The sequence below is a fragment of the Ornithinimicrobium pekingense DSM 21552 genome (assembly GCF_000421185.1).
GTDB classification, from domain to species: Bacteria; Actinomycetota; Actinomycetes; order Actinomycetales; family Dermatophilaceae; genus Ornithinicoccus; species Ornithinicoccus pekingensis.
The window spans coordinates 1-224668 of the sequence record NZ_ATWJ01000011.1; the positions used below are offsets into that span (position 1 = coordinate 1).

General features: G+C 73.0%; 214 protein-coding genes, 7 tRNA genes, 1 other RNA gene, 2 pseudogenes and 1 riboswitch (1 of these 225 cut by a window edge). Of the genes and pseudogenes, 110 read left to right on the plus strand and 114 right to left on the minus strand.

All coding sequences use genetic code 11. The annotated features are described in order from the left end of the window. Positions 1-143 precede the first annotated feature (143 nt). Positions 144-833: a GNAT family N-acetyltransferase gene (locus K330_RS0111220; protein ID WP_051145431.1), complete on the minus strand. Its 690-nt coding sequence runs from the start codon at positions 831-833 to the stop codon at positions 144-146. A 230-nt stretch (positions 834-1063) separates the two neighbouring features. Between K330_RS0111220 and K330_RS0111225 the strand changes: the two genes are divergently transcribed. Beyond that, positions 1064-1543 (plus strand): GNAT family N-acetyltransferase, encoded by a 480-nt coding sequence (locus K330_RS0111225; RefSeq protein ID WP_022920204.1) that lies wholly within the window; start codon positions 1064-1066, stop codon positions 1541-1543. A gap of 71 nt (positions 1544-1614) precedes the next feature. Here K330_RS0111225 and K330_RS0111230 read toward each other — a convergent pair whose 3' ends face one another. The 4 genes from K330_RS0111230 to K330_RS0111245 all read right to left on the minus strand — a co-directional run bounded on the left by K330_RS0111230 (position 1615) and on the right by K330_RS0111245 (position 3973). Next, positions 1615-2238 (minus strand): hypothetical protein, encoded by a 624-nt coding sequence (locus K330_RS0111230; protein ID WP_022920205.1) that lies wholly within the window; start codon positions 2236-2238, stop codon positions 1615-1617. A 90-nt stretch (positions 2239-2328) separates the two neighbouring features. Next, entirely contained in the window at positions 2329-2784 is a 456-nt protein-coding gene (locus K330_RS0111235; protein ID WP_022920206.1) for a hypothetical protein, read from the minus strand. A 227-nt stretch (positions 2785-3011) separates the two neighbouring features. Next, on the minus strand, positions 3012-3392 hold the full coding sequence (locus K330_RS0111240) for a hypothetical protein (RefSeq protein ID WP_022921921.1): 381 nt from the start codon (positions 3390-3392) through the stop codon (positions 3012-3014). 218 nt (positions 3393-3610) lie between these two features. After that, a complete protein-coding gene (locus K330_RS0111245) occupies positions 3611-3973 on the minus strand; it encodes a hypothetical protein (protein ID WP_156875782.1) in 363 nt (120 codons plus the stop codon). A 391-nt stretch (positions 3974-4364) separates the two neighbouring features. On the opposite strand from K330_RS0111245, the gene K330_RS0111250 reads away from it, so the two are divergent. The 15 genes and pseudogenes from K330_RS0111250 to K330_RS23315 form a co-directional block, all read left to right on the plus strand. Next, positions 4365-5480 carry a tyrosine-type recombinase/integrase gene (locus K330_RS0111250; protein ID WP_022921923.1) on the plus strand — a complete coding sequence of 372 codons (1116 nt, stop codon included), beginning with the start codon at positions 4365-4367 and terminating at the stop codon, positions 5478-5480. Further along, entirely contained in the window at positions 5477-5812 is a 336-nt protein-coding gene (locus K330_RS0111255; RefSeq protein ID WP_022921924.1) for a helix-turn-helix domain-containing protein, read from the plus strand. The genes K330_RS0111250 and K330_RS0111255 overlap by 4 nt, the downstream gene beginning before the upstream one ends. Continuing rightward, positions 5809-7272, plus strand: coding sequence for a hypothetical protein (locus K330_RS0111260; protein ID WP_022921925.1), 1464 nt, complete (start codon positions 5809-5811; stop codon positions 7270-7272). Before K330_RS0111255 ends, K330_RS0111260 begins: the two co-directional genes overlap by 4 nt. A 67-nt stretch (positions 7273-7339) precedes the next feature. Then, the gene (cmtR, locus tag K330_RS0111265; protein WP_029202581.1) at positions 7340-7690 is read left to right on the plus strand and encodes a Cd(II)/Pb(II)-sensing metalloregulatory transcriptional regulator CmtR; all 351 of its coding nucleotides are present in this window, start codon (positions 7340-7342) and stop codon (positions 7688-7690) included. Next, positions 7687-8283 (plus strand): cadmium resistance transporter, encoded by a 597-nt coding sequence (locus K330_RS0111270; protein ID WP_022921927.1) that lies wholly within the window; start codon positions 7687-7689, stop codon positions 8281-8283. The genes cmtR and K330_RS0111270 overlap by 4 nt, the downstream gene beginning before the upstream one ends. Before the next feature lie 284 nt (positions 8284-8567). After that, positions 8568-8927, plus strand: coding sequence for a hypothetical protein (locus K330_RS0111275; protein WP_022921928.1), 360 nt, complete (start codon positions 8568-8570; stop codon positions 8925-8927). 265 nt (positions 8928-9192) lie between these two features. Then, complete coding sequence (locus K330_RS0111280) at positions 9193-9456, plus strand: type II toxin-antitoxin system Phd/YefM family antitoxin (protein WP_022921929.1); 264 nt, start codon at positions 9193-9195, stop codon at positions 9454-9456. Beyond that, entirely contained in the window at positions 9453-9707 is a 255-nt protein-coding gene (locus K330_RS0111285; RefSeq protein ID WP_022921930.1) for a type II toxin-antitoxin system RelE family toxin, read from the plus strand. Before K330_RS0111280 ends, K330_RS0111285 begins: the two co-directional genes overlap by 4 nt. Positions 9708-10147: 440 nt before the next feature. Further along, the gene (locus K330_RS20780) at positions 10148-10978 is read left to right on the plus strand and encodes a hypothetical protein (RefSeq protein WP_051145588.1); all 831 of its coding nucleotides are present in this window, start codon (positions 10148-10150) and stop codon (positions 10976-10978) included. Between the two features lie 628 nt (positions 10979-11606). Next, a riboswitch (cobalamin riboswitch) is annotated at positions 11607-11836 on the plus strand. Positions 11837-11919: 83 nt separating this feature from the next. Continuing rightward, entirely contained in the window at positions 11920-12168 is a 249-nt protein-coding gene (nrdH, locus tag K330_RS0111300; protein ID WP_022921931.1) for a glutaredoxin-like protein NrdH, read from the plus strand. A 22-nt stretch (positions 12169-12190) separates the two neighbouring features. Next, positions 12191-12577, plus strand: coding sequence for a class Ib ribonucleoside-diphosphate reductase assembly flavoprotein NrdI (nrdI, locus tag K330_RS0111305; RefSeq protein ID WP_022921932.1), 387 nt, complete (start codon positions 12191-12193; stop codon positions 12575-12577). Next, entirely contained in the window at positions 12574-14733 is a 2160-nt protein-coding gene (gene nrdE, locus K330_RS0111310; RefSeq protein WP_022921933.1) for a class 1b ribonucleoside-diphosphate reductase subunit alpha, read from the plus strand. The genes nrdI and nrdE overlap by 4 nt, the downstream gene beginning before the upstream one ends. A gap of 37 nt (positions 14734-14770) precedes the next feature. Further along, positions 14771-15745 (plus strand): class 1b ribonucleoside-diphosphate reductase subunit beta, encoded by a 975-nt coding sequence (gene nrdF / locus K330_RS0111315; protein WP_022921934.1) that lies wholly within the window; start codon positions 14771-14773, stop codon positions 15743-15745. Then, the gene (locus tag K330_RS20785; protein WP_022921935.1) at positions 15745-16323 is read left to right on the plus strand and encodes an acyl-CoA thioesterase; all 579 of its coding nucleotides are present in this window, start codon (positions 15745-15747) and stop codon (positions 16321-16323) included. The genes nrdF and K330_RS20785 overlap by 1 nt, the downstream gene beginning before the upstream one ends. Before the next feature lie 179 nt (positions 16324-16502). Continuing rightward, positions 16503-16758 (plus strand): annotated as a pseudogene (locus K330_RS23315) (ISL3 family transposase); the annotation flags it as partial. Positions 16759-17022: 264 nt separating this feature from the next. Here the strand turns inward: K330_RS23315 and K330_RS0111325 are convergent. The 4 genes from K330_RS0111325 to K330_RS22760 form a co-directional block, all read right to left on the minus strand. Then, a complete protein-coding gene (locus K330_RS0111325) occupies positions 17023-18147 on the minus strand; it encodes a tyrosine-type recombinase/integrase (protein WP_022921936.1) in 1125 nt (374 codons plus the stop codon). A gap of 140 nt (positions 18148-18287) precedes the next feature. After that, a tRNA-Thr gene (locus K330_RS0111330) sits at positions 18288-18360 on the minus strand. 82 nt (positions 18361-18442) lie between these two features. Next, complete coding sequence (locus tag K330_RS22755; protein WP_022921937.1) at positions 18443-19645, minus strand: transglycosylase family protein; 1203 nt, start codon at positions 19643-19645, stop codon at positions 18443-18445. A 174-nt stretch (positions 19646-19819) separates the two neighbouring features. Next, positions 19820-21631 (minus strand): protein kinase domain-containing protein, encoded by a 1812-nt coding sequence (locus K330_RS22760; protein ID WP_022921938.1) that lies wholly within the window; start codon positions 21629-21631, stop codon positions 19820-19822. A 124-nt stretch (positions 21632-21755) separates the two neighbouring features. On the opposite strand from K330_RS22760, the gene K330_RS0111345 reads away from it, so the two are divergent. Both K330_RS0111345 and otsB read left to right on the plus strand, forming a co-directional pair. Next, a complete protein-coding gene (locus K330_RS0111345; RefSeq protein ID WP_022921939.1) occupies positions 21756-23234 on the plus strand; it encodes an alpha,alpha-trehalose-phosphate synthase (UDP-forming) in 1479 nt (492 codons plus the stop codon). A gap of 55 nt (positions 23235-23289) precedes the next feature. Continuing rightward, complete coding sequence (otsB, locus tag K330_RS0111350) at positions 23290-24084, plus strand: trehalose-phosphatase (RefSeq protein ID WP_022921940.1); 795 nt, start codon at positions 23290-23292, stop codon at positions 24082-24084. On the opposite strand, the gene K330_RS0111355 is transcribed toward otsB, so the two are convergent. The 7 genes from K330_RS0111355 to K330_RS0111385 form a co-directional block, all read right to left on the minus strand. After that, on the minus strand, positions 24077-25000 hold the full coding sequence (locus K330_RS0111355) for a carbohydrate ABC transporter permease (RefSeq protein ID WP_022921941.1): 924 nt from the start codon (positions 24998-25000) through the stop codon (positions 24077-24079). The genes otsB and K330_RS0111355 overlap by 8 nt on opposite strands. After that, a complete protein-coding gene (locus K330_RS0111360) occupies positions 24997-25929 on the minus strand; it encodes a carbohydrate ABC transporter permease (RefSeq protein WP_022921942.1) in 933 nt (310 codons plus the stop codon). The genes K330_RS0111355 and K330_RS0111360 overlap by 4 nt, the downstream gene beginning before the upstream one ends. Before the next feature lie 10 nt (positions 25930-25939). Next, on the minus strand, positions 25940-27217 hold the full coding sequence (locus K330_RS0111365) for an ABC transporter substrate-binding protein (protein WP_040658091.1): 1278 nt from the start codon (positions 27215-27217) through the stop codon (positions 25940-25942). Between the two features lie 197 nt (positions 27218-27414). Further along, positions 27415-28440, minus strand: a complete 1026-nt coding sequence (locus tag K330_RS0111370; RefSeq protein WP_022921944.1) for a LacI family DNA-binding transcriptional regulator — start codon at positions 28438-28440, stop codon at positions 27415-27417. Then, positions 28437-29378, minus strand: coding sequence for a sugar ABC transporter permease (locus tag K330_RS0111375; RefSeq protein WP_022921945.1), 942 nt, complete (start codon positions 29376-29378; stop codon positions 28437-28439). Before K330_RS0111375 ends, K330_RS0111370 begins: the two co-directional genes overlap by 4 nt. Before the next feature lie 2 nt (positions 29379-29380). After that, entirely contained in the window at positions 29381-31039 is a 1659-nt protein-coding gene (locus K330_RS0111380) for an ABC transporter permease subunit (protein ID WP_022921946.1), read from the minus strand. Positions 31040-31219: 180 nt separating this feature from the next. Beyond that, the gene (locus K330_RS0111385) at positions 31220-32560 is read right to left on the minus strand and encodes a sugar ABC transporter substrate-binding protein (protein WP_022921947.1); all 1341 of its coding nucleotides are present in this window, start codon (positions 32558-32560) and stop codon (positions 31220-31222) included. Positions 32561-32877: 317 nt separating this feature from the next. Here K330_RS0111385 and K330_RS0111390 point away from each other — a divergent pair, with 317 nt between their 5' ends. The 5 genes from K330_RS0111390 to K330_RS0111410 all read left to right on the plus strand — a co-directional run bounded on the left by K330_RS0111390 (position 32878) and on the right by K330_RS0111410 (position 38210). Next, positions 32878-33960, plus strand: a complete 1083-nt coding sequence (locus K330_RS0111390; protein WP_022921948.1) for an ABC transporter ATP-binding protein — start codon at positions 32878-32880, stop codon at positions 33958-33960. Between the two features lie 257 nt (positions 33961-34217). Continuing rightward, on the plus strand, positions 34218-35249 hold the full coding sequence (locus K330_RS0111395; protein WP_022921949.1) for a hypothetical protein: 1032 nt from the start codon (positions 34218-34220) through the stop codon (positions 35247-35249). Between the two features lie 137 nt (positions 35250-35386). Beyond that, complete coding sequence (locus tag K330_RS0111400; protein ID WP_022921950.1) at positions 35387-36634, plus strand: DUF4032 domain-containing protein; 1248 nt, start codon at positions 35387-35389, stop codon at positions 36632-36634. Between the two features lie 104 nt (positions 36635-36738). Further along, the gene (locus tag K330_RS0111405) at positions 36739-37230 is read left to right on the plus strand and encodes a transporter substrate-binding domain-containing protein (RefSeq protein WP_022921951.1); all 492 of its coding nucleotides are present in this window, start codon (positions 36739-36741) and stop codon (positions 37228-37230) included. Then, a complete protein-coding gene (locus K330_RS0111410) occupies positions 37227-38210 on the plus strand; it encodes a cation diffusion facilitator family transporter (protein WP_022921952.1) in 984 nt (327 codons plus the stop codon). The genes K330_RS0111405 and K330_RS0111410 overlap by 4 nt, the downstream gene beginning before the upstream one ends. 10 nt (positions 38211-38220) lie before the next feature. Here K330_RS0111410 and K330_RS0111415 read toward each other — a convergent pair whose 3' ends face one another. The 3 genes from K330_RS0111415 to cysS all read right to left on the minus strand — a co-directional run bounded on the left by K330_RS0111415 (position 38221) and on the right by cysS (position 42800). Then, the gene (locus K330_RS0111415) at positions 38221-40218 is read right to left on the minus strand and encodes a S9 family peptidase (RefSeq protein ID WP_022921953.1); all 1998 of its coding nucleotides are present in this window, start codon (positions 40216-40218) and stop codon (positions 38221-38223) included. A gap of 134 nt (positions 40219-40352) precedes the next feature. Beyond that, a complete protein-coding gene (rlmB, locus tag K330_RS0111420; RefSeq protein ID WP_022921954.1) occupies positions 40353-41309 on the minus strand; it encodes a 23S rRNA (guanosine(2251)-2'-O)-methyltransferase RlmB in 957 nt (318 codons plus the stop codon). Between the two features lie 27 nt (positions 41310-41336). Next, positions 41337-42800: a cysteine--tRNA ligase gene (gene cysS, locus K330_RS0111425; RefSeq protein WP_022921955.1), complete on the minus strand. Its 1464-nt coding sequence runs from the start codon at positions 42798-42800 to the stop codon at positions 41337-41339. A 274-nt stretch (positions 42801-43074) separates the two neighbouring features. Here cysS and K330_RS22765 point away from each other — a divergent pair, with 274 nt between their 5' ends. Then, positions 43075-44067 (plus strand): type IV toxin-antitoxin system AbiEi family antitoxin domain-containing protein, encoded by a 993-nt coding sequence (locus tag K330_RS22765; RefSeq protein ID WP_156875783.1) that lies wholly within the window; start codon positions 43075-43077, stop codon positions 44065-44067. A gap of 238 nt (positions 44068-44305) precedes the next feature. Here the strand turns inward: K330_RS22765 and yidC are convergent, their stop codons facing one another. Both yidC and K330_RS23920 read right to left on the minus strand, forming a co-directional pair. Further along, positions 44306-45067: a membrane protein insertase YidC gene (yidC, locus tag K330_RS23915; protein ID WP_022921957.1), complete on the minus strand. Its 762-nt coding sequence runs from the start codon at positions 45065-45067 to the stop codon at positions 44306-44308. A 149-nt stretch (positions 45068-45216) separates the two neighbouring features. Further along, positions 45217-45498, minus strand: a complete 282-nt coding sequence (locus K330_RS23920) for a DUF6412 domain-containing protein (RefSeq protein WP_169448548.1) — start codon at positions 45496-45498, stop codon at positions 45217-45219. A 121-nt stretch (positions 45499-45619) separates the two neighbouring features. Between K330_RS23920 and K330_RS0111445 the strand changes: the two genes are divergently transcribed. Next, on the plus strand, positions 45620-46279 hold the full coding sequence (locus K330_RS0111445) for a GOLPH3/VPS74 family protein (RefSeq protein WP_029202588.1): 660 nt from the start codon (positions 45620-45622) through the stop codon (positions 46277-46279). A 44-nt stretch (positions 46280-46323) separates the two neighbouring features. Continuing rightward, a complete protein-coding gene (locus K330_RS20815) occupies positions 46324-48639 on the plus strand; it encodes a glycoside hydrolase family 31 protein (protein ID WP_022921960.1) in 2316 nt (771 codons plus the stop codon). Between the two features lie 344 nt (positions 48640-48983). Here the strand turns inward: K330_RS20815 and K330_RS24315 are convergent, their stop codons facing one another. Continuing rightward, positions 48984-49199, minus strand: coding sequence for a hypothetical protein (locus tag K330_RS24315; protein WP_051145589.1), 216 nt, complete (start codon positions 49197-49199; stop codon positions 48984-48986). Between K330_RS24315 and K330_RS23325 the strand changes: the two genes are divergently transcribed. After that, positions 49101-49559, plus strand: a complete 459-nt coding sequence (locus tag K330_RS23325) for an adenylate/guanylate cyclase domain-containing protein (protein ID WP_229665830.1) — start codon at positions 49101-49103, stop codon at positions 49557-49559. The two genes, K330_RS24315 and K330_RS23325, sit on opposite strands and share 99 nt — an antisense overlap. 248 nt (positions 49560-49807) lie before the next feature. On the opposite strand, the gene K330_RS0111465 is transcribed toward K330_RS23325, so the two are convergent. Together K330_RS0111465 and K330_RS20825 are read right to left on the minus strand one after the other, a co-directional pair. Further along, on the minus strand, positions 49808-50434 hold the full coding sequence (locus tag K330_RS0111465) for an MBL fold metallo-hydrolase (protein ID WP_022921963.1): 627 nt from the start codon (positions 50432-50434) through the stop codon (positions 49808-49810). Continuing rightward, positions 50431-51585, minus strand: a complete 1155-nt coding sequence (locus tag K330_RS20825; protein ID WP_022921964.1) for an S-(hydroxymethyl)mycothiol dehydrogenase — start codon at positions 51583-51585, stop codon at positions 50431-50433. The genes K330_RS0111465 and K330_RS20825 overlap by 4 nt, the downstream gene beginning before the upstream one ends. A gap of 157 nt (positions 51586-51742) precedes the next feature. Here K330_RS20825 and K330_RS0111475 point away from each other — a divergent pair, with 157 nt between their 5' ends. Beyond that, on the plus strand, positions 51743-53446 hold the full coding sequence (locus K330_RS0111475) for an AMP-binding protein (RefSeq protein ID WP_022921965.1): 1704 nt from the start codon (positions 51743-51745) through the stop codon (positions 53444-53446). 7 nt (positions 53447-53453) lie between these two features. On the opposite strand, the gene ispF is transcribed toward K330_RS0111475, so the two are convergent. From ispF to K330_RS0111490, 3 genes are read right to left on the minus strand one after another with little or no spacing between them, the layout of a single operon-like run. Next, a complete protein-coding gene (gene ispF, locus K330_RS20830; protein ID WP_040658084.1) occupies positions 53454-53951 on the minus strand; it encodes a 2-C-methyl-D-erythritol 2,4-cyclodiphosphate synthase in 498 nt (165 codons plus the stop codon). After that, positions 53948-55213 carry a 2-C-methyl-D-erythritol 4-phosphate cytidylyltransferase gene (gene ispD, locus K330_RS24600; RefSeq protein ID WP_084617457.1) on the minus strand — a complete coding sequence of 422 codons (1266 nt, stop codon included), beginning with the start codon at positions 55211-55213 and terminating at the stop codon, positions 53948-53950. The genes ispF and ispD overlap by 4 nt, the downstream gene beginning before the upstream one ends. A gap of 56 nt (positions 55214-55269) precedes the next feature. Then, positions 55270-55752 carry a CarD family transcriptional regulator gene (locus tag K330_RS0111490; protein WP_022921966.1) on the minus strand — a complete coding sequence of 161 codons (483 nt, stop codon included), beginning with the start codon at positions 55750-55752 and terminating at the stop codon, positions 55270-55272. 245 nt (positions 55753-55997) lie between these two features. On the opposite strand from K330_RS0111490, the gene K330_RS22780 reads away from it, so the two are divergent. After that, positions 55998-56543 carry a hypothetical protein gene (locus K330_RS22780; protein WP_022921967.1) on the plus strand — a complete coding sequence of 182 codons (546 nt, stop codon included), beginning with the start codon at positions 55998-56000 and terminating at the stop codon, positions 56541-56543. Positions 56544-56637: 94 nt separating this feature from the next. Here K330_RS22780 and phoU read toward each other — a convergent pair whose 3' ends face one another. Further along, positions 56638-57330 carry a phosphate signaling complex protein PhoU gene (phoU, locus tag K330_RS0111500; RefSeq protein ID WP_022921968.1) on the minus strand — a complete coding sequence of 231 codons (693 nt, stop codon included), beginning with the start codon at positions 57328-57330 and terminating at the stop codon, positions 56638-56640. Between the two features lie 227 nt (positions 57331-57557). Between phoU and K330_RS20845 the strand changes: the two genes are divergently transcribed. Together K330_RS20845 and K330_RS0111510 are read left to right on the plus strand one after the other, a co-directional pair. After that, positions 57558-58826, plus strand: coding sequence for a sensor histidine kinase (locus K330_RS20845; RefSeq protein ID WP_022921969.1), 1269 nt, complete (start codon positions 57558-57560; stop codon positions 58824-58826). Then, the gene (locus tag K330_RS0111510) at positions 58823-59506 is read left to right on the plus strand and encodes a response regulator transcription factor (protein WP_022921970.1); all 684 of its coding nucleotides are present in this window, start codon (positions 58823-58825) and stop codon (positions 59504-59506) included. The genes K330_RS20845 and K330_RS0111510 overlap by 4 nt, the downstream gene beginning before the upstream one ends. Positions 59507-59684: 178 nt before the next feature. Here K330_RS0111510 and K330_RS0111515 read toward each other — a convergent pair whose 3' ends face one another. The 3 genes from K330_RS0111515 to mshA are packed head-to-tail and all read right to left on the minus strand — an operon-like array spanning position 59685 to position 62321. Beyond that, entirely contained in the window at positions 59685-60440 is a 756-nt protein-coding gene (locus tag K330_RS0111515) for a phosphoglyceromutase (RefSeq protein ID WP_022921971.1), read from the minus strand. 10 nt (positions 60441-60450) lie between these two features. Next, positions 60451-60999: a type III secretion system chaperone family protein gene (locus K330_RS0111520; RefSeq protein ID WP_022921972.1), complete on the minus strand. Its 549-nt coding sequence runs from the start codon at positions 60997-60999 to the stop codon at positions 60451-60453. Then, the gene (gene mshA / locus K330_RS20850; RefSeq protein ID WP_051145598.1) at positions 60996-62321 is read right to left on the minus strand and encodes a D-inositol-3-phosphate glycosyltransferase; all 1326 of its coding nucleotides are present in this window, start codon (positions 62319-62321) and stop codon (positions 60996-60998) included. The genes K330_RS0111520 and mshA overlap by 4 nt, the downstream gene beginning before the upstream one ends. A 165-nt stretch (positions 62322-62486) precedes the next feature. Here mshA and K330_RS0111530 point away from each other — a divergent pair, with 165 nt between their 5' ends. Further along, positions 62487-63278: a class I SAM-dependent methyltransferase gene (locus tag K330_RS0111530; protein WP_188791473.1), complete on the plus strand. Its 792-nt coding sequence runs from the start codon at positions 62487-62489 to the stop codon at positions 63276-63278. A gap of 24 nt (positions 63279-63302) precedes the next feature. Here the strand turns inward: K330_RS0111530 and K330_RS20855 are convergent, their stop codons facing one another. The 8 genes from K330_RS20855 to ygfZ all read right to left on the minus strand — a co-directional run bounded on the left by K330_RS20855 (position 63303) and on the right by ygfZ (position 69505). Then, complete coding sequence (locus tag K330_RS20855) at positions 63303-63776, minus strand: phosphomannose isomerase type II C-terminal cupin domain (RefSeq protein WP_022921975.1); 474 nt, start codon at positions 63774-63776, stop codon at positions 63303-63305. 50 nt (positions 63777-63826) lie between these two features. Further along, positions 63827-64639: an alpha/beta fold hydrolase gene (locus K330_RS20860; RefSeq protein ID WP_022921976.1), complete on the minus strand. Its 813-nt coding sequence runs from the start codon at positions 64637-64639 to the stop codon at positions 63827-63829. Then, the gene (locus K330_RS20865; protein ID WP_022921977.1) at positions 64633-64962 is read right to left on the minus strand and encodes a DUF2516 family protein; all 330 of its coding nucleotides are present in this window, start codon (positions 64960-64962) and stop codon (positions 64633-64635) included. The genes K330_RS20860 and K330_RS20865 overlap by 7 nt, the downstream gene beginning before the upstream one ends. 36 nt (positions 64963-64998) lie before the next feature. Then, the gene (locus K330_RS0111550) at positions 64999-65997 is read right to left on the minus strand and encodes a phosphotransferase enzyme family protein (protein ID WP_022921978.1); all 999 of its coding nucleotides are present in this window, start codon (positions 65995-65997) and stop codon (positions 64999-65001) included. Continuing rightward, positions 65994-66416, minus strand: coding sequence for a D-aminoacyl-tRNA deacylase (dtd, locus tag K330_RS0111555; RefSeq protein ID WP_022921979.1), 423 nt, complete (start codon positions 66414-66416; stop codon positions 65994-65996). The genes K330_RS0111550 and dtd overlap by 4 nt, the downstream gene beginning before the upstream one ends. Next, a complete protein-coding gene (locus K330_RS0111560; protein WP_022921980.1) occupies positions 66413-67411 on the minus strand; it encodes an asparaginase in 999 nt (332 codons plus the stop codon). Before K330_RS0111560 ends, dtd begins: the two co-directional genes overlap by 4 nt. 38 nt (positions 67412-67449) lie before the next feature. Next, positions 67450-68292: a beta-keto acid cleavage family enzyme gene (locus K330_RS0111565; RefSeq protein ID WP_022921981.1), complete on the minus strand. Its 843-nt coding sequence runs from the start codon at positions 68290-68292 to the stop codon at positions 67450-67452. A 154-nt stretch (positions 68293-68446) separates the two neighbouring features. Then, the gene (gene ygfZ, locus K330_RS20870; protein WP_022921982.1) at positions 68447-69505 is read right to left on the minus strand and encodes a CAF17-like 4Fe-4S cluster assembly/insertion protein YgfZ; all 1059 of its coding nucleotides are present in this window, start codon (positions 69503-69505) and stop codon (positions 68447-68449) included. Between the two features lie 119 nt (positions 69506-69624). Here ygfZ and K330_RS22785 point away from each other — a divergent pair, with 119 nt between their 5' ends. Then, positions 69625-70869 carry an LCP family protein gene (locus tag K330_RS22785; RefSeq protein ID WP_022921983.1) on the plus strand — a complete coding sequence of 415 codons (1245 nt, stop codon included), beginning with the start codon at positions 69625-69627 and terminating at the stop codon, positions 70867-70869. A 45-nt stretch (positions 70870-70914) separates the two neighbouring features. Here the strand turns inward: K330_RS22785 and K330_RS0111580 are convergent, their stop codons facing one another. After that, on the minus strand, positions 70915-71418 hold the full coding sequence (locus K330_RS0111580) for a heme-binding beta-barrel domain-containing protein (protein ID WP_051145592.1): 504 nt from the start codon (positions 71416-71418) through the stop codon (positions 70915-70917). Positions 71419-71461: 43 nt separating this feature from the next. Next, entirely contained in the window at positions 71462-72250 is a 789-nt protein-coding gene (locus K330_RS24325) for a hypothetical protein (RefSeq protein WP_022921985.1), read from the minus strand. Between the two features lie 36 nt (positions 72251-72286). Here K330_RS24325 and K330_RS24330 point away from each other — a divergent pair, with 36 nt between their 5' ends. The 3 genes from K330_RS24330 to K330_RS0111600 are packed head-to-tail and all read left to right on the plus strand — an operon-like array spanning position 72287 to position 74965. After that, the gene (locus K330_RS24330; protein WP_029202590.1) at positions 72287-73015 is read left to right on the plus strand and encodes a winged helix-turn-helix transcriptional regulator; all 729 of its coding nucleotides are present in this window, start codon (positions 72287-72289) and stop codon (positions 73013-73015) included. 22 nt (positions 73016-73037) lie between these two features. After that, the gene (gene mshD, locus K330_RS0111595) at positions 73038-74018 is read left to right on the plus strand and encodes a mycothiol synthase (protein ID WP_084617460.1); all 981 of its coding nucleotides are present in this window, start codon (positions 73038-73040) and stop codon (positions 74016-74018) included. Beyond that, positions 74015-74965, plus strand: coding sequence for an NUDIX hydrolase (locus K330_RS0111600; RefSeq protein WP_022921988.1), 951 nt, complete (start codon positions 74015-74017; stop codon positions 74963-74965). Before mshD ends, K330_RS0111600 begins: the two co-directional genes overlap by 4 nt. A gap of 343 nt (positions 74966-75308) precedes the next feature. Here the strand turns inward: K330_RS0111600 and K330_RS0111610 are convergent, their stop codons facing one another. The 4 genes from K330_RS0111610 to K330_RS0111625 all read right to left on the minus strand — a co-directional run bounded on the left by K330_RS0111610 (position 75309) and on the right by K330_RS0111625 (position 80666). After that, positions 75309-75932, minus strand: coding sequence for a hypothetical protein (locus K330_RS0111610; RefSeq protein ID WP_022921990.1), 624 nt, complete (start codon positions 75930-75932; stop codon positions 75309-75311). After that, positions 75929-77719, minus strand: a complete 1791-nt coding sequence (gene treZ, locus K330_RS20880) for a malto-oligosyltrehalose trehalohydrolase (RefSeq protein ID WP_022921991.1) — start codon at positions 77717-77719, stop codon at positions 75929-75931. The genes K330_RS0111610 and treZ overlap by 4 nt, the downstream gene beginning before the upstream one ends. Then, on the minus strand, positions 77716-80193 hold the full coding sequence (treY, locus tag K330_RS0111620; protein ID WP_022921992.1) for a malto-oligosyltrehalose synthase: 2478 nt from the start codon (positions 80191-80193) through the stop codon (positions 77716-77718). Before treY ends, treZ begins: the two co-directional genes overlap by 4 nt. A gap of 176 nt (positions 80194-80369) precedes the next feature. After that, complete coding sequence (locus K330_RS0111625) at positions 80370-80666, minus strand: adhesin (protein WP_022921993.1); 297 nt, start codon at positions 80664-80666, stop codon at positions 80370-80372. A 179-nt stretch (positions 80667-80845) separates the two neighbouring features. Here K330_RS0111625 and K330_RS0111630 point away from each other — a divergent pair, with 179 nt between their 5' ends. The 6 genes from K330_RS0111630 to K330_RS0111655 all read left to right on the plus strand — a co-directional run bounded on the left by K330_RS0111630 (position 80846) and on the right by K330_RS0111655 (position 89978). After that, on the plus strand, positions 80846-81715 hold the full coding sequence (locus tag K330_RS0111630) for a formate/nitrite transporter family protein (RefSeq protein WP_022921994.1): 870 nt from the start codon (positions 80846-80848) through the stop codon (positions 81713-81715). A 53-nt stretch (positions 81716-81768) separates the two neighbouring features. Beyond that, a complete protein-coding gene (gene metH, locus K330_RS0111635) occupies positions 81769-85530 on the plus strand; it encodes a methionine synthase (protein WP_022921995.1) in 3762 nt (1253 codons plus the stop codon). A 229-nt stretch (positions 85531-85759) separates the two neighbouring features. After that, the gene (locus K330_RS20885) at positions 85760-87010 is read left to right on the plus strand and encodes a quaternary amine ABC transporter ATP-binding protein (protein ID WP_022921996.1); all 1251 of its coding nucleotides are present in this window, start codon (positions 85760-85762) and stop codon (positions 87008-87010) included. Continuing rightward, on the plus strand, positions 87007-87990 hold the full coding sequence (locus K330_RS20890) for an ABC transporter permease (protein WP_022921997.1): 984 nt from the start codon (positions 87007-87009) through the stop codon (positions 87988-87990). The genes K330_RS20885 and K330_RS20890 overlap by 4 nt, the downstream gene beginning before the upstream one ends. Positions 87991-88048: 58 nt before the next feature. Then, positions 88049-88993 carry a glycine betaine ABC transporter substrate-binding protein gene (locus K330_RS0111650; protein ID WP_022921998.1) on the plus strand — a complete coding sequence of 315 codons (945 nt, stop codon included), beginning with the start codon at positions 88049-88051 and terminating at the stop codon, positions 88991-88993. A gap of 202 nt (positions 88994-89195) precedes the next feature. After that, entirely contained in the window at positions 89196-89978 is a 783-nt protein-coding gene (locus K330_RS0111655; protein ID WP_022921999.1) for a methylenetetrahydrofolate reductase, read from the plus strand. A gap of 30 nt (positions 89979-90008) precedes the next feature. On the opposite strand, the gene K330_RS0111660 is transcribed toward K330_RS0111655, so the two are convergent. Then, positions 90009-91019, minus strand: coding sequence for a magnesium transporter (locus K330_RS0111660; RefSeq protein WP_022922000.1), 1011 nt, complete (start codon positions 91017-91019; stop codon positions 90009-90011). A gap of 76 nt (positions 91020-91095) precedes the next feature. On the opposite strand from K330_RS0111660, the pseudogene K330_RS24335 reads away from it, so the two are divergent. Both K330_RS24335 and K330_RS24340 read left to right on the plus strand, forming a co-directional pair. Next, positions 91096-91464: pseudogene (locus K330_RS24335) on the plus strand (SRPBCC family protein); the annotation flags it as partial. A gap of 33 nt (positions 91465-91497) precedes the next feature. Then, positions 91498-91974, plus strand: a complete 477-nt coding sequence (locus K330_RS24340) for a nucleoside deaminase (RefSeq protein ID WP_029202598.1) — start codon at positions 91498-91500, stop codon at positions 91972-91974. Between the two features lie 96 nt (positions 91975-92070). Here K330_RS24340 and K330_RS0111670 read toward each other — a convergent pair whose 3' ends face one another. Further along, positions 92071-94761, minus strand: coding sequence for a DEAD/DEAH box helicase (locus K330_RS0111670; protein ID WP_022922002.1), 2691 nt, complete (start codon positions 94759-94761; stop codon positions 92071-92073). A 254-nt stretch (positions 94762-95015) separates the two neighbouring features. On the opposite strand from K330_RS0111670, the gene K330_RS0111675 reads away from it, so the two are divergent. Together K330_RS0111675 and K330_RS0111680 are read left to right on the plus strand one after the other, a co-directional pair. Then, entirely contained in the window at positions 95016-95450 is a 435-nt protein-coding gene (locus K330_RS0111675; protein WP_022922003.1) for a hypothetical protein, read from the plus strand. A gap of 18 nt (positions 95451-95468) precedes the next feature. Further along, positions 95469-95873, plus strand: coding sequence for a hypothetical protein (locus K330_RS0111680; protein ID WP_022922004.1), 405 nt, complete (start codon positions 95469-95471; stop codon positions 95871-95873). A gap of 7 nt (positions 95874-95880) precedes the next feature. On the opposite strand, the gene K330_RS0111685 is transcribed toward K330_RS0111680, so the two are convergent. The 5 genes from K330_RS0111685 to K330_RS0111705 all read right to left on the minus strand — a co-directional run bounded on the left by K330_RS0111685 (position 95881) and on the right by K330_RS0111705 (position 99861). Then, positions 95881-96216, minus strand: coding sequence for a DUF3349 domain-containing protein (locus K330_RS0111685; protein WP_040658085.1), 336 nt, complete (start codon positions 96214-96216; stop codon positions 95881-95883). Between the two features lie 2 nt (positions 96217-96218). Continuing rightward, positions 96219-96521: a hypothetical protein gene (locus K330_RS0111690; protein WP_022922006.1), complete on the minus strand. Its 303-nt coding sequence runs from the start codon at positions 96519-96521 to the stop codon at positions 96219-96221. Beyond that, a complete protein-coding gene (locus K330_RS20895; RefSeq protein ID WP_022922007.1) occupies positions 96518-97747 on the minus strand; it encodes an inorganic phosphate transporter in 1230 nt (409 codons plus the stop codon). The genes K330_RS0111690 and K330_RS20895 overlap by 4 nt, the downstream gene beginning before the upstream one ends. Before the next feature lie 69 nt (positions 97748-97816). Next, positions 97817-98347, minus strand: a complete 531-nt coding sequence (locus K330_RS0111700; protein WP_022922008.1) for a cysteine hydrolase family protein — start codon at positions 98345-98347, stop codon at positions 97817-97819. Beyond that, positions 98344-99861: a purine-cytosine permease family protein gene (locus K330_RS0111705; protein WP_029202602.1), complete on the minus strand. Its 1518-nt coding sequence runs from the start codon at positions 99859-99861 to the stop codon at positions 98344-98346. The genes K330_RS0111700 and K330_RS0111705 overlap by 4 nt, the downstream gene beginning before the upstream one ends. A gap of 97 nt (positions 99862-99958) precedes the next feature. Here K330_RS0111705 and K330_RS0111710 point away from each other — a divergent pair, with 97 nt between their 5' ends. The 3 genes from K330_RS0111710 to K330_RS0111720 all read left to right on the plus strand — a co-directional run bounded on the left by K330_RS0111710 (position 99959) and on the right by K330_RS0111720 (position 101977). After that, positions 99959-101185: an endonuclease/exonuclease/phosphatase family protein gene (locus K330_RS0111710; protein ID WP_029202603.1), complete on the plus strand. Its 1227-nt coding sequence runs from the start codon at positions 99959-99961 to the stop codon at positions 101183-101185. 50 nt (positions 101186-101235) lie between these two features. Next, positions 101236-101832, plus strand: coding sequence for a hypothetical protein (locus K330_RS22790; protein ID WP_022922011.1), 597 nt, complete (start codon positions 101236-101238; stop codon positions 101830-101832). 72 nt (positions 101833-101904) lie between these two features. Continuing rightward, positions 101905-101977: transfer RNA gene (locus tag K330_RS0111720), tRNA-Lys, on the plus strand. A gap of 53 nt (positions 101978-102030) precedes the next feature. Here K330_RS0111720 and K330_RS0111725 read toward each other — a convergent pair. Beyond that, positions 102031-102615: a hypothetical protein gene (locus K330_RS0111725; protein WP_022922012.1), complete on the minus strand. Its 585-nt coding sequence runs from the start codon at positions 102613-102615 to the stop codon at positions 102031-102033. Between the two features lie 207 nt (positions 102616-102822). Between K330_RS0111725 and K330_RS0111730 the strand changes: the two genes are divergently transcribed. Then, positions 102823-103227, plus strand: coding sequence for a hypothetical protein (locus K330_RS0111730; RefSeq protein ID WP_022922013.1), 405 nt, complete (start codon positions 102823-102825; stop codon positions 103225-103227). Further along, complete coding sequence (locus K330_RS0111735) at positions 103220-103423, plus strand: helix-turn-helix transcriptional regulator (RefSeq protein ID WP_022922014.1); 204 nt, start codon at positions 103220-103222, stop codon at positions 103421-103423. Before K330_RS0111730 ends, K330_RS0111735 begins: the two co-directional genes overlap by 8 nt. A 64-nt stretch (positions 103424-103487) precedes the next feature. Here K330_RS0111735 and K330_RS20905 read toward each other — a convergent pair whose 3' ends face one another. Next, positions 103488-104573 carry a cation diffusion facilitator family transporter gene (locus tag K330_RS20905; protein ID WP_022922015.1) on the minus strand — a complete coding sequence of 362 codons (1086 nt, stop codon included), beginning with the start codon at positions 104571-104573 and terminating at the stop codon, positions 103488-103490. A 52-nt stretch (positions 104574-104625) separates the two neighbouring features. Between K330_RS20905 and K330_RS0111745 the strand changes: the two genes are divergently transcribed. From K330_RS0111745 to K330_RS0111755, 3 genes are all read left to right on the plus strand, one after another. Continuing rightward, on the plus strand, positions 104626-104979 hold the full coding sequence (locus K330_RS0111745) for an ArsR/SmtB family transcription factor (RefSeq protein ID WP_022922016.1): 354 nt from the start codon (positions 104626-104628) through the stop codon (positions 104977-104979). Between the two features lie 258 nt (positions 104980-105237). Next, positions 105238-106566 carry a TrkH family potassium uptake protein gene (locus K330_RS0111750; protein ID WP_022922017.1) on the plus strand — a complete coding sequence of 443 codons (1329 nt, stop codon included), beginning with the start codon at positions 105238-105240 and terminating at the stop codon, positions 106564-106566. Beyond that, the gene (locus K330_RS0111755; protein ID WP_229665822.1) at positions 106559-107251 is read left to right on the plus strand and encodes a potassium channel family protein; all 693 of its coding nucleotides are present in this window, start codon (positions 106559-106561) and stop codon (positions 107249-107251) included. The genes K330_RS0111750 and K330_RS0111755 overlap by 8 nt, the downstream gene beginning before the upstream one ends. 69 nt (positions 107252-107320) lie before the next feature. Here the strand turns inward: K330_RS0111755 and K330_RS0111760 are convergent, their stop codons facing one another. The 5 genes from K330_RS0111760 to K330_RS0111780 form a co-directional block, all read right to left on the minus strand. Further along, entirely contained in the window at positions 107321-107776 is a 456-nt protein-coding gene (locus tag K330_RS0111760; RefSeq protein ID WP_022922019.1) for a DUF2871 family protein, read from the minus strand. Between the two features lie 87 nt (positions 107777-107863). Then, the gene (locus tag K330_RS0111765) at positions 107864-108520 is read right to left on the minus strand and encodes a response regulator (RefSeq protein ID WP_229665823.1); all 657 of its coding nucleotides are present in this window, start codon (positions 108518-108520) and stop codon (positions 107864-107866) included. A gap of 17 nt (positions 108521-108537) precedes the next feature. Further along, complete coding sequence (locus tag K330_RS0111770; protein ID WP_022922021.1) at positions 108538-109818, minus strand: sensor histidine kinase; 1281 nt, start codon at positions 109816-109818, stop codon at positions 108538-108540. A gap of 26 nt (positions 109819-109844) precedes the next feature. Then, the gene (locus K330_RS0111775) at positions 109845-110087 is read right to left on the minus strand and encodes a metal-sensitive transcriptional regulator (RefSeq protein WP_029202605.1); all 243 of its coding nucleotides are present in this window, start codon (positions 110085-110087) and stop codon (positions 109845-109847) included. 46 nt (positions 110088-110133) lie between these two features. Next, positions 110134-110526 carry a DUF302 domain-containing protein gene (locus K330_RS0111780; protein ID WP_022922023.1) on the minus strand — a complete coding sequence of 131 codons (393 nt, stop codon included), beginning with the start codon at positions 110524-110526 and terminating at the stop codon, positions 110134-110136. A gap of 240 nt (positions 110527-110766) precedes the next feature. Between K330_RS0111780 and K330_RS0111785 the strand changes: the two genes are divergently transcribed. Both K330_RS0111785 and K330_RS20910 read left to right on the plus strand, forming a co-directional pair. Continuing rightward, positions 110767-110946, plus strand: coding sequence for a hypothetical protein (locus K330_RS0111785; protein WP_022922024.1), 180 nt, complete (start codon positions 110767-110769; stop codon positions 110944-110946). Positions 110947-111013: 67 nt separating this feature from the next. Then, on the plus strand, positions 111014-111394 hold the full coding sequence (locus K330_RS20910; protein WP_022922025.1) for an ArsR/SmtB family transcription factor: 381 nt from the start codon (positions 111014-111016) through the stop codon (positions 111392-111394). Between the two features lie 37 nt (positions 111395-111431). Here the strand turns inward: K330_RS20910 and pstS are convergent, their stop codons facing one another. From pstS to K330_RS0111810, 4 genes are all read right to left on the minus strand, one after another. Beyond that, the gene (gene pstS, locus K330_RS0111795; protein ID WP_022922026.1) at positions 111432-112430 is read right to left on the minus strand and encodes a phosphate ABC transporter substrate-binding protein PstS; all 999 of its coding nucleotides are present in this window, start codon (positions 112428-112430) and stop codon (positions 111432-111434) included. Positions 112431-112568: 138 nt separating this feature from the next. Then, the gene (locus K330_RS24545) at positions 112569-116135 is read right to left on the minus strand and encodes an ATP-binding protein (RefSeq protein ID WP_169448556.1); all 3567 of its coding nucleotides are present in this window, start codon (positions 116133-116135) and stop codon (positions 112569-112571) included. A gap of 73 nt (positions 116136-116208) precedes the next feature. After that, a complete protein-coding gene (locus K330_RS23930; RefSeq protein WP_169448558.1) occupies positions 116209-116400 on the minus strand; it encodes a hypothetical protein in 192 nt (63 codons plus the stop codon). 60 nt (positions 116401-116460) lie between these two features. Beyond that, complete coding sequence (locus K330_RS0111810) at positions 116461-116922, minus strand: MarR family winged helix-turn-helix transcriptional regulator (protein WP_022922029.1); 462 nt, start codon at positions 116920-116922, stop codon at positions 116461-116463. Positions 116923-117012: 90 nt separating this feature from the next. Between K330_RS0111810 and K330_RS0111815 the strand changes: the two genes are divergently transcribed. Next, entirely contained in the window at positions 117013-117555 is a 543-nt protein-coding gene (locus K330_RS0111815) for a YceI family protein (RefSeq protein ID WP_022922030.1), read from the plus strand. A 113-nt stretch (positions 117556-117668) separates the two neighbouring features. Here the strand turns inward: K330_RS0111815 and K330_RS0111820 are convergent, their stop codons facing one another. Then, entirely contained in the window at positions 117669-118511 is an 843-nt protein-coding gene (locus tag K330_RS0111820; RefSeq protein WP_022922031.1) for an aldo/keto reductase, read from the minus strand. 29 nt (positions 118512-118540) lie between these two features. On the opposite strand from K330_RS0111820, the gene K330_RS0111825 reads away from it, so the two are divergent. Then, positions 118541-118897: a hypothetical protein gene (locus K330_RS0111825; protein ID WP_022922032.1), complete on the plus strand. Its 357-nt coding sequence runs from the start codon at positions 118541-118543 to the stop codon at positions 118895-118897. Here the strand turns inward: K330_RS0111825 and pabB are convergent. Together pabB and K330_RS0111835 are read right to left on the minus strand one after the other, a co-directional pair. Next, complete coding sequence (gene pabB / locus K330_RS0111830; RefSeq protein WP_022922033.1) at positions 118885-121080, minus strand: aminodeoxychorismate synthase component I; 2196 nt, start codon at positions 121078-121080, stop codon at positions 118885-118887. The two genes, K330_RS0111825 and pabB, sit on opposite strands and share 13 nt — an antisense overlap. Before the next feature lie 11 nt (positions 121081-121091). After that, complete coding sequence (locus K330_RS0111835) at positions 121092-122087, minus strand: pirin family protein (protein WP_022922034.1); 996 nt, start codon at positions 122085-122087, stop codon at positions 121092-121094. 102 nt (positions 122088-122189) lie between these two features. Here K330_RS0111835 and K330_RS20915 point away from each other — a divergent pair, with 102 nt between their 5' ends. Further along, positions 122190-123614, plus strand: a complete 1425-nt coding sequence (locus K330_RS20915) for an NAD(P)/FAD-dependent oxidoreductase (protein WP_022922035.1) — start codon at positions 122190-122192, stop codon at positions 123612-123614. On the opposite strand, the gene K330_RS0111845 is transcribed toward K330_RS20915, so the two are convergent. Further along, on the minus strand, positions 123615-124055 hold the full coding sequence (locus K330_RS0111845; protein ID WP_022922036.1) for a GNAT family N-acetyltransferase: 441 nt from the start codon (positions 124053-124055) through the stop codon (positions 123615-123617). It lies immediately after the preceding gene. An 88-nt stretch (positions 124056-124143) separates the two neighbouring features. On the opposite strand from K330_RS0111845, the gene K330_RS20920 reads away from it, so the two are divergent. The 8 genes from K330_RS20920 to fgd all read left to right on the plus strand — a co-directional run bounded on the left by K330_RS20920 (position 124144) and on the right by fgd (position 131246). Continuing rightward, on the plus strand, positions 124144-125214 hold the full coding sequence (locus K330_RS20920; protein WP_022922037.1) for a PHP domain-containing protein: 1071 nt from the start codon (positions 124144-124146) through the stop codon (positions 125212-125214). 122 nt (positions 125215-125336) lie between these two features. Next, positions 125337-125409, plus strand: a tRNA-Glu gene (locus tag K330_RS0111855). 29 nt (positions 125410-125438) lie between these two features. Continuing rightward, a tRNA-Asp gene (locus K330_RS0111860) sits at positions 125439-125512 on the plus strand. Positions 125513-125570: 58 nt separating this feature from the next. Beyond that, positions 125571-125644: transfer RNA gene (locus K330_RS0111865), tRNA-Phe, on the plus strand. Between the two features lie 134 nt (positions 125645-125778). Continuing rightward, complete coding sequence (locus K330_RS0111870) at positions 125779-126741, plus strand: acetoacetate decarboxylase family protein (protein ID WP_022922038.1); 963 nt, start codon at positions 125779-125781, stop codon at positions 126739-126741. A 23-nt stretch (positions 126742-126764) separates the two neighbouring features. Then, the gene (locus tag K330_RS0111875; protein ID WP_029202608.1) at positions 126765-127958 is read left to right on the plus strand and encodes an acyl-CoA dehydrogenase family protein; all 1194 of its coding nucleotides are present in this window, start codon (positions 126765-126767) and stop codon (positions 127956-127958) included. Between the two features lie 22 nt (positions 127959-127980). Beyond that, complete coding sequence (locus tag K330_RS20925; protein WP_022922040.1) at positions 127981-130218, plus strand: thiamine pyrophosphate-dependent enzyme; 2238 nt, start codon at positions 127981-127983, stop codon at positions 130216-130218. Further along, the gene (gene fgd, locus K330_RS0111885) at positions 130215-131246 is read left to right on the plus strand and encodes a glucose-6-phosphate dehydrogenase (coenzyme-F420) (RefSeq protein WP_022922041.1); all 1032 of its coding nucleotides are present in this window, start codon (positions 130215-130217) and stop codon (positions 131244-131246) included. Before K330_RS20925 ends, fgd begins: the two co-directional genes overlap by 4 nt. Positions 131247-131257: 11 nt before the next feature. Here the strand turns inward: fgd and K330_RS0111890 are convergent, their stop codons facing one another. Further along, complete coding sequence (locus K330_RS0111890) at positions 131258-133141, minus strand: anthranilate synthase family protein (protein ID WP_022922042.1); 1884 nt, start codon at positions 133139-133141, stop codon at positions 131258-131260. Positions 133142-133319: 178 nt separating this feature from the next. Between K330_RS0111890 and K330_RS22795 the strand changes: the two genes are divergently transcribed. Further along, positions 133320-134462, plus strand: coding sequence for a ScyD/ScyE family protein (locus K330_RS22795; protein WP_022922043.1), 1143 nt, complete (start codon positions 133320-133322; stop codon positions 134460-134462). Here the strand turns inward: K330_RS22795 and K330_RS0111900 are convergent. Then, positions 134447-135238: an endonuclease/exonuclease/phosphatase family protein gene (locus K330_RS0111900; protein ID WP_022922044.1), complete on the minus strand. Its 792-nt coding sequence runs from the start codon at positions 135236-135238 to the stop codon at positions 134447-134449. The genes K330_RS22795 and K330_RS0111900 overlap by 16 nt on opposite strands. Before the next feature lie 143 nt (positions 135239-135381). Here K330_RS0111900 and K330_RS0111905 point away from each other — a divergent pair, with 143 nt between their 5' ends. Continuing rightward, entirely contained in the window at positions 135382-135816 is a 435-nt protein-coding gene (locus K330_RS0111905) for a Fur family transcriptional regulator (RefSeq protein ID WP_022922045.1), read from the plus strand. Positions 135817-135837: 21 nt separating this feature from the next. After that, a complete protein-coding gene (gene katG / locus K330_RS0111910; RefSeq protein WP_022922046.1) occupies positions 135838-138120 on the plus strand; it encodes a catalase/peroxidase HPI in 2283 nt (760 codons plus the stop codon). Positions 138121-138167: 47 nt separating this feature from the next. On the opposite strand, the gene K330_RS20935 is transcribed toward katG, so the two are convergent. From K330_RS20935 to K330_RS0111955, 9 genes are all read right to left on the minus strand, one after another. Continuing rightward, the gene (locus K330_RS20935; protein ID WP_022922047.1) at positions 138168-139310 is read right to left on the minus strand and encodes an N-acetylglucosamine-6-phosphate deacetylase; all 1143 of its coding nucleotides are present in this window, start codon (positions 139308-139310) and stop codon (positions 138168-138170) included. Position 139311: 1 nt separating this feature from the next. Then, positions 139312-140097: a glucosamine-6-phosphate deaminase gene (gene nagB / locus K330_RS0111920; protein ID WP_022922048.1), complete on the minus strand. Its 786-nt coding sequence runs from the start codon at positions 140095-140097 to the stop codon at positions 139312-139314. Continuing rightward, positions 140097-140789: an N-acetylmannosamine-6-phosphate 2-epimerase gene (locus K330_RS0111925; RefSeq protein ID WP_022922049.1), complete on the minus strand. Its 693-nt coding sequence runs from the start codon at positions 140787-140789 to the stop codon at positions 140097-140099. The genes nagB and K330_RS0111925 overlap by 1 nt, the downstream gene beginning before the upstream one ends. A gap of 34 nt (positions 140790-140823) precedes the next feature. Further along, entirely contained in the window at positions 140824-141792 is a 969-nt protein-coding gene (locus tag K330_RS0111930; RefSeq protein ID WP_022922050.1) for an ROK family protein, read from the minus strand. Between the two features lies 1 nt (position 141793). After that, positions 141794-142711: a dihydrodipicolinate synthase family protein gene (locus K330_RS0111935; protein WP_022922051.1), complete on the minus strand. Its 918-nt coding sequence runs from the start codon at positions 142709-142711 to the stop codon at positions 141794-141796. Between the two features lie 20 nt (positions 142712-142731). Then, positions 142732-143562, minus strand: a complete 831-nt coding sequence (locus K330_RS0111940) for an ATP-binding cassette domain-containing protein (protein WP_022922052.1) — start codon at positions 143560-143562, stop codon at positions 142732-142734. Further along, entirely contained in the window at positions 143559-145661 is a 2103-nt protein-coding gene (locus K330_RS0111945; protein WP_022922053.1) for a dipeptide/oligopeptide/nickel ABC transporter permease/ATP-binding protein, read from the minus strand. The genes K330_RS0111940 and K330_RS0111945 overlap by 4 nt, the downstream gene beginning before the upstream one ends. Beyond that, positions 145661-146626 carry an ABC transporter permease gene (locus K330_RS0111950; RefSeq protein ID WP_022922054.1) on the minus strand — a complete coding sequence of 322 codons (966 nt, stop codon included), beginning with the start codon at positions 146624-146626 and terminating at the stop codon, positions 145661-145663. The genes K330_RS0111945 and K330_RS0111950 overlap by 1 nt, the downstream gene beginning before the upstream one ends. 130 nt (positions 146627-146756) lie before the next feature. Beyond that, complete coding sequence (locus tag K330_RS0111955; RefSeq protein WP_022922055.1) at positions 146757-148388, minus strand: ABC transporter substrate-binding protein; 1632 nt, start codon at positions 148386-148388, stop codon at positions 146757-146759. Between the two features lie 145 nt (positions 148389-148533). On the opposite strand from K330_RS0111955, the gene K330_RS0111960 reads away from it, so the two are divergent. Next, on the plus strand, positions 148534-149301 hold the full coding sequence (locus tag K330_RS0111960) for a FadR/GntR family transcriptional regulator (RefSeq protein ID WP_022922056.1): 768 nt from the start codon (positions 148534-148536) through the stop codon (positions 149299-149301). A gap of 88 nt (positions 149302-149389) precedes the next feature. Here K330_RS0111960 and ilvD read toward each other — a convergent pair whose 3' ends face one another. From ilvD to K330_RS0111980, 4 genes are all read right to left on the minus strand, one after another. After that, entirely contained in the window at positions 149390-151120 is a 1731-nt protein-coding gene (gene ilvD, locus K330_RS0111965; RefSeq protein WP_029202609.1) for a dihydroxy-acid dehydratase, read from the minus strand. Between the two features lies 1 nt (position 151121). Continuing rightward, on the minus strand, positions 151122-152153 hold the full coding sequence (gene ilvC, locus K330_RS0111970; protein ID WP_022922058.1) for a ketol-acid reductoisomerase: 1032 nt from the start codon (positions 152151-152153) through the stop codon (positions 151122-151124). Positions 152154-152224: 71 nt separating this feature from the next. Then, positions 152225-152680 carry an acetolactate synthase small subunit gene (gene ilvN / locus K330_RS20940; RefSeq protein WP_229665824.1) on the minus strand — a complete coding sequence of 152 codons (456 nt, stop codon included), beginning with the start codon at positions 152678-152680 and terminating at the stop codon, positions 152225-152227. Next, positions 152677-154494: an acetolactate synthase large subunit gene (locus K330_RS0111980; protein WP_022922060.1), complete on the minus strand. Its 1818-nt coding sequence runs from the start codon at positions 154492-154494 to the stop codon at positions 152677-152679. The genes ilvN and K330_RS0111980 overlap by 4 nt, the downstream gene beginning before the upstream one ends. A 357-nt stretch (positions 154495-154851) precedes the next feature. Between K330_RS0111980 and K330_RS24065 the strand changes: the two genes are divergently transcribed. The 3 genes from K330_RS24065 (at position 154852) to murJ (ending at position 158817) form a co-directional block, all read left to right on the plus strand. After that, the gene (locus K330_RS24065; protein WP_022922061.1) at positions 154852-155694 is read left to right on the plus strand and encodes a PadR family transcriptional regulator; all 843 of its coding nucleotides are present in this window, start codon (positions 154852-154854) and stop codon (positions 155692-155694) included. 181 nt (positions 155695-155875) lie between these two features. Further along, positions 155876-157270 (plus strand): dihydrolipoyl dehydrogenase, encoded by a 1395-nt coding sequence (gene lpdA, locus K330_RS0111990; protein ID WP_022922062.1) that lies wholly within the window; start codon positions 155876-155878, stop codon positions 157268-157270. Between the two features lie 8 nt (positions 157271-157278). Beyond that, positions 157279-158817 (plus strand): murein biosynthesis integral membrane protein MurJ, encoded by a 1539-nt coding sequence (gene murJ / locus K330_RS0111995; protein WP_022922063.1) that lies wholly within the window; start codon positions 157279-157281, stop codon positions 158815-158817. Positions 158818-158823: 6 nt separating this feature from the next. Here murJ and K330_RS20950 read toward each other — a convergent pair whose 3' ends face one another. Then, complete coding sequence (locus K330_RS20950; RefSeq protein ID WP_022922064.1) at positions 158824-160089, minus strand: ATP-grasp domain-containing protein; 1266 nt, start codon at positions 160087-160089, stop codon at positions 158824-158826. Between the two features lie 197 nt (positions 160090-160286). On the opposite strand from K330_RS20950, the gene K330_RS20955 reads away from it, so the two are divergent. Then, positions 160287-160691, plus strand: a complete 405-nt coding sequence (locus K330_RS20955; protein ID WP_022922065.1) for a PspC domain-containing protein — start codon at positions 160287-160289, stop codon at positions 160689-160691. Positions 160692-160797: 106 nt separating this feature from the next. Next, positions 160798-161502, plus strand: coding sequence for a PspC domain-containing protein (locus K330_RS0112010; RefSeq protein ID WP_022922066.1), 705 nt, complete (start codon positions 160798-160800; stop codon positions 161500-161502). Between the two features lie 125 nt (positions 161503-161627). Here the strand turns inward: K330_RS0112010 and K330_RS0112015 are convergent, their stop codons facing one another. Next, positions 161628-162539 carry a hypothetical protein gene (locus tag K330_RS0112015; protein ID WP_022922067.1) on the minus strand — a complete coding sequence of 304 codons (912 nt, stop codon included), beginning with the start codon at positions 162537-162539 and terminating at the stop codon, positions 161628-161630. 110 nt (positions 162540-162649) lie between these two features. Here K330_RS0112015 and K330_RS0112020 point away from each other — a divergent pair, with 110 nt between their 5' ends. Then, positions 162650-164716: a beta-propeller domain-containing protein gene (locus K330_RS0112020; protein ID WP_022922068.1), complete on the plus strand. Its 2067-nt coding sequence runs from the start codon at positions 162650-162652 to the stop codon at positions 164714-164716. Between the two features lie 12 nt (positions 164717-164728). Here the strand turns inward: K330_RS0112020 and K330_RS0112025 are convergent, their stop codons facing one another. The 4 genes from K330_RS0112025 to K330_RS0112040 form a co-directional block, all read right to left on the minus strand. Then, positions 164729-165124, minus strand: coding sequence for an ectoine synthase (locus K330_RS0112025; RefSeq protein ID WP_022922069.1), 396 nt, complete (start codon positions 165122-165124; stop codon positions 164729-164731). 62 nt (positions 165125-165186) lie between these two features. After that, the gene (gene ectB / locus K330_RS0112030; RefSeq protein WP_051145593.1) at positions 165187-166485 is read right to left on the minus strand and encodes a diaminobutyrate--2-oxoglutarate transaminase; all 1299 of its coding nucleotides are present in this window, start codon (positions 166483-166485) and stop codon (positions 165187-165189) included. Between the two features lie 88 nt (positions 166486-166573). Beyond that, the gene (gene ectA, locus K330_RS0112035) at positions 166574-167107 is read right to left on the minus strand and encodes a diaminobutyrate acetyltransferase (protein WP_084617472.1); all 534 of its coding nucleotides are present in this window, start codon (positions 167105-167107) and stop codon (positions 166574-166576) included. Further along, positions 167104-168402, minus strand: a complete 1299-nt coding sequence (locus K330_RS0112040; protein ID WP_022922070.1) for an aspartate kinase — start codon at positions 168400-168402, stop codon at positions 167104-167106. Before K330_RS0112040 ends, ectA begins: the two co-directional genes overlap by 4 nt. A 537-nt stretch (positions 168403-168939) precedes the next feature. On the opposite strand from K330_RS0112040, the gene K330_RS0112045 reads away from it, so the two are divergent. From K330_RS0112045 to K330_RS0112075, 7 genes are all read left to right on the plus strand, one after another. Beyond that, positions 168940-170277, plus strand: coding sequence for a bifunctional o-acetylhomoserine/o-acetylserine sulfhydrylase (locus tag K330_RS0112045; protein WP_022922071.1), 1338 nt, complete (start codon positions 168940-168942; stop codon positions 170275-170277). A gap of 3 nt (positions 170278-170280) precedes the next feature. Further along, the gene (metX, locus tag K330_RS20960) at positions 170281-171474 is read left to right on the plus strand and encodes a homoserine O-acetyltransferase MetX (protein ID WP_022922072.1); all 1194 of its coding nucleotides are present in this window, start codon (positions 170281-170283) and stop codon (positions 171472-171474) included. A gap of 49 nt (positions 171475-171523) precedes the next feature. After that, complete coding sequence (locus tag K330_RS0112055; RefSeq protein WP_051145594.1) at positions 171524-172051, plus strand: nucleoside deaminase; 528 nt, start codon at positions 171524-171526, stop codon at positions 172049-172051. Positions 172052-172136: 85 nt separating this feature from the next. After that, entirely contained in the window at positions 172137-172634 is a 498-nt protein-coding gene (locus tag K330_RS0112060) for an NfeD family protein (RefSeq protein ID WP_022922074.1), read from the plus strand. A 106-nt stretch (positions 172635-172740) separates the two neighbouring features. Then, complete coding sequence (locus K330_RS20965) at positions 172741-174069, plus strand: SPFH domain-containing protein (protein WP_084617474.1); 1329 nt, start codon at positions 172741-172743, stop codon at positions 174067-174069. A 111-nt stretch (positions 174070-174180) separates the two neighbouring features. Beyond that, complete coding sequence (locus K330_RS0112070) at positions 174181-175860, plus strand: alpha-amylase family protein (protein WP_022922076.1); 1680 nt, start codon at positions 174181-174183, stop codon at positions 175858-175860. Further along, the gene (locus tag K330_RS0112075) at positions 175857-176816 is read left to right on the plus strand and encodes a TIGR03885 family FMN-dependent LLM class oxidoreductase (RefSeq protein ID WP_029202613.1); all 960 of its coding nucleotides are present in this window, start codon (positions 175857-175859) and stop codon (positions 176814-176816) included. The genes K330_RS0112070 and K330_RS0112075 overlap by 4 nt, the downstream gene beginning before the upstream one ends. 67 nt (positions 176817-176883) lie before the next feature. Here the strand turns inward: K330_RS0112075 and K330_RS0112080 are convergent, their stop codons facing one another. Further along, on the minus strand, positions 176884-178611 hold the full coding sequence (locus K330_RS0112080) for an alpha-glucosidase (protein ID WP_029202614.1): 1728 nt from the start codon (positions 178609-178611) through the stop codon (positions 176884-176886). Between the two features lie 38 nt (positions 178612-178649). Continuing rightward, a complete protein-coding gene (locus K330_RS0112085) occupies positions 178650-180035 on the minus strand; it encodes a hypothetical protein (protein ID WP_022922078.1) in 1386 nt (461 codons plus the stop codon). A 49-nt stretch (positions 180036-180084) separates the two neighbouring features. Between K330_RS0112085 and K330_RS0112090 the strand changes: the two genes are divergently transcribed. Further along, complete coding sequence (locus K330_RS0112090) at positions 180085-181296, plus strand: amidohydrolase family protein (RefSeq protein WP_029202615.1); 1212 nt, start codon at positions 180085-180087, stop codon at positions 181294-181296. Between the two features lie 19 nt (positions 181297-181315). On the opposite strand, the gene K330_RS0112095 is transcribed toward K330_RS0112090, so the two are convergent. From K330_RS0112095 to K330_RS0112115, 5 genes are all read right to left on the minus strand, one after another. Beyond that, on the minus strand, positions 181316-181855 hold the full coding sequence (locus K330_RS0112095) for a gluconokinase (RefSeq protein ID WP_022922080.1): 540 nt from the start codon (positions 181853-181855) through the stop codon (positions 181316-181318). 70 nt (positions 181856-181925) lie between these two features. Further along, positions 181926-183365: a GntP family permease gene (locus K330_RS0112100; protein ID WP_022922081.1), complete on the minus strand. Its 1440-nt coding sequence runs from the start codon at positions 183363-183365 to the stop codon at positions 181926-181928. 95 nt (positions 183366-183460) lie between these two features. Beyond that, the gene (locus K330_RS20970) at positions 183461-184207 is read right to left on the minus strand and encodes an aspartate/glutamate racemase family protein (protein ID WP_022922082.1); all 747 of its coding nucleotides are present in this window, start codon (positions 184205-184207) and stop codon (positions 183461-183463) included. Next, positions 184204-185463, minus strand: coding sequence for a carboxylate--amine ligase (locus K330_RS20975; protein WP_051145595.1), 1260 nt, complete (start codon positions 185461-185463; stop codon positions 184204-184206). The genes K330_RS20970 and K330_RS20975 overlap by 4 nt, the downstream gene beginning before the upstream one ends. 28 nt (positions 185464-185491) lie before the next feature. After that, positions 185492-186145: an IMPACT family protein gene (locus K330_RS0112115; RefSeq protein WP_022922084.1), complete on the minus strand. Its 654-nt coding sequence runs from the start codon at positions 186143-186145 to the stop codon at positions 185492-185494. Positions 186146-186181: 36 nt separating this feature from the next. On the opposite strand from K330_RS0112115, the gene K330_RS22805 reads away from it, so the two are divergent. From K330_RS22805 to K330_RS0112135, 4 genes are all read left to right on the plus strand, one after another. Next, the gene (locus K330_RS22805) at positions 186182-186850 is read left to right on the plus strand and encodes a copper resistance CopC family protein (protein ID WP_022922085.1); all 669 of its coding nucleotides are present in this window, start codon (positions 186182-186184) and stop codon (positions 186848-186850) included. Between the two features lie 205 nt (positions 186851-187055). After that, positions 187056-187310, plus strand: coding sequence for a DUF3073 domain-containing protein (locus tag K330_RS0112125; RefSeq protein WP_022922086.1), 255 nt, complete (start codon positions 187056-187058; stop codon positions 187308-187310). A gap of 1 nt (position 187311) precedes the next feature. Continuing rightward, the gene (locus K330_RS0112130) at positions 187312-189108 is read left to right on the plus strand and encodes an ABC transporter ATP-binding protein (RefSeq protein ID WP_022922087.1); all 1797 of its coding nucleotides are present in this window, start codon (positions 187312-187314) and stop codon (positions 189106-189108) included. 78 nt (positions 189109-189186) lie between these two features. After that, positions 189187-189720 (plus strand): hypothetical protein, encoded by a 534-nt coding sequence (locus K330_RS0112135; RefSeq protein ID WP_022922088.1) that lies wholly within the window; start codon positions 189187-189189, stop codon positions 189718-189720. Positions 189721-192108: 2388 nt separating this feature from the next. On the opposite strand, the gene purM is transcribed toward K330_RS0112135, so the two are convergent. Beyond that, entirely contained in the window at positions 192109-193224 is a 1116-nt protein-coding gene (gene purM / locus K330_RS0112145; RefSeq protein WP_022922090.1) for a phosphoribosylformylglycinamidine cyclo-ligase, read from the minus strand. 138 nt (positions 193225-193362) lie between these two features. On the opposite strand from purM, the gene K330_RS22810 reads away from it, so the two are divergent. After that, positions 193363-194088, plus strand: coding sequence for an AMIN-like domain-containing (lipo)protein (locus K330_RS22810; protein WP_156875786.1), 726 nt, complete (start codon positions 193363-193365; stop codon positions 194086-194088). A 9-nt stretch (positions 194089-194097) separates the two neighbouring features. Here the strand turns inward: K330_RS22810 and purF are convergent, their stop codons facing one another. Next, on the minus strand, positions 194098-195684 hold the full coding sequence (purF, locus tag K330_RS0112155) for an amidophosphoribosyltransferase (RefSeq protein ID WP_022922092.1): 1587 nt from the start codon (positions 195682-195684) through the stop codon (positions 194098-194100). Between the two features lie 92 nt (positions 195685-195776). On the opposite strand from purF, the gene K330_RS0112160 reads away from it, so the two are divergent. Next, on the plus strand, positions 195777-196508 hold the full coding sequence (locus tag K330_RS0112160; protein ID WP_022922093.1) for a DsbA family oxidoreductase: 732 nt from the start codon (positions 195777-195779) through the stop codon (positions 196506-196508). 138 nt (positions 196509-196646) lie between these two features. Here K330_RS0112160 and K330_RS0112165 read toward each other — a convergent pair whose 3' ends face one another. Then, positions 196647-196913 carry a hypothetical protein gene (locus tag K330_RS0112165; RefSeq protein ID WP_156875787.1) on the minus strand — a complete coding sequence of 89 codons (267 nt, stop codon included), beginning with the start codon at positions 196911-196913 and terminating at the stop codon, positions 196647-196649. Between the two features lie 84 nt (positions 196914-196997). Between K330_RS0112165 and K330_RS0112170 the strand changes: the two genes are divergently transcribed. Then, positions 196998-197405: a TIGR03618 family F420-dependent PPOX class oxidoreductase gene (locus K330_RS0112170; protein ID WP_022922095.1), complete on the plus strand. Its 408-nt coding sequence runs from the start codon at positions 196998-197000 to the stop codon at positions 197403-197405. 7 nt (positions 197406-197412) lie between these two features. Here the strand turns inward: K330_RS0112170 and K330_RS0112175 are convergent, their stop codons facing one another. Then, positions 197413-197781 (minus strand): sterol carrier family protein, encoded by a 369-nt coding sequence (locus K330_RS0112175; RefSeq protein WP_022922096.1) that lies wholly within the window; start codon positions 197779-197781, stop codon positions 197413-197415. 1 nt (position 197782) lies between these two features. Beyond that, on the minus strand, positions 197783-199018 hold the full coding sequence (locus K330_RS0112180) for an arginine deiminase (protein ID WP_022922097.1): 1236 nt from the start codon (positions 199016-199018) through the stop codon (positions 197783-197785). A gap of 90 nt (positions 199019-199108) precedes the next feature. On the opposite strand from K330_RS0112180, the gene K330_RS0112185 reads away from it, so the two are divergent. Next, entirely contained in the window at positions 199109-200158 is a 1050-nt protein-coding gene (locus tag K330_RS0112185; protein WP_022922098.1) for a zinc-dependent alcohol dehydrogenase family protein, read from the plus strand. Between the two features lie 75 nt (positions 200159-200233). Here K330_RS0112185 and K330_RS0112190 read toward each other — a convergent pair whose 3' ends face one another. The 4 genes from K330_RS0112190 to K330_RS0112205 all read right to left on the minus strand — a co-directional run bounded on the left by K330_RS0112190 (position 200234) and on the right by K330_RS0112205 (position 205706). Next, the gene (locus tag K330_RS0112190; RefSeq protein ID WP_022922099.1) at positions 200234-202789 is read right to left on the minus strand and encodes an ABC transporter permease; all 2556 of its coding nucleotides are present in this window, start codon (positions 202787-202789) and stop codon (positions 200234-200236) included. A gap of 1 nt (position 202790) precedes the next feature. After that, positions 202791-203621, minus strand: coding sequence for an ABC transporter ATP-binding protein (locus K330_RS0112195; RefSeq protein WP_022922100.1), 831 nt, complete (start codon positions 203619-203621; stop codon positions 202791-202793). Positions 203622-203639: 18 nt separating this feature from the next. Further along, positions 203640-203771, minus strand: a complete 132-nt coding sequence (locus K330_RS24550) for a hypothetical protein (RefSeq protein WP_022922101.1) — start codon at positions 203769-203771, stop codon at positions 203640-203642. 366 nt (positions 203772-204137) lie between these two features. Beyond that, positions 204138-205706 carry a PAS domain-containing sensor histidine kinase gene (locus tag K330_RS0112205; protein WP_022922102.1) on the minus strand — a complete coding sequence of 523 codons (1569 nt, stop codon included), beginning with the start codon at positions 205704-205706 and terminating at the stop codon, positions 204138-204140. Positions 205707-205833: 127 nt separating this feature from the next. On the opposite strand from K330_RS0112205, the gene K330_RS0112210 reads away from it, so the two are divergent. Both K330_RS0112210 and K330_RS0112215 read left to right on the plus strand, forming a co-directional pair. Next, a complete protein-coding gene (locus K330_RS0112210; RefSeq protein WP_022922103.1) occupies positions 205834-207042 on the plus strand; it encodes a histidine kinase in 1209 nt (402 codons plus the stop codon). Then, positions 207039-207704, plus strand: a complete 666-nt coding sequence (locus tag K330_RS0112215; RefSeq protein ID WP_022922104.1) for a response regulator — start codon at positions 207039-207041, stop codon at positions 207702-207704. Before K330_RS0112210 ends, K330_RS0112215 begins: the two co-directional genes overlap by 4 nt. 7 nt (positions 207705-207711) lie before the next feature. Here K330_RS0112215 and K330_RS20990 read toward each other — a convergent pair whose 3' ends face one another. Then, a complete protein-coding gene (locus K330_RS20990; protein ID WP_022922105.1) occupies positions 207712-208695 on the minus strand; it encodes an alpha/beta hydrolase in 984 nt (327 codons plus the stop codon). Positions 208696-208783: 88 nt separating this feature from the next. On the opposite strand from K330_RS20990, the gene K330_RS0112225 reads away from it, so the two are divergent. Continuing rightward, entirely contained in the window at positions 208784-209332 is a 549-nt protein-coding gene (locus K330_RS0112225) for a helix-turn-helix domain-containing protein (protein WP_022922106.1), read from the plus strand. Here K330_RS0112225 and ffs read toward each other — a convergent pair. The 3 genes from ffs to K330_RS0112235 all read right to left on the minus strand — a co-directional run bounded on the left by ffs (position 209330) and on the right by K330_RS0112235 (position 211240). Further along, positions 209330-209424: signal recognition particle sRNA small type (gene ffs / locus K330_RS23340), an RNA gene on the minus strand. The genes K330_RS0112225 and ffs overlap by 3 nt on opposite strands. Positions 209425-209517: 93 nt before the next feature. After that, positions 209518-209605 (minus strand) — tRNA-Ser (locus K330_RS0112230). Positions 209606-209665: 60 nt separating this feature from the next. Continuing rightward, positions 209666-211240: a helicase HerA-like domain-containing protein gene (locus tag K330_RS0112235; protein ID WP_022922107.1), complete on the minus strand. Its 1575-nt coding sequence runs from the start codon at positions 211238-211240 to the stop codon at positions 209666-209668. A 58-nt stretch (positions 211241-211298) separates the two neighbouring features. Between K330_RS0112235 and K330_RS0112240 the strand changes: the two genes are divergently transcribed. From K330_RS0112240 to K330_RS0112250, 3 genes are read left to right on the plus strand one after another with little or no spacing between them, the layout of a single operon-like run. Beyond that, a complete protein-coding gene (locus K330_RS0112240) occupies positions 211299-211610 on the plus strand; it encodes a type II toxin-antitoxin system VapB family antitoxin (RefSeq protein ID WP_029202618.1) in 312 nt (103 codons plus the stop codon). A 26-nt stretch (positions 211611-211636) separates the two neighbouring features. Beyond that, positions 211637-212170, plus strand: coding sequence for a LytR C-terminal domain-containing protein (locus K330_RS22815; RefSeq protein ID WP_156875788.1), 534 nt, complete (start codon positions 211637-211639; stop codon positions 212168-212170). Between the two features lie 5 nt (positions 212171-212175). After that, positions 212176-212649, plus strand: coding sequence for an SRPBCC family protein (locus K330_RS0112250; protein ID WP_022922110.1), 474 nt, complete (start codon positions 212176-212178; stop codon positions 212647-212649). A gap of 8 nt (positions 212650-212657) precedes the next feature. Here the strand turns inward: K330_RS0112250 and K330_RS24350 are convergent, their stop codons facing one another. Continuing rightward, positions 212658-212948 (minus strand): MerR family transcriptional regulator, encoded by a 291-nt coding sequence (locus K330_RS24350; RefSeq protein WP_229665825.1) that lies wholly within the window; start codon positions 212946-212948, stop codon positions 212658-212660. A 175-nt stretch (positions 212949-213123) separates the two neighbouring features. Here K330_RS24350 and K330_RS0112260 point away from each other — a divergent pair, with 175 nt between their 5' ends. The 4 genes from K330_RS0112260 (at position 213124) to K330_RS0112275 (ending at position 216700) form a co-directional block, all read left to right on the plus strand. After that, complete coding sequence (locus K330_RS0112260) at positions 213124-213588, plus strand: Hsp20/alpha crystallin family protein (RefSeq protein ID WP_029202619.1); 465 nt, start codon at positions 213124-213126, stop codon at positions 213586-213588. A gap of 682 nt (positions 213589-214270) precedes the next feature. Then, positions 214271-214660 carry a hypothetical protein gene (locus K330_RS0112265; protein ID WP_022922113.1) on the plus strand — a complete coding sequence of 130 codons (390 nt, stop codon included), beginning with the start codon at positions 214271-214273 and terminating at the stop codon, positions 214658-214660. A gap of 46 nt (positions 214661-214706) precedes the next feature. After that, a complete protein-coding gene (locus K330_RS21005) occupies positions 214707-216161 on the plus strand; it encodes an MFS transporter (protein ID WP_022922114.1) in 1455 nt (484 codons plus the stop codon). A 5-nt stretch (positions 216162-216166) separates the two neighbouring features. Then, positions 216167-216700: a YdeI/OmpD-associated family protein gene (locus tag K330_RS0112275; RefSeq protein WP_029202621.1), complete on the plus strand. Its 534-nt coding sequence runs from the start codon at positions 216167-216169 to the stop codon at positions 216698-216700. Positions 216701-216716: 16 nt separating this feature from the next. On the opposite strand, the gene K330_RS0112280 is transcribed toward K330_RS0112275, so the two are convergent. The 3 genes from K330_RS0112280 to K330_RS0112290 form a co-directional block, all read right to left on the minus strand. Further along, positions 216717-217634 carry a hypothetical protein gene (locus K330_RS0112280; protein WP_156875789.1) on the minus strand — a complete coding sequence of 306 codons (918 nt, stop codon included), beginning with the start codon at positions 217632-217634 and terminating at the stop codon, positions 216717-216719. 173 nt (positions 217635-217807) lie between these two features. Beyond that, positions 217808-217897 (minus strand) — tRNA-Ser (locus K330_RS0112285). 202 nt (positions 217898-218099) lie between these two features. Next, positions 218100-218534: a nucleoside deaminase gene (locus tag K330_RS0112290; protein WP_022922117.1), complete on the minus strand. Its 435-nt coding sequence runs from the start codon at positions 218532-218534 to the stop codon at positions 218100-218102. Positions 218535-218671: 137 nt separating this feature from the next. Between K330_RS0112290 and upp the strand changes: the two genes are divergently transcribed. The 5 genes from upp to K330_RS23705 all read left to right on the plus strand — a co-directional run bounded on the left by upp (position 218672) and on the right by K330_RS23705 (position 221906). Beyond that, positions 218672-219310, plus strand: a complete 639-nt coding sequence (gene upp, locus K330_RS0112295) for a uracil phosphoribosyltransferase (RefSeq protein ID WP_022922118.1) — start codon at positions 218672-218674, stop codon at positions 219308-219310. A gap of 14 nt (positions 219311-219324) precedes the next feature. Beyond that, positions 219325-220482, plus strand: a complete 1158-nt coding sequence (locus tag K330_RS0112300) for an aminotransferase class I/II-fold pyridoxal phosphate-dependent enzyme (RefSeq protein WP_022922119.1) — start codon at positions 219325-219327, stop codon at positions 220480-220482. Positions 220483-220576: 94 nt separating this feature from the next. Next, positions 220577-220747 carry a hypothetical protein gene (locus tag K330_RS23935; protein WP_022922120.1) on the plus strand — a complete coding sequence of 57 codons (171 nt, stop codon included), beginning with the start codon at positions 220577-220579 and terminating at the stop codon, positions 220745-220747. A gap of 12 nt (positions 220748-220759) precedes the next feature. Beyond that, positions 220760-221596: a PH domain-containing protein gene (locus K330_RS24070; protein ID WP_022922121.1), complete on the plus strand. Its 837-nt coding sequence runs from the start codon at positions 220760-220762 to the stop codon at positions 221594-221596. Positions 221597-221738: 142 nt separating this feature from the next. After that, positions 221739-221906 (plus strand): hypothetical protein, encoded by a 168-nt coding sequence (locus K330_RS23705; protein ID WP_022922122.1) that lies wholly within the window; start codon positions 221739-221741, stop codon positions 221904-221906. Positions 221907-221934: 28 nt separating this feature from the next. Here the strand turns inward: K330_RS23705 and K330_RS0112320 are convergent, their stop codons facing one another. Further along, the gene (locus K330_RS0112320) at positions 221935-222561 is read right to left on the minus strand and encodes a YgjV family protein (protein ID WP_022922123.1); all 627 of its coding nucleotides are present in this window, start codon (positions 222559-222561) and stop codon (positions 221935-221937) included. A 46-nt stretch (positions 222562-222607) separates the two neighbouring features. On the opposite strand from K330_RS0112320, the gene def reads away from it, so the two are divergent. Both def and K330_RS0112330 read left to right on the plus strand, forming a co-directional pair. Then, positions 222608-223177, plus strand: a complete 570-nt coding sequence (gene def / locus K330_RS0112325) for a peptide deformylase (protein ID WP_022922124.1) — start codon at positions 222608-222610, stop codon at positions 223175-223177. Between the two features lies 1 nt (position 223178). Next, positions 223179-223520: a hypothetical protein gene (locus K330_RS0112330; RefSeq protein ID WP_022922125.1), complete on the plus strand. Its 342-nt coding sequence runs from the start codon at positions 223179-223181 to the stop codon at positions 223518-223520. Position 223521: 1 nt separating this feature from the next. On the opposite strand, the gene K330_RS0112335 is transcribed toward K330_RS0112330, so the two are convergent. Further along, on the minus strand, positions 223522-224668 hold the 3' portion of the coding sequence (locus K330_RS0112335; protein WP_022922126.1) for a sugar porter family MFS transporter. Its footprint extends 287 nt past the window's final position; the window shows 1147 of its 1434 coding nt (coding positions 288-1434); the start codon falls outside the window, past its right edge; the stop codon is at positions 223522-223524.

The following is a 224668-nucleotide window of genomic DNA, read 5'->3' on the forward strand; positions in this document are numbered from 1 at the left end:
TCTGCCGCACCTCGGGAGTCTCACCTTGTCGCGAAATACTCATCGGCCGGGGGTGGGCAGCCTGCTGACCGTCTCCCACTCGCCATCAACGAAGGAGGCCAGGAGCGGCGTGATCGCCGAGGGCGCACGTCATCCCAGGCCGGTCACCGGGTTTGGAGATTCTTGCGCTGGCGTCCTTGCGTGTCGAAGTTGGCAGGGTTGAGCCACGTCTCGAAAGCAGCGCGAACGGCAGGCCACTCCTTCTCAGTAAGGGCGAACCACGCCGTGTCGCGATTGCGGCCCTTGTACACAAGCGCCTGGCGAAAGGTCCCTTCGTATGTGAACCCTAATCGTTCGGCAGCCTTCCGTGACGGTTCGTTGAGGCTGTCGCATTTCCACTCGTAGCGCCGGTATCCCAGGTCCTCGAAGACGTAGCGCATGAGGAGAAACTGCGCCTCGGTCGCCGCCGCTGTGCGTTGCAGGACATGAGACAAGACAATAGAGCCGACTTCGATGACTCCATTAGCCGGGTCATGGCGCATGAGCGCGAGGGTGCCGAGTGCCCTACCAGTTGCTGCGTCGGTGAGGGCGTAGTGCCGAGGATCGGGGCTATCGGCGGCAGCGACCGACCACTGGTAGTAGCTTTCAAACGATAGAAACGGTCCGAAAGCCATGTAGGTCCAAGCACGGTCATCGCTAGCCGACGCGTATGCGGCATACAAATCCACCGCGTGTCGGTCTGGGTCGAGACGTTCGAGTGCGCAGAACCTCCCGCTCAGTACATCCGCCGATGGGAGGGGGGCCGATGCCCAGCCAGGCACAGGGTCGCCGACGGGCTGATCGAACTCGTTCATCCTGGGCAAGGAAGATCCTTCCGATGCGAGGGTATGCTAGGAGCGCCTGGCTGCCGATTCTAGGCTCGAGGGTGCACGCTCCTGCCGCTGTCGTCGCGTAGCGTCCGACCATGCCGCAGGTCGGACGCCTGCTTCGTGCTGAAATCCGTCGCGGGTCACTCGTCGGCTGTGGTCCAGACAGCAGCTCTCGACACCGAGGGCGCCCACCCGTCATACCTTGAGGTATGCCTGTGACTATTCGCCTGGCCCGCCTTGACGACCTCTCCGCCATCGAGCGATTCGCGCTCGACGTCGTGCCTGCTCACTACGCTCCGATCCTCGGCGATGAAGGCGCACGAGCACAACTGCATTGGTGGACGACGGAGCGGATGAAGCCGGCCGTCGAAGCCAGTCGCGTCCATGTCGCAGTCGAGGGCGAGAAGATCATAGGAGTGGTGCAGATCGGTGTTCTGGGCGAAGACCACGTCGTATGGAAGCTGTATCTGGCGCCTGAGTTTCGCGGGCAGTCCATAGGGGCAGATCTACTGCAGCAAGCCATCGAACCCCTCCGAAGGGTGACCGACCACGTCCTTGTCGAGCACTTCGCCAGGAACACCGAGGCCGCCAAGTTCTACGAACGAGAGGGCTGGACCGTCGTGAGCGTTGAACCGTCTCGGAGCGGCGACCCCAACGCCGCGGTCGTCTGGCGCCGGACCACGTGGGCCACCTGAGGGGACTGCCGGCCCCGGACTTCGAGCGTTCGCGAGCGCACTACTCTGCCGCTGGGCGCCTGCCAGGGCAGTTACCAGCTGTCGGCGTGCCAGGTGATGCGTTCGTATAGGTCGCGCAGAGTGCTGGGTGCGTTCCGATCGAAGTGTCCTTCGATCTGGCGCCTGATGAGCACCCTCACCAAGCGTCTGGGCTCGATCCAGCCTTTGGCGGTGCCAGCCACCGGCATATTTCGATCGATGTTGTTCGCGGGTCGCCGGGGGCCGGTCCTCCAGTCCAGGGCTGGGGAATTGGACACGACCACTTGTCCTAGATGTCTCGCAAGCAGGTCGATCACCCACAGCGTCGACGGAGCGAACACGCTGTAGTGGATTCGGTCGTGACTGAACCACGAAGGGAGCTCTTCAAGAGGCCCCAATGCGTCGAGAGTTGGGTCGTTACGCGACCAGGGATCCTTCGCGTAGTCGTATCCCTCTTGCCAGCCCAAGGGCCAGTGGGCGACGGTGACCTCCCAGAGGGGGTGCAGGGTGTCGGGCGTTGCTGCGTGCGCCAGGGCAGGGTCTGTGCCGGTTCTCGTGAGCATGCTGGCCAAGCGTGTCTGGCTTCCCGGCAACTCGGCGAGAAACTTCTGCAGATAGGCCTCGGCCTGTGGCTTAGACAGATCGTGGAAGTGCGGGGGCAACGTCGCATTGACCACAGGGCAGACCCTAGGGGACCTGGCGCCAGACGCACTACTCTGCCGCTGGTCGTTGGTTTCGGACTGGCTTCCCCGTACGCTGCGGACTCGTCAACGAGCAGCAGTGACCCTCGCTCCTAGGGGCTGACGTGCGAGGGGAAGTTGCTCTGTTAGGAGCCCGGTCAGCCACATCGACAGCAGGGCCGCGCCCACCGCCTGTGCCAGTGCTGTAACGCTCACCACGGCCAGCATCATGCGGATCCGATCAACGTTCACGAAGTACGAGACCAGGCCTGCCTCAGCGAGCATCGCCGCGAGCACAAGAGCCAAGCCCGCCACGAGCAGCAGTCTCGAACGTACCGTGACAGGTGACCGCCCGGTGACCTTGATCAGGACGGCGAACGCGATCGTCACGGCCCCAACAAGTGCAAGGAGTCTGCCGACCATTGGCAATAAAGCCAGTACGAAGTTGATGAGATAGTCGACCGGGACCATGGGGGCGACCCGCAACGGGGGTTGCCCCCACACCATCAAAAGGCTGCCGAGAACGGCCAGCGCCAACCCCACGACTGCGACCCTGCGTGCCATACACGGACACTAGCGGCCGAGGCGCCACGCGCGCTTGCACGGCAGCCGGTCCAGCAGTAGGAGCAGGCGCAGGACGCCGGGGGGTGAGCCTCGCCCTCCCACCCCCTCATGGGCAGTCACCCAGTCGAGCTCGGCAACCATCCGGAAATGCCGCCAGTCGCGCTCAGCGCTCCCCAGCGACCGCAGTGCTTGGTGAAGGCAGCGGCCTAGCTGGCATTACCCTCGATCAAGCTCACGAGCTCAGCACCAGACTCGACGTCGACGGCCTCCTCGCCCAGACCCTCAGGCAATTGCTCTCGCTGCCCCGGCGCGGTGAGGAAGACGGGGGCATCCATGGGCATGATGACCCAGTTGGCCGCCTGAGCGCCCAGCACCAGCAGATCCCAGGGCTCCCGGCCGGTGATGTGGTTAGCCAACATTCCGTCGTCCTCAAGGTAGACGTCGGCCTCCCCGTCGCCGTAGCGGACGTGAAGGAATGACTGTTCCTGGCGGTCCGCGTGAGGCGCTAGGACCGCCCTCATCTCAGCCGCCCCGCTACCTGATGACTCGCCAGCGTTGAAGCCCTGAAAGAGGACGACGTAGGACATGGCTGGAGTGTTCCAGAGAGCGAACTAACGCGCACTCACTTGCCGCACTGAGGACGCTAGCCTGCGGCGCGTCCGACTTTGCCGCGACGAGCTGAGGTATCCACCGGGGCTTTGCCCGTTCTCCCGCAAGGTCGATCTGCCAAGCCCGCTTGCCCCGGGCCGCCGGCAAAGTCGCGGGACGGTACTGAGCGAACCCACCCGCTCAGGACGCCATGCGATCAGCCCGCATCACCGATGTCCTGGTGCGGGTGCTCGCCCTGGTCTAGGTAGTCGCCCTCGGCGGCGTCGACCACCCCTCGGATGAGCCGGTGCACCTCCCATCCCGTCAGCGTCTCGGAACCGCACCATGCCAGCGCCTCTTGCGTCTTCATTCCCCCTTCCGCCATCAACGACCGCAGAGCTCGCCCTGCTCGCTGCTCGCACTCGGCTACCGCTGCGTCACGCTCAGCCAGTGCCACGACCACTGCCTCGCCCCACCGGGCCAGCCGCCGCTCCTTCTCGGCCTGCTCCTCGCGCACCTTCGCTCGAGCCTGCCGCGCTCGGAGCCGCGCCTGCTGCCTGTGCGCCTGCTTCTGCACCACGGACCCCCTCATCGACTCACTCGGCACCTTCTGAACACCTGAAGCGGACGGCCCTGCCCCAGGGACCCACCGCCCCATCGACTAGCCCCTCCCCGACCCGCCCGTGCCCAGCACGCCTCGCGCAGACTCACTCGTCCTGAGCCGCGTCCGTTCCACGCAGGCTCAGCAATCTTGACGCTGACCAAATCCGCCCGGCTCATGTCCCACACACCTCTTGCACTCCCGGCCCAAGCGAGCATTATCGCGTCAGAAGTCACACCCGTTGGGTGGTCTGCGGATTAGTAGGGACTTCGACGGCCCCCCGCGGGCCCGTTGACCAGGGACGCCTAACTAGGTGTAACGTCAGGAGCAACAATATGGCTTCTGAGGCAACGACGGATCGGCGGTCCTGATGGTCGGCATACCGGGCTCGGCGGGGCTGGTCCTGGTCGCCGGGGTGGCTCATCTGAACGAGGAGAGCGCCGTCTTCGAGGCGATGCTGACCGGCTGGGGTCGTCAGCAGCGGTCCCGGCTGCTGGGCGAGAAGACCATCAGCGACCGGGTCCGGTTGGTCCGTCGGTTCACCGAGTTCGCCGAGTCCTACCCGTGGTCCTGGGGTCCTGGGGACGTGGAGGACTTCACCGTCTCCCTGGCCAGCGGGGACGGTCGGCGGTCACCCTCGACGATCCGCGGGTACCACCTGGGACTGCGGATGTTCTGCGATTACCTCACCGACGCGCGGTACGAGTGGCCCCGGCAGTGTCGCGACCGGTTCGGCTCGGTGCCCTCACAGGTGTGCCACGAGTGGAACACGGTGGCACATCTGAACGAGTACGAGGGCCGTCCGGCACGGCGACCGTTGACGTACGCCGAGCTGCAGGATCTCTTCGACCACCTGGACGCCCAGGTCGAACGCGCCGCGTCCTCGGGCCGCAAGGGAGCGTTGAGCGCGCTGCGTGACGCGCAGGTCTTCAAGACCGCCTACGCGTTCGGCCTGCGCCGCAACGAGCTGTGCCGACTGGACGTGGCCGACCTGCGACCCAACCCGCACGTGCCCCGGTGGGGCACCTACGGCTCGGTCCACGTCCGCTACGGCAAGGCTGTCCGCGGTGGAACCCCGCGCCGCCGCACGGTCCTGGCGGTGCCGGAGTTCGACTGGGCCATCGAGGGGATGCGCCAGTGGGTCGAGCAGGCAAGGCCGCTGTTCGGCGTGCCTGGCCACCCGGCCCTGTGGGTGACCGAGCGGCTCTCGCGGGTCTCGCTGCGCCACTTCGACGCCCGCTTCGCGGCGGTCCGCAACCAGGCGGGCCTGGACCCGGTGCTGTCGCTGCACTGCCTGCGCCACTCCTACGTGACCCACCTGGTCGAGTTCGGCTATCCCGAACGGTTCGTCCAGGAGCAGGTCGGGCACGCCTACGCCTCGACCACCGCGATCTACGCCTCGGTCAGCAACGACTTCAAGGACAAGACCCTCAAGGCCGCGCTGGCCCGCGTCTACGCACCCACCGATGAGGAGGACCAGGGATGACCGTCCGCACCGTGATGGGGTGGAACCTGCGCCAGGTGATGGCCACCCACGGCATGTACCAGACCTCCGAGCTCGTCCCGCTGCTGGCCGAGCGCGGGGTCCACCTGTCCCGAGAGCACGTCTACCGGCTGGTGGCCCGCACCCCGCAACGGCTGAACATGGACGTCCTGGCGGCCCTGTGCGACATCCTGGACTGCGAACCCAACGACCTGCTGGTCCCCACCGTCGTCGAGGACCAACCCGCCAAGACCGGCACCGGGGACCGCGGTCCGGGCATCGGTGACCTGCGCCCGATCCGGGCCCGGGTCCGCCGCCCGCCCGAGGGCCGGTGAGCCCACGTCCGCGGCTGCCGCGCCAGGACTGCGCGCACTGCGGGCGACACGACCGGTGCACCCGGATCGTCCTGGAGGAGGCGGTCTGCCAGCGCTGCACCCTGCGCTTCGCCCGGACCGCCCAACCCTGCCCCGGTTGCGCCAACATCAGGGTGCTGGCCTTCTACGACGCCGACCGCCGGCCGGCGTGCGCGCCCTGCACCGGCAACGAGGCCGTCTACGCCTGCACCGCCTGCGGGAGGGAGGACTCCCCGTGGGGCCGGCTGTGCGGGCACTGCGCCCTGAAGGAGAAGACCACCGCGCTGCTGTCCGGCCCCGACGGCGGCATCAACCCGCGACTGCGGCCGGTGTACGAAGCCCTGATCTCGGGGCCACGACCGCAGACCACCCTGTACTGGTTCACCCGCTCCACCGGCCCGGCCACCCTGGGCGCGATGGCCCGCGACGAGCTCGAAATCTCCCACGCGACCTTCGACACGCTCCCGGCCGACAGGACCAACACCTACCTGCGCGACCTGCTCACCGCCCTGGGGGTCCTGCCGCCCTTCCACGCCGAGCTCGAGCGGGTCAGCCCGTGGCTGGAGGAGCTGCTGGGCACCCTGCCGGCCGGGCAGTCCGAGGTACTGGCCCGGTTCGCCCGCTGGCAGGTGCTGAGCAGGCTGCGCCGCCAGGAGCAGCACGGGACCCTCACCCACGGCGCGATCTCCGCAGCCCGAGCGACCATCGTCGTCACCGCCCGCTTCATGAACTGGCTCACCGAGCACGGCACGGACCTCGCCGACATCGAACAGGGTGACCTGGACCGGTTCGCCGAGGAGCACCGCGCCCGCGCCCTCGCGCTGCGACCGTTCCTGGCCTGGTGTGCCCGCACCGGCCTCGGAGGGGATCTGTCCGCGGCCACCCGCCCCACCACGCAGCCCGCCGTCACCCTCTCCGACGAGGACAGGTGGTCGCACGTCCAGCTGCTCCTGCACGACGACACGATCCGCCTCTACGCCCGCGTCGCCGGTCTCTTCGTCCTGCTCTACGCCCAACCCCTGGCCCGGGTTTGTCGCATGCGCGCCGACCAGATCACCGTTGACGCCGTCGGCGTCACCACGGCCACGTTCGACACCTTCCCCGTCGAGCTGCCGGGCCCGCTCGACCGCCTCGTCCGCACCCACCTGACCCGTCGCGGGCAGGCCTCCTACGTCAGCCGTCCCGACACCTGGCTCTTCCCCGGCGGCATCCCGGGCAAGCACCTGGCGACGGAGAACGTCCGCGCCCAGCTCGTCGAACGCGGCATCCAGCCCATGGCCGCCCGCAACGCCGCCATGTTCCAGCTTGCTGCGAGCATGCCCACCCCGATCCTGGCAGAGGTGCTCGGCCTGGCCCCCAACACCGCCACCCGGTGGGCCGCACTGGCCTCACGAGACTGGAGCGCCTACACCGCCCAACGCGACACCCACCTCCGACGCTGAAGCTGATGACTTCCCGTTGCACCCCCGACCTCACGGACGGTTCAGCACAAACTGTATAGTTCAGCCCGTGCTGACTACTTCCTCCAGGCTGGACGCGATGCATCGGATCGGCCGGGCCCTGGCAGATCCGACGCGGGCTCGGATCCTGCTGTCGCTGCTCGAACGGCCTGCCTATCCCGCTGGACTTGCCGAGGACCTCGGCCTGACGCGGCCCAACGTGTCCAACCACCTGACCTGTCTGCGCGACTGCGGCATCGTCGTGGCCGAACCGCAGGGACGACAGACCCTCTACGCGATCGCCGACCCGCACCTCACCAACGCGCTGCTCGCGCTGGTCGAGGTGACCCTCGCCGTGAACGAGGACGCCCCGTGCCTGGATCCGCAGTGCCCCGTCGCCGGCTGCGAGGTCAGCCGGTGATCCTCACCACGGTCCTGCAGGCGATCGGGCTGTTCATGGCCACCAACATCGATGACATCATCATTCTTTCTCTGTTCTTCGCCCGAGGCGCCGGCCAACGAGGCACCACCACCCGGATCGCGCTGGGGCAGTACCTGGGGTTCGTCGGGATCCTCGGTGCTGCGCTGCTGGTCGCCTGGGGGGCCGGGCTGGTCCTGCCGTCCAGCGCCATTCCCTACTTCGGGCTCATCCCCCTGGCGCTCGGTATCTGGGCGGCGTGGCAGGCATGGCGAGGCGACGGTGACGACGACGACGAGAAGGTCGAGGGCAAGAAGGTCGGCATCCTGACTGTCGCCGCGGTCACCTTCGCCAACGGCGGAGACAACATCGGCGTCTACGTCCCGGTGTTCCTGAACGTCAGCACGGCAACCGTGGTCATCTTCTGCGTCGTGTTCCTGCTGCTCGTCGGCGTGCTGGTCCTTCTCGCCAGGTATGTCGCCACCCGCAGGCCTATCGCCGAGGTGCTCGAGCGATGGGAACACGTGCTCTTCCCGATCGTCCTGATCGGCCTCGGCATAGCCATCCTCGTCAGCGGCGGCGCATTCGGACTCTGACAAACCGGGACCCTACGAAGCGCCGAACGACGGAGCGTGACGCCTCCCATTCCGGGCGCCTGACCTGCGGGGCGTCGCCTGCTTCGGGCCAGCTATAAGGACTGGTTCCGATAGGGCTGTCCACCAGTATGGTATATCGTTGGCACGATAAAGAACCGTGTAGTAGCGACCCACCGGAGACGCAGATGGACACCACTGCCAGCAACGTCCCCAGTGTTGGGGACGCACCAACAACGCCTCGCGCATCGGGGCAGAAGGTCGTCTGCGGATGGTGCCGGACGGAAGTGACCGTTCCTCCCCGCGGGCGCGTCCCGAAGTGGTGCTCCAGCTCCTGCCGGCACCGCGCGTGGGAGCAACGGCGTGCCGCCGACGCCGGCCTCGCCGCAGTCGAAGTCGTCGACCGTGTGGTCGAGGTGGTGAGAGTCGAGAAGGTCGTCGAGGAGCGTCGCGTGCAAGTGCCCGTGCCCCGGTCCCCTCGGTCGACGCGGGACTGGGTTGACGTGCTGAACCGACTCGATTGGGCGTTGCAGACCAACCGCATGGAACTCGACGACCTGGCCGAGATAGAGCCGGCTCTGGCCCGAGTCATCGCCGCCTACCGCGCTCGGAGCGACAAGCTGCACCTGCGTCGGGGGCGTCGATGACTCCTCCAGTTACAGGGCAACCCCGACGTCGTCATTGCCGACGCTACGGTGTGCAACCACCGCGGTGCTCAACACCGGGCACAAGGCCACAAGCCTGCAATGGGATCACCGCCCGGGGTCTGTCAAACGCGGCGAAGTGACGCGGTCTCCTGATGACGTGACCCGCCGCGACGCTGGGGTGCTGCTGAGGTGCTGCCCTGCCCGACAGGAGTGCGCCAACTAGGCTCTATTGTACAAAATCGCGGTTATGAGATACCGTTGATCCATGAGTGAGATCACTGTCAGCGACGCCCGAGCTCGACTGGCGGATGTCGTCGATGCCGCCCGCATCGGGCACGACCCGATCTACCTGACCCGTCGTGGCCGGCGGGTGGCTGCCGTGATCGATGCCAACGATCTGGACGGGTTGATCGCAGCCGCGGAGGACCTTGCCGACATCGAGGCCGCCCGGGCCGCCCGAGCCGAGCTTGACGAGGGCGAGGCTGCCATCCCGTGGGATCAGGTCAAGGCTGACCTCGGCCTGGCATGACATATCGCGTCGAGGTCGCGCCTGCCGCGGTGCGCCAGCTGCGTAAGCTCAACCCAGATGCGCGGCGCCGCGTGCAGGCAGCGGTCGAGCTGCTCGCGGACCAACCCCGGCCCAATGCGGCGAAGAAACTCGTCGGTGGAGACGGTGAGTGGCGGGTTCGCACTGGCGACTACCGCATCATCTACGAGATCCGCGACGACGTCCTTCTCGTCCTGGTCGTGGCCGTCGGCCACAGACGCGACATCTACTAACGTCGCTGACGATCCACCGAGTCCCACTACGCCGGCGCAGGTCCGCTCGCGGCGGTAAGTTCCTCTTCCCGCTTTCGCAATGTGTTCCTAGTCAGGCTTCCCGAGTCCTCGAGAAGCTGGTCGAGGTCGTCGTGGTCGACGGTCCGTGAGGGCCATTCGGCGATGATTGCCCGTGCCCGCTCTGCTTGGGTGGGGTCTAGCTCGACCCCCAGCTCACGGTTGGCCACGGCGGAGCTGCCTAGGTGTACTCGGCCGTCCCGGGCTCCCCGGTGCCCAACCGGGTCGAGCCCGCCCGGGAACCCACCCCGGCAGGGCCGCGCCGTGGCGCGGGCAGTGAGCGTGACCAAGGAATCGAACGGTGACAGGGAAAGACTGATCAGGATGAGCATCCAGGACAGCGACGGTGTGGACGAGGAGATGCATGGGTCACGCAGGTGGCCATGACGGCGGCCGCGCGGCTGGGTGAGCAGTTCGCCCGGTCGCGCGAGCAGCAGGCACACCAGGCCCAGGCGCACAGCGAGCAGGCGGCCCGGGAGCACCGGGAGCGGGTCAACGCCGAGCGGGAGGCGGCGCGGGCGTCCCTGGCCCGGGTGCACCAGCCGCAGTGGTGGGACAGTGCACGGGCCGAAGACGTCACCAACGCCTACGCCACCGCGAAGGCGTGGAGCGGGTTGGACCCCGAGGCCGTCCGTGCCGAGCAGCGCATCGCTGAGCAGGTGCACGCCCGGTACGGCCTCGACATCACCCGGGCCAGTGACCCCGCCGAGGTCAGCGCTGCCATGGGACGGGCAGACGAGGCCAGGGCAGGGGCCGGTGAGCAGCGCATGGCGACCGGTGGGGACCGGGCCAAGGCGACCGGTGGGGACCGGGCAGAGGCGGCCGCGGTGATGGCCACCGCCGAGGTCACCGACCGGGCCGCCGAGACTCACGCCCAGGACCTAGGCCACGGGCCGGTCGACGTGGCCGAGCCGCTTGCCGACAGCGGCTCAGTTCTGCCGCAGGTCGCCGCCGAGCAGGACCGCGCGGAGGACCTGCGTGGTGAGGCCGGGATTGCCTACGACAGCGCCGCACGGCGCGAGGCGATGGCCCAAGGGCTCGACCACATCGAGAACCGGGGGGCCGTCGAGGCGCGGGTGCGCTCGGACGTCGCCCAAGGCCGCCCACCCACGGAGGCGGTGACCAGCGCGCCCGGGCGGGCGCCCAAGGCCCGCAAGACGAGGGGTGCCCCACAGGCGGCCCGCGCGGTGCAGCGCACCGGACGCAGCCGGTAGGTCCACGCAGCGGACAAAGCAAGGGGCCGACCCTGTCGCGGGGTCGGCCCCTTGTCTTGTCCCCCGGCGAGCTTGCCGCCGAGTACGGACCTCGCCCCGGCGCGCAAAGGTTAGTGCCCCTTCGTCATTCAGGGCGAAGTACCGACGGATCTCCAGCCGAAGAGGGCCGATGAAAGCCAATGTCGCCATTCAACATGCGATGCTCACAGTGATCTGGCACATGTCAGCACCGGTGAGGTCTACGAGGACCTCGGCAGCGACTACCACACCCGGCGTCGCCCGGAGCGCGCCATAAACCGCGCCGTCGCCCAGCTCGAAGCCCTCGGCTATGAGGTCACTCTCCAGACGCCTTGCCCGGGACCGAGCACCTGAATCTTCGCGTCAGGGTGTAGCGGGCGCTGGCGCGTCGGTCCGGGGGTAGGTGTCGAGGTCTTCGGAAGATGGAGGTTCTCACACCACCCATCTGGAAGACTTCACGTCACAGAGCGAGTGGGAGGGGCTCTACGAGCGGACGAGTCGGAGCTCGAGCCGGTCTCGGCACAGGCCCCCGTCCCGCCCTGAGTGCCCAGGGGTGCCACATTCGCGGCCTAGCCGAGCTGCGGACGGGTTGACGAACTACACGCGTGTGACTACTGTCCCTAGTGCTGGTTCGCTACACCGACCCCCACATGTTGGGTCGGTGTGGCGAGGCAAGAGGGAACCCGGTGTGACTCCGGGACTGCCCCGCAGCGGTATGAGGGAACGACCGGCGGCATTACGCACTGGCCCCACCAGGGCTGGGAAGCGTCGCCCAGTAGGACCACGCCACCTCGGCGTCCGCCCTCGAGTCCGAAGACCTGCCAGCGCCCGGGTCCGCCCGGTTTGTCCGACCCATCGGTCTCGCGGGAAGACCGGGCGCACATCGGTGCTCCCCTCGCGCGACCCTGCTTCGAGGAGAGAGCATGTCGAGCGTCCCGATCACCGTCTTCAGCAAAGAATTTTGCGTGCAGTGCACCGCGACCTACCGCGCCCTGGACAAGCTGGGCCTGGACTACACCGTCGTCCGCATCGATGAGGACGAGGAGGCGCTGACCGCCATCATGGCGATGGGCTACATGCAGGCCCCCGTCGTCATGGCCGGCGCCCAGCACTGGTCGGGCTTCCGCCCCGACCTCATCAAGGCCCTGGCCGTGCAGACCAGCGTCGCCTGACCCGCCTCGCCGCTGGCGCGCCATGCAGGTCGTCTACTTCTCCGCGGCCTCGGAGAACACGCACCGCTTCGTGCAGAAGCTGGGCGTGGAGGCCGCGCGCATCCCCCTGCACCGCGCGGACGAGCCCCTGAAGGTCACCGAGCCCTACGTCCTGGTCGTCCCCACCTACGGCGGTGGGAGCACCGGCGGGGCCGTGCCCAAGCAGGTCATCCGCTTCCTCAACGACCCGGACAACCGGGCCCTCATCCGCGGAGTGGTCTCCGCGGGTAACACCAACTTCGGCGAGGCCTACTGCCGTGCCGGCGACATCGTGGCCGCCAAGTGCTGTGTCCCCCACCTGGACCGTTTCGAACTCCTGGGCACCCCCGACGACGTCGTGCGGGTGCGCGAAAGGCTCACCACCTCATGACCACCACCCTGCTCACCGACACCGGCCCCGAGACGGTCGCCCGCGGCCAGTCCGACTACCACGCCCTCAACGCGCTGCTCAACCTCTACGACGAGGACGGGCGGATCCAGTTCGAGGCGGACCGGGCCGCCGCGCGGCAGTACTTCCTCCAGCACGTCAACCAGAACACCGTCTTCTTCCACTCGCTGCGGGAGAAGCTGGACTACCTGGTGGAGGAGGGCTACTACGAGCAGGAGGTCCTCGACCAATACGACTTCGACTTCGTCAAGTCCCTGTTCAAGCGGGCGTATGCGGTGAGGTTCCGCTTCCCCACGTTCATGGGCGCGTTCAAGTACTACACGTCATACACGCTCAAGACCTTCGATGGGCACCGCTACCTGGAACGGTTCGAGGACCGGGTGTGCATGGTGGCGCTCAGCCTCGCCGGCGGTGACCGGGCGCTGGCCGAGCATCTGACCGACGAGATCATGGCCGGCCGCTTCCAGCCGGCCACCCCGACCTTCCTCAACGCCGGTAAGGCCGCGCGCGGCGAGCTCGTCTCGTGCTTCCTGTTGCGCATCGAGGACGACATGGAGTCGATCGCGCGGGCGATCAACTCCTCGCTGCAGCTGTCCAAGCGCGGCGGGGGAGTCGCCCTGTCGCTCACCAACATCCGCGAGGCCGGCGCGCCGATCAAGAAGATCCAGAACCAGTCCTCGGGCGTGATCCCCGTGATGAAGCTGTTGGAGGACTCCTTCTCCTACGCCAACCAGCTCGGGGCCCGGCAGGGCGCCGGCGCGGTCTACCTGCACGCCCACCACCCCGACATCCTGGCCTTCCTGGACACCAAGCGCGAGAACGCGGACGAGAAGATCCGGATCAAGACCCTGTCCCTGGGCGTGGTCCTCCCGGACATCACCTTCGAGCTGGCGCGCAACAACGAGGACATGTACCTCTTCAGCCCGTATGACGTGGAGCGGGTCTACGGCGTCGCCTTCAGCGAGATCTCGGTCACCGAGAAGTACCACGAGATGGTGGACGACAAGCGGATCACCAAGAAAAAGATCAACGCCCGCAAGTTCTTCCAGACCCTGGCCGAGATCCAGTTCGAGTCCGGCTACCCCTACCTGATGTTCGAGGACACGGTGAACGCCGCGAACCCGATCGACGGGCGGGTCACCATGTCCAACCTGTGCTCGGAGATCCTGCAGGTCTCCACCCCCTCGACCTACCACGAGGACCTGTCCTTCGACACCGTCGGCAAGGACATCTCCTGCAACCTCGGCTCGCTCAACATCGCCAAGGCCATGGACTCCCCCGACTTCGGGCGCACCATCGACACCGCCGTGCGGGCCCTGACCGCCGTCTCCGACCAGTCGAACATCGCCTGCGCGCCCAGCATCGAGCGGGGCAACCAGCTCAGCCACGCGATCGGCCTGGGCCAGATGAACCTGCACGGCTACCTCGCCCGTGAGTCCATCCACTACGGCTCGGACGAGGGCCTGGACTTCACCAACATGTACTTCTACACGGTGACCTTCCACGCCATCGCCGCGTCCTGCCGGCTGGCGCGCGAGCGAGGGGTGCGGTTCGAGGGGTTCGAGCGCAGCGCCTACGCCGACGGCACGTTCTTCGAGAAGTACATCGAGGGCCGTTGGACACCCCGGACCGAGAAGGTGGCACAGATCTTCACCCAGGCCGGGATCGACCTGCCCACCCCCCAGGACTGGCAGGCACTGGCCGCCGAGGTGGCCGAGCACGGGATGTACAACCAGAACCTGCAGGCCGTCCCCCCGACCGGGTCGATCAGCTACATCAACCACTCGACGAGCTCGATCCACCCGATCGTGGCCAAGGTCGAGATCCGCAAGGAGGGCAAGATCGGGCGCGTCTACTACCCGGCGCCCTACATGACCAACGACAACCTGGAGTACTACCGGGACGCCTACGAGATCGGCCCCGAGGCGATCATCGACACCTACGCCGAGGCGACCAAGCACGTGGATCAGGGCCTGTCGCTGACCCTGTTCTTCCCGGACACGGCAACCACCCGCGACATCAACAAGGCGCAGATCTACGCCTGGCGCAAGGGCATCAAGACGCTGTACTACATCCGGCTGCGGCAGCTGGCCCTGGCCGGCACCGAGGTCGAGGGCTGCGTCAGCTGCGCGCTGTGACCGGGCCGGCACACGACATACCGAACGGACGACAACGATGACGAACAAGCTCACCCTGCTGCGCGGCGTCCAGGCGATCAACTGGAACCGTATCGAGGACGAGGTCGACTCGCAGGTCTGGGACCGGCTGACCAGCAACTTCTGGCTTCCGGAGAAGGTGCCGCTGTCCAACGACGTCCCCTCCTGGCGGACCCTGAAGCCGCACGAGCAGGTGATGACAACCCGGGTGTTCACCGGCCTGACCATGCTGGACACGATCCAGGGGACCGTCGGCGCGGTCTCGCTCATCCCGGACGCGCTCACCCCGCACGAGGAGGCGGTCTACACCAACATCGCCTTCATGGAGTCGGTGCACGCCAAGAGCTACAGCTCGATCTTCTCCACGTTGATCTCCACAGCTGAGATCGACGACGCCTTCCGGTGGAGCGAGGAGAACGAGTTCCTGCAGCGCAAGGCGCAGATCATCCTCGACTTCTACTACGGCGACGACCCGCTCAAGCGCAAGGTCGCCTCGACGATGCTGGAGTCGTTCCTGTTCTACTCCGGCTTCTACGCCCCGATGTACTGGTCCAGCCGCGCCAAGCTGACCAACACCGCCGACCTGATCCGGCTCATCATCCGGGATGAGGCGGTGCACGGCTACTACATCGGCTACAAGTTCCAGCAGGGGCTCAAGCAGGTCGACCAGGCGCGGCGCGAGGAGCTCAAGGAGTACACGTTCAGCCTGCTCTACGAGCTCTACGACAACGAGGAGTCCTACACCGAGGACCTCTACGACCCGCTCGGCCTGACCGAGGACGTCAGGGTGTTCCTGCGCTACAACGCGAACAAGGCGTTGATGAACCTGGGGTACGAGTCGCTCTTCCCCAAGGAGGCGACCGCCGTCTCACCGAACATCCTGGCCGCCCTGTCGCCCAACGCCGACGAGAACCACGACTTCTTCTCCGGCTCCGGCTCCTCCTACGTGATGGGCAAGGCGGTCAACACCGAGGACGAGGACTGGGACTTCTGATGAGCGGCACCGAGAGCCAGGGCGTCGCGACGGAGGGCAACCTGTGGGCCGAGCGGACCGTCGTGGACCCCGGGGCAGCCGGTCGCACCGCTATCGACAGCGACCGATTGGGGGACAAGGCACCCGCCGACAGCCGCATCAGGCTGGCCCACATCATGAGCGGCGCGGACACCAACCTCTACGGCTCCGTCCATGGCGGAGCGGTGCTCAAGCTGATCGACGACGCAGCTGCTGCCTCGGCCGCCCGCCACTGTGGCGGTCCCGCCGTGACCGCTTCAGTCGAACGCCTGAACTTCCTGGCTCCAGCCCAGGTGGGGGACTTGCTCACCGTCACCGCCATCGTGGCGGCAGTCGGCCGCACCTCGCTCGAGGTGCTCACCACCGTGGTCGCCGAGCGCTGGAACACTCCTGGTGAGGAACGTCAGATCGCCCGTGCCTTCCTCACCTTCGTGGCCGTCGACGCCGCGGGCACGCCCCGGGCAGTGCCCCGCCTGGTGCTCAGGACCGAGACCGACAACGCGCTCAACAAGGAAGCTGTCAGCCATCGTCAAGGGCGCGTCAGGACACCCCGGGAGTAGCCACAGAGCAACGACCCTCGGGCCCGCCACCCCGACCAGGCGACGGGAGCCGCATACTCGATCCCGGTCACCCTTGTTGAGCCCCTCCGAGGGAGAGTCATCACCGTGGGGTCGGCCAGCGTAGTAGCGTCGCCGACCTCACGTTTTCGGCGACGTCAGGTCGCCGCGCCCCCGGGGACCTGGCTGACGCTACCTTCACGCGCCCCGGCCCGACGACCTCCACTGGCTTGGACGCACCTCGGCCTGGTGGTGACGGGGCAACGACTCGAACCGCATCGTGCGGTCCTGACCTGTCGGGGCGTGGAGCCGGACGACTGGTGTCGCCGGTGCGACTGCCAGGGCGTCCCTCGCGGCACCGTGGTCCGCCGGCTGGCGCACGAGCCGTTCGGGTGGCGCCCCCCGACAGTGCTGCTCACCGCGCGCCGCTACCGGTGCACCGTTGGCGGTGTTCCAGGACACGGCCAGGCCCTCGGCGACGCGGGCCGTCGACGCCGTCCTCGCCGAAGGCCAACGCGCTGCTGATCGCTGACCTGCCCGGCTGGACGGCGTTTGATGGGCTTACCGACCCCGGACGTGCCAGCGTCCACTCGGGCGAAGTGACGTATCGGCGAGCGATCGCCCGGGGAATTTCGCTGAAGGGCCTGTTGGCGGCTGGGCGTGATGAGACGCCCCTCCGAGTCGGGACCTCCGACACCCCAATCACTCTTTCGGGGGGCGGGCGAGTTCGGAGAGCTTGGCGGCGATCTCGGCGTCCCGACCCGCGGCTGCGTGCTGGTAGCGCAGCGCGGCCGCCACAGTCGAGTGGCCGAGGCGAGCCTGCAGCTCGGCGAGGGTGGCTCCAGTCATGGCGGCCATCGTGGCGCCGGTGTGCCTGAGGTCGTGGATCCTGAGGTCCTCGCGGCCGGCAGCGGCTCGGGCTTTGCGCCACGCCGTGTGCAGCACCGTCGGCTGTAGATGACGTTGGTGATCACGCATGGAAGGGAACAGCAGGGCGTCCGCTCCGGGCCGCACGTGCTTCTCCATGTGCTGCTCCAGGACGGGGACGATGTGCGGCGGCACGCTCACTTCGCGGGTCCCAGCGGCCGACTTCGGCGTGCCGACGATCGGTTGGCCGCGGACCCATGAGACGGCCCGGGTCACCTTGACGACGCCGCGGTTCAGATCGAGGTCGCGCCGGCGCAGCTCGAGCACCTCCCCCACGCGCAGCGCGCACCAGGCGCACAGCAGGACGAGGGCACCGAGCTGGTCCGGCATCTCCTTCACGAGCACGTCCAGCTCGGCGAGCGTCGCCGGACGGATCTCCTTCTTGGTCGGCGGGTTTGAGGCGGCACGGACGCGGCACGGGTTGCTGGCGAGGAGCTCGTCGGTGACCGCGGTGGTGAGGATGGCTCGCAGCAGCGCGTAGGCGCGGGCGTTGACCGTCGGGTGCTCCGGGAACAGGCCGGCCCACCACCGGCGCACAAGCGCCGGCGTGAGGTCGGAGACGAGCAGGTCGCCGAACTCCGGCGCGAGGTAGCGCCGCAGCAGGTGCTCGTATCCCTCGCGGGTCCGCGGCTTGAGGGACCGGTCGGCGAGCCACTGGCGCGCGTACTCGCCGAACGTCGGCGGTGCCATCCGCCTGGCCAGCTCCGCCCGCCGCTTCGGGGCGACCCAGCCGTCCCCGTTCACCAGGGCCCACTCCTTCGCCAGCCAGGCCTCGGCGTCAACCTTCGCGACGAAGGTGTGGGGAGCGGTGTGCCGCGCGAGGTCGGGCCCCACGTAGGTGGCCTGCCATCGCTTGGACGGCAGCCGCCTCAGCGTTCCGAAGCCTCGTCTCGATGCCATCGCGTCCCCATTTCGTGCATCATACGTGCACTAAAGGTGCCACTTCGTGCCCACTTCTGACAACGTGTGACCACGACTGTTCAGGGCATGCCAGCGGCGTTTTTGCTGGTCAGAGGGGTGAAAACGCTGGTCAGGAGGAGAGCTGGCGAAGGGACTCGAACCCTCAACCACCTGTTTACAAGACAGGTGCGCTACCAATTGCGCCACGCCAGCGGGCGGCCGGGGACGTCCCGGCCACCCGTCGATGATAAGCCGCTGCCGGCGCCTCTCCGACGCGGGTGGCGGGGCCTTTGCCTCAGCCGATGACGTTGGCGTTCAGGTACTTCTGCAGCGCGACCACGGTGCGGTAGTTCATGTAGGTCGAGCCGTCGCGCGTCAGACCAATGCGGCTCTGTAGCGCAGCCTGCGAGGCCGGGCCCCACAGGCCGTCGGCGTTCGTGCCGACGGTGCGCTGCAACGCCTTGATCGTCCCGTTGTCCCAACGGCCGGTCTCGGACACGCCCGCCCAGCGCTGGATCGCCTTGACGGTGAGCGGCCCGCGGCTGCCGTCCAGGGCGAGCGGTGCCATGGTGCTGGTCCCGCCACCGCCGGCGGACCCGCCCGAGCCGCCGGAGGCCGGCGCCACGATCGTGCCGCTGATCCACCCCCGGCCGTCGGACAGCTTGAGCCAGCCGTTGGTGCTGATCTGTCCCGCCAGCTTGGTGCCGTGCGCCGCTCCCCCGACCACGCCGTAGGACGTCGACGGACCGGAGCGGATGTTCGCACCCGCGGCGGCCGTCACCGTGTAGGTGCCCGACTCCGCCGGCGGCTGTGGGGCAGGAGCGGGCGCGGGAGCCGGGGTCGGCGTGCCGGAGACCGGCGCCACGATCGTGCCGCTGATCCACCCCCGGCCGTCAGACAGCTTGAGCCAGCCGTTGGTGCTGATCTGCCCAGCGAGCCTGGTGCCGTGCGCCGCTCCCCCGACCACGCCGTAGGACGTCGACGGACCGGAGCGGATGTTCGCACCCGCGGCGGCCGTCACCGTGTAGGTGCCCGACTCCGCCGGCGGCTCCGGAGCCGGGACGGGGGCGGGGGCGGGCGCCGGGGTGTCGCCACCGGGGTACGGCGCCGAGCCGTTCTCCATCGTCAGGCCCGCGCGCACCGAGCAGACCGGCCAGGCGCCCGGGCCCTGGACCTTGAGCACCCGCTGCGCGACGGTGACCTGTTGGACCTTCGTGGCCTGGTGGGCGTAGTCGGCAAACTCCTTGCCGCCGAAGCCGGTCCACGTCGGGTGCCAGAACTGCAGGCCGCCGTAGTAGCCGTTGCCGGTGTTGATGTCCCAGCGCCCGCTCGACTCGCAGTCGGCCACCCGGTCCCACACGTTGTGGTCGTCGGCCTGCGCGGCAGGTGCGAGGACCGTCAGGGAGCTGACCGAGGCGACGGCGCCGGCGAGCGTGACACCGCCCGCCCGGCGGCGCAGGCGGGTCGATCGGGGGCGACGGTGGGCAGCGGTAGCCACAGGGGATCCTTCCGGCCGGACAAGTGCGCCGCACGGGACAGAAGTGGCGCAGGGGACGAAGAGCCACCGTAGGTGGGCAGCATCACTCAGGGGAAGCACATGTGACCAGCATCACGCGTGTCACACCAGAAACAACCGTCACACAACCGCTATCCGTCCGACCGCTGGATCAGGTCAGAAGCGGTCGGGGATGACGGCCCGCGGGTCGAAGTCGGGGCCGAGCGGCCACCAGGAGGCGGCCCCCTCCAGGTAGGCGTAGGAGGCGATCGCCGCACCGCCGACCAGGCAGAGGGTGACCACCACGAGCGTGACGGCGCCGCGCGGCACCGCCCCCCGCACCAGCGTCCGCGACCCGCGACGCAGCGACGTCGACCCCAGGCCCCACCAGGCGAGCCAGGCGGCCGCCAACGACCCGGCACCCAGCGCCAAGGGGTGGTCGACCGGGATTCCCGACATCGTGCCGCTGGACGTGAGGAAGCGGGAGAGCCCGACCGCAACCACCAACGCCGCGGCGGCCGGAAGCAGCAGCGCGAGGACGGTCGAGACCAGGCTGGCGACGAGGTGCCACGGGGAGCTGACGACCAGCAGCGGCACGTCGCTGCGCCGGGGGCCGGCGACGTGGCGGCGCAGCACGAGGCTGGTCAGCACGCGGTCGACGGTGCGCGCCGTCACGCCCCACACCACGAACAGCGACCACGCGACCAACGGCGCCGCCGCAGCCAGCCCGACGAAGCCGACGAGCATCGCGGTCAGCGTCCCCACGCGCGAGCTGCGGCCGATCCGCGGGTCGGGGCTGCCATGGTCGACGGGGTCGGGCAGGGCGAGGTCTCCTTGGTGCTGCGGCGACACCGGGTATGGCGCGCCACCGGGCTCCGCTCGGTGCGGCCCCGGCCACCGCTGCTCCTCCCACTGCTCCTGCTCCGCCCACTGCTGCTGCTCCCACCGCGCAGGCTCGCGCCGGGGCCGGACCGGCTCACGCTGCGGTGCCGGGCGCGGCGCAGGACGCCGCCGCGGCGTCTGCCGCGTGACCGGCGAGCGCGGCTGCAGCCGGGTCAGGTCGCCGTGGTCCAGACGGGTGGGGTCGTCGTCGTGCCAGGTGGGCAGCGCGGTCGTGACGTCCTCACCGCGCGAGTAGCGCTCCAGCCCGGTCAGCACCTGCTGCTGGGAGGGCCTGCGCGCCGGGTCGGGGTCGAGCGCCGCGGCGAGCAGCGGCCGCAGGGCGGGGTCGACGCCGTCGAGCTGGAGACGCCCGCGCACGACACGGTCGACGACGACCGTCAGGGGGCCGCGGCCGAAGGGCGGCTGGCCGCTGGCCGCGAACGCCAGGGTCGCTGCCCATCCCCACCAGTCGGTCGCCTCGCCCACGTCACCACCCTCGACGACCTCCGGCGAGAGGTAGCCGGGCGTACCCATCACCAGCCCGGTCGCGGTGAGCCGCACGTCGTCGGCCACCTGCGCGATCCCGAAGTCGATCACCACCGGCTCCAGCGTCCCGTCGTGGTCGACCAGCAGGACGTTGCCCGGCTTGAGGTCGCGGTGGACGATGCCCGCACCGTGGATCGCCCGCAGCGCCTCCCCCAGCCCGCGGCCCAGACGCAGCAGGTCATCCCCCCGCAACGGGCCGTGCTCCTCGACGACCCGGTCCAGCGGCCGGCCGGGGACGAACTCGGTGACGATGTAGGGGGCCGGCCCGTCGACGTCCGCGTCGATGACCGCGGCCACCCGCGGGGAGTGCACCCGCGCGAGCGTGCGCACCTCGCGGCGCAGCCGGGCCCGGGCCTGCTCGTCGTGGGCGATGTGCTCGCGCAGGACCTTGACGGCGACCTCGCGCCCGTCCCCGGAGCGCGCACGCCATACCACCCCCATGCCGCCCTCGCCGACGCGCTCGCCCAGCCGGTAGTCGCCGAGCACCCGCGGCACCACGACCGGCACCGGGCGCGTGGGCGCGCCGGAGGAGCCGGACGTGCGGGGCAGCTCGGACGTCACAGGGTCCACGGTATGCGGTCTCCTCGTGGGTGCGCGGTCGGACGCGGTCGGGTCGGGTCGACCGGGAGAGCCGCCCGGACCGCCGACAACTAGGGTTGGGACGGTCAACGAACGAGGAGAACGGATGGTTTCCCCAGCGCCCGCGCGCACCTACGACTTCGTCATCGCCGCCAACCGGCTGCCGGTCGACCGCACGGTCGGCCCCGACGGCGAGGAGACCTGGACCACCAGCCCGGGTGGCCTGGTCACGGCGATGGAGTCGGTGATGCGCGACCGCGAGGCGGCCTGGGTCGGGTGGGCCGGGTTCCCCGGTGACGCGCCGGAGCCGTTCGACGACGGGCCGCTGCGGCTGTGCCCCGTGCCGCTGTCGGCCGAGGACGTCGAGCACTACTACGAGGGGTTCTCCAACGGCACCCTGTGGCCGCTCTACCACGACGTGATCGTCCCCCCGACCTTCCACCGCTCCTGGTGGAACGTCTACCGGGAGGTCAACCGGCGCTTCGCCGACGCGATCGCCGAGGTTGCCGCCGAGGGCGCGACCGTCTGGGTGCACGACTACCAGCTGCAGCTGGTGCCGGCGCTGCTGCGCGACCAGCGCCCCGACCTGCGGATCGGCTGGTTCAACCACATCCCCTTCCCGCCGGTGGAGCTGTTCGCCCAGCTGCCCTGGCGCGCCACGATCCTGCGCGGGCTGCTGGGCGCCGACTTCCTGGGCTTCCAGCGACCCGACGACGCCCGCAACCTCATCCGCTCCTGCCGCGCGGTCCTCGGGGCCACGCACAAGGGCGACGTCGTGACCTGGGCAGGGGCCGACGACGGCCGGCCCGGGGCCTCGCCGCGGGCGGTCCGCGCCGCGTCGATCCCGATCTCGATCGACGCCGCCGGCTTCCGCGAGCTGGCCGACCAGCCGTCGGTCAAGGCACGCGCCAAGGAGATCCGCGAGTCGCTGGGCAATCCCGACGTCGTCCTCCTCGGGGTCGACCGGCTCGACTACACCAAGGGCATCCGCCACCGGCTGCGCGCCATCGAGGAGCTGCTCGAGGACGGGGCGATCTCCCCGCCCGAGGTGGTCTTCGTGCAGGTCGCGACGCCGAGCCGCGAGCGCGTCGAGGCCTACCGCACGCTGAAGGAGCAGATCGAGGGCACGGTCGGCCGCATCAACGGCGACTTCTCCCACCTCGGTGACACCGCGGTGCACTACCTGCACCAGTCCTACCCGCGCGAGGAGATGGCCGCGCTCTTCCAGGTGGCCGACGTCATGCTCGTCACCCCGCTACGCGACGGCATGAACCTCGTGGCCAAGGAGTACGTCACCGCCCGCCACGACGGCGGCGGCGCCCTGGTGCTCAGCGAGTTCACCGGCGCCGCCGAGGAGATGCGCGCGGCCTACCTGTGCAACCCGCACGACATCACCGGGCTCAAGGAGACGATCCTGCGCGCCATCCGCGACACCCACGAGGAGAAGCGCCGGCGTATGCGGTCGCTGCGCCGCCAGGTGCGCACCTACGACGTGCAGGCCTGGGCTGATAGTTTCCTGCGTGCCCTGGAGGTCGCTCCCGGCCGGCCGGCCCGGTCGCGCAGGAGCATCTCCCCCATGGTCTGACCGGTCCGCCCTCCTCCCGCCGCCCCGCCACCGCCCTGCCCGAAAGAAGCTGTCCGTGCCGCTGCCCCCTGAGCTCACCGACGCCGTCGCCCGCTTCGCCGCCCACCGCGAGGTCCTCGTCGCCACCGACTTCGACGGGGCCCTGGCCCCACTGGTCCTGGACCCGATGAGCGCCCGCCCGGTCGAGGGGGCCATGGAGACGCTCACCGCCCTGTCCGACCTGCCCGGCACGACCGTCGCCCTCGTCTCGGGGCGCGCCCTGGAGCCGCTGCGCGAGCTCTCCGGCGCCGACGACCCCATCGTGCTGGTCGGCTCGCACGGGGTCGAGAGCTCCGCCCGGCCCGACGGGCTGGTCCTGACCGACGAGCAGCGCGGCCTGCTGGACCACCTCGAGGAGGCGCTGGACCGGCTCTCCGAGGACTACCCGGGCGTCCGGGTCGAGCGCAAGCCGGCCGGGCGCGTGGTCCACACCCGCGGCCTGTCCCGCCCCCTGGGCGAGGAGGCGCTGGAGGCCGCCGAGGCCCTGGGCGAGCTGCATACCTCGCTGGTGGTGACCCCGGGCAAGGAGGTCGTCGAGCTCGCGGTCGCGCACGTCGGCAAGGGCGCGGCGCTCGTGGGGCTGGCCCGCGAGCTGGGCGCCGACGCGGTGCTCTACGCCGGTGACGACGTCACCGACGAGGACGGCTTCGCCGCCCTGGCCGACGACCCCGACACCGAGCGCGCCGCCCGGCACCTGTCCGTGCGCGTCGGCGACGGGCAGACGCGGGCCCGCTTCCGGGTCGCCGACGAGCACGAGCTGGTCGAGCTGTTCCGGGCGCTGCTGGAGGCTCGCGCCGGCGCGGTCACTTGATCGCGCCGCGGGTCACGCCCTCCATGATCCAGCGCTGGGCCAGCACGTAGACGACGATCGTCGGCAGCATCGCCATGAGGTAGGAGGCGAAGGCGATGTTGTAGTTGGTGGCGAAGGCCAGCTGGAAGATGTTCTGGACCACCGGCAGCGTCTGCTCGGTCGGGTCGGAGGTTATCAGCGACGGCATCATGAAGTCGTTCCACGACGCGAGGAAGGCGAAGATGCCCACGGTCGCGTTCATCGGGGCCAGCAGGGGGAAGATGATCCGCCAGAAGACCTGCCAGGTGCTGGCGCCGTCGACGCGCGCGGACTCCTCGATCTCCTCGGGGATCGAGCGCAGGAAGGCGCTGTAGAGCAGCACCGAGAACGACATCTGGAACATGACGTGCAGGACGGTGACGCCCACCGGCCCGTCGATCCCCAGCATCGCGGTGAGCTTGACCTGCGGCAGCGCCACCACGGGGAAGGGGATGAACATCGCGGCCAGCAGGTAGAAGTAGGACCAGCGGAAGAGCTTGCGGTCCCAGTTGCGGGCGATCGCGTAGGAGGCCATCGAGGACAGGATCAGCGTGCCGACGACCGTGCCGACCGCGATGAGCAAGGAGATGGTGAACGAGCGGGGGAAGTCGGTCAGCGTCCAGGCGTCGGCGAAGCTCGCCCAGTTCATCGGCCACGGCCAGGTGAAGCCGGTGCCCTGCACCGCCTGCTCGGGCGTCTTGAACGCCATCGCCAGGGTGAAGTAGAGCGGGACGAGGACCGACAGCGAGGCGAGGACGAGCAGCAGGGTGGCGGGCCAGTTGGTGGGGCCGCCGCGGTCCTTGCGCAGGCGGGGTCCGCCCCGGCGTCGTCGCGCCTCCTGCTCGCGCGTGGCCGGGACCGTGGCGGCGGTCTGGGTGGAAGCGGGCTGGGCGGTCACAGCTGGACTCCTCGCCGACGGATGAGCAGGAGCTGGAGGACGGAGACGATGACGGTGACCAGGAAGAAGATCACGGCGTTGGCCATCTGGTAGGCGTAGTCGCCGGAGTTGAAGCCGGTGAAGATCGACATGGCCACGCTCATCGTGGAGGTGCCGGGCCCGCCGTTGGTCAGGCCGACGATGATGTCGTAGGCGTTGAGGAAGTTCTTGACGCCGAGGACGGTGTTGATCACGACATACCCGGCCATGAGCGGAAGCGTGATCGCCCAGAACTGCTTGCCCGGGGTCGCGCCGTCGAGCGCCGCCGCCTCGTAGACCTCGTCGGGGATCGCCTGGAGCCCGGCGAGGTAGATGATCAGCGCCATCGGGATCGACTGCCAGGCGGTGACGATGACGATGGAGAGCCAGGCGAGGTCCTCGTTGGCCAGGATGCTCTGCGACAGCGGCCCGCCGACGCCCAGCGACTGCACGATGCTCGGCAGCGAGGTGGAGAAGAGGTAGTTGAAGACGTAGGCGATGACGATGCCGCTGATGACCATCGGCACGAAGAAGACGCCGCGCAGCGCGGTCTTGAGCCGGATCTTGGCGTTGAGCCCCAGCGCCAGCAGCATCGCCAGCACGTTGACCACGATGACCGTGACGACCGAGAAGCCGATGGTGAAGACGTAGGCCGACAGGATCTTGGGGTCGGTGAACATCACCCGGTAGTTGTTGATCCCGACGAACTCCCAGTCGCCGAACCCCACGTAGTTGGTCAGGCTGAACAGGGCACCGGCCAGCGCGGGAAGGGTGATGAAGAAGGTGAACAGCGCCAGGGCCGGGAGGAGCATCAGGTAGTAGGTGCGCGGGACGCGGGACCGGTGCCGGGGCGCCTCCGCACCCGGGTCCGTGGCACGGGTGCCGGGGCTGGTCGCGGTGTCGGTGGTCATCGTCGGCTCCTCACGCGGACCGCAGCGCCAGCCGGCGCCAGTCCTCGTCGAGCTTGCGCAGGAAGGCCTGCGGGTCGCCGGTGATGAGCAGCTCCTGCAGGTAGTTGGCGAGCGGGATCGTCGGGGGGATGAAGGTGCTCGGGCCCTGGTAGAACCGGCCGGAGTCGACGTACTCCTGCAGCCCGGCTACCCGCTCGTCCGGCTGGGCCGGGGCGTCCTCCAGCGGCGAGTAGTAGAGGTTCTCGGCGTTGTAGGTGTTGATGATGTCCGGCTGGAAGAGGTAGGTGAGCAGGTCCATCGCCGCCTCGCGGTGCGGTGTCTGCGCCGGGATCCACATGCCCAGGTCGAGGTTGACGCGGCACTTGGTGTCCTCGGGGTCGTCGGTCATCGGCAGCGGGAAGGTCGCGACCTGCAGGTCCGGGTCGACCTTCTCGATCTCGCCCAGCGCCCACGGGCCCTGGAGGTACATCGCCGCCTGCCCCTGGCCGAAGGCGAGGTTGCCGTCGGAGTAGCCGCGCGCGGCCGCGTCCTCGTTGTCGAACTCGGCCAGCTCGGTCATCCGCGCGACCGCGTCGGCCATCACCACGCTGAAGGAGTAGTCGGCGCCCGCCTCGAACTCGTCCCCCACCTCGCGCAGGCGGGCGTAGAACCCGGCGACGTCAATCATGCCGCCGACGCAGTAGTCGAAGATGCCCTGCGCCATCGTCCAGCCCTCCTGGTAGGTGCCGTAGATCGGCACCACGCCGGCGTCCTGGAAGGTCTGGCAGGCCTGGATCACCTCGCTCCACGTGGTGGGCACCTCGACCCCGTTGTCCTCGAACAGCGCCACGTTGTAGATCACGCCCGCGGCCGCGGTGGAGTAGGGCAGGACGTGGAAGCGGTGCTCCTCGTCGGCGAACTGGCTGACCAGCTCCTGCACGTGGGGGGCGATCTGCTGCGCGGGGGCGGTGTCGCGCAGGTCGGTCAGCACGTCCCGGTTGACGTAGGTCGACGCCTCGTACTGGTAGTTGTAGCAGGCCAGGTCGGGCGGGACGCCGCGGACGAACTGCGCGGAGATCGAGGTCGGCGTGCTGTCGAAGAAGACGGGCGGACGCCCGCTCTGCTCGTTGTATGCCGTGATCAGCTCACCGAAGTAGCCGACGACCTCGGGCTTGTTCATCAGGAAGCGCAGGGTGTCGTCACCGAGACCGCCTGAGCAGCCGGCGAGGCCGCCGGAGCCGACGCCCAGGGCACCGACGCCCAGGGCCTTGAAGAGGGTGCGGCGGCTCAGGCCGGAGCCCGGGGTCACCGATGACACGCTGTGGTCCACGTCCTGTCCTCCCCGTGTGGGTGGGATCACCGTGACACGTGGGGTCAGGTCCTGCAGCCCGAACGGGAGGGCACCGCCCGCTCCGGTATGGCGTGCACGGGGCCCTCACGTGAGTGGCCGGTGCACGCCATACCCGTCTGCGGCGTGCACAAGGCACCCACCTGCGTGGCGCCTGCTCAGGGGGCGGGGGCGGTGGAGCGGCGCAGGATGAGCTCGGGCTCGAAGAGGTACTCCCGGTGCTCGACCTTCTCCCCCGCGATCTCCTCCAGGACGGCGTGCACGGCCGCCTCGGCCATCCCGGTGACGTCCATCCGCACCGTGGTCAGCGGCGGGTCGATGAAGGACATGAAGGGCACGTCGTCGCCGCCGATGACCGACAGGTCCTCGGGGACGCGCAGGCCCAGCTGGCCAGCGGCACGCAGCACGCCGAGCGCCATGACGTCGGAGGCCGCGATGACCGCCGTGGCGCCGGACTCGACGAGCTGGCGGGCGGCCGTGGCCCCTCCCTCGATGGTGAACAGGGTCGTGCTGACCAGCGGCTCCCCACCGCCCGGGACGTCCGCCATCGCCTCGGTGAAGCCGGCGATGCGCCGCTGCACCGGGACGTAGCGCGCGGGGCCGGTGGCGAAGCCGATCCGGGTGTGGCCCAGGTCGCGCAGGTGCCGGACCGCCAGGCGCATCGCGGCGGCGTCGTCGTGGGAGACGAAGGTCGCGTCGATCCCCTCCCGGTAGCCGTTGATGAGGGCGATCGGCAGGCCGCGGCGCCGCAGGTCGAGGTAGCGGTCGGTGCTGGCCCGGGTGTCGGCGTGGAAGCCGCTGACGAAGACGATCCCGGAGACGCCGCGGGCGAGCAGCATCTGGACGTACTCGTCCTCGTGCACGCCGCCCGGTGTCTGGGTGCACAGCACCGGCGTGTAGCCGCCCGCGGCCAGCTGGGTCTCGATGACCTGGGCGAACATCGGGAAGACCGGGTTGGTCAGCTCGGGCACGACCAGGCCGACGAGGCCGGCGCTGCTGCGCTTGAGCTTGCTGGGCCGCTCGTAGCCGAGCACGTCCAGGGCCGTGAGCACCGCCTGCCGGGTGCCGGCCGCCACCCCCGGCTTGTCGTTGAGGACCCGGCTGACCGTGGCCTCGCTGACGCCCGCGTAGGCGGCGAGGTCGGCGAGCCGCCCGCGGGAAGAGGAGGAGAGCGTCGTCGTCACTTCACCGCGCCGCTGGTCAGGCCGCCGATGAGCTGCTTCTGCAGGCCGAGGTAGACCAGCACCGGCGGGATGGAGGCGATCAGCGCACCGGCGCAGAACATCCCGAAGTAGGCGTTGCGGTCGGCCAGGTTGAGCGAGTAGAGGCCGATGCCGAGCGTGCGCACGTCCTGGTCGAGCAGGAAGATGCTGGCCAGCAGGAACTCGCCCCACAGCATGACGAACGACAGGATGGCCACCGTGGCCAGGATCGGGGCGACCAGGCGCAGGGTCATCGTGAAGAAGATGCGGGCGTGGCTGGCGCCGTCCATCTTGGCGGCCTCGTCCATCTCCTTGGGGATGGTGTCGAAATAGCCCTTGAGCAGCCAGACGTTGGCGCCCATCGAGCCGCCCAGGTAGACCAGCAGCAGGCCCCACAGGGTGTTCAGGCCCAGGCCGGGAAGCACCTCGCCCAGGCGCAGGAACATGATGTAGAGCGCCGAGAAGGCCAGCAGCACCGGGAACATCTGCGCCAGCAGCAGCGTCATCAGGCCCGCGCGGCGCCCGGCCCAGCGCAACCGGGAGAAGGCGAAGGCGGCGGCCGCGCCGATGAAGACCTGCAGCACCGTGCCCAGCCCGGCCACGATGAGCGAGTTCTGGAACCACGTCCAGTAGGGGAAGGTGGTGGAGGAGAACAGCCGCTCGAAGTTGCGCATCGAGAACTGCTGCGGCAGCGGCGAGGAGGAGCTCAGCGTGCCGGCGGGGTTGAGCGCCGCCGAGAGGATGAACAGCACCGGGAACAGCGCCCAGACGAGGGCGACGAGCGCCAGCAGGTGCCGCCACCAGACGCCGGAGCGGGGCTTGGACACGGCGCTCGCCGCGGCCTTCTTCTCTGCGGAGACCGGTCGCGGCGCCGGCGACTTCGCGTCGGCTGCGGGGGTCTGGGCCGTGGGCTGAGACATGCTCAGTTCACCTCTTCCAGGGCGTTGGACTGGCGGAAGCCGAGGTAGCTGATGATCCCGACCAGGCCGAAGATCACGATGCTGACGGCGGACGCGAGCCCGATGTTGGGGGTGCCGGACTCCAGCGCGATCCGGTAGGCGAAGTTGATGAGCAGGTCGGTGTTGCCGACCAGGCTGTTGCCCGAGTCGAACGGCCCGCCCCGCGTCACCAGGTAGATGAGCGTGAAGTTGTTGAAGTTGAAGGCGAAGCTGGCGACCAGCAGGGGCCCCACGGCCACCAGCAGCAGCGGCATCGTCACCGACACCAGCGTGCGCACCGGCCCGGCGCCGTCGACGGCGGCCGCCTCCTTGACGTCGTTGGGGATCGACTGCAGCGCACCGGTGCAGATGAGGAACATGTAGGGGAAGCCCAGCCACAGGTTGGTGATGAGCAGCGCGGCGCGCGCACCCCAGGGGTCACCGAGCCAGTTGATGTTGAGCCCGGTCACCTCGTTGATCAGGCCGAACTGCTGGTTGAACATCGCCGCCCAGACCAGGCCGGTGACAAAGATCGGCAGCGCGTAGGGGAGCACGAGCAGGGAGCGGTAGACCGCCTTGCCCTTCAGGCGCGGGTCGTTGAAGAGGAGGGCGAGCAGCATACCGAGCAGGAAGGTGCTGACCACGCTGAGCAGGGGGAAGGCGAGGTTCCACAGGAAGATCTTGAGGAAGCCGCCGCGGAAGGCGGGGTCGAGGAAGATCGTGCGGAAGTTCTCGAAGCCGACGTTCTCGGTCCAGCCGGCGGGCAGCACCGGGCCGACCCCGTCCTCGGGGACGAAGTTGCCGTCCTGGGCGACGTAACGCCGGCCCTCCGCCGTCGTCATGACGTCGGCGTCCTCGTCGTAGGAGATCGTCGGGCGGCCCACGAACGCCTGGGAGGTGGTGGCCGCCTTGACGGCCGAGCCCTCCTCGCCGACGGGCACGGCCAGCTCCTGGACCTCCTGGGCCCGCTGGTTGGCCTCCATGAGGTTGAGCACCCGGAACCCGGGCGCGGCCGCGACGGTGCCGTTGCCGCGCAGCTCGACCCCCTCGGCCGGCAGCGGCTCGAGGCCCTCCTCGGTGCCCACGAAGAGCTGGTAGCCGTCACCGGTGACGTTCTCGCCCCCGGCGTCGGCGCCCTCGCCCAACTCCTCCTCGAGCTCGCCGGCGTCCTCGGCGGGGGCGACCGTGAGCAGGAAGGACAGCTCACCGGTCTCGATCGCCGCACCCTCGGGGATGGCGACCGACATGCCGTAGCGGGGGGCGTCGGGGTCCTGGCGCACCGACTGCGCCTGGATCGCCTGGACCGCCTCGTCCTTGCTCAGGGTGTGTCCGTCGCCGTAGTTGGTGAACGCGGTCGCGGCCGTGTAGACGATCGGCCAGATCTGGAAGAGCAGCAGCAGGACCAGACCGGGCAGCAGGTACTTCGCCGGGATCGCGCGGCGGGTGGAGTAGACCACCAGCACCGACATCGCGATGAAGGCCACGACGATGACGATGAGCCAGGAGCCGGCCTCGATCGCCTGCTGCGCGACATACCCCAGGCCGAGGAGCGTCAGGGCGATGAGCCCCCACCTCGCGGCGTGCACCCATGCGGGGGTGTGCCCGACCTCGCTGGTCGGCGGGTCGGTGACGGTCTGGGACATCGGTGTCTCCTCGGGGCAGGGCCGTGGGCGAGACGGGCGCGGGGCGGTGACGGGACCTCGTATGCCGTGCCGGCCCCGCTCTCGCGGCGGGGTGCACGGCATACGACGTCCCGCCGGGCGGGTGGGTGCCCCTGGTGTGCAGCGGCACCCACCCGCGCGCGGCGGTCGGTCAGCGCTCGGTCAGAGCGCGGCCTCGACCTCGGACTGGGCGGTCGCGAGGCGCTCGGCCGGATCGGACCCGGTGACGATGTCGGCCGTGGCCTTGCCCAGCGGGCCCCAGACGGCGTTCATCTGCGGGATGTTGGGCATCGGCGTGCCACCCTCGGCGGCGGCGCCCCAGGCCTCGATGTCGGTGTTGCCCTGGGAGACCTCGTCGTAGGCCTCGACCAGCGCCGGCGGACGGTCACCGGCCTCGTACAGGGCGACCTGCACGTCGGGACGGCTCACGTACTCCTGCACGAAGGTCTGCGCGATCTGCGGGTTCTTCGACTCGGCGGAGACGTAGAAGCCCTGGACGCCCAGGAACGGGGTGGTCTCGCCGCCGTCCTCGAAGTCCGGCATCGAGGTGATCTCGTAGTCGATGCCGGCGTCGACGATCTGCGGGATGGCCCACGGGCCGGAGATCAGGTAGGGGGTGTTGCCCTCGATGAACTGCGGGATGGTGTTCGAGCCGTCGAGGTTGACGGTCAGCGCCTCCTGCTCACCCAGCCAGGCGATCTTCTCGCCGCCCTGGATCGTCTCCTCGGAGTCGATGATGACCTCGGTGGAGTCGAAGCCGCCCTCCTCCAGCACCGGGAAGATGCCGCCGCCGTAGGCCGCGAGGTAGGGGTACATGTTGTAGGCGTCGCCCTCCTGGCCCAGCTGCTGGGCCATGACGAGCTCGGTCTCGCCGGCCTCGACCATCTCCTGGCCGGTGGCGACGAGCTCCTCCATCGTGGCGGGCTCCTCGGGCGCCATCTCCGTGTTGCGGATGAGCGCGAGGGACTCGACCGAGTACGGCACGCCGTAGGTCTGGCCCTCGTAGGTGAAGGCCTCGACCGACTCGGGGGTGAACTGGCCGGCGAGGTCGGAGGACAGCTGCACGGGGGCGACGACGTTGTTCTGGACGAGCTCGCCCAGCCAGTCGTGCGCACCGACGGCGATGTCCGGGCCGGCGCCCGCGCCGACGGAGTCCTTGAACTGCTCGCGCAGGTTCTCGTTGGCGACCACCTGGAGGGTCACCGGCACGCCGGTCTCCTCCTCGAAGATGGCGGCGACGTCCTCGAGCGCGGCGGCCCGCAGGTCATCGGCCCAGATGACGAGGCTGGTGCCGTCGCTCATCGCGGTCTCGGAGGCGGCGTCACCACCGGCGGCGGCGTCATCCTCGGTGGTCTCGGCGGCGTCGTCGCCGGCCGTGTCCTCGGCGGCGTCCTGGGTGTCCGCGGGCGTCTGTCCCGCGGGGGTCTCGCTGTCGCCGCCGCAGGCGGAGAGCAGCAGGGCCGCGGCGCTGGCGATCGCGACTGCCCCGGTGGTGCGCTTCATAGGTGCTCCTTCGAACCTCGTCCCGGCGGACGCACAGGGATGTGGCCTCGTCGCCGGGTGCCTCCCGGCCTGGTGGCGCGGTCGGCGGTGGTGTGGTGCGATCAGTATGCAGTTCCCTGGCGGTCTTTGCAAGATCTTGCAAAGCGCTTTGCATCTTCTCTGCTACGGTGATCCTCGTCACCCGGCACCGTCGCCGTGGACGCCTCTGCGGCCTCCCGTCGAGATGTCGGCACGACACCGCCCTCCGGCACCCGCCGGTGGGTTCCTTTACAACGGATCGTCCGGCACGTACCTGCCGGTGAAGGAAAGGCACGCACATGGCAACGGTGACCTACGACAAGGCCACGCGCATCTACCCGGGGGCGGACCGCCCCTCGGTCGACTCCCTCGACATCGAGATCGCCGACGGTGAGTTCCTCGTCCTCGTCGGCCCCTCGGGCTGCGGCAAGTCGACCTCGCTCCGCATGCTGGCCGGCCTGGAGGAGGTGAACGGCGGTCGCATCCTCATCGGCGACCGTGACGTCACCCACATGCCGCCCAAGGACCGGGACGTGGCGATGGTCTTCCAGAACTACGCGCTCTACCCCCACATGAGCGTGGCCGACAACATGGGCTTCGCGCTCAAGATCGCCGGCAAGTCCAAGTCCGAGATCCGCGAGCGCGTGGAGGAGGCGGCCAAGATCCTGGACCTGACCGACTACCTCGAGCGCAAGCCCAAGGCCCTCTCCGGCGGTCAGCGCCAGCGTGTCGCCATGGGCCGCGCCATCGTGCGCCAGCCGCAGGTCTTCCTCATGGACGAGCCGCTGTCCAACCTCGACGCCAAGCTGCGCGTCCAGACCCGCACCCAGATCGCCTCGCTGCAGCGGCGCCTGGGCGTCACCACGGTCTACGTCACGCACGACCAGGTCGAGGCGATGACGATGGGCGACCGCGTGGCGGTCCTCAAGGACGGCATCCTGCAGCAGGTCGACAGCCCGCGGCACATGTACGACCACCCCAACAACGTCTTCGTCGCCGGCTTCATCGGCTCCCCCGCCATGAACCTCATGACGGTGCCGGTCGCCGACGGCGGCGTGAAGCTGGGCGACTACGTGCACCCGGTCGACCGCGAGACGCTGTCCAAGGCCGGCTCTGAGGTCGTCCTGGGCATCCGCCCCGAGGACCTGGAGATCTCCGACTCCGGCCGGGGCCTGCCGATCGAGGTCGACGTCGTCGAGGAGCTCGGCGCCGACGCCTACATCTACGGCGAGACCCCCGGGTCCGGCGCGACCGACAAGCCGTTCATCGCGCGCGTCGACGGCCGCACCCCGCCGAAGAAGGGCGAGATCGTGCACTTCCAGCCCAAGGGGAGCCACCTGCACGTCTTCCACACCGAGACGGGCGAGCGCCTCTCCGACTGACCGCTGACGAGGGCCGGGTGGGCACGCCGCGAGGCGTCGCCCGCCCGGCCCTCTGACGTCCCACCCCCACCGACGACGTCGGGTGCACGCCCCCCCCCCCACCGACGACGCCGGGTGCACGCTCCCACCCCCACCGACGACGCCGGGTGCACGCTCCCAGCCCCACCGACGACGTGGCGTGCACGCCATACCTGACTTGTCCACAGGCGAGCCATGCGGCTCGGCGCGCGAGAGCCGATCCGCGGCACGGTTGCGGGATGAGTCCATCCCGCCCGACCGTCCCGTTCACCTACCAGGATGCCGTCGAGCGCTACTCGGGCCGACGCAGCCTCGACAGGCGCCTGCGCGACGGCGACGTGTGCCGCCTCGGCCGGGGGATCTACGCCGAACCGCTCACCCTCGGCAGCGCGACGGAGACGTGGGTGGCGCACCGCACCGAGCACCTGCACCGGCTGCGGGCCGCCCTGCACCGCTTTCCCGGGATGGTCGCGAGCCACACCAGCGCGGCGGTCGTGCACGGGCTGGAGCTCGTGATCGCCGCAGAGACGCCGGTCGAGCTGACCGTGGTCCGAGGAGCGCCCCAGTCCCGGTCGCTGCCGGGCGTGCGGATCCACCACACCGACTCGACCGTCACCCCGCACGTCCTCGTCGACGACATCCGGACGACCACCATCGCCCGGACGGTGGCGGACGTGCTCCGCACCCGGCGTGCCCCCCACGCGGTGGCGATGACCGATCGCGCGGTGGCCGACGGCGCCGTCGACCTCGCAGGCATCACGGCCGCCCTCGACGCCCAGGTGCGCTGGAAGGGAAGGCCACGGGCGCGGGAGTCGCTCGCCGCCGTCGACCTCCGGCGCGAGAGCTGGCTGGAGTCCTACTCCTTCGTGGCCCTGCACGAGCAGGGGCACCCGCTGCCGCTCCCGCAGGTCAGCGTCCACGACGAGCACCTGCGCTTCGTCGGGCGCGTGGACGGGCTCTGGCCGCGCGAGAAGGTCTTTGCCGAGGCCGACGGAGAAGGCAAGTACTTCCTCGGGCCCGGTGACCAGGTGCCGCTCGAGCCCGAGACGACCGTGCGCAGGCGGCTGGCCGAGGAACGCGAGCGACACGCCCGGCTCGAGGCGCTCGGACTGGTCGGGGTGCGCTGGACCGGGGAGGAGATCATGAACCGCCCGGAGGCGGTCGCCCTCAGGGTCGAGCTGGCTCGCGAGCGCGCACGAGGTATGCAGTTCCACGGCTGGGTGCGCCGGGGTGCTGATCTCGTCCGGCTGGAGTCGTTGTTCGCCGCGTAGACCGAGCACAGCACGTCGTCGGTCGCCGCTGGAGCGAGCACACCACGTCGTCGGTCGCCGCTGGAGCGAGCACACCACGTCGTCGGTGGGGACGGGAGCGCGCACACCACGTCGTCGGTCGGGCATAGGCTGATGGGATGGCGCTCGACTTCACCGCGGTCAAGCCGGACCCGGCGCTGCTGGACCTGCCCTGGCACGTGCCGCTGGAGGAGTGGCCCGAGCACCACCTGGCGGCGCTCCCCCGCGGCATCTCGCGGCACGTGGTGCGCTTCGTGCGGCTCTCCGGCCAGGTCATCGCCGTCAAGGAGATCACCGAGCCCCTCGCGCGCCGCGAGTTCCAGACCCTGCGCAACCTGCGTCGGCTGGGCCAGCCGGCGGTCGAGCCGCTGGCTGTCGTGGCCGGCCGCGTCGACGCCGAGGGCAACCCGCTGGACGCCTGCCTGGTCACCCGGCACCTGAAGTTCTCCCTGCCCTACCGCGTGGTCTTCTCCCAGCGGCTGCGTGCCGACACCGCCCGGCGCACCCTGGACGCCCTGGCCGTCCTGCTCGTCCGCCTCCACCTGGCCGGCTGCTTCTGGGGTGACGTGTCGCTGTCCAACACGCTGTTCCGGCGCGATGCCGGCGAGTACGCGGCATACCTCGTCGATGCCGAGACGGCCGAGCTGCACCCCCAGCTCTCGCCCGGCCAGCGCGAGCACGACCTGTACATCGCGCACGGCAACATCGCCGGGGAGCTCATGGACCTCGAGGCCGGCGGCCAGCTCGACGAGGGCGAGGACCCCATCGAGATCGCCAACCGGATCATGCACCGCTACGACCTGCTGTGGAACGAGCTGACCGGTGAGGAACGGTTCGAGCAGGGCGACCGGTGGCGCGTCGACGAGCGCATCCGCCGGCTCAACAACCTCGGCTTCGACGTCGACGAGCTCGAGATGAGCACCGACGTGGACGGCACCTCCATCCGGATCCAGCCCAAGGTCGTCGACGCGGGCCACCACTCCCGGCGGCTGATGCACCTCACCGGCCTCGACGTCGAGGAGAACCAGGCGCGCCGGCTGCTCAACGACCTCGACTCCTACCGGGCCGCGACCGACCGGCAGAACGACGACGAGGAGCTGGTCGCGCACGACTGGCTGGCCCGCATCTACGAGCCCGTCACCCGCTCGGTCCCCCGCGAGCTGCGCGCCAAGCTCGAGCCGGCCGAGCTCTTCCACGAGCTGCTCGAGCACCGGTGGTACCTCTCCGAGCGCGCCGGTCACGACATGTCCATCGAGGACACCGTCGCCGACTACGTGCACACCGTGCTGCCCGACCGCCCCGACGAGGTGGCCGTCGTGGGCGTGGACACCGGGGAGATCCCCATCCGGGCGCACCTGGAGGGCTGACGACACGCCCGAGTCACCGCGGGCACCGACCGGCACGTCGCACGGCCGTGCGGCGTGCGGCCGTCCGGCGTGCGGAACCCGCAGTCAGGGGCATACTCAGGCAGATGACCAGCCTGACCTCCAGGCGCCGATCGGTGTCCGCCGTGCTCGCCGCCGCCCTCCTGGGCGGCTGCGGCATCCAGATCCCGACCGATCCCGACGGCACCCTCGAGGAGATCCGCGCCTCGGGCGAGCTGCACGTCGGGGTCTCGCCCCATCCCCCGTTCACGACGCTGCCGCCGTCCGAGGGACAACCGCCCGGCGGCTCGGAAGTCGAGCTGGTCAGCGCCTTCGCCGAGACCGTCGGCGCGGAGCCGGTGTGGGTCGTCGGCGGCGAGGAGGCGCTGGTCAAGCAGCTGGAGAAGGGCGAGATCCAGCTGCTGGTCGGTGGACTGACCGAGAAGTCGCCCTGGAGCACCAAGGTCGCGCTCACGCGTCCCTACGTCACCACCCCCGAGGACGGCGAGCAGGTCAAGCACGTGATCGCGGCCGTGCCCGGGGAGAACGCCCTGCTCAGCGAGCTGGAGCGCTACCTGGACGGGGAGGGGGGACGATGAGCGAGCGCCGCCGCACCCACTTCGGCGACACCGAGCTGCCCGAGGACCTGCAGCACGTCCTGCGCAGGGCGCGCCGCCTGGAGTGGGTCACGTTGGCCTTCCTGGCCACGGCGATCGCGCTGCTCTACCTGGTGATGGGCAGCTCCCAGGCGATGAAGGCGGCCTGGCTGGAGGACATGCTCTCGCTCATCCCGCCGATCGCCTTCCTGGTCGGTGCCCGGTTCGCCCAGGTGCGGCCGGACCGGCGCTACCCCTTCGGTCGGCACCGCTCGGTCGCCGTGGGCCACCTGCTCGCGGGTGCGGCCCTGGTCACGATGGGCCTCTTCCTCGTCTACGACTCTGGGTCGGCGCTGGTCAAGGCCGAGCACCCGCCGATCGGCACCATGCGCATCCTGGGCTGGACCGTCTGGGCCGGCTGGCCGATGGTGGCGGTGCTGGCCTACACCCTCGTCGTGCCCGTCATCCTCGGCAGGCTCAAGCTGCCGCTGGCCGAGCAGCTGCACGACAAGGTGCTCTACGCCGACGCGGACATGAACAAGGCGGACTGGATGACCGCCGCGGGCGCGATCGTGGGCGTGCTCGGCATCGGCGTGGGGCTGTGGTGGCTCGACGGCGTCATGGCGCTGCTGATCTCGGCCAGCATCCTGCGCGACGGCTTCGGCAACATCACCAGCGCGGTCGCGGGTCTGATGGACCGGACCGCCCAGACCGTGGACATGACCGAGGAGCACCCGCTGGTGCGACAGGTCCAGGACTACCTCGACAGCCGTCCATGGATCGACCGGCACCACACCCGCGTCCGCGACATGGGCCACGTCTTCCACGTCGAGGTGCGCTTCGTGCCGGCCGGCGGGAGGGTGGACCTGGCCCGCATCGACCAGACGGTCGAGGACCTGCGGGCCATGGACTGGAAGCTGGACGACATCACCGTGGCGCCCGTGCGCTCGCTGCGCGAGGGCGAGACCCAGACCGCGCGGTGAGCCGCGCGGGTCAGAGGTTCTCGACGCTCACCTCGGGTATGTCGTCCGCGAGCCGGAGGCCGAGCACCTGGGCGTAGAAGGACAGCTCGGCCTCCAGCGCGCCGACCTGGTTGTCGAGCCAGCGGAAGCCGTGCCCCTCCCCCTCGAAGAGCACCAGCGCGACCGGCAGGCCCTTGCGCCGCAGCACCTCGGCCATGGCCTGGGCCTGCGACGGGGGCACGACCTTGTCCTCGAGCCCCTGCAGCAGGATCAGCGGGGTGGCCAGGCGGTCGACGTGGTGGATCGGCGACCGGGCGGTGAAGGTCGCCTCCCCCTCGGGCCAGGGCGCGACGAGCCCGTCGATGTAGCGGGACTCGAGCTTGTGCGTGTCCTGCGCGAGCGTGGCCAGGTCGGAGATGCCGAAGTGGCTGGCCCCGGCCGCGAAGGTGTCGGTGAAGGTCGCGGCCGCGAGCGTGGTGAAGCCGCCCGCGCTGCCGCCGGTGATGAGCAGCCGGCTGCCGTCGACCGCACCGCTCTCGGCCAGGTGCCGGGCCCCGCTGGCGGCGTCCTGCACGTCGACCTCGCCCCACCGCCCGTCGAGCCGCTCGCGGTAGGCGCGCCCGTAGCCGGTCGACCCGCCGTAGTTGACGTCCAGGACGGCGAAGCCGCGCGAGGTCCAGAAGGTGCGGCCGGCCGACAGGCCGGGCGTGGCGCAGGCCGTCGGCCCGCCGTGCAGCGTCACGATCAGCGGTGGCAGGTCGCCCTCAGGGGCCTGCACGTCCGGGTGGGTGGGCAGGTAGAGGAACCCGTGCGCGGTGGCCCCGTCCGGGGTGTGCCAGCTCACCGGCTGCGGCAGCGCGGCGAACCCGTCGGGCACGGTGGGCGCCCCGGTGCCGACCGAGGGACGCACCTGCCCGGTGGGCAGGTGGACGAGCAGCACGTCGGCCGTCGCGTCGGCGCGGGCGGCGTCGACGGCCACCTCGGTCGCCGAGAGCACCGCCACGTCGCGGACGTATGTGGTGCTCGTCTCGACCTCCTCCACCTCCCCGGTGGCCAGGTCGACGACCACGAGGTCGCGGAAGCCGTCCCGGGAGCGGCCGCTGACCACCCGGCCGCCGGCGAGCAGGTCGTAGGAGCGCGTGTCGGGCACCCAGCGGGGGTGGCCGAGCTCGAACGGCTCGTCGGTGACCGCCTCGAGGCCCGCGTCGGCCCGGCTGACGTCGAGCCGGTGCAGGTTGCTCCAGCCGGAAGCATCACCGAGCACCAGCAGCGTCTCGTCGTCGAGCCAGAGCGGCTGCTCCAGCGACTGCTCACCGGTGCCGACAGCCCGTTCGTCGACGAGGTCCCCCGCGGCGTCCAGCACCCCCAGCCACAGTGTGGTGCGGTGCCACGGCATGGCCGGGTGGTCCCAGGTGAGCCAGGCCAGCCGGGTCCCGTCCGGCGAGAGCACCGGGTCGGCGACGAAGTCCGGGCCGGGCAGGTCGTCCCCTGCTCCGTCGGCCCGTGCGGCGACCGGTCGTTCCTTGCCCGCGACCAGGACGCTGCCCAGGTCGGCGTTGTCGCCGTCGAGGTCGAGCCGGACCAGCGAGACCACCGGCTCGAGCGTCTCGTCGCGCAGGTCCTCACGCAGGCAGAAGACCACCCGGCGGCGCGGGTCGACCCGGAAGCAGGACCACCGGACGGCGCCGTTCGTGCCGGGGGTGAGCGGGCGCGCCTCCTCCCCCGGGGCGGCACGCCATACCCGCTGGGTGGCGCCCTCGACCCACAGCACGGTGCCGTCGCGGACGCCATAGTCACCTCCTCCGTACTCGAGGTAGCGCGTGCGCACATCGTGCCCGGCAGGACTGACATCCTCGACGACACCGTCCCGGCGGCGCACCAGCGTCGTGCTCCCCGCGTCCTCGGGCCGCGCCTCGAGCCAGTAGAGGTCGGCACCGTCGGCCCGCGGGGCGTCGCGGCGGGTCACGCCGGACAGCGTGCGCCGGGCGTCCACCGGTGAGGGCCAGGACCCGTAGGGCAACGTCTGCATGGCACCACCCTCACACAGTCACGCCGGTCGAGGCGGGCACAGCACGTCCCCGGTCGGGCCGGGAGCGGGCACAGCACGTCGCCGGTCGGGCTTGGAGCGGGCAGACCACGTCCCCGGTGGGTGGGGTGGTCAGGTCAGCGGGCGCGGCGGGAGCGGTCGATCTCGTAGAGGGTCACGGCCGCGGCGATGCCGGCGTTGAGCGACTCCGTCGCCGCGGCCATCGGGATCGAGACGATCTGGTCGCAGGTCTCCCGGACAAGGCGGGACAGACCCTTGCCCTCCGAGCCGACGACGACCACGAGCGGCTGGTCGGCCAGCTCCAGGCCGGGCAGCTCCACGTCGCCGTCGGCGTCGAGGCCGATCACGAAGAAGCCCGCCTTGCGGTAGGACTCCAGCGCCCGCGTCAGGTTGGTCGCCTGCGCGACCGGGACCCGGGCGGCAGCGCCCGCCGCCGTCTTCCACGCCGAGGCGGTCATCCCGGCCGAGCGCCGCGCCGGCACGACGACCCCGTGCCCGCCGAAGGCCCCGACCGAGCGGATGATCGCCCCGAGGTTGCGCGGGTCGGTGATCCCGTCGAGGGCCACGATGAGCGGCGTGCCCGGCAGCTCGACCGACAGCAGGTCGTCGGGGTGGGCGTACTCGTAGGCCGGCACCTGCAGCGCCAACCCCTGGTGGACGGCTCCGTCGGTGATCCGGTCGAGCTCGGTGCGCGGCGTCTCCAGGACGGCGATCCCCTGCTCGGTCGCCAGCGTGATCGACTCGCGCACGCGGTCGTCGGACTCGAGCCGCGAGGCCACGTAGAGCGTCGACGCCGGGATGTGGGTGCGCAGCGCCTCGACGACGCTGTTGCGCCCGGCGACGATCTCCGAGGACGCCTTGCCGGACCGGCGCGGGCCGCGGCCTCCGCCGCCGGCGCCCGAGGCCTTGGCGTCCCGGGCGGCCCGGCGCGCGGCCGGGTGCCCGACCCGGTCCTCCGCCCGCGGGGTCGGCCCGCGGCCCTTGAGCTGCTTGCGGCGCTGCCCGCCGGAGCCGACGACCATGCCCTTCTTGTTCGACGTGCGCGCGTTGCGGCGCTGCTGGTTACCGGCCATCTGCCTCATACCCTCCTGGTCGACACGTCAGCGCAGCGCCCAGCGGGCGCCGGCCGGCGTGTCCTCGATGACGACGCCGAGCGCCGTCAGCTGGTCGCGGATGGCGTCGGCCGTCGCGAAGTCCTTGTCGGCGCGGGCCTGCGCCCGCGCGTCGAGCCGTTCCTGCACCAGCGCGGCGAGCACCTCGCCGGTCCGGTCTCCCCCGTCGCCGACGGCACCGCCGCCCCACGCGGGGTCGAGCGGGTTCACCCCCAGAACGTCGAGCATGGCCAGCAGCTGCAGCAGGGTGTGCCGCACCGCGCCCGCGTCGACCGCGTCCGGGGAGCCCTCGAGCGCCTTGTTGCCGTCGCGCACCACCCCGAAGACGACGGCCAGCGCTCCCGGCACGTTGACGTCGTCGTCCAGCGCCTCGCGGAAGGCGGCTGGGAAGGCGTCCTCGACCGCCAGTGCGTGGGACGCGTCGAGCAGCATGTCGGCCGGCTCGCCGACGACCTCCAGCGCGCGCGCCACATACCCCTCGATGCGCTCGACGGCGGCGAGGGCCTCGGCCAGCGAGCCCTCGCCGTACTCGATCGTCGACCGGTAGTGGGCGGCGCCGAGGTAGTAGCGCAGGACGAGGGGGCGCACGGTCTTCGTCAGCTCGGTGACCGCGAGCGCGTTGCCCAGCGACTTGCCCATCTTGGAGCCCTTGACCGTCACCCAGGCGTTGTGCAGCCAGAAGCTGGCGAAGTCCAGACCCGCCGCGCGCGACTGCGCCTGCTCGTTCTCGTGGTGCGGGAAGCGCAGGTCGACCCCGCCGCCGTGGATGTCGAAGGCGTCGCCGAGGTATTTGCGCGCCATCGCCGAGCACTCCAGGTGCCACCCCGGGCGGCCGCGGCCGTAGGGGGTCGGCCACGAGGCGGTGTCCGGCTCGCCGGTCTTGTGCCCCTTCCACAGCGCGAAGTCACGCGGGTCGCGCTTGCCGCGCGGGTCGGCGTCCCCGGCCGGCTCCATGTCGTCGAGCCGCTGCCGGGTCAGCTCCCCGTAGGCCGGCCAGGAGCGCACGTCGAAGTAGACGTCCCCCGAGCCGTCCTCGGCGGCGTAGGCGTGGCCCTTCTCGACCAGGGTGTCGATCATCTCCACCTGCTCGGTGATGTGACCGGTGGCCCGCGGCTCGTAGGTCGGCGGCAGCACACCCAGCAGCTCCAGCGCGCGCGCGGTCTCCCGCTCGTGCTGGTAGGACCACGCCCACCACGGCTCCCCCGCCTCGGCCGACTTCGCCAGGATCTTGTCGTCGATGTCGGTGACGTTGCGGACCAGGGTCACGTCATACCCGTGCCCGCGCTCGAGCCAGCGCCGCACGATGTCGAAGGCCACCGCGAAGCGCACGTGCCCGATGTGCGGGCTGCCCTGGGTCGTGAGGCCGCAGATGTACATGCCCACCCGTCCGGGCTCGAGCGGCGCGAACGGCCGCAGGGTCCGGGAGGCGGTGTCGAACAGGTGCAGGCTCACCCGGTCAAGGCTACCGGGGGTATGGAGTGCCGCCCGACGCGCGCGGAAGGCGGCGTGGGCCGGGCGCTGACCGGGGAGGTCTGCGTGCGGCCCACCACCTCGTCGGCCCCTGACGGCTGGGCAAGGTTGTGCACCGCAGGCGACGACACGGACGGTGCATCTGGTGCACAAGGTGGTCCGTCCGGGTCCGATCCGCAGAGCACCCGTCGCCATCCCGGCCGAGGCTGTGGACGACGACCGACCGTCCAGCGCCGACGGCGGCACACTCAGGCACATGTCAGAAGGGATCACGCGCCTGCTCGAGGCGCAGGGTGGGGTGGCGAGCGCACGGGAGGTGCTGGTGGCCGGCTTCTCCCGCCGCACCGTGGAGAGGATGGTCCGGCGCGGCGAGCTGGTCCGGGTGCGCCGCGACGCGCTGGTCCTCGCGAGCGTGCTGACCGGCGCCACCCCCTGGGAGAAGCGTGCCCTGGCCGCCCGCGCCGTCGGACGGAGCCTCGCCCAGTCGCCGGGCGCGGCGACGCACGCGCTGAGCCACGAGAGCGCCCTCATGGTGCACGGCCTGCCCTGGTTCGGCGAGGACGGGCTCGTCCACCTGGTGCGGACGGACGGGCGCCGAGGCCGCCGGGACGACACCGTGTGGGTGCATCGGCCGGTGGACGCGCGCTGGGTCGGTGTGGTCGACGGCCTCCGCGTGGTGTCACCGGGCCTGGCCGCCCTCCAGGTCGCTGCCACCCACGGCGTCGAAGCCGGGCTGGTGGCGGTCGACGGCGTCCTGCACCAGGCCGGGACTGCCGACCTGGCGGACCACACTCGATGGGACGCGGCGGCGGCCGCGAGGATGCGGCACGAGGTGGCCCGGGCGCTCGGGACCGTGCGCGGAGCCGGGGCGTCCGCGGCCGCCCTGGTCCTCGAGCATGCGGACGGCCGGAGCGAGTCCGCGGGTGAGAGCCGCAGTCGCTGGCTCGTGCACTCCCTGGGCCTGGGGCCGTGCACGCCGCAGTTCGAGGTGCGTGACGGCCCGTTGCTGGTGGGGATCGCCGACCTCAAGCTCGACCGGTGGCCCGTCCTGGTCGAGTTCGACGGCGCCGGGAAGTACACGAGCCACGAGTCGCTCCTCGCGGAGAAGGACCGGGAGGACCGCATGCGCACGCTCGGGTACGAGCTGGTCCGGATCCGGTGGAACGACCTCGCCCGGCCGCAGGTGGTCCGTCGACGGCTCCTCGAGGCGGTCGCCCGGGCCGAGTCCCGGGCGACGGCTGCCGGGTGAGACCCAGGCAGGGGCACGCCCTCCGGGCACGGCCCGGCACGGCCAGGCACGGCCTGGAGGCCTCCTCGGCGCGCGGCCTCCTCGGTGACAAGGTTGTGCACCACGGACGCGGCGGACCACCGTGCCAACGGTGCACATCCTTGCCCACGAGGGTGGATGACCGTGGACAACCGCGCCAACGGTGCACATCCTTGCCCGCGAGGGTGGATCGCTCCTCGGTGGCCGTACGGCCGCCGGGTCACCGACGTCCGTGCCTGATCCGCCGCAGGCTCGCGCGCTCCAGCAGCCCCCACATCGTGCTCGTCACCAGGTAGAGCCCGGCCGCCAGCGGCAGCGAGGCGACCGCCGCGACGGTGAGGAAGGACAGCAGCGGCATCACCTTGGTCACCTGCTCCATGCTGTCGGCCATCGCCTGCTGCTGCGCCGACAGCTGCGTGGCCGTGGACGGCCGACCGGCCGCCGCCTGTGCCGCCACCGCCCTGTCCTCCGCCATGTGCCGCCGCAGCTGCCAGGCGGAGAACGCGGCGACCGTCAGGGTGAGACCGATCAGGACCAGGAAGATCCACCGGTCGCCGGCTCCCGCACCGACGAGGTGCTGCGACAGGGGCGTGCCCAGCACCGTGTGGTCCAGCAGCCGGTTGTGCGCACCGGCGATCTCGGGCGCGGTGAAGAGCCGGTAGACCATCCCGAAGACCGGCACCTGGAGGAGCGCCGTCAGGCAGCCGGGCGCCAGCGGGACGCCCTCCTCGCGGTGCAGCTCGAGCACGGCACGCTGCATCGCCTGCGGATCCTTGGCGTGCTGGGAGCGCAGCTGCGCCAGCCGCGGCTCCAGCTCCCGGCGGCGGACCGCCTGGTGCTGGGTGCGGCGGTTGAGCGGGTGCAGGACCAGGCGGAGCGCGAGGGTGAGCAGCACGACGGCGAGGCCGGCGGGGACGACCGGTGACAGGGCGTCGAGGAGGTCGTGGACGGGGAGGAGGACAGGGTCGAGGAAGGAGAACACGCGGGGTCCTTGTGGTGCGTGCGCACGCGACGGTGCGCGGCGGGCAGGGTCGTCAGGACGACCCGACCGGGCAGCACGCAGAGCGTCTCGCGGGTATGCCGAAGGAGGCGGACCTGCGGAGGACGCCGCGGCCGGGGCGGCGGGTCGGCTCAGCCCAGCCCGGGAGCCCGCGGGCGCACGTGGCCCGGGCGGTCGGGGTCGCTCGCGCGCACGCCGGCGGCGCGGCATACCTCGCTGCGGTGCCGCACCGAGACCACCCGCGCGCCGACCGGCACCGCGTGCGAGCGGGCGGCGAGGGCCGCCATCCCCGCCAGGGCCAGCGCGAGGAGGGCGTGGTCCCCGGTGCTGACGGTGGCCGACAGCAGCGCCACGGTGGTGAGCAGGGGCAGCAGCAGCCCCACGAGGGGCACGCGCTCGGCTCCGAAGCTCACGACGCCGAGCATACCGACGGTTACGCCGCGCGGCCTCCGACCCAGGTCGGAGATGCGGCGCACCGCGGATCCGACCGCTGACGGATGTCCCCGCGAGGCGCTGGCCCCTAGCGTGGCGGTCATGATCGTCGCCGAAGAACTGCTCCTCGTCGGCACCGACCCCGAGGGCCGCAACCTGCTCGGGTCCCATCGCCAGATCGCCCTCGGCGGCGCCCTGCTGACCGACCTGGTCGTCCGCGAGCGCCTCGACGTCGACGACCGCGGCCGGCTGCGGGTCGTGGACGGGAGCACGGTCGGGGAGCCACTGCTGGACGAGGCCCTCGTGCGCTTCGCGGAGCGCGAGGGCAAGAAGCCCAAGGACGTCCTGGGCACGGTCGGCAAGAAGATCGAGCAGCCGCTGCTCGACAGCCTGGTGCGCCGCGAGCTCGTGCGGCCCGACCCGGTGAGGGTCCTCGGCCTGACGCTGACGACGCGCTGGCCGGCGCTGACGACCGCTGCGCGCGACGCCACGCTCGGCGACCTCGTCCACGTGCTGACCGGCGCACGGGGGGCCGACACGCGCACCGGCGCCCTCGTCGCCCTGCTCCAGGCGGTCGACGCCCTGCACAAGGCGGTGCCCCAGCAGCTGCGCCCGGGCATGACCAACGGCGAGGTCAAGCGCCGCGGCAAGGAGGTCGGCCAGGGCCGGTGGGCGAGCGAGGCCGTGGTGAAGGCGGTGCAGGACGCGACCGCCGCCGTCATGGCCGCCGTCGTCGCCGGCGGGGCGGCTTCGAGCAGCTGACGGCCACCCGGCGCCGGCAGCGCCGATGTGGTTGGGTCGCTGCCATGCGCATCGTCCACGAGAGCGACCGTGCCCGGGTCACCGTGCTCAGCCCGCACCTGGTGCGCTACGAGTGGTCGCCGACCGGCACCTTCACCGACGCCGCGACGCAGGTGGTGGTCGACCGCTCCTTCGGCGACCGTCCGGACGTCGAGTTGACTGCCGAGCCCTGGCGCGACGGCGTGCACGTCGTCACCGACGGGTTCGAGCTGCACTACGACGGGCACGAGCCCACCCCCTCCGGGCTGTTCCTGCAGGTCCGCGGCGGCGTCACGACCTACCACTCCACCTGGAGGTATGGCGTGCCCGCCCGCGCGCACCGCCTCCTGGACGGGACCGCCCGGACCCTCGACAACGTCGACGGCCGCGCGCCGCTCGAGCCCGGCGTGGTCTCCCGCGACGGGTATGCCGTGCTCGACGACTCGGCCAGCCTGGTCCGCACCGGTCCCGGCGTGACGCAGGTCGCCCCGCGCGAGCCGGGTGCCGTCGACCTCTACGTCTTCGCCCACGGCCTGGACTTCCGGGCGGCCCTGCGCGACCTCCACGGCCTGACCGGGCCGGTCCCCCTCGTGCCGCGCTACGTCCTGGGCAACTGGTGGAGCCGCTACCACCCCTACTCCGAGGAGGAGTACCTCGCGCTGCTGGACCGCTTCGCCGCCGACCGCCTGCCGTTCTCGGTGGCGGTGCTGGACATGGACTGGCACCTGACCGACGTCGACCCGGTGCACGGCTCGGGCTGGACCGGCTACACCTGGGACCCCGCCCTGTTCCCAGACCCGCAGCGCTTCCTCGACGAGCTGCACTCGCGTGGCCTGCGCGTGACCCTCAACGACCACCCGGCGGACGGGGTGCGGGCGTTCGAGACGGCATACCCGGCGATGGCGGAGGCCATGGGGATCGACCCGGCGACCGGGGCCGCGGTCGCCTTCGACGCGACCTCCGAGGAGTTCCTGTCGGCGTTCTTCGAGCACGTGGCGCACCCGTTGGAGCGCGACGGCGTGGACTTCTGGTGGATCGACTGGCAGCAGGGCCGGCACACCGCGGTGCCGGGGCTCGACCCGCTGTGGGTCCTCAACGAACGGCACTTCGCCGAGCTGGCCTCGACCGGGCGGCGGCCGGTGGTCTTCTCCCGCTACGCCGGGCCCGGGTCGCACCGCACCCCTGTCGGTTTCTCCGGCGACACGGTGATCAGCTGGGCCTCGCTGCGCTTCCAGCCGGAATTCACCGCCAGCGCGGCCAACATCGGCTACGGCTGGTGGAGCCACGACATCGGCGGCCACTGGGACGGGCGCAAGGACGTGGAGCTGGCGGTCCGCTGGGTGCAGCTGGGGGTGTGGTCGCCGGTCAACCGCCTGCACGCGACGGCCAGCCCGTTCCAGGGTAAGGAGCCGTGGCGCTTCGGGACCGAGGCCGAGCAGCTCATGGGCGACGCGCTGCGGCTGCGGCACCGGCTCGTGCCCTACCTGGCGACCATGAACGAGCGGTCGGCCGTCGAGGGCATCTCGCTCGTCGAGCCGGTCTACCACCGGCACCCGCAGCGCGACGAGGCCTACGAGCACCGGGCCACGTACTTCTTCGGCGCCGACCTGCTCTGCGCACCGGTGGTCGAGCCGCGTGACGCCCGGGTGGGGCTGGCCCGCGTCGACCTGTGGCTGCCGCCGGGGACCTGGTACGACCTGCAGACCGGGCGCCGCTACCGGGCGGGCGAGCACGGGCGGCAGGTCGCGGCCTACCGCGACCTGGCGCACACCGTCGTGCTGGCGCCCGCGGGGACGGTGCTGCCGCTGGTGGCCGAGGACGAGGTGGCCAACGGCGTCGAGCTGCCCCGCTCGCTGGAGGTGCGGGTCTTCGACGGCTCCGACGGAGAGCACGTGATGGTTGAGGACGACGACGGCCCGGTGGGGACGAGGCGGGTCGCTCGCACCCCGCTGCGGCTGGACCGGGCGGCGGGCACGCTGACGATCGGGCCCGCCGAGGGTGACGTCGACGTGCTGCCCGGGACGCGGACCTGGACGGTGGTGCCCGTCGGGGTCGCCGTCGAGCCGGTCAGGCTGGCTGACGTGCCGGTCGGCGAGCCGGTGGTGGTGCAGCTCCACGGCGAGGAGACGGTGCCGCCCGTGCTGGACGACTGCTTCACGGTCCTCGACGCCGCGGAGGTGGAGCACCGCACCAAGGACGAGGTATGGCGCGTGCTGTCCCGGGGCGCGGGGCGCGGACCGGGCAGCACGTCAGCCGCGCTGGTCGGCCAGCTGTCGACGATGCGCCTCGACGACGCCCTGCTCGGCGCGCTGGTGGAGGTGCTCACCGTCGACGAGGCGTGAGCCACCCACGCACCACGACCGACGACGTCGTGCGCACGCCCCCAGCCGCACCGACGACGGCGTGTGCACGCACCCATCCCCACCGACGACGTCGTACGCACGTCGAGTGGGTCACCGAGGACGTCGTGCGCACCGCGGGCCCTGCCAGCGTTGACAGCACCCATCACTGCGGAGATGGACGTGACCGTCCTCGTCGCGTCGTTCGGCATGCTCGTGCCGATGTTCGGGTGCTTCCTCCAGCGGCTCACCGCCGAACGGGCCCGGTCAGAGGCGCTCATCCTCAACATCCTGCCCGTGACGGTCGCGCGTCGGCTCAAGAGCGGCCCGGCCATGATCGCGGACCGTCACGAGCACAGCAGCATCGTCTTCGCCGATCGTGTGGAGTTCACCAGCCATTCGAGGGCAAGGACCCGGCGCGGATCGTCCTGGAGCTCAACACGATCTTCTCGCGGTTCGACGAGCTGGCTGTCGAGCGGGAGGCCGAGAAGATCAAGACCATCGGTGACGGTTACATGGCGGCCTGCGGGCTTCCCGACGCGGATCCGGACCACCTGGTTCACGCCTGCGACCTTGCGCTCGACATGGTCGCGGCGATGCCTGCTCTGAACGCCGCGCTGGGCACTCACCTCGAGCTTCGCGTCGGGCTCAACTCGGGAGGCGCGGTGGCCGGAGTCGTCGGCACCAGCACGTTCTCCTACGACGTCTGGGGCGAGATGGTGAACGTCGCCTCCCGGCTGGAGTCCAACGGCGTGCCCGGGTCCGTGGTCACCAGTTCTACCGTCGCCGCCGCCCTCCGTGACCGCTACGAGGTCCGCCCGCTCGGTGTGAGGGACCTCAAGGGCGAGGGCAGGACCGAGCTGTTCACCGTGGTCGGCCGACAGGGCGGTGCGCGCGCCTCCTCTCCCGGTCCGAGCACCTGACTCCGTGATCGACCCACCCAGCACCACCGTCGGCGACGTGCGTGTACCGAGGGGCCGTGCCAGGGCGCGCGGGACCTACGGGTCAGGGTGCACATGCCGTCCCAGGTCAGGCGTGGAGCGCGCACACCGCGTCGTCGGTCAGGTGTATGGCGTGCAGCCGCCGTCCCCGGTCACGCGTGGAGCGGGCACACGGCGTCCCCGGTCGGGTGTATGGCGTGCACACCGCGTCGTCGGTCGGGGGTGGAAGCTCAGTGGCCCCGGTCGACCCACTCCTGCAGGTGCGGCTTCTCGGCACCGATCGTGGTGTCACCGCCGTGGCCGGTGTGCACCACGGTGTCCTCCGGCAGCGTCAGCAGCCGCTCGCCGATCGAGCGGATGATCGTCGGGAAGTCGCTGAACGAGCGCCCCGTCGCACCCGGCCCGCCCTCGAAGAGCGTGTCGCCGCTGAAGACCACACCCAGCTCCGGCACGTGCAGGCAGCAGGCACCTGGGCTGTGGCCGGGCGTGTGCAGCACCCGGAGCGTGACCCCGGCGACCGTGAGCTCCATACCGTCCGCGAGCTCGGCGTCCGGCGCCTCGTGGTGCACCCGGTCCCACAGCATGCGGTCCTCGGGGTGCAGGTAGGTCGTGGCGCCGGTGCGGCGGGCGACCTCCGGGGCGGCGTCGATGTGGTCGTCGTGGCCGTGGGTCAGGACGAGCGCCCTGACGGTCCGCCCGCCCACGACCCCGAGGATCGTCTCGGCGTCGTGCGGGGCGTCGATGACGATGCACTCGGTGTCGTCGCCGATCACCCAGACGTTGTTGTCGACCTCCCACGTCCCGCCGTCGAGGCTGAACGTGCCGGTCGTCACGGCGTGGTCGATGCGGGCGGTCATGCCGGCACCTCCGTCCCGGCACCGGCGCTGCCGGCGGCGGCAGCGCCCTCGTCCAGGACGACGACCGAGCGCAGCACCTCCCCGGCGTGCATCTTGTCGAACGCCCCCTCGACGTCGCCCAGGCCGATCGTCTCGGTGACGAAGCCGTCGAGGTCGAAGCGACCCTGCCGGTAGAGGTCGATGAGCATCGGGAAGTCGCGGCTGGGCAGGCAGTCGCCGTACCAGCTGGACTTCAGCGCCCCGCCACGGCCGAAGACATCGAGCAGGGGCAGCGTGATCTCCATCTCCGGCGTGGGCACGCCGACGAGGACGACGGTGCCGGCCAGGTCGCGGGCGTAGAAGGCCTGCTTGTAGGTCTCCGGCCGGCCGACCGCGTCGATGACGACGTCGGCGCCGTTGCCACCCGTCAGCTCTTGGATGGCCAGGACCGGGTCGGTGCCGGAGCTGTTGACGGTGTGGGTGGCGCCGAAGTCCCGGGCGCGCTCCAGCTTCCGGTCGTCGAGGTCGACGGCGATGATCTTCGTCGCCCCGGCGATGGCGGCACCCGCGATCGCCGCGTCGCCGACCCCGCCGCAGCCGATGACGGCCACGGAGTCGCCGCGGGTGACGTTGCCGGTGTTGACCGCCGCGCCGAAGCCGGCCATCACACCGCAGCCGAGCAGGCCGGCCGCCACGGCCGAGGCCTCCCGGTCGACCTTGGTGCACTGACCGGCGTGGACGAGGGTCTTCTCGACGAACGCGCCGATCCCCAGCGCCGGGCTCAGCTCGGTGCCGGCCATCGGGTCACCCTCGGCGAGCGTCATCTTCTGGGCGGCGTTGTGGGTGTTGAAGCAGTACCACGGCTCGCCCTTGGCGCACGCCCGGCAGTGCCCGCAGACGGCCCGCCAGTTGAGGATGACGAAGTCCCCCGGGGCCACGTCGGTGACGCCCTCGCCGACGGCCTCCACCGTCCCCGCGGCCTCGTGGCCGAGCAGGAAGGGGAACTCGTCGTTGATGCCGCCCTCGCGGTAGTGCAGGTCGGTGTGGCACACGCCGCACGCCTCGACCCGCACGACCGCCTCCCCCGGCCCCGGGTCGGGCACGACGATGTCGACCACCTCGACGTCGGCTCCCTTGCTGCGCGCGATGACGCCCTTGACGACCTGCGACATACGTGACCCTCCTCGGTCCTGGGGTTGGGCTGCTGGCCCCACCGTATGCCGTGCGCCCCGCCGGTGCGCAGGGGGCCGCGACGGGTGGGGCGGGCGGCCGGCAAGGAGGTGACGGGCCGGGGCGCGGACGCAACCTACGCGAGCGTAGGTTAGGGGCGTGCCACCGGAGAACGACCTGCCCGTGCCGACGCCCCTGACGGTCACGCCGGCCCCGACGACCACCGCCCTGCTGACCGAGGCCGCCCGCCGCTGGCCGGAGCGGGTAGCGATCGACTTCCTCGGCGCGACCACGACGTATGCCGAGCTCGCCGACCAGGTGCGCGCGGCCGCCTCCGTCCTGCACGGGCTCGGGGTGCGGCGCGGTGACCGGGTGGCGCTGGTCCTGCCGAACTGCCCGCAGCACGTCGTCGCCTTCTACGCCGTGCAGTCGCTCGGGGCCACCGCCGCCGAGCACAACCCGCTGGCCGCCCCCGAGGAGGTGCGCGACCAGCTGCGGCTGCACGGCGCCCGGGTCGTCGTCGCCTGGGAGCACGCCGTCGCCACCGTGGCGCCGGAGGGCCGCACGGAGGGCCGCACCGTGCTGGCCGTCGACCTCACGGCGGCGATGCCGCTGCGCAGCCGCCTCCTGCTCCGGCTGCCGGTCAGGGCGGCCCGCGCCCAGCGCGCCCGGCTGCGTGCCCCGGTGCCGTCGGGCGTCGGCTCCTGGGACCGGAGCGTGGCGCAGGCCCGCGGGCCGCATGCGACCGTCGCCGCGCCCGGGCCCGAGCCGCACGACGTCGCCGTGCTGCTGCCCACCGGCGGCACGACCGGCAGCCCCAAGCTGGTGCCGCTGACCCACGCCAACCTTCTGGCCAACGTGGCGCAGGGCCGGCAGTGGGTCCCCGGCCTGCGCGAGGGCGAGGAGACCTTCGGGGCGGTGCTGCCGTTCTTCCACGCCTTCGGTATGACGCTCTGCCTCACCTTCGCGGTGTCGATGGGGGCGACCCAGGTGGTGCTGCCCAGCTTCGACGTCGACCTGGTGCTGGCCGCGCTGCGGCGCCGCCCGCTGACGTTCCTGGCCGGCGTCCCGCCGATGTTCGACCGGCTCGAGGCCGCGGCCGGCGCGAAGGACCCGCGTCTGCTGCGCTCGTTGCGCTACGCGATCTCCGGGGCGATGGCCCTCGACCCGGCGGTCGCCTCGCGCTGGGAGGCCGCCACCGGCGGGCTCATCATCGAGGGCTACGGGATGACGGAGGCCTCCCCGGTGCTGCTGGGCAACCCCTTCGGCCCCGACCGTCGCCCCGGCACGCTCGGCCTGCCCTTCCCGGACACCCAGGTGCGCATCGTCGACCCCGAGGCGGTCGAGGACGACCCCGACGCCCCGGACGTGCCGGACGGTGAGACCGGAGAGCTGCTCGCGCGGGGGCCCCAGGTCTTCGCCGGCTACCTCGACGCGCCGGAGGAGACGGCCGCGGTGCTGCTGCCCGGCGGCTGGCTGCGCACCGGCGACCTCGTGCGCCGCGACCCCGAGGACGGGTTCGTCACCCTGGCTGACCGGCGCAAGGAGCTCATCGTCTCCGGCGGCTTCAACGTCTACCCCACGCAGGTCGAGGAGGCCGTCCGCGGCATGCCCGGGGTGGTGGACGTGGCGGTGGTGGGGGTGCCGGACGCCTCGCTCGGCGAGCACGTCGTCGCCGCCCTCGTGCTGGAGCCGGGTGTCACGGTCGACCTCGCCTCGTTGCGCGAGTGGCTGCAGGGCCGGGTGTCCCGCTACGCCCTCCCGCGGGCGGTGCACGTGCTCGAGGAGCTGCCACGCAGCCAGCTGGGCAAGGTGCTGCGCCGCCGGGTGCGCGACCTGCTCCCCGGACGGCAGTCCGACTAGGCCCCTGTCAGCCGAGGTCGGCCGGCACGACCAGGGCGGTCGCCAGCCCGACGAGCCCCTCCCGCCGACCGACGAGCCCGAGCCCGTCCGTGGTGGCGGCGCTGACCGAGACGGGGGCACCCCCGAGCGCCTGGGACATCGCGGCCTCCATCTCGGGGCGACGCGGTCCGAGGCGGGGGCGCGCGGCGACCACCTGCACCGCGACGTTGCCGATCGTCCAGCCCTCGTCCTCCAGCAGGCCGCGGACGTGTGCAAGCATGTGCGCGCCGGAGGCGCCGGCCATCTCGGGCCGGTCGGTGCCGAAGACCGAGCCGAGGTCGCCCAGGCCGGCCGCGGACAGGAGGGCGTTGCAGGCGGCGTGGGCCGCGACGTCCCCGTCGCTGTGACCCTCGATCCCGCGCTCGCCAGGCCACTCGAGGCAGCCGAGCCACAGCGGGCGGTCGGCCTCCTCGGAGGCCCAGGCGTGGACGTCGACGCCGATGCCGGTGCGCGGCCAGGTCGTCATGGCCGGTCCTCCTCGGTGGTGGCCTCCTCGCGGAGGCGGGCGACGACGGCCAGGACGCGGTCGGCCGCGTCCTCGACGTCGAGGTCGGCGGTGTCCAGACGCAGGTGCGCCTCGGGCCACGGCGCGAGCCCCCGGGTGGCGGTCTGCTCCCAGTCCGGCAGCCGGTGACCGGGGATGTCGGCCGTGCGGCCCTCGACCCGGCGACGGTGCTCCTGCGGGTCCGAGCACTCGACCAGCACCCTGACGACGGCCGCGCGCCCCGCGGCGGCGGCGCTCTCCCACCCGGCCCGGGCCTCGTCCACGCCGTTGACCATGTCGGCCACCACGGACAGCCCGACGTCGAGCTGGTCGGCGGCGACGGCATATGCCGCGCCGTAGCCCTGCGCGCCCAGGTCCCCCGCCGGCAGCCCGCCGCGCAGCAGGCCCTGCTCGACGGTGTCGACGCGCAGGTGCGCCGCCCCGAGCCGGGGGCACACCGCCCGGGCGAGCGAGGTCTTGCCGACCCCGGGCAGCCCGCTCAGCACGACGAGGACGGGCGCAGCCGGAGCCACCACCGCACGGGCCTGCTCCACCCACGCCGCGGCGATCGCCAGGTCGGACGCGGTGGTGATCTTCATCGCCCTCGGCGAGCCCGGGACCACGGTGACGGGGACCCCGAGCGCCTCGACCAGGCCGCAGTCGTCGGTCGCCGCGCTCGTGCCCGCCCCGGTGTGCGCCCGCTCCAACGTGCTGCGGTCGAAGCCTTGCGGCGTCTGCACCGCCCGCAGGACGGAGCGGTCGAGCGTGGCGACCACGCGCTCCATGCCCTCCGTGCCGGCCTGGGGCGAGACCTGCTTGACGGTGTCGGTCACCGGCACCGCCGGGGTGACGGCCGGGTGGCCTGCACGCAGCGCGTCGACGACCCGGTCGAACACCTCGACCGGCGCCAGCGCGCGAGCGGCGTCGTGCACGAGGACGGTGCCCACCTCTGACGGCAGGGCGCGCAGACCCAGGGCGACGGAGTCCGAGCGCTCGGCACCTCCGGGGACGACCTGCACCTGGACGTGGCCGGCGGCGTCGACCACCTCGACCAGGGCGTCGCGGACCTCGGCGAACGGCTCGGGGTCTGCCGGCGCGACCACGACGACGTGGGTGAGCGCCGAGCAGCGCAGGGCGCCGCGCAGGGCGTGGACGACCACCGGCTCCTGGTGCGGGGCGCGGCCGAGGGGCACGAGGCCCTTGGGTCGGCCGGCACCCAGGCGGGTGCCCTGCCCGGCGGCCACGAGGACGAGCCCGAGGCCGGCCCCGGCAGCGGTGCCGGGCCGACCTGGTGCCGTGCTCAGGAGGCGAGGACCTCGTCGAGAGTGGCCTCGGCGGTGTCCTCGTTGGTCTTCTCGGCGAGCGCCAGCTCGCTGACGAGGATCTGGCGGGCCTTGCTCAGCAGGCGCTTCTCACCGGTGGACAGCCCGCGGTCCTTGTCGCGCCGCCACAGGTCACGCACGACCTCGGCCACCTTGATGACGTCGCCGGAGGCGAGCTTCTCGAGGTTGGCCTTGTAGCGCCGGGACCAGTTGGTCGGCTCCTCGGTGTGCTCGGCGCGGAGCACGGCGAAGACCTTGTCCAGGCCCTCCTTGCCGACGACGTCGCGCACGCCGACGAGGTCGCAGTTCTCGGCGGGCACCTCGATGGTCAGGTCGCCCTGGGCTACCTTGAGCTTCAGGTAGAGCTTCTCCTCGCCCTTGATGGTGCGTGTCTTCATCTCTTCGATGAGAGCGGCTCCGTGGTGCGGGTACACGACCGTCTCGCCGACCTTGAACGTCATTGTGAGTAAGCCCCTTTCGCGGACTCCCAGAATACCACGCGGGTCCACCGCCCCGGAATGGCACGCGTGACATTTGTGCTGGTCAGGGACTTGCATATCGCTGTCGGATGTGCATCGGGAGGCCCGGCGCCACGACCCCTGCGCGCCTGACGCGCAGGTCAACCCGGGTCCTACGCATCGTCGGACGGCGCCGCGCCCGACTCCGCGTGGCCGCCGAGTCGACCCGCCCCGCTAGGCTGTGCCCCGTGATCACCGCACGCTCCTCCCGCACGCGCCGCCGCGCGACGACCCTGACCGCCGCCGTCGTGGGCGCCCTGGCCCTGTCGGGCTGCCAGGTCACCAACCCGACCACGACGATGCTGCGCTACGCCCCCGCCGACGGCGTCGAGCTGGACGGCGACGCGCTCGACGTGCGCGACCTCTTCCTCGTCAGCCAGGGTGGCGGCGCCCCGGCCGTCGTCTCCGGGTCGCTGGTCAACTCGGGCACGGAGCCGCTGACCGTCACCGTGAGCGTCGCCGGCGAGGAGCTCTCCCCGCAGGTCACGGTCGAGCCCGGCAGCTACGTGCGCCTGGACGGAGTGCAGCCCGACGGCACCGAGGGCGAGCGGATGGTCGTCCCGGCGCTGGACTCCCCCGCCGGGCAGAGCGTCGAGGTGCGCATCTCCGCCTCGGGCGAGGACACGCTGGCCACCAACGCCCCGGTCCTGCTTCCGCGAGGCCCCTACGAGCAGTTCGCCGACGACGCCGGCGGCACCGTCGAGCCCCGGGAGACCGAGGACACCGACCACTGACGCCCCTCCCCCCGATCACGCACAGAGCGCCGGTGCCCGTCCGGGCACCGGCGCTCTTGCGCGTGCGGGTCGCGGTGATCAGGTATGCAGCCGCTCAGGGCTCGGCGCGGTGCACGCGGCCGGCGTCCGAGAGCGGGACCTGCTCGTCGTGCCAGCTGCCGGTGACGAGGAAGACGACCCGGATCGCGACCGACACCGCGTGGTCGGCGTAGCGCTCGTAGTAGCGGCCCAGCAGCGTCATGTCGACGACCTCCTGACGACCGCGCTCGGTGTCGTGGTCGAGCAGCAGGCGGAACACCTCCCGGTGCAGCCGGTCCATGCCGTCGTCACGGGACTGCAGCTCGGCGGCGCCGCTGGGGTCGTGGGCGGCGACGACCTCGCCGGCGCGCACGATCATCTCCTCGGCCAGCACCGACATCTCCTTGACGATCGGGCGCAGGTCGTCGGGGACCGCGACCAGCGGGTAGCGCATGCGGGCCAGCTTGGCGACGTGGCGCGCGAGGTCGCCGCTGCGCTCCAGGTCGGCGCACATCCGCAGGGCCGTCACCAGCTGGCGCAGGTCGGTGGCCACCGGCTGCTGGCGGGCGAGCACGTCGATCGCCCGGTTCTCCAGGTCGCGCCGGACGGCGTCGATCTCCTCGTCGTCGGTGATGACCTGCTCGGCCAGCTCGAGGTCGGCCTCCAGCAGCGACCTCGTGGCGCGCTCGAGCGCCTCGGCCGCCATCCGGCTCATCCGCACCAGCTGGTCGGAGATGAAGTCCAGCTCCTCGTGGAAGAGACTGCGCACGTGCTCACCTTTCGTTCGTTCGCTCACGCCGGTCGGTCCTGACCCGGTCCCCCGGTCCGCGCAGAGCCTCGCACCGTCGGGTGAACAGCCTACGACCCCCCGGTGAACCCCGGACGCCCCGGCGGTGGCGGCCCGTGGACGCCGGCGGCAGCGACCTTGCGCCCGGGTGAGGGCGGCGGTGTGGCCCGGTTCCCGGCCCGTGCCGGTGCGCCTTCTAGTCTTGCCCCGTGGACCCCGTCACCGCAGCCCTGCTCGGCGCCCTCGTGGGTGCGGCGCTGACGGCCGTCGTCCTCGGCCTGCGCGACGGCCCCGCGCGGCGTGGGCCGTCCTCGCCCGGCGCACCCCATACCCCGGCGGAGGACGAGGTCCCCGGTGGCGTCGGCGAGGTGCTGGCGGTGCTGCGGGCCGGGGGGATCGTGGTCGACAACGCCATGCGGGTGCGCCTGGCCAGCACCTCGGTCGTGCCCTTCGGCCTGGTGCGCGGCGAGGACCTGGTGCGTCCGGAGCTGCGTGACCTGGCCGAGGCGGTCCAGCGGGACGGGATGATCCGGGAGCGGGAGTTCGACATCGCCCGGGGCCCGCTCGGCGAGGGCCGCATCGTGCTGGGCGCCCGCGTGGCCCCGATCGGCTCCGGCCTCGTGCTCATCCTGGTCGACGACCGCACCCAGGCCCGCCGCGTGGAGGAGGTCCGCCGCGACTTCGTCGTCAACGTCAGCCACGAGCTGAAGACCCCGGTGGGCGGCCTGGCGCTGCTCGCCGAGGCCGTGCAGGACGCCGCGGACGACCCCGCGGCGATCGCCCGCTTCGCCGGCCGGATGAAGACCGAGACCGAGCGCCTCACCCGGCTGGTCAGCGAGATCGTCGACCTGTCCCGGCTGCAGACCAGCGACCTGCTCGCCGACATGGTCGTCGTCGACGTCGCCGCCTGCGCCGAGCAGGCCGTCGACCACACCCACCTGCTGGCCGGGCACCGCGACGTGCTCGCGCTGACCACGCAGGACCCCCGGCTGCTGCGGGTCTACGGCGACCACGAGCTGATCACCACGGCGATCCGCAACCTGGTGAGCAACGCGATCTCCTACTCCGAGGACAGCACGCGTGTCAGCGTGGTCACCCGGCGGGTCGGCAACCTGGTCGAGGTGGCCGTGACCGACCAGGGGCGCGGCATCTCCCTCAGCGACCAGGAGCGCATCTTCGAGCGCTTCTACCGCGTCGACGCCGCGCGGTCGCGCAGCACGGGCGGCACCGGTCTGGGGCTGTCCATCGTCAAGCACATCTGCGACAACCACGGCGGCGAGGTGACGGTCTGGAGCCAGGAGGGCGAGGGCTCGACCTTCACCATGCGGCTGCCGGCGGCGCTCGACGACCTGCCGGTGGGCGCCCTCGCCCCGCACCGGCCCGGACAACCCTCCCGGGTCGCCGACCCGGCCCACGGCGACGCCATACCATCGGAGGCGTCCACCCCCTCACGCCCAGGGAAAGGCGAGCACAGATGACGCGGATCCTCGTTGTCGAGGACGAGGAGTCCTTCTCCGACCCCCTCTCCTACCTGCTCGAGCGGGAGGGGTATGACGTGGCCGTCGCCGCGACGGGCCCGGACGCGCTGACGGAGTTCGACCGCAACGGTGCCGACCTGGTGCTGCTGGACCTGATGCTCCCGGGCCTGCCGGGCGTCGACGTGCTGCGCACGCTGCGCCAGCGCTCCAGCGTCCCGGTGATCATGCTGACCGCCAAGGACTCCGAGATCGACAAGGTCGTGGGGCTGGAGGTCGGGGCCGACGACTACGTCACCAAGCCCTACTCCGGGCGTGAGCTGCTGGCCCGCATCAAGGCCGTGCTGCGCCGCCTGTCCGAGCCCGAGGAGCTGGTGCCCTCGACGGTGGAGTCCGGCCCCGTGCGGATGGACGTCGAGCGGCACATCGTCCAGGTCGGCGGCGAGACGGTGTCGATGCCGCTCAAGGAGTTCGAGCTGCTGGAGATGCTGCTGCGCAACGCCGGGCGGGTGCTGACCCGCGGTCAGCTCATCGACCGCGTCTGGGGCAGCGACTACGTCGGCGACACCAAGACCCTCGACGTGCACATCAAGCGCCTGCGCGCCAAGGTCGAGCCCGACCCGGCCAAGCCGGTGCACATCGTCACCGTGCGCGGGCTGGGGTACAAGTTCGACGCGGAGTGACCCGGGCGAGCGGGGTCGCAGCAAGCCCGTGGGAGCTCCGCGCGGAGCTAGGAGCGCGGAAAGCGTTTTCGTGCCGAGGAAGCTTCCCCGGCACGAGGAGGGGTGTGCCGGCACAAGGCGGTTTCCCCCGCACGGGGAGGTGCCACGCGCACAACCGGGGGCGAACCCCCGGGGCTGCCTACCTCCTGCCCTGGTTGGCGACCTGCTCGATCGCGGCGGCGGCGGCCTCGGGGTCGAGGTAGCGGCCACCGCGGGTGACCGGCTGCAGGCCGGCGTCGAGCTCGTAGAGCAGCGGGATGCCGGTGGGGATGTTGAGGCCGACGATGTCGTCGTCGGAGACACCGTCGAGGTGCTTGACCAGCGCGCGCAGGCTGTTGCCGTGCGCCGCGACCAGGACGGTGCGGCCCTCGCGCAGGTCCGGCACCACGTCGGAGTCCCAGTAGGGCAGCATCCGGGCGATGACGTCCTTGAGGCACTCGGTGCGCGGCATCTCCTCCCCGAGGCCGGCGTAGCGGGGGTCCCCGGCCTGGGAGAACTCGTTGTCGTCCTCGATCACCGGCGGCGGGGTGTCGAAGCTGCGGCGCCACAGCATGAACTGCTCCTCGCCGTACTTCTCGCGCGTGGCGGCCTTGTCCAGGCCCTGCAGCGCCCCGTAGTGCCGCTCGTTGAGGCGCCACGACCGCCGCACCGGGATCCAGTGCCGGTCGGCGACGTCGAGGGCGGAGTTGGCGGTGGTGATCGCCCGGCGCAGCAGCGAGGTGTGCACGACGTCGGGCAGCAGCTGCTCGGCTGCCATCAGCTCGCCGGCGCGCACGGCCTCCGCGCGGCCGCGCTCGGTCAGGTCGACGTCGACCCAGCCGGTGAACAGGTTCTTGGCGTTCCAGTCGCTCTCGCCGTGGCGGAGCAGGATCAGGGTGTGCGCGGCATCCGTCATGGCGCCCACCCTACTGGGGGCCGGGGGCGCTCTCCCGCGGGCCGGGTATGCCGTCGCCGGCGGCGTCGAGGGCCTCGAGCTCGGCGCGGAACGCCTCGAGGTTGCGGGTGGGCTCCCCGCGGGCCCTGCGCCAGGCCCACTCGCGCCGGATCGAGGTCCAGAACCCCAGCCGCAGCAGCTCGTCGAAGGGCTCGTCGCAGGCCGTCAGCACCGCACCCATCAGCTCGTCGACCGCCTGGTCGTCCAGCCCGGCGAGCAGCACCCGGCCGGTGACGAAGACGTCCCCGGTGCTGTCGACGGCGTAGGCGAGCCCGGGCATGCGCAGGCCGCGGCGCAGCAGGTAGCGGTAGACCTGCTCGTGGTTCTCGTCCGGGTTGCGCACCACGAAGGCGCGCACCTCCAGCGCACGGTCCCCGACGACCAGCGAGGCGACGGTGCGCAGCTTGCGCTCACCGGGCAGGGTCACCACGAGCTCGCGGGCGTGGGCCCCGTCCTCGACCTCCAGCCCCAGGGCGAGGAGCTGGTCGCGCAGCCGCCCCAGCGCGTCGGGGCCGCTCACGCGCTCTCCCTCGCGGGCAGGTCGCCCGCCCGCGGCAGCCCACCTTGCGGCAGCCCACCCGGCACCGGCTGCGCGCCCTCCAGGGCCGCGAGCGCCTCACGGCGGGCGGCCACCGCCTCGGCGTAGACCGCCACGAGCTCGTCGACCGTGTGCTCCCAGGAGAACTGCTCGGCGTGCTCCACGGCGCGCGCGCTCCATACCTCCCGGTCGCGAGGGTCGGCGAGCGCCTCGAGCGTGGAGCCGAGGGCGTCGGCCCAGTCGCGGGGCTCGTGGCCGTCCACGAGCACCCCGGCCTGCCCCACCGCGACCGGCAGGCCGCCGACGCGCGCGGCGACGACCGGGGTGCCGCTGGCCAGCGCCTCGACGGCGACCAGGCCGAAGGACTCGTTGTAGGAGGGCACGGCGACGAGGTCGGCGGCGCGGTACCAGTCGGCCAGCTCCTCGCGGGAGACCGGCGGGCCGTAGCGGACCACGCCCTCCAGGCCCTCCTGCTCGACGACCCGCCGCAGCGCCTGGGGACGGGACAGGCCGGAGCCGGACAGCCCGCCGAGGATGACCACCTGCAGCCGGTCCCGCAGCGCGGGGTCACGGCGCACCAGCTCCCCCGCCGCGCGCACGAGCACGTCGGGGGCCTTGAGCGGCTGGATACGGCCGACGAAGAGCAGCACGACCGCGTCAGGGTCCACCTCCACCCGGGCGCGGGCCTGCGCGCGCGGGCCGGGCCGGAAGGTCTCCAGGGCGACACCGGGCTGCACGACGTGCACGGTCGCGGGGTCGGCACCGTAGAGGTCGACCAGCTGGCGCGCCTCGTCGCGGGTGTTGGCCACCAGCGCGTCCGCCGCGGCGACCACCTGCTCCTCGCCGATCTCGCGGCCGCGGGGCTCGGGGTCGTCCCCCGCGGCGAGCGCGCGGTTCTTGACCTTGGCCATGGTGTGCATGGTCTGCACGAGCGGGACGTCGAACCGGTCGGAGGCGAGCCAGCCGACCTGCCCGGAGAGCCAGTAGTGGGCGTGGATGAGGTCGAAGTGCCCCTCGGGGCGGCCCGCCAGGTGCGAGGAGAAGTCGGCGGCGAAGGCGCACAGCTGGCCGGGCAGGTCGTGCTTGCCCAGGCCCTCCAGCGGACCGGCGGTGACGTGGTGGACCGTGACCCCGGGCGCCAGGCGCACCGAGTCGCCCTGCGAGCCCGAGGTGGCTCTCGTGAAGATGTCGACGAGCACGCCCCGCCGCGCGAGCCGGGTGGCGGTCTCGACGACGTAGACGTTCAGGCCCCCGGCGTCGCCGGTGCCCGGCCGCTCCAGGGGCGAGGTGTGCACCGACACCATGGCCACGTGGCGCAGGCCGCCGTCGGGCCGGCCGCCGCCGTTCCTGCTCGTCGTCACCGTTCCAGTCTGGCACGCGTGCTGCGGGCCGGCCGCCGCACCGGGCCCCCCTACCCTGGTCGGGTGACTCCTCGACCCGGGCGCGCGCACGGCCGTCCGGTCGGCACGATCACGCGTGGCACCACCAACCCCAACCGGCTGCGCCGGGTCGACCGGTGGATGGCGTGGGCGCTGCGCGACGTGCTGCGCGCCCCGTCGGAGCCGCCGGTCGTGGTCGACCTCGGCTACGGCGCGTCGCCCGTCACCGTGCTCGAGCTCGCGGGCCGCCTGCGCGCGGTCCGGCCGGACGTGCGGCTGGTCGGGGTGGAGATCGACCCCGAGCGCGTCGCCCGGGGGCGGGCCGTGGCCGACCCGCCGCGCGTCGACTTCGTCCTGGGCGGCTTCGAGGTGCCGGTGCCGCCGGGCGCGGGAGCGGCGCCGCACGTGGTGCGGGCCTTCAACGTGCTGCGCCAGTATGCCGAGGAGGAGGTCACGGGCGCCTGGGCGCAGGTGGTCGACCGGCTGGTGCCCGGCGGGGTGCTCGTCGAGGGCACCTGCGACGAGGTGGGCCGGCTGGCGGCGTGGGTCGACGTGCGGCGCGACGCCGCCGGGCGCCCCGAGCCGCGCACCCTGACGCTGGCGTGGCGCCTCGCGGGCCTGGAGCGGCCGTCGGTGGTGGCCGAGCGCCTGCCCAAGGCCCTCATCCACCGCAACGTCCCCGGCGAGGGGGTGCACGCACTCCTGGCCGAGCTCGACTCGGCCTGGGCGCGGCACGCCCCGCTGGCGGGGTACGGCGCACGCCAGCGCCTGGTGGCGTGCGCCGAGGACCTGCGGGCCCGGGGCTGGCCGGTGCACCACGGCCCGGGCCGGTGGCGGCTGGGCGAGCTCACCGTCGGCTGGGCGGCGGTCGCCCCGCGCTGAGGTGCGTGGTGGCCCCGGGCGCGGTCAGGCGTCGCCGGGAGTGTCCTCGTCGCCCTCGACGCAGCGCGCGTAGTCGTCCTGCAGCCGGATGATGTCGGCCTCGTCGAAGCGCCCGAAGGCCAGCTCGAGGACACGGGTCGGCTCCGACGTGGAGTTGCCCAGACGGTGGACCGCACCGGGCGGCACCCACACCATGTCACCGGGACGGGCGCTCCAGGCTCGGTCGTCGACCTGCACGTCCGCCACGCCGTCGAGCACCTGCCACATCTCGGCACGGTGGCCGTGGGTCTGCAGCGAGAGCCGGCAGCCGGGCTCGATCGTGATCGTCTTGACCGTCACCGGCTCGTTGGTCGAGAACTGCTGGAAGCGGCCCCACGGACGCTCCACGACGAAGACGTCCTCGGTGCGGTCGCGCTCGGGCCGCTCCGCCACCGCGGGCTCCTGCGGAGAGGGGTCCCGCCGCGTCCCCACGCGCGGGTCCTGGATGGACTGCGTCATTGCTTCCTCCTCGCCGGTGCGCCCTGCACGCCCCGGCCGTCGACGACCTCTCACCGCTCGGAGAGGAAGGCACCCACGATCTCACGGGTCTGCTGACGGTGCTCCCACATGATGCCACCCGGGGGCGCGACGTGCACCGATCCGGCCGGCAGCGCCTCGGCCAGCTCGCAGGCGACGGACGCGGGATGCGTGTCGTCCTCCTCCTGCCCCAGCACCAGGACCGGGCAGGTGACCCGGGCCAGCACGGACCGGTCGGCCAGCGGGACCCGTCCGGGCAGCACGCGCAGCGCCGCGGCCACCCCGCTGCTCACGAGCTGCTCGGCCTGCTCCCGGCACCAGGCGACGACGTGGGGGTCGTCGCGCACCTGTTCCGGCTGCTCCAGCAGCAGGTGGCGCGCGACCGGGCCGGCGTCGCCCGCCTCGACCCGGGCGGCCAGCCGCCCCAGCCGACGCATCGCCTCGTCCCCGCGGGGCCGGTCGACGGCCGCCGGCAGGACCAGGACCAGGCGCTCGAACCGCCCCGGGTCCTGCGCCAGCCCGGCCAGCAGCGCACCGGCGCCCATGCTGACCCCGAGCGCGCGGTCGGCCCCGAGCCGGTCGGCGACGGAGCGCACCTCGGCCGCGAGCTCGGCATACCCCCACTCCGGCGAGGCCGGCACGTGCGAGCGGCCGTGGCCGCGCAGGTGCACGAAGCTGCGCGTGCCCGCCACGGCGGAGGCGTAGGGACGGGTGGTGCTGATCGAGCCGGCGAGGCCGTGGACGAAGAGCGTGTGCGGCTCGCCCCGACCGGTGGTCAGGACCTCCAGGTCGCCGTCGGGGCCGGGGACGAGCGTGGTGCGCGGACGGTGGAGCAGGCTCACCACGGGCCGTAGGGGCCCATGTGGGTGCCCTGGCCCCCGCGGCCCTGGACCGCCTTCAGGGCGGGCTTGACGTCGGCGTGGTAGACGCCGGCGGCGACGACCGCGACGAGGTTGAAGATGTTGAACGGCGAGAAGACGAAGATGAAGCCGATCACGGTGGCGACGCCGGTGAGGACGAGCCAGAACGTCTTGGTCCGCTTGCCCGCGGCGACGAAGGCGTCGGGGCGGGTGCGGGCGCAGTCGAGCAGCGCCCAGAGCATCATCGCCAGGACAGCCACCCCGATCGCCACCTGGAGCAGGTCCTGTGCACCGAAGATCGCCGACATGGGTCCAAGGGTATGCGGTGCGGCTGGGGGCCGCTCTCAGGCGGCGGGCAGCAGGTGGGTGAAGCGCCCCGTCCGCAGCCAGTGCGCCAGCCGCTCCACCGACACGCGCAGGTAGTCCGAGGCCCGGCCCCGCCACCGGGCGGTGGTGCTGCCCAGCAGGTCGTTGGCCAGCAGGAGCTGGCGCGAGGCGACCATGGCCTCGAAGGTGTCGGGTCCGACCTGCGGCAGCGGCGCGACGTCGGCGTAGCCGGCGAGCATCGCCTCCTCGGCCGTCCCGTCCCCCTTGCGCAGGTAGAAGGCGCTGATCGCCAGGTCGAGCACCGGGACGGCCAGGCCGCTGTCGTCGAAGTCGAAGACGGCCAGGCGCTCGTCGTGCCACTTGAGGTTGAAGCCGTGCAGGTCGGCGTGCAGCGGGATGGGCGCCGTGCCGGCGAACGCCTCGTCGAAGGCCTCCTCGGTCCGTCGGCGCGCCTCCTGCAGCACCTCCACCTGGTCGGGGGCCAGGCCGGGCACCGCGGCGAGCCGGTCCTCGTCGCCGAACAGCGGCGTGTCGAGGGTGCGCAGCTGACCGCCGGCCGGCATCCGCCAGGTGCGGGCGTGGTCGTGCAGGAGCGCCATGGTGCGCCCGAGCTCGCGGGCCACCGACGGGTCGGGCTGCTCGACGTCGGCCCCGTCGAGCCAGGACGCGCAGGTCACCAGGACCTCGCGGCCGAGCGCGTCGGAGGGCACCACGGCATACCAGCCGCCGTCGGTCGTCCGCAGGGGCCGCGGGACCAGGACCTCGGTCTCCTCGGCGATCGCCACCTGCCACTCCTGCTGGGCCACGACCGCGGCGGGCGCGGTGGTGGAGTTGGTGCCGATCCGCAGCGCCACGCGCCGCCCCTCGTCGGTGCGCACGCAGAAGGTCGTGTTGTAGGAGTGGGTGAGGACCTCCAGGGCGGACACGTCGAGGCCGAACCGGGCGGCGGCCTCCAGCGCGACGGGGCGCAGCGCCTCGGCCTGGTCCTCGTCGGTGAGGTCGACGTAGGCCGTCACGTGTCGACCAGCACGGTGAACGGTCCGTCGTTGACCAGCTCGACCTGCATCATCGCCCCGAAGCGTCCGGTGGCGACCTCGATGCCGCGGCCGCGCAGCGCGTCGGCGACCGCGTCGACCAGCGGCTCGGCGACCTCGCCGGGCGCGGCGCGGACCCAGGAGGGACGCCGGCCCTTCTTCGTGTCTCCGTAGAGGGTGAACTGGCTGACGACGAGCACCGCGGCCCCGGTCTCGGCCACGGAGGTCTCCTCGGGCAGGATCCGCAGCTCGGCGATCTTGCGAGCGACGGTCTCGACGTCCTTCGGGCCGTCGTCGTGGGTGGCCGCCACCAGCGCCACCAGGCCGGCGCCGATGGCGCCGACGACCTCGCCGTCGACGGTGACACTGGCCCGGCTGACCCGCTGCAGCACCGCCCTCATGGGGTCGGGCCGGGCAGCGGCAGGGCCCGCACGTGGCCCACGGGCTCGCCGTGGCCGCGGACGACGGCGCGAGAGTCCAGGGCGTCCAGCACGCCGGCCACCTCGGCCCCGAGGTCGGTGGCGCCCAGCCGGCGCAGCGCTGCGGTGGTCAGGGCCACCCGGGCACGGTCGGAGCCGTCGGTGACCTTCACCGCGACGCCGCTGCCGTCGGCCAGCGCCACCGCGTAGACCGACTCCGCGCCGTCCTTGGCGATCGCCCCGGGGACCCCGCGCATGAGATCGGTGACGTCGCGGCCGGTGCCGCCCACCCACTCGGGGTGGGCGCGCAGGGCGTCGGCGACGCGCCCCTCGGGGGTCGCGGGGTCCGCCGCGGCGAGCCGCCCGAACGCCCGGGCCAGGCCCAGTGCGGAGACGGCCAGGGCAGGTGCCCCGCAGCCGTCCACCGTCACGGCGGAGACCTGCTCGCCGGTCAGCTCCTCGACGACCTCGACGGTGAGGCGCTGCAGCGGGTGGTCGCGCTCGCGGTAGGAGGCGGTGTCCCAGCCTGCCGCGACGCAGGCGGCGAGCATCCCGGAGTGCTTGCCCGAGCAGTTCTGCGCCAGGGAGGTGGGAGCCCGGCCCTCGGCGACCCAGCGCGTGCGCTCGATCTCGTCGAGCGGCCGGTCGGGGGTGTTCTGCAGGGCCGACTCCTCCAGGCCGGCGGCGGCCAGGATGCGCCGGCTGCCCTCCAGGTGGAAGGGCTCGCCGGAGTGGCTGGCGCAGGCGAGCGCCAGCAGCTCCCCGGACAGGTCCGCACCGGCGCGCAGCATCGCGACGGCCTGCAGCGGCTTGAGCGAGGAGCGGGGAAGGATCGGGGCCTCGACCGGTCCGACGGAGACGACGCGCTCCCCCGTGGGTCCGGTCGCCGCCACGATCCCGTGGTGCACCGACTCGACGAAGCCGCTGCGCACGACGTGCGCCACGACGGGCGCGTCCGCGAGGGGGCTGTGCTGCATACCTGCGTCCTTGTCTGTGCCTGTGAACATGCCCGTGCTCATCGGACCCTGCGGTCCTTGACCGCCAGCAGCTCGCGGGCCTCCGCGGTCGTCATCGGCGGCCGCTGCATCGTCGTGGCCAGCCCGGCGGCACGTTCGACCAGCTCGGCGTTGTGCTGCACCTGCCGCCCGCGGGCCAGCATGAGGTTGTCCTCCATGCCGACGCGCAGGTGGCCGCCCATCGCGAGCGCGGCGGCGGCGATGGGCAGGTGGGCGCGGCCGATGCCGGTGGCCGACCAGCTCGTGACCTCCGGCGGGAGCATCTGCACGCCCGCCACCAGCGCCTCCACGGACCCGGGCATGGCGCCGGGCACGTTGGTGACGAAGTCGACGTGGACCTTCCCGCCGAAGGGGAGGCCGTGCGCGTCGATGAGCCGGCTCAGCGCGGCGAGGTGGCCCAGCTCGAAGATCTCGAACTCCGGCACCACCTGCTTCTCCTGCGCCTGGACGTAGAGGTCGCTCATGAAGCCGTGCGGGTTGAGGAAGACGTCGTCGCCGAAGTTGACGGTGCCGCAGGTCAGCGAGCACGAGTCGGGCTCGGCGTCGAGCACCGTCAGCCGCGCCTCGAGCGGGTCCCTGACCGAGCCACCGGTCGACAGCTGCACGACGAGGTCGGTGGCCTCGCGCAGCGCCTGCACCGTGTCGCGCAGTCGCGCCGGGTCGAGCGTGGGGACGTGCCCGTTGTCGGCGTCGCGCACGTGCACGTGGATGAGCGCGGCACCGGCCTGCTCGCAGCGGACCGCGGTCTCGACGAGCTCCTCCAAGGTCGTGGGCAGCTGGGGGACGTCCGCCTTCGCGGTCTCGGCGCCGGTGGGCGCGACGGTGATGAGGGTCGAAGCCATGGGCCGATCCTGCCAGCCCCGCTCAGGCGCTCACGCGGCGACCTCGGTCACGGGTATGCCGTGCGCGCGACGTCGTCGGCCGGGCGTGGGGCGTGCGCGCGACGTCGTCGGTCGGGCGTGGGGCGTGCGCGCGACGTCCTCGGTCGGTGAAGGGTCAGGCGCGGGGGATGCGGGGGCGGGCGGTCGGGCGCTCGGTGCTCACCGGCACGATCGGGGTCTGCGCGGCGGAGACGTCCCCGGCCAGCAGCACGGCCGCGGGGTCGGTCGTGTACTTGACCAGGGCCAGGGCGATCGGGCCGTCCTCGTGGTGGCGGGCCACGCTCGTCAGGTGGCCCACGGCGCGACCTCCGTCGGCGGGCACGAGCTCGGCGCCCGGCTCCGGGGAGACGTGGCCGGAGCCGTCGAGGTGGAGGAAGACCACGCGGCGGGGCGGGCGGCCGAGGTTCTTGACCCGGGCCACCGTCTCCTGGCCCCGGTAGCAGCCCTTGTGCAGGTGCACGGCGGTCCGGAGCCAGTCCAGCTCGTGGGGGATGGAGCGGTGGTCGGTGTCGACCCCGGCCCTCGGGCGCCAGGCGGCGACGCGCAGCGCCTCGGCGGCCCACGTGCCCGCCAGCGGGCGGTCGCCCACGGCGTCCTCGAGCCCGGCCCGCGGCACGATGAGCTCGCGCCAGGCACGGCCGTGCGCCGGGTGCTCCTGCCCCACCGGGCCGTAGGCGTGGCTGTCCCCCACGAGCCGTGGCCACGGGTCGACCCAGGCCAGCGGCTCCCCCTCGGCGGACTCGGCGCCGACCGGCTCGCCGAGCACGGCATACCCCTCGGTGACGTCGTCGACCTCGACCCGCAGCATGAACCGCATGGAGTCGAGCCAGCCGGCGACGGCCGGGGCCGCCCCCGGCTCGGTCGTCAGCCAGGTGGTGGTGCCGTCGTCGACGACGTGCAGCGCGTGCTCGACGTGGCCCTTGGGTGAGAGCACCAGCGTCTCGACCGAGGTGCGCGGGGGCAGGTCGCTGAGCTGCTGCGTGGTCAGCGAGTGCAGCCAGGTCAGGCGGTCGGGACCGCTCACCGTGACGACGCCGCGGTGGGACAGGTCGACGACCGCCAGGCCCTCGGCGAGCAGCACCTGCTCCTTGTGCGGCGCCCCGTAGTGCGCCGCGACGCCGGTGTCGGGGCCGGTGCCGTCGACGGCTCCGGGCCGCTCCAGCAGGACACTCATGCGGGGGCTCCTTCTCACGGGGGACGACGGACCTTCACGGTACGTCACCGTCCGGGCGGCCCGGACGGGGTGCGCGAGACGCAGGGGCCCGCCAGCGGACGTGACTACACTCCGCACCCATGGCGTATGACGACGACACCTCGCTCGGGCACGCCCGCGGTCGCCCGGGCCGCGGGCGCCGTCGGCGACGCGGTGGACCGGTGCGGTTCGTGGCGTGGGCGGTGGGTGGCCTCGCGCTCCTGGCCGTGCTCGTGGTGGCGGGTTACGCCTTCTACCTGCAGGACACCGTCTCGGACAACATCACCCACGAGGACCTCAAGGCCGACCGCGACGGCGTCATCACCATCGCCCCCGACGGGGCGCGCCAGCCCGCCGGCGACGAGGAGGGCGACGACGGCACGGACGCCACGGGCGGGGACGCCGGCACCGGTGACCCCGCGGACGGCGGTGAGGCCGAGGCTGCCGAGGACGAGCAGGACGCACCGATCGTCGGTGAGGACGGCCAGCCGATCGACGTCACGGGGATCGAGGTGCCGGTGAGCGTCCCGGAGCGCGACCCCTCCTCCGGCGACGCACTCAACTTCCTGGTCATCGGCACCGACAGCCGTGACCTGTCCGTCGAGCGCGGCCGCTCGGACGTCATCGTGCTCATGCACGTCAACGACGAGCGGGACCGGGTCGACCTGGTCCACTTCCCGCGCGACCTCTTCGTGCCGATCGCCGGGACGGGAGGCAGCTCCAAGATCAACGCCGCCTACGCCTACGGCGGCGCGCCCCTGCTCATGCAGACGCTGCAGCCGCTGGTCGACGTCCCGATCGACCACGTCGTCATGGTCAACTTCGAGAGCTTCAAGGCGATGACCGACGCGATCGGCGGCGTCGACGTGCAGGTCACCGAGGCCGGTGGCGGCTTCAGCGCCGGGGTGCAGCACATGAACGGCGAGGAGGGCCTGCGCTTCGTCCGCGAGCGCTACTCGCTGTCCCAGGGCGACATCTCCCGGGGCGAGCGGCAGATGCAGTTCGTCAAGGCGGTGATGCTCAAGGCGTTGTCGCGCGAGACCCTGACCAACCCCGTGCGACTGGCCAACTTCGTCGACGCCGCCACCACCAACCTCACGGTGGACGAGGACCTGCGGGTCGGCGACATGCGCAACCTCGGCTTCGCCATGCGCGACGTGCGCGGGGGCGACGTCCACTTCTGGAGCGGCCCGTGGTGCGGCATCGACTCCCACCCCGTGGCCGGCTCGATCGTGGTGATGGCCGAGTCGCAGATGGCCGAGCTGGGCCAGCACCTGCGCACCGACACGATGGAGGACTACCGCGACGACGTGTCCCCCACGAGCGGGTTCAGCGGCGGCTGCTGAGCCGGCGCCCGCGGCCGACCGGGCGGTCAGTGCCGGGCGGTCAGGTCAGACCCTCTTGAGCTCGGCGGAGACGTGCGACTGCAGGCTGTGGCCCGTCGCGGCCATGTCCATGACCCACATCATGTTGCCGCCCACGTAGCCGTAGAGCCGGTGCGCCGCGGTGTACTCCTTGGCGTGCGGGCTGCGGATGACCCCGTCGGTCTGCACCTCGACCTTGGCCGGCTCGGTCCGCCCGAAGTACATCTCCACGATCCCGGTGGGGTGGGCCAGGACCAGCTCCACCTCGCCGTCGGGCTGCGGGCGCCAGAAACCGGTCTCGACCGCGGCGGGCCGCTCCTGGTTGCCGTCGGCGTCGAGCAGCCACGCCCGCGAGGTCCACTGCAGGAACGGCCGGCCGTCGTGGGTGACCTCGATCTCCTGGCCGAAGTGCCGGGACTCGATGGAGGGGTAGCCCACCACACCGGCGCCGGCCCAGGAGCCGATCATCCAGGCCAGCGGCGCGCAGTCGGGGTGCATGGTGGGGTCGATCTCGATAGGCACGCGTCCCATCGTAGGGGCCGCGGCGAGCACCGCACCCGCGGCGGGGACGCGCTCAGCCGGCGAGGGCGCCGGGGACGAAGGCCTGGGCGACCAGGTAGGGCACGACGCCGACGACCAGCACCGAGGCCAGCGCCGCGACCAGACGGGGCCGGGCCAGCGCCAGCGTGGGCAGCGGCGCCATCACCGCACGCATCGCGTGGCTCAGCGCACCGGAGGCGACGCCGACGAGCAGCCAGGTCGTCCACTCCATACCCGCGAGGAGGGCGACCACGACGGCGGCCAGGCCTCCCGAGGTCATCGCCAGGGCGGTGAGCCAGCTGCGCAGGGCCGGGTAGCGGCCGAGCAGGTCGGTGGCGGAGGAGGCCGCCGCCGCGACCAGGGCGCCGACCACGAGCCACTCCCCCTCGGGGGTGCGGGCCGGTGGCACGAGCAGGACGCCGCAGGCGACCAGCGCCAGCGCGAGCACCACCGAGCTGACCGACTGCACAAGCCGCGGCCGGCCGTCGACGCGGAAGAGCTGGTGGGCGAACGCGGCGATCATCGCGATGGTCAGGGCCGCGGGGACCCACACCAGCCACGGCGCCCCGTCGCGGGTCGCGACGCTGAGGACCAGGGCGAGCCCGCCGACGACGATGACGGACAGGGTGCCCCGGGGGCTCGGCAGGTCCAGGGTGCCCGCCCAGCCCCACGCCAGCACCGCCCCGCCGGCCGCCAGGGCGAAGGCGAGGACCTCCGGCGCGGCGACCGCGGCGAGGGCCAGGACCGCCACCACCACCCCCACCGACGCGGTCACCCAGGCCGACGGAGCCAGGCGTGGACGCAGGCGGGAGGTCGGGGACATGCACCCAGTATCCCAGGGCCGCTCTATCCTGTGGCGGTGGCCGACCTGGTCCTGCTCACCTCACGCGCCCCGGTCGACGCCGCGGTGCCCGAGGTCGCGCCCGGGCTGGCCCTGCTCCCCCACCACGTCAGCGTCCGCCCGATGGACGTCGGACCGCTGGCGACCGGCGCCGAGCCCGACCTCCTCGTCGTCGACGCCGTCTCCGACCTCGTGGCCGCGCGCGGGACCCTGCGCTCGCTCGCCGCGGTGCGCGTGTCGTGCCCGGTGCTGCTGGTCGTCGACGTGGACGGGCTCTCCGTGGTCGACCGGCAGTGGCCGATGGATGACCTGGTGCTGTGCTCGGCCGGCCCGGCGGAGATGTCGGCCCGGGTGCGCCTGCTGCTCGCCCGCGGCCCCGGCGCCGCCACGACCGCCGGCGGGCGCGCCGCCCGCCCGGCCACCGAGGCGGCCCCGGAGGTGATCCGGGTGGCCGACGTGGTCGTGGACGAGGCCAGCTGGTCGGTCCGCGCCGGCGGGGTGCCGCTGGACCTGACCTTCAAGGAGTTCGAGCTGCTGCGCTACCTCGTGCAGCGTCCCGGACGGGTCGTCACCCGCGACACGCTGCTCCAGGAGGTGTGGGGGATGGACTACTACGGGGGCACGCGGACCGTCGACGTCCACGTCCGGCGGCTGCGGGCCAAGCTCGGGCCGGAGCGGGAGTCGCTGATCGGGACGATCCGCGGGGTGGGTTACCGCTTCAGCGGGCCGCGCACCGGTGACGCCTGACCGTCGTGCCACACTGACCCCCATGCCTGGCCAGAGCCCCACCGTCGAGGAGCTGCCCACCCTTCCGCCACGACTGTCCGGCGACATCCTCGCGCTCGCCGTCCGCGCGGCGCAGCACGACGGCGTCCGCCCGCTGTCCGAGCAGACCGTGCTGCAGGCTCGGCGCCTGCCCGGGGAGGACAGCGTCCCCACCTCCACCCACCTCGTCGTGCTCGACCGGCCCGGCGAGCCCGACGCCCGGGTCCTGGCGTACGGCCACGTGGACGAGGCCGACCCCGACGCCCCCTCCGGGGAGCTCGTGGTCGACCCCGAGCACCGCCGCCGGGGCATCGGGGGGATGCTGCTGGACCACGTGCTGCAGCGGTGGCCGGGCGTGCGGCTCTGGTCGCACGGCGACCTGCAGGACGCACGCCGCCTCTACACCTCGCGCCGGCTCACGGTCGTGCGCGAGCTGTGGCAGATGAGCCGCCCGCTCGTGGGCGAGTGGGCCGAGCTGCCCGACCACGTCGAGGTCCCTGACGGCTTCGGCGTGCGCACCTTCCGCGTCGGCCAGGACGAGGAGGCGTGGCTGGCGGTCAACGCACGCGCCTTCGCCGCCCACGCCGAGCAGGGCCGGATGACGATGACCGACCTGCGCGAGCGGCAGCAGGAGCCGTGGTTCGACCCGCACGGGTTCATCGTCATCGAGGACCGCGAGGACGTGGACCCCGACGGCTTCGCCCGCCTGGCCGCCTTCCACTGGACCAAGGTCGAGGGGGCCCAGCCCGGCGGGACGGTCACGGGTGAGGTCTACGTCGTCGGTGTGGACCCCGACTACCAGGGCCGCGGCCTCGGGCGCGCGATCACGCTCCTGGGCCTGCAGCACCTGCGCAACGTGGGGGTCGAGACGGCCACGCTCTACGTCGACGGGGACAACGCCGCCGCGATCGCCACCTACGGCCGGATCGGTTTCGAGCGCTCCGCGGTCGACGTCATGTATGCCGCCGGGGCCGCCGGGTCGTGAGCCCGCCCCCGCGCGTCGTGAGGGCCTCCGGCGTCCTGCCCTACCGGGTCCGGGACGGGGTGCTCCAGGTCGCGCTCGTGCACCGGCCCAAGTACGACGACTGGTCCTGGCCCAAGGGCAAGCTCGACCGGGGCGAGGACTGGGCGGCCGCCGCGGCCCGCGAGACGCTGGAGGAGACGGGCCTGCGGGTCCGCCTCGGCCGCCCGCTGCCCGAGTCGTGCTACCCGCTGGTCAACGGCCAGACCAAGCACGTGCGCTACTGGGCCGGTGAGGTCGTCGGTGGTGACGGGGCCCTGGAGCACGAGGTCGACGAGGTCGCCTGGCTCTCCCCCACCCTGGCTGCGCGGCGCCTCACCTACGACCGCGACCGCGAGCAGCTGGAGGCCGTGCTCGCCCACCATGACGGGGGCCTGCTGGCGACCTGGCCGTTGCTGGTCGTGCGGCACGCCCACGCGGTGCCGCGCGGCGCCTGGGGCCGCACCGACCCCGCCCGGCCGCTGAGCGACGCCGGCCGGCGCCGCGTCCGGCACCTGGTGCCGATCCTGCAGGCCTACGCCCCGCGCCGCGTCCTGACCAGTCCGGCCGTGCGCTGCGTCGACACCGTCGAGCCCTACACGCGCGCCCAGCAGCTGGAGCTGGTGACCAAGAAGGGGCTGTCCGAGGAGGGCTTCGAGGCGTCCCCGGGCAAGGCCGGAAAGCACCTCGCCGCGGTGCTGGAGGCCGCCGAGCCCGCCGCGCTGTGCACGCACGGCCCGGTCCTGCCCCCGATGGTCGCGGCCCTGCACGGCCGGGCAGGCCGGGACCTCCCGGCGGGGTCGCGCCGGCTGCTCAGGCGCCTGGCCGACGTCCCGCTGGACAAGGGCGAGGTCCTGGCGTGCACGATGACCGGAGCCGGTGACGAGGCCCGGGTGGTCGCGGTCGAGCGGCACCGTCCCGCCGCCTCCTGACCACGACGTGGCGGGCGCCCGGCCGCGACAGCGACGCGCCCCAGAAAGGAGCGACCCCCGCACGGACGTGTCCGTGACGGGGGAAGTTGCGTGCCGGGCCGGGAGCGCCTCTCGGCGCGAGGCCGCTCGTAGCGGCGAATGTTGGAGCCCGGGGCTGCCGCGGCCCGGCACGCGATGAGGTCCAACGAGGACCTCGGGACCATTGTTCCCCACGACCTGTCGATGTGAAGCGGTTCACACGCACCTGTGCACGACCCACTCACGTGCGTGGCGCAGGCACGCGGTCCGCGGCCGCACCTGTGCACGACCCACTCACGTGCGTGGGTCGTGCACCGCGGGGCCGCTAGTGCAGGTCGCCCTTGCGCCACAGCCGGGCGCAGGCCGTGAGGTCGTCGGCGGTGTCGCGCATCCGGGCGCCGCGCTGCGCCTGCTCGGCGGGGATGTCCTGCGCCCCGGGCTCGGCCAGCCCGACCGCCATGACGTGGCAGAAGGCCGAGGCACGCTCGAGCGCCACCGCCAGGTCCCCGGTGAACACCCCGGTGAGGATCTCCTGGGTGAGGCGTCCCAAGCCCTCGGGGTCGGGGGGCTCGGCCACGCCGGCGATCGCGCGGTAGACCTCGGCGTGCCCGGCGGCCCCGGCGTAGAGCCGGCCGACCTCCTCGGGCCGGCGCTGCACCCACTCGTGCAGCAGGTAGAGCCGCCACAGCGCCCCGGGCAGGGTGCGGGCGGGCCGGTCGGACCACATCTCGGCCACGGTCGCCAGGCCGACCTCCTGCACGAGCCCGACGAGGCGGGCGGTCAGCTGGGGGTCGTCGGTGTCGCGACCGCGGCCCACGACGAGCTCGGCGGTCCGGTGGGCCGCCTCCACCGCCTCGAGCGGGTCGACGCCGCCCGCGGCGTTCTCCAGGGCCTCCGAGGGCCGGTAGGCCGGGCGGTGGAAGGGGCGCCGCTCCTCCGCACCGGTCACGACGGCTCCCCGACGACGGCGACCGAGTCGCCGCCCAGGACCAGGCGTCCCGCGTGCTCCTCGACGTCGCCGAAGGCGGCCAGCACCTGCCCCGGAACCTCCCGCTCGGCACGCCCCTCACCCAGCACGGCCAGGACGGTGACCTCGCCGCGCCGCACGGTGAGCAGCTCGGCGGACCCGTCGCCCGCGGGCTCACGGCATACCTCGCCCTGCCCGAGCGGGGTCTCGCGCAGGCCGGGCAGCTCACGGCGCAGGCGCAGCAGGGTGCGGTACCAGTCGAGCATCCGCGCGTGCGGCTCGCGTCCGAGCTCCTCCCAGTCGAGCGTCGAGGCGGTGACCGTGCCGCGGTCCTGCGGGTCGGGCACGTCGCCGGCCCAGCCGTGCTCGGAGAACTCGCGCTCGCGCCCCTCGCGGATCGCCTGGGCCAGCCAGTCCTCGGCGTGGTCGGTGAAGTACTGCCACGGGGTGGAGGCGGCGTACTCCTCGCCCATGAAGAGCATCGGCGTGTAGGGGGAGGTGAGCAGCAGCGCGGCGCCGATCGCGTGCCGCCCCGGGGGTATGGCGTGCCCGATCCGGTCGCCGGCGGCACGGTTGCCGATCTGGTCGTGCGTCTGCAGCGAGGCCACGAACCTCCACCCCGGCGTGACCTGCGGCTCGACGGGCCGGCCGTGGGTCCGGCCGCGGAAGGTGGAGAAGGTGCCGTCGTGGAAGAACGGGCTGCGCGAGAGCACCTTGGGCAGCGAGTCGGGGTCGCGGGCGAAGTCGCCGTAGTAGGCCTGCGACTCCCCGGTCAGCGCGGCGTGCAGGGCGTGGTGGACATCGTCGGCCCACTGCCCGTGCAGGCCGGTGCCACCGGCTCCCCCGGGCGAGCGCGGCGCCACGGTGGCCGGGTCGTTGCGGTCGGACTCGGCGACGAGCGTGCGGGGTATGCCGGTGCGCTCGCTGATCTCGTCGGCGAGGACCGCCAGCTCCTCGAGCAGGTGGGTCGCGCGCTCGTCGTGCAGCGCGTGGACGGCGTCCAGGCGCAGCCCGTCCAGGTGGTAGTCCTCCAGCCACAGGCGCACGTTGTCGAGGACGAAGGCGCGGACCCCGTCGCTGCCCGGTCCGTCGAGGTTGACCGCCTCGCCCCAGGGCGTGTGGTGGCGGTCGGTGAAGTAGGGGCCTGACTGCGACAGGTAGTTGCCGACCGGCCCGAGGTGGTTGTAGACGACGTCGAGCCAGACCGCCAGGCCCCGCGCGTGGGCGGCGTCCACGAGCCGGGCCAGGCCCTTTGGGCCGCCGTAGGGCTCGTGCACGGCATACAGGCAGACGCCGTCGTAGCCCCAGCCGTGCCGCCCCGGGAAGGCGGCGACCGGCATGAGCTCGATCACCGAGACCCCCAGGTCGACGAGGTGGTCGAGGTGCTCGACGACACCGTCGAAGGTGCCCTCGGGGGTGAAGGTGCCGACGTGCAGCTCGTAGACCGAGGCGCCCTGGAGCGGCACGCCCTGCCACCCCTGGTCGGTCCAGGGGAAGGCGGCGGTGTCGACGAGCGCGCTGGGCCCGTGGACACCGTCGGGCTGGCGCAGCGAGCGCGGGTCGGGGATCGCCGAGCCACCGTCGACGCAGAAGGAGTAGCGCCCGTCACCGGGCTGCGCCGAGACCTGCCACCAGCCGTCCTCGGCCGGCTCCATCGGCACCCGGCTGGCCCCGTCCGCGCCGAGGCGCAGCTCGGCGGAGGAGGCGTCCGGTGCCCAGAGGCGGTAGGTGCGGCTGCCTTCGGGGGCGGTGGTGTCGGCGTCGGTCAACGGGGTCCCTCCTCGAGGTCGCGGGCGCGGACGAGCACGGCGGCGGGCGCCGTCGCGAAGACGTCGACGGCGAGCACGCCCTCCTCGCCCACGTGGTGGTCGGCACCGGTCAGCGCGTCGCGCCAGTGGTCCGGCGGCAGCAGGACGCGCGTGCCGCCCAGGCCGCCGGCCGCGCCGAGGGCACGGGGCGCGCGGATGGTCAGGGTGGCGGCGACGCCCCCGCGCAGGAAGCCCAGGACGTGCGGCGACGGCTCCGCGGCGATCGGCTCGTAGGCGGCCCCGGGACCGTAGGCCTGCGGCAGCCAGCTGCGCAGCCGCAGCACGCGCGAGGTCGTCCACAGCACCTCGTCGGACAGGTCCCGCGGCCGGCCGGTGGCGTCGAGCCGCTGCAGCCGCGCGAGCCGTTGGTCGTAGTCGACGGGCCGCCGGTTGTCGGGGTCGACCAGGCTGAGGTCGACCAGACCCGAGCCCTGGTAGGTGTCGGGCACGCCGGGCAGCGTGAGCTGGATGACCTTCTGCGCCAGGGTCAGGGTGCGGATCGTCAGCTCGTTGTCGCGGACGGCCGCGCCTATCGCGTCGCTGACCTCGCCCTCGCTGACCATCTCGTCGGCCAGCGCCAGCACGCGCGCCTCGTAGGCCGCGTCGGGCTCGACCCACGTGCTGTGCAGCTTGGCCTCGCGCACGGCCTTGACGAGGTAGTCGTGCAGCCGGTCGGTCGCGACCCGTCCGGCTCCCACGAGCGTCTGCCACACCAGGTGGGCGGTGGGGGCGTCGACCCCGTGGCGCTGGGCGGCGGCCGCGCCCGCGGCCGACAGCTCGCGCCACGCGTCGGCGTCGCCCGCGACGGCCAGGATGCGGGCCCGCACGTCCTCGCTGCGCTTGGTGTCGTGGGTCGACAGCGTGGTCATGCCGCGCGGCCAGTGCTCGGCCTGGTGCCGGGCCCAGGTGTGCAGCGCCGCGACCGCCTCCTCGGGCCGCTCGCCGACCGAGGGGTCGGCGCCGACCTCGTTGAGCGCGACGAGCCGGTGCCACCGGTAGAAGGCGGTGTCCTCGATGCCCTTGGCCATCACCGGACCGGTGGTCTGCTGGAACCGGACGCACAGGTCGGAGGCCGCGCCGGGGTCAGCCGCCGCGGAGTCGGGGCGCAGCAGCACCTCCCCGAGGGCGACCAGCTCGGCGTCGAGGTCGGGACGGGTGGCCCGGGCCCGCTCCAGCGCCTCGAGCAGCGGGCGCTCCAGCGAGTCGTCGCGGGCCGCGCCGCCGACGTCGCCGGGGCGCACGTAGGCGCGGTAGACGTGCACGTCGACCAGCAGCTCGGACAGGGCGGCCCGCAGCCGGTGCTCGTCGAGCTGCGGGAGGGCCTCCCGCGCGCGGCGGACCAGCCGGCCCACCTCCGGCTGCAGCAGGGCCTCGACCGCCTGCCGCTTGCACCGCTCCACCTCCACCTCCAGGTCCGGCTCACCGCCGGTGGCGAACCAGGCGGTGGTGACCGCCTCCGCCGTGGTGGGGTCGACGAGGGCTCCGGTGACCGCCGCGGCCGCGTCATACCCGGTGGTCCCCTCGCACCGCCAGGACGACGGCAGGCGCTCGGGCCCCTCGAGGATCTTCTCCACCCAGACGGGGGCGTCGGGCCGGAGCCGGTCGTGGAGCATGGCCAGGTAGCCGGCCGGGTCGGCCAGGCCGTCGGGGTGGTCGATGCGGAAACCGTCGACGACGCCCTGGTGGTGCAGGTCGAGCAGCTCGGCGTGGGTGGCCTCGAAGACGTCGGGCTCCTCGACGCGGACGCCGATCAGCTGGTCGACCTCGAAGAAGCGCCGGTAGTTGAGCACCTCGGCGGAGTCGAGCCAGTGCGCGAGCTGCCAGTGCTGGGCCTCCAGCAGGGCGGGCAGGGTGTCGGCGAGCCGCTCGGTGCCGGGGGCCAGCGGCAGCACGTGCTCGAAGTAGCGGGCGACCGGCCGGCCCGCGGCCGGTCCCTCGTCGTCGCGGCCGGTGCCGACGGTGATCTCGCCGGCGGCGAGGACCTCCTCCAGCGGCCGGCCGAGGACCGGCAGCCCGAAACGTCCGCCGAGGTGGTCCCAGTCGACGTCGAACCAGTGCGCCCGGGCCGCGTGCCGGCCCTGGGCGAGCACCTCCCACAGCGGGGCGTTGCGCCAGGTCTGCGCCGTCAGCGCCATGTGGTTGGGGACGATGTCGACGACCACACCCATGCCACGCGCGTGCGCCGCGGAGGCGAGGCGCTCCAGGGCCTCGCGCCCGCCGAGCTCGGGGTTGACCCGGGTGTGGTCCAGGACGTCGTAGCCGTGCTCGGAGCCGGGGGCGGCGGCCAGCACCGGGGAGAGGTAGACGTGGCTGACGCCGAGCGCCTCGACGTAGGGCAGCACCGCCAGGGCGTCGTCGCAGGTGAAGCCGGCGTGCAGCTGCATCCGGTAGGTGGCGGTCAGGGGGCGGCGCTCGGTCGCGTCAGGGTTCGTCATGGCCGGACCAGTGTCTCAGGGTTCCCTCGTGCCGCCACCCGGTTCGCACCGTCCTGACGTGCGCGGGCCCGTCGTCCGGACGTCGCGGCCCGGACGCGCGAGTGCCCCGGTTCCCGCGGCCTGGACAGTCCAGGGTCGCGGGAACCGGGGCACTCGCAGCGTTGAGGGAGCTCCGCTCAGGCGCTGGGCCCGGCGGGCTGCTGCGGCTGCAGCGTGAAGCCGATGCCCTCGGGGGTCTGCGCGGCGTCCAGCGTCTGGTCCTGCAGGGTCGGGACGGTGTCCTCGGCGAGGTAGACCGGCGCCTCGGTGTCGCCGACGGCCTGGTCGGTCGGCTCCGGCTGCGGCACGATGGCCACCTGCAGCTGGGACTGGTCGGGGGCGAGCGAGAGGCGCAGCCCCGCGGTCTCGGGCATGCCCTGCTCGGAGGTCAGGCCCTTGACGACGGCCTGGGCGTTCTCGGTGACGGTCAGCATGCGTGGTCTCCTACTCTTCTCGAGTGGACCGGCAGCGGGTGCCGGCCTCGACGCCGCCCCGTCGCAGGGGCACGGGCGTCTCGGTCACCTCCACCCTGACCCATCGACCCGGGGGTCTGGCAAATGCAGCACCGACCGGACGCGACGCCCACCGGCGGGCGTCCAGACAAGGAGCGGCCATGGACGACTCGACGGGTCGGCGACAGACCGACGACGTGGTGGCCCAGGACCAGGAGGGACAGGTCGACCCGGCCGCGGCCCGCGCCGAGGAGGAGGTGGTCGAGTCCTTCCAGGGCACGGTCGACAAGGGCGCCGAGCGGCTGCACCGCGGGTGGCGGGCGCTGCTGACCACCGGCTTCTTCGGCGGGCTCGAGGTCGGCCTCGGCATCATGGCCTACCTCGCGGTCCTGCACCAGACGGGTGACCACCTGCTGGCCGGCCTAGCCTTCGGCATCGGGCTGGCCGCGCTCTACCTGGCGCACAGCGAGCTGTTCACGGAGGGCTTCCTCCTGCCGATCATGGCGCTCTTCGCCGGACGCGGCACGCTGCTGCAGCTGCTGCGGCTGTGGGGGGTCACGCTGCTGACGAACCTGGCCGGCGGGTGGGTGTTCATGTGGCTGGTGGCCAAGGCCTTCCCCGAGTTCGGCGAGGTGCTGACCGAGAGTGCGCGGCACTTCGTCGACTCCCCGCTGGACCTGCGGGCGGTGACGCTCTCGCTGCTCGGCGGCATCGTCATCACGGTCCTGACCCGGATGCAGCAGGGCACCGACTCCGACGGCGTCAAGGTGGTGGCGGCCTTCGCGGCGGGCTTCCTCCTGGCCGGCCTGAGCCTGTTCCACTCCGTCCTGGACTCGATCATCATCTTCGGCGCGATCCACGCCGAGGGGTCGGTGACCTACGGGGAGTGGCTCGCCTGGTTCTGGTACGTCACCCCGCTCAACCTGCTCGGCGGGCTCGTCTTCGTCACCGCGCTGCGGCTGGTCCGGGCCAGCGAGCTGCCCGAGGCGCCGGGACCGGACAACCGGGTCGAGGAGGGTGCGGGCAGCTGAGCCCTGCCCCCCGGGGATTCGGCCCCTGACGTCACGGCACCTACAGTGTGGGAGTGCAGCCCCACCACCCCTCGACCGAAGCATCCGCCACCCGGCACCCCCTCCGTGCCGTGGCTGACGAAAGAATCCTCGTCCTGGACGGCGGATACGGGTCGATGCTTCAGCAGGTGGAGCTCGTCGAGGAGGACTTCCACGGGGAGGGGCCTGCGTGGGCGGCCCACGCGGACACCGCGCTGCGGGGCAACTTCGACCTGCTGGGGCTGACGCGGCCCGACGTGCTGGCGTCGGTGCACCGCGCCTACCTCGAGGCGGGCGCCGACATCCTGACCACCAACACCTTCAGCGCCACCGCGATCGCGCAGGCCGACTACGGCACGCAGGGGCTCGTGCACGACATCAACGTCGCCGCCGCCCGCGTCGCCCGGCAGGTGGCCGACGAGGTCGCGGCCGCCACCGGTCGCCCCCGCTGGGTCGCCGGGTCGGTCGGACCGACCAACCGCACCGCCTCCCTCTCCCCCGACGTCGAGCGCCCCGAGCACCGCAGCGTCACCTACGAGCAGCTGCGCGAGGCGTATGCGGAACAGGTCGCGGCGCTGCTCGAGGGCGGGGTCGACCTGCTGCTGGTCGAGACGGTCTTCGACACCCTCAACGCCAAGGCCGCGCTGCACGCGATCGGCGACGTGCAGGCCGCCCGGGCGGGCTCCGGTGCCTCCGGTGCCGACGGCTCCGACCGGCCGGCCCCCGTGCCGGTCATGCTCTCGGGCACCATCACCGACGCCTCCGGCCGGACGCTGTCGGGACAGACCCCTGAGGCCTTCGCCGTCTCCACCGAGCACGTCGACCTCTTCTCCGTCGGGCTCAACTGCGCCCTCGGCGCCGAGGCGATGCGCCCCCACCTGCGCGAGCTCGGCGCGGCGTCGACCGCGCTGACGTCGGTGCACCCCAACGCCGGCCTGCCCAACGCCTTCGGCGGCTACGACGACACCCCCGAGGAGATGGCCGAGGTCCTCGGCTCGATGGCCGCCGAGGGGCTGCTCAACGTCGTCGGCGGCTGCTGCGGCACCACGCCCGACCACATCCGCGCCATCGCGGACGCAGTGGCCGGCGCCGCGCCCCGCACCCCGGCGCAGCTCACGCCATACCTGCGCACGAGCGGCCTGGAGGCCTTCACGCTCTCCCCGGACGTCAACTTCGTCAACGTCGGCGAGCGCACCAACATCACCGGCTCGCCGAAGTTCGCCCGGGCCGTGCGCGAGGGCGACTGGGACGCGGCGGTGGCCATCGCCCGGCAGCAGGTCGAGGCCGGGGCGCAGCTGGTGGACGTCAACGTCGACGAGGGGATGCTGGACGGCCCGGCGACGATGACCCACTTCCTCAACCTGCTCGCCGGCGAGCCCGACGTGGCGCGGGTGCCGGTGATGATCGACTCCTCGCGCTGGGAGGTGCTGGAGGCGGGGCTGCGGTGCGTGCAGGGCAAGGGCGTGGTCAACAGCATCTCGCTCAAGGACGGCGAGGCCGAGTTCCTGCGCCGTGCGGCCGTGGTGCGGCGCTACGGCGCCGCGGTGGTGGTCATGGCCTTCGACGAGCAGGGCCAGGCCGACACCTACGAGCGCCGGGTCGCGGTGTGCGAGCGCGCCTACCGGCTGCTGACGACCGCGTCGGAGGCGCTGCCGGACCCCTTTCCGGCGCACGACATCATCTTCGACCCCAACATCCTGACCGTGGCGACCGGCATGTCCGAGCACGACCGCTACGCGCTGGACTTCATCGAGGCCACCCGCTGGATCAAGGAGAACCTGCCCGGGGCCCTCGTCTCCGGCGGGGTCTCCAACGTCTCCTTCAGCTTCCGCGGCAACAACGTCGTGCGTGAGGCCATGCACACGGTCTTCCTCCTGCACGCCATCCGTGCGGGCCTCGACATGGGCATCGTCAACGCCGGGATGCTCGGCGTCTACGAGGACATCGAGCCCGAGCTGCGCGAGGCCGTCGAGGACGTGGTCCTGGCGCGCCGCGAGGACGCCACCGAGCGGCTCATCACGCTGGCCGAGCGGATCAAGGCCGAGCAGTCCGACGAGTCCTCGGGCGCGGCGGGCGAGCGGGCCGCCAGGGCGCTGGCGTGGCGCGAGGCACCCGTCGCCGAGCGGCTGCGGCACGCGCTGGTGCAGGGCATCGACAGCCACGTCGTCGAGGACGCCGAGGAGGCCTACCACGAGCTGGGCTCGGCGCTGCAGGTCATCGAGGGCCCGCTCATGGCCGGCATGGACGTGGTCGGCGACCTCTTCGGCGCGGGCAAGATGTTCCTGCCCCAGGTGGTCAAGTCGGCCCGGGTGATGAAGAAGGCGGTCGCCCACCTCACCCCCTACCTGGAGGCGGCCAAGGCGGCCGACGGCAGCGGCTCGCGCAAGGGCCGGATCGTCATGGCCACGGTCAAGGGCGACGTGCACGACATCGGCAAGAACATCGTCGGCGTGGTCCTCGGCTGCAACGGGTACGAGGTGCACGACCTGGGCGTGATGGTGCCGGCGGAGAAGATCCTCGCCACGGCCGAGGAGCTGGGCGCCGACCTCATCGGTGTCTCGGGCCTGATCACCCCGAGCCTGGACGAGATGGTCTCGCTGGCCACGGAGATGCAGCGCCGCGGCCTGACGACGCCGCTGCTCGTCGGCGGCGCCACCACCTCGGCGGCGCACACCGCGGTCAAGATCGACCCGGCCTACGAGGGCACCGTCGTGCACGTCACCGACGCCTCCCGCGCGGTGGGCGTGGCCGCGGACGCGATCGGCTACGAGGACAAGCTGCGCGACCGGCTCGCGGGCGAGTACGGCGAGCTGCGCGAGCGCCACGCGAGCAAGGACGTGAAGCTCGTGCCCCTCGAGGAGGCCCGCTCACGCTCCCGTGCGGTCCAGGCCCCGGTGCCGGTGACGCCCTCGCTGCTCGGCACGCAGGTCCTCGAGCCCCCGGTCGAGGAGCTGGTCGGGATCATCGACTGGACCCCGTTCTTCACCGCCTGGGAGCTGCGCGGCTCCTACCCCCGGATCCTCGAGGACCCCAAGGTCGGGGAGCAGGCCCGGGCCACCTTCGAGGACGGGCAGCGCTGGCTGCGCCGGCTGCTGGCCGACGGCACGCTGCGGCCGCGGGGCGTGGTGGGGCTCTGGCCGGCGCACCGCCACCCCAACGGCGACGACATCGTCCTGGAGGGCCCGGTGGGCGAGGACGGCGAGCCGGTCGTGCTGCACGGGCTGCGGCAGCAGCGGCTGCGGCCCCAGGGTGGCTACGCCTCGATCGCCGACTTCGTCGCACCGGAGGGCGACCACGTCGGCGCCTTCGCGGTCTCCGTCCACGGGGCCGAGGAGCTCGCGGCCCGGCTGCGCGACGAGGAGCACGACGACTACGGCGCGATCATGGTCCAGGTCCTCGCCGACCGGCTCGCCGAGGCCTTCGCCGAGTGGACCCACCGCGAGGTCCGGCGCCGGCTGTGGGGCTACGCGCCGGAGGAGGACCTGCCGGTGGCGGACCTGGTCCGCGAGCGCTACGACGGGATCCGCCCCGCCCCCGGCTACCCGGCGCAGCCGGACCACACCGAGAAGCAGACCCTGTGGCGGCTGCTCGACACCGGGCGGACGGCCGGCATGACGCTGACCGAGCACGGGGCGATGCGGCCCAACTCCTCGGTCTCCGGGCTCATCCTGGGCCATCCCGACTCCACCTACTTCGCGGTCGGGCGGATCGACGCCGACCAGGTGGCGGACTACGCCGCCCGGAAGGGCTGGACGGTGGCGGAGGCGGAGCGCTGGCTCGGCCCCCTGCTGCGCTGAATTCCACGAATGCATCACGATCGCACAACAAAGCGATCACGGCGGAATAACGATCTATGCCTGGATTGGATTCCTGCGGCGATTCTGGCCTAGCGTTGATAAACGGTTCCTCCGCCTCTCAACGCCTCTGCGGCGGGCTCCGGCCTGCCCTTCTTGGCGGCACGCCCGTCTCCGTGCGCCTGCGGTGCGACCGCGCAAGACCCGTGACCGACGACCGAGGGATATCCCTGTGCCCGTACTTGCTGCTGAGCATCTGTACAAGATCTTCGGCCGCCGACCCCAGCGCGGGGTCGAGGCCCTCCACCGCGGCGCCGGCCGCGACGAGCTGCGCGCCCAGGGCCTGACCCCGGCCGTCATCGACGCCTCCTTCGAGGTGCGGGCCGGCGAGATCTTCGTCGTCATGGGGCTCTCCGGCTCCGGCAAGTCGACGCTGATCCGGATGATCAACGGCCTGCACCCGGCCACGGCCGGCGACGTCGTCATCGACGGCGAGAACCTCGCCCACCTCAAGGGCGAGGCGCTGCGGCGGGTGCGGCGCGAGAAGGTCTCCATGGTCTTCCAGCACTTCGCCCTCCTGCCCCACCGCACCGTCGGCGAGAACGCGGCCTACGCGCTGAAGGTCCAGGGCCTGAACAAGGCGGACCGCGAGGCCCGGGCGGCACGCGCGCTGGGCATGGTCGGCCTCGACGGGTGGGGCGGCTCGATGCCCTCGGAGCTCTCCGGAGGGATGCAGCAGCGCGTCGGCCTCGCCCGGGCGCTCGCCGCCGAGACCGACATCATGCTCATGGACGAGGCGTTCAGCGCGCTCGACCCGCTCATCCGCCGCGAGATGCAGGACCAGCTGGTCGAGCTGCAGCAGCGGCTCGACAAGACCATCGTCTTCATCACCCACGACCTCAACGAGGCGATGCGGATGGGTGACCGGGTGGCGATGATGCGCGACGGCCGGATCGAGCAGATCGGCACCGCCGAGCAGATCCTCAACGACCCCAAGAACGACTACGTGGCCCAGTTCGTCCAGGACGTCGACCGGGCCAAGGTGCTCACGGCCGGCGCCGTGATGGAGCCGCCGGCGATGGTGATCGGTGCCGAGCAGGGCCCGCGCCAGGCCCACCGCCTCATCCGCGAGCACCAGCTGGACGCCCTCGCGGTGGTCCGGCGCGACCGCACCCCCGTCGGGGTCGTGCTGCCCGGGGAGATCGCCGCCGCCGTGCGCGAGGGCAGCGACCGCCTTCCCCTCACCGAGCGCAGCGCCAGCACGGTCGGGCTGGACACGCCGCTGGCGGACCTGCTCGCCGACGCCGCCCGTCGCGAGAGCCCGCTGCTCGTGGTCGACGACGCCGGACGGCTCGCCGGTCTCATCCCGCAGGTCACCCTGCTGGCCGCCCTGTCCCACGAGCCGGTCGAGACCGTCCTGGCGGACGGCATACCCGACTCCCCCGAACCCCTGACCGACGACGCCGAGGTGGTGGCCCCGTGAGCACGACCGACGACAGCCTGCTGCCCCGTGTCCCGATCGGCACCTGGGTCGACGGCGCCTTCGACTGGATCGACGACAACCTCAGCATCCTGCTGCAGCTCTTCCGCGACGTGATGACGGCCGTCGTCGAGGGCCTCATCGACGCGCTGATGTGGCCCCCGGCGCTGGTAATGGTGGCCGTCTTCGCACTCGTCGCCTGGCTGGTGGCCTCGTGGCGCCTGGCCGTCGGCACGGCCCTGGGCTTCGCCCTGATCATCTCCATGGACATCTGGCTGCCTGCGATGCAGACGCTGGCGCTGGTCATCGTCGCGACGGTCGTGGCCGTGGCCGTGGCGATCCCGCTGGGCGTGCTGGCCGCGCGCAACGACACGGTCAGCGCCGTCGTCCGGCCGGTGCTCGACTTCATGCAGACGATGCCCGGCTTCGTCTACCTGATCCCGGCCGTGACCTTCTTCTCCATCGGCCTGGTCCCCGGCATCTTCGCCACGATCATCTTCGCCCTGCCCCCCGGCGTGCGGCTGACCGAGCTCGGCATCCGCCAGGTCGACCGCGAGACGGTCGAGGCCGGGCAGGCCTTCGGAGCCTCCTCGTGGCAGATCCTGCGCGGGATCCAGCTGCCGCTGGCCGTGCCGACGATCCTGGCCGGCGTCAACCAGGTCATCATGCTGGCCCTGTCGATGGCGGTCATCGCCGGCTTCACCGGCGCCGACGGCCTGGGCAAGCTCGTCGTGGAGTCCATCGCCCGCCTCAACACGCCGATGGGCGTCGAGGCCGGCATCGGCGTGGTCATCCTGGCGATCTTCCTCGACCGCGTCACGGCCGCGCTGGGCGACCCCGGCCGGCACCGCGGCTCGCTGCTGTCCCTGGCCCGGGCCCGACGCGGCACCGCCCCCGGGCCCCAGCCGGGCGGCACCACCACCGCCGACGCCGGCGGCACGGACCGTTCCGAGGCGCCCCAGGACGCCCGCGCCGGCGTCTGAGCCGGACCACCCCATACCCCCTGACCCATCCGTGAAACCGACCGAGAGGACCCCTTCGATGAGGACCACCCTGCACCGCCCCGGCCGCTCCCGCACCACCGCCCTCGCCGCCAGCCTGGCCACCGCCGGGCTCGTGCTCGCCGCGTGCGGCGACGGAGGCGGCGAGGAGACCCCGTCCGAGGAGGGCGAGGGCTCGGAGGCCGGCGCCTCCGGCACCATCACCATGGGCTTCCTGCCCTCGTGGACCGACGGGCTGTCGATGGCCTACCTGCTGGAGAACCAGCTGGAGCAGATCGGCTACGAGGTCGAGATGGAGACGCTGACCGAGGCGGCGCCGCTGTACACCGGCCTGGCCAACGGCGACGTCGACGTCTACCCCTCCGCCTGGCCCGAGGTGACCCACGCCGACTACATGGAGGAGTACGGCGACCGGATCGAGGACCTGGGCGCCTACTACGACAACGCGGTGCTGACCATCGCGGTGCCGGAGTACGTCGACATCGACTCGATGGCCGAGCTGGCCGACAACGCCGACCGCTTCGGCGACCGCATCGTCGGCATCGAGCCCGGCGCCGGCCTGACCGGTGTGACCCAGGACAGCATGATGCCGGCCTACGGCCTGGAGGACTGGGAGCTGGTCACCTCCTCCACCGCCGCCATGCTCAGCGAGCTGCAGAGCGCGGTGGAGGACGAGGAGGACATCGTGGTGACCCTGTGGCGCCCGTTCTGGGCCTACAGCGAGTTCCCGATGAAGGACCTGGAGGACCCCGAGGGCGCCATGGGCGACCCGGAGGCCCTGCACTTCCTGGGCACCGAGGGCTTCGCCGAGGAGTTCCCCGAGGCCGCCGAGTGGATCGGCCAGGTCAAGCTGACCGACGAGCAGTACGGCTCGCTGGAGGACATGGTCGTCAACGAGTACGGCGAGGGCAACGAGGCCGAGGCCGTCGAGGCCTGGCTCGAGGCCAACCCCGACGTGCTGCCCGAGCTGCCCGCCGCCCGCTGACCCGGGCCGGGTCCTGCAGCACCCGGAGCACCAGCGCACGCCCCCGCCGACCCCGCGTCGGCGGGGGCGTCCTGCGTCCGGGACCGCACGTGTATGGCGTGACGCCGCAGGTCGGACACTCGCTCACGCGTGTCGGCCGCAGAACCGTCGGCTCCGGCGGCGATTTCCCGACATGTGCCGAAGATTGACAGACTGGCCCTCGATGACCTCCTCCCAGACCCGCATCTCCGTCGAGCTCGTGCCGCGCAGCGCCGAGTCCCTCACCGGCGAGATCAACGACATCGCGGCCAAGCTGCCGTGGGTGACGACGATCAACGTGCCCGACCTGCTCAAGTTCGACCTGCGCAGCTGGGACGCGTGCGGCGTCGTGCGCTCGGCGAGCGCGCAGGTCCGGCCCGGCGGCACCGCATACCCGGCGATCCCGCACGTGCGCGCCGCCGACGTGGACCCGGACGCCCCGCTGCCCATGGTCGACGCCGTGCGCGAGCACGGGGTGCAGGAGGTGCTGGTCGTCTCCGGCGACGACGCCGACTACTTCACCCACCACACCTACCCCGTCGACGCGGTCGACGTCATCCGCCGCTTCCGTGCCGAGCTGCCCGAGGTCCGCGTCTACGCCGGGCTCGACCCCTACCGCAACGGCATCGCGGCCGAGATGCGCTACCTCGAGCGCAAGCTGTCGGCAGGTGCGGTCGGCGTCTTCACCCAGCCGTTCTTCGACACCGCCTACATGTCGACGTGGGCCCGGCTGCTGCCCACCGACATCGAGGTGTGGTGGGGCGCGACGACGGTGACCACGCCCGCCTCGGTCGGCTACTGGCGCCGGCGCAACCTCGTCGCCTTCCCGCGCGACTTCGACCTGTCGCTGGCCTGGCAGCGCGACTACGCCCGGCGGGCGATCGACACGGCCGGGGAGCAGGGCCAGCACGTCTACCTCATGCCGGTGCGCACCTCGGTGCTGGACTACCTCGACGGGGTGCTCTGAGCCGTGCGGGTATGAGGTCGTGCCGCGGCGTCACATCATGACGGCGGCGGCGACCGCGAAGTAGATCACCAGGGAGAGCAGGTCCTGCAGGACGGTCGCCAGCGGTCCGGAGCCGAACGCCGGGTCGCGCCCGGCCGCCGACATCGCCCACGGCAGGGTCATCGCCACGACCGAGGCCACGGTGCAGGCCGCCAGCAGCGACAGCGCCACCGTCAGGGCCAGCGGCCAGGAGCCCATGACCAGCCCGACCACCGGCAGCGCGACGGCGGCCAGCGACAGCCCGACGACGACGCCCGTCAGCGCCTCCAGCCGGACCACGCGGCGGACGGGCACGCCCACCGACAGCCCGCGGATGACCAGCGCCTCGGTCTGCGTCCCCACCGCGTCGGCCATGTAGACGATCCCGGGGATGAAGGAGGCCAGCCGCACGTCGGCCTCGAGGTCGGCCTCGAAGCCCCGGACCAGGACGGCCGCGACCGCCGACCCCAGCAGGCCCACCAGCAGCCAGGGCAGGCGGTGCCAGAGCCGGGCCAGGAGCGGCTCGTCCATGGCGTGGCGGGCCGACGCGGTGGAGCTGAGGAAGCCGCCGAGGCGGGCCAGGTCCTCGTCGTGCTCGGCGAGCAGGACCGTCAGCAGACGGGAGGGCGGCACCAGTCCCCGGAACCGGCCGTCGGCGTCGACGACCGCCAGGCTGGACTCCCCGTGCCGCGCCGCCTTCCAGGCTCCCCGCTCCTGGCTCAGGCCCGGCGCGACGACCGGCGGGTCGGGGTCCATGACCTCCGCGACCCGCGCGCCGGGCGCGGCCGCCAGCACCGTGGCGAGCGGCACCAGCCCGACCAGACGCCGGTCACCGCCGGGCGTCACCTCGCACACCGCGACGTCGGCGGCGGAGGCGAACGACCCGCCCACGAGGGAGCGGGTGAGGTCGGCGACGGTGGTGTCCGGTGTGCAGACCGGCACGTCCGTGACCAGGTGGTTCTCGATCGATCCGGGCAGCAGCGCGTCGGTCTGCCCCGGCAGCGGTGCCAGTGGCGTGCTCACACCGACAGTGTCCTCCAGCGCGCCGTGCCCGCGTAGGGTGAGCGCCGTGAACGATCCTCTCGTCGTGTCCGTGCAGGTGCCCGCCCCGCCGGAGCGGGTGTGGCGGGCCTGGACCTCCGCCGGTGCCTGGTCCCGGTGGTGGTGGCCGCACTGCCTGGACACCGGGTATGTCGTGGACGCACGGCCGGGCGGGTTCTACCGCGCGTGGAGCGCGGGGCCGGGCGTCGGCGTGCACGGCACCTTCACCGAGGTGGAGGAGCCCCGGCGCCTGGGGATGACGTGGTTCTGGGAGGGCGAGGTCGTCGACCCGCCCCGGGAGCACGTCGTCGTCGAGCTGGCGCCCGAGGGCGCGAGCACACTGGTCACCGTCACCCACGAGGTGGCGACGCAGGAGGCGGCGGACGACTACCGCGAGGGGTGGACGTTCGTGCTCGGCAACCTGGCCGCATACCTGGGCGGGGACGGCGGCGGCGGGGAGGTGACCGAGGAGGACCTCGTCCACCTGCGCCGGTGCGTCGCGCTCGCGGCCCAGGCGGTCGAGGCCGGTGACGAGCCCTTCGGCTCGGTGCTCGTCGGCGGCGGCGGCGAGGTGCTGCACGAGGACCACAACCACGTGGCCGGCGGCGACCGGACGCAGCACCCCGAGCTGGCGATCGCGCGCTGGGCGGCGGAGCACCTGTCGCCGGACGAGCGGGCGGCGGCCACCGTCTACACCTCGGGCGAGCACTGCCCGATGTGCGCGGCGGCCCACGGCTGGGTCGGGCTCGGCAGGATCGTCTACGCCACGTCCTCGGCACAGCTGGGCGACTGGCTGCGCGAGCTCGGTGCGCCGGCCGGGCCGGTCGCGCCGCTGCCGATCACCGCGGTGGTGCCGGGCGTCGTCGCCGACGGGCCCGTGCCGGAGCTGGCCGACGAGGTACGGGCGCTGCACGCGCGCCTTCACCGCAAGGGCTGAGGCGGACGCACCACGTCGTCGGTCGCGGTCAGGGCGTACGCACGACGTCGTCGGTCGCGGTGAGGGCGTGCACGCCGCGTCGTCGGTCGGGAAGGGTCAGAGGCGGCGCATCGCCGTCGCGAGCAGCACCGGCTCCCCCACCTGGTCGGAGGCGTCGAGGTCGCACTCCGCCTCGATGACCCAGTCGAGGTTGCCCTCGGGGTCGGTGATGGTCTGCACGACGCGCCACACCCGGCCCGGGCGGCCGTCGGTGATCGCCGAGCGCTCTCCGGGCAGCGGCTCGACGAGCAGCCGCTGCGGTCCGCGGGCGTCGGCGTCGAGCACGACCGAGCCGTGCTCGTCGTAGTAGGACTCCAGCGCGTCGTCCCAGTCCGCACGGGTCATCAACGGCTCCAGGGCGGGCTCGGGCAGGGCGGCGACCTGGGCCTCCAGCTCCCCCAGCGCCTCCCAGGCGTCGGCCTCGACCAGCTCGACCCGGCGCCACGCGCTGTTGCGGACCATGACGCGGAAGGCCCGCTCGTTGCTGGTGATCGGGCGTGCCGGCAGCACCGGCGCTCCGGCGGCCGCGCGCTCGGCGGCCGCGGCGACCAGGTCGGGGTCGGTGAGGGCCTCCCACTCCTCCAGCAGCGAGGAGTCGGTCTGGCGGATCGTCTCCCCCAGCCAGTGGACGAGGTCGTCGAGGTCCTCGGTCATGGCGCCCGAGGGCAGCGTCTGGCGCATCGTGCGGTAGGCGTCGGTGAGGTAGCGCAGCAGCACGCCCTCGGAGCGGGACAGCTGGTAGTAGCCGACGAGCTCGGTGAAGCTCATCGCGCGCTCCCACATGTCCCGCACGACCGACTTCGGCGACAGCGCGTCCACCGGCACCCACGGGTGGGTCTGCCGGTAGATCGCCAGCGTCCCCTCGAGCAGCTCGGCCAGCGGCTGCGGCCAGGTGACGTCCTCCAGCCGGGCCATGCGCTCCTCGTACTCCAGCCCGTCGGCCTTCATCTGCGCCACCGCCTCGCCCCGGGCCCGGTACCGCTGGGCCAGCAGCACCGGCATCGGGTCGTCCAGCACCGCCTCGACGACCGAGAGGATGTCGAGGGCGTAGGTGGGGCTCTCCTTGTCGAAGAGCTCCACGGCGGCGAGGGCGAAGGGGGCCAGCGGCTGGTTGAGCGCGAAGTTGTCCTGCACCCCGGCCGCCAGGTCGATCCTGCGGCCGCCCTCCCCCGGGGTCTCCCGTCGGACCAGGATGCCGCTGTCGAGCATCGAGCGTCCCAGGGCGATCGCCTTGCGGGCGAGCCGGGCCTGCGCCCTGGGCTGCTCGTGGTTGTCCCGCAGCAGGTGCGAGAGGTTGGTCACCGGGTCGCCCGCCCGCGCGACCGTGTTGATGATCACGGAGTGGTCGACCTTCATCCGCGACACGAGCGTCTCGGGCGGTGAGGCGACGAGCTTGTCGTAGGTCTCCTCGGTCCAGGAGACAAAACCCTCGGGGGGCTTCCTCTTCTGCACCTTCTTCTGCTTCTTGGGGTCGTCCCCGGCCTTGGCCACGGCGCGCGCGTTGTCGATGACGTGCTCCGGGGCCTGCACCACGACATACCCGACCGTGTCGTAGCCCGCGCGCCCGGCGCGCCCGGCGATCTGGTGGAACTCCCGGGCCCGCAGGATGCGCGAGCGCGAGCCGTCGTACTTGGCCAGCCCGGTGAACAGCACGGTGCGGATGGGCACGTTGATGCCGACCCCCAGCGTGTCCGTGCCGCAGATGACCTTGAGCAGCCCGTCCTGGGCCAGCTGCTCGACGAGCCGCCGGTAGCGGGGCAGCATCCCGGCGTGGTGGACCCCGACCCCGTGGCGCACCAGCTTGGACAGGGTGCGGCCGAAGCCCGCCGTGAACCGGAAAGCACCGATCTTGTCCCGGACCGCCTCCTTCTCCTCCTTGGTCAGCAGCTGCACCGACATCAGCGACTGCGCACGCTCCAGGGCGTCCTTCTGGGTGAAGTGCACGACGTAGACGGGGGCCTGCCGCTCCTGCAGCAGCTCGGTGACGGTCTCGGGGACCGGGGTCATGGCCCAGCTGAAGTGCAGCGGTACGGGCCGCTCCACCCCGGTGACCTGCGCCGTCTCCCGGCCCGTGCGCCGGGTCAGGTCCTCCACGACCGGGGAGATGTCGCCGAGCGTGGCCGACATCAGCACGAACTGCGCCTGCGGCAGCGTCAGCAGCGGCACCTGCCAGGCCCAGCCCCGGTCGGGCTCGGCGTAGTAGTGGAACTCGTCCATGACGACCATGCCGACGTCGGCGCCCTCGCCCTCGCGCAGCGCGATGTTGGCCAGCACCTCGGCGGTGCACACGATGATCGGGGCGTCGGCGTTGACCGAGGCGTCCCCGGTGAGCATGCCCACGTTGTCGGCGCCGAAGACCCGGCACAGGTCGAAGAACTTCTCGCTGACCAGGGCCTTGATGGGCGCGGTGTAGAAGGTCACGCGCGGCTCGTCGCCCCCCGTGGACGCCGCGTCGTACCCGGCCATCGCGATGAAGGCCGCCGCCGTGGCCACCAGCGACTTCCCGCTGCCCGTCGGGGTGGACAGCACCAGGTTGGAGCCCTCCAGCAGGTGCAGCACCGACTCGTCCTGGTGCGCGTAGAGCGGCGTGCCTCGCTCCTGCGCCCAGTCCGCGAAGACCTCGTAGAGCGCGTCGGGGTCGCCCGCGGCGGCACCCGCCGGGATGCGGTCGGTCAGGACCGCGGGCGGGGCGGGGGCGGTCAGCTCGGCGGAGGCGGTCAGGTCGGCGGGGGCGGGGTCGGCAGGCATCCCGCCCATTGTCGGGTATGCGGTGCCGGCGCCGCGCACACGCCGCACGCCCGCGTCATACCCGGCCCACGGCGAGGTGGTGTCCCCTCCTCACCACCTCGCCGCGGGCCGGAGCTCAGCCGGCGCGCGGCACCTGCTGCTCGTCGCCGGCGTGGGACAGCGCGCTCGTCTCTGGTCAGAGCATCCAGGGACTGTCCAGATACATGCGCCTGCGCCTAGGGTGGGTGGCGGGGCAACCAGGAAAGGCAGGCATCATGCGCACCAGCCGCACCATGGGCACTCTTCTCATCGTTCTCGGGCTGATCTTCGTCGTCGCCGGCGGCGTGACCTACTTCATGGTCAGCCAGGAGCTCAGCAACGCCAGGGTCACCGTCGCCGACGACGCCGACTTCCTCGCCGGCGACGAGGTCGACGGTCCCTTCTCCGCCTACGCGCAGGCGCAGATCATCGACAAGCACGCGCTGGAGTCGACCGACGGCAAGACCTACGCCGAGCTCGGCCGGGAGGACCCGCTGCGCCAGACCGCGATGTCGGCCTCCTTCCTGCGCGCCTCGCTGTTCACCTCCGTGGTGGCCTTCGGCGTCGCCACTATGGCGGTCGGCGTCGGCCTGGCGATGATCCTGGCCGGGGTCGGGCTGCGGGCGAGGCCCGCCTACGCCGAGGAGCTGACGACCGCACGACGCGCCTGACACGCGCATACTGCGAGGGTGCTCTCCGTCGACCTCGCCCGCCGTCTGCTCGACACCGGCCTCGTCTGGTCACCGATGCCCGGTGACCGGTTCGTCGTGGACCGGCCCGGCGTCGGCGACGACGTCTTCCACCTGGCCGACATGACGGTCGAGGTCCACGAGTTCGTCGGCGGGAGCGTCATCGGCTTCAACGGCGTCACCGAGTGGGCGCTGGACTCCGTCGCGCTCGAGGAGACGCTGTGGCTGCCCCGGGAGGACCAGCTGCGCGCGGTCCTCGGCCACGACTTCGTCGGGCTCGGGATCACCGAGGAGGGGTATGCCGTGGTCGCCCTCGTCGGCGGGGTCTCGACCACCTTCACCCACCGGGACGCCGAGGAGGCCTACGGCCAGGCGGCCCTGGCCGTGCTGCGCTCGCGCGGCTGAGGAGCGGTCAGGTCCCCTCGTCGGGCTCGAGGGTGTCCTCCTCGTCGACCGGGTAGCCGGTGGCGGCGAGCAGGTCGCTGACGCGCTCGACGTCGGCCTCGTAGGGCTCCTGCAGCGAGTACTCGCGGATGAGCTCGCGGATCCGGTCGGGGCTCAGGTCCAGTGACCGCTGCGCCGCCAGCCGCTCGACGATCTCCTGGATCTCCTCCTCGCGCAGCCGGCGCCGCAGGACGCCCAGCAGTGCGACGTAGTCACCCGTGGGGACCCCCTCCGGGTAGCCCGCGCGCAGCCACGCCACGACGCGGCTGATGGCCCCGGGACGACGCCCGTGCTCCGCCTCCACGCTCACTCCTCCCTCCGGATCGTCGGTACGACCCCGTCCAGACCCAGCTCGTAGCCGATCCCGCCGCTGACGATCACTGCCAGCCCGAGCAGCACCCCCGCAGCGACCAGCCCGAAGCACACGGCGGCCAGCAGCCTGCCCACCGGCTGCGGCCGGCCGTGGGTCACCTCGGCGTCCCCGCCGTCGGCCCACGCCAGCGCGCGGATGCCGAGCGCGAACACCGCGGGCAGGCCGGCGCCGAGCACCAGCCCGACGAGCAGGACCTGCGCCGCGCCCTGCAGCGCGTTGCCGAGCAGCGCACTCATCGCTCCACCTCCGACCGAGCGGTGACGTCGGCCCCGGCTGACCCGGTGCCCTCCCAGTCCTCGTTGACGTTGTGGCGGTTGACCGGCCTGCGCGTCGAGTGGCGCCACATCCACCAGCACGCCGCGAGCAGGAGCGCCGTCATGACGCCGGCCGCGAACGACCCGCCCCCGACCAGCCGTCCGAGCCACCACGTCAGTGCCCCGGCAAGACCGGCCATCGGCAGGGTGATGAGCCAGGCGACCAGCATCCGGCCCGCGACACCCCAGCGGACGTCGGCGCGGCGGCCGACGCCCGAGCCGAGGATGGAGCCGGTGGCCACGTGAGTGGTCGAGATCGCGAAGCCCAGGTGGCTGGCGGTGAGGATGACCGCCGCGGACGAGGCCTCGGCCGCCATGCCCTGGGGCGAGGAGATCTCGACCAGGCCCTTGCCGAGGGTCCGGATGATGCGCCACCCGCCCAGGTAGGTGCCGACCGCGATCGCCAGGGCGCAGGACGCCTTCACCCAGAAGGGCACGCTCCCGGTGTCGGTCCACTCCCCCGTCGCGATGAGCGCCAGGGTGATGATGCCCATGGTCTTCTGCGCGTCGTTGGTGCCGTGGGCCAGCGAGACCAGCGAGGCCGACCCGATCTGCCCCCAGCGGAAGCCGCGCTCGCGGTAGCGCTCGGCCACCCCCCGGGTGATGCGGAAGACGAGCCAGGTGCCGGCGGCCGCCACGGCGACGGCGATCGCCGGCGACATCACCGCCGGCAGCACGACCTTGCCGATCACGCCGTCGAGCGTGCTGCCGTCGCCGACCCACTTCACCCCGCCCCAGCCGAGGGAGGCCACGGTAGCCCCGATCATGCCGCCGAAGAGGGCGTGCGAGGACGAGGACGGCAGGCCCAGCAGCCACGTCAGGACGTTCCACAGGATGGCGCCGACGAGGCCGGCGAGCAGGACCACCAGCAGCGCCAGGCCGCCGTCGCCGACCAGCTCGGGCCGTGGGGCCCCGTCGGCGTCCTGGATGTTGATGACCGAGTTGGTCACGGTGAGGGCGACCTCGATCGAGAGGAAGGCCCCGACGAGGTTGAGCACGGCCGACAGGGCGACCGCCGTCCGGGGTCGCAGGGCCCCGGTGGCGATGGACGTGGCCATGGCGTTGGCGGTGTCGTGGAAGCCGTTGGTGAAGTCGAAGGCCAGGGCCACGACGATCACCAGCACCAGGACGATCAGCTCGGCGCTCACGGGTGACCATTGTGCACCGCCGACCGGAGGTCCGGGGCATCGTCACCCCGCCGGCGCCCTGCCCGCCCGTCAGTCGCGGACGACGATCTGCGGCGCGTAGAGGCGCATCGCCTCCAGGGCTCTCTCGTGCGCCTCGTCGCTGGAGCCGGCGCAGGCCGGGGCCACCACCTCCACGAAGCACCCGGCGTCGGCCGCGGCGAGCGCGGTCGACAGCACGCAGCAGTCGGTCGCGACCCCGGCGAGCACGAGGTGCGCGTGCTCACCCGTCAGGGCCGCCAGCCCCGGCCCCCACTTGCCGAACGTCGGCTCGGACACCACGTGCGGCACCTCGAGCGCCGCCACGTCCGGGACCAGGTCGAACAACGGGTGGTCGGGCGCCTGGTCGGCGAAGGGGAAGGTCTCGAAGTAGGGGCCCCAGGACCCCTCCTTGCGCAGGGGCGGCACCCACCGCGTGGTGACGCTGCGCCGCCCGTGCTCGGCGACGAGCTCGCGGATCGGTCCGACCGTCTCGGCGAAGCGGGGCGCGACCCACTCCGAGGACGGGTCGGCGAAGATCACCTGGGCGTCGATGACGACCAGCCACGGCGCCGGGGCGGTCACGGGGAGACCACGCGGTCGGGCCGGTCCTCGGCGGCCGGGGCGATGCCCTCCTCCTGACGCCGGACGGTGCCGCGGCGTGCGGCATACGTCACGACGAAGCCCAGCGCGAGGGCGACGAGGACACCCACGTTGGCGAAGGCCCAGGTGCCCTCCTTGCCCCCGAGGCCGAGCGGGCCGAGCAGGTAGCCCTGCCAGTTGTTCCAGGCGGCGTCCTCGGCGAAGAGGTTGATGACCAGCCCCCAGCCGATGACGGATGCCACCACCATCGTCCCGACGGCGGTCCAGTCCCAGGCCCCGTAGCGCCCGCGGGCGTCGAACAGCGCGTGCTCGTCGTAGTCGCGGCGCCGCAGGGCGATGTCTGCCATGAGGATGCCGGCCCAGGCGGCCAGCGGGACGCCCAGGGTGATCAGGAAGCTCTGGAACGGGCCGAGGAAGTCCTGGGCGAAGAAGACCACCCAGATCGTGCCGGCCGTGAGGATGAGGCCGTCGATGCCGGCGGCGGCCGGGCGCGGGATGTCGATGCCGAGCGAGAGCAGGGTCAGGCCGGAGGAGTAGATGCCCAGGACCGCGCCGCTGACCAGCGCCAGCACCGCCGCGACGAGGAAGGGCACGAGGAACCAGTCGGGCAGGATCGTCGCGAGGGTGCCGATCGGGTCGCCGGCGATCCCCTCCTCCAGGTCCGGGCGCGACCCGACGAGCAGCAGTCCGTAGCCGACGAGCAGCACCACCGGCAGCGCCCCGCCGAAGGTGTTCCAGAAGACGATCGAGGCCCCGGAGGCGCTGCGCCGCTGGTAGCGCGACCAGTCGGCGGCGATGTTGATCCAGCCCAGCCCGAAGCCGGTCATGACCATGACGAGGGCGCCGATGACGGACTCGGTCGACCCGCCCTCGCGCAGCGTGACCGTGGACAGGTCCACGAGGTGGAAGGTCATCGCGATGTAGACGAGGGTGATGGCCCCGGTGACCCAGGTCAGGACCGACTGCAGGCGCATGATCGTGTGGTAGCCGGCGACGGAGGCGAGCACGATCAGGGCGGTGACGACCAGCGTGGCGATGACCTTGGTCGCGGTGCCGCTGGCCCAGCCCAGCTCGCGGAAGACGGTCGCGGTCGCCAGCACCGCCATGATCGCCAGGAACGTCTCCCAGCCGATCGAGACCAGCCACGAGACCACGCCCGGCACCTTCTGGCCGGTCACGCCGAACGCGGCGCGGGAGAGCACCATCGTCGGTGCCGAGCCGCGCTTGCCGGCGATGGCGATGACGCCGCAGAAGAAGAACGACAGCACGACACCCACGACCGCGACGACGACCGCCTGGGCGAAGGAGATGCCGAAGCCGTAGACGAACGCCGCGTAGCTCATGCCGAAGACCGACACGTTGGCGGCGAACCACGGCCAGAACAGGTCGGCCGGCCTGGCCGTGCGCTCGGCCTCGTCGATGACCTCGATGCCGTTGGTCTCGACCAGCGCGCGCTCGGCGCTGGTGAGGGTGGTGCCGGCAGATTGCTCGCTCATGAGCATAACTGTGCCACACCGGGCATTCATCCAGCCTTCTCCTCGCGCTCGCCGCGCGAGGTGGCGGCGCACCGCATACCGGGCCATGGTGGAGGGTATGGAGCACAACGCCCGTCGCGCGGCCGTGGCCGCGCTGGCCCTGTCCCTCGTCGCCGCCCTCGGCGCGGCGCCCGCGCAGGCGTCCCGCGAGCGGCCCGGCCCACCGGGGCGTCCCGACCACGACGTGCGGTTCGCCACCTTCAACGCCTCGCTCAACCGCAACGTCGAGGGGCAGCTGGCCGCGGACCTGTCGACGGGCGACGACGAGCAGGCGCAGAACGTCGCCGAGACGATCCAGCGCACCCGGCCCGACGTGGTGCTCATCAACGAGTTCGACTACGACCCTGCCAACGTGGAGCTGTTCCGCGACAACTACCTCGAGGTCCCGCAGAACGGCGCCGACCCGGTGGACTACCCCTACGCCTTCGTCGCCCCGTCCAACACGGGCGTGCCGAGCGGCCTGGATCTCAACAACGACGGCACGGTGGGCGGCGGGGACGACGCGTGGGGCTTCGGCCTCTTCCCGGGGCAGTACGGCATGGTCGTCTACAGCCGCTACCCGATCGACGCCGACGCCGTGCGCACCTTCCAGACGTTCCGGTGGTCGGACATGCCCGGCAACGTGCTGCCGAAGGACTTCTACTCACCCGAGGCGCAGGAGCAGCTGCGGCTGTCGAGCAAGTCGCACTGGGACGTGCCGGTGCGGATCGGTGGCAAGACCGTGCACGTGCTCGCGGCCCACCCGACGCCGCCGACCTTCGACGGTCCGGAGGACCGCAACGGCCGGCGCAACCACGACGAGATCCGGTTCTGGGCCGACTACGTCTCCTCGCCGCGGCAGAGCTCCTACATCTACGACGACGAGGGCGTGCGCGGCGGGCTGAAGCCGGGCGAGCGGTTCGTCATCGTCGGGGACTACAACGCCGACCCCCACGACGGCGACTCCCTGGACGGCGCGATCAACCAGCTGCTCGACCACCCGAGGGTCAGCACGAGCGTGACGCCCTCGAGCGAGGGCGGCGCCGAGCAGGCGGTGCTGCAGGGTGGCGTCAACCTGGAGCACCAGGGCGACCCGTCCTTCGACACGGCCGACTTCGCCGAGCCGCCCGGCAACCTGCGCGTCGACTACGTCCTGCCGAGCCGGTCGCTGAGGATCGAGGACGCCCAGGTGTTCTGGCCGCCGGAGAGCGACCCGTTGTTCCGCCGCCTCGTCGGCACCTTCCCCTTCCCCACGAGCGACCACCGCCTGGTGTGGGTCGACGTCCGGTTGCCCCACCGCGGCTGACGGCGAGGACGTGCCCACGGGCGTCCTCGGTTCGGCGGTAGGTTGGGGCCATGACGGGGACGCCTGACCAGGGCCAGCAGCGACCGGACCAGCCGTGGGCCGGCGGGCCGGTGGAGGACACGGGGCGGATGCAGCCGATCCTGCGCGACGCCGGGCTGCGGGGCCCGGTGGAGGACACGCCCGGCTGGACGCCGGCGCCGGTCGAGCCGACATCCGTGCAGCCGACGCCCTCTGCCTACCCCGCTCCCCCGTCCGCGCCCGCGGCCGGGGGCACGACGCCGTCGATCACCGGCTTCTTCAGCTCGGTGCGGCGGTCGGGCCGGTGGGAGCTCCCGCCGGCCCTCACGGTCGTGCAGGGCTTCTCCGACGCGGTGCTGGACCTGCGCGAGGCCGTCGTGCGCTCCAGCACGGTCGACCTGAAGATCTACGGCGGCTTCGCGGAGACCAGGATCATCGTCCCCCCGGGTGTCGCCGTCGACCTCAGCGGCGGCGTGGCGATCTTCAGCGACGAGAAGGCGACGCTCGGCGAGGTCGACCCGGCGGCCTACCGGCTGCGCATCAGCCACTACGGCGCCTTCACCTCGGTCCGCGTGATCACCATGGCGGTCGGCGAGGAGCCTCGGAAGTGGTGGCAGAAGCTCACCTGAGCAAGGTCGGCTGCGCACGGTCCCGCCGCGAGCGGCGGGTAACGTGTGGGGTCGGCGCGGGGACCCGCGCCCGGGCCTCTAGCTCAATGGTTAGAGCTGCGGACTTTTAATCCGTAGGTTGTGGGTTCGAGTCCCACGGGGCCCACCGTGTTTGTGCTGGTCAGAGCCCCGGCAGCTGCACCGCCGACGGCCTGTCGGTCAGTGCTTGGCTCTGCCGTCGTACGTGCCGACGAAGACGCCGGGCCTTTCGGGGTCCAGTCCGGCATCGGCGTGCAGCGTCGCCCATGCACCGTCGCGCAGCTTCATGAGCGCGTTGTCGATGTCCCCGCCCGGTCGGGTGACACCCGAGTAGCTGAGGGTCCCCGTCGCGGCGGCACCGTGGACCGTCCCGCTGAACGTGCCTTCGAAGCTGAAGAGGTCGAAGTAGGTCCCGGGCGGGTTGACGGTGGCCTCAGAGCAGGGCGCGAAGATGAGCACGGTCGACGTGCCGTGGGCGGAACCTGCGAGGGCGCCGGAGAACGTGAGGGTCGAGGCCCCCGTCAGTTCACACTTGCCACCCTGGACCGGCTCGACCAGCACGCCCGTCGGGTCGTCCAAGGCAATGGCGAACGTTCCCCGGGCCGGTGCCGCGGCCACTGTAGGGGCGGACCTGGCCGGTGCTGCAGAGGGGGCATGGGCGACGCCGCCGGCCACGGCCCCGACCGCGACGCCGAGAGACAGGAAGGTGAGCGCAACCGAGGTGAACATGTCGGCCTCCAGATAGCTCGTCTCCGTGCGGGCCACGTCCGATCCGAGTCTGGCGAGGACGTGGCCGCCCTGTCAACGGTGCGTGGACCGGGTTGGGTTCAAGGCTCGAGCCCGACGAGTGCACGAGAGATCGTCGGCCGCGGGCGGATCCCCACGGGACCTCGTACCTTCGCCGCCGGTGCCACGCACACGTTATGACAAGTGTCCTTGACACGGCGCCGAGGTGACAAGCACCCTTGACACATGCAGACGTCGCACATCTGGATGGTCGCCCTGCTCCTGGCCGCGGGCGGGCTGGTCGTGCAGGGCATGGGGGACGCCGAAGCCGCCAGCCCATGGGAGGACCCTCTGGGCCTGCTGGGCACCTTTCTCGTCATCCTCCCTCTCACCCTGGCCCTGAACGTCACGATGCGGCGACGCCGGGACGCCTCAGGCGCGAGCTCGCCCGACAGCGTCGAGTCCCGCGCGGCCCAACGGGCCCGGAGCCAGGCCTACGGCGACGCGGTCATGCTCGGGGCCCTGCTCTTCCTCACCCTGGCCGTCGTCGCCGACACGGTCGCGGCGCTGACGGCGATGGCGTTCATCACACTCGCGGTGGCGGCCTTCTGGATCCGCTACCGCCTCGCCCTGCGAGCACTCGGTGGCTGAGACGGCCAACGACCTGCGCACCCTCCGTCAGTCGCGGGAGTGGAGCCAGGGCCGGCTGGCGCAGGAGATGGGCGTCTCTCGTCAGACCATCAACGCGATCGAGACCGGACGGTTCGACCCCAGCCTCCCGCTCGCGCTGCGGCTGGCCCGCGTCTTCGGGCGCACCGTCGAGGAGATCTTTGCGCTCAAGGAGTAGCGGCCACCCTGACGTCCGCCCGCGGCAGCTGTCCTGACCACAGGTGGATCCCCTTCCGGCGACCTCAGCCAGCCTGCTCCTCGGGGAGGATGTCTCCACTCGGCTGCGGGCTGACGTGGACGCCGACCCGCTCCAGGTGCGGGACGGTGCTCATCAGGTGCTGCTGCACCCGCGTCCGCAGGGTGTGCGCCTCGGGAAGGGTGAGGGCCGCGTCGGCGCCCAGACCGACCTCGGCCTCCATGCGGTGGCCGGACCAGCGCGCCCGGGCCTCGTGGACCGCCAGGACGCCCGGGACCTCGGCGGCGGCCTGCTCCAGCCGCTCCAGGGTGCCGTCGTCCACACCGTCCATCAGGCGGCGGACCACCGTGCGCATGGAGGACACCAGGACGGCGAGGATGACCGCCGCGATCACCAGGCCGATGACCGGGTCCAGCTGCGGCATACCCGCCCACACGCCGACCACGCCGAGCGCGACGGCGACCGAGGTGAGAGCGTCGGTGCGGGCGTGCTGGCCCTCGGCGACGAGGGCGGCCGAGCCGATGCGGCGGCCCGCGCGGATCCGGTAGATCGCCACCGCCTCGTTGCCGGCGGCACCCACCAGCGCCGCCGCCATGACCCACCCGAGGTTGGTCAGCTCGCGAGGCTCGAGCAGCGCTCGCACGGACTCCCAGACGATGAGTCCGGCCGACAGTGCGATGACCAGGCCGATGAGCAGGCCGACGAGGTCCTCCGCCCGGCGGTAGCCGTAGGAGTAGCGACGGTCAGGCGCCCGCCGGCCGATGCGGAAGGCGAGGACCAGCGGGATGGTCGTGGCGAGGTGACCGAGGTTGTGCACCGTGTCGGCCAGCAGCGCGATCGAGCCGCTGAGGGCCACGATGACGATCTGCAGGACTGCGGTGACGCCCATGCCCACGAGGCTGATCCAGGCCGCCCGGATGCCGACCCGGCTGGACTCCTCGGCCGTCTGGATCGCCTCGGTGTGGTCGTGGCTGTGCGGGGTCACCGCGTGCTTGATGCGCCCCCACAGACCGTGGTCGTGGTCGTGGTCGTGGTCGTGGTCGTGGTCGTGGTCGTGATGATCGTGCGCCTGCTCGTCGGCGTCGGGGGACGCCGACGGCGCGGCACGGTCCTGGGTCTGCTCGGGTGTCACGGCGGCATCATATTTGCGTATCCGCGCAACCAGCAAAACGTAGGATGGTGCCATGCCCGACGTCCGCGCCCCCTCCGTGCCCACCGACGAGCACGCCCGGCTGGCGGTCGACACCTTCCGGATGCTGGCCGACCCCACCCGCCTGAAGGTCCTGTGGATCCTGCTCCAGGGCGAGGCCCACGTCTCGGCCCTGTGCCAGCACACGGGGGCCTCCGCGCCGGCGGTCAGCCAGCACCTGGCCAAGCTGCGACTCGCCGGTCTGGTCAGCAGCAGGCGCGAGGGCACGTTCGTCTACTACAGCGCCGCCAGCGCTCACGTCCGTCGCCTGCTCACCGAGGCGCTCTCGCACGCCGAGCACGTCGGCGGAGAGGTCACGGGCGCCGACCCGCACACCTACGACGCCTGAGCCTTCCTCCTCCGCACACGACCGCCGCGTCGGACGTCGGTGACGGCATACTCACGACGCGTTGCTGCACGAGACGTCAGATGCATCAGGTGAATCGTGACCCTGGGCGTCGCGAGTCCGCGAGGAGGCGGCCCGCGCGCCCGCCCGACAGGCGAGGAGCGGGCCGACGCGGCGCCGGTGTGGTGACGCGCCGTTCGAGGTCGGCAGGATGTCGGGTCAGTTGCGGCTTGGCTCACCCCAGGAGCACAATGGCCGGTCGTGCGTGCTCTCTGGGCCCATCCGGCCCGCGCTGTCGCCGGTGCCTTCCTGGCCGTGGTGCTCGTGGGCACCCTCCTGCTCCTGCTCCCGACGTCGCGGGCTGCAGGCGCTCCGCCCGACGTGCTGGTCGCGGCGTTCACCACCGTGTCGGCAGTCTGCGTGACCGGCCTGATCACCGTGGACACGGCGACGCACTGGACGCCCTTCGGGCACGTGGTCATCCTGCTGCTGATCCAGCTGGGCGGCATCGGCGTGATGACGTTCGCGACCCTCCTCGCGCTCGCCGTCCGGGGCCGGCTGGGGCTGCGCACCTCCCTCGCCGCCCAGACCGAGTCCCACAGCGCCGACCTCGGGCAGGTCCGGCTCGTCGTGACCCGCGTCCTCCAGCTGGCGCTCGTGGTCGAGGCGGTCATCGCGACCGCCCTGACGCTGCGGCTGGCGCTCGGCCACGGGCTGGGGTGGGGCACCGCCGTGTGGCACGGCGTCTTCCATGCCGTCTCGGCCTTCAACAACGCCGGCTTCGCCCTCTACAGCGACAACCTGGTCGGCTACGTCGGCGACCTGTGGGTGATCGGCCCCATCTGCGTCGCGGTCGTGCTCGGCGGGCTGGGCTTCCCGGTCCTGCGCGAGCTGCTGCGGGGGCGCCCGCCCGCGCGGTGGAGCGTGCACACCCGGCTGACGCTGGGCGGGACGGCCGTGCTGCTCGCCCTCGGGGTGGCGCTCTTCGGCGTCTTCGAGGCGGGCCCCCGGGGGACCCTGCACGGTATGCCGATCGGCGACCAGCTCGTGGGGGCGCTGGGCGGCGGCGTCTTCCCGCGCACGGCGGGATTCAACGCCGTGGACTACGGCGCCGTGACGGAGGAGACCGAGGCCATCACGATGGTGCTGATGTTCATCGGTGGGGGCAGCGCCGGGACGGCCGGCGGCATCAAGATCACCACCTTCCTGCTGCTCGCCGCCGTCATCTGGGCCGAGGTCCGCGGCGAGCCGGACGTCGTCGTCGGGCACCGCCGCATCGGCAGCGCGCTCCAGCGCCAGGCGCTGACCGTCGCCCTGCTCGCGGTGGGTCTGGTCATCGTCTCCACGATCCTGCTGATGATCCTGACCGACCTGCCCTCGCTCGACCTGGCCTTCGAGGCCGTCTCCGCCTTCGCCACCGTGGGCCTGTCCACCGGGATCACCGCCGACCTGCCCGCGTCCGGGCAGGTCGTGCTCATGGTGCTGATGTTCCTGGGCCGCGTCGGCCCGATCACCGTGGCCAGCGCCCTGGCCGTCAACACCCGCCACCGCCACTACCACCTGCCTGAGGAGAGACCCATTGTTGGCTAGGAAGACCCGGCCTCCGCGCGGCCGCACCACCGACCCCGTGCTCGTCGTCGGGCTCGGCCGCTTCGGCAGCGCGGTGTGCGAGTCCCTCGTCCGCCAGGGTGTCGAGGTGCTCGCCGTCGACATGGACGAGCGCCGCGTGCAGAGGTATGCCGACGAGTTCACCCACACGGTGCGGGCCGACGCCACGGACGGCGAGGCGATGCGTCAGCTCGGCGTCCGCGACCTGACGCGCGCCGTGGTCGCGATCGGCTCCGACATCGAGTCCAGCGTGCTGACCGTCATCACCCTCAGCGAGGCGGGGGTCCGCACGATCTACGCCAAGGCCATCACCCGCAAGCACGGCAAGATCCTGCGGACCATCGGGGCCACCCACGTCATCTACCCCGAGTACGTCATGGGCCAGCGCGTCGCGCACATGGTCACCGGCGGCCTGTCCGACTACCTCGAGTTCGAGGACGAGTTCGCGATCGCGCGTTGCTACGCACCCGCCGAGACGTGGGACCGGCCCCTGTCGGAGTCGGCCATCCGCACCCGGCACACGATCACCGTCGTGGGGGTCAAGCGCCCCGGCGAGCCCTTCACGTATGCCGTGCCCGAGACGGTCGTCCACCGCGGCGACGAGCTCGTCCTGTCCGGCCGGATCCACGACGTCGAGCGCTTCACCGCCCTGGCCGACCAGCCCTGAACGGCGGGGAGGCCTCGCGGTCGTGACCCAGGGACGCAGGCATACCTCGACCGGCGCGCACCCACCGGCCTAGGGAAGGTCACCGACGAGCTCCGCCGTGCCCGGGGCCGCCGCGGTCCGGACGGCGCGGCCGACCCCCACCAGCACCAGCCCCAGCGCCGCGGTGAGCAGCATGTGGCCCAGGCCCGAGACCCCGGCGAGCGCCGCGGAGCCGGCGTGGGCGGCACCCGCGACCTGCAGCACTCCCTTGTACGCCAGCATGCCGACGGTCAGCACGAGGCCGGCGTTGAGCACGTGGACCCCCCGCCGCAGCCACCGGTCGGTGCCGAGGCCGGGCAGCGCGGCCACGAGCGCGAGCAGCAACAGCGGCAGCAGGACGCCCAGGACGAGGGCGTGGGTGTGGACGAGGGCCAGCTGGGTGCGGCCGGTGAACTCGAAGGCCTTGGTCACCTCGCGGTAGGCCAGGCCTCCGACGAGGCCGACGACCGTCCAGGCGACCGCGGTGCGGAACAGAGAGATCAGCATGCCGACGACGCTACGGACGTCCGGCGCACAGCTCCCGCGCCTCACCTCCACCTTTCGGTTGATCCACCGACCCGCCCGTGGCCCCGCTCAGTCCAGCAGGCCCGAGCCGCGCGCGGCGGCGACGGCAGCCGTCCGGCTCTCGACGCCGAGCTTGGCGTAGGCGTGGACCAGGTGGGTCTTGACCGTCGCCTCGCTGACGACCAGACGTCCCGCCACCTCCCGGTTGGACAGCCCCTGGGCGACCAGCCGGAGCACCTCCAGCTCACGGCGCGACAGCTCGGCACGGCGCACCCGCATCGCCTCCACGACGCGGCGGGCCTGGGCGGCACCGAGCACCCGCTCGCCCCGCGCCGCCGCCTCGATCGCGGCGACGATGCGGTCGGGCGCGGCGTCCTTGAGCAGGTAGCCCGCCGCACCCGCCTCGACCGCCCGGACCAGGTCGGCGTCGTGGTCGTAGGTCGTCAGGATCAGCACGGCCGCGTCGACGGCGCGGACGACCTCGACCCCGTCCGGACCTGTCCCCAGGCGCAGGTCGCACAGCACCACGTCGGGGGCCAGGTCCGCGGCGAGCCGGACCGCCCCCGCGGCGTCGGCGGCCTCGCCCACCACCCGCAGCCCGAGCTGCACGGAGAGCAGCGCCGTCAGGCCGGCGCGCACGACCGGGTGGTCGTCGACGACGAGCACCGCCAGGGGGGTATGCGGTGTCGCGCCGCGCCCGACCTCCGCCCCCTGCCCAGGGGGCACCCTGCGCCCGTCCTCGGTCACCGGACCGCCCCGGACGTGCTGCGTGGCAGATGGGCACTGACGGCGGTGCCTCGGCCCGGTGCCGACTCCACCTCGAGACCGCCGCCCAGCTCGACCAGCCGCTCGCGTGAGGCGCGCAGCCCGTATCCCCCGCCGGCAGCGTCGAGCGGCCTCCCCCGGACGGCCGCGAGGTCGAAGCCGACGCCGTCGTCGACGACGTCCAGCCGCACCGAGTCCCCCGCCTCGGTGAGCGTCACCGTGACCGCCCCCGCGCCCGAGTGCCGACGGACGTTGGCGAGCGCGGACTGCGCGGTGCGCAGCAGGGCCACCTCGACCGGCACGGGCAGCGCGGCGACATCGCCCTCGACCCGCACCTCCCCCCGCACCCCCGTCTGCTCCTGCAGCTCGGCGGCCAGCCGCCGCAGCGCGTCCGTGAGCCCGGACTCCAGGGGGGCGGGCGCCAGCGCTCCCACGACCCGGCGCGCCTCCTCCAGGTGGTCCGCGGCGCTCGTCTCGATCTGGCCCAGCAGCCGCAGACGGGCGGCCGGGTCGCCGGTGGCGCCCCCCGCCCGCGCCAGCAGGAGAATGGAGGAGAACCCCTGGGCCAGGGTGTCGTGGATGTCGCGCGAGAGCCGGGTCCGCTCCCCCTGCGCACCGGCGGCCCGCTGCGCCTCGACCAGCTGGGCCTGAAGCGTCTCGGTCTCCTCCTGGGCCGCGACCAGCGAGGTCACCAGGCGCTGGCGCTCCAGGCTGTCCTGCACGACCTGGTGGAGGCCGCGGGAGAGGGCGAGCGCGAAGACGGCCCCGATCGCCGGGCCCACGACCGCGGCGGTCGTCCAGCCGTCGGCGTGCCCCGCGCGGCCAACGACGACAGCCAGGACCGCCGCGCTCAGCGCGACGGCCGGGACGGTCGGCAGCAGGTGGCCGGCGAGCAGCCAGAGGGAGAAGGCGACCCACACCAGCTCCGGGGAGACGGCCACGGTGAGCAGCCACAGGGCGACCAGGCCGAGCAGCCACCACCCACCTGCCCCGAGCCACCTCCCCGCCGGTCCGGCAGGTCGTCGAGCGGCGCCCGAGGGCCGTGCCACGGTCTCGGGCGGCCACTCGGTGCCGGCGCGCAGGCCCGCACGCCACGCACCCACGGCATACCAGAGCACGAGGGCGCCGGTTCCGGTCACCAGGGGGCCGGCCGGCGCCCCGGCGGCGAGCCCGCGCGCCAGGCCCACCACCACCAGCACCGCCAGCAGCAGGTGCTGCAGCAGCACGAGGCGACGGAGCATGACAGCGGTGCGGGTCACCCCGGCATCGTCTCAGGCCTGTGAGGTCAGGCCAGCGTCAGGAAGAGCTTCTCCATCGTCGCCTGGTCCTCGGCGTTGATGCCCTCCGGGGAGGAGAGGCACTCGCGCAGCCCGGAGGAGACGATCGCGAACCCGGCGCGGTCCAGCGCCCGGTTGACGGCCGCCAGCTGGGTGACGACGTCCTTGCAGTCGCGCCCTTCCTCGATGAGGCGGATGACGCCTCCGATCTGGCCCTGGGCGCGGCGCAGGCGGTTGATGACGGGCGACATGTCGTCGTTGTTGAGCGTGACCACGGGTGTTCTTCCTTCGGTAGGGCTAGGCGGAGAGGGCGCCGAGGGCGGCGTCGAGACGCGCGCGGGCGTCGGTGGCGACGGCGGACAGGTCCTGGTTGCCGGTCAGCGTGACCATCACCTCGGGGTCCATCGCCTCCACGGCCGTGCTGCCGTCGTCGAGCGCGCGCACGACCACGTTGCAGGGCAGGAGCAGGCCGACGGACGGCTCGGCCTGGACCGCGGCATGGGCGAGCACGGGCCGGCAGGCGCCGAGGATGACCTGGGCGGGGATGTCGGCGTCGATCTTGGTCTTGAGGGTCCCGGCGAGATCGATCTCGGTCAGGACCCCGAAGCCCTGGTCGGACAGGGCGTTCCTGGTCGCGTCGAGGACCTCGGCGAACGGCCGGTCGACGGTGGTGCTGAGTGCGTATGCCACGACGTGCTCCTTCGGATCGCGTACGAGTCAGGTCAACTATACCTCAGGGGGTATCAAGGCTCATGCGCGCGGACACCGTCCCCCGGCGCGGGCGGGACCCCCGATGCCACCCGCCCAACTTGACGGCTATACCCCCGGGGGTACTAGTCTAGGGACGTTCACCAGACCAGCGGGGGCACTGCGGGTATGGCGCTGCACCTCGCTCTCGTCCGAACCCACCACCCTTCGAGGAGATCCATCATGTGCCGTCCCGCCACCTGCAAGACCTGCGGCAAGACCACCTGGGCCGGATGCGGCCAGCACGTCGACCAGGTCATGGCCGGCGTCCCCCGCTCCGAGCGCTGCCCCGGCCACGTGGGCACCCAGGAGACCGTCGCTGCCGGCAGCAGCTTCTTCAGCCGCCTGCTCGGACGCGGCTGACCCGGACCGCCACCCTGACGCGCGACCGACATGGACGCCCGTCGATGCGTGCGCGTAGCCTGAGGGGATGACCGAGCTCGCGACCACGCACGCGCACCCGCTCGAGGACGACTGCTGCCCCGGAGCACAGGGCCGGCTCATGCCGCGCGAGCGGGCCGAGGACCTGGCCGACGTGTTCAAGGCGCTGGCCGACCCGGCACGGGTGCGTCTGCTGGAGTACCTCGCGGCGTCGCGGGGCGGGACCGCCTGCGCCTGCCACCTCCCGGCGGCCCTCGGCATCACCCAGCCGACACTCTCCCACCACCTGCGCAGGCTGCGCGCCGCCGGCCTGGTCGAGGGGGACCGCCGCGGCCGCTGGGTCCACTACACCGTGCGACCCGAGGCGCTGGACCGGGTCCGGGCCTACCTCGACCTGCCGACCGACGGCGCAGAGGACCGCTGCTGCTGACGCCTCGTCGGACCGTCGGTCTGCAGGTCGGTCGGGGTCAGCCGCCCTCGATGGTGCTGATGAGCGCGTCGGCCCGCTCGCGCAGCTGCTCGGAGATCGGCGACGAGCCGGCTGCCTCGGCGGCGGCCTGCTGGCCGTCCTCGGAGACGACGTAGTGCAGGAAGTCTCGGACGAGCTCGGCCCTGGACTCCCGCTCGTAGTGGGTGCAGGCCACGTGGTAGGAGACCAGCACGATGGGGTAGGCACCGGAGGCCGTCGTGTCGCGGGCGAGCTCGAGCGCCAGGTCTCCCTCGAGGCCGGTGTCGACCGGCTCGGAGGCGTCCACCACCCGGGCGGCTGCCTCCGGGGAGTACTCCACGAACTCCTCCCCGACCCCGATGGCCACGGAGTCGCCGGTGACCACGGAGGCGTCGGCATACCCGATGGCTCCCTCGGTCGACTCCACGACCTGGATGACACCGGTGTTCTGGGTGGCGGCCTCGGCCGGCACGGGCCAGGCCTTGTCGACGGGATGCGGCCACGCCTCGGGAGCGGCCACCGCCAGGTACTCGAGGAAGTTCTCGGTGGTGCCCGAGTCGTCGGAGCGGTGGACGACGGTGATGTCGGTGGCGGGCAGCTCGGCGCCGGGGTTGTCCTCGGCGATCGCCGGGTCGTCCCACCGGGTGATCTGCAGGTCGAGGATCCGCGCCAGGGTGTCGGGGCGCAGCTGCAGGTCGTCGACCCCGGGCAGGTTGTAGGGCAGGGCGATCGGCGAGATGTAGACCGGCACGTGGAGGGCGCCGCGCGGGCCGCAGACCTCCTTGACGGCCTCGCGCTCCTCCTCGTCGAGGTAGGCGTCCGTGCCGGCGAGGTCGACCGCGCCGGCGATGAGGTTCTCCCGGCCCCCGCCGGAGCCGATCGCGTCGTACTGGACCGTCACCCCGGGCTGCTCGGCCTGGTAGCCGGCGAGCCAGGCAGCAGCCGCCGCCTCCTGCGCGGAGGAGCCGGACGCCTTGATGTCGCCGGTGAGGCTGCCGCCGCCCGACTGCGCCAGCATGCCGGTGGGGTCGTCGTTCCCGCAGGCGGCCAGCGCCGGCAGGGCGAGGGCGAGGACGACGGCGAGGGTATGGCGTGAGGACAGGAGCCCGGAGCCTCTCTGTGCGGTGGGCGCGCGCGGGGCGCAGCGGGTCAGGACTCAGCGTACCGGGGCGCTGACCACGGCGGCCGCCACGCCGGCCAGCGCCCGGCAGTCCGCGGTGCCGAGGAACCCCGCCCGCGCGACGGGGTCGGAGACCAGTGCTGCCCGTCGCTCGAGGAACCGCCCGGCGGCCCCCGCCACGTCCCCCGCCCACGGGTCGCCCAGGGCGTCGAGGACGCGGTGGCAGGCCAGCAGGCCGCGCCCCGGGTGCAGCTCCCCCGACGGGGGCGGACCGTCGGGGCCCAGCGCGACGGCCACCCGGCGCGCGACCGACCTCGCCTCCTCCACCCGACCGGCGACGAGGAGCGCCTCGGCCTGGGCGGCCCAGGTCTCGACGACCTCCACACGCAGCCCCAGACCGTGCGTGCGCGACCGGGTCTCCTCCAGGGCGTCCACCGCAGCCTGGCCGTCACCGAGCGTGAGCCGGGCCAGGCCCAGGGCCCAGGACGCCTGGGCCAGCGCGATCGGCACCTCGCTGAGGGCGGCGGCGTCGCGGGCCCGCCGGGCCAGGGCGAGCGCCTCCTCGGGTGCCTGCTCGTCCAGGGCGAGCGCGCTCCAGCAGGTCAGGGCGTGCGCCACGAAGTAGTGCAGGCCGTGCTCCTGTCCCAGCTCGACGGTCCGGGAGCATGCGTCCCGCGCCTCCTCGGTCATCCCGAGGTGCCGGGCTGCGGCGCCGATCCGTTGCAGGGAGGAGACCACCCCCTCGATGTCCTCGACCGACTCCGTGAGCTCCAGGGAGCGTCGGGCGGCCACCAGCCCCTCGTCGACCCGTCCCGTGTCGAGGGCGATGCTGGACAGGTTGCCCAGCACGATCCCCTGGCGCAGGAGGTGGCCGCTGGCGGTGAAGACCGCCAGCGCCCGCTCGGAGTAGACCTTGGCCTCCTCCATCCGGCCCGACAGCATGAGCACCGCCGACAGCTGCCCGTTGACCATCCCCATGCCCTCGTCGTCACCCGCGTGCTGGTAGCGGGCGGCCGACTCCTCGAGCAGCCTGACCGCCTCCTGCTCCTCGTGCAGGTTGGTCGCCACGACACCGAGCAGCCGCAACCCCTCCGCGACCTGCCGGTGGGTCCCGTGCTCCCGGGCCATGACCAGCGCTGACTCGAGGCGCTCCCGGGCGGCCGCGTGCTCGCCGGCGAACGCCAGGGCACGACCGACCATGATCCGTGCCTCGACCTCCTCCTCGGGCCGCCCCGCCCGCCGGGCCAGCTCGGCCGCCTGCCCCGCCACCTCGACCGCGTCGGGGTACTCGGCGTGGAAGAACAGCCACCGTCCACGCTCCACCAGGACCCTCGCCCGCCGCCCGGGGTCGTCCCCGGCCGCCGTCTCCAGCCGGTCGAGCACGTCACGCTGCTCCTCGCGCCGCCCCGTCCGGTCGAGCACGAGCTGCTGCTCGAGCAGGACGGCGAAGCGCAGGTCGTCGTCGCGGGTCGCTCCCGCGGCGCGGGCCAGCAGGTCCAGCGCCTCGTCGTTGGCGAAGGTCGCCGCGGCGTGGCAGCCCGCGCGCAGCAGCCAGGGGGCGGCGCTGTCGGCCAGGTCCGCCTCCAGGAGGTGGTGGGCGATCGTGCCGGCGTGCTCGTCGAGGCGGCCGCTGGTCCGTGCCCGGTCGAGCACCCAGTCGGCGGCCCGCGCGTGGTAGCGGCGCCGGGCCGGGCTGAGCAGACCGTCGTAGGCGACGTCGCGCAGCAGCGCGTGCCGGAAGGCGAACTCGCGCGCCTGCGCGAAGGAGGACGCCGGTCGCTGGTGGACCACCTCCCGCCGGCGCAGGCCCTCGTAGGCGTCGGCGCCCGGGGTCGGGGCGTCGGGGTCCAGGTGCTCCACGGCGGCGTCCCAGAAGACGCGGCCGATCACGCTGGCCCGGTCCACCAGGGTCCGCTCGGTCGCGGGCAGCGAGTCCAGGCGCGCCTCCAGCAGGGCCCGCAGGGTGCTCGGGACGGCTCCCGTCGTGAGCGGCTCCGGGGAGACCGACCAGCCGTCCGGGCCGGTGCTGATGGTGCCGTTGTCGACCAGCCAGGCGATGACCTCCTCGACGAAGAAGGGGTTGCCCTCGGCCGCGTCGGCGACCAGCGAGCCGACCCATGCGGGCAGGTCCTCGACCCGCTGCAGCACCTCGCGCACGAGGTCGGCGGTCTCCCGTCGCGACAGGGGCTGCAGCCGCACCTCGCGGTGACCGGGCAGCCCCTCCCCCCAGTGCGGGTGCTGGTCGAAGAGCACCGGCCGCGTCGTGGCCACCACGACCAGCGGGAACGGCCGCGGACGGGCCTGCAGGTCCTGCAGGAGGTCGAGCACCGACCGGTCGGCCCAGTGCAGGTCCTCCAGGAGCAGCACGACCGGCCCGCGGACGCACATGGCCGCGAGGGTGGCGTCGAGGCTGGCCCACGCCCGACGGCGCACGGCCCCCGGGTCGCCCGGCGCCGGCAGGGGCCCGTCGGCGCCCGCGGTGAAGCCCAGCCAGGTCATGAGGTCGTCGCCTCCGCCGCCGAGGTCACCGGCCATGACGGCCATCCCCTCGCGCCACTTGGACAGGACCTGCTCGGGAGGGTCGTTGTCCTGGATGGAGAACCGCTCGGCGAAGGCGGACCTCAGCATGGCGTGCGGGACGCCCTCGTCGGCGGGGTCCGCGCGACCACGCAGCACCCATGCGCCGTCGGGCAGGCCGGCGACCCACGACTCGAGGTCGGCGAGCAGGCGCGACTTGCCGATCCCGGCGTGCCCGACGACGGTGACGACCGTGGAGCTGCGCTCGACCACGGTGTCCTCGAAGAGCCGGGTGAGCTGGCGCAGCTCGACGTCCCGGCCGACCGTGCGGGTGGAGACGCCCTCCAGGCCGCGGGCCGTGCTCCAGAAGCCGGACCCGGCCGCGGAGTGCACGACGAACGTGCGCACCGGACCCTCCACCCCCTTGAGCTCCAGCTCCCCGTGCTCCTGCAGCCCGAAGGAGCCGCGGACGTGGCGGGCCGTCGCGGCCGAGAGCAGGATGCCGTCCGGCGGCGCTGCCGTCTGCAGCCGCGCCGCCCGGTTGACGGTGGCGCCCACGACGACCAGGTCACCGTCGCCGCGCTCGTCGAACCGCCCGAGCACGACCTCTCCGGTATCGATCCCGACCCGGGTCGCCAGGGCCTGCCCGTGGCGGGCCCGCACCTCCTCGGCGAGGCGGGCCAGGGCCGGCCGCACCGAGACGGCCGCCCGCACCGCCCGGTGCGGGTCGTCCTCCCGCGCACGCTCCATACCGAAGACCCCGACCACCGCGTCGCCGATGAACTTCTGCACGTGACCGCCCTGGGCCTCGACCGCGTCACGCCACAGGCGGAAGTAGCGGGCCATGACCTCGCGCATGACCTCGTCGCCCAGCGCGGTGGTCAGGGGGGTGGAGTCCGCCAGGTCGCTGAAGAGGACCGTGACGAGCTTGCGGCGCTCCCCCGGCTGACCGGCCAGCCGACGTCGGCGCTCGAGCAGCGGGCGCAGCGCGGTGTCCACGACGGCGTCACCCAACGCCTCGCGCTGCTGCTCCAGGGCAGCGATGCCACGGTCGAGGGCCTCGAGCTCCCCTGCAGAGCCGTCCACGGACACCGTCGCATCATGCTCCCCGCAGCACCGCGGTGTCGAGGGGCCGGGACGGCAGCGCTCCGGCGCCCCGTCAGCGCTCGCGCGTGCCGCGCCGCTCAGGAAGGTCGTTCCACCCGCAGACCGGGCAGATCTGGAACTGCGCGGGCTCCCGCGACAGCTCCCCGCCCAGGACCCCACGGACCTCGTCGACCACCGCGCGCAGCAGGGTGCGCCGCTGGCACTGCGGGCACACCCCCCGCTCGTCACTCTCGTGCTCACCCATGCCGGTCAGCATCCCACCGGCCCGGTGCCGGGGGAAGAGGGCGAGGGCAGGCAGGTGGCCTCAGACCGAGGCGCGCTGAAGCACCCGCTCGAGGAAGCCGCCCAGCAGCGCCAGCTCGTCCTCGCTCATCCCGTCGAGGAAGAGCCCGCGGACGGCCCGCACGTGACCGGGGGCGGCCGACTCCAGCGCCGCCCGGCCCTGCTCGGTCAGCGCGACGAACGAGCCGCGGCCGTCCTCCTTGCAGTCCTCCTTGGACACCAGGCCGCGGGCCGACATGCGCCGCAGGTGGTGGGAGAGCCGGCTGCGCTCCCAGTGCATCTGGTCGGCGAGGGCAGAGATGCGCAGGCGCTCGTCGGGCGCCTCGGAGAGCACGACGAGCGTCTCGAAGTCCTGCAGCGACAGCCCGCTGTGGCGAGCGATGTCGCGCCCCAGCGCCGCGGGCAGCTCGGTCTGGACGCGCAGCCAGCGCCGCCACACCTGCATCTCGCGCTCGTTCAGCCAGGGCACCTCGGTCTCGGACATGACCCCATCCTAGCATTTGCTTGACACGTCATCCAGATGTCGCTAACGTTGTTGACACATCAACAACCACCACGGACGAAGGACACCCACATGACCCTCCGCGAGCTCGACGGCACCTACACCATCGACCCCACCCACACCCGCGTCGGCTTCTCCGCCCGCCACGCCATGGTCACCAAGGTCCGCGGCGCCTTCAACGAGGTCGAGGGCTCGGCCACCACCGGCCCCGACCTGCAGGGCGCGCAGGTCGAGGTCACCATGCAGGCCGCCAGCGTCGACACCCGCCAGGCCGACCGCGACGGCCACCTGAGGTCGGCCGACTTCTTCGACGTCGAGACCTACCCGACGCTGACCTTCCGCTCCACCGAGGTCACCGCCGTCGACGCCGACACCCTCCGCGTCACCGGCGACCTGACCGTCAAGGACGTCACCCGCCCCGTCACCGTCGACCTCGAGTACGCCGGCTCCGCCCAGGACCCGTTCGGCAACACCCGCGTCGGCTTCGAGGGCTCCACCGACATCAGCCGCAAGGACTTCGGCCTGACCTGGAACGCCGCGCTCGAGACCGGTGGCTTCCTCGTCTCCGACAAGGTCAACCTGGAGTTCGAGATCTCCGCGATCAAGGCCGCCTGAGCCTGACCTCCCCTCCGGGACACCCCTGCCCGGACGAGCCGCACCCCCACCGCCTGCACGGCGGTGGGGGTGCGCTGCTGTCCGGGAGGTATGCCGTGCGCCGCACGGCCCGGTCAGGAGCGGTACTGGCTGAACTCCGCCGTCCGCGGGTCGGGGAACTGGCGCTCGTCGGTGTCGAGCGCGCTCACGGCCGCCACCTGCTCGTCGCTGAGCTCGAAGCCGAACAGGTCGATGTTGCTCGCGATCCGCTCCGGCGTCGCCGACTTCGGCAGCAGCACCCGGCCCTGCTGCAGGTGCCAGCGCAGGACCACCTGCGCCGGCGTCACCCCGAGCTCCTCGGCGAGGGCCACGACGGCCGGCAGCTCGAGGTCCTGGGCCTGGCCGATCGGGGCGTAGGCCTCGACGACCATCCCGGCGTCCCGGGAGGCCTGCTGGGCGTCCGGCTGCTGGAAGGAGGGGTGGACCTCGATCTGGTTGACCGCGGGCGTGACCTCGGCCGTCGCCAACAGGTCACGGACGTGCTCGGGCAGGAAGTTGGAGATGCCGATCGCGCGCACCGCACCGTCGGCGTAGAGCTTCTCGAGCGCGCGCCAGGTCTGGGGCGCCAGGCCCTTGCCCGGGACCGGCCAGTGGATGAGGTAGAGGTCGACGACGTCCACGCCCAGGGCCGAGCGGCTGTCCTCGAAGGCCCGCAGCGCGCTGTCGTGACCCTGGTCACCGTTGCGCAGCTTGGTGGTCAGGAAGACCTCCTCGCGGGGCAGTCCGCTGGCGCGCACGGCCGCACCGACGCCGGCCTCGTTGTAGTAGCCGGCGGCCGTGTCGATGTGCCGGTAGCCGCTCTCCAGCGCCGCCTCGACGACACGCTGGGTCTCCTTCTCGTCGACCCGGAAGGTGCCGAACCCCACCTGGGGGATGCGGACGCCGTTGTTGAGCTCGAGCATCGGTTGGTTGGTCATCGGTCCACCCTACGGTCGACACTGGGGGCATGCCGTCCTGGGACGGAGACCCCGCGCGCGACTGGGCGGAGGTCGAGCGCGCACTCGCCGACCGCCTCCAGGTGCTGCTGCCCGGGCTGGTCTCCCGGCGCGTCCCCGTCCGGGCGCTCGAGGCCGGTCCCGTCCGGGGCGTGGGCCGGCTGCGGCTGGCGGACGGCACGACGCTGCTGGTCAGCTCCTTCCCGCCGGGCGGCCTGGCCAGGCTCATGCGGGCGCTCGTCGACCAGCGCGCCGTCCTCGTCAGCTCGTGGGTCCGCGACCGGGAGGGGCTCCTGCTCACCCTCGGCGGGGTGCCCGGCCGGCAGCCGGTGCGGCTGCGCGTCGTCGGCCCGGATCAGCCGGACTGACCGGCTGCCCGGCCCGAGGCACGTGCCAGCGCGGCCCGCAGCGCGGCCGCCTTGGCCAGGGTCTCGGCGTGCTCCTCGGCAGGGTCGGAGAGCGCGGTCACCGCTCCACCGACGCCGAAGGTCACCCGCCCCGGCTCCCACGTCGCCGTCCGGATGACGATCGAGGTGTCCATCGACCCGTCGAGCCCGATCCAGCCGACCGCCCCGGAGTAGACCCCCCTGGGCGCACCCTCGAGCCGGTCCAGGATCTGCATGGTGCGCACCTTCGGCGCCCCGGTCATCGACCCGCCGGGGAAGCAGGCCCGCAGCACGTCCGTGGGCCCCATGCCGTCCACGAGCCGCCCCCGCACGGTCGAGACCAGCTGGTGCACGGTGGCATAGGTCTCCACCGCGAAGAGCTCGGGCACGTGCACGCTGCCGGTGCGGCACACGCGGTGCAGGTCGTTGCGGAGCAGGTCGACGATCATCAGGTTCTCCGCGCGGTCCTTCTCGGCCGTCGCCAGGTCACCGGCCAGCGCCGCGTCGTCCTGCGGTGTCGCGCCGCGCGGCCGGGTGCCCTTGATCGGGCGCGTCTCGACCCTGCCCTCCCCGTCGACCGAGACGAAACGCTCCGGCGAGCAGCCCAGCACGCTCAGCGAGGGGGTGCGCAGCCAGGCCCCGTGCGGCACGGGGCTGACCTGCCGCATCGCGCGGTAGAGCTCGGCCTCGTCGACGGCCACCTCTGCCGACCACGTCGTCGTGAGGCAGATCTCGTAGGACTCCCCGCGCGCGATCTCCTCCTGGCAGGCCCGGACCTTCTGCAGGTATGCCGTCCCGTCGTCGCGGGGGCGCGGTGCGGTGGGGCTCCCGGAGTCCCCGCGAGCCTCCACCCCCGCTCCGTCCGGCAGACGCTCGTGCGCTGCTGTCGTGTCACGGTGGTCGTCCGGGCGACCACCGTGAGACGACAGGACGGCACGAGGGTCCGTGACGCCATCCGCCGCAGCCGCCACCGGTCGCGCCGGGGCGGCGACGGCGTCCGCCACCCTGTCCGCCCACGCCCGCTGGACGCGCCCGACCGAGGGGTCGGTGACGTCCTCCAGCCAGACCACCCACACGTCGCCGGTGGCGTGGTCGAGCACGACGCCCCGGTCGGCGAAGGTCAGCCAGGCGTCCGGCCAGGGTGAGCGGGAGGTCCCACCGGGGGTCGCGCCCGTCTCCGCCCTGAGCTCGTAGCCCCAGTAGCCGACGTAGCCGGGCCGCCAGGTGAACGGCACCTCGGGCGCGGGCCCGACGAGGTCCCACCCCGCCAGCGCGGTGTCGAGCCGGTCGAGCAGGGGGGCGTCCTCGCCGACCCGGTGCGTCAGCTCGGAGGCCAGCGGTCCGGTCGAGTCGACGAGGAGCGACCAGCCCGTGCCGTCCGAGGCGTCGAGCCACACGGAGGTGGGCGAGCCGCCCACCAGCCGCTCGCGCAGCGCCCACGGGTCGACGGCGGCGCCCCCGGGGCGGGGCGCGCGGCATACCTCGACCCGCACCGGCCGACCCCCGCGTCGCGGAGGATGCGGCGCGAGGGCGTCCCCGACCCCGACCACGTCGGGACCCGCCGAAGGACCACGCGCCACCGCCACCCCGGCCAGCCGCAGGAAGTTGGCGACGATGCGCTCGCCGTGCTCGGACAGGACCGACTCGGGGTGGAACTGCACCCCCCACCGGCGGGCGGTGCGGTCCTCCAGCGCCATGAGGGAGCCGTCGTCGGTGGCGCGGGCTGTGGCCGCGAGCGCCTCGGGGAGGGGGGCGAGCACCTCGAGGGAGTGGTAGCGGACCACCCGGAAGCGCTGCGGGACGCCCTCGAAGAGGCCGGTGCCGTCGTGCTCGACCTCGCTGACGATCCCGTGCCGGGGCACCGCCATCTGCGCGACCGTGCCGCCGTGCAGGTGCGCCAGCCCCTGGTGCCCGAGGCAGACGCCGAGCACCGGCACCGCGGTCTGGCGCAGGGCCAGGTCGGACAGGCCCATGTCGCCGACCACCTGCGGGCGTCCCGGCCCGGGCCCGACGACGACCGCGTCGAAGGCGGCCAGGTCGGCGGCGGTCGCCGGGTGGTCGTGGCGCCACACGACCGGGGCCGCGCCCAGGACACGGTGCAGCAGGTCGGCGACGTTGTAGGTGAAGCTGTCGACGTTGTCGACGAGCAGGACCCGTGGTGGCACCCGGGGGCGCCTCAGGTGCGGGGGCGGAGCCGCACGTGGGGCAGCGCCGGCGCCGGCAGCGACTCGCCACCGGGGTAGTCGAACGCGCCGAACCGGCCCTCGGGGTCGTGCCCGAGCTCGGCCTGCCACTGCTCGCGCGCGGCCACGACGTCCTCGTGGGAGCGGCCCACGAAGTTCCACCACATGACGATCTGCTCCCCGAACGGAGGTCCGCCGAGCAGGATCACGTCGGCGCCGTCAGCCCCGGCCCGCAGGCGCATCGTGGTGGGGCCGGGCGCCTCGTGCAGGAGATGGGCGCGACCCAGGGCGCAGCCGTCGTTGACGCTGAGGTCACCCCGGTCCAGCAGCACGCCGTGCTCGAAGCCGGGGTCGAGGTCCAGCACGATCTCGGCACCGGGGTCCAGCCGGACCTCGGCCCCCAGCAGGGGGGTGAACGTGGGGACCGGCGACGCGGCGACGTGCCCGCCGGGCAGCCGCAGCTGCCCCAGGAAGACGCTGACGGCCGCGCCGTCGACCCGGACCGGCTCCGGCTCGAAGTGGTCGAAGCGTGGCGCGACGTCGGTGTCACCCGACGGCAGCGCCGTCCACAGCTGCACCCCGTGCAGGACCTGCGGGGCGTCGGGGGTGCGGACCGAGACCTCGCTGTGGCACACGCCGTGGCCGGCGGTCATCAGGTTGAGCTGGCCGGGCACCACGCGGGCGACGACGCCGGTGCTGTCGCGGTGCTCGACCTCGCCGCTGAAGAGCCAGGTGACGGTCTGCAGCGCGGTGTGCGGGTGCGGCGGGACGACCATCCCCCCGGTCTGCCCGATGTCGTCGGGCCCGTAGTGGTCGACGAAGCAGTAGGCCCCGATCATCGTCCGGCCCCGGGCCGGCAGGGTGCGCCGCACGGTCATCGCCCGCGGACCGCCGAGGGGGACCTCCCGGGGCTCGATGATGCTGGTGCCCGGGTGGGTGACGTCCTGCCCGCCGACCTGCTCCGCCGGGGCCGTCTCGAGGTTGGTCATGCCCCCCAGTGTGCGGTGTCGCCCCGCCCGGCGCAGCACACGTGATGCACGTAACGTCGTCGTACCAGGAACGTCCCCCTCACGGAATGCGCTAGCACAGACATGAGCACCGCACCGAGCCCGCCCCCCGCCGTGACCGAGCAGCAACCGCACCGCGTCCTGGTGGTCGGGTCCGGCTTCGGCGCGCTCTTCGCCACCCAGAAGCTGGACGCCCCCGAGGTGCAGGTCACCATGGTGGCCCGGACGACGCACCACCTGTTCCAGCCGCTGCTCTACCAGGTGGCCACCGGCATCCTGTCCGAGGGCGTCATCGCACCCGCGACCCGCGACGTGCTGGCCCGGCAGACCAACGCCCGGGTGCTGCTGGGCGAGGTCCGGGAGATCGACCTCGCCGCCCGCACCGTGACGGCCGACTCGGTCGGGCAGGTCAACACCTTCACCTACGACAGCCTGATCGTGGCCGCGGGGGCCAACCAGTCCTGGTTCGGCAACGACCACTTCGCCGAGTTCGCTCCCGGCATGAAGACGATCGACGACGCGCTGGAGCTGCGCGGCCGGATCTACGGCGCCTTCGAGATGGCCGAGATGGCCGCGGCCGGCGGCCACACCGACCGCATCCCCCGGTTGATGACCTTCGTCGTCGTGGGCGCCGGCCCCACCGGTGTCGAGATGGCCGGTCAGCTCATCGAGATGTCGCGGCGCACCCTGGCCAAGGAGTTCCGCCACATCGACCCCTCGGAGGCCAGGATCATCCTGCTCGACGCCGCCGACGAGGTGCTCGGCAGCTTCGGGGAGGACCTCGCCACGCGCACCCGCCGCGACCTGGAGCGGCTCGGCATCGAGGTGCGCCTGGGGGCCATGGTCGTCGACGTGGACGCCGACGGCCTGGTCGTGCGGACCCGCGGTGGCGAGAGCGAGCGCATCGAGGCGGCCACCAAGGTGTGGGCGGCCGGCGTGCAGGCCAACCCGCTGACCAAGACCCTGTCGGCGCAGACGGGCGCGCCCCTGGACCGCGCCGGGCGGATCCGCCCCAACCCGGACATGACGCTGCCCGGCCACCCCGAGGTCTTCGTCGTCGGCGACATGGTCGGCATGGAGGACCTCCCCGGAGTGGCGCAGGGCGCCATCCAGACCGGGCGCCACGCCGCCGACCAGATCCTGCGGCGGCTGCGCGGGCAGGAGACGGGCCAGCCGTTCGAGTACCACGACAAGGGGTCGATGGCCACGATCTCCCGGTTCCGCGCCGTCATGAAGCGCGGGCGGATCGAGCTCACCGGCGTGCCCGCCTGGCTGGCCTGGCTCGCGGTCCACATCTTCTACATCATCGGCTTCAAGACCCAGGTCACCACGCTGATGCACTGGGCGGTCAGCTTCGTCGGCCGCGACCGCGCCGAGCGCACCGTCACCGAGCAGCAGGTGCTCGCCCGGCTCGCGCTGGAGTACCTCGGGGAGGACTTCCTGCGCGGCTCCCTGCGCACCCCGGCCGAGATCAGGGCGCAGACGGAGCAGCCCGAGAAGGACGCCTGATCACGCCTCCCGGCGCATCGGCAGGTGCGGGATGCCGTCCTCGAGGAAGTCCGGCCCGCTGCGCCGGAAGCCGAAGCGTGCGTACCACCCCTCCAGGTAGGTCTGCGCGTCGATCTCGACGGGAGTGCCCCCGGCGCGACGCAGCGCCTCGGTGACCAGCGCGGCGGCATACCCGTGCCCGCGGTGCTCCCGGTGGGTGGCCACCCGCCCGATCCGGTATGCCGCTCCCTCGCCGCCCCGCAGCAGCCGCAGCGTCGCGACCGGCGCACCGTCGACCTCCACCCACAGGTGCTCGGTGTCCGGCTCGGCGTCCCGGCCGTCGAGCTCGGGGTAGGGGCACTCCTGCTCCACCACGAACACGTCTGTGCGCAGCCGCAGGAGCGCGTAGAGCGTGAGCGGGTCGAGGTCGCGCATCCGGGCGGCACGCACGTCGGGAGGCATGCCCGCAAGGGTATGCCGCGGCCGGGCGCCCTCGCGCTCTGCCCACGGACGGCGGGCGTGCGGGCCGGCGACGGCATACCGTCGGGGCATGACGATCGAGCCCGTCGACGCCCTGCGTCGCATCGCCTTCCTCCTCGAGCGCAGCCGTGAGGAGACGCGGCGGGTCGAGGCCTACCGCAACGCGGCCAAGGTGCTGCTCCCGCTCGGGGAGGACGAGGTGCGCCGCCGCGTGGGCGACGGCAGCCTGCAGGAGCTGCCCGGCATCGGGCCTTCTACCTCGAAGGTGATCGCGCAGGCCGTCGCCGGGCAGGTCCCGGACAAGCTCGCCGACCTCGAGGCCGCGGCGGGGGTCCCCCTCGCCGAGGGCGGGGAGGCGCTGCGCGCGGTCCTGCGCGGCGACCTGCACACCCACTCGGACTGGTCCGACGGCGGCTCCCCGGTCGAGGAGATGGTCGCCACCGCGATGGAGCTCGGCCACGACTACCTCGCGCTGACCGACCACTCCCCCCGGCTCACCGTGGCCAACGGGCTCACCGCCGCCCGGCTGCGCCGCCAGCTGACGGTCGTCGACGCCGTCAACGCCCACGTGGGCGACTCCTTCCGGCTGCTCAGGGGGATCGAGGTCGACATCCTCGACGACGGGGAGCTGGACCAGGAGCCGGGCCTGCTCGCCGAGCTCGACGTCCGGGTGGCCTCGGTCCACTCCAAGCTGCGGATGGAGAAGGGGGCGATGACGCGGCGGATGGTCACGGCCGTCCGCAACCCGCTGACCTCGGTCCTCGGTCACTGCACCGGCCGGCGGGTGATGCCCCGGCGCGGCGACAAGGGGGCGGGCAACGGGGGCCGGGTCCGGCCGCAGAGCGAGTTCGACGCGCGGGCGGTCTTCGAGGCCTGCGCACAGACCGGCACGGCCGTGGAGATCAACTCCCGGCCCGAGCGGCAGGACCCTCCGGGGGACCTGCTCGAGCTCGCCGTCGAGACCGGCTGCCTCTTCGCGCTCAGCACCGACGCCCATGCGCCCGGGCAGCTGGACTTCCTCGACCACGGCTGTGCGCGGGCGGTCCGCCACGGGGTGCCGCCGGAGCGGATCGTCAACACCTGGCCACTGGCCGAGCTGCTCGCGTGGGCGGCGGACCCGACCGCGGCGCGCACCCTCTGACCTGCGGCGATGCCGCGCAGCTACCGCCGTTTTGGTGTCCTCGCCATCCGTCCCGTATGCTCTCTCACTGTCCTCAGCGGATCCGAGCAGGTCGTCTGACGAGGGGCCGAAAGCAGGACAAGGCCCCCATCGTCTAGCGGCCTAGGACCCCGCCCTTTCACGGCGGTAGCACGGGTTCGAATCCCGTTGGGGGTGCACAGGTCTCGTCCTGTTGTTGTGAACGAGGCCCCGTGGCGCAGTTGGTTAGCGCGCCGCCCTGTCACGGCGGAGGTCGCGGGTTCGAGTCCCGTCGGGGTCGCAGAGCGTGCGGCGTGGTCAGCACCGAGAGGTGCTGGCCACGCCTCAGCACTACTCATGGCCAGGTAGCTCAGTTGGTACGAGCGTCCGACTGAAAATCGGAAGGTCGGCGGTTCGACCCCGCCCCTGGCCACGGCGAGAAGCCCCGGGGCTGCCCCTGACGCCCCCGGGGCTTTCGCGTGCCCGGCCCGCACCTCTCCGCGACGCAGCCCCGAAAAACTACCTGAAGTAGTAGCATGGGGACAGGCAGAGGGCTGAGGAGACGACATGCGCACCGCCGACCCGCACATCCCGGCCCCCGAGGTCGACCAGGACTTCTTCGGGTGGGAGGAGCAGGCCGGCGGCGGCAGCGGCTCCTTCGCCGCGGGGGGCCGCATGGTCGCGCACCGGGTCGAGGCCTTCCACACCGTCCACACCGCCTCGATGCAGGCGGTCCGGGAGCTGCTGCCGAGCGAGCAGCTGCGCCCGGCCCGCTGGTCGCAGGACAGGGGCCTGGTCTTCGTGGCGGCCCTGCACCTGCGCGACGTGACCACGCGCGACGGCAGCGGCACCACGCTGGCGCTGCCGCCCTTCGCCGCGGTGGCCGTCGGGGTCCTGCCCACCGCCCCGTCCGACGTCCCGCGCCTGGCTCCCTACCGGCACCCGCTGCGCGGCTTCGTCCTGCACCTGGCGGTGACCGACGTCGTCGCCGCGCGGACCGGCCGCGCCGCCGGCCTGCCTGCCTTCGTGGCCGACCTCGCCGTCCACGACAGCCCGCACCGCCGCCACGTCGCGGTCACCGAGGCGGGCCACGGGATCCTGGAGCTGCGTGCGCACGTGCACGGCCACGCCCGCCCCGAGCATTCCCCCGTGGTCCTCTGCTCCGCGCTGGACGGCCAGCTCGTGCAGATGCCAGGACGTTTCTTCGGCCACCGGCAGCTGATGCTCGGCGGGGACGACGGCGCCTTCCTCCTGCCCGGTCTCCACCCGGTCGCAGAGCACCTGCGCGCGCTGCGGGCCGACTCGGCCGCGCTCGTCACCGTCAACCACGTGGGCGCCCGCATGGTCCTCGACGGACCACGGTCGGTCGGCGAGGCCTCCGTCTACGCCGGCCACCTGCCCGACCCCGAGCAGAGCCGTGGCCGGTGGACTGTCGCCTACCCCGACACCCCGCCGCTGGACCAGTACGCCGCCCCCGCGGACGAGGCCGTGGAGGTTCCCCCGGCCCGCCGGCTCAAGGCCCTCGGCTGACCGCCGGTATCTTCGGCTGGGTGATGCACCCGACACGCCGCCTCCGACCGCCCGTGACCCCCGACGACCTCCTCGAGGTGGACGGTCTGCTGGACGACGAGGAGCGTGCCGTGCGCGCCACCGTCCGTCAGGTGGTGGACGAGCAGGTCCGCCCGCACGTCGCCGGCTGGTACGAGGCCGGTGAGCTGCCCGCCCGCGAGCTCGCCCGGGAGCTCGGTCGGGTGGGCCTGCTGGGGATGCACCTGGAGGGCTACGGGTGCGCCGGGACGAGCGCGACGGCATACGGGCTCGCGTGCCTGGAGCTGGAGGCCGGCGACTCGGGCATCCGCTCCCTCGTCAGCGTCCAGGGGTCCCTGGCGATGTACGCCATCCGGGCCTACGGCAGCGAGGAGCACCGGACCACCTGGCTGCCGCGGATGGCGACCGGCGAGGCGATCGGCTGCTTCGGCCTCACCGAGCCCGACGTCGGCTCCGACCCGGCGGGGATGCGCACGCGCGCACGCCGGGAGGGCGGCGGGGACTGGGTGCTCGACGGCACCAAGATGTGGATCACCAACGGCTCGGTCGCCGACGTCGCGGTGGTCTGGGCGCAGACCGACGACGGCGTGCGCGGCTTCGTGGTGCCCACGGACACCCCGGGCTTCACCGCCAACCCGGTCCACCACAAGATGTCGCTGCGCGCCTCGGTGACCAGCGAGCTGGTGCTGGAGGGCGTCCGGCTGCCGGTCTCCGCCGAGCTGCCCGGCGTGCAGGGGCTCAAGGGCCCGCTCGGCTGCCTCAACGAGGCCCGGTTCGGGATCGTCTTCGGGGCCGTCGGCGCGGCGCGGGACTGCCTGCTCACCGCGATCGACTACGCCGGCAGCCGCGTGCAGTTCGACCGCCCGATCGGCGGCTTCCAGCTGACCCAGGCCAAGCTGGCCGACATGACGGTGGAGTACGCCAAGGCGCTGCTCCTGGCCCTGCACCTGGGGCGGGTGAAGGACCGGCAGGGCCTCGCCCCGGCGCAGATCAGCCTGGGCAAGCTCAACAACGTGCGCGAGGCCCTGGAGATCGCCCGCACCACCCGGACCATCCTGGGCGCCAACGGCATCACGCTGGAGTATCCCGTCATGCGGCACGCCAACAACCTCGAGTCGGTCCTCACCTACGAGGGCACCAGCGAGATGCACGCCCTGACGATCGGGCAGGCGCTGACCGGCCGGCAGGCGTTCCGCTGAGCCGCCCGGCGAGGACGGGCCCGTGACCGAGCAGGTCGACTCCTTCTTCACCGCGCGGGCGGCCGCCCTGGCCCGGCGGCCGGGGACGGCGCTGCCAGCCGACCTGCCCGAGGAGCAGGCGCTAGCGCTGCTGGAGGCGATGACGACCAGCCGCCACCTCGACCTCGCGGCACGGGTGCTCCGCGCGCGGGGTCGGGGCTACTACACGATCGGCTCCGCGGGCCACGAGTCGAACGCGGCGGTGGCCGCCGCCCTCCGGCCCACCGACCCCGCCCTGCTGCACTACCGCTCCGGCGGGTTCTACCAGCGGCGGGCCGCCCAGGTGCCCGGGCACGACGGGGTCCGCGACGTGCTGCTCGGCCTGGTGGCCGCCCGCGAGGAGCCCGGCTCCGGCGGCAGGCACAAGGTCTTCGGCTCCCCCGGCCTGCACGTCATACCGCAGACCTCGACGATCGCCTCGCACCTGCCCCGTGCGCTCGGGCTGGCCTTCGCCCTGGGCCGCACGCAGCGCCTGGGGGTAGAGCCGCCCTGGCCCGCCGACGCGGTCGTGGTCGCCAGCTTCGGTGACGCCTCGGCCAGCCACTCGACCGCGGTCGGTGCCCTCCACGCGGCGATGCAGGCGAGCTACCGGGGTATGCCGCTGCCGCTCCTGCTGGTCTGCGAGGACAACGGCCTGGGCATCAGCGTGCGCACGCCCGCGGGGTGGGTCGAGCGCGCCTTCGGCGGCCGGCCCGACCTGCGGTGGTTCGTCGCGGACGGGGCCGACCCGGTGGCGACCGTGCACGCCGCCCGGGACGCGGCCCGGTTCGTGCGCACGCACCGCCGGCCGGCGTTCCTGCACCTGCGCACCGTCCGGCTCATGGGCCACGCGGGCACCGACGTCGAGACGGCCTACCGCTCCCCCGCCGAGATCGCCGCCGACCTGGAGCGTGACCCCCTGCTGGCCACGGCCGACCTGCTCGTCTCGACCGGGGTGCTGACCGCCCAGGAGGTGCTCGACCGCTACGAGCGCACGCGCGAGCACGTGCTGAAGGTCGCCGACGAGGTCGCCGGTCTCCCGCAGCACACCTCGGCCGCCACCCTGGCCGCGCCCGTCGCCTGGCCGGCCACCACCGGCCCCGCCGCGGCCCGGGCCGGCTACGCGGACGCGGCCGCGCGCCGCCGGGTCTTCGGCGACCGGCTGCCCGAGGACGAGGGGCCGCTGACGCTCGCGCGGTCGCTCAACCGGGCGCTGCTGGAGGGTGCCGCGCTCCACCCCGGCCTGGTCGTGCTCGGCGAGGACGTGGGCCGCAAGGGCGGCGTCTACGGCGTGACCCGGGGCCTGCAGAAGAAGCTTGGCCAGACCCGGGTCTTCGACACCCTCCTCGACGAGCAGACGATCCTCGGGCTCGGCCTGGGCGCCGGCCTCGCGGGACTGCTGCCGGTCCCGGAGATCCAGTACCTCGCCTACCTGCACAACGCCGAGGACCAGCTGCGGGGCGAGGCGGCGACGCTGCCGTTCTTCTCCGACGGGCGCTACCGCAACCCCATGGTGGTGCGGGTGCCCGGCTACGGCTACCAGAAGGGCTTCGGCGGGCACTTCCACAACGACAACGCCGTCGGCGTGCTGCGCGACGTGCCCGGCCTCGTCGTCGCCTCGCCCTCGCGCCCTGACGACGCCGCCACGATGCTGCTCACCTGCCTCGACGCCGCGGCCCGTCTCGGCCGCGTCTGCGTGTTCCTCGAGCCCATCGCGCTCTACCACACCGAGGACCTCCACGAGCCGGGCGACGGGCTCTGGCGCACGGCATACCCCGCCCCCGGCAGCCACGACGACCCGGGCCTCGGCCGGGCGCGCACCCACGGCGACGGCACCGACCTGACTCTCGTCACCTTCGGCAACGGCCTGCCGATGTCGCTGCGGGTGGCCCGCCGCCTCGAGGCCGACGGCATCCACGCGCGGGTGGTCGACCTGCGCTGGCTCGCCCCGCTGCCCGTCGAGGACCTGCTGCGCGAGGCGGAGGCCACCGGCCGCGTGCTCGTCGTCGACGAGACCCGCCGGAGCGGCGGCGTCTCCGAGGGGGTGGTGACCGCGCTGGTCGACGCCGCCTACGGTGGGCGGGTGGCCCGGGTCGCCAGCCACGACAGCTTCATCCCCCTCGGCGACGCGGCGCTGACCGTGCTGCTCTCCGAGGAGACCATCGAAGGCGCCGCCCGCGACCTGGTCGGCGACGACCGGACCACCGGGCGACATTCGCTGCGAGACGAGGAGACCCCATGACCGCAGGCCTGAGGATCGGCTACAAGGCGTCCGCCGAGCAGTTCGCCCCGCGCGAGCTCGTCGAGCTCGGCGTCGCGGCGGAGGAGGCGGGTATGCAGTCCGCCTTCGTCTCCGACCACTTCCAGCCCTGGCGCCACGAGGGCGGCCACGCCCCGTTCGCGATCGCCTGGATGACGGCCGTCGGCGAGCGCACGCGGGAGATCACGTTGGGCACCTCGGTGCTCACGCCGACGTTCCGCTACAACCCGGCCGTGGTCGCGCAGGCGTTCGCCACGATGGGCTGCCTCTACCCCGGCCGGGTCATCCTGGGCGTCGGCTCCGGCGAGGCGCTCAACGAGCTGGCGACCGGCGGGGTGACCGGCGACTGGCCCGACTTCAAGGAGCGCTTCGCCCGGCTGCGCGAGTCCGTGCGGCTCATGCGCGAGCTCTGGGGAGGCGGGCGGACCACCTTCGAGGGCGACTTCTACCGCACCGACGAGGCGACCCTCTACGACGTGCCGGACGGTGGCGTCCCGGTCTACGTCGCGGCGGGTGGCCCGACGATGGCGAAGTACGCCGGACGGGCCGGGGACGGCTTCATCTGCACGAGCGGCAAGGGGATGGAGCTCTACACCGACCAGCTGCTCCCGGCGGTCGCCGAGGGCCGGTCGCTGTCCAAGGACCCGGGCCGACCGATCGAGAAGATGATCGAGATCAAGGTCTCCTACGAGCGTCGGCACGAGGAGGCGATGGAGAACTGCCGGTTCTGGGCGCCGCTGTCCCTCACCCCCGAGCAGAAGCACAGCATCGGTGACCCCCAGGAGATGGAGCGGGCCGCCGACGACCTGCCCATCGAGCAGGTGGCCCGGCGGTGGATCGTCGGCAGCGACCCGCAGGAGATCGTCGACCAGGTCCGTCCCTACGTGCAGGCCGGGTTCGACCACCTCGTGCTGCACGGCCCCGGGCACGACCAGCGCCGCTTCCTCGAGCTCTACGCCGAGGACCTCGCCGAGCCGCTGCACGCGCTCGCCGCCGACCTGCCCGGCTGAGGGCGCCCTGGTCAGCGACCGAGCAGCGCGTGCCGGATCAGCGAGTGCAGGGCCGCGAGCCCGTCACGGGAGAGCACCGACTCGGCGTGGCCCTGGATCGAGGCCACCCCCGGCCCGCGGAGCCCGACCACCGCGTCGTCGGGCTCGTGCACGGCCACCTCGAGGGGACGCCCCGCGACCGACACCCCGCCGGCCGGCGGCCGGGCCACGAAGGTGTTGTAGAAGCCGATGCGGCGCACCGTCCCCCACAGGTCGACCGGCAGCTGCACCCCCTGGTTGGTCGGGGAGAGGCGGGCGATGCGCAGCCCGGCGAGGTCGGCCAGCACCTGGTGGGACAGGCACACGGCCAGCACCGGCCGGCCCGCCTCCAGCCGGGCGGAGAGCAGGTCGCGCAGCCGCACGACCCGCTCGTCCGCCTGGTCGGCGGGGTCACCTGGGCCGGGCCCGTAGAGGACCAGGTCGAGGTCCTCGTCCAGCACGTCGGCCTCGTCGACCTGCTCCCAGCGGCGCACCTCGGCCACCATCCCCACGTGGCGCACCATGTGGGCCAGCATCTGCGTCCAGGTGTCCTCCGCGTCGACGAGCAGCACCCGCCGCCCCGCCAGCTCGGGGTCGGGCCGGGACTCCTGCGGCGCGAGCCAGAAGGGTGAGAGCGACTCGTTGCGGGCGGCCAGGTCCTCGGCGACGCCGGGCAGCGTGGCGAGCTGCACGTCATACCTCAGCTGCCGGCGTGGGCGCAGGCCGAGAGCGGCGAGCATGCCCCGTGCCTTGGCCGCGGTCTCGGCGACCTCCGAACGCGGGTCGGAGTGGCGGACCAGCGTCGCACCGGCGCTGACGGTGACCGTGCCGGCGTCGTCGACGTGGGCGGTGCGGATGAGGATCGGGGCGTCCAGGCGCTCGCCGCCCTCCTCGTCCAGGTCGAGCAGGGCGAGGACGCCGGAGTAGTAGCCGCGGCCGGTCGGCTCGTGCCGGCGGATCACCGTGCAGGCGTTCTCCATCGGCGAGCCGGTCACGGTGGGCGCGAACATGGTCAGACGCAGCACGTCGCGCACGTCGGCCTCGCTCGAGCCGTCGAGGAGGTACTCCGTGTGCGTCAGGTGGGCCATCTGCTTGAGGTAGGGGCCGGCGATCCGCCCGCCGTGCGAGCAGATCTGGGCCATCATCTTCATCTCCTCGTCGACGACCATGAAGAGCTCCTCGGTCTCCTTGGTGTCCTTGACGAAGGCTGAGAACGACTCCCGCAGCTCGGTTCCGTCCGGGTCGTCCGAGGGGTGACGGAAGGTGCCGGAGATGGGGTTCATCCACACGCGTCCGTCGCGCACGCTGACGTGCCGCTCCGGGGTGGCGCCCACGAGCGTGTGGCCGGGCGTGTGCACGGCGAAGGACCAGTAGGCGCCACGCTCGTCGACGAGCAGGGTCCGCAGCCAGGTCAGCGCAGCGGTCGCGGGGTCGGCGGTGGTGCGGGCGACGACGTCGCGGCGGATGACGAAGTTGGCGCCCTCCCCCTGCCCGATCTCCTCCTCGATGACTCGCTCGACCGTGGCCGCGTAGTCGTCGTCGCTCACGCTGAACCGCTCGCCGTCGACCTCGACCGTCCCCTGCGGCAGCGCCGCCACGAGCTCGTCCACGGACAGCCGCTGGTATGCCGTCGCGCTCAGCACGCGCAGGGGCGTGCCGTCGTCGTGCACGTCGAAGCCCCGCTCGGCGATCTGGCGGTAGGGCACGAGCGCGAGCACCGGCAGGTCCGGCCGCGGCCGCGGGACCTCGCGCAGCAGGTCGAGGTCGAGGACGTCCCCCACCAGCACCTCGACGAGCTCCTGCCCCTCCCGCCACAGCACGGCCCAGGACAGCCCGTCGGGGTCGGCGAGGATCCGGTCGAGCAGGTGCGCGGGCATGCGCCACAGTCTCCCATCCGGGGCGCGCACGACCGGCCGCAGGCTCCTTTACAGGGTCCTCGACCGGCCCTACCGTGGCAGGTCTGAGACGGGTCCGCCTTCGAGTCTCAGTCGGTGGGGGCACCGGGAGCAGGAGGGCCGGCACGCCACCAGGACCCACACCCGCAGGGAGACATCGATGCGTCGTTCGTCGTTCCTCGCCGGCATCTGCGCCGGCACCCTCGCGGCCACCCTGGCCGCAGCACCGTCCCTGGCTCACGGGGACCGCGATCGCGACCACCGCGACCGCGCCCCGGAGACGGTCGCCACCGGCCTCGTCGGGCCGCTCACCCTGGCCGTCGACCACGGCCGCACCGCCTACGTCACGCAGACCTTCGCCGGCCTGCTCTCCCGGGTCAGCAGGTCGGGCGAGGTCACCAACCTCGTCGCGGCCGCCGACCCGGAGAGCCAGGAGGTGGTCGGCGTGAGCCTGGGCCGCCGCGGCGCGGTCTACTACGTCGACACCGACTACGCGGCCGGCACCAGCTACGTCAACCGCGTCGACCGCCACGGCGAGGTCGACCGGGTCAGCCAGGACCTCTTCGCCTACGAGGCGAGGAAGAACCCGGACCGCCGGCAGACCTACGGCTTCGTGGGGCTGGGCCGCAGCTGCGCCCAGGAGCTGGCACAGTTCGAGACCGACAACGCCGGCAACCTGCCCCCGCTGTCCGCCTACAAGGGCATCGTGGAGTCCCACGGCTACCAGACCACGGTGGTCAAGGACGACATCTACGTCGCGGACGCCGCGGCCAACGCGATCCTCAAGGTCGACGGGCGGTCGGGGAAGATCCGCACGGTCGCCGTGCTGCCGGCCCGGAAGGTGACGTTCACGGCCGAGGTCATGGCCACGGTCGAGGGGGCGACCGGCGTGGACGTCCCGGACTGCCTCGAGGACGCCACCTTCGTGCCTGAGCCGGTGCCGACCGACGTCGAGGTCGGCAAGGACGGCACGCTCTACGTCTCGACCCTGCAGGGCTGGCTGGGCGAGGTGCAGCCGCTGAGCTCGGTCTACCGGGTCGACCCCCGCTCCGGCAGGGCCACCTGGCTGGCCGGCGGCATGCACGGCGCGACCGGGCTCGCCGTGCACGGCAGGGACGTCGTCGTCGCCGAGATGTTCGCCGGGGAGGTCTCGGTGATCCCGAAGGGCCGCAAGACGGCCTGGACGCTCTTCGAGGTGCCCAGCCCCGGTGACGTCGAGTCCGACGGCCGACACGTCTGGGCCACGACCGGCGTCTTCGACGAGACCGGCAACGGCTCGCTGGTCCGCTACCGCATGCGGTGACCCGGCGCCACGTCCAGGTCCACGACGACCGGGGCGTGGTCGGACACCGGCGGCCTCGGCGTGCTGACCGCCCGCACGGGCGGCAGCGCGCCGAGGCCGACCACGTGGTCGACCTGCACGCGGGGTCGCGCCATCGGGTAGGTCCTCGCCCGCGCCAGCAGCGACGCGCCGGTCAGCCGGGGCACCAGGGCGGCGGGCAGGTTGAGGTCGCCCAGGAGGACCTGCGGGCCCGGCAGGCCCCGCAGCCAGCGCGCCGTGCGCCGCAGCTGCGCCGCGTTGACGCCCGGCACGAAGGACAGGTGGGTGCAGGCGACCGTCATCACCCCCGCCGGGGTCTCGAGCGTGGCCGCCACCACCGCCCGCGGCTCGTCGGCCAGCCAGAGCACGCGCCGCATACCCGGCACCGGGACGGGCATCCGCACCAGCGGGGCGGGCGCCAGCCGCAGCACGTGCCACGACAGCACGGGGAACCTGGTCAGCAGGGCCACCCCGTAGCCGTCCCGGGTCAGCCCGAGGTCGTCGTCGTCGGCGGGGCGCCAGGTCGTGGCCGGGTCGCCCACCACCGTCGGCACGAAGCGTGCGTCGACCGCGCCCATGGCACCGGCCGCCACGTCGGTCACGTCGACGAACCCCGAGCGCGGCTGCCCGCGGTCGACCTCCTGCAGGGCCAGGACGTCGGCGTCCAGGTCCGCCACGGCACCGGCCAGGCGGGCCTCGTCGACCCGGAGGTCCTGGGTGTTCCTGCCGTGGAAGACGTTCCAGGTCACCAGCCGCATGCCCGGACGCTACCCGGGCCGGACCAAGGCGGCGCGGCGCAGCGCCGCACCTGCAGGAGGCCGCGGCCGACAGGACGAGCCACGCCACGCCACGCCGAAGCAGTCTTGACTCGTTCCAGTCTGTCGGTCAGGATGGCACGCCTATGGCACCCCAGGACCTCACCTCGGTGCTGCGGGGCGCCTCCCTGCGCGTGACCCGTCCCCGCCTCGCGGTGCTGGCCGCCGTGCACGACCACCCCCACGCCGACACCGACGCGCTCATCCGCCTCGTGCGGGCCGACCTGGGGGCGGTCTCGCACCAGGCCGTCTACGACGTGCTGCGCGTGCTGACCGAGGCCGGCCTGCTGCGCCGCATCCAGCCCGCGGGCGCCACCGCCCGCTACGAGGCGCGGGTCGGCGACAACCACCATCACGTCGTCTGCCGCTCGTGCGGCACGATCGCCGACGTCGAGTGCGCCGTCGGGCACGCCCCCTGCCTCACCGCCTCCGACAGCCACGGCTTCGTGGTCGACGAGGCGGAGGTCGTCTACTGGGGCACCTGCCCCGGCTGCGCGGCCGCCCTCACCCCCGAAAAGTAACGCCGGAAGGACGCCGACGCCATGAGCGACACCCAGCACGACACCCACCCCGAGAGCCCCCAGGGGGTGGACCGCAAGGCCGAGGGCGGCTGCCCGGTGATGCACGACTCCGCCACCGCCCAGGGCGGCAGCGAGAGCGAGAACCCGGCGATCGACTCCCCGGAGCCCCAGACCGGCACCCGCCCGCGCACCAACAAGGACTGGTGGCCCAACCAGCTGGACCTGACGGTGCTGCACACCAACAACCCCGCGATCAACCCGCTGGACCCCGGCTTCGACTACCGCGCGGCGGTCCAGGAGATCGACGTGGAGGCGCTCAAGGCCGACATCGTCGAGGTCATGCGCACCTCCCAGGACTGGTGGCCGGCCGACTTCGGCCACTACGGCGGCCTCTTCATCCGGATGAGCTGGCACTCGGCCGGCACCTACCGGGTGCACGACGGTCGCGGTGGCGGGGGTGACGGCGGGCAGCGCTTCGCCCCGCTCAACAGCTGGCCCGACAACGTCCAGCTCGACAAGGCCCGCCGCCTGCTGTGGCCGGTCAAGAAGAAGTACGGCCAGCAGCTGTCCTGGGCCGACCTCATCGTCTTCGCCGGCAACGTGGCCCTGGAGGACATGGGCTTGCCGACCTTCGGCTTCGGCTTCGGCCGGGAGGACATCTGGGAGCCCGAGGAGGTCTTCTGGGGCCCGGAGGACGCCTGGCTCGGCGACGAGCGCTACGCCGGCGACCGCGAGCTCGACGACGCCCTGGCCGCGGTCCAGATGGGCCTGATCTACGTCAACCCCGAGGGCCCCAACGGCAACCCCGACCCCGTCGCCTCCGCCCGCGACATCCGCGTCACCTTCGCCCGGATGGGCATGAACGACGAGGAGACCGTCGCGCTCATCGCCGGCGGTCACACCTTCGGCAAGACCCACGGCGCCGGGGACGCCGACCAGGTCGGCCCCGAGCCCGAGGCCGCACCGCTCGAGGCCCAGGGCCTGGGCTGGAAGAGCTCGCACGGCACCGGCAAGGGCGACGACACCATCACCTCCGGCCTGGAGGTCACCTGGACCTACCACCCCACCCGGTGGGACAACGAGTTCTTCCACATCCTCTTCGCCTACGAGTGGGAGCAGTTCCAGTCGCCGGCAGGCGCCTGGCAGTGGCGCCCGCGGAACGGTGCCGGTGACGGCCTGGTGCCGATGGCGCACGACGCCTCGCAGCGGCGCGAGCCGCGCATGCTCACCTCGGACCTGGCGCTGCGCTTCGACCCGGCCTACGAGAAGATCTCGCGGCGCTTCCACGAGAACCCCGAGGAGTTCGCCGACGCCTTCGCCCGCGCCTGGTACAAGCTGCTGCACCGTGACATGGGCCCGGTGACCCGCTACGTCGGCCCGGAGGTGCCCGAGCCGCAGATCTGGCAGGACCCGGTCCCGCCGGCCGAGGGCGAGCCGCTCGGCGACGCCGACGTGGCCGCGCTCAAGGCCGCGGTCCTCGACTCCGGTCTGAGCGTCTCCGAACTGGTCTCCACCGCGTGGGCGTCGGCGTCGACCTACCGCCGCACCGACCACCGCGGCGGCGCCAACGGCGCCCGCATCCGGCTGGAGCCGCAGCGCGGCTGGGAGGTCAACCAGCCCGAGCAGCTCTCGCGGGTCCTGGAGTCGCTCGAGGGCGTCCGGCGCGAGTTCAACGAGCGCGGCGGTGCGCAGGTCTCGATGGCCGACCTCGTCGTGCTGGCGGGCTCGGCGGCCGTGGAGAAGGCCGCCCGTGACGCCGGCGTCGACGTCACCGTGCCCTTCCGCCCGGGCCGCACGGACGCGACCCAGGAGCAGACCGACGTCGACTCCTTCCGGTGGCTCGAGCCCCGCGCCGACGGCTTCCGCAACTACGTCCGGCCGGGCGTGAAGCTCTCGCCGGAGACCCTGCTGGTCGACAAGGCCTACACGCTGCGTCTGACCGCGCCGGAGATGACCGTCCTCGTTGGCGGCCTGCGGGCACTGGGCACCAACCACGGCGGCACCACCCACGGGGTGCTCACCGACCGCCCCGGCGTCCTCACCAACGACTTCTTCGTCAACCTGCTCACCCCGGGTATGGAGTGGGCCAAGGTCGGCGAGGACGGCGTCTACGAGATCCGTGACGGCGCCACGGGTGAGGCCCGCTGGACCGCCACCGCGGTCGACCTGGTCTTCGGGTCCCACTCCCAGCTGCGCGGCTTCGCCGAGGTCTACGGCGGTGACGACGCCCAGGAGAAGTTCGTCCGCGACTTCGTCGCCGCGTGGACCAAGGTGATGGAGCTGGACCGCTTCGACCTGGTCTGAGCAACCGCGTCGGCCCGGCTCAGGGCCGGCCGCCACGTCCGGGGCCGTCAGGCCGTCGGGGACCCCACGGGGTGCCCGGCGAGCCAGACGGCCCCGACGTGCAGGTCGGCGTCGAGGGCCACCACGTCCGCCCGGCACCCGGGCTCGAGCCGTCCGAGGTCGTCCCACCCCATCGCCGCGGCCGGAGCCGCCGTGGCGGCGTGCACGGCCTGGCGCAGCGGGACCCCGGCGGCCACCGCGGTCCGCACCGCCCGGTCGAGGCTCAGGGTGCTGCCCGCGATCGAGCCGCCCTCGCGGAGCCGGGCCACGCCGTCGACCACGTCGACGGCGAGCCGGCCCAGCGTGTAGCTGCCGTCCCCGGCCAGGGCCGCGGCCATCGCGTCGGAGACCAGCACCCACCGCGCCCCCGCCCGGCGGGCCGTCGCGCGCACGACGGCGAGGTGCTGGTGGACCCCGTCGGCGATGGTCTCGACCCACACCCGGTCGTCCTCCAGCAGCGCCAGCGTCGGGCCGGGCTCGCGGTGGTGGTGCGGGCGGGAGCCGTTGTAGAGGTGGGTCGCCACGCTCGCCCCCGACTCGATCGCGACCCGCGTCTGCTCGTAGGAGGCGTCGGTGTGCCCGACGGCCACGCGCACGCCGCGGCCCACCAGCTGCCGCACGGCCTCGAGCGCACCGGGGCGCTCGGGGGCCAGGGTGACCATCACCAGCGCGTCACCGGCAGCGTCGGCGAGCGCCGCGACCTCGGCCGGGTCGGGGTCGCGGAGCAGGCCGGGCGGGTGGGCCCCGCACCACCGCTCGGCCAGCCAGGGACCCTCGAGGTGGATGCCACCGAGGTCGCCGGCCTCCACGAGGGGCCGCAGGGCCCGCACCTGCTGGGCCAGCACGTCGGCCGACTCGGTCACCAGGCTCGCGACCATCGTCGTCGTCCCGTGCCGCAGGTGCGCCTCCCGCGCCCGGAGCGCGGCGTGGGCGCCGTCGCCGAACGCCGATCCCCCACCGCCGTGGTTGTGGATGTCGACGAACCCGGGGCAGAGCACCGCATACCTCGGGCCGGGTGGTCCCCAGGGCCCGTCGGGACCCTCTCCCTGCCCGACCTCGACGATCCGGTCGTCCTCGACGAGGACCCAGCCGTCGACGACCTCCCGGTCGGGCGTGAGCACCCGGTCGGCACGCAGCACCTGGGTCGTCATCTCACAGATCCTGCCAGTCCGGCTTGGCCGACCAGGTCTCGCGGTAGTAGTCGGCCAGCTGCAGCCGGGACGCCGCAGCGTCGTCGAGCAGGACGGTGACGTGCGGGTGCAGCTGCAGCGCCGACGCGGGCCAGAGCGCGCTGACGGGGCCCTCGACCATCTGGTGCACGGCCTCGGCCTTCGCGGCGCCCAGGGCGACCAGGACCAGGTGGCGTGCGTCGAGGATGGTGGCGACGCCCTGCGTGAGGCAGTGCGTCGGCACGGCGTCGACGTCGCCGCCGAAGAACCGGGCGTTGTCGAGGCGGGTCCGCCGGGTCAGCGTCTTGACCCGGGTGCGGGAGGCCAGCGAGGACCCCGGCTCGTTGAAGGCGATGTGCCCGGTGGCCCCGATGCCGAGCAGCTGGACGTCGACCCCTCCCGCGTCGGCGATGGCCTGCTCGTAGGAGGCGCACTCGCCGGGCAGGTCGGCGGCGCAGCCGTCGGGGCCGCGGACGGCCGCGGGGTCGAGGTCCACGTGCTCGACCAGGTCGCGGTGGATGACGTTGCGGTAGGTCTCGGGGTGGTCGGCGGGCAGCCCGACGTACTCGTCGAGCAGGAAGGCCCGGCACCCCGCCAGGCTCAGCTCGTCCCGGGCCACGCGCGCGCCGAGCTCACGGTAGACGTGCAGCGGGCTGGAGCCGGTCGCCAGGCCCAGCACGGCCCGCGGGTCCCGCGCGACGTGCTGGGCCACCGCGTCGGCACCGACCCTGCCGACCTGCTCGGCGCCCTCGAGGATGACGACCTCCATCAGCCTGCTCCCATCGCGTCCACGAACCACCGCGTGAGCGAGGTGGGGTGGGTGATCGCGGTGCCGACGCAGACGGCGTGGGCACCGGCCGCGAGCGCCGCGGCCGCGTGGGCGTGGGTGTGGATCCGCCCCTCCGCGACCACCGGGTGGCCCGGCAGCGCGGCGGTCACCTCGCGCAGCAGCTCCAGGTCGGGCCCCTCCGTCCGGGGACGGGCCGCGGTGTAACCCGCCAGCGTGGTGCCCACGAGGTCGGCACCCGCCTCCGCGGCGGCGACCGCCGAGGCCAGGTCGTCGCAGTCGGCCATGACCAGCACCCCGTGCTCCTCGTGCAGCATGCGCACCGTGTCGGCGAACGTGCTGCCGTCCTGCCGCGTGCGCAGCGTGGCGTCGACGGCGACGACGTGCGCGCCGGCCTCCGCGACCGCCCGGGCGTGCCGGAGGGTCGGGGTGATGTACACGCCCGCGTCGCCGTCCTTCCACAGTCCGACGACGGGCACGTCGACCCGCTCCACGGCCGCGCGCACGTCCTCCACGCCCTGCACGCGCACCGCCGCGGCGCCGCCCTCGACCACGGCTGCGGCCACCGCCGCCATCACCTCCGGCGACCGGAGAGGCTCGCCGGGGTAGGCCTGGCACGACACCACGAGCCGGCCCCGCAGGGCCGTCACGATGTCGTCGGGGTGGGTGGTCATGGGCGCTCCTGCGGGGGTGGTGGGACGGGTGTGATCAGGGTATGCAGTGCTCGGTCGCCCAGTGCGCCGCACCGCGCAGCGCAGCCTGGACGCCGAGGTCGGAGAACCGGACCGGGACGTCGGCGACGACGTCCATCGCCTGCTCCCGCACGCCCTCGAGCAGGGCCTGGCGCCACGGCCCGCCGGCCTGGCTCAGCCCCCCGCCGACGACGAGCACCTGGGGGTCGAGCACGTTGAGCAGCCCGCCGAGGGCGCGGCCGGTCGCACGCCCCGCGAGGGCGAGCACCTCCCGCGCCACGGGCGCGTCCGGGTCGTCGCGCTGGACGGCGTCGGCGCGGACGGCGTCGGCAGAGGCACCGGCGAGCGCCGCGACCTCCCGGCCGCTGAGCCGCCGGCCGGTGCGACGCTGCATCTCGGCCGCCACGCCGGTTCCCGAGGCCAGGGCCTCCAGGTGACCGTCGTGGCCGCAGCTGCACCGCAGGCCCGACGCCTCGGCGACGGGCACGTGCCCCACGTGGCCGGCGACCCCGCGCGCGCCCAGGACCGGTGCCCCGTCCACGACGTGACAGCCGCCGATGCCGGTGCCGATTGCCACGACGAGGGCCGACCGGGTCCCGGTGGCGGCACCGCCCAGCACCTCCCCCAGCCCGTGCGCGTGGACGTCGTTGAGCACGGCCGTGGGCATCCCGAGCGCCTCCGTGAACCGCTCGCCCAGGGGGGTGCCCGCCCACCCGAGGATGAGGTTCGTGGCGTGGGTGACCCGCCCGGTGCCCGGCTCCACCGTCCCCGCCGAGGAGATGCCGACCCGGGCCGGGGGTTCGGCGGCCGCGTCGAGGACGGTGCGTGCCGCCCCCAGGGCGGCCTGCACCACCGCCTCACCACCCTCTGCGGCGGGCGTGGGGACGGTCGTGAGGTGCTCCACCGCCGTGCCGCCGCCGTGTCCCGGGACGAGACCGGCGGCGATCTTCGTGCCGCCGATGTCGACGGCCAGGGTGGGGTTCACCTCACTCCAGGCCGGCGGCGGCGCACAGCTCGGCGATGCGCCCGGCGTGGTCGGCCCCGAGCGGGACCAGCGGCGGTGCCATGACGTTGGTGTCGAGGACGCCGAGGTGGTGCAGAGCCGTCTTGAAGGCCCCGATGCCGGCTGCGGGACCGACCCGGTCGGAGGGGACGAAGACGATCTCGAAGAGCGCAGCGAGGCGGTCCTGCTCGGCGCGCACGGTCTCCCAGTCGCCGGCCCGGGCCGCGCGGTCCATCCGCACGTAGCCGGCCGGGTCGACGTTGCCGAGCCCGGGCACGGAGCCGTGGGCGCCGGCCAGGTAGGCGCCGTCGACGACGACCTCGTGGCCGGTCAGCAGGGTCAGCGGCTCTCCGGCGGCGCGGTTCATCATCGCCAGCCGGCGGAAGCTCACGTCGTCGCCGGAGGAGTCCTTGACACCGGTGAGCACGCCCTCGACGCCCAGGCGGACGAGCAGGTCCGGCGGCAGCTTGTAGTGGGTGCAGACCGGGATGTCGTAGGCCCACACCGGCAGGCTGGTGCCCTCGGCGAGCGCGCGGAAGGAGGCCTCGACCTCGGCCGGGCCGGTGACGGCGTAGAAGGGCGCGGTGGCCACGATCCCGGCGGCACCGACGCGCTCGGCCACGCGGGCGTGCGCGAGCACCCGCTCGACCTGGGTGTCGATGACACCGGCGAGCACCGGCACCCGCCCGTCGACGAAGCTGGTGACGGCCTCGAGGGCTGCGGCGCGACGGGTGTCGTCGAGGAAGGCGGTCTCGCTGCTGGAGCCGAGGGCGAAGATGCCGTCGACGCCTCCGTCGACCAGCCGGGCGACGAGCCGCTCGAGGGAGGGCAGGTCGATCTGGCCGTCCGCGGTGAAGGGGGTGAGGACGGGCGGGACGACGCCTCGGAGCCGGTCGGTCATGGGAGTCCTTTCGGGGGTGGTCACAGCAGCGAGGGCGTCGCGGCCAGCAGCGTGCGGGTGTAGGGGTCGGCGGGGTTGCCCAGCACGACGTCGGCGGGGCCGGTCTCCACGACCCGCCCGGCGTTCATCACCGCGACCCGGTCGGAGACGTAGCGCACCGTGCTGATGTCGTGGCTGATGAAGACCAGGCCGAGCCCGAGCTCGTCCTTGAGGTCGGTGAGCAGGTTGAGCACCTGGGCCCGCACCGAGACGTCGAGCGCCGAGGTGGGCTCGTCGGCCACGACCACGTCGGGCTCGAGGGTCAGCGCGCGGGCGATGGCCACCCGCTGGCGCTGCCCGCCGGAGATCTGCCGCGGCAGCACCTCCAGCGCGGACTGCGGCAGGCCGACGAGGCTGACCAGCTCGCGCACGCGCTCCAGCCGGGAGCGCTCGCTGCCGATCCCGTGCACGCGCAGGGGGTCGACGAGCTGCTCGCGCACGACCATGCGCGGGTTGAGCGCCGTGGCCGGGTCCTGGAAGACCACGGAGACGGCCCGGCCGAGCGTGCGGCGGTCCCGGCCACGGTGGCGCAGCCGCTCGCCGCGGAAGAGCACCTCCCCGCTCGTGGGGCGCTGCAGGCCGACCATGACGCGGGCCAGGGTGGACTTGCCGCAGCCGGACTCCCCCACGATCCCCACGGTCTCGCCGCGGCCGACGGTGAAGTCGACGCCGGCGACGGCGTGGACCTTGTCGGGGCGGAACAGGCTGCCGGTGCGTGCGCGGTGCACCACGTGCACGTCGCGCAGCTCGATGACGGGGGGCGGGGCGGCGGCTGCGGCCGGTGCGGGGGTGCGGGTGGTCGGGGCGCTCATCGGCGGGCCTCCTGAGCCTTCGCGGCCTCCAGGGCGTCGGTGGTGGCGTAGCGGTGCGTGGTGCCGGGCACGAGGCGCAGGTCGGGGCGGGTCCCGAGCCCGACGCCCCGGTGCACCGAGCGCGGCGCGAAGCGGTCGCCGTGGACGAAGTCCTGCGGGGAGGGCACGGTGCCGGGCACCTGGTGCAGCCGTTCGGCGCCGGACTCGATCGAGAGCACCGAGCCCAGCAGCCCTCGGGTGTACTCGTGCCGCGGGTCGAGCAGCAGCTCGGAGGTGGCCCCCTGCTCGACCACCTGCCCGGCGTACATCACCGTGATGCGGTGGGCCAGCTGGGCCACGAGCGCCAGGTCGTGGCTGACGAAGACCATCGCGAAGCCCAGCTCACGGCGCAGCTCGTTGAGCAGGTCCACGACCTGCTGCTGCACGGTTACGTCGAGCGCCGTGGTCGGCTCGTCGGCGATGAGCAGGCGGGGGTTGCGGGTGAGCGCCATCGCGATGAGCACCCGCTGGCGCTGGCCGCCGGAGAGCTCGTGCGGGTAGGACTTCAGCGTGCGCCGGGGGTCGAGCCCGACCAGCTCCATCAGCTCGGTGGCCGACCGCTTGCCGCCGCGGCGCAGGAGCTGCTGCAGCTGGGAGCTGACGAGCATGGAGGGGTTGAGGCTGGACAGCGCGTCCTGGTAGACCATCGCCATGTCGTGGCCGCGCAGCGCGTTGCGGCGCCGGGGGTCGAGGGTCAGCACGTCCTGGCCGGCGAAGCGGATCTCGCCGGTGATGCGTGCGGTGGGCGGCAGCAGGCCCATGATCGACATAGCGGTGATCGACTTGCCGCAGCCCGACTCCCCCACCAGACCCATGGTCTCCCCGGGGCGGACGCCGAAGGACACGTCGTCGACGATGTCGACGTCCCCGTGCGCCTGCGGGAAGGCGATGGACAGGTGGCGCACCTCCAGCAGCGGCTCGGCGGCGGTGTCCTCGTAGACGAGCCGGTCGGTGCGACGCTCCTCCGAGACGCGCAGGGTATGGAGGTTGTCGGCCAGGAGCGCACGTGCCCGCTCGGCGTCGGTGCGGCCCAGGACGCGGGCACCGCCGTCGACGTCGGCCTGCCCGGTCAGCTCCTGCTCGTCCTGCTCGCCGTCGACCGGCAGCGGGACGGTGCTGCCGGTCGCGCCGACGGTGGCCACCTCCTCGGCGGCGGGGGCCGTCCCGGCCGTCACCTCGTCGACGTCCACGGGCCGGCGCACCCGGGGGCTGGCGAGCGCGTCGGTGAGGCCCTCGGCGAGGACGTTGAGGGACAGCACCGTCAGCAGGATCATCAGGCCGGGGAAGAAGGTGGGCCACCAGTAGCCCGACAGCAGCAGCTGCTTGCCCTCGGCCAGGATGTTGCCCCACGACGGGTCCGGCGGGCGGACACCGGCGTTGATGAACGACAGCGAGGCCTCGAGCACGATGGCGTCGGCGACGAGCACGGTGGCGAAGACCATGATCGGCGCCAGGGTGTTGCGGGCGACGTGCTTGACCAGGATGCGGGGCGTCCCGGCCCCCATGACGCGGGACGCGGCGACGTAGTCCTCGCCGAACTGCGCCAGCACGTTGGCCCGGATGACCCGGGACAGCTGCGGCATGTAGAGGAAGCCGATGGCGAAGATGATCACCGGCAGGCTCGTGCCCCAGACCGCGACGAAGACGGCGGCCAGGGCGATGCCCGGAAAGCTCATGATGATGTCGAGGACCCGCATGAGGACCTCGGAGACGACCTTGCCGCTGGTGGCGGCCACGGAGCCGAGCACGGCCGCCGCCAGCAGCGCGCCGCCGGTGGCGAGGACACCGATGAGCAGCGAGGACCGCGCACCGTAGACCACGCGGGCGAAGATGTCGCGGCCGCTGCCGTCGGTGCCGAACCAGTGCTCGGGGCCGGGCGGCTGCACGGGGGTGCCGATGGCGTAGGGGCCGGCCGGCACGAGCACCGGGGCCAGCAGCGCCGCCAGCCCGAGCAGCACGAGGAAGCCGAGGGCGACCTTCGACGTGAGGGGCAGGTCCCGCAGGGCGCCCAGGCGCGCGCCGGAGACGGAGGTGAGTCGGTCGGAGAGACGGCGTCGCATCAGATGTTCCGGATCCTCGGGTTGACCAGCACGTAGAGCAGGTCGACCACGATGTTGACGACGATGAAGGCGATGGCGACGACGAGCGTGACGCCCTGCACGAGGAAGACGTCGTTGCGGGTGACCCCGTCGAGGATGAGCTGGCCCATCGCGCGGATGTTGAAGATGATCTCGATGATCACGGCGCCACCCATGAGGTAGCCGACCCGCAGCCCGAGCACGGTCAGCGGCGTGATGAGCGCGTTGCGCAGCACGTTGCGGGCCACGACCTCGCGCCGAGGGATGCCCGAGCCGATCGCGGTGCGGACGTAGTCACGGTCCAGCTCCTCCACCATCGCCGTGCGCACGACCCGCGTGAGCGAGCCGGCGACCGGCACGGCCAGCGCCAGCGCCGGCAGCACGATGTTGGAGGTGTACTGCCCCGGGTCCTGGGCGAAGGGCACCCACTGCAGGATCAGCGCGGGGAAGACCCCCCACCCGCCCGGCACCGTGCCGAGCCACTGGATGAGCAGGATCGCCAGCCAGAACGACGGCGTGGCCAGCGCGGCGATCGAGGCCACCCGGATCGCCTGGTCGACGAACCGGTCGCGGTAGAGCGCGGCCAGCACGCCCAGCACCAGCGACAGGACGATCGCGATCGCCAGCCCGATGAACGTCAGCTGGAGCGTGATCGGGAAGGCCGCCGCGACCACCTCCGTGACGGGGGCGTTGCCGCTGGTCGTGCCGAGGTCGCCGCGCAGCATACCCACGAGGAAGCTCAGGTAGCGGGTCAGGAGCGGCTGGTCCAGGCCGTTGCGCTCGCGGTAGGCCTCCAGGGCCTCGGGCGAGGCCGACTCCCCCAGCGCCAGCCGGGCGGGGTCGGCCGGCGAGAGCGACATCACCAGGAACACCAGCAGGGTGACTCCCAGGATCATCACCGGCAGCGCCATGAGGCGCCGGCCGATCAGTCTGAGCAGGTTGGACACGGGCATCTCCTCGGGTGCGAGCGCGGGGCGGCCGGGCCGCCGGGTCGGGGCAGGGTATGCGGTGCGCTCGGGGCAGGACGGGCCCGCGGGCGGCGCGGGTGCAGGGGGTGCGCCGCCCGCGGGAGCGGGGTCAGGCCGTGGTCCCTACGTCCACGAAGGACAGGCCGGTCAGCGAGATGGGCTCGAAGTCCACCAGGGACTCCTCGTCCCAGGCGGTCGGCGCCTTGCGGTGGAAGAGCGGGTAGAGCGGGACCTCCTCGGAGACCAGGTCGAAGATCTGGTGCCAGGCGTCCAGCTGACCCTGCTCGTCGGTGGCCTGCAGGCCCTGGTCCAGCAGCGCCTGGACCTGGTCGTAGCTCTCGCTGCCCTTCCAGTGCATGCGGGAGTCGGTCCACAGGTCCGAGCCGTACCACCAGCGCAGCAGCAGGTCCGCGTCGTTGCCGAAGACCGAGGGGTCACCGGGGGCGATGAAGGCGTCGAACGCCTCGGGGTTGCCGTCGATGGTGGTGTAGGCGTCGGCCGACTGCTTCTCCTCGAACTGCACGTCCACGCCGACCTCCTTGAGGTTCTCGACGATGATCGGCGTGCACTGCTTGACCCAGTCGTGGTTGGTCGCCAGCAGGCGGAAGGAGGAGACGCCGGCCTCCTCGAAGAGGGCCTTGCTCTTGTCCACGTCGCGGGTGTAGACGACGGAGGCCTCCTGGAAGGCGGGGTGGTCGGGCTGGACGAACGCCCGGGCCGCCTCGGCCTGGCCGGTCAGGCCGGTGCCGATGATCGTGTCCATGTCCAGGGCGTAGAGGAAGGCCTGGCGGGCCTTGACGTCGGCGAAGGGGTTGCCCTCGGTGCCGTTGAACATCGCGAAGAGCAGCCCGAAGCCCTGCACCGACTCGACCGTCGAGGAGGCCTTGAGCTGGTCGATGGACAGGTAGGGGACCGAGTCGACCGCCTGCACGCTCTGCGACTGCAGCGCGTTGGTGCGGGTGGCCGGGTCGGGGATGATCTGCCAGTTCATGGTCGCGGCGCGGGCCGGACGCGGGCCGGTGTAGTCGTCGTTGCGCTCGAAGGTGATGACCTTGCTGACGCCGCCGTTGTCGGTCATCTGCCACGGGCCGGTGCCGACCGGGTTGGCGTCGAAGGCCTCGGCGTCGCCGCTGGCGGCCGCCTGGGGCACGATCTTGACGACCGAGAGCCGCTCAGCCAGGACCCCGACGGGGTACTCCAGGTCGATGGTGACCGTCTTCTCGTCCTTGGCGGTGACGCCGGAGATGAACGGGATGAAGCCGGCGTAGAGGGAGGCGTTCTCCGGGTCGAGGACGCGCTCGAAGGAGAAGACGACGTCCTCGGCGGTGACCGGCGTGCCGTCGTGGAAGACCGCGCCGTCACGCAGCGTGACGTCGACCGACGTGCCGCCGTCGGAGACCGCCGGCAGCTCGGACGCCAGGGCCGGGTAGACCTCGCGGGAGGCGGGGTCGAGCTCGGTCAGGCCCTCCATGGTGTGCCAGTTGGCGGCCACGGTCAGGGCGGCGGTGGTGGTCATCGGGTCGTAGCCGTTGGTCCCCAGCTCGTAGGAGATGGCGGCGGTGATGGTGCCGTTCTCGGCGGCGTCGTCACCGCCGGTGGAGGTGGCGGTGTCCGCAGCGGCGCCGTCCTCGTCCGGAGCGCAGGCTGCGAGACTGGCGGCCAGCCCGGCGGCCAGGCCCATGGTGCCGGTCAGCCGGAGGAAGCCGCGCCGGCTGGCCTGGTGGTTCAGTGCGTTCGTCATTGGTACGCATACCTCTCGTCGTGCGCTGCAACGCGCTCACATGACATCGGACATCTGACGTCGGGCAGAGACTATAGTGAGCACCGGCTCCCGTCAACGACCGGGGCGTCGCACCGGCGCTCCTACCCCCCAGGAGGACGCACGCGTGAACACCGCCGCCGGCAGCTCGGTCGCCCGACGCAAGGCCCAGTGGTCCACCGTCGAGGAGATCAAGCAGTACATCCTCGAGCTGCGCCTCCACCCGGGCGACCCCCTGCCCACCGAGACCGAGCTGTGCGAGGCGCTCGGCGTCTCGCGCTCCTCGGTGCGAGAGGCGATGCGGACGCTGAGCTCCCTGGACATCGTGGAGGTGCGGCACGGGCACGGCAGCTTCGTCGGCGGCCTGTCCATGTCGCCGCTGGTCTCAGGGCTGATCTTCCGCAGCGTGCTCGACTCCGAGGGCGACCTGCGCACGCTGCGCGAGGTGGTCGACCTGCGGATCGCGCTCGACCTGGGCACCGCCGAGGAGCTGGTCGAGCTGCACCGCGGCGGACCGCCGCGCGACGACCTGCGCGGGCTGGTCGAGCGGATGCGCCAGCACACCGCCCGCGGGGAGGGCTTCGCCGAGGAGGACGGCGCGTTCCACCGCGAGCTGCTGGCCGGCCTGGACAACACGATCGTGCGCCAGCTCGTCAGCGCGCTGTGGGAGGTGCACACCGAGGTCGTGCCCAAGCTGGGGCTGCCGCCGGCCCGCGACATCGACAAGACCGTCGAGGCGCACGAGGCGATGCTCGACGCGCTGGAGGCCGGTGACGTCGAGGCCTACCGCACCGCCGTCGCCGACCACTACCAGCCGCTCCTGACCGCGATCGAGGCCGCCGTGGCCAGCAACTCGGCCACGCCCGCCGCACCGCGCGAGGCCCGCATCTCCTGACCGGTCGGCGCGTCCACGACGGCGAACGGCCCTCGTGCCGAGGAAGCTACCCCGGCACGAAGGCACGTTCGCCGGCACGTCCGCGACGTCAGTGGGTGACGGCCCCCTCGGAGGCCGACCCCACGAGCCGGACGTACTTGTTCAGCACCCCGCGCCGCGCCCGCTCCGGCGGCTCCGGCGGCGACCACAGGCCCCGGCGGCGCTCCAGCTCGGCCGGCTCGACCTCCAGGTCGAGACGTCCGCCGGCCACGTCGAGGACGATCGGGTCGCCGTCCTGCACCAGGGCGATCGGCCCGCCCTCGGTGGCCTCGGGCGCGATGTGGCCCACGCACAGCCCCGTCGTGCCGCCGGAGAAGCGTCCGTCGGTGACGAGCAGCACGTCCTTGCCGAGCCCGGCACCCTTGATCGCCCCGGTGATCGCCAGCATCTCGCGCATCCCCGGGCCGCCCTTGGGCCCCTCGTAGCGGATCACCACCACGTCGCCGGCGGCGATCGTGCCGTCCTCCAGCGCGTCCATCGCGGCCCGCTCGCCGTCGAAGACCCGGGCGGTCCCGCGGAACACGTCGGAGTCGAAGCCCGCCGACTTCACGACCGCACCGCCCGGCGCCAGCGTCCCCTCGAGGATCGTCAGGCCGCCGGTGGCGTGGATCGGGTTGTCCAGCGCACGCAGCACCGTGCCGTCCAGCGGCGGCACGTCCAGGTCGTCCAGGTTCTGCGCCAGCGTGCGCCCCGTGACGGTCATCACGTCGCCGTGCAGCAGGCCGGCGTCCAGCAGGGCCTTCATGACGACCGGGATGCCGCCGACCCGGTCGATGTCGACCATCACGTGCCGACCGAACGGCTTGACGTCGGCCAGGTGCGGCACCCGGCGCCCGATCCGGCGGAAGTCCTCCAGCGTCAGGTCGACGTCGGCCTCCCGGGCGATCGCCAGCAGGTGCAGCACGGCGTTGGTCGAGCCGCCGAAGGCCATCGTCACCGCGATCGCGTTCTCGAAGGCCTCCTTGGTGAGGATCTGCCGTGCGGTCAGCCCGGTCCGCAGCATCTGCACCACGGCCTCCCCGGAGCGCCGGGCGAAGCCGTCGCGCCGACGGTCGGTGGCCGGTGGCGCCGCCGACCCGGGCAACGACATACCCAGCGCCTCGGCGGCGGCCGCCATCGTGTTGGCGGTGTAGAACCCGCCGCACGCGCCCTCGCCGGGGCAGATCGCCCGCTCGATGGCGTCGACGTCGTCGCGCGACATCAGCCCGCGGGCGCACGCCCCGACCGCCTCGAAGGCGTCGATGATCGTGACCTCCTTCTCCGAGCCGTCCGACAGGCGGGCCCGACCGGGCAGGATCGAGCCGGCGTAGACGAACACCGACGCCAGGTCCAGGCGCGCCGCCGCCATGAGCATCGCCGGCAGCGACTTGTCGCAGCCGGCCAGCAGCACCGAGCCGTCGAGCCGCTCGGCCGACATCACGGTCTCGACCGAGTCGGCGATGACCTCGCGCGACACCAGCGAGTAGTGCATGCCCTCGTGCCCCATCGAGATGCCGTCGGAGACCGAGATCGTCCCGAACTCCAGGGGGTAGCCCCCGGCCGCGTGCACCCCGTCCTTGACCGCCTTGGCGAGCCGGTCCAGGGACAGGTTGCACGGGGTGATCTCGTTCCAGCTGCTGGCCACGCCGACCTGGGGCTTGTCCCAGTCGGCGTCGCCCATCCCGACGGCGCGCAGCATGCCGCGGGCCGCCGTCTTCTCCAGGCCGTCGGTGACGTCCCGCGAGCGGGGCTTGGGGTCGACGGGGGTGTGCGGTGCGCTGCCGGCCTGCGTGGTCGCCACGTCAGCCACGGGCCGCCGAGCCCTCGACGTAGTCGCTGTCGTGCGACTTGACCCAGGCCATCATCCCGCGCAGCTCCTTGCCGACCGCCTCGATCGGGTGCGCCGCGCCCCTGGCCCGCAGCTCCGTGAACTCCGGCGCACCGGCGTCCTGGTCGTCGATGAACCGCTGGGCGAAGGCGCCGTTGCGCACGTCCTCCAGCACGGCCTGCATGTTCTCCTTGACGCGGTCGTCGACCACGCGCGGGCCCGAGACGTAGTCGCCGTACTCCGCGGTGTCCGAGACCGACCAGCGCTGCTTGGCGATGCCCCCCTCGTACATGAGGTCGACGATGAGCTTGAGCTCGTGGAGCACCTCGAAGTAGGCGATCTCGGGCTGGTAGCCCGCCTCCGTCATCACCTCGAAGCCCTTCATCACCAGCTCGGACACGCCGCCGCACAGCACGGCCTGCTCGCCGAAGAGGTCGGTCTCGGTCTCCTCGGTGAAGGTCGTCTCGATGCCGCCGGCCCGCAGCCCGCCGATGGCCGAGGCGTAGGACAGCGCCAGCGCCTTGGCGTCGCCGGTCGCGTCCTGCTCCACGGCGATCAGCACGGGGACGCCCCGGCCGTCGACGTACTCCCGGCGCACCAGGTGCCCCGGCCCCTTCGGCGCGACCATGCACACGTCGACGTCGGCCGGGGGCGTGATGTAGCCGAACCGGATGTTGAAGCCGTGGCTGAAGAACAGCGCCTTGCCGGCGGTCAGGTGCGGCTCGACGGCCTCGGCGTAGAGGTGGCGCTGCACGTGGTCGGGGACGAGCACCATGATGACGTCGGCCTCGGCGCACGCCTCGGCGGGCGTGACGACGCGCAGGCCCTCGGCCTCGGCCTTGGGGCGGCTGCTGCTGCCCTCGGCGAGCCCGACGCGCACGTCGACCCCCGAGTCGCGCAGCGACAGCGCGTGGGCGTGCCCCTGGCTGCCGTAGCCGAGGACGGCGACCTTGCGCCTCTGGATGATCGAGAGGTCGGCGTCGTCGTCGTAGTACATGGTGGCCATCTGCGGTTTCTCTCCTTGGTGAGGGGGGTATGGGGTCGTGCTGGGTCGTGCGGTCGTGCGGCGGGGCTCTCCTAGAAGGCGGCGGCCGCCATGGCGCCGACCGGCCGGGGGCCGTTGTCGTTGATCGCCCACAGCTGGGTGCGGATGGCGTCGGCGTCGGCCAGCTCCTCGATGTGGATGACCTCGACCAGCTTGTCGAGCTGGCTGGTGACCTTGTGCAGCTGCTCGGAGCTGACGTTGACGACGATGGTCATGCGCGAGACCTTGCTGTCCTCGGTGGGGCCGACGACGAGGTGGTCGATGTTGAAGTTGCGGCGCGCGAAGAGGACCGAGACGCGGGCGAGGACGCCCGGGTTGTTCTCGACCAGGACGGACAGCGCGTGGCGGTTGGGGCTGGGGTTGGCGTTCATCGGGGTGCCTTTCGGTGCGGGGCTGTGCGGTGGCTGGGTGGGGGGTGCGGGTCGGTATGCCGTGGGGGCCGTGGGTACCGGCGGCCCCGGGGGCGGGTAGTCGTGCAGCAGGGTCATTCGTCCTCCCCGAAGTCGGGTGTGAGGTCGCGGGCGTGCTGGATGTCGTCGTTGCTGGTGCCGGCCGGGACCATCGGCCAGACCATCGCGTCCTTGCAGACCCGGAAGTCGACGACGACCGGCTGGTCGTCGACCTCCATGGCCGCCTCGATCGTGCGGTCGACGTCCTCGGGGGTGTCGCAGCGCAACCCGACGCAGCCCAGCGCCTGGGCCAGGCCGACGAAGTCGGGGACCTGCTTGGAGGGCAGCTGGGAGGCGCTGAAGCGCTCGGAGTAGAACAGCGCCTGCCACTGCTTGACCATCCCCAGGGCGGCGTTGTTGATGACCGCCACCTTGATCGGGATCCCCTCGACCGCGCAGGTGGCCAGCTCCTGGTTGGTCATCTGGAAGCAGCCGTCGCCGTCGATCGCCCAGACGGTCGTGTCCGGCAGGGCGACCTTGGCGCCCATCGCCGCCGGCACGGCATACCCCATGGTCCCGAGGCCGCCGGAGTTGATCCAGTGGCGGGGGCGTTCGTAGCCGACGTACTGGCTGGCCCACATCTGGTGCTGACCGACGCCGGAGGCGTAGACCGCGTCGGGGCCGACGAGCCGGCCGAGCCGCTCGATGACGTACTGCGGGGCGAGGGCGCCGCTCGGCGGGGCCTCGTAGCCCAGCGGGTAGCGACGCTTCCACTCCTGGCAGCGCGCGACCCACGCGTCGTAGTCGGGCGCCGCCCCGGCGCTGGTGCGGCGGATCCACTCGCTGCTCAGCTCGGCGATGGTGGCGCGCGCGTCACCGACGAGGCCGACGGCCGTCGGGAAGTTCTTGCCGATCTCGGCCGGGTCGATGTCGGCGTGGATGATCGTCGCGCCCGGGGCGAAGGTCGACTTGGCGCCGGTGACGCGGTCGTCGAAGCGGGCGCCCAGGCTGATGATCAGGTCCGACTTCTGCAGGGTGGCGACCCCGGAGACGCTGCCGTGCATGCCGGGCATCCCCATGTGCTGGGGGTGGCTGTCGGGGAAGGCACCCCGGGCCATCAGCGTGGTGACGACCGGGATCCCGGTCAGCTCTGCGAGGGTGCGCAGCTCCTCGGAGGCGCCGGCGTGGACGGTGCCGCCGCCGACGTAGAGCACCGGGCGGCTGGCGCCCAGCATCAGCTCGACGGCGTCGCGCACCTCCTCCGGGGCCGGCTGCGCCGGCGCGCGGTAGCCCGGCATCGGCAGCTGCAGCAGCGACTCGTCGGCGATCGCGGTCAGGGCGTCCTTCGTGACGTCGACGAGCACCGGCCCCGGACGGCCGCTGCGGGCCAGGTGGAAGGCCGAGGCGACCGTCGCGGCGATCTCCTCGGGGCGGGTGACCAGGAAGGAGTGCTTGGTCACCGGCATCGAGATGGACCGGATGTCGGCCTCCTGGAAGGCGTCCGAGCCGATCGCGCTGCTGGCCACGTTGCCGGTGATGGCCACCATCGGCGTGGAGTCCATGTAGGCGTTGGCCAGCGGCGTGACCAGGTTGGTCGCCCCCGGGCCGCTGGTCGCCATGCAGACGCCGACCCTGCCGGTGGCCATCGCGTAGCCCTCGGCGGCGTGGCCCGCCCCCTGCTCGTGGCGCACCAGGATGTGCCGGATGCCCTCGGCCCCGTAGAGCGCGTCGTAGAGCGGCAGCACCGCACCCCCCGGCAGCCCGAAGATGTGCTCCACCCCGACCCGCTCGAGGGTCGCCACGAGCGCCTCGGCGCCGGTGCGGCGGGTGCCTGGGGCGGAGGTGCCGCCGGTGGTGCCGGGGGCCGTGGGGGTCGCGCCGTCGACGATCGGTTCGCTGTGCGTGGCGGTCATGATCTGGTCCTAGTCGCGTGGGGTGCGGGTGTGTGCGGGTGCTGAGGAGGAGCGGGGCAGGAGGCTCGGGCAACAAAAAACCCCTCGGCCCGGAGGGCAAACGAGGGGAGGACGCGTCTCGGCTGGAGTCAGGCCGTGGCGCGTCCCGGGCTAATAAGTACGAGGGCGAAAAGGTGCATGTCGCCACCTTCCCCCATCGCTGCCGCGACGTCAACCCCCTTGGATGGATATGTGAGGGAGGGCACACTCATGCACTTATCGATATGTCGTTGACATATCTCGACGCATCATGTCATTCTCGACAGCAGAGCGCGGCCGCGTCGAACCGGGTGGTCGCCCTGACATCAGGAGGCAGACATGACCTACCGCGGACGCGGGTCGGGCTTCGACCCCGAGCAGTTCTTCGGCCCCGAGGGGCCCTTCGGCCCCCGCGGCCCGCTGGGGCCCGGTGGCATCTTCGGACCCGCCGGCCCGTTCGGCACCGGCGGCGGCTGGGGCCACTGGTCCGGCGAGCCGGGGCCGGGCCGTCACGGCCACGGCCCGCGCGGCGGTGGCCGGGGTCGCCCCCGCGCCCGCCGCGGTGACGTGCGCAACGCGATCCTGAAGCTGCTGGTGGAGGAGCCGCTCAACGGCTACCAGCTCATGCAGCGCATCGCCGAGGGCACCGAGGGCAGCTGGCGCCCCAGCTCCGGGGCGATCTACCCCGCCCTCGCCCAGCTGGAGGACGAGGGCCTGGTCCGGCAGACCGAGGTCGACGGACGCAAGGCCTACGAGCTCACCGACAGCGGCCGCGAGGCGGCCGAGGCCGGGCCCGACCTGGGCTGGTCGGCCGGCGAGGAGCCCGACGACCCGTGGGCCGGCGGTCAGGGTCGTCGCGGCCAGGGGCGTGGCGGCGCGGGCCCCTTCGGCGGCTCCGGCCCGTTCGGCGGCTCCGGCCCGTTCGGCGGCGGACGCGCCGGTGGTGGCGGCCGGCGGACCGGCGGGCAGCTGTGGAAGGCCCTGGGCAGCGTCGCGATGGCGACCCAGGCCGTGGGTCAGGCCGGCGACGCGGCCCTGACCACCGCCGCCTCCGACCTGCTCGAGAGGACGCGCCGCGACCTCTACCGCCTGCTCGCCGAGGCCGAGGTCGCCCGCGACGACTGGGCCGAGGCCACCGACGACGTCGACGAGGTCGCCGAGGGCGAGATCATCGAGGACTGAGGCGACCGCATACCCGCAGGACCCCCCACCCGACAGACCCGCCCAGTGCCCCACGTGCGTCGCTGCTCCGGCCCCGCCGGGCGACGGAAGTGGGGCACTCGGCGCGTCCGGCACCTCACGACATACCAGAAGGTGGGGTGCCCGGCGGCGCGTTCACGACCTGTCCGCAATACTTGCCCCCATGGCCGATCACTTTGACGTTGTTGTCCTGGGCGCCGGCCCCGGTGGGTATGTCGCGGCGATCCGCGCGGCCCAGCTGGGCAAGAAGGTGGCCGTCGTCGAGAAGAAGTACTGGGGCGGTGTCTGCCTCAACGTCGGGTGCATCCCGTCCAAGGCGCTGCTGAAGAACGCCGAGCTCGCGCACACGCTGACGCACGAGAAGAAGAAGTACGGCATCGAGGGCGACGCCACGATGTCCTACGGCCCGACGCACGCACGCAGCCGCCAGGTCTCGGCCGGCATCGTCAAGGGCGTCCACTTCCTGATGAAGAAGAACAAGATCACCGAGATCGACGGCTGGGGCACGCTGACGGGCCCGAAGAGCATGGACGTCGAGCTCAACGACGGTGAGAAGCAGCAGCTGGAGTTCGACAACCTCATCCTGGCGACCGGGTCGGTGACGCGGATGCTGCCCGGCGTCGAGGTCAGCAAGAACGTCGTCACCTACGAGGAGCAGATCCTCGACGACGAGCTGCCCGGCTCGATCATCATCGCCGGCTCCGGCGCGATCGGCGTGGAGTTCGCCTACGTCATGAAGAACTTCGGGGTCGACGTCACGATCGTGGAGTTCATGGACCGCATGGTCCCCGCCGAGGACGCCGACATCTCCAAGGAGCTGGCCAAGCACTACAAGAAGCTCGGCGTGAAGGTCCTCACCGGCACCAAGGTCGAGGCGGTCGAGGACACCGGCTCGGGCGTCAAGGTGAAGGTTTCGAAGGACGGCACGGAGGAGACGCTCGAGGCCGACCGGCTGCTGTCGGCCATCGGCTTCGCCCCTCGGGTCGAGGGCTTCGGCCTGGAGTCGACCGGTGTCGAGCTGACCGACCGCGGCGCCATCGCGATCGACGACTACATGCGCACCAACGTCGACGGCGTCTACGCCATCGGTGACGTCACCGCCAAGCTCATGCTGGCGCACGTGGCCGAGGCGATGGGCATCGTCGCCGCCGAGGTCATCGCCGGTGCCGAGACCATGCCGCTGGACTACCGGATGATCCCCCGCGCCACCTACTGCCACCCGCAGGTCGCCTCGATGGGCCTGACCGAGCAGCAGGCCAAGGACGCCGGGCACGAGGTGCGGACCGCGAGCTTCCCCTTCACCGCCAACGGCAAGGCGATGGGCCTGGGCGACGCGGTCGGCTTCGTCAAGGTCGTCGCCGACGCCGAGCACAACGAGATCCTCGGCACGCACATGATCGGCCCGGACGTCACCGAGCTGCTCCCGGCCGTCAACGTCGCGCAGACGTGGGACCTGACCGCCGACGAGGTCTCCCGCGTGGTCTTCGCCCACCCGACCCTCGGCGAGGCGGTCAAGGAGGCCATGCACGGCATCGCCGGCCACATGATCAACTTCTGAGGCGGCCGGTGGCCGCGCGCTCCGGCGTCGGGCGCGCGGCCCTGCTGGTCTCCGCCCTCACCGCGCTGTCCACGGTCCTGGGGCTCGTCCGGGACGCCGTCATCGCGGCGGTCTACGGCGCGGGCGCCCAGCTGGACGCCTGGTTCGTCGCCCTGGGGCTGTCCAGCATCCTGCTCGGGGTGCTCGGCACCTCCCTCAACCGGGCCGTCACCCCGCAGGTCGCCCGCGAGGCGGACGCCGAGAGCACGGGCGAGGGTATGCCGTGCGCCGGGCACCCGGGGTGGTGGACCGCGACGGTCGTGGGCACGGTGGCCCTGGGGGTCGTCGGCGTCCTGCTCGGGGTCGCGGCCGGACCGGTCTCGGCCGTGCTGGCCCCGGGGCTGGCGGCCACCGACGACGGCACGCTCGTGCTGCTCGTGCGCGTGGTGCTGCTCGCGACGGTGCTCATCGCCGCGACCGACCTGCTCGCCGGGTTGGCCCAGGGGCACGGCGTCTTCCGGTGGGCGGCGCTGCAGGGGGTGCCCTTCAACGTCGTGATGATCGCGGCCGCCGCGCTGCTCGGCCCGCGGCTGGGCGTCGTCGCCCTGGCCTGGGGCTTCGTCGTCGGCTCCCTGCTGCGGATGCTGCTGCAGCTGTGGCCGGCGTGGCGGCACCGCTGGCGCCTGCGGGCCCGCTGGGACCTCGGGGGTCCGGCGTGGCGAGAGGTCCGGGCCATGGTGCCGGCGCTCATGGTCGGCCAGGCGGTCGTCAACGTCAACACGCTCGTCGACCGCGCCGTCGCCTCCACGGTCGAGGAGGGCGCGGTCACCGCGATCTTCCTGGGCTGGCGACTGGTCAACCTGCCGCAGGTCCTGGTCGTGGCCGCCCTGATGGCGCCGCTCTACCCCGCGATGGGGTCGGCCGCCGCGAGGGGAGCCCGGGAGCTGCGCGGCCTCGTGCACCGCGGGACCGGCGTCACGCTGACCGTCCTGGTCCCGGTGGTCGCGCTGCTGGCGGCCGTCCCGCACGAGGTCGTCTCCCTGGCCTTCGGCCGGGGCGGTTTCGACGACGAGGCGGTGGCGGCGACCGCGACGGCGGTGCTCTGGTTCCTCCCCGCCCTGCTCGCGGTGGGCTGGCGCCAGGTCGTGGTGAGCGCCTCCTACGCGGTGGGCGACACCCGCGGCCCGGTCGCCGTCAGCATCCTGGCGATGGTCGTCAACGTCGTCGGGGACCTGACGCTGGCCCCGGTCATGGGTGTGCCCGGCATCGTGCTCGCCACCTCGGTCTCGCTGGTGCTCGCCGCGGTCCTCACCAGCCTGCTGGTGGCCCGCCGCCACCGGCTGCTGGCCGGGCGCGTCGCCCGTGGCCAGCTGTCCCGGGCGACGGTCGGCGGAGCGGCGGCAGGGCTGGCCGGCTGGCTGGCCTCGCGTCTGCTGGGTGACCTGCACGACCTCGTCGTCGTGGCGGCGGTGGGCGCCGTGGTGCTCGCCGTGCAGCAGGGGGTGCTGCACCTCCTGCGCGCTCCCGAGCGGCACGTCGCCCGGGACGTCCTCGCGCGCCTGCGCTGAGGCCGGTCAGGACGCGAGCGGCTCCCGGCCCTCGGCCTCGTCACCGCTGCTCCCGGCCCTGTCCCCACGGCCACCGAGGCCGTCGTCCGCACCGTCGAGTCCGTCCGCATGACCGTCGGGCTCGGCGTCGTCCGCGCGCAGCCGCGCGGTGAGCAGGTGTGTCACGGGGCCGGGGTCAGCCACCCGCGCGAGACTGTGCCGGGCACCGACGGCCCAGCGCAGGCTGGACCCCAGGTCGCGCGCCAGCCCGCCGCGGCGCTCGACCCGTGCCCGGCGCAGGTCCCCGGAGAGCCAGTGGTAGCGCACCTCCGTGCGTCCGTCGGACAGCTCCGGGACCGGCCGGCCCAGCACGCCGCGGACCCAGGCGTCGAGCAGGCCCGGGCGGGCGGCCTCGCTGAGCGCCAGCGACCCGAACGGCCGGCCGTTGAGGTCGATCAACCAGGCGGTGCCCGCTGCGTCGGTGAGGAACTGCAGCTCGACAAGACCGGTCCAGCCCATCTCCCGCAGCATGGCCTCGGCGCGCTCGGCCAGGACGGGGTCGACGGGCACGGTGACGGCACGGGCGGAGGCCCCGCTCGGGGTCGGCCAGACGTGGGTGGCCTCCTGCTGCACGCGTCCGAGCAGGCGCCCCTCGTGCAGCACGCCGATCAGGGCACCGAGCCGGCCCTCGACGACCTGCTGCAGGACCGGCTCCTCGCCCTGCGCCCGCAGCCGCGCGAGCTGCCCGACCACCTCGTCGGCCTCGCGGCACAGGCGCGCCTCGACCCGGTGGCGGCGGGTGACGCCCGGCCGCCAGTGCGTGCGCGACTTGACCACGACGGGCAGGGGGACGGCGCTGAGGTCGGCGTCGGGCGGCGGGACCCACGTCTCAGGGGCCGCCAGGCCGGCCTGCCGACCGACCTGCACCAGGGCCAGCTTGTCCAGCGCACGGTCGACGACCGCCGCCGGGGGCGTCGCCGCCGGGACGGGAAGGTCGTCGGCGACGTGGGCCAGGGCGGCCATCCAGTCGTCACCCGCCCCCACGACGAGGTCGTAGCCGCCCTCCTCCACCGCTGCGGTGACCGCGCGGACGAAAGGCTGCAGCGCGCCGCGGGGTCGCCGCACGACGTGGGTGGCGCTCACGGCCCGGGAGGCGCCGACCAGGCCGGCCGAGGCGCGCGGGGTCCCCGCCCCCACCCGCCAGCCGTGCGCCCGCAGCGCCCGGGCCACGGTCACGGAGCCGCGGTCACGCACGTGCGCCAGGACCAGGACGGCTCCAGGCGCGGGGGGCATACCCACCAACCTAACAATCGCGCCGGACCGCGGCCGTGGTGACGGGCCCTCGGCCTGTCGCCCTCGCCAGGTGCACGACCCCGGGACGAGACCGCCCGAGGCCGGCCGGACGCCTCCTCGACCGGGGGTTGTCCCCCGGTCAGGTCCGGGAGCGCACCGGCTGCCCCTCTCCACCCGTCCGCGGAAGGCTGGGAGGCATGAACGAGACCATCCCTCCCACGCCTGCCACGGCCACCGGTGCTACGAGCGCCGTCGACGACGTCTGGGGCGTCCACCGCCCGCCCGCGCTGCAGGGTCAGCCCGCCGCCGGCCCGAGCCCGTCCGGCCCCGGGCCCGCCTCTCCGGGTGCGGCACCGCTGAGCCGCGACACGACCTCCGGCGTGGTCGGTGGCGTCTGTGCCGGCATCGCCCGCCGGACGGGCCTGTCCCCCGCCGCGGTGCGGCTCGCCGCCGTCGCGCTGGTCCTCTTCCTCGGCACCGGCATCGGTGCCTACCTCATCCTCTGGGCCCTGCTGCCCGACGACTCCGGCCGCGTCCCGGCCGAGCGCGCCGCCCGGGCGCTGAGCAGCTCTGGAGACCGTCGACCGCTGACCCACCACTGACCGGACCCTGGCGGGCCGACCGCCCGGAACCCGGGGGGTTGTCCCCCCGTCAGATCCGGGAGCGCACCTGCTGACGAAACACCCCCGACTGCGAGACGCTGGAGACATGAACGACACCCACCGCAACGACCACGACGACCACCTTCCCCCGGCACCGCCCCACCACCCGCCGGTCCCGCCCCAGGAGCCGCAGGGCGTCCCGCACCCGCCGCCGCCCACCTTCGGCCAGCCGGCGCCGACCGCCCCGGGCGGCACGCACGACGACGTCTGGGGTGTCCGTCCCCCGGTCCTCGGCCAGCCGCCTGCCGGCTACGACGCCGCCCAGGGTCACGGCCAGCCCGGCTACGGCCAGCCCGGCTACGGCCAGCAGGGCCCGACGGGCGCGTCCGGCACCTCCCAGCTCGACCGCGGCCTGTCCGCGCTGCAGAAGTCACCGCTGCGCCGCGACACCAACGACGGCATCATCGGTGGCGTCGCCGCCGGTGTGGCCAAGCGGCTCAACATCTCGACCGCCGCGGCCCGCCTCGGCTTCATCGCCCTGGCCCTCTTCTTCGGCAGCGGCATCGCCGCCTACCTCATCGCCTGGGCGCTGCTGCCCGACGAGTCCGGACGCACGCACGTCGAGCAGGGCGTGCGGGGCGGCAACACCCAGTCGCTGGTCATCACCGTGCTCGGCGGCATCGCCGCGCTCGGCATGATCTCCTCGGTGCTGGACGGCCTGGGCTGGCTGGTGCCGATCGCGGTCACGGCCGGCATCGTCTGGTACGTCGTCAGCGCGGGCCGCAAGAAGGGCGACGGCACCACCGGCTGACCGCCGGTCCGACCGCGGACCGTCGTTCAGCTCCACCCGCGGGTGTGCCGCGTGGTCAGCCGACCACGCGGCATACCTGTGCCCGGACCCGGGCCGGCCCCCGAGGGGTATGGCGTGCGCCCCCGTCACCCGGGCAGGCCGGCGCGCAGCTCGCGCAGGCGGTGCATGGCCGCGCCGACCGCCTCCAGCGCCGCGTCCACCTGGCCCCTGGCCCGGCGGATGCGGTCTCCGACCAGGTAGTCGGTGACGAAGTTGTCGAACCAGATGTCCAGTCCGCGGGAGAGCTGGTCGACGACCGGGGCGTCGACGCCCGGCAGCTCGACGTCGGCCAGCTCGCGGGAGAAGCGCCCCAGCGCCTCGGCGGCGTCGTCCAGGTGCTGGGTGGCGCGGTCCAGCTCGTCGTGCTTGAGCATGGAGGAGAGCATCCCGCCGCCGGCGAAGGTGTCCCACGTGGACCAGCCGTCGGCACTGCCCAACCTCTCCCGTGCCTGGCGCAGCGCGTCCGCGGCCCGCGCACCCGCGGCCAGCGCCTCGTCCAGCTCGCGCCGCCAGCGCAGGTCCTCCAGCCGCCGACCGGCCTCCGCCGCGCGGTCCCGCAGGACGACGGCGCCGGGCTCCCCCGCCCGTCGGTGCACCTCCGTCAGCATCTCCTCGTAGCCGACCTCGACGTCGCCGAGCGCCGCCTGCTGGGCCCGCAGACCCTCCGCCTCCCGGCGGAGGGTGTCCTGGTGGCTCGCGGCGCGGGCGGAGGCGTACTCCGCCGCCTGCGCCTCCGACCGCTCGGTGGTGAGCCGCTCGGCCAGGTCGCCGCGGACGGAGGCCCACAGCCGAGACGGGGACAACCCGCCCGCCTCGAGCCGCCGGACGTCGGCGCGCTCCTTGCCCAGCGCCGCGCTCAGCCGCTCGACCTCCTGGGCGGCCTCGCGCAGCCGGGGCTCCATCCCCGCCAGCCGGCTCGCCAGCCGCTGGTGCTCGGCGCGTGCCGCGGTGAGCTCGTCGAACCGTCGTGCCAGTGCTGCATACCTGTCCTCCGTCATGCTTCCTCCGATGTCGGTGACCGGTCGACGGTTCCGCGGAACCTGACCCGGCCGCCTCGCGTCCGACCGGGGACACCGTCGTCAGCCGATCCCACCACGAGGAGGCCACGATGCCTCGCACGACCGTGATCACCGCCCTCTGCCTCGCCGCCGCGACCGCCGTCGCCGGGTGCGCGCAGGCGCCGCCGCAGCCGCCGGGCGCCGACCCAGGGGGGTCGACGAGCCCGCCCGCGGGCCCGTGGGACGAGGCGGCCGCCCGCGCGGCGGTCACCGCGCTGCCCGCGAGCTTCCTCGCCGACTTCGACGACTGCGCCGACCTCCTGACCTACTACCAGGCCAACGCCCTGGAGGTCGTGGGCCCCTACGGCCTGGGCGGTCACGGCGGCTGGTACGCCGCCGAGGGAGACGAGGCGTTCGCCGCCGCCGACAGCGCCGGTGGCGACGCCGGGGCGGCGCAGCAGGAGGCCGGGTCGGGCGGGGCCGTCGAGCACTCGACGACCAACGTGCAGGAGGAGGGTGTCGACGAGTCGGACATCGTCAAGACCGACGGCCGGATCATCGTGACGGTCGTCAACGGCCGCGTCCGCATCGTCGACGTGGCGAGCGCCGAGGTCGTCTCGACCGTCCGCCTGCCGGGCCGTGCCGACCGGACGCACCCCTCCGAGGTGCTCCTGCACGAGGACACCCTGGTCGTCCTCGCCCAGGAGTGGTCCGACGGCGTCCACCCGGTCGACGGCACCTTCGTCGCCTTCCCGGCGACCCGGACCGTGGTGGTCACCGTGGACGTGTCCGACCCGGCCGCACCGCGCACCCTCGGCTCGGTCCGGCTGGAGGGCGGCTACCGCTCGGCCCGCCTCGTCGACGGGACCCTGCGCCTGGTCATGGTCACCGACCCTCCGGGCGTGGAGCAGACCCGCCCCGCCAAGGGCACGCTGGCCGCCGAGGAGGAGGCCGAGGAGCGCAACCGCGAGCTCATCCGGGCCACGACCATCGACGACTGGGTGCCGCACCTGCAGGTGCTCGACCCGGAGGGGCGGGTGCAGACCACCGACGCCCTCCTCGGCTGCGACCAGGTCTCGCGGCCGCGCGACCCCGCCGGCCTGTCCACGATGTCGGTCCTGACCTTCGACCTCGGCACGGCGGCCCCCTCCCCGACCTCGGGCGCCGGCCTGGTGGCCACCGGCAGCACGGTCTACGCCTCGACCGACCGGCTGGTCGTCAGCACCAGTCTCTGGGACCTGTGGACGTGGGCGGGCAGCCCGTCCGCCGACGCGCTCTGGCCCGGCGGGGCCCCCGCCAACCGCACCGACCTGCACGTCTTCGACATCAGCGACCCCGGCGCCACCCGCTGGAGCGCCTCCGGCAGCGTCGAGGGCCACCTGCTGAGCCAGTGGGCCGTGGACGAGCAGGACGGGGTCCTGCGGGTCGCCACCACCGTCGACCCGCCCGGGGCGTCGCAGACCTCGGCCTCCTCGCTCGTCGTCCTGCGCGAGGACGACGGCGAGCTGGTGGAGACCGGGCGGGTGGACGGTCTCGGCGTGACCGAGACGATCCACGCCGTCCGCTACCTCAGCGCCGACCTCGCGGCGGTGGTCACCTTCCGGCAGACCGACCCCCTCTACCTCGTCGACACCAGCGACCCGACGGCACCGCGGGTGGCGGGCGAGCTGAAGATCCCGGGCTACTCCGCCTACCTGCACCCGGTCGGGCAGGACCGGCTGATGGGGGTCGGGCAGGACGCCGACGAGCAGACGGGCCGGACCAGGGGTCTGCAGGTGTCGATGTTCGACATCAGCGACGTCACCGCCCCGCGGCAGACCCAGGTGCTCACCTGGCCCGACTCCTGGTCCCCGGTCGAGCACGACCACCGCGCCTTCACCTGGTGGCCGGCCACCGGGCAGGTGGTGCTGCCGATGACGCGGTGGGGCTCCGGCGACGGCGAGGGCATGGACGTGCGCCCGCAGGACCACTTCGGCGGCGTCACCGTGATCGGCGTCGACGGGCAGACCCTGACCGAGGGGCCCTCGGTGAGCACGGGGCCCAAGCAGCAGGCCTGGGGCGAGGGGCCGATGCGCACCCTCGTCATCGGCGACCAGCTGTGGACCCTGGACTGGCAGGGGATGGCCCGCTTCGACCTGGCGACCATGGAGGGCGGGTGGGTGCTCGACCTCCCGTGAGCGGGGCCGGCCTCAGGCCTCGTCCGCGGTCAGCAGCGGGTAGACGCCGTCCTCGTCGTGCACCTCGCGGCCGGTCACCGGCGGGTTGAACACGCAGGCGGTGCGGATGTCGGTCTCGGCGCGCACGGTGTGCTTCTCGTGGCCGTCGAGCAGGTAGACGGTGCCCGGCCGCAGCTCGTGCTCCTGCCCGGTCTCACGGTCGACCAGCGTGCCGGTGCCGGAGTAGACGTAGACGCACTCGACGTGGTTGGCGTACCACATCTCGGTCTCGGTCCCGGCCTTGAGCAGGGTGTCGTGGAAGGAGAAGCCGACGCCGTCGCCGGCGAGCACGAACCGGCGGCTGCGCCAGTTGCCGTGCTCGACGTCGCGGTCGGTGCCGTCGAGCTCCTCGATGTGGATGACCTTCATGGGATTCCCTCCAGGGGTCTCGTCTCGTGGGTAGGGGTCGTGCCAGGGTGTCGGGCCGTGGGTCAGGCGGTGGCCCGGACCGCCTCGGCCAGCAGCTGCAGGCCGCGGTCGAGCTCCTCCTCGGTCACGGTCAGCGGCGGCATCAGCTTGACCACCTCGCTGTCCGGGCCCGAGGTCTCGACCAGCAGCCCGCGGTCGAAGGCGGCCGCGGCGACCCGCTCGGCGCGGCTGAGGTCCTCGAAGGCCAGGCCGGCGAGGAGCCCGCGACCACGGTATGCCGCACCGCCCGCCTCGGCGCCGATGCGCTCCAGACCCTCGCGCAGCCGGGCGCCGCGCTGCCGGACCGTCTCGGCGAAGGTGTCGTCGGACCAGAACTCGCGCAGCGCCGCCGTCGCGGTCACGAACGCGGGGTTGAAGCCGCGGAAGGTGCCGTTGTGCTCGCCCGGCTCCCACTGGTCCAGCTCGGGGCGCAGCAGGGTCACGGCGAACGGCAGGCCCAGCCCGGACAGGGACTTGGACAGGCAGATGATGTCCGGGTCGATCCCCGCCTCCTCGAAGGAGAAGAACGTCCCGGTGCGGCCGCAGCCGGCCTGCACGTCGTCGACGATGAGCAGGACCTCGAAGCGACGGCACAGGTCGGCCAGCGCGCGCAGCCACTCGGCCCGGGCGGCGTTGAGCCCGCCCTCGCCCTGCACGGTCTCGACGATCACCGCGGCGGGCAGGGCCACGCCGGAGCCGCTGTCGGCCCAGACGCGCTCCAGCCAGTGGAGGTCGGGCGTGCGGCCGTCGAGGTAGTCGTCGTAGGGGGCCGTCATCGAGTGGTAGAGCGGGGTGCCGGCGCCCTCGCGCTTCAGGGAGTTGCCGGTGACGGCCAGCGAGCCCAGCGTCATGCCGTGGAAGGCGTTGGTGAAGGACACCACGTCGGTGCGGCCGGTCGCCTTGCGGGCGACCTTGAGCGCGGACTCCACGCTGTTGGTGCCGGTGGGACCGGGGAACTGGACCTTGTGCCCCATACCCCTGGGGCGCAGGACGAGCTCCTCGAGGGCGAGGAGGAAGTCGCGCTTGGCCGGGGTGAACATGTCCATGGCGTGGACCACGGTGTCCTGCGCGAGGTAGTCCTGCAGCGCCCGCTTGAGCGCGGGATGGTTGTGGCCGTAGTTGAGGGCGCCCGCGCCCGAGAAGAAGTCGAGGTAGGTCGTGCCGTCCTCGGTGGTCTGCTCGGCGCCGAGCGCGCGCTCGAAGACCACGGGCCAGCTGCGGCAGTAGCTGCGGACGTCGGACTCGCGGCGCTCGAACACCGCGGTGGACGTGCTGTCGGTCGTGCCGGCGGTGGTGCCGGTGGGGGTCGTCGTTGCGGTCATCGGTTCCTTCCCCGGGCTGGTGCCCGGTGCGGTCGGTGTCGGGTGGTCCTGCTGCACGGGTATGGCGTGCACCGGGGTGCGCGCGTCCTCAGCCGGTCCCGCGCAGCGGGGTGATGCGGTGCAGCAGCTCGGGCTGCCAGTCGCCCTCGCCCGGGAAGTGCTCGGCCCCGAACAGGTCGGTGACGTGGTGGCCTGCGCCCTGCCGCCGGGCGAAGGACTCGAACAGCCGGATCGAGGCGGGGTTGCCCTCGGTGATGGTCGTCTCGAGGGTGTGGGCACCGGTGCGCCGGGCGAGCTCGTCGAGGAGCTGGCCGGCCAGGCCCCGGCCGCGGCACGACTCGTCGACCGCGATCTGCCAGACCATGAGGGTGCCTGGCGCCTCGGGCCGCCGGAAGCCGCTGACGAAGCCGCCGACCTCGCCGTCGACCTCGGCCACGAGCGAGGTGGCCGCGAAGTCGCGCGCCCACAGCAGGTAGGCGTAGGGCGGGTTGAGGTCGAGCCGTCGGGAGTCGCGGGCCACGCGCCACATCGCCGCGCCGTCGCCGACGTCCGGGTGGCGGATGACCTCGGGGCGGGGCAGGGTCGCCGTGCCGCCGCGGGCGCTGTCCGGCGTGCTGCTCATCGGCCGCTCCCGGCGTGGACGCGCGCCTCACCCTCGGTGGAGGGCAGGTCGAAGGCCTCGTGCAGCACGCGCGCGGCCTCCTCGACCTGGTCGCCGTCGACGACGACCGACAGGCGGATCTCGGAGGTGGAGATGAGGTGCACGGTGATGCCGGCCGCGCTGAGCGCGTCGAAGAGCCGGGCGGGGACCTCCGGTGAGGACCGCATCCCGGCGCCGACGATCGAGACCTTGCCGACGTCCTCGGTCACGGTCACGTGGCGGAAGCCGAGCCGGGGCTGCGCCGCCCGCAGCGCGTCGGCCGCCCGCTGCCCGTCCGCGACGGGCAGGGCGAAGGAGAAGTCGATCAACCCGGTGTCCTCGGCGGTGTGGGTCTGGCCGACCATGTCGACCGCGGACACCGTGTCGGAGATGACCGCGAAGATCGCGGCGGCCGAGCCCGGGGCGTCGGGCACCCCCACGACGGTGAGCTTGCACTGGTCGTGGCTGTGCGCCAGACCACGGACGAGGGCTTCTTCCACGGTGTCCTTCCTGGTTGCGGTGATGGGGTGGTCGGCCGGCACCACGTCGAGGTCGTCGGTGACCCAGGTGCCGGGCCGGTCGCTGAAGCTCGAGCGCACGTGCAGCGGCACGTCGTAGCGGCGTGCCAGCTCCACCGAGCGCAGGTGCAGGATCTTCGCGCCGTGCGCGGCCAGCTCCAGCGCCTCCTCGGTGGAGAGGACCGGCAGCTGGTGCGCGTCGTGCACGACGCGGGGGTCGGCCGAGAACAGGCCGTCGACGTCGGTGTAGATCTCGCACACGTCGGCGCCCACGGACGCGGCCAGCGCGACCGCCGTGGTGTCGGACCCGCCCCGGCCGAGGGTGGTGATGTCGTCGCCCGCGCCGCCCTGGAAGCCGGCGACGATCGCGACCGCACCGGACTCGACGGTGCGGACGATCCGGTCGGGGCGCATGCCGACGATGCGGGCGGAGCCGAACTCGTCGGTGGTGGCCAGGCCGGCCTGCTGACCGGTGAACGAGACGGCCTCGTGGCCCATCTCGTGCAGGGTCATGGCGAGGAGGGCCATCGAGATGCGCTCCCCCGCGGTCAGCAGCATGTCGAGCTCCCGGGCGGGTGGGTCCGGGCTGACGTCGTCGGCCAGGTCGGCGAGCTCGTCGGTGGTGTCACCCATCGCCGAGACCACGACCGCGACGTCGTGGCCGGCCTCTCGGGTCGCGACGATGCGCCGGGCGACCCGGCGCATGCTCTCGGTGTCGGACAGGGACGAGCCGCCGTACTTCTGGACGACCAGGGTCATGCGATCTCCGTAGGGATAGCTGGCGTCTGGACGCTGCTCCACGTTAAGGACCTGTGGCCGATGTGTCGAAGTTGACTGCCGCACCCCCGATCCCGACGTGCGCGCGGCTACCAGCCCCTGCTCCCCACGTCCACCGCGCCGCACCCCCTGCGGGACAGCCGGCAGAGGGCCGTGGAATAACCCGTGGCGGGCCGCCGGAGCGGTCGCTCCTGCCGCGAGGTCCGCCGTCCACCGATGATTCGACACCCCAGAGAGCACTATGCGAAGAATCATCGTTGCTGCATCCATCAGCGCCCGCCACGCCGAATTGACTTCGTTCTCCGACGCCTGGTAGACATCGGACCCATGAGCACCCCGCGACGCCGAATGCGCAGCTGCTGAGCCCTTCCTCCGCAGCTGCTCTCGCGACGTCGCGACGCGCCCGGTGCACCGACCGCACCGGACACGCCATACCTGCGCTGTGCGAGCCGGGCCCAGCAGAGTGACCTCCCCCACCTGCCCCCCGCACGAACCCTCGATCCTCAAGGACAGCGCACCATGAGCACCTACTCCGACTTCACCACCCGCCAGGTCCACGCCGGCCAGACCCCCGACCCCGCGACCGGCGCCCGTGCCCTGCCGATCCACCAGACGACCTCGTTCGTCTTCGCCGACGCCGAGCAGGCCGCCAACCGCTTCGCCCTGGCCGAGCTCGGCCCGATCTACACCCGCATCAACAACCCCACCCAGGAGGTCGTGGAGAACCGGCTCGCCGACCTCGAGGGCGGGGTCGGCGCCCTGCTCGTGGCCTCGGGCATGAGCGCGATCACCCTGTCGATCCTCAACGTGGCCGGCGCCGGCGACCACGTCGTGGCCAGCCCGAGCCTCTACGGCGGCACGCAGAACCTCTTCGCGCACACGCTGCCCAGGCTGGGGATCGAGGTGTCCTTCGTCGAGGACCCCACCGACCCCGCGTCGTGGCGCTCCGCCGCGACGGAGCGCACCAAGGCGTTCTTCGGGGAGAGCATCGCCAACCCCAGCGGCGAGGTGCTGGACGTGGAGAACGTGGCGCGCGTCGCCCACGAGGTCGGCGTGCCGCTCATCGTGGACAACACCATCCCGACGCCCTTCCTCACGCGCCCGATCGAGCACGGCGCGGACGTCGTCGTGCACTCGGCGACCAAGTACCTCGGCGGACACGGCACCGCCATCGGCGGCGTCATCGTCGACAGCGGCAACTTCGACTACGGCACCGACCGCTTCCCCGGCTTCACCGAGCCCGACGCCAGCTACAACGGCCTGGTCTACGCCGAGGCGCTGGGCAAGGACGGCATCTTCGGGGTCAACCTGTCCTACATCCTCAAGGCCCGGGTCCAGCTGCTGCGCGACCTCGGCCCGGCGATCTCGCCCTTCAACGCCTTCCTGCTCGCCCAGGGCATCGAGACGCTCTCCCTGCGGGTGGAGCGGCACGTCAGCAACGCCGCCCAGGTCGTCGAGCACCTCTCGGGCCACGACCAGGTCGAGAAGGTCATCTACGCCGGGCTGCCCGAGCACCCCTCCTACGAGCTGGCGCAGAAGTACCTGCCCGGCGGCCCCGGCGCCGTCCTCGCCTTCGAGATCAAGGGTGGCGTGGAGGCCGGCAAGGCCTTCGTCTCCGCGCTGGAGCTGCACAGCCTCGTGGCCAACATCGGCGACGTCCGCTCGCTGGTCATCCACCCCGCGTCCACGACCCACAGCCAGCTGAGCGAGGAGGCCCGGCGCGCCGCCGGCGTCACCCCGGGCCTGGTCCGCCTCGCCGTCGGCATCGAGGGCATCGCCGACATCCTCGCCGACCTGGACACCGGCTTCGAGGCCGCCGCCCGGGTCGCCGGCGGGGCGTCGGGGCAGGCGGCCTGAACCATGACCGCCTCCCGACGTCGCACCCACGTCGTCGGTGACCTGCCGCTGGAGTCCGGCGAGGTCCTCGAGGACGTGCGCGTCAGCTTCCAGAGCTGGGGCCGGCTCAACGAGGCCCGGGACAACGCCGTGCTGGTCCTGCACGCGCTGACCGGCGACAGCCACGTCGTCGGCGACCGGGGCCCGGACCAGCCGACCCCCGGCTGGTGGCCGGGGCTCATCGGCCCCGGTGCCCCGCTCGACACCGACGAGTACTTCGTGCTCGCGCCGGCCGTCCTCGGCGGCTGCCGGGGCACCACGGGACCCTCCTCGATCGCTCCCGACGGCCGCCCCTACGGCTCCTCCTTCCCGCGGATCACCGTGCGCGACCAGGTGCGCGCCGAGGCGCTGCTGGCGGACGCCCTGGGCATCCGGTCCTTCGCGCTCGTCGTCGGCGGCTCCGTCGGGGGTATGCGGTCGCTCGAGTGGGCGGTCACCCTCCCCGGGCGCGTGCGCCGGTGCGTGGTCCTGGCCGCCGGCGCGGCCGCCACCGCCGACCAGATCGCCTGGTCGGTCCCGCAGACGCACGCGATCCGGCTGGACCCGCAGTTCCACGGCGGCGACTACTACCCCGGCCCCGGCCCCCGCCACGGCCTGGAGATCGCCCGCCAGGTCGCCCACGCCACCTACCGCTCCGCCGACGAGCTGGCGCTGCGCTTCGGCCGGGACGGCCAGGAGGGCGAGGACCCGCTGCGCGGCGGCCGGTACGCGGTGGAGTCCTACCTCGAGCACCACGGCCGCAAGCTGGCCCGCCGGTTCGACCCCAACTCCTACCTGGTGCTCACCGAGGCGATGAGCTCCCACGACGTGGGGCGCGGCCGGGGCGGGGTCGCTGCCGCGCTGCGGCGGATCACCGCCGAGCTCACCGTGGGCGTCGTGAGCAGCGACCGGCTCTTTCCCCCGGCCGACGGTGCGGTCGTCGCGGGCTCCCCCGCCTGCCGCGAGCTGGCCGTCATCGACTCCCCCTACGGGCACGACGCCTTCCTCATCGAGACCGAGCAGGTCTTCTCGATCATCGAGCGCGCCCTGACGGGCGCGCCGGTGCCGGCGGCCCACCGACCGCCGCGCCAGGCCGACCGCGCCTGCCCGCCCCCGGGTGGGGACGCGCTGGTCGGCGCCGCGGGCAGAGCGGTGACCCCCACGCCCGCCGCCTACTGACCAGGCACGACTCCTTCCCCCGAGGGCTGGGTCGGCATACCCTGCCTCCATGTCGCGCCCAGCAGACTCCGCCGCCAGCCGCCCGCCCGGGGCGCCCGACGTGGGTCTGGACGACGCCCGCGTGGGCGCGGTGATCGACGTGGCCGTCCACAACGTCACGCACGCGGGCGGTCCCTTCGGGGCCCTCGTCGTGGGGCCGGACGGGACCGAGGTCGCCCGGGGCGGCAACCGGGTCACCAGCTCCCTCGACCCCACCGCGCACGCCGAGGTCACCGCCATCCGGTCCGCCTGCCAGGAGCTCGGGGACTTCTCCCTCGAGGGCCACACGCTCTACGCCTCCTGCGAGCCGTGCCCGATGTGCCTGGCCGCCTGCCTCTGGGCGCGGCTGGACCGGGTCGTCTTCGCCGCCGACCGGCACGCCGCCCACCGGGCCGGCTTCGACGACCGCGCCTTCCACGGCCTCTTCCGGATCGACCTCGGGGCCAGCTGGCCCGTGCGGGTCGTGCACCACCCGCACGCGCGCAGCGAGGAGCCCTTCGACGCCTGGCGGTCCCTGACCGCCCGCGTGGAGTACTGACCCCCCTCCGCACGGAACCGCCCGCAGCCGGGCGCCGTCCACCCCGTAGGATCGATACCGGACCGACAGGGGAAGGAGGGCACCGATGCCCGACTGGTTGGCGAACAGCCCGCAGTGGCTGTGGTGGGTCGGGGCCGCCCTGGCGTTCGGCATCGTGGAGATGACCACCCTCGACCTCATCTTCCTCATGCTCGCGCTCGGCGCCCTGGCCGCGGCCGTCGTCGCCGGGGCGGGCCTGCCCCTCGTCGGGCAGGTGCTGGTCTTCGGCGTCGCCGCCGGGCTGTTCGTCTTCGCGCTGCGCCCCGTCGCTCTGCGTCACGTGCGCATGGAGGGTCGGGGCGGCGTCATCGGCATCGAGGGCAACATCGGCCAGACCGCCACGGTCCTGGAGCCGGTCACCGACCGCTCCGGCCTGGTCAAGCTGCGCGGTGAGCAGTGGACCGCGCGCGCCGACCTGGCCGGGCAGACCTTCGGCGTCGGCGACCTGGTGACCGTGGTCAAGATCGACGGCGCCACCGCCGTCGTGGCCGCCGCGCCGCCGGAGGACAAGCCCTTCGACGCCGACCGCCCGGTCGAGCACTGACCTGACGCCGGCGGGCCCCCACCTGCCGCACGCAACCGATCCACCCCGGTGCACGTCATACCCGCACCGACCACGACCTTGTCCGACCCAACGAAGGAGACCCCTCATGGATCCCATGGGCATCATCGTCTGGGCCGTCGTAGCCCTGATCGTGCTCTTCGTGATCACCGCCATCGCCCGCGCGATCCGCATCGTGCCCCAGGCGACCGCCGTGATCGTGGAGCGCCTCGGCAAGTACGACCGCACCCTGGACGCCGGACTGCACTTCCTCGTGCCGTTCATCGACCGGCCGCGCTCGGTGGTCGACCTGCGCGAGCAGGTCGTCAGCTTCCCGCCGCAGCCGGTGATCACCAGCGACAACCTCGTCGTCTCGATCGACACCGTCATCTACTTCCAGCCGACCGACCCCAAGGCGGCGACCTACGAGATCGCCAACTACATCCAGGGCATCGAGCAGCTGACCGTCACCACGCTGCGCAACGTCATCGGCTCCCTCGACCTGGAGCAGACGCTGACCAGCCGCGACATGATCAACGGCCAGCTGCGCGGCGTCCTCGACGAGGCCACCGGCCGCTGGGGCATCCGCGTCAACCGGGTCGAGCTCAAGGCCATCGACCCGCCCGCCTCCGTGCAGGACTCGATGGAGAAGCAGATGCGCGCCGAGCGTGACCGCCGCGCCGCGATCCTGAACGCCGAGGGTGTCAAGCAGAGCCAGATCCTCACGGCCGAGGGTGAGAAGCAGGCCCAGATCCTGCGCGCGGAGGGCACCGCCCAGTCCGCGATCCTGGAGTCCCAGGGTGAGGCCCGCGCGATCCTGCAGGTCTTCGACGCGATCCACAAGGGCAACCCCGACAGCAAGCTGCTGGCCTACCAGTACCTGCAGATGCTGCCGCAGATCGCCCAGGGCGAGTCCAACAAGATGTGGGTCGTGCCCACCGAGCTCACCTCGGCGCTGGCCGGGATCGGCAACGCGCTGGGCGGCAGCGGCAGCTCCGGCGGCACCAACTACCTCGACGGCCCGTCGGCGGGGCTGCGCCCGGACGCCGGCGACACCGGCCTGGACGACCTCGACGCACCGACCCTGGAGGACCCGCGCGAGGCGCTGCGCCGGGCCCGCGAGGAAGCCGAGGGCGCCACCCGTGACGCCGAGGGCTCCACCCGCGGCCGGTCCAAGGAGGACGCCGACCGCGCGATCCACGAGGCCGCCGAGAAGGCACGCCGCGCCCAGCAGGAGGTCGAGCACCAGGGCACCGGCACCGCGCCCGGCCTGGACCCGCTGCAGCAGCAGGACCCGGCCGTGCCGGACCTGCCGCAGCAGGCCGAGGCCCAGCCGGCAGACCCGCCGCAGACCGGGCAGTCCTTCGACCCGCAGCACTCCTGGCAGCGGGCCGAGGGTGAGAGGTCGTCCTGGGAGAGCACCGGACGTGACGGCTGACCGCAGGCCGTAGCACCACCGGGGACGGGGGCCGTGACCGAGGAGGTCACGGCCCCCTCCGCGTGCCCGCTGCGGTTGTGCCGACGGCGCTGCCACGACAGGGTGAGGCTCATGCGGATCACCGACACCAGCGACCTGTGGTGGAAGAGCGCGGTCATCTACTGCCTCGACGTCGAGACCTTCCTCGACGCCGACGGTGACGGGGTGGGCGACCTCGAGGGCCTGGCCCAGCGGATCGACTACCTGGCCGACCTCGGCATCACCTGCCTGTGGCTCATGCCCTTCTACCCCAGCCCCGACCGGGACGACGGCTACGACATCAAGGACTACCTCTCCGTGGACGAGCGGCTGGGCGACCTGGGGCGGATGGTGGAGATCCTGCGCCTGGCGCACGACCGCGGCATGCGCGTCGTCGCCGACCTCGTGGTCAACCACACCAGCGACCAGCACCCCTGGTTCAAGAGGTCGCGCGCGGAGAAGGACCCGGCCAAGAACCCCTACCGCGACTACTACGTCTGGCGCGCCGACGACCCCGGGGACACCTCCGACCAGGTGGTCTTCCCCGACAAGGAGGACTCGATCTGGACCAAGGACGACAAGACCGGGGAGTGGTACCTGCACCACTTCTACCGCCACCAGCCCGACCTCAACCTCGACCATCCCGAGGTCGTCGCCGAGCTGCTGCGTGCGGTCGGCTTCTGGCTCGAGCTCGGCTTCGACGGCTTCCGCGTCGACGGGGTGCCCTTCTTCGCCCAGGAGCCCGGCAAGGAGGGTGAGGACGACGTCGTCGACCCGCACGCATTCATGAAGAAGCTGCGTGACTTCATCCAGCTGCGACGCGGCGACGCGATGACGCTGGGTGAGGTCAACCTGCCGCACGAGCAGCAGCTGGCCTTCTTCGGCGGGGAGTCGGCCGACGAGTTCCACATGCAGTTCGACTTCATCGGGATGCAGGCGACCTACCTGTCGATGGCACGGCAGGACGCCCGGCCGCTGGTCAAGGCCCTGCAGGAGCGTCCGGTGCTGCACCGGACCAACCAGTGGGCGACCTTCCTGCGCAACCACGACGAGCTCACCCTCGACAAGCTGACCGACTCCGAGCGCCAGGAGGTCTTCGACGCCTTCGGCCCGGAGAAGCGGATGCAGGTCTACGACCGCGGCCTGAAGCGGCGCCTGCCGACGATGATGGGCGGCGACCCCCGTCGGGTCCGGATGGCCTACTCCCTGATGTTCTCCCTGCCGGGCACGCCCACCCTCTACTACGGGGAGGAGATCGGCATGGGCGAGGACCTGGCCGCCGAGGGCCGGATGGCCGTGCGCACCCCGATGCAGTGGAGCGCCACGAAGAACGGCGGCTTCTCCTCGGCCCAGCCCTCCCGGCTGGTGCAGGCGGTCGTCGGGGACGGTTACGGCCCCGAGCACGTCAACGTCATGGACCAGCTGCACGACCCGGACTCGCTGCTGTCCTGGATCCGCCAGCTGATCAAGCTGCGCCACGCCTGCCCCGAGCTCGGCTGGGGCGAGCTGCAGATCCTCGAGCACGACGCCGGCCCCGCGGTGCTGGCCCACCGGCTCTCGCTGGAGAGCACCGCGATCATCGCGATGCACAACCTCGGCGCCGACCCGGTGACGGTCACCGTGCCGGCCGACGGCTTCGGCGACGAGCCGCGGGTGGTCGACCTGCTCACCCACGACGTCCTCGAGCCGGGCACCGAGGTCGAGTGCGCGCTCGAGGGGTATGGCGTGCGCTGGCTGCGCGTGCGCCCCACCGGCGACCTGGCGGTGCCGTGATGCGCATCGGTTTCCACGCCTCCCACGAGCAGATCTCGCCCCGCCAGCTGCTGGCCGACGTCCAGCACGCCGAGCGCGCGGGCTTCGAGATGGCGATGTGCTCCGACCACCTGTTCCCGTGGTCGGAGCGCCAGGGCCACTCGGGCTACACCTGGTCCTGGCTGGGCGCGGCCCTGGCCACGACCGACCTGTCCTTCGGCTGCGTCTCGGCGCCGGGGCAGCGTTACCACCCCGCCGTCCACGCGCAGAAGATCGCCACCCTGGGCCAGATGTTCCCGGGGCGCTTCTGGGTGGCCCTCGGCAGCGGCGAGAACATGAACGAGCACGTCACCGGCGACCGCTGGCCGGTCAAGGAGGTCCGCACCCGCCGGCTCGAGGAGTGCGTCGGCATCATCCGCCGCCTGCTCGACGGCGAGGAGGTGACCCACGACGGCCTCGTCACGGTCGACCGCGCCCGGATCTGGGAGCGGGCCGACCCCCGCCCCTTGCTGGTCGGGCCCGCGGCGTCGGTGGAGTCCGCGGGCCGCGTCGCCGCGTGGGCGGACGGGCTCGCCACCCTCAACCAGCCGGTCGACACCCTGCGCGAGCTGCTCGCCGCCTACCGCGACGCGGGCGGACGGGGCACCGCGGCCCTCCAGGTTCACCTGTCCTGGGCCCCGACCGAGGAGGAGGCGGAGGCGATCGCGCACGACCAGTGGCGCAGCAACGTCTTCCCCGAGCCGGTCAACTGGGACACCGCGGTGCCGGAGGCCTTCGACGTCGTCTCTCAGCACGTCTCCGCCGCGACGGTCCGCGAGCACGTCCGGGTCTCCGCCGACCTGGGGCAGCACCGCGCCTGGCTGGAGGAGTACGCCTCGCTCGGCTTCGACGACATCTACCTGCACTTCGTGGGCCAGGAGCAGGAGCGCTTCATCGACACCTTCGGCGAGCAGGTGCTGCCCGCGCTGCGCGGGTAGGGAGCGCCGCACCGGTCCCGTCCCGTGGAAGTGTCGGCATGCTCGACACTCCCACGGGACGCCGTCGCTAGACCTGCCGGCGGAGGACGACCGCCTCCCAGCCGGGGAGCACCCGGTCGTCGGCGACCGAGACGGCCGCCCGCGCCGAGGTGGGAAGCGCCGCCTCCGCGCCCTCCCAGCCCGCCAGGATCTCGGGAGGCACCGCCACGGGCTCCCGCCCGAACGCCGCCAACGTCAGCAGTCGCGTGCCCTCGTGCTCCCGCTCGAACGCCCACAGCTGCGCGTGGTCCATCGCCAGCGGGGTGACCGAGCCGTGCGAGACGGCCGGCTCCTCGTGCCGCAGGTCGACCAGCGCGCGGTAGTGCTCGAACACCGACCCCTCGACCCCGACCTGCGCCTCGGCGTTGATCTCGGCGTGGTTCGGTGCTACCGGGATCCACGGCTCACCGGTGGTGAAGCCGGCGTGCGGCGCGGCGCTCCAGTGCACGGGGGTGCGGGCGTTGTCCCGGCTCACCGCCCGCAGCCCGGGCAGCAGGTCCTCGAACGGGACGCCCGCCTCGGTCTGCTCGCGGATGTAGTTGAGCGACTCGATGTCCCGGAAGTCCGCGGGCGAGGAGAAGGGCACGTTCGTCATACCCAGCTCCTCCCCCTGGTAGACGTAGGGCGTGCCGCGCAGGGTGTGCAGCACCGTGGCCAGGGTCTTGGCCGAGCGCTCCCGCCATACCGGGTCGTCGTCGCCGAAGCGCGAGACGGCCCGCGGCTGGTCGTGGTTGTCCCAGTAGAGGGAGTTCCAGCCGACGTCGGCGAGCTCGACCTGCCAGTGCATGAGGTTCTCGCGCAGGTGCGGCATCCCCATCGGCACGCGGTCGAACTTGCCGCCCGGGCCGGACCCGAGGTCGACGTGCTCGAACTGGAAGACCATGTCGACCTCGCGCCGGTCGGGGTCGGTGAACCGGGCGGCCTGCTCGGCCGTCACTCCCGGCATCTCCCCGACCGTGAGGAAGGCGCGGGGGTGGTCGGCGAAGACCTGCTCGTACATCTCCTGCAGGTGGTCGTGCACCCCCGGGTTGGTCGCGACCAGCGGGAACATCTGCCCCCACAGGTCACCGAGCTGCTGCTCGCCGTCCGGCAGGCCCTCGGGCTTGTCGATGAGGTTGATGACGTCCATCCGGAAGCCGTCGACACCGCGGTCGAGCCACCAGCGCATCATCGCGTAGACGGCCTCGCGCACGGCCGGGTTCGTCCAGTTCAGGTCCGGCTGCTTGCGGCTGAACAGGTGCAGGTAGTACTCCCCCGTCGCCTCGTCCCACTCCCAGGCCGAGCCGGAGAAGAACGAGCCCCAGTTGTTGGGCTCGGCACCCGGCTCGCCGCCGACGCACCCCTCCCGGGGCGGGCGCCACCAGTACCAGTCGCGCCGGTCGCTGCCGCGCGAGGACCGCGAGTCGACGAACCAGGCGTGCTCATCGGAGGTGTGGTTGACCACGAGGTCCATGAGCAGGCGGATGCCGTGCTCGTGCGCTCGCGCGACGAGCTCGTCCAGGTCCTCGAGCGTCCCGAAGAGGGGGTCGACGTCCTGGTAGTCGGCGATGTCGTAGCCGTTGTCGTCCTGCGGCGAGCGGTAGACCGGGCCGAGCCACAGCACGTCCACGCCGAGGCGCTGCAGGTGGCCGAGCCGGCCGATGAGGCCGCGCAGGTCACCGACACCGTCGCCGTCGCTGTCGGCGAAGCTGCGGGGATAGACCTGGTAGACCACGGCGCGCTTCCACCAGTCACGGGGCAGGTCGTCGCTGAGCATGCTTGCGAGGGTATGGGGTGCGCGCCCGGCTCGCGCGATCAGCCGTAGGTGGCGGCTGCCCAGGCCGCCCACTCCCGCTCCAGCGCCTCCAGGGTCAGACCCGTACGCTCCACCAGCAGCGCGTCGGCGTCGGCGGCGTCGCGCCAGGTGTCCACCCGCGTCAGGCCCACTCCGACGTCCCGGGCGGTCTCGAAGCCGAACCGCTGCTCCAGGAAGCTGAACACCATGGCCGAGGAGGCGTAGGCCAGCTCGCCCGCCTCCTGGGAGTCGTAGTAGTAGTCGGAGAAGGAGTCGGGCAGCTCCAGCGGCTCCTCCCCCAGCGGGTCGAGCGCGGCACGGTAAGCCTCGTCGACGACGTAGTCGCGGCGGTAGCCGTACCACTCGGCCAGGCCCTCCCAGACCCACACCGGCGGGCGGACGTCGGGGTCGCCGTCCATGACGGCGTGCACCGCCTCGTGCCGCATCAGCCCCCAGCCGCCGGGAGGGGTGCCGAACGCCAGCTCCTCGACCAGCAGGTCGAGGTCGAGCACGACGCGGTCGACCCGCTCCTCGGAGACCCCCACGCCGAGCTCGCCCGGTGCCGGCCGCTCCCCCAGGCCCTGCATGGTGATCGAGACCCCGGCCGGGTCGACCGCGAGGCCGGTGTCGTCGGCGATCGCCCGCAGCGTGGCCTCGTCGACCAGCTGCACGACGAGCCGCTGGCGACCGCCGGTGCCGAAGTCGAGGAAGACGTTGGCGACGGCGCTCTCCAGCCCGGGCAGCAGGGCCGTGACGTCGTCGCGCCGACCTGCCGGCGCGAGGAGGACCAGCTGGTCGGTCACGGTGACGTCGACGGCGTCGAGGTCCCACAGCTGCGGGTGGCCGTCGGAGCGGTCCGCCCCCTCGACCGCGCTGACCAGCGGCTCCTGACCTGCCGCCCGGCGCACCGTCATGCGGTAGGACTCCCGCGCCGGCACCGGGTCGGCGCCGGTCACCTGGTGGGCGAGGACGAGCTGCACGACCGTCCCGTCCCCGGTGTCGCGCTCCACGACCGCGTCGGGCAGCAGCTCGCGCACGTCCATCGGCACCTCGCGGACCGCACGGAACCACCGGCGCTGCTGCTCGACGAGCTCCTCCCCCTCGAAGAAGGCCGCCCAGTCGTCCTCGGTGCCCTCGGTCAGGACGGCGTCCATGCGGGCGACCAGGTCCACGACGTCGGCGTCCTCGAGGGGCTCATGTGCACCGGCGCCGGTCCCGGAGGCCCGGTCGGCCGACGGGCCGGGGACGGCGTCGGCCGGCAGACCTACCGCCTCCGGGGGGAGGGTGGCGGAGGGCACGGTCGGCACCGCCTCGACCAGCGTGCCGCAGCCGCCGAGCGTCAGCGCGGCCGCGAGCGCCACGGCGGCGGCCGACGGTGCGCGCCGCGGGCGCGGAGGCTGGGTCACGGAGGACAAGCCTGCCACCTGCGCGGGCATGGTCCGTACCCTGAGGCGCATGTGGATCCGCGACGTCAGACCCTGGGGTGCCGAGCCGTGCGACGTGCAGGTGGAGGGCGAGACCATCGCCGAGGTGGTGCCGGCTGGCGGCGCTGCGCAGGGCGGGGGGACGCAGCACGACGTGGAGGGGCGGGGACGGCTGCTGCTGCCGGCGTTCGCCGACGTGCACGTGCACCTCGACTCGACCCGGCTGGGGCTGCCCTTCCGGCCGCACACCGGGGGCCCCGGCGTGTGGACGATGATGCTCAACGACCGGAGGCACTGGCGCGAGGCCGAGGTCGGCATCGTCGAGCGGGTCGCGCACACGCTCGGGCTCATGGTGGCGCGGGGGACGACCCGTGTGCGCTCGTTCGCCCAGGTCGACGTGGACGCCGGCCTGGAGCGCCTGGAGGCTGTGCTGGCCGCGCGCGAGACGCACCGGGACCGGGCCGAGGTGCAGGTCATCGCCTTCCCGCAGGCCGGGCTGCTGCGCGAGGAGGGGTCGGCGCAGGTGCTCGAGGACGCGCTGCGCGCCGGCGCGGACGTGGTGGGTGGCATCGACCCGTGCACCCTGGACCGTGACCCGGTGCGCCACCTCGACATCGTCTTCGGGCTCGCGGAGCGGTATGGCGTGCCCGTCGACGTCCACCTGCACGAGCCGGGCGAGCTGGGCCGCTTCTCCGCCGACCTGATCCTGGAGCGGACGGTGGCCCTGGGCATGCAGGGCCATGTGCTCATCTCCCACGGGTACGGGCTGTGGGACGGCACGGAGAGCCAGACGAGAGCGCTGGTCGAGCGGTTCGCCGAGGCCGACGTGGCGACGGCGACGGTGGCCCCCGGCGGGCGGCAGACGCTGCCCCTGGAGCTGCTCGCCGAGCACGGGGTGCGGGTCGGGCTCGGTGAGGACGGGCAGCGCGACTACTGGTCGCCCTACGGCAACGCCGACATGCTCGACCGCACCTGGCAGCTGGCCTTCACGCACGGCTTCCGGCGTGACGACCTCGTCGAGCACTGCCTGGCCGTCGCCTCGCGGGGCGGTGCCTCGATCATGGACGGCGACCTGCCGCGGCTCTCCGGGGTCGGTGACCGGCCGGGCCTGGCGGTGGGTGACCGTGCCGACCTGCTGCTGCTCGAGGGCGAGACGCCCACGGCCGCGGTGATGGACCGGTCGGCGGACCGCACGGTGCTGCACCGCGGCCACGTCGTCGCCGACGGCCTCGAGCTGCGCTGAGGCGCCGCGGGGCGGAGCCTCAGCCGGTCAGGTCGAGGTCGAGCTGGGCCATGACCATCCGGACCGCCCGCTCGACCGGGTTGGCGATGTCCACGACGATGCCCCGCTCGTCCGGGGCGAGCATCTCCAGGGTGTCCAGCTGCGACTCCAGCAGCGTGGGCGGCATGAAGTGCTCGCGCGACTCCATACGCTCCAGCAGCAGGCCCTTGTCCCCGTGCATGTGCACGAAGTAGGTGCCCGCGCCGCCCTCGCGCAGCATCTCGCGGTAGGCGCGGCGCAGCGCCGAGCAGGCCAGGATGGTGGGCTCGCCGCGGGCGTCCCGCTCGGCCGTCCAGTCGGCGAGGATCCGCAGCCAGGGCCACCGGTCCTCGTCGACGAGCGGGCGCCCGCCGGCCATCTTGTCGATGTTGGCCTGCGGGTGGTAGGAGTCGCCCTCGGCGTACTCCCAGCCCAGCCGCTCGTGCAGCGCCCGGGCGATCGTGCTCTTGCCGCACCCCGAGACCCCCATCACGACGAGGTGGACGGGCGCGCCGGGCACCGGGTCGGGCAGGGGGGTCATGACGTCACCGTATCGGCACGGTCCAGCGCCGCGGCCGGGGTTGCCGCCTGTTGCCGGTCGGGCCCGGGGGTCATGGCACGAGGTACCAGAGCACCAGCGCGATGACGAAGATCGTCACGCCCAGCGTGGTCTCCATGACCGTCCACGTGCGCAGCGTGGTCTTGACGTCCATCCCGAAGAACCGGCTGACCAGCCAGAAGCCGGAGTCGTTGACGTGGGAGAGCACGGTCGCGCCGGCTGCGATCGCCAGCACCAGGCAGACGACCTTGAGGTCGGACAGGTCGGCGGCGGCCACGCCCGCGGACATCAGGCCGGCGGTGGTCACCAGGGCGACGGTCGCCGAGCCCTGCGCGACGCGCAGCGCGGTGGAGATGACGAAGGCGGAGACGATGAGCGGCAGGCCGAGGTCGGCCAGGCTGTCCGACAGGGCCGCGCCGATGCCCGAGTAGCGCAGGACACCGCCGAACATGCCGCCGGCGCCGGTGATGAGGATGATCGCGCAGATCGGGGCGAGCGCGTCGTTGAGCAGGCTCTCGACCGTGGCCAGCGAGCGCCCGCGGGTGCCGAGCACGTAGGTGGCCACGAGCAGGGTGATGAGCAGGGCGACGGGGGTCTGCCCGACGAAGACCAGGGCGTCCAGGAAGACGCCGTCGCCCAGCGTCCCGGCCTGACGGAGCGTGGAGATCGTCGTGTTGAGCGCGATGAGGAGGAAGGGCAGCAGCAGGATCCCCAGGACCAGGCCGAAGGACGGTGGGGTGACCTCCTCCTCGCCCCGCGCGATCCGCTCGGCCCGGGCGTCGTCGTCGGCGTCGTCGAGGTCGCTGGGCTCGCCCGACATGGTCCCGCGCAGGATCGAGTCGTTGATCGGGACCATCACCTTGCCGGCATAGGCCTTGGTGAAGAGGTAGACGCCGACGTACCAGGAGGCGAACGCGACCGGCAGGCCGACCAGCAGCGTGAGGCCGACGGAGCCGCCGAGCTCGGTCGCCGCCGTCACCGGGCCGGGGTGCGGCGGGACGATCGCGTGCATCGCGGCGAAGGCGCCGGCGGCCGGGATGGCGTAGAGCAGGACCGAGCCGCCGAAGCGCCGCGCCACCGAGAAGATGATCGGCAGGAAGACGACCAGGCCGGCGTCGAAGAAGATCGGGATGCCGAAGAGCAGCGCCGCGACACCGAGCGCGAACGGTGCCCGCTGCTCGCCGAACCGGCTGATGAGCGTGTCCGCCAGGACCTGCGCCCCGCCGGTGACCTCGAGCAGCCGGCCGATCATGGCGCCGAGGCCGACGAGCAGCGCCACCGACCCCAGCGTGCTGCCGAAGAAGCTGGTCGCGACCCCGGCGAGCTCACCGAACGGGATGCCCGCCGCGAGACCGGTGAGGAAGCTGACCAGGATGAGCGCCACGAAGGCGTGCATCCGCAGGTACATGATGAGGAAGAGCAGCACGGCGACCGCCGCCGCCGCGATGGTCAGCAGCGTCCCCGCGCCGTAGACGGGTTCCATCGGTTCCATGAGCGGCCTCCCAGGTCGTCGTTGACGGTCGCCGCCACGCTATGCCCGGGCGTGGGGGCCCGCCATCCGACACGGCGAGGGCCCGCGGACGGGGGTCAGGTCAGGTCGGAGACCACCCGGGCCACGAGGGCGGCCTGGGCGTCCACGGCATACCCCGGCAGCTCGGGACCCGCCTGCTCGGCGAGCACCGACAGCTCGGTGCACGCCAGCAGCACCGTGTCGGCCTCGCCGCGCAGGCGCGCGACGAGGTCGAGGAAGTCGGGCGTGCTGACCGGCAGGCCCGCCTTGACCCCGTCGTAGATGACCGACATCACCTCGCGCTGCCCCGCCTCGTCGGGCAGCAGCGACCGGGCCCCGAGGTCGGCGAGCGCCTCCTGGTAGACGCCGCTGAGCCGGGTGCCGTCGGTGGCGAGCACCATGACCCGGGGCTGCTGGGAGCCGCTCTCCCGGGCGCGCGCCACGGCCGCCTGCGCCCCGACCCGCACCAGGGAGAGCAGCGGCAGCGGCAGCTCCTCGGGCAGGAAGGCGTGCGAGGTGTTGCAGGCGATGACGGCGCAGCTGGCGCCCAGCCGGGCGAGGACCTCGAGGTCACCCATGAGGTAGGGCGTGGGGTCGGGCTGCTCGGGGTCGAGGAGCCGCCTGGTGCGGTCCGGGACGCCGGCGTGGGAGAGCACGACGGTGTCGATGTGCTCCTGGTCGGTGGCCGCGGGCGTGGCGCGGACGAGCGCGTCGAGGAAGGCCACCGTCGCCGCCGGGCCCATCCCGCCAAGGACCCCCAGGACCGGGCGGTCCCACGTCCCGGGCAGGAGGCGGCCGTCGGTGCTCGTGCCGTCGGCAGTCATGCCGTCACCGGCCGGCGGTAGTGGGTGGCGAAGTTCGTGGTGTAGAGGACGTCGTTCTTGAGCTGGGCCAGCCGGCGCTCCCGGCCGCCGTCCACCGCGTAGCGCAGCGGGCGCAGCACCCGTCCCGAGCGCCGGATGCTCGCCAGCCGGGTCCGGGTGGCGGGGTCGGTGACGTAGCGGCGCAGCAGCGGGACCGGCACGATCGAGTAGAGCCAGTCGTCGGTCTCGGGCCCGACGTCGACGCCGTCGTAGGGGTCGCGGTCCTCCACGTGCTCGCGCACCAGCGGCGTCACGATCGGGTGACCGGCGGCGGCCAGGTAGGCGTGGGAGCGGCCCAGGCGGGGGTTGAGCTCGAAGAAGTACTCGGTGCCGTCGCGCGGGTCGACCTTGATGTCGAAGTTGGCGTAGCCGGTCCAGCCCGCGTGCCGCAGCAGCCGGGACGCCTCCTCGACCGCGGTGAAGCTGGCCCCGTGGACCACCGCGAGCGGGTTGCCGATCATCGCGGGGTCGTGGTCCTCCAGCAGCACGTGCCCCAGCCGCCCCCACCGCACGGCCCCGGTCAGGTCGGAGTATGTCGTGAGCACGCGCATCTGCTCGTCGCCGCCGGGGATACGCTCCTGGACCACGAGCGCGCCCGCGTAGCCGGCCCCGGTCATGGTGCGGCGGAGCGCGCGGAGGTCGTCGAGGTCGTCGCAGTAGGCGACCTTCTTCTTGCCCTCGTAGACCAGCGTGCTGAAGGAGGAGTCACCCGCCTTGACCACCAGCGGCCAGCGCAGGCCCTCGAGGATCGCCGGCAGGTCGGCCTCGGGGGCGCCGGCGGGCACGGCGCGGGTGACGGGGTGGGCGACCCCGACCTCCTCGCACAGCGCGGCGAAGCCCTCCTTGTCCGACAGCCGCTGGATGAGCGGCAGCGGCGGGTAGGGCACCACGAAGCGCTCGTCGAGGCGGTCGCGCAGCCCCGCGATGCGGGTCACCCACGTGTCGACCGTGCCCATGAGCAGGACGCGGTGGCCCTCGCGCCGGTCGGCGATGCCGCGCAGGCAGGCGAGCAGCTCCTCGTCGTCGTCCATGCCGGGAAGGCGGACGTTGTCGACGATCGCCGACCCGCGGACCGCCGACGGGACGGTGCGGCTGACGACGGTGGTGCGCACGCCCAGCTCGGCGTGGAAGGCGCGGGCCAGGGTGTAGGTGGCCAGCTCGCCGCCGAGCACGACGGGCACGAAGGGGACGGTGTAGTCGTGCACGGGCCGGGACATGGCCGGAAGCGTACCGGCAGCACCCTGGTCAGCCCTGCACGTCCAGCCAGCCCTCCCCCTCGCTGCCCGGCACGATCTGCGCCTCCCCGGAGGTCAGCCCGGCCAGCAGGCCGGGCAGGTCGTCGGCGGCCACGGCGTCGCTGACCACCGGGACCTGGACGCGCAGGGTGACGCGGTCGGCATACCCGATGTGCGGCACGCCGATGCCCCTGGCGCGCAGGTCGTGCTCGAGGCGGCCGGCGAGGTCGTGCCCGACGCGCACGTCGACCTCCCGGACGCGCACCCGGGTCAGGACCTCCGCCTCCTCGACGGCCGCGCGCACCGCGTCGGAGTAGGCCCGGACGAGGCCCCCGGTGCCGAGCAGGGTGCCGCCGAACCAGCGGGTCACGACGGCGATCACGTCGGTGAGCCCCGAGGAGGTCAGCACCTGCAGCATCGGCGTGCCCGCGGTGCCGGCCGGCTCGCCGTCGTCGTTGCTGCGCACGGTCGCGCCGTCGGGCCCGAGGACGAAGGCCGAGCAGTGGTGACGCGCGTCCCAGTGCGTCGTGCGCGCCTCCTCCACGACCGCCCGGGCGGCCGCCTCGTCGTCGGCGCGGCGCAGCCAGCACTCGAAGACCGACCGCTTCTCCTCGGTCCGCGCCACGACGGGGGCGGCGACCGTGCGGTAGCTCGAGGGCTGCATCGCAGCAGCGTAGGCGCCGTTCGTACAGTTGAGGGCATGACCCGTGCGCGTCGCTCGTCCGTGGCCCTGCTCCTCGCCACCCTGCTGGTGGCCCCGGCCGGGACCGCGACCGCGCACGACCAGCTCGTCGGCAGCGACCCCGAGGACGGGTCCACCGTCGAGGCCCCCGACGAGATCGAGCTCACCTTCTCCGGGGCCATCGGTGACCTCGGGGCGCAGGTGGCGGTGACCGACGGCTCCGGGCGGTCGGTCGTCGACGGCGACCCAGACGTCGACGGCACGGTGGTGGAGCAGGACCTGCTCGACGACCTCGCCGACGGTGACTACGCGGTGATCTGGCGGGTGACGAGCCAGGACGGGCACCCCATCTCCGGGGAGTTCAGCTTCACGGTCGAGGGCGAGGACGACCCCGACGACTCCCCCTCCGCCGGGAGCGCGGAGGACAGCGCGACGGCGGACGACACGGGAACCGCGGACGACACCGCGACGGCCGACGACACTGCGGCGGCGGACGACACCGCCACCGCCGGGGACACCGCCCAGGCCGAGGAGACCGGCGGGACCGACGACGCGGACGTCACCGCCGACCCCGCGGAGTCGCAGGGGATGGGCGGCCTGCCCGTCTGGGCGTGGGTGGTCGTCGCCCTCCTGGGTCTGGGGGTCGCCGGGCTCCTCGCCCGCACCTGGAGCCGGGGACGGGAGTAGCGGGGCGCCGCCCTCACGTCCGTGCACGTCATACCCGGTGCGGGTGCGCGCCGGAGGTGTGGCGCGCGTGGACCGATGCGGGATGTGAGGGTCGCCTCATGTAGCCTTGGCACCACGAACGCTCACAATCCCCGGGCCGGCTCCGCGACCTGATCCGTCAGCAAGCGATGCCGCCCCGGCAGACTCGACACAAGGGGGTCACGCCATGGGGCGCGGCCGGGCCAAGGCAAAGCAGATCAAGGTGGCCAGGAAGCTGAAGTACTCGGCTCCGTCCACCGACCTCACCGCTCTGGAGCGTGAGCTCCACAGCTCGCGCGGCGACTACAGCTACGACAGCTCGCCGGCGGACGACGAGGGTGACGACCAGGACGACGAGGACCCCTACGCCGCGTATGCGGCGTACGCGGCCGAGGGCGGCGAGGACGACTACGAGTCGTGGGCCGCCGGCGGCCGAGGCTGAGGTGCCGCAGGCACCTCCTGCCAGCACCACCCCCACCAGCCACCCGCTGACCCAGCTCTGGGTCAGGTACCGGCAGTACCGCGCACGCGTGGTGCTGGCGTTCGTGCTGTCCACGGTCCGCAAGGTCATGGACGTCATGCCCGAGCTGCTCATCGGTGCCGCGATCGACGTGGTGGTGCGGGGGTCGGACTCGTTCGTCGCCTCCCTCCTGGGCGTCGCCGACCGCCACGAGCAGATCCTGTGGCTGGCGGTCGTCAACGCCGTCGTCTGGGTGCTGGAGTCGACGTTCGACTACCTCTCGGCGCTGACCTGGCGCAACCTGGCGCAGCAGGTCGAGCACGACCTGCGGCTGGAGACCTACGGGCACGTGCAGAGCCTCGACATGGCCTGGCACGAGTCGCGCTCGACGGGCTCGACGCTCGCGGTGGTCAACGACGACGTCAACCAGCTCGAGCGCTTCCTGGACACCGGCGTCGACCGGCTCTGGACGCTCGCGCTCAACGTCGTGCTGGTCGGCGCGGTCTTCGCGGCGAGCAGCTGGACGCTGACGCTGCTGGCGTTCCTGCCGATCCCGGTGATCATCGTGGGGTCGCTGTGGTTCCAGCGCCGCCTCGAGCCCAGGTATGCCGTGGTCCGCTCCGCGGTGGCGCGGATCAGCGGGCTCGTCTCCGGCAACCTCGGCGGGATGGCGACGATCAAGTCCTTCACCGCCGAGGACCGCGAGCTGGAGCGGGTCCGCGAGGCCTCCGACGCCTACCGGCTGGCCAACGCCGACGCGATCCGCGCCTCGGCAGCGTTCGTCCCGCTGATCCGGATGGCGATCCTGGTGGGCTTCACCATGACGCTGCTGCTCGGCGGCTGGATGGCGCTCGACGGCACCCTGGAGGTCGGGCTCTACTCCGTGCTCGTCTTCATGACGCAGCGCCTGCTGTGGCCGCTGACCTCGGTCGGCGAGGTCCTCGACCTCTACCAGCGGGCGATGGCCTCGGTGCGCCGCATCCTCGTGCTGCTCGACGAGCGCCCGCTGACGCTGCCGGGCGACCGCACGATGCCGGCCGTCACGGGGCAGCTGGAGCTTCATGACGTGCGCGCCGGGTATGCCGACGGGCCGGACGTCCTGCACGACGTCTCGATGGTGGTGCCCGCCGGTGAGGTCCACGCGGTCGTCGGTCCCACGGGGGCGGGCAAGTCCTCGCTGCTGCGCCTGCTCCTGCGCTTCACCGACCCGCGCGCCGGCCGCGTGCTGCTGGACGGCGTCGACCTGCGCGAGCTGACCTGGGAGGGGCTGCGCGGCCGGATCGGGTATGTGGCCCAGGACGTCTTCCTCTTCGAGGGCTCGATCGCCGACAACATCGCCTACGGGCGCCCCGGTGCGTCCCGGGAGGAGATCGTGCGGGCCGCCGAGCAGGCCGAGGCCGCGGAGTTCGTGGCCTCGATGCCGCACGGCTACGACACCCACGTCGGGGAGCGTGGCGTCACGCTCTCGGGAGGGCAGCGGCAGCGGCTGGCCCTGGCCCGGGCGATCCTGCGCGACCCGGCCGTGCTCATCCTCGACGAGGCGACCTCGGCGGTCGACAACGAGACCGAGGCCGCGATCCAGCGCTCCCTGACCGAGGTGAGCCAGGGGCGCACGACGGTCATGGTCGCGCACCGGCTCTCGACGGTCCGGCACGCCGACCGCATCTGGGTGCTCGCGGGCGGACGCGTCGTCGACGCGGGCACGCACGACGAGCTCGTCGGCCGCCCCGGCCCCTACGCCGACCTGTGGGCGGTCCAGACCGGGGTCCTGACCGACTGAGCTCGAGGCCCCCACCCGGGTGCGCGTGCTCCATACACCTGGCGGCTAGCCTTGGAGGTCGACCAGGGGAAGGACGACATGGCTCAGCGTGCCCGCCACGAGGCGAAGTGGACCCACAGCGAGGCGATCGTCAGGGGACGGCCCGGGGGCAACCGGGGATGGTGGACGCTCGGCCTGCTCTTCGCGGTCGTCGCGGTCGTGGCCACGGTCGCCTACAACCGCTACTGGGACGTGCAGGACGTGACCTTCGAGCTGCGCCGCTGCGAGGCGCCCCTGACGGCGGACTCCACGTGGCAGGAGGTGCAGGCCGCGGCCTGCGACCCGGCGACCATCGAGGGGGACGAGGTGACGATGTGGCACGAGGGCACCCAGACGCAGGCGGACTCCACCACCGGGTCGTCCTGGACCTTCGAGGACATCCGCATCAACACCGTGATCAACGCGATGGAGATGAGGACCGGCACCCCGGCCGAGAGCGTCGTCCTCGCCGAGCCGGAGAACGAGACGATCCGGCGTGCGCTCACCACGGACTCCGAGCGGGTCCGCTGGTCGGCCAACGTCGGCTCCCAGGGCCCGACGACCTACTGGGTGCTGGTGACGCCTCAGGACTGAGCACCGCAGGGGGCGCCCCCGTCGGGCCACCGCCTGTCCCGCGACGCGCCTGTGGATATCGAACCTTGGTTCGCACAGATGTACTCGCCTAGGTCTACGACATCGGCACCGGTTGAGGTGTCGGGGAGACAACCCTGGGGGGTGAGGACGTGGCGGAGCAGTCGGCTGACGACGTGGCCCGGGCAGCGGTGCTCTCGGATGTCCTCGCACCGGACGGCATGCTGGACCTGCGTCGGCTGCGCTCCTTCGTCCCTCATGAGTGGGCATCGCGGGCCACGGTCGGGCTGGACGGGGTGCTGCGCCTGTCCCACCCGGACGCGGACCGGGGCGACCTGCCGCAGCCGGTGCGTGAGCAGCTGGTGGCGCTGGCACCGGCGCTGTCGGGTCAGCAGCTGGCAGGGCCGCAGGCCCTCGACGCGGTCGAGGCCGCGCACCGGCTGACGGCGCGCCTGGCCGCTGCCCGGGTGCACGCCACCCGGGAGCTGACCGCCCGCACCGGCGAGGAGACGCTCCGGCGCAAGGGCGTGACGACCCCTAAGGAGCTGTCCGCGACCGCGTTCACCCGCTGGCGGGCGCGGGCCAAGGCGCTGACCGCGGCCGAGGTCAGGACCGCGACCGGGTTGGGCGCCAGCACCGCCCGCGAGGTGGTCGCCGTCGCCAACGCGCCCCAGGCCTCCAGCGCCCCTGCCGAGCAGGGCCTGGCGGCGGGGATCGCCGGGTGGGACCTCGTGCTGGCGTGGTGGCGGCGGTGCACCCGTCTGCCGCACGAGTCCGCCGCCGCGATCGCGCGAGCCCTGTTCGCCACCGGCGTGTCCGCCGACCAGGTCGCCCACGAACGCCTCACCCCGGACGGGCAGGTCAGCGACGCCCCCTGGCCCAAGAAGGTGTTCTACACCGCCCTCGAGCGCCTCGCCAGCCAGCACGAGGACCCCGCCGCCCAGGAGAAGAAGCGGGCGGCCCAGCACGCCGCCCGTGACGCCTACGCCGTCCTCGACGACGACGGCACCGCCCAGCTGGTCATCACCGGTGACGCCGCCTCGGTCACCGCCTGCCTCGAGCGCCTGCAGACGATCGCGACCAGGGCCCGCCGCGCCGGCGACCCCCGCACGCTGAGCGCGCTGCGCTCCGACACGGCCCGGGCCCTGCTGCTGCACGGCACCCTGTTCCTGCCCGACCTCGGTGACGAGCCGAACCTCCTCACCCCCGAGGACATCACCGGCCTGGCCGACGTCATCTCCGGCACCCCCGCCCACGAGCTGCAGGTCATCGTCCCCTGGGACGTCCTCACCGGCCAGGCGGTCACGACCAACCCCTTTCCGACGACGGCCCAGCCGACGCCACCGTCCGACGCCCCGCCCCCGGACGCCCAGCCAGCCACCGGGCTGACGTCCGAGGGCGCAGCCGACGCCGCCGTCCCGGCCGGGGTCGGGCGCACCCTGGGCCGCTTCTCCCGCTTCCTGTCCCGGGCCGAGATCGCCAGGATCGCCGGGCGCCCCGGCACCACCCTGTACCGGTTGCTCACCGATCCCGCCGACGGGCGATGTCTGGAACGCTCCGTGGCCCGCTACGCCCCAGACGCGGCGATGCGCGCCCAGCTGTACGCGGCCGACGTCACCTCGCGGGCGCCCGGTTCCACCGTCCCGGCCGAGCGCTGCGACCTCGACCACGTGCAGGAGTACCTCCTGGGCGGTCCCACCAGCGAGACCAACCTGCAGGCCGCCGACCGTCCCTGGCACGCCCTGAAGACCGAGAAGTTCTGGCACGCCGTCATGGACCGCTCCCGCAACGTCACCTGGACCTCTTTCTGGGGCCGCCTCTACCCGACACGCCCCCACGACTACCGCCAGTACCTCAGCCGCCTTGGCCCCCACCCCGCGCCGCCACCCTCAGGAGCAACCTCAGGCCCCGCTGAGAGGCCCGAGGCCGGGGCCGACCTCGCCCGCGAGGAGCAACGCCACCTCGCCTCCCTGCTCGTCTACGCCGCCCTCACCCACCGCGACCCCGCGCCCGGCTGGAGGCCAACGACGACGACCCCGACAGCGACGAGGCCCTCCTCGGTCTGCGGGACGCCATCTGGATCCGCCACACCGCCCCCGACGGACGACGGCGCACCGGCTCCGCGCCAGGCACCCCCACCCCCGAGCAGCTCATCGCCCACGACCCCGCTGAGGTGCTCGATCACCCCGACTGGACCACCCTGGGCCAGGAGGACGGACCATCCCCGGACGGCGACGAGTCGGCGGGACCGAGCCCGGACGACACGCCCCCACCGCCGTTCTAGGCCCAAGGTCGGAGGCCGTGCGGCCCTCCCAGGTGAGCCTGCGCGGTCGACGCCGTCCAGCAGCACGTGCCCAGCGCACGAGTCGGTGAAGCTGCTCGCGACCGACCTCAGGCCGGGTAGGTCCCGACCATCTGCACCGCTCCCCCGTCGACGCCCTTGGCGCCCTGGACCACCGGCTCGGCGTGGCGCTCGGCGACGGAGGGGTCCCCGACCGCACCGACCACACGTGCCGTGATCCCGTGCTGGGCCAGGATGCCCGAGGCCCGCCCGACGTGCTCCGGCGCGAGGACCGCGACAAAGCCCACGCCCATGTTGAGCGTCTGCTCCAGGTCGGCGAGCGGCACCCGGCCCAGCTCCTGCACCAGGCGGAAGATGGGCGGGGGCGTCCACGACCGCTCCACGGTCGCCAGCGAGCCGGCCGGCAGGACCCGCGCCAGGTTGGCCGCGAGCCCACCCCCGGTGACGTGGGACAGCGCGTGCAGTCCTACGCCTGCGCGCACGAGCTCCAGCAGCGGGCGGGTGTAGATCCGCGTCGGCTCCAGGCACTCCTCCCCGATGGTGCGGCCCAGCTCGTCCACGTGCCGGTCCCACTCCCACCCCGCGGCGGCCAGCACCCGACGCACGAGCGAGTAGCCGTTGGAGTGCAGGCCCGACGACGGCAGCGCCAGGATCACGTCGCCCCGCTCGACCCGGTGGGGGCCGAGGATCTCGTCGTGCTCCACCACGCCCGTGGCGGCGCCGGCGACGTCATACTCCTCGGGCCCGAGCAGGCCCGGGTGCTCCGCGGTCTCGCCCCCGACCAGGGCGACGCCGGCGAGCTCGCAGCCGCGGGCGATGCCGGACACGATCGCGGCGATGCGCTCCGGGACGACCCTGCCGCACGCGATGTAGTCGGTCATGAACAACGGCTCGGCCCCGCTGACGACGATGTCGTCGACGACCATGCCCACCAGGTCCTGCCCGATCGTGTCGTGCACGTCCATGGCCTGCGCGATCGCCACCTTGGTCCCGACACCGTCGGTGGAGGTCGCCAGCACCGGCCGGCGCATCCCCTTCAGCGCGCTCGCGTCGAACATGCCGGCAAAGCCTCCCAGCCCGCCCAGCACCTCGGGGCGGGTCGCCCGCCGCACCGACTCCTTCATCAGCTCCACCGCACGGTCGCCGGCATGGACGTCGACCCCTGCGGTGGCGTAGGTGATCGGCTGGCTGTCAGACGAGCTCATGGACGTCCCCTCGGTCAGGTGCGGGCGTGCCCGACAAGGGTATGCCGTGCCGGGCGCGGCCCTGAGGGTGACGCAGGGAACATCACCGCGCACCGCCACCCCTGGTGGGCCCATGCGCCCCAGGAGTACCGTCGAAGCATGAGCAGGCGGGCAGGCTGGATGACAGGGGCGGTGGTCACGGCGCTGCTGCTGACCGGGTGCCAGGGCGAGGACGAGCCGGAGCCGGGCGGTTCCCCGACGCCCACCAGCACGACCACTCCCACGACGGACGAGCCGACGACCGAGGCGCCGACGACCGACGAGCCCACCGAGAGCGAGACCGCGACCGGGACGGAGACCTCCACCGGTGGCGCGACGGAGACGGAGACCTCGGGGGAGCCTACCGGTGACGCCACGGAGACCGGGCTCCCGCCGTCGAGCCTGCCGCCGTGGACCAGCGAGATGTCGGAGCAGGCGCCCGGGCAGGCGGCCGAGCCGCAGGAGATCACCGGCGTCCGCACCGGCCTGCACGAGGGCTACGACCGCGTGGTGCTCGACCTCACCGGCGACGAGGTGGCCCTGGGCTGGTTCGCGCGTCTCGTCGACGAGACCTTCGAGGACGGCTCGGGCCGGCCCGTCGAGGTCGAGGGAGAGCGGTTCCTCGAGCTGGGGGTCAACGGCATCGACTGGACCACGGACCGGCCGGAGCGCTACGACGGCGGGACCGTCCAGGGCCAGGGCACCGAGGTGGTCACCGAGGTCGTCTTCGGCGTGCTCTTCGAGGGGCAGCAGCAGATCTTCGTGGGGCTGACGGAGGACACCGAGTACCGCATCTTCCCGCTCAGCGACCCCGCGCGGATCGTCATCGACGTCCGGCACCCCTGAGCCGGGCCGTCAGGGGCGACGGACCGCCGCGGCGCCTCCGGCGGAGGCGCTGCTGCGCACCCGGTCGACGTCCAGCGTCCCGACCTCGTCGGCGCTGGCCGGGCTCTGGGGGTCGGCCACGGGGAACTGCAGCTCGAGCACGTCCTTGCCCAGCCGCCCCTCCTCCGGCAGCTCGATCGGGTAGTGGCCCGAGAAGCAGGCGGTGCACAGCGAGGACCGGTCCTGCGCGGTGGCCTCGACCATGGACTCCTCGCTGATGTAGCCCAGCGAGTCGGCACCGATGGAGGCGCACACCGAGTCGATGTCGAGCCCGGTGGCGATGAGCTCGGCACGGGTGGCGAAGTCGATGCCGTAGAAGCAGGGCCAGCGCACGGGCGGCGAGGAGATGCGCACGTGCACCTCCGCGGCCCCGGCCTCGCGCAGCATCCGCACCAGCGCACGCTGGGTGTTGCCGCGCACGATCGAGTCGTCGACGACCACGAGGCGCTTGCCCTTGATGACGTCGCGCAGCGGGTTGAGCTTGAGCCGGATGCCCAGCTGCCGGATGGTCTGGCTCGGGGCGATGAAGGTGCGGCCGACGTAGGCGTTCTTGACCAGCCCGTGGCCGAACGGGATGCCCGACGCCTCGGCGTAGCCGATCGCCGCCGGCGTCCCGGACTCCGGCGTGGGCATCACGAGGTCGGCCTCGACCGGGTGCTCCCGTGCCAGCCGCCTGCCCATCTCGACGCGGGCGTCATAGACCTGACGCCCCGCGATCGTGGTGTCCGGGCGGGCGAGGTAGACCCACTCGAAGACGCAGCGCTTGGGCGCCGGCTCGGCGAAGCGCTGGGTGCGCAGGCCGTTCTCGTCGATGGCGATGAGCTCGCCCGGCTCGACCTCGCGCACGACCGAGGCGCCGACGATGTCCAGCGCCGCGGTCTCGGAGGCCACGACCCAGCCGCGCTCGAGGCGACCGAGGACCAGGGGCCGCACCCCCTGCGGGTCGCGCGCGGCATACAGCGTCGACTCGTCGCAGAAGACGAGGCTGAAGGCCCCGCGCAGCTGCGGGAGCACCCGCAGGGCGGCCTGCTCCAGCGGCACGTCCTCGTCGGCGGTCAGCAGCCCGGTGACGATCGCGGTGTCGGTGGTGTTGCCCCGACCGACCTCGCCGCGGGACGTCGACAGGTCGCCCCCGTGGGACTGGGCAAGCAGGTCGCGCAGCTCCGCGGTGTTGATCAGGTTGCCGTTGTGGGTGAGCGCCACGGTGTGGTCGCCGGTCCCGCCGAGGGTGGGCTGGGCGTTCTCCCACGAGTTGCGGCCGGTCGTGGAGTAGCGGCAGTGACCGACCGCGAGGTGGCCCTGGAGGGAGGCGAGCGCCGACTCGTCGAAGACCTGGCTGACCAGGCCGATGTCCTTGTAGACCACCAGCCGCCGGCCGTCGCTGGTGGCGATGCCCGCCGCCTCCTGGCCGCGGTGCTGCAGGGCGTAGAGGCCGAAGTAGGTGAGCTTGGCGACCTCCTCGCCCGGCGCCCACACCCCGAAGACGCCGCAGGCGTCCTGGGGCAGCCGCTCCCCGGGCAGGAGGTCGTGCGAGAGCCGTCCGTCAGCGCGTGCCACCCCTGGATCATCCCACAGGGGCCGACCCCCGCCGCCGGTGCGCACCCTGGCCCCGGCGGAATGCTGACACGTCACGTAACGTTGCCGCCACTATGCGTATCGACGTCTGGTCCGACATCGCCTGCCCGTGGTGCTACATCGGCAAGCGCCGCCTCGAGTCCGCCCTGGAGGGCTTCGAGCACGCCGACGAGGTCGAGGTGGTGTGGCGCTCCTTCGAGCTCGACCCCTCCGCCCCGGTCCCGCCGGTGGAGACCTCGACCGTCGCGCTGGCCAGGAAGTACGGCGGCGGCCCCGAGCAGATCGCCCAGATGCAGGAGCGCGTCAGCGAGCTCGCGGCGGCCGAGGGCCTGGACTACCGGCTGGACCGCACCCTGCACCTCAACACCCGGGACGCCCACCGGCTGCTGCACCTCGCGCTGCAGGTCGGCGGCCCGCAGCTGCAGGGCAGCCTCAAGGAGGCTCTGCTGGAGGCCTACTTCGTCCAGGCCAAGGACGTGACCGACCAGGTGCTGCTCGAGGAGATCGCCGTCTCCGCCGGTCTGGACACCGGAGCCGTGCGGCGGGTGCTGTCCGGGGACGACTTCGACGCCGAGGTCGGCGCCGACGTCGACCAGGCGCGGGCCTACGGAGCGTCCGGGGTGCCGTTCTTCGTCGTCGACGGTCGCTACGGCATCTCCGGGGCCCAGCCCACGGAGGTCTTCGCCGGCGCCGTCGAGCGGGCCTGGGCCGAGCGCCAGCCCGCCCTGCAGACGATCCCCGGCACGGTCAGCGGCGACGACGCGGGCGCCTGCGGACCGGACGGCTGCGAGGTGCCGCAGCGCTGACGGGCGCCGGGTTGGCCGCGGGGAGAGTCCGCTCGTGCCGACGGAGCGTGCTCGTGCGGGGGAAGCTTCCCCCGCACGGGACGTCGTCGCCCGCACCGGACGGTTTCACCGGCGCGGGTGGCGATCACCGCCAGCCCGCTACCGGGAGGACCGCCGGTCCGCCACCAGGTAGACGACCGCCGCCAGCAGCACCCCGAAGATCAGGCCCACAGATCCCAGGAGGATGATCTCCTGCAGCGTGCTGCTGCCCGGGGCGTCGGGCCCGAGCCAGCCCAGGAGGCTGCCGAGCGCGTAGCCGACCACCCCGCCGAGGACGAGGAAGCGCACCAGGTCCGGTCGCCGCCGCACCGGAACGTGCTCCGGGCCCGGCTCGCTGATGATCTCCATGTCGTCGTCTCGTGCCACCGCCCCAGTGTCCCCCACGCCGCCCCTGGTTAGGGTCGGCAGGGCAAGCAGCATCCCTCCCGCACCCCCTCAGAGGAGTCCAGCGTGCCCAAGCCCCCGCTGCCCCACGCCGTCGCCGAGTTCCTCGCCCGGCCCAACCACGCCACGATCAGCACCGTGCGCTCCGACGGGCACCCGGTGTCGGTGCCGACCTGGTACGTCCTCGACGGCGACCGCGTCCTCGTCAACATGGACGAGGGCCGCAAGCGCCTGGACCACCTGCGCGCCGACCCCCGGGTCAGCCTCAGCGCGATGGACCCCCAGGACTGGATCACGCACGTGAGCCTCCTGGGCCGGGTCGTGCAGATCGCCGACGACACCGACCTGGCCGACATCGACCGCATCGCCCGCCACTACACCGGCCGGCCCTACGCGGTCCGCGACCGCAGCCGCGTCAGCGCCTGGGTGGAGATCGACCGCTGGCACGCCTGGGGGCGGCTCAAGGACGCCTGAGGCCTGCTCAGGCCAGGGGCAGGTATGCCGTGAGGTCGGCCCGCGTGCCCGAGGCCCGCACCGCGCCGCTCGCCACGGCCTCGGCCCAGCCGGTGCGCCCGGTCACCAGGCCCAGCCAGGTTTGCGGGTCGGTCTCGACCACGTTGGTCGGCGTGCCGCGGGTGTGCCGCGGTCCCTCGACGCACTGCACCGCCGCGAAGGGTGGCACCCGCACCTCCACCGACCGGCCCGGGGCGCGCGCCGCGAGCTCCTCGGTGGTGTAGCGCACGGCGGTGGCCAGCGTCGCCCGCGGGACGCCGGAGGCCTCCGGCGCGGCACGCCATACCGCCAGGGCCTCCTCCCCCGCCGCGGGGTCGATCCGTCGACGCGGGGGCACGTCAGCGCAGCGGGTCGCGCTCGACCGGGCAGGACATGCAGCGGGGCCCGCCGCGCCCGCGCCCGAGCTCGGAGCCGGAGATCTCCAGCACCTCGACGCCCTCGGAGCGCAGGTAGTCGTTGGTCACCGTGTTGCGCTCGTAGCCCACGACCACGCCCGGCTCGAGGGCGAGCACGTTGCAGCCGTCGTCCCACTGCTCCCGGGCGGCGGCGCGCGGGTCCTGGTCGGCCGCCAGGACGCGCAGCTTGGGCACCCCCAGCGCGTGCCCGATCACCTTCATCATGTCCTCGGGCGCGTGCCGCTCGACGACGACGTCGAGCTCGCCGCCGGCCTCGTCGCCGGCCGTCATGGACCAGGTCGGCAGGTCCGGCAGCCCGAGGTACCGGGTGAACGTCTCCTCGTCGATCATCGTCATCACGGTGTCGAGGTGCATGACCGCACGCGCCTTGGGCATGTCCAGCGCGATGACGGTCTGCACCTCGCCGCTGCTCAGCAGCGAGCGCGCCAGCCGCTCGACGCCCGAGGCGGTGGTGCGCTCGGAGAGGCCGACGAGGACCACGCCGCCGCCGAGCACGAGGATGTCGCCGCCCTCGGCCGTCGCCGGCCCGTCGTCGATGCCCTCGGTCCACCACTGCATCCCGGCGTCGGCGAAGAGCGGGTGGTAGCGGTAGATCGCCGCGTAGTGCACGGTCTCGCGCCGCCGCGCCTTCTTGTGCATCGCGTTGACGGCCACCCCGCCGTGCACCCAGGCGGAGGTGTCGCGGGTGAACAGGTGGTTGGGCAGCGGGGCGAGGATCGCGTCGTGGGCGTCGAGCTGCTCGATGGTCAGGGACTGCGGGTGCGGTATGCGGTCGAGCACCTCGGTCTTGGTGATGCCGCCGATGAGGTGCTGGGTGAGCTCGCCGTCGTCCATCCCCTCGAACATCACGCGCAGCTCCTCGGCGCCGAACGGGCCGACGTGCCGCTCGTCCAGGGAGTGGTCGAGGATGTGCTCCCGGGCCTGCGGGATCGCGAGCGTCTCGCGCAGGAGCCGGTCGAAGTGGTGCACGGTCACGCCCCGGTCGCGCATGACCTGCACGAAGTGGTCGTGCTCCTGCTGGGCCTTCTCGACCCAGAGAATCTCGTCGAAGAGGTACTGCTCCTTGTTGTCCGGCGTCAGCCGGTGCATCTCCAGGCCCGGCCGGTGGACGATCACCTGACGCAGCCGGCCCACCTCGGAGCCCACGTGGAACGACATACCCTCACTCCTCCACCAGTGACCAGGACCGCGCGGCCGACCCGGACGCGGCAGCATCTCATGGTCGCACGTGCTGACAGGATGGGTCGCATGCGCGCCACCATCATCCACGCCACCCGCGACGTCCGCCTCGAGACCGTGCCCGACCCCACCATCCTGCGCCCGACCGACGCGGTCGTGCGCGTCACCGCCAGCTGCGTGTGCGGCTCCGACCTGTGGCCCTACCGGGGCGTCAACGAGGTCACCGAGGCGCGGCCGATCGGCCACGAGTTCGTCGGCATCGTCGAGGAGGTCGGCGCGGACGTGCGGACCGTGCGTCCCGGGCAGTTCGTCATCGCCCCCTTCCGCTACTCCTGCGGCGAGTGCGCCCACTGCCGGTATGGCGTGCACACCTCCTGCGTGCGCGGCGGCCAGGGCTGGGGCGGGCTGGACGGGGACGGGGAGCCGACCCCGGCCTGCCAGGGCGAGGTCGTGCGGGTGCCCTACGCCGACGGCACCCTCGTCGCGACCCCGGAGGTCCCGGACGTCGACCAGCTGCCCTCGATGCTGGCCCTGTCCGACGTCATGGGCACCGGCTGGCACTGCGCCGTCTCGGCCGGGGTGCGGGAGGGCGAGACCGTGGTGGTCGTCGGTGACGGCGCCGTGGGCCTCTCCGCGGTGCTGGCCGCCTCCCGGCTCGGTGCGGGGCGGGTGGTCGCGATGTCGCGCCACGAGCCCCGGCAGGCGGTGGCCCGTGAGTTCGGCGCGACCGACGTCGTGGCCGAACGCGGTGACGAGGGCGCCGAGCGCATCCTGGAGCTGACCGACGGGGTCGGCGCCGACCGGGTGCTGGAGTGCGTCGGGACGGGCGACTCGATGTCGCAGGCGTTCGCGTCCGCGCGGCCGGGCGGCACCGTCGGCTTCGTCGGGGTGCCGCACGGCGTCGAGGTGCCGATCGGGACGATGTTCCGTCACAACGTGCGGCTGACCGGTGGCGTCGCGCCGGTGCGCGCCTACATCCCGCAGCTGCGCGACGAGGTGCTCGCCGGGACGATCGACCCCGGGAAGGTCTTCGACCTGACCCTGCCCCTGGACGAGGTGGCCGAGGCCTACGCCGCGATGGACGAGCGGCGCGCGATCAAGGTCATGCTGCGCCCCTGAGGGGCCTCGCCCTGGGCACGCCGACGCCGGCGACCGCTGCTGCGGTCGCCGGCGTCGGCGTCCTGGGAGGTACCGCTACGTGGCGCTGACGGCGTCGAGCACGTCGAGCCGCGCAGCGCGTCGGGCCGGGAGGGTGGCCGCGACGACCGCGGCGACGACCGCCACCCCGACGTAGAGCGCGAGCCGGCCGGCCGGCACGGACACCGGCAGGTCGATGCCGTCCATCAGCACCGCCGAGACCGTGCGACCCAGCACCAGGCCGAGCGCGCCGCCCAGGAGGGCGCCGTAGGTCGCCATGAGCACGGCCTCGACCCGCACCATGGAGCGGACCTGCCGCCGGCTCATCCCGATCGAGCGCAGCATGCCGATCTCGCGGGTCCGCTCGATCACCGACAGGCCGAGGGTGTTGGCCACCCCGAGCAGCGCGACGAGCAGCGAGAGGCCGAGCAGCGCGCTGATCATCGTGACCGCCTGGTCGACGACGCTGCGGTTGGCCTCGACGAAGCCGTCCATCGTCATGGCCTGCAGCAGCGGGAAGGCGTCGACCAGGTAGGCGTCCAGCGTCGCCTGCAGCTCCTCGCCGGTGGTGCCCTCCTCGGCGGTCGCGAGCAGGTAGACGTCGGCCGCCTGCGGGGCGATGCCGGCCAGGTCGGCCGCGGTCACCAGGTAGGTGCCCAGGGCCGGGGTGCCCTCGTAGAGGCCGCTGACCGTCAGCTCCAGGGGCGCCGCACCGGGCACGGTCACCGAGACGCTGTCACCGAGGCCGGCCTCGCCCTCGACGGCGAGCACGCGCCCGTCGGCGAGGTCGGCCGTCGAACCCTCCACCATCCGCAGGTGCAGCATGTCGTGGGCGAGGGCGGGGTCCATCGCGCTGACCATCTCGGTGGCGGGGGCGGAGGCGCCCACCGCGACGTCGGCCTCGGCGATCTTGACCGCCCCGACCTCCTCGACGCCGTCCTGCCCGGCCACGGCGCCGGCGGCCTCGCCGCCGAACGGCATACCGCCCATCGACCAGACCACGACGTCGGCGTCCAGGCTGCCCTTGATCTCGCTCTCGGCCATGCCGCTCATCGAGGAGCCGATGACCGCGGTCGCCGAGACGAGCGCCACCCCGACCACCAGCGCGGCCGACGTGGCGGCGGAGCGGTGGGGCGTGCGGATGACGTTGCCCTCGGCCAGGCGGGTGGGGCGGCCGGCCAGCCGGACGAACGGCCGGGCGAGCACGCGGGTGGCCGGTCCGACCAGCAGCGGGCCCCAGACGACGGCCGCCAGGACCATGCTCACGGCACCGGCACCGACCAGCGGGGTGGAGACCTCGCGCACCCCGAGCACGGAGGCGGTGACCGCGAGGAGCGTCAGGACGGTCGCGACCGTGGCCCTCACCCGGCGGCGGGTCCGCGGGACCGCGGCCTCGCGCATGGCCTGCACCGGCTGCACGGCCGAGGCTCTGCGTGCCGGCAGCAGCGAGGCGATGACCGTGACCACCGGGCCGAGCACGAGCGCGACGAGCACCGTGCGCAGCTCCAGCGAGACCGTCGTCTCGGGAAGGCCCAGGCCGAGCCGGCTCAGCAGGGCGACCAGGCCGGTGGCCACGCCCGTACCGGCGGCGAGGCCGACGAGCGAGCCGACCACGCCGATCGTCGCCGCCTCCGCCACCACACCGCGGACCAGCTGGCCGCGGGAGGCGCCGAGGGCGCGCAGGACGGCCAGCTCGCGGCTGCGCTGCGCGGTGAGCATCGAGATGGTGTTGAGGATGAGGAAGCCGGCGACGAAGAGGGTGATGCCGGCGAAGACCAGCAGGAAGGTCGTGATCACCCCGGTCTGCTCCTCGAGCGCGGCCACGTTGGCCTCGGTGACCTCCGTGCCGGTGTAGACGGAGGGGGTGACGGCCGCCGCAGCCGCAGCGTCGGTGGCTCCGTCGCCGGCACCGGTGGTGCCGGGGGCGGCAGCGAGCGCGGCCTCGACCGCGTCGGCGACCTGGGCCTCGGTCAGCCCCTCCTCGCCGCGCACGCGGATCTCGGAGAAGCCGTCGCCGTAGCCCCAGACCTCGCCCGCGGTGGCCGCCTCGATGCCCAGGACCGAGATGCCCCCGTCACCGAGCTCGGCGAGCCCGACGACGGTGACGTCACGCGCCGGGGCGTGGGTGATCAGGCGGGTGCTGTCCCCGATCTGCAGCCCGAGCGACTCGGCACTGGCCCGGTCGATCACGACCTCGTCGCGGTGCAGCGGCGCCGACCCCTCGACGAGGGTCAGCGGGTTGAGGACGTCGTCCTCGATCCATCCGATGGCGGCGCCGCTGGCGTCGGCGGGGCTGGCGCCCGTGCCGGGGTCGCGCAGCTGGGCGAAGCCGGTGGTCGTCCCGGCGACGGCGGTGACCCCGTCGACCTCGGCGAGGGCCCCGACGAGGGACGGCGTGAGCGCCCCCGGTGAGGAGCCGTCGGCGGCCCCGGCCATGACGACCGCGTCGACACCGGCGTTGGCGTTGGCGATGTGGTCGTCGAAGGCGCCGCTGATGCTGTCGCCGAGGGAGAAGCTGGCGGTGACGAAGGCGACGCCGAGGACCACCGAGACGGCGGACAGCAGCAGGCGCAGCTTGCGGGCGAGCATGCCCTTGAGGGTGACGGTCAGCATGTCAGGCTCCGGCGGGAAGGTCGTGGGTGGTGGAGATCGAGCGCATGACGGCCAGGACGCCGTCGGCGGTGGGACGGGCCATGGTCGAGACGATCTGGCCGTCGTCGAGGAAGATGACGCTGTCGGCGTGGGCGGCGCTCATCGGGTCGTGGGTGACCATGACGATCGTCTGCCCGAAGTCGTCGACGCACGCGCGCAGCAGGCCGAGCACCTCCGCGCCGGTGCGCGAGTCGAGGTTGCCGGTCGGCTCGTCGGCGAAGATCACCTGCGGCCGGGACACCAGCGCCCGGGCCACGGCGACGCGCTGCTGCTGGCCGCCGGAGAGCTCGCTGGGCCGGTGGCTCAGGCGGTGGCCCAGCCCGACCGCGTCGACGACCACGTCGAACCACGCGGGGTCGGCCTTGCGGCCGGCGAGCTGCAGCGGGAGCAGCAGGTTCTCGCGGGCCGTGAGGGTCGGGACGAGGTTGAACTGCTGGAAGATGAAGCCGACGTAGTCGCGGCGCAGCCGGGTCAGCTCCTTGTCCTTCATCCCGGTCAGCCGGGCCGGGCCGACCGTGACCTCGCCGGAGTCGGCGGTGTCGAGCCCGGCGAGGACGTGCATGAGGGTCGACTTGCCCGAGCCCGACGGGCCCATCACGGCGGTGAACCGTGCCTCGGCGATGTCGACGCTCACGTCGCGCAGGGCGTGGACGGCGGCGTCCCCGCTGCCGTAGGTCTTGGTCAGGCCGCGGGCGACGACGGCCGCCCGCGCCGCCGGCGCGGACGCTGTCGTCAGGTCCGGCTCCGCGGAGGAGAGGGTGGTGGTGCCGGAGGCGGCGAGAGGTGCGTTCATGAGGAGTCTCCTGGTCGGTCAGCGGTGGATGGTGGTGACGGCGGAGCCGCCGACGTGCCAGACCGGCAGGAGCGCGGTCAGGCCGGCGGCGCTGGCGCGCTCGGCGCGGCTGCGGCGGAGGGCGGTCAGGAAGGCGGCGAGACGGTGCATGTCGGTCGGTCCTGTCGGAGGCGGGGCACCGCGGTGAGCGGATGACAGGAACGCTAGGGACGCACACGGGTGCCCAGCCTCGGCCGACCGGGCGAAACTGCAGGTCAGCCGCACGGAGGGCGCTGGCGGCCTGCTCCTCCGGGAGGAGGAGGCGGTGGCCCTCCGGGCGGCGGAGGTATGCGGTGCGCCACGGCGCGCGGCACCCACTCACGACGCCGAGGTGTCAGGACCACACGATGTGTCATGGGATCCCTGCAGCTGGGCGTCGCGAGTCGGGGCAGGCGGGGGGGCCGGGGGACGTCGCGACTCGGGCGGGCGGGGGGCCGGGGGGACGTCGCGAGTCGGCAGGCGGGGCGGCCGGGCCGCTCAGGCTGGCAGCGGCACGCGGGCGACCACGGTGGTGCCCTCCCCGGGCCGGCTGACGACGCTGAGCGAACCGCCGACCAGCTCGGCCCGCTCGCGCATCGTGCGCTGCCCCTGCCCGACCGACCCGGTCAGGGCCGTGTCGAAGCCGCGGCCGTCGTCGGTGACGGACACGACCAGGTCGGTCCCCTCGACCGTGACCGAGAGGGTGGCCGTGCGTGCCGCGGCGTGCTTGACGGTGTTGTGCAGCGCCTCCCCCGCGATGCGGACCACGTGCTCGACGGTCGCCGCCGGCAGCTCTGCCAGGTCAGCCTCGGGCAGCGCGAGGGCGATGAGCAGGCCGTCGCGGCGCGACACGGTGTCGGCCAGGTCGCGGACCGCCGCGTCGAGGCGGGTCACCCGGGCGCCGGCCCGCTGCCGCGCCTCGGTGAGCAGCTCGCGCATCTCCCGGGTGGCCTGGCGGGCCAGGTCGGCCAGGCCGGCGGCGGCGTCCCGGGCCACGTCCGGCTGGTCGCGCGAGAGCGCCAGCTCGACGGCCTGCGCGCGCAGCTGGACCGCGAAGAGCGCGTGGTTGACCGAGTCGTGCAGCTCGCGGGCGATCCGCTCCCGCTCGAGGGTGGCCGAGGCGTAGGAGACCTCGCTGCGCAGCTGGTCGGTGCTCAGCGCCAGCTCGCCCTGCTCGACGAGCGACTCCCACAGGGCCGTCTCGGACTCGCTCGGGGCGGTGATCCGGTCCGGCAGGACGACGACGAGCACACCGACGGCCCGGTCGCCGCGCCGCAGCGGGATCTTCGTGGCGCCCTGCCACGGCATACCGGCGGTGGCCTCGACCCAGGGGCGGGTGGCCTCGTTGGCAGACAGGCGCGAGCGGTCGTCGTGCAGGAAGCCCCCGCGCCCGTGCAGGAGCAGGGCGCCCGCGGGCAGCTGCTCCAGCCGCACGGCGGAGCGGCGGATGACCTCGGGCAGCTCGGGCGGGAAGCCGGTCGAGGCGCCGACGCGCAGGTGCCCGTCGGCGTCGGCCAGCAGGATCTGCGCCGCCAGGGCGCGCGTGGCGGCGACCGCCTCCTCGACGAGGGCCTGCAGGACGTCGTGCGTGCTGCCGCCGCGCGCGAGGCGGACCGCGGGGGCGCCGAGCTCGGCCACCTCCCGCTGCGCACGCCGCAGGTCGGTCACCTCGTGGAAGATCGCCGGGGCGAGCTCCTGCCCGTCGACCTCGACGACGGTCCCGGACCAGGTCATCAGGGCCTGCGTGCCGTCGTCGCGCACGACGGTGTTGGTGTAGAAGCCGGTGTCGCCCTCGCGCTGCTTGTGCTCCAGGGCGAGCAGGGCGACACGCTCGTGCTCGGCGAAGGAGAGCAGGTAGTCGCGGCCCTCGAGCTCCTCGAGGGAGGCCCCGATGATCCGCTCGCCGGCGGGGTTGAGGTAGGTCCAGGTGTGCTCGTCGCCGGTGACGCAGACCCCGTAGCCGATCGTCTCGATGATCTCCACCAGCGCGTCCATGCCGAGGTCGCGCAGGACCCGGGCGCCGCGCGACCCGGGATCGTAGGGCTGCGGTGCCCGTTCGTCCGTCACGGCGGCAGTGTTCCAGACCCGGCCGCGCCGGTGGAAGCCCTTTTCTCCTCCTCGAGGAGGAGATCGTGGCCACGGTCGGCACCTGCGGAGGAGGGTGCGTCGGCCCGAGCCTGCCTACCGTCGAGGCATGCTCCGCCGCCTCCTGCCCGCCGGTGCCCCGGGACGGCGGCGCGACGACGACGCCCTCGTGGACGTCCTGCTCGCCGCGCTGCTCGGTGCCCTGGGTCTCGTCTCGCTCCTGGGCGACGGACCCGGCGACCGTCCTCCGGACCTCCTGGGGGCGGCGCTGGTCGTCGCCGGGGCGGGCAGCCTGCTGCTGGCCCACCGCCGTCCGCTGCCCGTGCTCGGCGCCGCGCTGGGGACCAGCCTGGCGCTGGACCAGCTCGGCTACGCCCAGAGCGGGCTGGGGCTGACGGTGCTCTGGGCGCTGTATGTCGTGGCGCTGCGGCTGCCGCGTCGCACCAGCGTGCCGGCGACCCTGGTCACGCTGCTGCTGGTCAACGCCAGCCTGCTGACGGCCGGCGTCGGGCAGGGGGCGGAGGCTGGGGCTCGTGCCGTGACCACGCCGGCCGACCAGGTCACCACCACCGTCGTCCTGGGGGCGGGCTGGGTGCTGGGCCGGGCGGTCCACGCGCGCCGGTCCCGGCGCACCGCGGAGGAGCGTGCGGCGCTGGCCGAGGAACGGACCCTGGTCGCGCGGGAGATGCAGGACCTGGTCGCCCACGAGCTCGCCGGGCTGAGCGTGCAGGTGACGGCGGCGCGACGGATGGCCGGCCGGGACTGCGCAGCGACCGAGGAGCTGCTGGCCGGGGCCGAGGCGAGCGCCCGGGCCGCGGTCGCGGAGGCGCGGCGCATCCTGCTGCTGCTGACCCCGGACGACGCGGGGACGTGCGGCACGCCAGGGGCTCCCGGTGCACCCTGCACGGACCGGCGCCCGCTGCCCGGGATCGACGACCTGGCCGAGCTGGCCCAGGAGCACTGCACCCGCGGCCTGCCGGTGACGCTGCACGCCCAGCGCTCGGAGGCTGTCGCCCCCGGACCCGGACTGCTCGCCTACCGCGTCGCCGAGCTGGCGCTCGAGGACGCGTGGCGGTCGGGCGCCGGCCGGGCCGAGGTCGCGGTCCAGGCCGGTGCACAGGGCCTCCGTGTCGCCGTGCGGCACGAGCGGATGGCCGGCAGCACCCTCGGCACCGTCGCGCCCGACACCTCCTCGGGAGTGTCCGGCCTGGTGCGTCGCGCCCGGCTCTACGGTGGGACAGTGGACCGCACGGTCGACACGTCCGGAGGGTCGGTCGTGCTGGAGATCCCCGGGGCGGGGACGAGGAGGACGTCATGAGCATCCGCGTGCTGCTGGTCGACGACCAGCCGATGCTGCGCACCGGGTTCCGGTACATCATCGACGCCGAGCCCGACCTCGAGGTGGTCGGCGAGGCCGCCGACGGCGAGGTCGCCCTGACGCAGGCCCGGGCCCTGTCCCCGGACGTCGTCCTCATGGACATCCGCATGCCCCGGCTCGACGGTGTGGCCGCCACGCGCGCGCTGACCGCGACGCCGGAGGCGCCCAGGGTCATCATCCTGACCACCTACGACACCGACGAGTATGTCGTCGAGGCGCTCCGGGCCGGCGCCTCCGGCTTCCTGCTCAAGGACGCGCCGGCCGAGGAGCTGGTCTCGGCCGTGCGGGTCGTGCACCGGGGCGACGCCGTCGTCGCCCCCAACGTCACGCGACGGCTGCTCGGGCGCTTCGCCCGGCTGCCGGTCGACGACGGCCCGCGCCCGGCACAGGTCGACGTGCTCACCGACCGGGAGCACGAGGTCTTCCTGCTCATGGCGCGCGGCCTCTCCAACGCCGAGATCGCCGCCGACCTGGTGGTCAGCGAGACCACGGTCAAGACCCACGTGAGCAACGTGCTCGCCAAGCTGCAGCTGCGCGACCGGGTCCAGGCCGTCGTCTTCGCCTACCAGTCCGGGCTGGTGTCCGGCGAGCCGACGGCCTGACCCGCCCTCAGCTCCCGTCCGCGACCGTGGCGCCGGTCTGCGTCGTGCGCAGCACCCACCCGGCCACCCGGTCGAGCACCTCGGGGTCGACGGGTCGGCGCACCAGCTTCTTGTAGCGGGCGAGCGAGGCCGGCTGCTCGTCCCGGCGCAGGATGTGCGTCAGGTCGGGCACCAGCACCGTCTCGACCTCGCCGGGCACCAGCTCGGCGATGCGCTGGAGGTCGGCCGGGTCGACCTGGAGGTCCTTGGCGCCGGTGATGGCCAGGACGGGGACGGTCGTCGCGCCGAGCTGCACCCGCGGGTCGGAGGCGAGCAGCTCGCGGTGCCAGCGGGCGTTGAGGCGCGCACCGTCCATCCGCAGCACGTCCGCGGTGCTGGCCTCGATCTTCTCGACGTTGCGGGCCTGCCGCTCGACCACGTCGATGCGCAGCAGCCGCAGCAGCGCCCGGACCGGCCGGGGTAGCGAGCCCGCGACCTGCCGGGTCTGCCAGGCCAGCATCTCCTTGCCGGGGGTCCCGGTGGCCGACAGCAGCACCAGCCCGGCCACACCGGGGTCGGCACCGAGGTGGCCGGCCAGGATCGCGCCCTCGCTGTGACCCACCACCACGATCCGAGCGGGGTCGACGCCCGGTTGCCCGGCCAGGAACCGCAGGGCAGCCCTCGCGTCCTCGACGTTGTCCAGCAGGCCGGTCGGCAGCCACTCCCCCTCCGAGGAGCCGGTGCCGCGCTTGTCGTAGCGCAGCGAGGCGACGCCGTGGTCGGCCAACGACTCGGCCAGGGCACGGCTGATGCCCAGCGGCATCCTCCGGTGGTCCCCGTCGCGGTCGATCGGGCCCGACCCCGGCAGGATCAGCGCCGCGGGACCGGCACCCCCGGCGGCGTCAACGCTGTCGCCTGCGGTCGGGTCGGCGGGCCTCAGCACGGTGCCGGCGAGGGTGAGGCCGGCGGAGGGGAAGGTGACGTCGGCTGCGAGACGGCCAGCACCTGGCATGGGAGCTCCTCGTGGTCCAAAGACACCGGGCGGGCGCCCGATCGTTCTCATGTATGAGAATGTTATCAGCGATGATAACGTCCTGTCGATGGCCAGGCCCACCTCTCCCGCCGACCTGCTGCTGCACCCCGTGCGGCTGCGGGTGCTGCACGCCCTGCTCGGCGGCGAGGAGCTGACGACCGCCGACCTCGCCACCCGGCTGCCTGACGTGCCAACCGCCTCGCTCTACCGCCACGTCGCCCGGCTCGTCGACGCCGGGGTGCTGACGGTCGTGAGCGAGCGAGCCGTGCGCGGGACCACGGAGCGCACCTATGCCGTGGACCTCGCCGCCACCCACCTCGGCCCGGACGCCCTGGCCACCATGTCGCGCGAGGACCACCGGCGCGCGTTCACGGCCTTCACGGCCGGGCTGCTGGGGCAGTTCGAGCGCTACCTGGAGCGCGAGGAGGTCGACCTGGCACGGGACCGGGTGGGCTACCGGGAGGCCGCGCTCTGGCTCACCGACGAGGAGCTCGACGAGCTGCTCGGCGAGCTGCGCGACACCGTGGCCGAGCGCACCGCGCACCGGCCCGGCCCCGGCCGCGTCCGCCGCACCCTCGCCACGGTCGTGCTCCCCGACGACGTCCCGGGGACGTGAAGAACCCCTCGCGCACCTGGAAGAGCTCACCTGCCCTTGCTGCATTCCTGCCCTGGGGGAGTTCAGTGAGGTACCACCGCACGAGGGGTCCGCTGACAGTGTAGGTGGTCCTCCTGGCGGCGCCAAAGCCGCCGTCCACCCCGGCACGACGAAGGCCCCCGCTGCAGCAGCGGGGGCCTTCGTGGTGGCGGAGGATGGGGGATTTGAACCCCCGAGGGTTTTATCCCAACACGATTTCCAATCGTGCGCACTAGGCCACTATGCGAATCCTCCGCCGGGAAGGATACCCGAGGGCGGCACCGGAGCCGAAATCCGCGGCCGCCGCGACCGTGCTCAGCGACGGCGCCGGCGTCCGGTGCCGAACAGGGACCGGGTGATCTCACGGCCGATGACGGTGCCGGCCGAGCGCAGCATCGACCGGAACGCCGTCGAGCCCACGACCCGCTCGACCAGGCTGTCGTCCTCGCGGGAGGAGCGCGACGAGCGGGAGGAACGCGAGGAGCCCGACGACCGACCCCTGTCGTCGTCCGTCGTCGCGGTCTCCTCGGCCGCACGATCCTCCTCGACCGCCTGCAGCCGGGCCGCGAGCAGCTCGTAGGCGGACTCGCGGTCCACGGCGGCGGAGTACTTCCCGGCCAGCGACGAGCCGGCCTGCAGCTCCTCGAGGACCGCCTGCTCGGACGGGCCGATCTGCCCCTGCGGCGCGCGCAGCATCGTGCGGGCCACCGGCGTCGGCGCACCCTTCTCCGAGAGCACGGTCACGATCGCCTCGCCGGTGCGCAGCGAGGTCAGCACCTCGGCCAGGTCGTAGCCGCTCGTCGGGTAGGTCGACACCGTGGCCCGCAGCGCCTTGGCGTCGTTGGGCGTGTGGGCGCGCAGCGCGTGCTGCACCCGGTTGCCCAGCTGGGCCAGCACGCTGTCGGGCACGTCCGTCGGGGTCTGCGTCACGAAGAAGACGCCGACGCCCTTGGAGCGGATCAGCCGGACCGCCTGCTCGACGGAGTCGAGGAAGGCCTCGGAGGCGTCGTCGAAGAGCAGGTGCGCCTCGTCGAAGAAGAAGACGAGCCCGGGCTTGTCCGGGTTGCCGACCTCGGGCAGGTCCTGGAAGAGGTCGGCCAGCAGCCACATGAGGAAGGTCGAGAACAGCACGGGCTTGTCCTGCACGCCCGGCAGCTCCAGGCAGGAGATGACGCCCTTGCCCTCGGGGGTGGTCCGCATCAGGTCGGCGGTGTCGAACTCCGGCTCGCCGAAGAAGTCGTCCCCGCCCGCCGCCGACAGCGCCACGAGCTCGCGCAGGATGACGCCGGCGGTGGACTTCGCCAGCCCGCCGAGGTTCTTCAGGTCGCCCCTGCCCTCGTCGGAGACGAGGTGCTGGATGACCGCCTGCAGGTCCTTGAGGTCCAGCAGCGCCAGGCCCTGCTGGTCGGCCCAGTGGAAGACCAGACCCAGGCTGGACTCCTGCGTCTTGTTCAGGCGCAGCACCTTGGACAGCAGCGTCGGCCCGAAGTCGGTGACGGTGGCCCGCACCGGCGCGCCCACGCCGTGCCCGCCGAGGTTGAGCAGCTCGACGGGGTATGCGGTGCCGGTCCACTCCTGGGCGAGCGACCCCATACGCTCCTCGATCCGGCCGCCCCCGGCGGCGGGCGTGGCCAGACCGGTCAGGTCGCCCTTGACGTCGGCGAGGAAGACGGGCACGCCGGCGTCGGAGAGCTGCTCGGCGAGCACCTGCAGGGTGACGGTCTTGCCGGTGCCGGTCGCGCCGGCGACGAGACCGTGGCGGTTCATCGAGCCCAGCGGCAGCCGGACGACCGCGTCGGGCACGACCGCCTCGCCGTCCTCCCCCACGGCGGCGCCCAGCACGATGCTGGGCTCGGTGAAGGCGTAGCCCTCACGGATCGACGCGACCATGTCACCGGTGCTGCTGCTCTCCACGCTGCTCACACCCGCAGACTCTAGACTGCGCCGCATGATCTTCAAGGGTGTCGAGGACGCGCGCCCCTACCCTCCGCACGGCCTGGACGAGGCGCGCGACTGGGCGCACCTGCCGCCGCGCATGCTCCGGCTCGACGAGCTGGTGACCACCCGCGCCGAGCTGGACCTGCGGGTGCTGCTCTCCCCCGACTCCACCTTCTACGGCGACATCTTCTGCCACGTCGTGAAGTGGCAGGACACCCTCTACCTCGAGGACGGCCTGCACCGGGCCCTGCGCGCGGCGCTGCAGGGCCGGCCCGTCGTCCACGGGCGTGTCCTCGACCTCGACGCCCCCGGCGCTCGTTAGCCTCGGACGCCGGAGAGGAGCTGCTCGTGGGATATGTGCGCACGGCCGGGATGTCGACGGCCGCCCGTCGGGCGCGCCGGCGTGCCGCGATGGTCATCGTCGCGGTGCTGCTGGGCCTGCTCCTCGTCTTCGGCGTCGCCCTGGCCTACATGCAGGGGTGGGTCACGCTTCCCGGGGGCGGGGGCACCTCCGACGAGGCGTCCGTGACGTCCTCGGCCCCGGTGGCGAGCGTCACCCCCAGCGAGGTCAGCGTCAACGTCTACAACGCCGGCGGGATCGCGGGGGCGGCGGGCCGGGCCGGGGAGGCGCTGCGCGAGCGCGGTTTCGCCGTCGCGACCGTGGCCAACGACCCCGAGGGCGCCGACGTCCCGGGCGTCGCCGTGGTGCGCCACGGCGCCACGGGCATCGAGGAGGCCACGCTCCTGCGCGACTCCCTGCCCGACGGGGTGGAGCTGCTGGAGGACGCACGCTCCTCCTCCAGCGTCGACCTCGTCCTGGGCGAGCAGTGGCAGGACCTGCCCGCCGCCGGCGACGCCGCCGCCACCACCGAGGAGAGCTGACAGCCATGTCGCACGAGGTCACGCTGAGCCGTCGCGTCGCCGCCCCGCCGGAGGCCGTGTGGGAGGTCCTGACCGACCTCGGCCAGGCCGCGCGCCGGCTCTCGCAGGTCACCGACCTGCACGTGATGACCGACGGGCCGTACGCCGTCGGCACCCGGTGGCGCGAGACGCGGCGGATGATGGGCTCCTCGGACACCCAGGAGATGGTGGTCGTCGAGAACGACCCGCTGCGCCGCACGGTGCTCGAGGCCGTCGACGCCAGCACGACCTACCGGACGGTCTTCCTGCTGGAGTCCCTCGACGCGTCGGCCGCCACGCTGGTCACCGTGACCTTCGGCGCCGAGGTCACCGACCCCAGCCGCCTGCAGCGGCTCGCGCTGAAGGTGATGGGCCCGCTGGGGCTCAAGCTCACCGAGAAGTCGCTGCGCACCGAGCTGGACGACATCGCCACCGCCGCGGAGCAGCTGCACCGCGGCTGACCGGGGCCCTACCCCTTCGCCCCGCCGCGCAGCCGGCGGACCTCCTCCCCCAGGCGCAGGTTGTCCTCCTGCAGCTGCAGGATCATCGCGATCCCGGTCAGGTTGACGCCCGCCTCGAGCAGCTCGGCGATCGTGCGCAGACGCTCGAGGTCGTTGACGCTGTAGCGGCGGGTCCCGCCCGGTGTGCGGTCCGGCTCGAGCAGGCCGTGCGACTCGTAGAGGCGCAGCGACGGCACCGCCATCCCGACCAGCTCGGCGGCCACGGAGATCCCGTAGACCCCCCGGTCGTCGTCGTGCACGGCCACCTCCTGCGTCGCTGCCCGCGCACCGCTCCTCCGGGTCGCGCGGGTCCTCCTCGAGGGGTTGCATCCTACCCGAGGCCGTGCTATGAAATCTGTAGCGGCTGCTACAGATTGTGGCAGTGAGACGACACAGTTCACCGACGAGATGTGGAAGGAGATCGTCATGGTCTCGATGCTCATGCGCAGCGACCCGTTCCGTGAGCTCGACCGGCTGTCCCAGCAGATGTTCGGTGCCGCCAACGGCACGCCGGCGCGCCCCACGGTCATGCCGATGGACGCCTGGCGCGAGGGCGACACGTTCGTGATCGAGTTCGACCTGCCGGGGGTGCACCCGGAGTCGATCGACCTGGACGTGGAGCGCAACGTGGTCACGGTCAGGGCCGAGCGGCCCGTGCAGGACGACCGCGAGATGCTGGCCTCCGAGCGCACCCGCGGCGTCTTCAGCCGGCAGCTGGTGCTGGGTGACAACCTCGACACCGAGCGGATCCAGGCCGCCTACGACTCGGGTGTGCTCACCCTGCGCATCCCGGTCGCCGAGCAGGCCAAGCCGCGCAAGATCACCGTCTCGCACGGCGGGTCCTCGGGCCGGCAGGAGATCTCCGGCGGCTCGGCCGAGCGGCAGGCGATCAACGCCTGAGGCGCGGGAGCAGGTGGTCCGACGTGTCGCAGATCCGCGCAGCAACCTCCGACCAGGTCACGGTCCGGCCGGACGAGCAGCTCGCCTTCGCCGAGCTCGTCTGCGCCGACGACGACTGGCTGCGTGCGGAGTTCGACGCGATCGTCGCCGCCGAGTTCCCCGACCGCGACGACGAGGGCCGGGTCGACCGGCCGGCGCCGGGGCGGCCAGGGCCCCCGCCTCAGGGGCCGGGGGCCGCCGCCACCTCCGCTCCCCCGCGGGAGCTGGACGTCCCGGCCCGGCCCCCGGCCCGGCAGCGCTCTCCCCCGCTGCCGGACGTCCGGCCGGCACGACCTGGCCGCCGTCGGCCCCGCGCGCGTCCTTTCCTACGCTGCGTGCCGGAGCGGGTCCGCGACAGGCTCACTCGCCGGACCGCGGCGCGCGTCCACCTTCCGTGCGCGCCGGGCCGACGGCCCGCCAGGCATCCCTCGCACGAGCAGCATCACACCGCAGGCCCGCACCCGCCCCGTCGCGTGCTGCGGCAGCGCCGGTCGCCCGAGCCGACCGACGTGAGCCCGACCGGACGCCGCGAGCACCGACCTGGTGGCGCACGCGGGAGCAGGAGGACCGCCCGTGCGCGAGGGAGACGACGACCCCGGCCGCCCCGGAGCGGCCGGGGTCGCTCGCGTCATACCCTGCTGGCATGCACCGCTTCGAGCCGCCGCCGCTGCCGGGCAGCGACCGCCCGGCGCCCGAGCCCACCGACCCGTGGGCCAGGCCGCCGCAGGGGTATGCCGTGGCGCCGCGGGCCCCGTGGGGCGCCCCGGCCAGCCCGGTCCACCCCCGCGGGACGACCGTGCTCGTCCTGGGCATCCTCAGCGTCGTGGTGGCCCCTGTCCTCGGGCCCTTCGCGTGGGCCATGGGCCGGACCGCGCTCCGCGAGGCCGACGCCGCGCCCGCCCCTGTCAGCAACCGCTCCTCGCTGCAGGCCGGCATGGCCCTGGGAGTCATCGGCACCGCCCTGCTGGTCATGACCGTCCTGGCGGTGGTGCTCGTCGTCCTGGTGGGGATCGCCGGCGTGGCGGCGGCCTGACCTGACGCGTCCGACGCCGGACCGCCCGCGGCAGCACAATGGGGTCATGTCAGCACTGCCGGTCCCGGCCGGCGCCCCCGAGCACCTGACGCTGGGCAGCGCCCGCGGCCGCGTCACGTTGACCGCGGTCACCCTCGGCTCCGGCATCGCGATCCTGGACGGGTCCATCGTCAACGTCGCGCTGAAGACGATCGGCGCCGACCTGGACGCCTCGCTGGCCCAGCTGCAGTGGGTCGTCAACGGCTACCTGCTCGCGCTCGCCTCCCTCGTGCTCGTCGGCGGCGCGCTGGGTGACCGCTGGGGGCGTCGCCGCGTCTACCTGGTCGGGATGGGCTGGTTCCTGGTCGGCTCGGTCGCCTGCGCCCTGGCGCAGTCCCCCGAGCAGCTGGTCACCATGCGCTTCGTGCAGGGCGTCGGGGCCGCCCTGCTGACCCCGGGCGCGCTGGCGATCATCCAGTCCTCCTTCCGGGCGCAGGACCGGGGTGCGGCGATCGGCACCTGGGCCGGGCTCTCCGGCATCGCCACCGCCGTCGGCCCGTTCGTCGGGGGGTGGATCGTCGACTACGCCAGCTGGCGGTGGATCTTCGCCATCAACGTCCCGCTGTGCCTCGTGGTGATCGCCCTGGCGTGGTGGGCCGCGCCGGAGTCGCGCACGCCCAGCCCCGGGCGCTTCGACGGGGCGGGGGCGGTGCTCGCCGTCGTCGGTCTGGGCACCCTCACCTTCGCCCTGACCGACGCGTCCACGGGCCGCCCCGCGGTCGTCGCCGGCACCGCGGCCCTCGCCGTCGCCGCGCTGACCGCCTTCCTCCTCGTCGAGCACCGCCGTCGGTCCCCGCTGCTGCCCCTCGGCCTGTTCCGTTCCCGCGTCTTCTCCGCCGCCAACGCCATGACCTTCCTCGTCTACGGCGCCCTGGCCGTGCAGTCCCTCGTGCTCGTGCTGCAGCTGCAGGTCTCGGCCGGCTGGTCCGCGCTCGCCGCGGGGCTCACCGCCTTGCCGGTGACGGCGGCGCTCATGCTGCTGTCCACCTGGGCGGGCGCCCTCTCCAGCCGCATCGGCCCCCGCCTGCCGATGACCGTCGGACCGCTCGTCTGCGCGGCGGGGCTCCTGCTGCTCCTCGGCGCCGGCCAGGGCACCCGCTGGTATGACGTGCTGCCCGGCCTGGTCGTCTTCGCCCTCGGCCTGGCCCTGCTCGTCTCCCCGCTGACCACCGCGGTCCTGGCCGCGGCGCCGGAGGAGAACGCCGGGGTGGCCAGCGGCATCAACAACGCGGTCGCGCGCGCCGGGTCCCTGCTCGCGGTCGCCGCCCTGCCCGTCCTCGCCGGGCTGTCCGGCGACTCCTACCTCGACCCGGCCGCCATGACCTCCGGCTACCGGGTCGCGATCGCCGCCTGCGCCGCGCTCATGGCCGCCGGCGGGGTGATCAGCTGGTTCGGCCTGGGCCCGCGGGTCGCACCGGTCACGAACGAAGAAGCCGGCGCGCCCTCGCCACCGCTAGCGTGAACGGCATGCACACGACGTTCGCCGGACAGGTGGAGCAGATCTTCGGACGGTTCCTCGTGCGGCTCCCGGAGGAGGCGAGCCGGTCGCTGCCCTCCCGTGGACAGGTGGCCGTCGAGGCGCGGGTGGACGGCCATCCCTGGACCACCGTCGTCGAGCCGGACGGCCGACGGGGACACTGGCTGGCTGTCGACGCGTCGCTGCAGCAGGCGCTGCGGCTGGAGGGCGGCGAGACGGTCGACGTCGAGCTGACACCGACGAAGGCGTGGCCCGAGCCGCAGCTGCCCGACGACCTCGACGCGGCGCTCGCCGACGCCCCCGACCTCGAGGAGCACTGGGCGGGCCTCACGCCGATGGCCCGGTGGGAGTGGGTGCGCTGGGTCGGCGCGACGAAGAGCCCGCAGACCCGTTCCAAGCGGGTCGGGGTGAGCATCGACAAGCTGCGCAGCGGCAGCCGCCGCCCGTGCTGCTTCGACCTCTCCTCCTGCACCGACCCCGAGCTGGCCCGGAGCGGCAGGCTGGTCGAGCCGGACCCCGCCTGAGGCGGTGGCGGAGGCCTCAGTCGACGTCGCCGTCCCGCAGTTCCTCCAGCGTCGTGGCCACCCGCCGGTCCACGGCGCGACGCAGCGACTCCATCGTCCACTCCTCCGGCTCGTCGCGGGTCGGGGAGACACGGGCGGTGACCAGCAGCAGGGTTCCGCCGTCGCGGGCCCCGGCACCCAGGAGATAGTCGTCGATGACCTCGACACCCCCGTCCGTCTCGACGCAGCCCGCGGTCCCCCGGGCCACCACCTGGAGCGCCAGCTCGCACAGGTCGCGGCCGCGCACCGGGACCAGGTAGGCCTCCGGCCAGGCAGCAGAGGAGCCTGCGTGCGGCGACAGGTTGACCCGCACGACCCCACCGACCCCCTCGCGCACCCCGCCGCGGGCGTAGGACACGGAGAAGTCGGCGAACGTCGGTGCCGTCACCGTGTCCACCCCGACCGCCTCGAGCTCGACGAGCTGGCGGTGGTCCCGCTCCACGGAGATCCAGGTCACCCCGGCGGTCACCAGTCCCAGCACCACGACGACGGGCACGACACGCCCGACCCGGCTCCGCCCCGGTTGGTGCGCCCAGTGGGCCAGGGCGCCGAACATCCCGCCGACGACCACCCAGCTCCACCACGGCGTCAGGGGCGGGTGCGGCTGACGTGGCCAGATGTCACCCAGGCCCTGGATCAGGACCACGACCGCGGACCCGCCGAGGAACGCCGAGAGCGTCGGCCCGAGGACGGGACGCAGCTGCAGCACCCGGCGGGCCACGAGCGCGACGACCAGGATGCCGAGGGTCCACATCGCGGCCGAGACCGGAGCGCCGAAGCACTCGCTGATCGTGCCGCACTCGCGGGTCGTCGGCTCCCACGCCAGCCACAGCAGGCCACCGACGACCACGCCCACGACCGCGCTGGCAGCCGCAGCCGCTCCTGCTGACGTCACGTCGTCGCCCCTCCCCCGGTCGTCCGGCCGGACCGGTCGCATGGGTGCCGGTCCGGCCGATCGTAGACCGGCTGTCCGATCGTGGACGAGGCAGACACCCCGGAGACGACCTCACCCCCGCCCAGCGGTCCGGACGGGGGTGAGGGACGAGCCTCCGGTGAGGGAGGGTCACCTGGCGGTGGCGGTGGGATTTGAACCCACGGAGGACTTGCGCCCTCACACGCTTTCGAGGCGTGCTCCTTAGGCCGCTCGGACACGCCACCGCCGGACAGGTTACCCGAGGGGGCGGGATGCCCCGAAATCCGGTCGGCCGTGCGCGGGCCACCCGGGTGAGTGGCTCCCGCACGCCTGAGCCCGCTTCCGCGTGCACCGGACACTCACGTGAGTGGCTCGTGCACGCGGACGTCGGGATCGCCGTGCACGAGGCACCCGGGTGAGTGGCTTGTGCACGCTCGCGGCCGCCGGTCAGCCGCGCCGCTCGCCGAAGAAGTCCACCAGCAACCGGCCGCACTCCTCCTCGAGGATCCCGCCGACCACCTCCGGCCGGTGCAGGGCGCGGCGGTCACGGGGCAGGTCCCACACCGACCCGCAGGCCCCGGCCTTGGGGTCCCAGGCGCCGAGCACGATCCGGTCCACGCGCGCCAGCACCGCCGCGCCCGCGCACATGGCGCACGGCTCCAGCGTCACCACCAGCGTGCAGCCGTCCAGGCGCCAGGAGCCGAGCGCCGAGCCGGCCTCGCGCAGGGCCACCACCTCGGCGTGCCCGGTGGGGTCGTGCTCCAGCTCGCGCCGGTTGCGCCCCCGGCCGAGCACCGACCCGTCCGGGCCGACGACGACGGCACCGATCGGGACGTCGCCCGAGCCGGCCACCGCCCGCGCCTGGTCCAGCGCCAGCCGCATCCACGCCGCATACCCCTCCTGCCCCCACGCCGGGGACGGCGTCCGCGCGGGCGCCGACGGGCCACCCGGGGGGTGTTCCGCGGCACCGCCCTCGGGCGGGGTGTGCTGGCCTGCTGTCACGACCTAGAGTCTGACCCATGCGCGTCCACGTTGCCGACCACCCGCTCATCGCCCACAAGCTGACCTACCTGCGGGACAGGCGGACCGACACCCCGACCTTCCGCCGGCTCACCGACGAGCTGGTGACGCTGCTGGCCTACGAGGCGACGCGTGACGTGCGCGTCACCCCCTTCGACATCGTCACCCCGGTCGCCCCGACGACCGGCATCCACCTGTCCTCCCCCAAGCCGCTGGTCGTGCCGATCCTGCGTGCGGGCCTGGGGATGCTCGACGGCATGATGCGCATGGTCCCCACCGCCGAGGTCGGCTTCCTGGGCATGGTGCGCAACGAGGAGACGCTCGAGGCGCACACCTACGCCAACCGGCTGCCCGACGACCTGGACCGGCGCCAGTGCTACGTCCTCGACCCGATGCTGGCCACCGGCGGCACGCTCGCCGCGGCGATCCGCTTCCTGGTCGAGCGCGGCGCCGACGACATCACGGCCATCACGCTGCTGTCGGCGCCGGAGGGCATCGAGCGGCTGCAGGCCGACCTGACCGACGTGGGCGCGCCCGTCACGGTCGTCACCGGCGCGATCGACGAGCGCCTCAACGAGCAGGGCTACATCGTCCCGGGCCTCGGCGACGCGGGCGACCGGCTCTACGGCATCGTCTGAGGAAGGAGCTGCCCGTGCGGGTCTCGAGGCGCTCGGCGGTCGAGCCGTTCCACGTCATGGAGGTGCTCAAGGCCGCGGCCGAGCGCCAGCGCACCCACGGTGACGTGATCATGCTGTGCGCGGGCCAGCCGTCGACCCCGGCGCCGGCGCCCGCGCTCGAGGCGGCCGTCGCCGCGACGACGACCCAGGTGCTCGGCTACACCGAGTCCAACGGGATCCTGCCGCTGCGGCACGCCATCGCCGACCACCACCGCGAGACCGCCGGCGTCGAGGTCGCCCCCGAGGACGTCGTCGTCTTCCCCGGCTCCTCGGGCGCGTTCACCGCGCTCTTCCTGGCCGCCCTCGACGCCGGTGACACGGTCGCGATGACCCGCCCCGGCTACCCGGCCTACCGCAACACCCTCCAGGCGCTGGGCTGCGAGGTGCTCGAGCTCGACTGCGGCGCGGACACCCGCTACCAGCCGACGGTCGCGATGCTCGAGGCGCTCGACGAGCCGCCGGCCGGCCTCATCGTGGCCTCCCCCGCCAACCCGACCGGCACCATCATCGACAGCGACGTGCTCGCCGACCTCGCCCGGTGGTGCGAGGAGCACGGCACCCTGCTCGTCAGCGACGAGATCTACCACGGCCTGTCCTACGGCCGCCCGACCGCCAGCGCCTGGCAGACTTCCCGCGAGGCCGTCGTGGTCGGCTCGGTCAGCAAGTACTTCTCGATGACCGGCTGGCGCATCGGCTGGCTCCTGGCCCCCGCCGACCTGCGCCGCCCGCTCGAGGTGCTCACCGGCAACCTCAACATCTGCCCGCCCACCGTCGCGCAGTACGCCGCGCTCGGGGCGCTCTCCCCGCAGGCGCGGGCCGAGCTCGAGGGGCACCGCGCGAGGTATGCCGCCACGCGCGAGCTGCTCATCCGGCGCCTTCCCGAGGTCGGGCTGCGCGACTACGCACCGCCGGACGGCGCGTTCTACGCCTGGTGCGACGTGGGCCACCTCACCGACGACTCGGTGGCCTGGTGCCGCGACCTGCTGGCCGACTGCGGGGTGGCGATCACCCCCGGCGTCGACTTCGACACCCTCGAGGGCCACCGGATGGTCCGGCTCAGCTTCGCCGGGTCGACGGCCGAGGTCGACGAGGCGCTGGACCGGATGGCGGCCAGCCCGCTGCTGCGCCGCTGAGCCGACACGCCTGCGGGGGCGACGGCATACCCCGTCCCCTCTGTCACACTGGCACCAGATCCATGACCTCGACCCACCCCGACTGGAGGACTCGATGCCGCCCACGGTCAAGAAGGTCCTGCACTGGCTCGTGTGGGGATTCGTCATCTACGCGATCATCACCAACCCCGACCGCGCCGCCGACATCGTCGGCGCCGTGTGGGACATCATCAGCCAGGGCTTCCTCAACATCGGCCGCTTCTTCAACAACCTCATGGGCGGCTGACGCAGGAGCGCCATGGCAGCCGCCCCACCGGTGGTCCGCATCAGCCGACGGATCCTCGACCGCTACCTGCTGGACGACGAGACCCCGGTCGTCGCCACGCGCCAGCACTGGGCGCGGCTGGCCGAGCCGTTCGCGACCACCCTGGTGGCGCTGCTGGCGGTCGGCGCGCTGACCGCCTCGCTCGACGCCCGCACCGAGCCGCTCGGCACGGTGCTGTGGGTGCTGTGGTTCGTCGTCGCGGCGCGGGCCGTCTGGCGCCTGCTGGAGTGGCACAACGAGTGGTTCGTGGCCACCGACCGGCGCATCCTGCTCGTCTACGGCCTGCTCACGCAGAAGGTGGCGATGATGCCGCTGCGCAAGGTCACGGACATGAACTACGGCCGCTCGGTCCTGGGCCGTCTGCTCGGCTACGGCCAGTTCGTGCTGGAGTCGGCCGGCCAGGACCAGGCGATGCGCACGATCAGCTGGGTGCCCGAGCCCGACGAGAAGTACCGCCGCATCTGCGCCACGATCTTCGGCCCCGACGGCGACGACGAGGACGACAACGCCTGGCACCGGGTCGAGGACGCCTTCGACCAGCACGTCGACCCCGACCCCTGGGACACCACCTTCGACGACGAGTCGCCCCACCCCACCGACCGTTTCGACCCCGACATCGTCCAGGTCCCGGTCGGGCAGCGGCCCGGGCCCGTCCGCCGCGAGCCGCGGCGGGAGCGCTGGGAGCAGGTGCGCCGCGAGGAGCTGCCGCGCGACTGGGAGTGGGTCGAGGACGAGGCCCGCCGGGCGCGCTCGGCGACCCGCCGCCGCGGGGTCGCCGTCGACCCCGACCCCACCCCACCCTGGGCCTGAGCCCCTCCTGTGGACCGCACGTAGCAGAACTGTGGGGAAACCGTGGACCGTCGGTGGACGTTTCCCCCGCCCGCAGCTTCTCGGCTCTGCCACACTGGCGAGATAGGCACCGTGACGTCTATCACAACCCGTGGGAGGGGACATGTCGCTGTCGGTCAAGGGGACCCTGCAGCTCCTGGTATGGGGTTTCGTCGTCTTCGTCATCATCACCGCGCCCGACCGGGCCTCGGCGTTCCTGCAGGACGCGTGGGACCTCGTCGCGCCGGCCTTCCTCAACCTGGGCCGGTTCCTGGGCAACCTGATCGCCTGAGCCGGCGCCGGTCAGTCGTTCCGACGGGTCAGTCCCGGGCGGGCTCGACGTCGAGCACCCAGCGGTCGCCCTCCGGTCGGAAGCCGATCCGGCCGTAGTAGGGGTTCTGCATGCCCGCGGGCGTGAGCACCCGCCGCACCCCGCGCCCGCTGAACAGGCCCGAGTCGCGGAAGACGAACTCGCCCGGGGAGAAGTCGCGGTAGGCCGGCGTCACCCAGTCGAGCAGCACCTCGGCGGTGCTCCCGCCTGCGTCACGGGCCAGCACCACCCCGACGGTGGCGTCCCCGTGCAGCACGAGGTATGCCGCGTCCACGTCGGCAGGCGCGAAGGTGAAGCCGGGGTTGATGCGCGCGATGTCCTCGCGGTGGCGGTCCAGGACGTAGGCCAGGTAGGCGTCGTCGGCGGGCACCTCCAGCACGGTGTAGCTGCGCTCGTCGTGCCGGGTCCGCAGCATCCGCCACAGGTAGACGACGTTGATCAGCGCGAGCACGACGTTGAGGCCGACCATCGGCCAGACCTCGACGATCGTGTTGTAGACCAGCAGCACGAGGCAGCCGACCAGGTTGATCACGCGCAGCCGCAGCAGCCGCGTCTGCAGCAGGGACAGCACGAGGACGGCCGACCCGGTCCAGCCCAGGACCTCGATCCAGTTCACCCGAGCAGGTTAGGGCCTGGGTGCACGGCATACCTAGAATCCCCCCATGGCAGTCCGTCCCATCACCGTCATCGGCCACAAGGCCCTCCACTCCCCGACCAAGAAGGTCAAGGAGGTCACCGAGGAGATCCGCACCCTCGTCGAGGACATGTTCGAGACGATGGAGGCGGCCGAGGGTGTCGGGCTGGCCGCCAACCAGGTGGGCTCGCGGGTGCGGATCTTCGTCTACGACTGTCCCGTGCCGGACGGGCCCAACGCCCGCGGCGTGGTCGTCAACCCCGTGCTGGAGCGGCTCGGCACCCCGCCGCCGCTGGAGGAGGAGGAGCACGGCGAGGGCTGCCTGTCCGTGCCGGGCGAGTGGTTCCCGCTGGCCCGCCACCCCCGCGCGCGGGTGACCGGCACCGACCTCGACGGCAACGAGGTCGTCGTCGAGGGCGAGGGCCTGCTGGCCCGGTGCCTGCAGCACGAGACCGACCACCTCGACGGCTACCTCTACATCGACCGGCTGACCGGCCCGGTCAAGGCCGAGGCCCGCGAGGCCGTCAAGGACCGCGGGTGGGCCGCCGACGGCGTCCTGCGCTGGGACCCCTCGGAGACCACCGCGGACAAGGTCTGAGGTGACCGTCGGCGTCACCGTCTGCACCGGCTGCGTGGGCAGCACCCTCGGCAGCGCCGACCCTCTGCGGGGTGGCCAGCACACCCGCTGGGAGGAGCTGGCCGAGCGCGGCGACGTGCGCGTCACCGAGGTGGACTGCCTCGACGTGTGCACCACCGACGTCGCGGTGGTCCGCCCCACCGCGCAGGGGCGCCGCCGCGGCGGGCGGGCCTTCTGGATGCAGGGCGTGGCCGGCGACCCGGTCACCGACGCGGTCGAGGAGTGGTGCCGCCTCGGCGGCCCCGGCCTGTCCCCCACGCCGCCGGTGCTGCTCGCCCACCACGCGACACCGCCGGAGGACTGAGCTACTCCATGTCCTCCAGCTCGCGGCCCTTGGTCTCCGGGACCCACCTGAGCACGAAGAAGAAGGACAGCAGCGCGCACAGGGTGTAGAAGCCGTAGGCCACGCCCAGGCCCAGGTCGGCCATGACCGGGAAGGTCGTGGAGATGGCGAAGTTGGCCAGCCACTGCGCCGCGGCGGCGATGCCCAGGGCGGTGGCGCGGATGCGGTTGTTGAACATCTCCCCGAGCAGCACCCACACGCCCGGGCCCCACGACATACCGAAGAAGACGACGAAGGCGTTGGCGGCCACGAGCGCGACGACGCCCTGGGAGTCGGAGAGCACCGGCACCATCTGCTCGCCCTGCTGGACCCGGTCGGCGGTCGCGAAGACCCACGCCATCGTGCCGAGCGAGGCGAACATGCCCGCGGAGCCGATGAGCAGGAGCACGCGGCGCCCGATCTTGTCGATGAGCGCGATGGCCACCACCGTCACCGCGATGTTGGTGACCGAGGTGATGACCGTCTGGGTGAGCGCGTCGTCCTCGGTGAACCCGACGGCCTGCCACAGGGTCGAGGAGTAGTAGAAGATGACGTTGATCCCGACGAACTGCTGGAAGACCGACAGACCGATGCCGATCCACACGATCGGCAGCACCTTGCCGGCCGACCCGCGCAGGTCCGACAGCGAGGCGCGGGCCTCCTGGCGGACGGTCCGGCGGATCTCCTTGATGCGCTCGGGGATGCCCCTGAGCATCACCCGTCCGAGCACCTCGCGGGCCTCGTCGACCCGGCCGAGGGAGACCAGGTAGCGCGGCGACTCGGGGATGGTCAGCGCCAGGACGCCGTAGGCGACCGCCGGCACGACCTCGGCCCAGAACATCCACCGCCAGGCGACGCTGCCCCACAGCGCCTCACCGGAGCCGCCGGCCACGCTGGCCAGGAAGTAGTCGGAGAGCAGCGCGACGAAGATGCCCACCACGATGGCCATCTGCTGCAGCGAGCCGAGGCGCCCGCGGATGGAGGCCGGGGAGATCTCGGCGATGTAGGCGGGGGCGATGACCGAGGCCGCCCCGACGCCCATGCCGCCGACGACCCGCCAGAAGATCATGTCCCAGGGACCGAACGCCAGGCCCGAGCCGATCGCCGAGACGGTGAAGAGGGCAGAGGCC

What these genes read in the sequence shown, in the direction of transcription:
- K330_RS0111220 (WP_051145431.1), bottom strand. Translation starts at nt 833, where the DNA reads ATGAACGAGTTCGATCAGCCCGTCGGCGACCCTGTGCCTGGCTGGGCA.
- K330_RS0111240 (WP_022921921.1), bottom strand. Translation starts at nt 3,392, where the DNA reads ATGTCCTACGTCGTCCTCTTTCAGGGCTTCAACGCTGGCGAGTCATCA.
- K330_RS0111250 (WP_022921923.1), top strand. Translation starts at nt 4,365, where the DNA reads ATGGTCGGCATACCGGGCTCGGCGGGGCTGGTCCTGGTCGCCGGGGTG.
- K330_RS0111255 (WP_022921924.1), top strand. Translation starts at nt 5,477, where the DNA reads ATGACCGTCCGCACCGTGATGGGGTGGAACCTGCGCCAGGTGATGGCC.
- K330_RS0111280 (WP_022921929.1), top strand. Translation starts at nt 9,193, where the DNA reads ATGAGTGAGATCACTGTCAGCGACGCCCGAGCTCGACTGGCGGATGTC.
- K330_RS0111285 (WP_022921930.1), top strand. Translation starts at nt 9,453, where the DNA reads ATGACATATCGCGTCGAGGTCGCGCCTGCCGCGGTGCGCCAGCTGCGT.
- K330_RS20780 (WP_051145588.1), top strand. Translation starts at nt 10,148, where the DNA reads ATGACGGCGGCCGCGCGGCTGGGTGAGCAGTTCGCCCGGTCGCGCGAG.
- nrdH (WP_022921931.1), top strand. Translation starts at nt 11,920, where the DNA reads ATGTCGAGCGTCCCGATCACCGTCTTCAGCAAAGAATTTTGCGTGCAG.
- nrdI (WP_022921932.1), top strand. Translation starts at nt 12,191, where the DNA reads ATGCAGGTCGTCTACTTCTCCGCGGCCTCGGAGAACACGCACCGCTTC.
- nrdE (WP_022921933.1), top strand. Translation starts at nt 12,574, where the DNA reads ATGACCACCACCCTGCTCACCGACACCGGCCCCGAGACGGTCGCCCGC.
- nrdF (WP_022921934.1), top strand. Translation starts at nt 14,771, where the DNA reads ATGACGAACAAGCTCACCCTGCTGCGCGGCGTCCAGGCGATCAACTGG.
- K330_RS20785 (WP_022921935.1), top strand. Translation starts at nt 15,745, where the DNA reads ATGAGCGGCACCGAGAGCCAGGGCGTCGCGACGGAGGGCAACCTGTGG.
- K330_RS0111325 (WP_022921936.1), bottom strand. Translation starts at nt 18,147, where the DNA reads ATGGCATCGAGACGAGGCTTCGGAACGCTGAGGCGGCTGCCGTCCAAG.
- K330_RS0111345 (WP_022921939.1), top strand. Translation starts at nt 21,756, where the DNA reads ATGGTTTCCCCAGCGCCCGCGCGCACCTACGACTTCGTCATCGCCGCC.
- K330_RS0111360 (WP_022921942.1), bottom strand. Translation starts at nt 25,929, where the DNA reads ATGACCACCGACACCGCGACCAGCCCCGGCACCCGTGCCACGGACCCG.
- K330_RS0111375 (WP_022921945.1), bottom strand. Translation starts at nt 29,378, where the DNA reads ATGTCTCAGCCCACGGCCCAGACCCCCGCAGCCGACGCGAAGTCGCCG.
- K330_RS0111380 (WP_022921946.1), bottom strand. Translation starts at nt 31,039, where the DNA reads ATGTCCCAGACCGTCACCGACCCGCCGACCAGCGAGGTCGGGCACACC.
- K330_RS0111385 (WP_022921947.1), bottom strand. Translation starts at nt 32,560, where the DNA reads ATGAAGCGCACCACCGGGGCAGTCGCGATCGCCAGCGCCGCGGCCCTG.
- K330_RS0111390 (WP_022921948.1), top strand. Translation starts at nt 32,878, where the DNA reads ATGGCAACGGTGACCTACGACAAGGCCACGCGCATCTACCCGGGGGCG.
- K330_RS0111395 (WP_022921949.1), top strand. Translation starts at nt 34,218, where the DNA reads ATGAGTCCATCCCGCCCGACCGTCCCGTTCACCTACCAGGATGCCGTC.
- K330_RS0111400 (WP_022921950.1), top strand. Translation starts at nt 35,387, where the DNA reads ATGGCGCTCGACTTCACCGCGGTCAAGCCGGACCCGGCGCTGCTGGAC.
- K330_RS0111405 (WP_022921951.1), top strand. Translation starts at nt 36,739, where the DNA reads ATGACCAGCCTGACCTCCAGGCGCCGATCGGTGTCCGCCGTGCTCGCC.
- K330_RS0111410 (WP_022921952.1), top strand. Translation starts at nt 37,227, where the DNA reads ATGAGCGAGCGCCGCCGCACCCACTTCGGCGACACCGAGCTGCCCGAG.
- K330_RS0111415 (WP_022921953.1), bottom strand. Translation starts at nt 40,218, where the DNA reads ATGCAGACGTTGCCCTACGGGTCCTGGCCCTCACCGGTGGACGCCCGG.
- rlmB (WP_022921954.1), bottom strand. Translation starts at nt 41,309, where the DNA reads ATGGCCGGTAACCAGCAGCGCCGCAACGCGCGCACGTCGAACAAGAAG.
- K330_RS22765 (WP_156875783.1), top strand. Translation starts at nt 43,075, where the DNA reads ATGTCAGAAGGGATCACGCGCCTGCTCGAGGCGCAGGGTGGGGTGGCG.
- K330_RS0111445 (WP_029202588.1), top strand. Translation starts at nt 45,620, where the DNA reads ATGATCGTCGCCGAAGAACTGCTCCTCGTCGGCACCGACCCCGAGGGC.
- K330_RS20815 (WP_022921960.1), top strand. Translation starts at nt 46,324, where the DNA reads ATGCGCATCGTCCACGAGAGCGACCGTGCCCGGGTCACCGTGCTCAGC.
- K330_RS0111465 (WP_022921963.1), bottom strand. Translation starts at nt 50,434, where the DNA reads ATGACCGCCCGCATCGACCACGCCGTGACGACCGGCACGTTCAGCCTC.
- K330_RS20825 (WP_022921964.1), bottom strand. Translation starts at nt 51,585, where the DNA reads ATGTCGCAGGTCGTCAAGGGCGTCATCGCGCGCAGCAAGGGAGCCGAC.
- ispF (WP_040658084.1), bottom strand. Translation starts at nt 53,951, where the DNA reads ATGACGACCTGGCCGCGCACCGGCATCGGCGTCGACGTCCACGCCTGG.
- K330_RS0111490 (WP_022921966.1), bottom strand. Translation starts at nt 55,752, where the DNA reads ATGACGTTCAAGGTCGGCGAGACGGTCGTGTACCCGCACCACGGAGCC.
- K330_RS0111510 (WP_022921970.1), top strand. Translation starts at nt 58,823, where the DNA reads ATGACGCGGATCCTCGTTGTCGAGGACGAGGAGTCCTTCTCCGACCCC.
- K330_RS0111515 (WP_022921971.1), bottom strand. Translation starts at nt 60,440, where the DNA reads ATGACGGATGCCGCGCACACCCTGATCCTGCTCCGCCACGGCGAGAGC.
- mshA (WP_051145598.1), bottom strand. Translation starts at nt 62,321, where the DNA reads ATGGTGTCGGTGCACACCTCGCCCCTGGAGCGGCCGGGCACCGGCGAC.
- K330_RS20855 (WP_022921975.1), bottom strand. Translation starts at nt 63,776, where the DNA reads ATGACGCAGTCCATCCAGGACCCGCGCGTGGGGACGCGGCGGGACCCC.
- K330_RS20865 (WP_022921977.1), bottom strand. Translation starts at nt 64,962, where the DNA reads ATGTCGGCGATCTTCGGTGCACAGGACCTGCTCCAGGTGGCGATCGGG.
- dtd (WP_022921979.1), bottom strand. Translation starts at nt 66,416, where the DNA reads ATGAGGGCGGTGCTGCAGCGGGTCAGCCGGGCCAGTGTCACCGTCGAC.
- K330_RS0111560 (WP_022921980.1), bottom strand. Translation starts at nt 67,411, where the DNA reads ATGCAGCACAGCCCCCTCGCGGACGCGCCCGTCGTGGCGCACGTCGTG.
- K330_RS0111565 (WP_022921981.1), bottom strand. Translation starts at nt 68,292, where the DNA reads ATGGCTTCGACCCTCATCACCGTCGCGCCCACCGGCGCCGAGACCGCG.
- ygfZ (WP_022921982.1), bottom strand. Translation starts at nt 69,505, where the DNA reads ATGAGTGTCCTGCTGGAGCGGCCCGGAGCCGTCGACGGCACCGGCCCC.
- K330_RS22785 (WP_022921983.1), top strand. Translation starts at nt 69,625, where the DNA reads ATGGCGTATGACGACGACACCTCGCTCGGGCACGCCCGCGGTCGCCCG.
- K330_RS0111580 (WP_051145592.1), bottom strand. Translation starts at nt 71,418, where the DNA reads ATGGGACGCGTGCCTATCGAGATCGACCCCACCATGCACCCCGACTGC.
- K330_RS24325 (WP_022921985.1), bottom strand. Translation starts at nt 72,250, where the DNA reads ATGTCCCCGACCTCCCGCCTGCGTCCACGCCTGGCTCCGTCGGCCTGG.
- mshD (WP_084617460.1), top strand. Translation starts at nt 73,038, where the DNA reads ATGCCTGGCCAGAGCCCCACCGTCGAGGAGCTGCCCACCCTTCCGCCA.
- treY (WP_022921992.1), bottom strand. Translation starts at nt 80,193, where the DNA reads ATGACGAACCCTGACGCGACCGAGCGCCGCCCCCTGACCGCCACCTAC.
- K330_RS0111625 (WP_022921993.1), bottom strand. Translation starts at nt 80,666, where the DNA reads ATGCTGACCGTCACCGAGAACGCCCAGGCCGTCGTCAAGGGCCTGACC.
- K330_RS0111630 (WP_022921994.1), top strand. Translation starts at nt 80,846, where the DNA reads ATGGACGACTCGACGGGTCGGCGACAGACCGACGACGTGGTGGCCCAG.
- K330_RS0111650 (WP_022921998.1), top strand. Translation starts at nt 88,049, where the DNA reads ATGAGGACCACCCTGCACCGCCCCGGCCGCTCCCGCACCACCGCCCTC.
- K330_RS0111655 (WP_022921999.1), top strand. Translation starts at nt 89,196, where the DNA reads ATGACCTCCTCCCAGACCCGCATCTCCGTCGAGCTCGTGCCGCGCAGC.
- K330_RS0111670 (WP_022922002.1), bottom strand. Translation starts at nt 94,761, where the DNA reads ATGCCTGCCGACCCCGCCCCCGCCGACCTGACCGCCTCCGCCGAGCTG.
- K330_RS0111675 (WP_022922003.1), top strand. Translation starts at nt 95,016, where the DNA reads ATGCGCACCAGCCGCACCATGGGCACTCTTCTCATCGTTCTCGGGCTG.
- K330_RS0111690 (WP_022922006.1), bottom strand. Translation starts at nt 96,521, where the DNA reads ATGAGTGCGCTGCTCGGCAACGCGCTGCAGGGCGCGGCGCAGGTCCTG.
- K330_RS0111705 (WP_029202602.1), bottom strand. Translation starts at nt 99,861, where the DNA reads ATGAGCGAGCAATCTGCCGGCACCACCCTCACCAGCGCCGAGCGCGCG.
- K330_RS0111710 (WP_029202603.1), top strand. Translation starts at nt 99,959, where the DNA reads ATGGAGCACAACGCCCGTCGCGCGGCCGTGGCCGCGCTGGCCCTGTCC.
- K330_RS22790 (WP_022922011.1), top strand. Translation starts at nt 101,236, where the DNA reads ATGACGGGGACGCCTGACCAGGGCCAGCAGCGACCGGACCAGCCGTGG.
- K330_RS0111730 (WP_022922013.1), top strand. Translation starts at nt 102,823, where the DNA reads ATGCAGACGTCGCACATCTGGATGGTCGCCCTGCTCCTGGCCGCGGGC.
- K330_RS0111745 (WP_022922016.1), top strand. Translation starts at nt 104,626, where the DNA reads ATGCCCGACGTCCGCGCCCCCTCCGTGCCCACCGACGAGCACGCCCGG.
- K330_RS0111760 (WP_022922019.1), bottom strand. Translation starts at nt 107,776, where the DNA reads ATGCTGATCTCTCTGTTCCGCACCGCGGTCGCCTGGACGGTCGTCGGC.
- K330_RS0111775 (WP_029202605.1), bottom strand. Translation starts at nt 110,087, where the DNA reads ATGTCGCCCGTCATCAACCGCCTGCGCCGCGCCCAGGGCCAGATCGGA.
- K330_RS0111785 (WP_022922024.1), top strand. Translation starts at nt 110,767, where the DNA reads ATGTGCCGTCCCGCCACCTGCAAGACCTGCGGCAAGACCACCTGGGCC.
- K330_RS20910 (WP_022922025.1), top strand. Translation starts at nt 111,014, where the DNA reads ATGACCGAGCTCGCGACCACGCACGCGCACCCGCTCGAGGACGACTGC.
- pstS (WP_022922026.1), bottom strand. Translation starts at nt 112,430, where the DNA reads ATGCTGGCGCAGTCGGGCGGCGGCAGCCTCACCGGCGACATCAAGGCG.
- K330_RS23930 (WP_169448558.1), bottom strand. Translation starts at nt 116,400, where the DNA reads ATGGGTGAGCACGAGAGTGACGAGCGGGGGGTGTGCCCGCAGTGCCAG.
- K330_RS0111810 (WP_022922029.1), bottom strand. Translation starts at nt 116,922, where the DNA reads ATGTCCGAGACCGAGGTGCCCTGGCTGAACGAGCGCGAGATGCAGGTG.
- K330_RS0111815 (WP_022922030.1), top strand. Translation starts at nt 117,013, where the DNA reads ATGACCCTCCGCGAGCTCGACGGCACCTACACCATCGACCCCACCCAC.
- K330_RS0111820 (WP_022922031.1), bottom strand. Translation starts at nt 118,511, where the DNA reads ATGACCAACCAACCGATGCTCGAGCTCAACAACGGCGTCCGCATCCCC.
- K330_RS0111825 (WP_022922032.1), top strand. Translation starts at nt 118,541, where the DNA reads ATGCCGTCCTGGGACGGAGACCCCGCGCGCGACTGGGCGGAGGTCGAG.
- K330_RS0111835 (WP_022922034.1), bottom strand. Translation starts at nt 122,087, where the DNA reads ATGACCAACCTCGAGACGGCCCCGGCGGAGCAGGTCGGCGGGCAGGAC.
- K330_RS20915 (WP_022922035.1), top strand. Translation starts at nt 122,190, where the DNA reads ATGAGCACCGCACCGAGCCCGCCCCCCGCCGTGACCGAGCAGCAACCG.
- K330_RS0111845 (WP_022922036.1), bottom strand. Translation starts at nt 124,055, where the DNA reads ATGCCTCCCGACGTGCGTGCCGCCCGGATGCGCGACCTCGACCCGCTC.
- K330_RS20920 (WP_022922037.1), top strand. Translation starts at nt 124,144, where the DNA reads ATGACGATCGAGCCCGTCGACGCCCTGCGTCGCATCGCCTTCCTCCTC.
- K330_RS0111870 (WP_022922038.1), top strand. Translation starts at nt 125,779, where the DNA reads ATGCGCACCGCCGACCCGCACATCCCGGCCCCCGAGGTCGACCAGGAC.
- K330_RS0111875 (WP_029202608.1), top strand. Translation starts at nt 126,765, where the DNA reads ATGCACCCGACACGCCGCCTCCGACCGCCCGTGACCCCCGACGACCTC.
- fgd (WP_022922041.1), top strand. Translation starts at nt 130,215, where the DNA reads ATGACCGCAGGCCTGAGGATCGGCTACAAGGCGTCCGCCGAGCAGTTC.
- K330_RS0111890 (WP_022922042.1), bottom strand. Translation starts at nt 133,141, where the DNA reads ATGCCCGCGCACCTGCTCGACCGGATCCTCGCCGACCCCGACGGGCTG.
- K330_RS22795 (WP_022922043.1), top strand. Translation starts at nt 133,320, where the DNA reads ATGCGTCGTTCGTCGTTCCTCGCCGGCATCTGCGCCGGCACCCTCGCG.
- K330_RS0111900 (WP_022922044.1), bottom strand. Translation starts at nt 135,238, where the DNA reads ATGCGGCTGGTGACCTGGAACGTCTTCCACGGCAGGAACACCCAGGAC.
- K330_RS0111905 (WP_022922045.1), top strand. Translation starts at nt 135,382, where the DNA reads ATGGCACCCCAGGACCTCACCTCGGTGCTGCGGGGCGCCTCCCTGCGC.
- katG (WP_022922046.1), top strand. Translation starts at nt 135,838, where the DNA reads ATGAGCGACACCCAGCACGACACCCACCCCGAGAGCCCCCAGGGGGTG.
- K330_RS20935 (WP_022922047.1), bottom strand. Translation starts at nt 139,310, where the DNA reads ATGACGACCCAGGTGCTGCGTGCCGACCGGGTGCTCACGCCCGACCGG.
- nagB (WP_022922048.1), bottom strand. Translation starts at nt 140,097, where the DNA reads ATGGAGGTCGTCATCCTCGAGGGCGCCGAGCAGGTCGGCAGGGTCGGT.
- K330_RS0111925 (WP_022922049.1), bottom strand. Translation starts at nt 140,789, where the DNA reads ATGACCACCCACCCCGACGACATCGTGACGGCCCTGCGGGGCCGGCTC.
- K330_RS0111935 (WP_022922051.1), bottom strand. Translation starts at nt 142,711, where the DNA reads ATGACCGACCGGCTCCGAGGCGTCGTCCCGCCCGTCCTCACCCCCTTC.
- K330_RS0111940 (WP_022922052.1), bottom strand. Translation starts at nt 143,562, where the DNA reads ATGAGCGCCCCGACCACCCGCACCCCCGCACCGGCCGCAGCCGCCGCC.
- K330_RS0111945 (WP_022922053.1), bottom strand. Translation starts at nt 145,661, where the DNA reads ATGCGACGCCGTCTCTCCGACCGACTCACCTCCGTCTCCGGCGCGCGC.
- K330_RS0111955 (WP_022922055.1), bottom strand. Translation starts at nt 148,388, where the DNA reads ATGACGAACGCACTGAACCACCAGGCCAGCCGGCGCGGCTTCCTCCGG.
- ilvC (WP_022922058.1), bottom strand. Translation starts at nt 152,153, where the DNA reads ATGGCCACCATGTACTACGACGACGACGCCGACCTCTCGATCATCCAG.
- ilvN (WP_229665824.1), bottom strand. Translation starts at nt 152,680, where the DNA reads ATGACCCTGCTGCACGACTACCCGCCCCCGGGGCCGCCGGTACCCACG.
- K330_RS0111980 (WP_022922060.1), bottom strand. Translation starts at nt 154,494, where the DNA reads ATGACCGCCACGCACAGCGAACCGATCGTCGACGGCGCGACCCCCACG.
- K330_RS24065 (WP_022922061.1), top strand. Translation starts at nt 154,852, where the DNA reads ATGACCTACCGCGGACGCGGGTCGGGCTTCGACCCCGAGCAGTTCTTC.
- lpdA (WP_022922062.1), top strand. Translation starts at nt 155,876, where the DNA reads ATGGCCGATCACTTTGACGTTGTTGTCCTGGGCGCCGGCCCCGGTGGG.
- K330_RS20950 (WP_022922064.1), bottom strand. Translation starts at nt 160,089, where the DNA reads ATGCCCCCCGCGCCTGGAGCCGTCCTGGTCCTGGCGCACGTGCGTGAC.
- K330_RS20955 (WP_022922065.1), top strand. Translation starts at nt 160,287, where the DNA reads ATGAACGAGACCATCCCTCCCACGCCTGCCACGGCCACCGGTGCTACG.
- K330_RS0112010 (WP_022922066.1), top strand. Translation starts at nt 160,798, where the DNA reads ATGAACGACACCCACCGCAACGACCACGACGACCACCTTCCCCCGGCA.
- K330_RS0112015 (WP_022922067.1), bottom strand. Translation starts at nt 162,539, where the DNA reads ATGACGGAGGACAGGTATGCAGCACTGGCACGACGGTTCGACGAGCTC.
- K330_RS0112020 (WP_022922068.1), top strand. Translation starts at nt 162,650, where the DNA reads ATGCCTCGCACGACCGTGATCACCGCCCTCTGCCTCGCCGCCGCGACC.
- K330_RS0112025 (WP_022922069.1), bottom strand. Translation starts at nt 165,124, where the DNA reads ATGAAGGTCATCCACATCGAGGAGCTCGACGGCACCGACCGCGACGTC.
- ectB (WP_051145593.1), bottom strand. Translation starts at nt 166,485, where the DNA reads ATGACCGCAACGACGACCCCCACCGGCACCACCGCCGGCACGACCGAC.
- ectA (WP_084617472.1), bottom strand. Translation starts at nt 167,107, where the DNA reads ATGAGCAGCACGCCGGACAGCGCCCGCGGCGGCACGGCGACCCTGCCC.
- K330_RS0112040 (WP_022922070.1), bottom strand. Translation starts at nt 168,402, where the DNA reads ATGACCCTGGTCGTCCAGAAGTACGGCGGCTCGTCCCTGTCCGACACC.
- K330_RS0112045 (WP_022922071.1), top strand. Translation starts at nt 168,940, where the DNA reads ATGAGCACCTACTCCGACTTCACCACCCGCCAGGTCCACGCCGGCCAG.
- metX (WP_022922072.1), top strand. Translation starts at nt 170,281, where the DNA reads ATGACCGCCTCCCGACGTCGCACCCACGTCGTCGGTGACCTGCCGCTG.
- K330_RS0112055 (WP_051145594.1), top strand. Translation starts at nt 171,524, where the DNA reads ATGTCGCGCCCAGCAGACTCCGCCGCCAGCCGCCCGCCCGGGGCGCCC.
- K330_RS0112060 (WP_022922074.1), top strand. Translation starts at nt 172,137, where the DNA reads ATGCCCGACTGGTTGGCGAACAGCCCGCAGTGGCTGTGGTGGGTCGGG.
- K330_RS20965 (WP_084617474.1), top strand. Translation starts at nt 172,741, where the DNA reads ATGGATCCCATGGGCATCATCGTCTGGGCCGTCGTAGCCCTGATCGTG.
- K330_RS0112070 (WP_022922076.1), top strand. Translation starts at nt 174,181, where the DNA reads ATGCGGATCACCGACACCAGCGACCTGTGGTGGAAGAGCGCGGTCATC.
- K330_RS0112080 (WP_029202614.1), bottom strand. Translation starts at nt 178,611, where the DNA reads ATGCTCAGCGACGACCTGCCCCGTGACTGGTGGAAGCGCGCCGTGGTC.
- K330_RS0112090 (WP_029202615.1), top strand. Translation starts at nt 180,085, where the DNA reads ATGTGGATCCGCGACGTCAGACCCTGGGGTGCCGAGCCGTGCGACGTG.
- K330_RS0112095 (WP_022922080.1), bottom strand. Translation starts at nt 181,855, where the DNA reads ATGACCCCCCTGCCCGACCCGGTGCCCGGCGCGCCCGTCCACCTCGTC.
- K330_RS0112100 (WP_022922081.1), bottom strand. Translation starts at nt 183,365, where the DNA reads ATGGAACCGATGGAACCCGTCTACGGCGCGGGGACGCTGCTGACCATC.
- K330_RS20970 (WP_022922082.1), bottom strand. Translation starts at nt 184,207, where the DNA reads ATGACTGCCGACGGCACGAGCACCGACGGCCGCCTCCTGCCCGGGACG.
- K330_RS20975 (WP_051145595.1), bottom strand. Translation starts at nt 185,463, where the DNA reads ATGTCCCGGCCCGTGCACGACTACACCGTCCCCTTCGTGCCCGTCGTG.
- K330_RS0112115 (WP_022922084.1), bottom strand. Translation starts at nt 186,145, where the DNA reads ATGCAGCCCTCGAGCTACCGCACGGTCGCCGCCCCCGTCGTGGCGCGG.
- K330_RS22805 (WP_022922085.1), top strand. Translation starts at nt 186,182, where the DNA reads ATGACCCGTGCGCGTCGCTCGTCCGTGGCCCTGCTCCTCGCCACCCTG.
- K330_RS0112125 (WP_022922086.1), top strand. Translation starts at nt 187,056, where the DNA reads ATGGGGCGCGGCCGGGCCAAGGCAAAGCAGATCAAGGTGGCCAGGAAG.
- K330_RS0112135 (WP_022922088.1), top strand. Translation starts at nt 189,187, where the DNA reads ATGGCTCAGCGTGCCCGCCACGAGGCGAAGTGGACCCACAGCGAGGCG.
- purM (WP_022922090.1), bottom strand. Translation starts at nt 193,224, where the DNA reads ATGAGCTCGTCTGACAGCCAGCCGATCACCTACGCCACCGCAGGGGTC.
- K330_RS22810 (WP_156875786.1), top strand. Translation starts at nt 193,363, where the DNA reads ATGAGCAGGCGGGCAGGCTGGATGACAGGGGCGGTGGTCACGGCGCTG.
- K330_RS0112160 (WP_022922093.1), top strand. Translation starts at nt 195,777, where the DNA reads ATGCGTATCGACGTCTGGTCCGACATCGCCTGCCCGTGGTGCTACATC.
- K330_RS0112180 (WP_022922097.1), bottom strand. Translation starts at nt 199,018, where the DNA reads ATGTCGTTCCACGTGGGCTCCGAGGTGGGCCGGCTGCGTCAGGTGATC.
- K330_RS0112185 (WP_022922098.1), top strand. Translation starts at nt 199,109, where the DNA reads ATGCGCGCCACCATCATCCACGCCACCCGCGACGTCCGCCTCGAGACC.
- K330_RS0112190 (WP_022922099.1), bottom strand. Translation starts at nt 202,789, where the DNA reads ATGCTGACCGTCACCCTCAAGGGCATGCTCGCCCGCAAGCTGCGCCTG.
- K330_RS0112195 (WP_022922100.1), bottom strand. Translation starts at nt 203,621, where the DNA reads ATGAACGCACCTCTCGCCGCCTCCGGCACCACCACCCTCTCCTCCGCG.
- K330_RS24550 (WP_022922101.1), bottom strand. Translation starts at nt 203,771, where the DNA reads ATGCACCGTCTCGCCGCCTTCCTGACCGCCCTCCGCCGCAGCCGCGCC.
- K330_RS0112210 (WP_022922103.1), top strand. Translation starts at nt 205,834, where the DNA reads ATGCTCCGCCGCCTCCTGCCCGCCGGTGCCCCGGGACGGCGGCGCGAC.
- K330_RS0112215 (WP_022922104.1), top strand. Translation starts at nt 207,039, where the DNA reads ATGAGCATCCGCGTGCTGCTGGTCGACGACCAGCCGATGCTGCGCACC.
- K330_RS20990 (WP_022922105.1), bottom strand. Translation starts at nt 208,695, where the DNA reads ATGCCAGGTGCTGGCCGTCTCGCAGCCGACGTCACCTTCCCCTCCGCC.
- K330_RS0112225 (WP_022922106.1), top strand. Translation starts at nt 208,784, where the DNA reads ATGGCCAGGCCCACCTCTCCCGCCGACCTGCTGCTGCACCCCGTGCGG.
- K330_RS0112235 (WP_022922107.1), bottom strand. Translation starts at nt 211,240, where the DNA reads ATGGTCGCGTCGATCCGTGAGGGCTACGCCTTCACCGAGCCCAGCATC.
- K330_RS0112240 (WP_029202618.1), top strand. Translation starts at nt 211,299, where the DNA reads ATGATCTTCAAGGGTGTCGAGGACGCGCGCCCCTACCCTCCGCACGGC.
- K330_RS0112250 (WP_022922110.1), top strand. Translation starts at nt 212,176, where the DNA reads ATGTCGCACGAGGTCACGCTGAGCCGTCGCGTCGCCGCCCCGCCGGAG.
- K330_RS0112260 (WP_029202619.1), top strand. Translation starts at nt 213,124, where the DNA reads ATGCTCATGCGCAGCGACCCGTTCCGTGAGCTCGACCGGCTGTCCCAG.
- K330_RS0112265 (WP_022922113.1), top strand. Translation starts at nt 214,271, where the DNA reads ATGCACCGCTTCGAGCCGCCGCCGCTGCCGGGCAGCGACCGCCCGGCG.
- K330_RS21005 (WP_022922114.1), top strand. Translation starts at nt 214,707, where the DNA reads ATGTCAGCACTGCCGGTCCCGGCCGGCGCCCCCGAGCACCTGACGCTG.
- K330_RS0112275 (WP_029202621.1), top strand. Translation starts at nt 216,167, where the DNA reads ATGCACACGACGTTCGCCGGACAGGTGGAGCAGATCTTCGGACGGTTC.
- K330_RS0112290 (WP_022922117.1), bottom strand. Translation starts at nt 218,534, where the DNA reads ATGCGGCTGGCGCTGGACCAGGCGCGGGCGGTGGCCGGCTCGGGCGAC.
- upp (WP_022922118.1), top strand. Translation starts at nt 218,672, where the DNA reads ATGCGCGTCCACGTTGCCGACCACCCGCTCATCGCCCACAAGCTGACC.
- K330_RS23935 (WP_022922120.1), top strand. Translation starts at nt 220,577, where the DNA reads ATGCCGCCCACGGTCAAGAAGGTCCTGCACTGGCTCGTGTGGGGATTC.
- K330_RS24070 (WP_022922121.1), top strand. Translation starts at nt 220,760, where the DNA reads ATGGCAGCCGCCCCACCGGTGGTCCGCATCAGCCGACGGATCCTCGAC.
- K330_RS23705 (WP_022922122.1), top strand. Translation starts at nt 221,739, where the DNA reads ATGTCGCTGTCGGTCAAGGGGACCCTGCAGCTCCTGGTATGGGGTTTC.
- def (WP_022922124.1), top strand. Translation starts at nt 222,608, where the DNA reads ATGGCAGTCCGTCCCATCACCGTCATCGGCCACAAGGCCCTCCACTCC.